At 59.9% G+C, this 230,686-nt stretch carries 207 protein-coding genes and 5 pseudogenes (2 of these 212 only partly in view); 89 read left to right on the top strand and 123 right to left on the bottom strand.

Annotated elements, in window-relative coordinates:
• From LCH64_RS17215 to LCH64_RS17190, 6 genes are all read right to left on the bottom strand, one after another.
• Positions 1 to 142, bottom strand: the 5' end (the start) of a protein-coding gene (locus LCH64_RS17215) for a disulfide bond formation protein B (RefSeq protein WP_003229380.1). 410 nt of this gene lie to the left of the window's left edge; the window shows 142 of its 552 coding nt (coding positions 1–142); its start codon is at positions 140 to 142; its stop codon lies beyond the left edge, outside the window.
• Positions 143 to 360: 218 nt separating this feature from the next.
• Positions 361 to 1,599, bottom strand: coding sequence for a heme biosynthesis protein HemY (locus LCH64_RS17210; RefSeq protein ID WP_226500825.1), 1,239 nt, complete (start codon positions 1,597 to 1,599; stop codon positions 361 to 363).
• Positions 1,596 to 2,738 carry a uroporphyrinogen-III C-methyltransferase gene (locus tag LCH64_RS17205; RefSeq protein WP_103483671.1) on the bottom strand — a complete coding sequence of 381 codons (1,143 nt, stop codon included), beginning with the start codon at positions 2,736 to 2,738 and terminating at the stop codon, positions 1,596 to 1,598. Before LCH64_RS17205 ends, LCH64_RS17210 begins: the two co-directional genes overlap by 4 nt.
• A gap of 16 nt (positions 2,739 to 2,754) precedes the next feature.
• Positions 2,755 to 3,522 (bottom strand): uroporphyrinogen-III synthase, encoded by a 768-nt coding sequence (locus tag LCH64_RS17200; RefSeq protein ID WP_226500824.1) that lies wholly within the window; start codon positions 3,520 to 3,522, stop codon positions 2,755 to 2,757.
• Positions 3,519 to 4,460 carry a hydroxymethylbilane synthase gene (gene hemC / locus LCH64_RS17195; RefSeq protein WP_226500823.1) on the bottom strand — a complete coding sequence of 314 codons (942 nt, stop codon included), beginning with the start codon at positions 4,458 to 4,460 and terminating at the stop codon, positions 3,519 to 3,521. The genes LCH64_RS17200 and hemC overlap by 4 nt, the downstream gene beginning before the upstream one ends.
• A gap of 137 nt (positions 4,461 to 4,597) precedes the next feature.
• Positions 4,598 to 5,344, bottom strand: coding sequence for a LytTR family DNA-binding domain-containing protein (locus LCH64_RS17190; protein WP_003229385.1), 747 nt, complete (start codon positions 5,342 to 5,344; stop codon positions 4,598 to 4,600).
• Between the two features lie 464 nt (positions 5,345 to 5,808).
• Between LCH64_RS17190 and argH the strand changes: the two genes are divergently transcribed.
• Positions 5,809 to 7,203: an argininosuccinate lyase gene (gene argH, locus LCH64_RS17185; protein WP_103368168.1), complete on the top strand. Its 1,395-nt coding sequence runs from the start codon at positions 5,809 to 5,811 to the stop codon at positions 7,201 to 7,203.
• Between the two features lie 110 nt (positions 7,204 to 7,313).
• Here the strand turns inward: argH and LCH64_RS17180 are convergent, their stop codons facing one another.
• Complete coding sequence (locus tag LCH64_RS17180; protein ID WP_103483675.1) at positions 7,314 to 7,973, bottom strand: glutathione S-transferase; 660 nt, start codon at positions 7,971 to 7,973, stop codon at positions 7,314 to 7,316.
• A gap of 123 nt (positions 7,974 to 8,096) precedes the next feature.
• Here LCH64_RS17180 and LCH64_RS17175 point away from each other — a divergent pair, with 123 nt between their 5' ends.
• The 3 genes from LCH64_RS17175 (at position 8,097) to LCH64_RS17165 (ending at position 11,906) form a co-directional block, all read left to right on the top strand.
• Positions 8,097 to 8,381, top strand: coding sequence for a hypothetical protein (locus LCH64_RS17175; RefSeq protein ID WP_226500822.1), 285 nt, complete (start codon positions 8,097 to 8,099; stop codon positions 8,379 to 8,381).
• Between the two features lie 255 nt (positions 8,382 to 8,636).
• Positions 8,637 to 8,882 carry a TIGR02647 family protein gene (locus tag LCH64_RS17170; protein WP_003229392.1) on the top strand — a complete coding sequence of 82 codons (246 nt, stop codon included), beginning with the start codon at positions 8,637 to 8,639 and terminating at the stop codon, positions 8,880 to 8,882.
• A 183-nt stretch (positions 8,883 to 9,065) separates the two neighbouring features.
• A complete protein-coding gene (locus LCH64_RS17165; RefSeq protein WP_226500821.1) occupies positions 9,066 to 11,906 on the top strand; it encodes a class I adenylate cyclase in 2,841 nt (946 codons plus the stop codon).
• A gap of 7 nt (positions 11,907 to 11,913) precedes the next feature.
• Here the strand turns inward: LCH64_RS17165 and rnk are convergent, their stop codons facing one another.
• The 3 genes from rnk to cyaY form a co-directional block, all read right to left on the bottom strand.
• The gene (gene rnk / locus LCH64_RS17160; RefSeq protein ID WP_226500820.1) at positions 11,914 to 12,324 is read right to left on the bottom strand and encodes a nucleoside diphosphate kinase regulator; all 411 of its coding nucleotides are present in this window, start codon (positions 12,322 to 12,324) and stop codon (positions 11,914 to 11,916) included.
• A 256-nt stretch (positions 12,325 to 12,580) separates the two neighbouring features.
• Entirely contained in the window at positions 12,581 to 12,799 is a 219-nt protein-coding gene (locus tag LCH64_RS17155; RefSeq protein ID WP_083367570.1) for a DUF1289 domain-containing protein, read from the bottom strand.
• Positions 12,800 to 12,803: 4 nt separating this feature from the next.
• The gene (gene cyaY / locus LCH64_RS17150; RefSeq protein ID WP_003229398.1) at positions 12,804 to 13,136 is read right to left on the bottom strand and encodes an iron donor protein CyaY; all 333 of its coding nucleotides are present in this window, start codon (positions 13,134 to 13,136) and stop codon (positions 12,804 to 12,806) included.
• A gap of 326 nt (positions 13,137 to 13,462) precedes the next feature.
• Between cyaY and LCH64_RS17145 the strand changes: the two genes are divergently transcribed.
• From LCH64_RS17145 to LCH64_RS17120, 6 genes are read left to right on the top strand one after another with little or no spacing between them, the layout of a single operon-like run.
• Complete coding sequence (locus tag LCH64_RS17145) at positions 13,463 to 13,639, top strand: lipoprotein (RefSeq protein ID WP_003229400.1); 177 nt, start codon at positions 13,463 to 13,465, stop codon at positions 13,637 to 13,639.
• A gap of 9 nt (positions 13,640 to 13,648) precedes the next feature.
• Entirely contained in the window at positions 13,649 to 14,896 is a 1,248-nt protein-coding gene (lysA, locus tag LCH64_RS17140; protein WP_226500819.1) for a diaminopimelate decarboxylase, read from the top strand.
• 3 nt (positions 14,897 to 14,899) lie between these two features.
• Positions 14,900 to 15,730: a diaminopimelate epimerase gene (gene dapF, locus LCH64_RS17135; RefSeq protein ID WP_103483680.1), complete on the top strand. Its 831-nt coding sequence runs from the start codon at positions 14,900 to 14,902 to the stop codon at positions 15,728 to 15,730.
• Between the two features lie 13 nt (positions 15,731 to 15,743).
• Complete coding sequence (locus LCH64_RS17130) at positions 15,744 to 16,469, top strand: DUF484 family protein (RefSeq protein WP_003229406.1); 726 nt, start codon at positions 15,744 to 15,746, stop codon at positions 16,467 to 16,469.
• A 2-nt stretch (positions 16,470 to 16,471) separates the two neighbouring features.
• Positions 16,472 to 17,371, top strand: a complete 900-nt coding sequence (gene xerC / locus LCH64_RS17125; protein WP_226500818.1) for a tyrosine recombinase XerC — start codon at positions 16,472 to 16,474, stop codon at positions 17,369 to 17,371.
• On the top strand, positions 17,368 to 18,075 hold the full coding sequence (locus LCH64_RS17120; protein WP_226500817.1) for an HAD-IA family hydrolase: 708 nt from the start codon (positions 17,368 to 17,370) through the stop codon (positions 18,073 to 18,075). Before xerC ends, LCH64_RS17120 begins: the two co-directional genes overlap by 4 nt.
• Positions 18,076 to 18,310: 235 nt before the next feature.
• Here the strand turns inward: LCH64_RS17120 and sutA are convergent, their stop codons facing one another.
• The 4 genes from sutA to glnK form a co-directional block, all read right to left on the bottom strand.
• Positions 18,311 to 18,637 (bottom strand): transcriptional regulator SutA, encoded by a 327-nt coding sequence (gene sutA, locus LCH64_RS17115; RefSeq protein ID WP_003229413.1) that lies wholly within the window; start codon positions 18,635 to 18,637, stop codon positions 18,311 to 18,313.
• A gap of 102 nt (positions 18,638 to 18,739) precedes the next feature.
• Positions 18,740 to 19,165 (bottom strand): secondary thiamine-phosphate synthase enzyme YjbQ, encoded by a 426-nt coding sequence (locus tag LCH64_RS17110; RefSeq protein ID WP_003229414.1) that lies wholly within the window; start codon positions 19,163 to 19,165, stop codon positions 18,740 to 18,742.
• Positions 19,166 to 19,381: 216 nt separating this feature from the next.
• Positions 19,382 to 20,719 (bottom strand): ammonium transporter, encoded by a 1,338-nt coding sequence (locus LCH64_RS17105; protein ID WP_103483682.1) that lies wholly within the window; start codon positions 20,717 to 20,719, stop codon positions 19,382 to 19,384.
• Between the two features lie 37 nt (positions 20,720 to 20,756).
• On the bottom strand, positions 20,757 to 21,095 hold the full coding sequence (gene glnK, locus LCH64_RS17100) for a P-II family nitrogen regulator (protein ID WP_002555808.1): 339 nt from the start codon (positions 21,093 to 21,095) through the stop codon (positions 20,757 to 20,759).
• Positions 21,096 to 21,508: 413 nt separating this feature from the next.
• On the opposite strand from glnK, the gene LCH64_RS17095 reads away from it, so the two are divergent.
• Positions 21,509 to 21,769 (top strand): accessory factor UbiK family protein, encoded by a 261-nt coding sequence (locus LCH64_RS17095; RefSeq protein WP_007920416.1) that lies wholly within the window; start codon positions 21,509 to 21,511, stop codon positions 21,767 to 21,769.
• A gap of 756 nt (positions 21,770 to 22,525) precedes the next feature.
• Positions 22,526 to 23,368, top strand: a pseudogene (locus LCH64_RS17090) (magnesium chelatase domain-containing protein); the annotation flags it as partial.
• Between the two features lie 791 nt (positions 23,369 to 24,159).
• Here the strand turns inward: LCH64_RS17090 and LCH64_RS17085 are convergent.
• The 3 genes from LCH64_RS17085 to LCH64_RS17075 all read right to left on the bottom strand — a co-directional run bounded on the left by LCH64_RS17085 (position 24,160) and on the right by LCH64_RS17075 (position 29,345).
• Positions 24,160 to 24,744, bottom strand: a complete 585-nt coding sequence (locus tag LCH64_RS17085; RefSeq protein WP_226500816.1) for a hypothetical protein — start codon at positions 24,742 to 24,744, stop codon at positions 24,160 to 24,162.
• A 949-nt stretch (positions 24,745 to 25,693) separates the two neighbouring features.
• Positions 25,694 to 27,643, bottom strand: coding sequence for a hypothetical protein (locus LCH64_RS17080; protein WP_226500815.1), 1,950 nt, complete (start codon positions 27,641 to 27,643; stop codon positions 25,694 to 25,696).
• Between the two features lie 202 nt (positions 27,644 to 27,845).
• Positions 27,846 to 29,345 carry a potassium channel family protein gene (locus LCH64_RS17075; RefSeq protein ID WP_226500814.1) on the bottom strand — a complete coding sequence of 500 codons (1,500 nt, stop codon included), beginning with the start codon at positions 29,343 to 29,345 and terminating at the stop codon, positions 27,846 to 27,848.
• Positions 29,346 to 29,804: 459 nt separating this feature from the next.
• On the opposite strand from LCH64_RS17075, the gene LCH64_RS17065 reads away from it, so the two are divergent.
• Genes LCH64_RS17065 through LCH64_RS17055 form a run of 3 tightly spaced genes read left to right on the top strand, consistent with a single transcriptional unit; the run spans position 29,805 to position 32,015 of the window.
• On the top strand, positions 29,805 to 30,098 hold the full coding sequence (locus LCH64_RS17065) for a DUF4031 domain-containing protein (protein WP_053154488.1): 294 nt from the start codon (positions 29,805 to 29,807) through the stop codon (positions 30,096 to 30,098).
• Positions 30,099 to 30,126: 28 nt separating this feature from the next.
• A complete protein-coding gene (locus LCH64_RS17060) occupies positions 30,127 to 31,347 on the top strand; it encodes a nucleoside triphosphate pyrophosphohydrolase family protein (protein ID WP_102354790.1) in 1,221 nt (406 codons plus the stop codon).
• The gene (locus tag LCH64_RS17055) at positions 31,344 to 32,015 is read left to right on the top strand and encodes a uracil-DNA glycosylase (protein ID WP_226500813.1); all 672 of its coding nucleotides are present in this window, start codon (positions 31,344 to 31,346) and stop codon (positions 32,013 to 32,015) included. Before LCH64_RS17060 ends, LCH64_RS17055 begins: the two co-directional genes overlap by 4 nt.
• A 9-nt stretch (positions 32,016 to 32,024) precedes the next feature.
• Here the strand turns inward: LCH64_RS17055 and LCH64_RS17050 are convergent, their stop codons facing one another.
• The 6 genes from LCH64_RS17050 to LCH64_RS17025 form a co-directional block, all read right to left on the bottom strand.
• Positions 32,025 to 32,825, bottom strand: a complete 801-nt coding sequence (locus tag LCH64_RS17050) for a hypothetical protein (RefSeq protein ID WP_102354788.1) — start codon at positions 32,823 to 32,825, stop codon at positions 32,025 to 32,027.
• A complete protein-coding gene (locus LCH64_RS17045) occupies positions 32,803 to 33,453 on the bottom strand; it encodes a C1 family peptidase (protein ID WP_226500812.1) in 651 nt (216 codons plus the stop codon). The genes LCH64_RS17050 and LCH64_RS17045 overlap by 23 nt, the downstream gene beginning before the upstream one ends.
• Complete coding sequence (locus LCH64_RS17040) at positions 33,450 to 34,466, bottom strand: ImmA/IrrE family metallo-endopeptidase (protein ID WP_226500811.1); 1,017 nt, start codon at positions 34,464 to 34,466, stop codon at positions 33,450 to 33,452. The genes LCH64_RS17045 and LCH64_RS17040 overlap by 4 nt, the downstream gene beginning before the upstream one ends.
• Positions 34,467 to 34,817: a helix-turn-helix transcriptional regulator gene (locus tag LCH64_RS17035; protein ID WP_008439377.1), complete on the bottom strand. Its 351-nt coding sequence runs from the start codon at positions 34,815 to 34,817 to the stop codon at positions 34,467 to 34,469.
• Positions 34,810 to 35,079: a hypothetical protein gene (locus tag LCH64_RS17030; RefSeq protein ID WP_102354786.1), complete on the bottom strand. Its 270-nt coding sequence runs from the start codon at positions 35,077 to 35,079 to the stop codon at positions 34,810 to 34,812. The genes LCH64_RS17035 and LCH64_RS17030 overlap by 8 nt, the downstream gene beginning before the upstream one ends.
• A gap of 126 nt (positions 35,080 to 35,205) precedes the next feature.
• On the bottom strand, positions 35,206 to 36,072 hold the full coding sequence (locus LCH64_RS17025; protein WP_226500810.1) for a hypothetical protein: 867 nt from the start codon (positions 36,070 to 36,072) through the stop codon (positions 35,206 to 35,208).
• 151 nt (positions 36,073 to 36,223) lie between these two features.
• Between LCH64_RS17025 and LCH64_RS17020 the strand changes: the two genes are divergently transcribed.
• A complete protein-coding gene (locus LCH64_RS17020; RefSeq protein ID WP_102354784.1) occupies positions 36,224 to 36,895 on the top strand; it encodes a hypothetical protein in 672 nt (223 codons plus the stop codon).
• A 337-nt stretch (positions 36,896 to 37,232) separates the two neighbouring features.
• On the opposite strand, the gene LCH64_RS17015 is transcribed toward LCH64_RS17020, so the two are convergent.
• Both LCH64_RS17015 and LCH64_RS17010 read right to left on the bottom strand, forming a co-directional pair.
• A complete protein-coding gene (locus LCH64_RS17015; protein ID WP_226500809.1) occupies positions 37,233 to 37,658 on the bottom strand; it encodes a hypothetical protein in 426 nt (141 codons plus the stop codon).
• A 260-nt stretch (positions 37,659 to 37,918) separates the two neighbouring features.
• Positions 37,919 to 39,073: a hypothetical protein gene (locus LCH64_RS17010; protein WP_226500808.1), complete on the bottom strand. Its 1,155-nt coding sequence runs from the start codon at positions 39,071 to 39,073 to the stop codon at positions 37,919 to 37,921.
• A gap of 599 nt (positions 39,074 to 39,672) precedes the next feature.
• Between LCH64_RS17010 and LCH64_RS17000 the strand changes: the two genes are divergently transcribed.
• Positions 39,673 to 41,442 carry a hypothetical protein gene (locus LCH64_RS17000; protein ID WP_226500807.1) on the top strand — a complete coding sequence of 590 codons (1,770 nt, stop codon included), beginning with the start codon at positions 39,673 to 39,675 and terminating at the stop codon, positions 41,440 to 41,442.
• 92 nt (positions 41,443 to 41,534) lie between these two features.
• The gene (locus tag LCH64_RS16995; protein WP_226500806.1) at positions 41,535 to 41,753 is read left to right on the top strand and encodes a hypothetical protein; all 219 of its coding nucleotides are present in this window, start codon (positions 41,535 to 41,537) and stop codon (positions 41,751 to 41,753) included.
• A gap of 128 nt (positions 41,754 to 41,881) precedes the next feature.
• On the opposite strand, the gene LCH64_RS16990 is transcribed toward LCH64_RS16995, so the two are convergent.
• The 4 genes from LCH64_RS16990 to LCH64_RS16970 all read right to left on the bottom strand — a co-directional run bounded on the left by LCH64_RS16990 (position 41,882) and on the right by LCH64_RS16970 (position 47,749).
• Positions 41,882 to 42,709 carry a hypothetical protein gene (locus tag LCH64_RS16990; RefSeq protein ID WP_226500805.1) on the bottom strand — a complete coding sequence of 276 codons (828 nt, stop codon included), beginning with the start codon at positions 42,707 to 42,709 and terminating at the stop codon, positions 41,882 to 41,884.
• 1,683 nt (positions 42,710 to 44,392) lie between these two features.
• Entirely contained in the window at positions 44,393 to 45,283 is an 891-nt protein-coding gene (locus tag LCH64_RS16980) for a TniB family NTP-binding protein (protein WP_226500803.1), read from the bottom strand.
• A complete protein-coding gene (locus LCH64_RS16975) occupies positions 45,280 to 47,208 on the bottom strand; it encodes a helix-turn-helix domain-containing protein (RefSeq protein WP_226500802.1) in 1,929 nt (642 codons plus the stop codon). The genes LCH64_RS16980 and LCH64_RS16975 overlap by 4 nt, the downstream gene beginning before the upstream one ends.
• The gene (locus LCH64_RS16970; RefSeq protein ID WP_346269195.1) at positions 47,195 to 47,749 is read right to left on the bottom strand and encodes a TnsA endonuclease N-terminal domain-containing protein; all 555 of its coding nucleotides are present in this window, start codon (positions 47,747 to 47,749) and stop codon (positions 47,195 to 47,197) included. The genes LCH64_RS16975 and LCH64_RS16970 overlap by 14 nt, the downstream gene beginning before the upstream one ends.
• A 255-nt stretch (positions 47,750 to 48,004) precedes the next feature.
• Between LCH64_RS16970 and LCH64_RS16965 the strand changes: the two are divergent.
• Positions 48,005 to 48,655 (top strand): annotated as a pseudogene (locus LCH64_RS16965) (ATP-binding protein); the annotation flags it as partial.
• Here LCH64_RS16965 and LCH64_RS16960 read toward each other — a convergent pair.
• The 3 genes from LCH64_RS16960 to LCH64_RS16950 form a co-directional block, all read right to left on the bottom strand.
• Positions 48,652 to 49,866: an aldose 1-epimerase family protein gene (locus tag LCH64_RS16960; protein ID WP_226500800.1), complete on the bottom strand. Its 1,215-nt coding sequence runs from the start codon at positions 49,864 to 49,866 to the stop codon at positions 48,652 to 48,654. The pseudogene LCH64_RS16965 and the gene LCH64_RS16960 overlap by 4 nt on opposite strands.
• Before the next feature lie 219 nt (positions 49,867 to 50,085).
• Positions 50,086 to 52,062 carry a methyl-accepting chemotaxis protein gene (locus tag LCH64_RS16955; RefSeq protein WP_226500799.1) on the bottom strand — a complete coding sequence of 659 codons (1,977 nt, stop codon included), beginning with the start codon at positions 52,060 to 52,062 and terminating at the stop codon, positions 50,086 to 50,088.
• Between the two features lie 189 nt (positions 52,063 to 52,251).
• Positions 52,252 to 53,172, bottom strand: a complete 921-nt coding sequence (locus tag LCH64_RS16950) for a LysR substrate-binding domain-containing protein (RefSeq protein WP_045122673.1) — start codon at positions 53,170 to 53,172, stop codon at positions 52,252 to 52,254.
• 158 nt (positions 53,173 to 53,330) lie between these two features.
• On the opposite strand from LCH64_RS16950, the gene LCH64_RS16945 reads away from it, so the two are divergent.
• Positions 53,331 to 54,728, top strand: coding sequence for a NorM family multidrug efflux MATE transporter (locus LCH64_RS16945; protein WP_226500834.1), 1,398 nt, complete (start codon positions 53,331 to 53,333; stop codon positions 54,726 to 54,728).
• A gap of 127 nt (positions 54,729 to 54,855) precedes the next feature.
• Here the strand turns inward: LCH64_RS16945 and LCH64_RS16940 are convergent, their stop codons facing one another.
• Positions 54,856 to 56,529, bottom strand: coding sequence for a bifunctional diguanylate cyclase/phosphodiesterase (locus tag LCH64_RS16940; RefSeq protein ID WP_003229436.1), 1,674 nt, complete (start codon positions 56,527 to 56,529; stop codon positions 54,856 to 54,858).
• A 262-nt stretch (positions 56,530 to 56,791) separates the two neighbouring features.
• Here LCH64_RS16940 and rep point away from each other — a divergent pair, with 262 nt between their 5' ends.
• On the top strand, positions 56,792 to 58,801 hold the full coding sequence (gene rep, locus LCH64_RS16935) for a DNA helicase Rep (RefSeq protein WP_027610430.1): 2,010 nt from the start codon (positions 56,792 to 56,794) through the stop codon (positions 58,799 to 58,801).
• 55 nt (positions 58,802 to 58,856) lie between these two features.
• Positions 58,857 to 59,429, top strand: coding sequence for a xanthine phosphoribosyltransferase (locus LCH64_RS16930; protein WP_003229440.1), 573 nt, complete (start codon positions 58,857 to 58,859; stop codon positions 59,427 to 59,429).
• A gap of 130 nt (positions 59,430 to 59,559) precedes the next feature.
• Here LCH64_RS16930 and LCH64_RS16925 read toward each other — a convergent pair whose 3' ends face one another.
• The 6 genes from LCH64_RS16925 to dadA all read right to left on the bottom strand — a co-directional run bounded on the left by LCH64_RS16925 (position 59,560) and on the right by dadA (position 65,651).
• Positions 59,560 to 61,482 (bottom strand): acetyl-CoA hydrolase/transferase C-terminal domain-containing protein, encoded by a 1,923-nt coding sequence (locus tag LCH64_RS16925; protein ID WP_226500798.1) that lies wholly within the window; start codon positions 61,480 to 61,482, stop codon positions 59,560 to 59,562.
• Between the two features lie 138 nt (positions 61,483 to 61,620).
• Positions 61,621 to 62,034 carry a c-type cytochrome gene (locus LCH64_RS16920; protein ID WP_045122674.1) on the bottom strand — a complete coding sequence of 138 codons (414 nt, stop codon included), beginning with the start codon at positions 62,032 to 62,034 and terminating at the stop codon, positions 61,621 to 61,623.
• 182 nt (positions 62,035 to 62,216) lie between these two features.
• Positions 62,217 to 62,765 carry a cupin domain-containing protein gene (locus LCH64_RS16915; RefSeq protein ID WP_226500797.1) on the bottom strand — a complete coding sequence of 183 codons (549 nt, stop codon included), beginning with the start codon at positions 62,763 to 62,765 and terminating at the stop codon, positions 62,217 to 62,219.
• 88 nt (positions 62,766 to 62,853) lie between these two features.
• Positions 62,854 to 63,927, bottom strand: a complete 1,074-nt coding sequence (gene alr, locus LCH64_RS16910; RefSeq protein WP_226500796.1) for an alanine racemase — start codon at positions 63,925 to 63,927, stop codon at positions 62,854 to 62,856.
• A 94-nt stretch (positions 63,928 to 64,021) separates the two neighbouring features.
• Complete coding sequence (locus tag LCH64_RS16905; RefSeq protein ID WP_226500795.1) at positions 64,022 to 64,375, bottom strand: RidA family protein; 354 nt, start codon at positions 64,373 to 64,375, stop codon at positions 64,022 to 64,024.
• A complete protein-coding gene (dadA, locus tag LCH64_RS16900; protein ID WP_226500794.1) occupies positions 64,347 to 65,651 on the bottom strand; it encodes a D-amino acid dehydrogenase in 1,305 nt (434 codons plus the stop codon). The genes LCH64_RS16905 and dadA overlap by 29 nt, the downstream gene beginning before the upstream one ends.
• Positions 65,652 to 65,807: 156 nt before the next feature.
• On the opposite strand from dadA, the gene LCH64_RS16895 reads away from it, so the two are divergent.
• A complete protein-coding gene (locus tag LCH64_RS16895; protein WP_003177284.1) occupies positions 65,808 to 66,296 on the top strand; it encodes an Lrp/AsnC ligand binding domain-containing protein in 489 nt (162 codons plus the stop codon).
• 110 nt (positions 66,297 to 66,406) lie between these two features.
• On the opposite strand, the gene LCH64_RS16890 is transcribed toward LCH64_RS16895, so the two are convergent.
• Positions 66,407 to 66,760 carry a YkgJ family cysteine cluster protein gene (locus LCH64_RS16890; RefSeq protein ID WP_226500793.1) on the bottom strand — a complete coding sequence of 118 codons (354 nt, stop codon included), beginning with the start codon at positions 66,758 to 66,760 and terminating at the stop codon, positions 66,407 to 66,409.
• 147 nt (positions 66,761 to 66,907) lie between these two features.
• On the opposite strand from LCH64_RS16890, the gene LCH64_RS16885 reads away from it, so the two are divergent.
• Entirely contained in the window at positions 66,908 to 68,218 is a 1,311-nt protein-coding gene (locus tag LCH64_RS16885; protein ID WP_226500792.1) for an FAD-binding oxidoreductase, read from the top strand.
• Positions 68,219 to 68,361: 143 nt separating this feature from the next.
• On the opposite strand, the gene LCH64_RS16880 is transcribed toward LCH64_RS16885, so the two are convergent.
• Positions 68,362 to 68,607 carry a DUF1127 domain-containing protein gene (locus LCH64_RS16880; RefSeq protein ID WP_003229454.1) on the bottom strand — a complete coding sequence of 82 codons (246 nt, stop codon included), beginning with the start codon at positions 68,605 to 68,607 and terminating at the stop codon, positions 68,362 to 68,364.
• Between the two features lie 179 nt (positions 68,608 to 68,786).
• Between LCH64_RS16880 and LCH64_RS16875 the strand changes: the two genes are divergently transcribed.
• Entirely contained in the window at positions 68,787 to 70,208 is a 1,422-nt protein-coding gene (locus LCH64_RS16875) for a PLP-dependent aminotransferase family protein (RefSeq protein WP_226500791.1), read from the top strand.
• Between the two features lie 60 nt (positions 70,209 to 70,268).
• Positions 70,269 to 71,837 carry a phospholipase D family protein gene (locus LCH64_RS16870; protein WP_226500790.1) on the top strand — a complete coding sequence of 523 codons (1,569 nt, stop codon included), beginning with the start codon at positions 70,269 to 70,271 and terminating at the stop codon, positions 71,835 to 71,837.
• 86 nt (positions 71,838 to 71,923) lie between these two features.
• Here the strand turns inward: LCH64_RS16870 and LCH64_RS16865 are convergent, their stop codons facing one another.
• Positions 71,924 to 73,066 carry an MFS transporter gene (locus tag LCH64_RS16865; protein ID WP_226500789.1) on the bottom strand — a complete coding sequence of 381 codons (1,143 nt, stop codon included), beginning with the start codon at positions 73,064 to 73,066 and terminating at the stop codon, positions 71,924 to 71,926.
• 187 nt (positions 73,067 to 73,253) lie between these two features.
• Positions 73,254 to 74,747: an aldehyde dehydrogenase gene (locus LCH64_RS16860; RefSeq protein WP_226500788.1), complete on the bottom strand. Its 1,494-nt coding sequence runs from the start codon at positions 74,745 to 74,747 to the stop codon at positions 73,254 to 73,256.
• 236 nt (positions 74,748 to 74,983) lie between these two features.
• Between LCH64_RS16860 and LCH64_RS16855 the strand changes: the two genes are divergently transcribed.
• Complete coding sequence (locus LCH64_RS16855; RefSeq protein WP_103483715.1) at positions 74,984 to 75,346, top strand: cupin domain-containing protein; 363 nt, start codon at positions 74,984 to 74,986, stop codon at positions 75,344 to 75,346.
• Positions 75,347 to 75,555: 209 nt separating this feature from the next.
• Here the strand turns inward: LCH64_RS16855 and rpmG are convergent, their stop codons facing one another.
• Positions 75,556 to 75,711, bottom strand: a complete 156-nt coding sequence (gene rpmG, locus LCH64_RS16850; RefSeq protein WP_003177274.1) for a 50S ribosomal protein L33 — start codon at positions 75,709 to 75,711, stop codon at positions 75,556 to 75,558.
• 11 nt (positions 75,712 to 75,722) lie between these two features.
• Complete coding sequence (gene rpmB / locus LCH64_RS16845; protein ID WP_003229474.1) at positions 75,723 to 75,956, bottom strand: 50S ribosomal protein L28; 234 nt, start codon at positions 75,954 to 75,956, stop codon at positions 75,723 to 75,725.
• Positions 75,957 to 76,402: 446 nt separating this feature from the next.
• Between rpmB and LCH64_RS16840 the strand changes: the two genes are divergently transcribed.
• Positions 76,403 to 77,989, top strand: coding sequence for an ABC transporter substrate-binding protein (locus tag LCH64_RS16840; protein ID WP_096796086.1), 1,587 nt, complete (start codon positions 76,403 to 76,405; stop codon positions 77,987 to 77,989).
• Positions 77,990 to 78,123: 134 nt separating this feature from the next.
• Here the strand turns inward: LCH64_RS16840 and radC are convergent, their stop codons facing one another.
• On the bottom strand, positions 78,124 to 78,798 hold the full coding sequence (gene radC / locus LCH64_RS16835; protein ID WP_226500787.1) for a DNA repair protein RadC: 675 nt from the start codon (positions 78,796 to 78,798) through the stop codon (positions 78,124 to 78,126).
• A gap of 135 nt (positions 78,799 to 78,933) precedes the next feature.
• Here radC and coaBC point away from each other — a divergent pair, with 135 nt between their 5' ends.
• From coaBC to LCH64_RS16800, 7 genes and pseudogenes are all read left to right on the top strand, one after another.
• Positions 78,934 to 80,142 (top strand): bifunctional phosphopantothenoylcysteine decarboxylase/phosphopantothenate--cysteine ligase CoaBC, encoded by a 1,209-nt coding sequence (coaBC, locus tag LCH64_RS16830; protein ID WP_003229480.1) that lies wholly within the window; start codon positions 78,934 to 78,936, stop codon positions 80,140 to 80,142.
• Between the two features lie 5 nt (positions 80,143 to 80,147).
• The gene (dut, locus tag LCH64_RS16825) at positions 80,148 to 80,603 is read left to right on the top strand and encodes a dUTP diphosphatase (protein ID WP_003229483.1); all 456 of its coding nucleotides are present in this window, start codon (positions 80,148 to 80,150) and stop codon (positions 80,601 to 80,603) included.
• 299 nt (positions 80,604 to 80,902) lie between these two features.
• Positions 80,903 to 82,300, top strand: a pseudogene (locus LCH64_RS16820) (phosphomannomutase/phosphoglucomutase); the annotation flags it as partial.
• A 17-nt stretch (positions 82,301 to 82,317) separates the two neighbouring features.
• A complete protein-coding gene (argB, locus tag LCH64_RS16815) occupies positions 82,318 to 83,223 on the top strand; it encodes an acetylglutamate kinase (RefSeq protein ID WP_226500786.1) in 906 nt (301 codons plus the stop codon).
• 201 nt (positions 83,224 to 83,424) lie between these two features.
• Positions 83,425 to 83,637: a hypothetical protein gene (locus tag LCH64_RS16810; protein ID WP_226500785.1), complete on the top strand. Its 213-nt coding sequence runs from the start codon at positions 83,425 to 83,427 to the stop codon at positions 83,635 to 83,637.
• Positions 83,638 to 83,653: 16 nt separating this feature from the next.
• Complete coding sequence (locus tag LCH64_RS16805; protein WP_226500784.1) at positions 83,654 to 84,226, top strand: hypothetical protein; 573 nt, start codon at positions 83,654 to 83,656, stop codon at positions 84,224 to 84,226.
• Positions 84,213 to 84,596, top strand: coding sequence for a hypothetical protein (locus LCH64_RS16800; protein ID WP_226500783.1), 384 nt, complete (start codon positions 84,213 to 84,215; stop codon positions 84,594 to 84,596). Before LCH64_RS16805 ends, LCH64_RS16800 begins: the two co-directional genes overlap by 14 nt.
• Before the next feature lie 170 nt (positions 84,597 to 84,766).
• On the opposite strand, the gene pyrE is transcribed toward LCH64_RS16800, so the two are convergent.
• The gene (gene pyrE / locus LCH64_RS16795; RefSeq protein ID WP_226500782.1) at positions 84,767 to 85,411 is read right to left on the bottom strand and encodes an orotate phosphoribosyltransferase; all 645 of its coding nucleotides are present in this window, start codon (positions 85,409 to 85,411) and stop codon (positions 84,767 to 84,769) included.
• 82 nt (positions 85,412 to 85,493) lie between these two features.
• Here pyrE and LCH64_RS16790 point away from each other — a divergent pair, with 82 nt between their 5' ends.
• Positions 85,494 to 86,273 (top strand): exodeoxyribonuclease III, encoded by a 780-nt coding sequence (locus LCH64_RS16790; protein WP_003229491.1) that lies wholly within the window; start codon positions 85,494 to 85,496, stop codon positions 86,271 to 86,273.
• 177 nt (positions 86,274 to 86,450) lie between these two features.
• Here LCH64_RS16790 and LCH64_RS16785 read toward each other — a convergent pair whose 3' ends face one another.
• Positions 86,451 to 86,819, bottom strand: a complete 369-nt coding sequence (locus tag LCH64_RS16785) for a DUF4870 domain-containing protein (RefSeq protein ID WP_003229492.1) — start codon at positions 86,817 to 86,819, stop codon at positions 86,451 to 86,453.
• Between the two features lie 29 nt (positions 86,820 to 86,848).
• Positions 86,849 to 87,571 (bottom strand): ribonuclease PH, encoded by a 723-nt coding sequence (gene rph, locus LCH64_RS16780; RefSeq protein WP_003229494.1) that lies wholly within the window; start codon positions 87,569 to 87,571, stop codon positions 86,849 to 86,851.
• A gap of 270 nt (positions 87,572 to 87,841) precedes the next feature.
• Between rph and LCH64_RS16775 the strand changes: the two genes are divergently transcribed.
• From LCH64_RS16775 to LCH64_RS16750, 6 genes are all read left to right on the top strand, one after another.
• Positions 87,842 to 88,705 carry a YicC/YloC family endoribonuclease gene (locus LCH64_RS16775; RefSeq protein WP_003229497.1) on the top strand — a complete coding sequence of 288 codons (864 nt, stop codon included), beginning with the start codon at positions 87,842 to 87,844 and terminating at the stop codon, positions 88,703 to 88,705.
• A gap of 10 nt (positions 88,706 to 88,715) precedes the next feature.
• The gene (gmk, locus tag LCH64_RS16770; protein WP_003229498.1) at positions 88,716 to 89,336 is read left to right on the top strand and encodes a guanylate kinase; all 621 of its coding nucleotides are present in this window, start codon (positions 88,716 to 88,718) and stop codon (positions 89,334 to 89,336) included.
• Between the two features lie 167 nt (positions 89,337 to 89,503).
• Positions 89,504 to 89,767 (top strand): DNA-directed RNA polymerase subunit omega, encoded by a 264-nt coding sequence (gene rpoZ / locus LCH64_RS16765; RefSeq protein ID WP_003229503.1) that lies wholly within the window; start codon positions 89,504 to 89,506, stop codon positions 89,765 to 89,767.
• Between the two features lie 57 nt (positions 89,768 to 89,824).
• Positions 89,825 to 91,930: a bifunctional GTP diphosphokinase/guanosine-3',5'-bis pyrophosphate 3'-pyrophosphohydrolase gene (gene spoT, locus LCH64_RS16760; protein WP_003229505.1), complete on the top strand. Its 2,106-nt coding sequence runs from the start codon at positions 89,825 to 89,827 to the stop codon at positions 91,928 to 91,930.
• A 24-nt stretch (positions 91,931 to 91,954) separates the two neighbouring features.
• Positions 91,955 to 92,335 carry a RidA family protein gene (locus LCH64_RS16755; RefSeq protein WP_003229509.1) on the top strand — a complete coding sequence of 127 codons (381 nt, stop codon included), beginning with the start codon at positions 91,955 to 91,957 and terminating at the stop codon, positions 92,333 to 92,335.
• A gap of 73 nt (positions 92,336 to 92,408) precedes the next feature.
• Positions 92,409 to 93,149 carry a hypothetical protein gene (locus LCH64_RS16750; protein WP_103483724.1) on the top strand — a complete coding sequence of 247 codons (741 nt, stop codon included), beginning with the start codon at positions 92,409 to 92,411 and terminating at the stop codon, positions 93,147 to 93,149.
• Between the two features lie 137 nt (positions 93,150 to 93,286).
• Here LCH64_RS16750 and LCH64_RS16745 read toward each other — a convergent pair whose 3' ends face one another.
• On the bottom strand, positions 93,287 to 94,144 hold the full coding sequence (locus tag LCH64_RS16745; protein ID WP_201136240.1) for an SDR family oxidoreductase: 858 nt from the start codon (positions 94,142 to 94,144) through the stop codon (positions 93,287 to 93,289).
• 188 nt (positions 94,145 to 94,332) lie between these two features.
• Between LCH64_RS16745 and exbB the strand changes: the two genes are divergently transcribed.
• The 6 genes from exbB to LCH64_RS16715 all read left to right on the top strand — a co-directional run bounded on the left by exbB (position 94,333) and on the right by LCH64_RS16715 (position 101,227).
• The gene (gene exbB, locus LCH64_RS16740) at positions 94,333 to 95,289 is read left to right on the top strand and encodes a tonB-system energizer ExbB (protein ID WP_226500781.1); all 957 of its coding nucleotides are present in this window, start codon (positions 94,333 to 94,335) and stop codon (positions 95,287 to 95,289) included.
• A 6-nt stretch (positions 95,290 to 95,295) separates the two neighbouring features.
• Positions 95,296 to 95,724, top strand: a complete 429-nt coding sequence (gene exbD / locus LCH64_RS16735; protein WP_103483727.1) for a TonB system transport protein ExbD — start codon at positions 95,296 to 95,298, stop codon at positions 95,722 to 95,724.
• A complete protein-coding gene (locus tag LCH64_RS16730; protein ID WP_103483728.1) occupies positions 95,721 to 96,470 on the top strand; it encodes an energy transducer TonB in 750 nt (249 codons plus the stop codon). The genes exbD and LCH64_RS16730 overlap by 4 nt, the downstream gene beginning before the upstream one ends.
• A 262-nt stretch (positions 96,471 to 96,732) precedes the next feature.
• The gene (locus LCH64_RS16725; RefSeq protein WP_027610401.1) at positions 96,733 to 97,662 is read left to right on the top strand and encodes a hydrogen peroxide-inducible genes activator; all 930 of its coding nucleotides are present in this window, start codon (positions 96,733 to 96,735) and stop codon (positions 97,660 to 97,662) included.
• A 9-nt stretch (positions 97,663 to 97,671) separates the two neighbouring features.
• Positions 97,672 to 99,747: an ATP-dependent DNA helicase RecG gene (gene recG / locus LCH64_RS16720; RefSeq protein WP_003229518.1), complete on the top strand. Its 2,076-nt coding sequence runs from the start codon at positions 97,672 to 97,674 to the stop codon at positions 99,745 to 99,747.
• A 79-nt stretch (positions 99,748 to 99,826) separates the two neighbouring features.
• Positions 99,827 to 101,227, top strand: a complete 1,401-nt coding sequence (locus LCH64_RS16715; protein ID WP_103520508.1) for an aminoacyl-tRNA deacylase and HDOD domain-containing protein — start codon at positions 99,827 to 99,829, stop codon at positions 101,225 to 101,227.
• Positions 101,228 to 101,486: 259 nt separating this feature from the next.
• Here LCH64_RS16715 and LCH64_RS16710 read toward each other — a convergent pair whose 3' ends face one another.
• Positions 101,487 to 101,870: a helicase gene (locus LCH64_RS16710; RefSeq protein WP_003229522.1), complete on the bottom strand. Its 384-nt coding sequence runs from the start codon at positions 101,868 to 101,870 to the stop codon at positions 101,487 to 101,489.
• Between the two features lie 517 nt (positions 101,871 to 102,387).
• On the opposite strand from LCH64_RS16710, the gene LCH64_RS16705 reads away from it, so the two are divergent.
• Positions 102,388 to 102,759, top strand: a complete 372-nt coding sequence (locus LCH64_RS16705) for a DUF6124 family protein (protein WP_027610398.1) — start codon at positions 102,388 to 102,390, stop codon at positions 102,757 to 102,759.
• A 56-nt stretch (positions 102,760 to 102,815) separates the two neighbouring features.
• Here LCH64_RS16705 and LCH64_RS16700 read toward each other — a convergent pair whose 3' ends face one another.
• From LCH64_RS16700 to tssA, 35 genes are all read right to left on the bottom strand, one after another.
• Positions 102,816 to 103,904 (bottom strand): hypothetical protein, encoded by a 1,089-nt coding sequence (locus LCH64_RS16700; RefSeq protein ID WP_226500780.1) that lies wholly within the window; start codon positions 103,902 to 103,904, stop codon positions 102,816 to 102,818.
• Positions 103,905 to 103,989: 85 nt separating this feature from the next.
• Positions 103,990 to 104,970, bottom strand: coding sequence for a hypothetical protein (locus LCH64_RS16695; RefSeq protein WP_226500779.1), 981 nt, complete (start codon positions 104,968 to 104,970; stop codon positions 103,990 to 103,992).
• Between the two features lie 71 nt (positions 104,971 to 105,041).
• A complete protein-coding gene (locus tag LCH64_RS16690) occupies positions 105,042 to 105,797 on the bottom strand; it encodes a lysozyme inhibitor LprI family protein (RefSeq protein WP_226500778.1) in 756 nt (251 codons plus the stop codon).
• Positions 105,798 to 105,799: 2 nt separating this feature from the next.
• The gene (locus LCH64_RS16685; protein WP_226500777.1) at positions 105,800 to 106,708 is read right to left on the bottom strand and encodes a tetratricopeptide repeat protein; all 909 of its coding nucleotides are present in this window, start codon (positions 106,706 to 106,708) and stop codon (positions 105,800 to 105,802) included.
• Positions 106,638 to 107,186, bottom strand: a complete 549-nt coding sequence (locus LCH64_RS16680) for a hypothetical protein (protein WP_226500776.1) — start codon at positions 107,184 to 107,186, stop codon at positions 106,638 to 106,640. Before LCH64_RS16680 ends, LCH64_RS16685 begins: the two co-directional genes overlap by 71 nt.
• 19 nt (positions 107,187 to 107,205) lie before the next feature.
• Positions 107,206 to 107,583 carry a hypothetical protein gene (locus tag LCH64_RS16675; protein WP_226500775.1) on the bottom strand — a complete coding sequence of 126 codons (378 nt, stop codon included), beginning with the start codon at positions 107,581 to 107,583 and terminating at the stop codon, positions 107,206 to 107,208.
• A 28-nt stretch (positions 107,584 to 107,611) separates the two neighbouring features.
• Positions 107,612 to 108,094 (bottom strand): hypothetical protein, encoded by a 483-nt coding sequence (locus tag LCH64_RS16670; protein WP_226500774.1) that lies wholly within the window; start codon positions 108,092 to 108,094, stop codon positions 107,612 to 107,614.
• Positions 108,095 to 108,122: 28 nt separating this feature from the next.
• A complete protein-coding gene (locus tag LCH64_RS16665; protein ID WP_226500773.1) occupies positions 108,123 to 108,917 on the bottom strand; it encodes a hypothetical protein in 795 nt (264 codons plus the stop codon).
• 16 nt (positions 108,918 to 108,933) lie between these two features.
• On the bottom strand, positions 108,934 to 110,301 hold the full coding sequence (locus LCH64_RS16660) for a lysozyme inhibitor LprI family protein (protein WP_226500833.1): 1,368 nt from the start codon (positions 110,299 to 110,301) through the stop codon (positions 108,934 to 108,936).
• 114 nt (positions 110,302 to 110,415) lie between these two features.
• Entirely contained in the window at positions 110,416 to 110,952 is a 537-nt protein-coding gene (locus LCH64_RS16655; protein ID WP_103521970.1) for a hypothetical protein, read from the bottom strand.
• 14 nt (positions 110,953 to 110,966) lie between these two features.
• Positions 110,967 to 113,675, bottom strand: a complete 2,709-nt coding sequence (locus LCH64_RS16650; protein ID WP_226500772.1) for a hypothetical protein — start codon at positions 113,673 to 113,675, stop codon at positions 110,967 to 110,969.
• Positions 113,676 to 113,726: 51 nt separating this feature from the next.
• The gene (locus LCH64_RS16645; RefSeq protein ID WP_226500771.1) at positions 113,727 to 115,769 is read right to left on the bottom strand and encodes a type VI secretion system tip protein VgrG; all 2,043 of its coding nucleotides are present in this window, start codon (positions 115,767 to 115,769) and stop codon (positions 113,727 to 113,729) included.
• A gap of 28 nt (positions 115,770 to 115,797) precedes the next feature.
• Positions 115,798 to 116,799: a serine/threonine-protein kinase gene (locus LCH64_RS16640; protein WP_226500770.1), complete on the bottom strand. Its 1,002-nt coding sequence runs from the start codon at positions 116,797 to 116,799 to the stop codon at positions 115,798 to 115,800.
• Positions 116,796 to 117,524 (bottom strand): PP2C family serine/threonine-protein phosphatase, encoded by a 729-nt coding sequence (locus tag LCH64_RS16635; protein ID WP_003229555.1) that lies wholly within the window; start codon positions 117,522 to 117,524, stop codon positions 116,796 to 116,798. Before LCH64_RS16635 ends, LCH64_RS16640 begins: the two co-directional genes overlap by 4 nt.
• The gene (gene tssM, locus LCH64_RS16630) at positions 117,524 to 121,063 is read right to left on the bottom strand and encodes a type VI secretion system membrane subunit TssM (protein ID WP_226500769.1); all 3,540 of its coding nucleotides are present in this window, start codon (positions 121,061 to 121,063) and stop codon (positions 117,524 to 117,526) included. Before tssM ends, LCH64_RS16635 begins: the two co-directional genes overlap by 1 nt.
• Positions 121,064 to 121,075: 12 nt before the next feature.
• Positions 121,076 to 121,951, bottom strand: a complete 876-nt coding sequence (gene icmH / locus LCH64_RS16625) for a type IVB secretion system protein IcmH/DotU (protein WP_103521167.1) — start codon at positions 121,949 to 121,951, stop codon at positions 121,076 to 121,078.
• 5 nt (positions 121,952 to 121,956) lie between these two features.
• Positions 121,957 to 123,288 (bottom strand): type VI secretion system baseplate subunit TssK, encoded by a 1,332-nt coding sequence (gene tssK, locus LCH64_RS16620; RefSeq protein WP_226500768.1) that lies wholly within the window; start codon positions 123,286 to 123,288, stop codon positions 121,957 to 121,959.
• Between the two features lie 2 nt (positions 123,289 to 123,290).
• Entirely contained in the window at positions 123,291 to 123,791 is a 501-nt protein-coding gene (gene tssJ, locus LCH64_RS16615; RefSeq protein WP_003229563.1) for a type VI secretion system lipoprotein TssJ, read from the bottom strand.
• Positions 123,792 to 123,796: 5 nt separating this feature from the next.
• The gene (gene tagH / locus LCH64_RS16610; RefSeq protein WP_003229565.1) at positions 123,797 to 124,990 is read right to left on the bottom strand and encodes a type VI secretion system-associated FHA domain protein TagH; all 1,194 of its coding nucleotides are present in this window, start codon (positions 124,988 to 124,990) and stop codon (positions 123,797 to 123,799) included.
• 18 nt (positions 124,991 to 125,008) lie between these two features.
• Complete coding sequence (locus LCH64_RS16605; protein ID WP_003229566.1) at positions 125,009 to 125,149, bottom strand: hypothetical protein; 141 nt, start codon at positions 125,147 to 125,149, stop codon at positions 125,009 to 125,011.
• Positions 125,150 to 125,500: 351 nt separating this feature from the next.
• Complete coding sequence (locus tag LCH64_RS16600) at positions 125,501 to 127,021, bottom strand: sigma-54-dependent Fis family transcriptional regulator (protein WP_045122679.1); 1,521 nt, start codon at positions 127,019 to 127,021, stop codon at positions 125,501 to 125,503.
• 10 nt (positions 127,022 to 127,031) lie between these two features.
• Positions 127,032 to 129,689: a type VI secretion system ATPase TssH gene (tssH, locus tag LCH64_RS16595; RefSeq protein ID WP_103483744.1), complete on the bottom strand. Its 2,658-nt coding sequence runs from the start codon at positions 129,687 to 129,689 to the stop codon at positions 127,032 to 127,034.
• Between the two features lie 11 nt (positions 129,690 to 129,700).
• A complete protein-coding gene (gene tssG / locus LCH64_RS16590; protein ID WP_003229570.1) occupies positions 129,701 to 130,708 on the bottom strand; it encodes a type VI secretion system baseplate subunit TssG in 1,008 nt (335 codons plus the stop codon).
• Positions 130,672 to 132,459 carry a type VI secretion system baseplate subunit TssF gene (gene tssF, locus LCH64_RS16585; protein WP_003229572.1) on the bottom strand — a complete coding sequence of 596 codons (1,788 nt, stop codon included), beginning with the start codon at positions 132,457 to 132,459 and terminating at the stop codon, positions 130,672 to 130,674. Before tssF ends, tssG begins: the two co-directional genes overlap by 37 nt.
• A 27-nt stretch (positions 132,460 to 132,486) precedes the next feature.
• Positions 132,487 to 132,939, bottom strand: coding sequence for a hypothetical protein (locus tag LCH64_RS16580; RefSeq protein ID WP_226500767.1), 453 nt, complete (start codon positions 132,937 to 132,939; stop codon positions 132,487 to 132,489).
• Between the two features lie 62 nt (positions 132,940 to 133,001).
• A complete protein-coding gene (locus LCH64_RS16575; protein WP_226500766.1) occupies positions 133,002 to 133,385 on the bottom strand; it encodes a hypothetical protein in 384 nt (127 codons plus the stop codon).
• Positions 133,382 to 133,681, bottom strand: a complete 300-nt coding sequence (locus LCH64_RS16570) for a hypothetical protein (protein ID WP_226500832.1) — start codon at positions 133,679 to 133,681, stop codon at positions 133,382 to 133,384. Before LCH64_RS16570 ends, LCH64_RS16575 begins: the two co-directional genes overlap by 4 nt.
• A 50-nt stretch (positions 133,682 to 133,731) precedes the next feature.
• On the bottom strand, positions 133,732 to 133,881 hold the full coding sequence (locus tag LCH64_RS16565; RefSeq protein ID WP_226500765.1) for a hypothetical protein: 150 nt from the start codon (positions 133,879 to 133,881) through the stop codon (positions 133,732 to 133,734).
• A gap of 164 nt (positions 133,882 to 134,045) precedes the next feature.
• Positions 134,046 to 134,459 (bottom strand): hypothetical protein, encoded by a 414-nt coding sequence (locus tag LCH64_RS16560; protein WP_226500764.1) that lies wholly within the window; start codon positions 134,457 to 134,459, stop codon positions 134,046 to 134,048.
• Entirely contained in the window at positions 134,446 to 135,396 is a 951-nt protein-coding gene (locus tag LCH64_RS16555; protein ID WP_226500763.1) for a DUF6402 family protein, read from the bottom strand. The genes LCH64_RS16560 and LCH64_RS16555 overlap by 14 nt, the downstream gene beginning before the upstream one ends.
• A 43-nt stretch (positions 135,397 to 135,439) precedes the next feature.
• Complete coding sequence (locus tag LCH64_RS16550; RefSeq protein WP_226500762.1) at positions 135,440 to 135,964, bottom strand: PAAR domain-containing protein; 525 nt, start codon at positions 135,962 to 135,964, stop codon at positions 135,440 to 135,442.
• 11 nt (positions 135,965 to 135,975) lie between these two features.
• Positions 135,976 to 136,383, bottom strand: coding sequence for a type VI secretion system baseplate subunit TssE (tssE, locus tag LCH64_RS16545; RefSeq protein ID WP_003229582.1), 408 nt, complete (start codon positions 136,381 to 136,383; stop codon positions 135,976 to 135,978).
• A 9-nt stretch (positions 136,384 to 136,392) separates the two neighbouring features.
• Positions 136,393 to 137,868 carry a type VI secretion system contractile sheath large subunit gene (gene tssC, locus LCH64_RS16540; protein ID WP_003229584.1) on the bottom strand — a complete coding sequence of 492 codons (1,476 nt, stop codon included), beginning with the start codon at positions 137,866 to 137,868 and terminating at the stop codon, positions 136,393 to 136,395.
• 25 nt (positions 137,869 to 137,893) lie between these two features.
• A complete protein-coding gene (tssB, locus tag LCH64_RS16535; RefSeq protein ID WP_003229587.1) occupies positions 137,894 to 138,397 on the bottom strand; it encodes a type VI secretion system contractile sheath small subunit in 504 nt (167 codons plus the stop codon).
• Positions 138,398 to 138,429: 32 nt separating this feature from the next.
• Positions 138,430 to 139,992, bottom strand: a complete 1,563-nt coding sequence (tssA, locus tag LCH64_RS16530) for a type VI secretion system protein TssA (protein ID WP_226500761.1) — start codon at positions 139,990 to 139,992, stop codon at positions 138,430 to 138,432.
• Positions 139,993 to 140,745: 753 nt separating this feature from the next.
• Here tssA and LCH64_RS16525 point away from each other — a divergent pair.
• On the top strand, positions 140,746 to 141,102 hold the full coding sequence (locus tag LCH64_RS16525) for a hypothetical protein (protein ID WP_226500760.1): 357 nt from the start codon (positions 140,746 to 140,748) through the stop codon (positions 141,100 to 141,102).
• A gap of 96 nt (positions 141,103 to 141,198) precedes the next feature.
• Here LCH64_RS16525 and LCH64_RS16520 read toward each other — a convergent pair whose 3' ends face one another.
• The 3 genes from LCH64_RS16520 to LCH64_RS16510 form a co-directional block, all read right to left on the bottom strand.
• Complete coding sequence (locus LCH64_RS16520; protein WP_003213368.1) at positions 141,199 to 141,474, bottom strand: HU family DNA-binding protein; 276 nt, start codon at positions 141,472 to 141,474, stop codon at positions 141,199 to 141,201.
• 190 nt (positions 141,475 to 141,664) lie between these two features.
• Positions 141,665 to 142,813: an FAD-dependent oxidoreductase gene (locus LCH64_RS16515; RefSeq protein WP_226500759.1), complete on the bottom strand. Its 1,149-nt coding sequence runs from the start codon at positions 142,811 to 142,813 to the stop codon at positions 141,665 to 141,667.
• A gap of 20 nt (positions 142,814 to 142,833) precedes the next feature.
• A complete protein-coding gene (locus tag LCH64_RS16510; protein ID WP_003229600.1) occupies positions 142,834 to 143,001 on the bottom strand; it encodes a rubredoxin in 168 nt (55 codons plus the stop codon).
• Between the two features lie 200 nt (positions 143,002 to 143,201).
• On the opposite strand from LCH64_RS16510, the gene LCH64_RS16505 reads away from it, so the two are divergent.
• Together LCH64_RS16505 and ubiA are read left to right on the top strand one after the other, a co-directional pair.
• Complete coding sequence (locus LCH64_RS16505) at positions 143,202 to 143,762, top strand: chorismate lyase (RefSeq protein ID WP_226500758.1); 561 nt, start codon at positions 143,202 to 143,204, stop codon at positions 143,760 to 143,762.
• Entirely contained in the window at positions 143,762 to 144,652 is an 891-nt protein-coding gene (ubiA, locus tag LCH64_RS16500) for a 4-hydroxybenzoate octaprenyltransferase (protein WP_226500757.1), read from the top strand. The genes LCH64_RS16505 and ubiA overlap by 1 nt, the downstream gene beginning before the upstream one ends.
• Positions 144,653 to 144,762: 110 nt before the next feature.
• Here ubiA and LCH64_RS16495 read toward each other — a convergent pair whose 3' ends face one another.
• A complete protein-coding gene (locus tag LCH64_RS16495; protein WP_103483755.1) occupies positions 144,763 to 145,146 on the bottom strand; it encodes a hypothetical protein in 384 nt (127 codons plus the stop codon).
• Positions 145,147 to 145,297: 151 nt separating this feature from the next.
• Between LCH64_RS16495 and phoB the strand changes: the two genes are divergently transcribed.
• The 3 genes from phoB to LCH64_RS16480 all read left to right on the top strand — a co-directional run bounded on the left by phoB (position 145,298) and on the right by LCH64_RS16480 (position 148,812).
• Entirely contained in the window at positions 145,298 to 145,987 is a 690-nt protein-coding gene (phoB, locus tag LCH64_RS16490; RefSeq protein ID WP_003229608.1) for a phosphate regulon transcriptional regulator PhoB, read from the top strand.
• A 74-nt stretch (positions 145,988 to 146,061) separates the two neighbouring features.
• Positions 146,062 to 147,348, top strand: coding sequence for a phosphate regulon sensor histidine kinase PhoR (gene phoR, locus LCH64_RS16485; RefSeq protein ID WP_260525088.1), 1,287 nt, complete (start codon positions 146,062 to 146,064; stop codon positions 147,346 to 147,348).
• 123 nt (positions 147,349 to 147,471) lie between these two features.
• Positions 147,472 to 148,812, top strand: a complete 1,341-nt coding sequence (locus LCH64_RS16480) for a hemolysin family protein (protein WP_226500755.1) — start codon at positions 147,472 to 147,474, stop codon at positions 148,810 to 148,812.
• A 171-nt stretch (positions 148,813 to 148,983) separates the two neighbouring features.
• Here LCH64_RS16480 and LCH64_RS16475 read toward each other — a convergent pair whose 3' ends face one another.
• From LCH64_RS16475 to LCH64_RS16440, 8 genes are all read right to left on the bottom strand, one after another.
• Complete coding sequence (locus LCH64_RS16475; RefSeq protein ID WP_226500754.1) at positions 148,984 to 149,880, bottom strand: M23 family metallopeptidase; 897 nt, start codon at positions 149,878 to 149,880, stop codon at positions 148,984 to 148,986.
• 208 nt (positions 149,881 to 150,088) lie between these two features.
• Positions 150,089 to 151,048: a response regulator gene (locus LCH64_RS16470; RefSeq protein WP_226500753.1), complete on the bottom strand. Its 960-nt coding sequence runs from the start codon at positions 151,046 to 151,048 to the stop codon at positions 150,089 to 150,091.
• A gap of 178 nt (positions 151,049 to 151,226) precedes the next feature.
• Entirely contained in the window at positions 151,227 to 151,988 is a 762-nt protein-coding gene (gene phoU, locus LCH64_RS16465; RefSeq protein WP_003229617.1) for a phosphate signaling complex protein PhoU, read from the bottom strand.
• A gap of 72 nt (positions 151,989 to 152,060) precedes the next feature.
• Entirely contained in the window at positions 152,061 to 152,894 is an 834-nt protein-coding gene (gene pstB / locus LCH64_RS16460; protein WP_103484627.1) for a phosphate ABC transporter ATP-binding protein PstB, read from the bottom strand.
• Between the two features lie 161 nt (positions 152,895 to 153,055).
• Positions 153,056 to 154,726 (bottom strand): phosphate ABC transporter permease PstA, encoded by a 1,671-nt coding sequence (pstA, locus tag LCH64_RS16455; RefSeq protein WP_003229620.1) that lies wholly within the window; start codon positions 154,724 to 154,726, stop codon positions 153,056 to 153,058.
• 15 nt (positions 154,727 to 154,741) lie between these two features.
• On the bottom strand, positions 154,742 to 156,775 hold the full coding sequence (locus LCH64_RS16450; RefSeq protein ID WP_198286833.1) for an ABC transporter permease subunit: 2,034 nt from the start codon (positions 156,773 to 156,775) through the stop codon (positions 154,742 to 154,744).
• 426 nt (positions 156,776 to 157,201) lie between these two features.
• Positions 157,202 to 158,206 (bottom strand): phosphate ABC transporter substrate-binding protein PstS, encoded by a 1,005-nt coding sequence (locus LCH64_RS16445; protein ID WP_086792482.1) that lies wholly within the window; start codon positions 158,204 to 158,206, stop codon positions 157,202 to 157,204.
• Positions 158,207 to 158,461: 255 nt separating this feature from the next.
• Positions 158,462 to 159,760 carry an MFS transporter gene (locus LCH64_RS16440; protein ID WP_003229625.1) on the bottom strand — a complete coding sequence of 433 codons (1,299 nt, stop codon included), beginning with the start codon at positions 159,758 to 159,760 and terminating at the stop codon, positions 158,462 to 158,464.
• Positions 159,761 to 160,138: 378 nt separating this feature from the next.
• On the opposite strand from LCH64_RS16440, the gene LCH64_RS16435 reads away from it, so the two are divergent.
• Positions 160,139 to 160,543, top strand: a complete 405-nt coding sequence (locus tag LCH64_RS16435; RefSeq protein ID WP_003229628.1) for an acyl-CoA thioesterase — start codon at positions 160,139 to 160,141, stop codon at positions 160,541 to 160,543.
• Between the two features lie 58 nt (positions 160,544 to 160,601).
• Positions 160,602 to 161,501 carry a D-hexose-6-phosphate mutarotase gene (locus tag LCH64_RS16430; RefSeq protein ID WP_226500752.1) on the top strand — a complete coding sequence of 300 codons (900 nt, stop codon included), beginning with the start codon at positions 160,602 to 160,604 and terminating at the stop codon, positions 161,499 to 161,501.
• A 127-nt stretch (positions 161,502 to 161,628) separates the two neighbouring features.
• Here the strand turns inward: LCH64_RS16430 and LCH64_RS16425 are convergent, their stop codons facing one another.
• From LCH64_RS16425 to purE, 4 genes are all read right to left on the bottom strand, one after another.
• Positions 161,629 to 162,165 carry a DUF3299 domain-containing protein gene (locus LCH64_RS16425; RefSeq protein WP_103484631.1) on the bottom strand — a complete coding sequence of 179 codons (537 nt, stop codon included), beginning with the start codon at positions 162,163 to 162,165 and terminating at the stop codon, positions 161,629 to 161,631.
• A gap of 91 nt (positions 162,166 to 162,256) precedes the next feature.
• Positions 162,257 to 162,502, bottom strand: a complete 246-nt coding sequence (locus LCH64_RS16420; protein WP_003229635.1) for a GlsB/YeaQ/YmgE family stress response membrane protein — start codon at positions 162,500 to 162,502, stop codon at positions 162,257 to 162,259.
• A gap of 111 nt (positions 162,503 to 162,613) precedes the next feature.
• Positions 162,614 to 163,696 (bottom strand): 5-(carboxyamino)imidazole ribonucleotide synthase, encoded by a 1,083-nt coding sequence (locus tag LCH64_RS16415; RefSeq protein WP_003229637.1) that lies wholly within the window; start codon positions 163,694 to 163,696, stop codon positions 162,614 to 162,616.
• Positions 163,697 to 163,706: 10 nt separating this feature from the next.
• Complete coding sequence (purE, locus tag LCH64_RS16410; protein ID WP_003229641.1) at positions 163,707 to 164,198, bottom strand: 5-(carboxyamino)imidazole ribonucleotide mutase; 492 nt, start codon at positions 164,196 to 164,198, stop codon at positions 163,707 to 163,709.
• 424 nt (positions 164,199 to 164,622) lie between these two features.
• Here purE and LCH64_RS16405 point away from each other — a divergent pair, with 424 nt between their 5' ends.
• On the top strand, positions 164,623 to 165,192 hold the full coding sequence (locus tag LCH64_RS16405; RefSeq protein ID WP_003229643.1) for a hypothetical protein: 570 nt from the start codon (positions 164,623 to 164,625) through the stop codon (positions 165,190 to 165,192).
• Positions 165,193 to 165,252: 60 nt separating this feature from the next.
• Here the strand turns inward: LCH64_RS16405 and LCH64_RS16400 are convergent, their stop codons facing one another.
• A complete protein-coding gene (locus LCH64_RS16400) occupies positions 165,253 to 166,164 on the bottom strand; it encodes a LysR substrate-binding domain-containing protein (protein WP_201136219.1) in 912 nt (303 codons plus the stop codon).
• Between the two features lie 180 nt (positions 166,165 to 166,344).
• Here LCH64_RS16400 and aspA point away from each other — a divergent pair, with 180 nt between their 5' ends.
• The 8 genes from aspA to LCH64_RS16360 all read left to right on the top strand — a co-directional run bounded on the left by aspA (position 166,345) and on the right by LCH64_RS16360 (position 183,935).
• Positions 166,345 to 167,769 (top strand): aspartate ammonia-lyase, encoded by a 1,425-nt coding sequence (gene aspA / locus LCH64_RS16395; protein ID WP_003229645.1) that lies wholly within the window; start codon positions 166,345 to 166,347, stop codon positions 167,767 to 167,769.
• Between the two features lie 532 nt (positions 167,770 to 168,301).
• Positions 168,302 to 169,747: an alanine/glycine:cation symporter family protein gene (locus tag LCH64_RS16390; protein WP_103484633.1), complete on the top strand. Its 1,446-nt coding sequence runs from the start codon at positions 168,302 to 168,304 to the stop codon at positions 169,745 to 169,747.
• Between the two features lie 170 nt (positions 169,748 to 169,917).
• Complete coding sequence (locus tag LCH64_RS16385; RefSeq protein WP_226500751.1) at positions 169,918 to 170,922, top strand: asparaginase; 1,005 nt, start codon at positions 169,918 to 169,920, stop codon at positions 170,920 to 170,922.
• Positions 170,923 to 171,125: 203 nt separating this feature from the next.
• Complete coding sequence (locus tag LCH64_RS16380) at positions 171,126 to 172,121, top strand: AraC family transcriptional regulator (RefSeq protein ID WP_201136217.1); 996 nt, start codon at positions 171,126 to 171,128, stop codon at positions 172,119 to 172,121.
• Between the two features lie 268 nt (positions 172,122 to 172,389).
• The gene (locus tag LCH64_RS16375; protein ID WP_103484635.1) at positions 172,390 to 173,415 is read left to right on the top strand and encodes a histone deacetylase family protein; all 1,026 of its coding nucleotides are present in this window, start codon (positions 172,390 to 172,392) and stop codon (positions 173,413 to 173,415) included.
• The gene (locus tag LCH64_RS16370) at positions 173,412 to 174,512 is read left to right on the top strand and encodes a polyamine ABC transporter substrate-binding protein (protein WP_226500750.1); all 1,101 of its coding nucleotides are present in this window, start codon (positions 173,412 to 173,414) and stop codon (positions 174,510 to 174,512) included. Before LCH64_RS16375 ends, LCH64_RS16370 begins: the two co-directional genes overlap by 4 nt.
• Before the next feature lie 149 nt (positions 174,513 to 174,661).
• Positions 174,662 to 179,203, top strand: a complete 4,542-nt coding sequence (locus LCH64_RS16365; RefSeq protein ID WP_226500749.1) for a DUF6543 domain-containing protein — start codon at positions 174,662 to 174,664, stop codon at positions 179,201 to 179,203.
• Between the two features lie 142 nt (positions 179,204 to 179,345).
• Positions 179,346 to 183,935 carry a DUF6543 domain-containing protein gene (locus LCH64_RS16360; RefSeq protein WP_226500748.1) on the top strand — a complete coding sequence of 1,530 codons (4,590 nt, stop codon included), beginning with the start codon at positions 179,346 to 179,348 and terminating at the stop codon, positions 183,933 to 183,935.
• A gap of 15 nt (positions 183,936 to 183,950) precedes the next feature.
• Here LCH64_RS16360 and LCH64_RS16355 read toward each other — a convergent pair whose 3' ends face one another.
• Entirely contained in the window at positions 183,951 to 185,504 is a 1,554-nt protein-coding gene (locus LCH64_RS16355) for a PLP-dependent aminotransferase family protein (RefSeq protein WP_226500747.1), read from the bottom strand.
• Between the two features lie 92 nt (positions 185,505 to 185,596).
• On the opposite strand from LCH64_RS16355, the gene LCH64_RS16350 reads away from it, so the two are divergent.
• Genes LCH64_RS16350 through LCH64_RS16340 form a run of 3 tightly spaced genes read left to right on the top strand, consistent with a single transcriptional unit; the run spans position 185,597 to position 187,361 of the window.
• Positions 185,597 to 186,220, top strand: a complete 624-nt coding sequence (locus LCH64_RS16350; RefSeq protein ID WP_103521545.1) for an FMN-binding negative transcriptional regulator — start codon at positions 185,597 to 185,599, stop codon at positions 186,218 to 186,220.
• Positions 186,221 to 186,230: 10 nt separating this feature from the next.
• Positions 186,231 to 186,677 carry a GNAT family N-acetyltransferase gene (locus LCH64_RS16345; protein ID WP_226500746.1) on the top strand — a complete coding sequence of 149 codons (447 nt, stop codon included), beginning with the start codon at positions 186,231 to 186,233 and terminating at the stop codon, positions 186,675 to 186,677.
• 12 nt (positions 186,678 to 186,689) lie between these two features.
• Positions 186,690 to 187,361, top strand: a complete 672-nt coding sequence (locus tag LCH64_RS16340) for a GNAT family protein (RefSeq protein ID WP_226500745.1) — start codon at positions 186,690 to 186,692, stop codon at positions 187,359 to 187,361.
• A gap of 99 nt (positions 187,362 to 187,460) precedes the next feature.
• On the opposite strand, the gene LCH64_RS16335 is transcribed toward LCH64_RS16340, so the two are convergent.
• On the bottom strand, positions 187,461 to 188,360 hold the full coding sequence (locus tag LCH64_RS16335) for a homocysteine S-methyltransferase family protein (RefSeq protein WP_226500744.1): 900 nt from the start codon (positions 188,358 to 188,360) through the stop codon (positions 187,461 to 187,463).
• Between the two features lie 111 nt (positions 188,361 to 188,471).
• Between LCH64_RS16335 and LCH64_RS16330 the strand changes: the two genes are divergently transcribed.
• Both LCH64_RS16330 and LCH64_RS16325 read left to right on the top strand, forming a co-directional pair.
• Positions 188,472 to 189,293 carry an ABC transporter substrate-binding protein gene (locus LCH64_RS16330; RefSeq protein WP_201136208.1) on the top strand — a complete coding sequence of 274 codons (822 nt, stop codon included), beginning with the start codon at positions 188,472 to 188,474 and terminating at the stop codon, positions 189,291 to 189,293.
• Positions 189,290 to 190,126, top strand: coding sequence for an amino acid ABC transporter permease (locus tag LCH64_RS16325; protein WP_226500743.1), 837 nt, complete (start codon positions 189,290 to 189,292; stop codon positions 190,124 to 190,126). The genes LCH64_RS16330 and LCH64_RS16325 overlap by 4 nt, the downstream gene beginning before the upstream one ends.
• A gap of 30 nt (positions 190,127 to 190,156) precedes the next feature.
• Here the strand turns inward: LCH64_RS16325 and LCH64_RS16320 are convergent, their stop codons facing one another.
• Positions 190,157 to 190,435 (bottom strand): helix-turn-helix transcriptional regulator, encoded by a 279-nt coding sequence (locus LCH64_RS16320; protein ID WP_226500742.1) that lies wholly within the window; start codon positions 190,433 to 190,435, stop codon positions 190,157 to 190,159.
• A pseudogene (locus LCH64_RS16315) lies at positions 190,432 to 190,578 on the bottom strand (type II toxin-antitoxin system HipA family toxin); the annotation flags it as partial. The pseudogene LCH64_RS16315 and the gene LCH64_RS16320, both read right to left, overlap by 4 nt.
• Positions 190,579 to 190,820: 242 nt before the next feature.
• Between LCH64_RS16315 and LCH64_RS16310 the strand changes: the two are divergent.
• A complete protein-coding gene (locus LCH64_RS16310; RefSeq protein ID WP_226500741.1) occupies positions 190,821 to 193,778 on the top strand; it encodes an autotransporter domain-containing protein in 2,958 nt (985 codons plus the stop codon).
• 200 nt (positions 193,779 to 193,978) lie between these two features.
• Positions 193,979 to 195,436, top strand: a complete 1,458-nt coding sequence (locus LCH64_RS16305) for an autotransporter domain-containing protein (RefSeq protein WP_226500740.1) — start codon at positions 193,979 to 193,981, stop codon at positions 195,434 to 195,436.
• A gap of 169 nt (positions 195,437 to 195,605) precedes the next feature.
• Here LCH64_RS16305 and oadA read toward each other — a convergent pair whose 3' ends face one another.
• Both oadA and LCH64_RS16295 read right to left on the bottom strand, forming a co-directional pair.
• The gene (gene oadA / locus LCH64_RS16300; protein WP_103484036.1) at positions 195,606 to 197,414 is read right to left on the bottom strand and encodes a sodium-extruding oxaloacetate decarboxylase subunit alpha; all 1,809 of its coding nucleotides are present in this window, start codon (positions 197,412 to 197,414) and stop codon (positions 195,606 to 195,608) included.
• 11 nt (positions 197,415 to 197,425) lie between these two features.
• On the bottom strand, positions 197,426 to 198,841 hold the full coding sequence (locus LCH64_RS16295) for an acetyl-CoA carboxylase biotin carboxylase subunit (protein WP_027610345.1): 1,416 nt from the start codon (positions 198,839 to 198,841) through the stop codon (positions 197,426 to 197,428).
• Between the two features lie 190 nt (positions 198,842 to 199,031).
• Between LCH64_RS16295 and LCH64_RS16290 the strand changes: the two genes are divergently transcribed.
• Positions 199,032 to 199,994, top strand: a complete 963-nt coding sequence (locus LCH64_RS16290) for a LysR family transcriptional regulator (RefSeq protein WP_045122685.1) — start codon at positions 199,032 to 199,034, stop codon at positions 199,992 to 199,994.
• On the opposite strand, the gene LCH64_RS16285 is transcribed toward LCH64_RS16290, so the two are convergent.
• The 3 genes from LCH64_RS16285 to LCH64_RS16275 all read right to left on the bottom strand — a co-directional run bounded on the left by LCH64_RS16285 (position 199,936) and on the right by LCH64_RS16275 (position 204,227).
• Positions 199,936 to 200,148, bottom strand: a complete 213-nt coding sequence (locus LCH64_RS16285) for a hypothetical protein (RefSeq protein WP_003229681.1) — start codon at positions 200,146 to 200,148, stop codon at positions 199,936 to 199,938. The genes LCH64_RS16290 and LCH64_RS16285 overlap by 59 nt on opposite strands.
• 211 nt (positions 200,149 to 200,359) lie before the next feature.
• Positions 200,360 to 201,226, bottom strand: a complete 867-nt coding sequence (gene hexR, locus LCH64_RS16280; RefSeq protein WP_007912071.1) for a transcriptional regulator HexR — start codon at positions 201,224 to 201,226, stop codon at positions 200,360 to 200,362.
• Between the two features lie 127 nt (positions 201,227 to 201,353).
• A complete protein-coding gene (locus tag LCH64_RS16275; protein WP_226500739.1) occupies positions 201,354 to 204,227 on the bottom strand; it encodes a GGDEF domain-containing phosphodiesterase in 2,874 nt (957 codons plus the stop codon).
• Positions 204,228 to 204,485: 258 nt separating this feature from the next.
• Here LCH64_RS16275 and uvrD point away from each other — a divergent pair, with 258 nt between their 5' ends.
• The 4 genes from uvrD (at position 204,486) to LCH64_RS16255 (ending at position 208,851) form a co-directional block, all read left to right on the top strand.
• Complete coding sequence (uvrD, locus tag LCH64_RS16270; RefSeq protein WP_003229685.1) at positions 204,486 to 206,669, top strand: DNA helicase II; 2,184 nt, start codon at positions 204,486 to 204,488, stop codon at positions 206,667 to 206,669.
• 144 nt (positions 206,670 to 206,813) lie between these two features.
• Positions 206,814 to 207,254, top strand: a complete 441-nt coding sequence (locus LCH64_RS16265) for an EamA family transporter (protein WP_003229686.1) — start codon at positions 206,814 to 206,816, stop codon at positions 207,252 to 207,254.
• 176 nt (positions 207,255 to 207,430) lie between these two features.
• Positions 207,431 to 208,306: a Tim44 domain-containing protein gene (locus tag LCH64_RS16260; RefSeq protein ID WP_003229688.1), complete on the top strand. Its 876-nt coding sequence runs from the start codon at positions 207,431 to 207,433 to the stop codon at positions 208,304 to 208,306.
• 137 nt (positions 208,307 to 208,443) lie between these two features.
• Positions 208,444 to 208,851: an SMI1/KNR4 family protein gene (locus LCH64_RS16255; RefSeq protein WP_047596914.1), complete on the top strand. Its 408-nt coding sequence runs from the start codon at positions 208,444 to 208,446 to the stop codon at positions 208,849 to 208,851.
• A gap of 21 nt (positions 208,852 to 208,872) precedes the next feature.
• Here the strand turns inward: LCH64_RS16255 and LCH64_RS16250 are convergent.
• Positions 208,873 to 210,635: pseudogene (locus LCH64_RS16250) on the bottom strand (cation:proton antiporter).
• A gap of 282 nt (positions 210,636 to 210,917) precedes the next feature.
• Here LCH64_RS16250 and LCH64_RS16245 point away from each other — a divergent pair.
• Positions 210,918 to 211,400, top strand: coding sequence for an acyl-CoA thioesterase (locus LCH64_RS16245; RefSeq protein WP_003229693.1), 483 nt, complete (start codon positions 210,918 to 210,920; stop codon positions 211,398 to 211,400).
• Between the two features lie 135 nt (positions 211,401 to 211,535).
• Here the strand turns inward: LCH64_RS16245 and pdxY are convergent, their stop codons facing one another.
• Positions 211,536 to 212,408 (bottom strand): pyridoxal kinase PdxY, encoded by an 873-nt coding sequence (gene pdxY / locus LCH64_RS16240; protein ID WP_003229694.1) that lies wholly within the window; start codon positions 212,406 to 212,408, stop codon positions 211,536 to 211,538.
• Positions 212,409 to 212,525: 117 nt separating this feature from the next.
• Between pdxY and LCH64_RS16235 the strand changes: the two genes are divergently transcribed.
• A complete protein-coding gene (locus LCH64_RS16235) occupies positions 212,526 to 212,939 on the top strand; it encodes a DUF3301 domain-containing protein (protein WP_103484033.1) in 414 nt (137 codons plus the stop codon).
• A 1-nt stretch (position 212,940) separates the two neighbouring features.
• Here the strand turns inward: LCH64_RS16235 and LCH64_RS16230 are convergent, their stop codons facing one another.
• The gene (locus tag LCH64_RS16230; protein ID WP_226500738.1) at positions 212,941 to 213,912 is read right to left on the bottom strand and encodes a CobW family GTP-binding protein; all 972 of its coding nucleotides are present in this window, start codon (positions 213,910 to 213,912) and stop codon (positions 212,941 to 212,943) included.
• 28 nt (positions 213,913 to 213,940) lie between these two features.
• On the opposite strand from LCH64_RS16230, the gene LCH64_RS16225 reads away from it, so the two are divergent.
• A complete protein-coding gene (locus LCH64_RS16225; protein WP_003229700.1) occupies positions 213,941 to 214,297 on the top strand; it encodes a hypothetical protein in 357 nt (118 codons plus the stop codon).
• Between the two features lie 4 nt (positions 214,298 to 214,301).
• On the opposite strand, the gene LCH64_RS16220 is transcribed toward LCH64_RS16225, so the two are convergent.
• Together LCH64_RS16220 and zigA are read right to left on the bottom strand one after the other, a co-directional pair.
• Entirely contained in the window at positions 214,302 to 214,952 is a 651-nt protein-coding gene (locus LCH64_RS16220) for a DUF1826 domain-containing protein (RefSeq protein WP_103522504.1), read from the bottom strand.
• Positions 214,952 to 216,157, bottom strand: coding sequence for a zinc metallochaperone GTPase ZigA (gene zigA, locus LCH64_RS16215; RefSeq protein ID WP_226500831.1), 1,206 nt, complete (start codon positions 216,155 to 216,157; stop codon positions 214,952 to 214,954). Before zigA ends, LCH64_RS16220 begins: the two co-directional genes overlap by 1 nt.
• Positions 216,158 to 216,391: 234 nt before the next feature.
• On the opposite strand from zigA, the gene LCH64_RS16210 reads away from it, so the two are divergent.
• Entirely contained in the window at positions 216,392 to 216,769 is a 378-nt protein-coding gene (locus tag LCH64_RS16210) for a glutamine synthetase (protein ID WP_201136201.1), read from the top strand.
• Here the strand turns inward: LCH64_RS16210 and LCH64_RS16205 are convergent.
• Positions 216,766 to 217,968 (bottom strand): N-acetylmuramoyl-L-alanine amidase, encoded by a 1,203-nt coding sequence (locus LCH64_RS16205; RefSeq protein ID WP_226500737.1) that lies wholly within the window; start codon positions 217,966 to 217,968, stop codon positions 216,766 to 216,768. The genes LCH64_RS16210 and LCH64_RS16205 overlap by 4 nt on opposite strands.
• An 84-nt stretch (positions 217,969 to 218,052) precedes the next feature.
• On the opposite strand from LCH64_RS16205, the gene folE2 reads away from it, so the two are divergent.
• The 6 genes from folE2 to LCH64_RS16175 are packed head-to-tail and all read left to right on the top strand — an operon-like array spanning position 218,053 to position 223,259.
• A complete protein-coding gene (gene folE2 / locus LCH64_RS16200; RefSeq protein WP_226500830.1) occupies positions 218,053 to 218,949 on the top strand; it encodes a GTP cyclohydrolase FolE2 in 897 nt (298 codons plus the stop codon).
• Positions 218,946 to 219,614 carry an ATP-binding cassette domain-containing protein gene (locus LCH64_RS16195; protein WP_226500736.1) on the top strand — a complete coding sequence of 223 codons (669 nt, stop codon included), beginning with the start codon at positions 218,946 to 218,948 and terminating at the stop codon, positions 219,612 to 219,614. Before folE2 ends, LCH64_RS16195 begins: the two co-directional genes overlap by 4 nt.
• Positions 219,614 to 220,480 carry a metal ABC transporter permease gene (locus LCH64_RS16190; RefSeq protein WP_226500735.1) on the top strand — a complete coding sequence of 289 codons (867 nt, stop codon included), beginning with the start codon at positions 219,614 to 219,616 and terminating at the stop codon, positions 220,478 to 220,480. The genes LCH64_RS16195 and LCH64_RS16190 overlap by 1 nt, the downstream gene beginning before the upstream one ends.
• A gap of 11 nt (positions 220,481 to 220,491) precedes the next feature.
• Positions 220,492 to 221,367, top strand: a complete 876-nt coding sequence (locus LCH64_RS16185; protein WP_226500734.1) for a metal ABC transporter substrate-binding protein — start codon at positions 220,492 to 220,494, stop codon at positions 221,365 to 221,367.
• Positions 221,364 to 221,924 (top strand): carbonate dehydratase, encoded by a 561-nt coding sequence (locus tag LCH64_RS16180; protein WP_226500733.1) that lies wholly within the window; start codon positions 221,364 to 221,366, stop codon positions 221,922 to 221,924. The genes LCH64_RS16185 and LCH64_RS16180 overlap by 4 nt, the downstream gene beginning before the upstream one ends.
• A gap of 3 nt (positions 221,925 to 221,927) precedes the next feature.
• A complete protein-coding gene (locus LCH64_RS16175; protein ID WP_226500732.1) occupies positions 221,928 to 223,259 on the top strand; it encodes a dihydroorotase in 1,332 nt (443 codons plus the stop codon).
• Between the two features lie 94 nt (positions 223,260 to 223,353).
• Here the strand turns inward: LCH64_RS16175 and LCH64_RS16170 are convergent, their stop codons facing one another.
• The gene (locus LCH64_RS16170) at positions 223,354 to 223,872 is read right to left on the bottom strand and encodes a DUF3617 domain-containing protein (RefSeq protein ID WP_003229722.1); all 519 of its coding nucleotides are present in this window, start codon (positions 223,870 to 223,872) and stop codon (positions 223,354 to 223,356) included.
• A gap of 131 nt (positions 223,873 to 224,003) precedes the next feature.
• Here LCH64_RS16170 and cls point away from each other — a divergent pair, with 131 nt between their 5' ends.
• Positions 224,004 to 225,443 carry a cardiolipin synthase gene (gene cls / locus LCH64_RS16165; RefSeq protein ID WP_226500731.1) on the top strand — a complete coding sequence of 480 codons (1,440 nt, stop codon included), beginning with the start codon at positions 224,004 to 224,006 and terminating at the stop codon, positions 225,441 to 225,443.
• Positions 225,444 to 225,487: 44 nt separating this feature from the next.
• Here the strand turns inward: cls and cfaB are convergent, their stop codons facing one another.
• The 4 genes from cfaB to LCH64_RS16145 form a co-directional block, all read right to left on the bottom strand.
• Entirely contained in the window at positions 225,488 to 226,675 is a 1,188-nt protein-coding gene (gene cfaB / locus LCH64_RS16160; protein WP_003229726.1) for a C17 cyclopropane fatty acid synthase CfaB, read from the bottom strand.
• Between the two features lie 209 nt (positions 226,676 to 226,884).
• Positions 226,885 to 228,792, bottom strand: coding sequence for a heavy metal translocating P-type ATPase (locus tag LCH64_RS16155; RefSeq protein WP_103484021.1), 1,908 nt, complete (start codon positions 228,790 to 228,792; stop codon positions 226,885 to 226,887).
• The gene (locus tag LCH64_RS16150; protein ID WP_103484020.1) at positions 228,789 to 229,850 is read right to left on the bottom strand and encodes a protease modulator HflK; all 1,062 of its coding nucleotides are present in this window, start codon (positions 229,848 to 229,850) and stop codon (positions 228,789 to 228,791) included. The genes LCH64_RS16155 and LCH64_RS16150 overlap by 4 nt, the downstream gene beginning before the upstream one ends.
• A protein-coding gene (locus LCH64_RS16145) for a protease modulator HflC (RefSeq protein WP_003229732.1) crosses the window boundary here: on the bottom strand, positions 229,847 to 230,686 show its 3' portion. 204 nt of this gene lie beyond the right edge of the window; 840 of the gene's 1,044 nt are visible here — the last part of the coding sequence; the start codon falls outside the window, past its right edge; the stop codon is at positions 229,847 to 229,849. The genes LCH64_RS16150 and LCH64_RS16145 overlap by 4 nt, the downstream gene beginning before the upstream one ends.

Genomic DNA, 230,686 nt, shown 5'->3' with positions numbered 1-230,686 from the left:
ACGCCATGAAGAAGCGTTGCGCCAGGCACAGACTGCAGGGCGTCAGCCCGACCGCGTATTCGAGGTAATAGGAAGCTCCCAGGGCCAGTGCGCCTGCAGTGAAAGCCGTAAAAAACAAGGAGCGTGAACAGGCCAACGACATGGCTTTTCCGTAGCAGTGGAGACAGGCAGTTACGGTAGAGGAAAGCTTGTCAGCCTTTCAAGGCAGGTGCCTGGCGACAGTTCACCAGAAGTGTAGGGAAAACCCGACAGGCGCGAGAGGAATAGGTGTAGTCCGCTGTAGGACTTTGCCCAACACGCCCGCCAGAGGTAATTATTCGCTCACTGAACGTTGACGAGGGAGTGGCCTCCCTCGTGATTTCAGGCGCGAACCGGCACCGGCAACGGCGCGGCCAGCAGGCGTTCATCCAGCAGTCCGAGACCTTCCTGGAACAACTGGTTGCTGCGCTCGGTATCACCCAGTTGCGCGAGCAGGCGCGCCAACTCGGCGCAGGCTTCCGGGTTACGCTGCACCCGCAGACTGCTTTCCAGATAATCCCGTGCCTTGCCCCACAAGCTGGTTTGCAGACAGAGACGACCGAGGGTCAGCAACAGGCTTGGATCAGCCGGATGCTCCTTGAGCCAGCCTTCGGCGGTCTGCAACTGACGCGCCGGATCGCTGCCGCGCACCAGGCCATAAAGACGTGCAAGATGGCTGTCGTACTTGCGCTTGAGGGCGCTGCGCAGGACTTCTTCCGCCTCGACCTGAGCCCCCAGCTGACGCAGTTGTTCGGCGTATGCCAGCACCAGCGCCGGCTCCTGACGCTGCGCGGAAGTCAATTGCTCCCAGGCACGCGTGAGTGACTGCAGACCGACTTTGCCGTCCTCGTCACGATGCGCCGCCAGGGACAGGTTGTTGCCCCAGGCACGCCGTTCGAGTTCCGCCAGCTCGGCCGGCGGCAACACCTTGTCCTTGCGCAGTTCCGGCAACAGGCGAATGACCGCCGCCCAGTCGCCACGCTGCTGATGCAGACGCTGCAACTGTCGCAAGGTCTGCACGTTATGCGGATGCCGCTCGTGCATCGCTTGCAGGGTCACCAGGGCGCCGTCAGTGTCACCACGATCGGTCTGCAACTGCGCGTGACTCAAGGCAATCGCCAGTTCGGCCTGAGGCTGGCGCTCCAGCGCACGCTCGAGCAACTGATCACACTCCTCGTACTTGCCTTGTTCGTTGGCCGCGCGTGCCGCGCCGAGGTAATACAACAGCGGCTGGCGCTCGGCCTCGGCGGCGCGAGCGAGGTGACGTTGCGCGCTGGCCCAGCGACCTTCGGCCAGATCCAGCTGACCGTGTTCGATGGCCACCTGCACCCGACGGCTTCGGTTGCGCCGTGACCACGGATTGACCACGCCACCGGACGTCATGACCAGCTCGACCAGAGCCTTGATGCCCCAAATCAACAGCCACAACACCGCAATCAGCGCCAGCGTCGCCCACAGGCTCGATTCATAGCGAAAGCTCTTGTAGGCAACCAGCACGTAACCGGAATGCTCGGCAATCGCCAGGCCCAGCGCCGCCGTCGCGGCGATCACCAGAAACACGATCACATACAGGCGTTTCATGGCGTGGTCTCCTGCGCGGTGTTGGCGGCAGGTTTGGCGAACGGTTTGACCGATTCTTCAGCGTTGACGTTACGGCGTTCCAGGTAAGCCTGCACCGCGCTCAACGTGCCGGTCAGGTCCGGGGTCTTGACCGTCACAGGTTGCTGGCTCAACTCGGCAACCTGTTCGAGCATGATTTTGCTCTGCGGATTATCCGGATTGAAATTGCCCTTGAGCACGTCCCGCGCTTCGGTCAGTGCCTGGCTGTAGACCGGCCCCTGGCCATTGAGCGCCGCCCATTGCGCCTGCTCCAGCGCCAGACTCAGCGCCAGGCGTACCTGACTCAGACTTTGCCCGGCCAGCAGTGGCTTCACATTCTTGTCGGCATTGAAATCGATGCGGATGTAGCGCGACACCTGATCCCACCACTGCGCCCAGCGACTGGCACCATCGCCGTCAGCGGTCAGGCCCAGCAGCGATTCGCCGCGATCCTTGTACTCCGGCGCCAGCTCGGTCAGTTGGATGACCTGATCACGCAAGGCTCCGATGCGCAGGAACAGCCCGGTGCGATCCGGCTGCTCGGTGCTGCGCAGGGCGACGAGGGTCTTGGCCACTTGCTCGCGGGCGGCGAACGAGCCGGGATCGTTCTGTTCACGGAGGATTTCGTCGGCACCCTGCACCAGCGCCTGGGCGCTGCTGATGTCCTGCAGGGCCGAGAGGCGCAGGCTGGCCAGACGCAGCAGATGCTCGGCCTCGGCCAGACGCCAGTCCTTGCGGCTGGCGCCGAGGACGGTTTCCAGACGCTGGTTGAGGCGCTGCTGATCACCCTGCAGTTGCGTCACCAGACGCTGGCGCTCGGCGAGTTCATCGGCACCGGGCAGTTGCGCGAGGCGCTCGGTCAGGCGCTGTTCGTTGAGCTTGAGGCTCTGCGCCTGATCGTTCAACGCCTGCACCTGATCGGACTGCTGTGCGGTGTTGGTCTGCAGGTGACGCACCTGCCAGACACCCCAGCCACCGATCGCCACGCCGGCAGCGCCGAGCAACAGGGCGACAATGGCCAGTCCGTTGCCTCGGCGCGGCTCTTTGGCCGGCGGTGGAGTTTCAACCTGGGCATCGATCACAGGCTGGACATCATCTTTAGGCAAGGCTGTTTCGCTCACGTATCCATCCTTTGCATTAGAGAACGGGCACGGGATGCTCCCGTAACGCCGTCAGCAAAGCCGCGGCACTCGCGCCGCGGCAATCCACAACTGTTCGGGCCCCGGCGGCACGTGCCAGCTCGGCAACCCTTGGGCTTGGCACAAACAACGGCAACTGCGCAATTGACGGCCAGGCATCGCCGGCCATCTGGCGCAAGTGCTCGAAACCCTGTCCACTGCTGACCACCAGCCCGTTCAAGCGTTCCGCTGCAATCCGCCGCGGCAGCTCTTGCGGCGGGTAGGCCGGCAGGTCACGCCGATACAACTCCAGATACTCGACACTAGCACCAAGCGCGCGCAGGCGCTCGGCGAGCAGCTCGCGGCCACCCTCGCCACGCAGGATCAGCACCTGCGCGCCGGGCTCGGTGACCGCCTCGCGCAGACGCGACAATTGCAGCAGGGCTTCACTGTCATCGCCGTCGGCGGGAAAGTGTACGTCGAGACCGTGATCGCGAAGAATCTGCGCGGTCGCCGCGCCGACGCTGAACCACGGCATCGACAACGACCGAGGTCCATAAGCGTCCAGCAGATCAAGAGCAATCCGCGCCGCCGGCTTGCTGACCACGATGACCACGCTGCAACCCGAAAGCCGCGCCAGCGCCTGACGTATCTTGGCAGAGACCGGCAGCGGCGCTATGTCCAGAAGCGGCAGGCAACTGCTGAAAATCCCCTGTCCGGCCAACTCCGCGGCCAGCGCCGCACAGTCATCCGCAGGGCGCGTCAGCAGCAGGCGCCAGCCAGTCACTCGTGACCTGCCTCGCCATACACCGCTTTGAGAATGTCGTCGGCACCCTGGCTGAGCAAGTCTTCGGCAACCTTCACCCCCAGCGTCTCGGCATCGGCACGCGGCGCACGCGCCTCGGCGCTGAGCAGCTTGCCACCACTCGGTTCGCCCACCAGCCCACGCAACCACAACTGCTCACCTTCAAGCACGGCATAGCAGGCAATCGGCACCTGGCAGCCGCCATTCAGATGTTTGTTGAGGGCACGTTCAGCGGTCACGCGCGAAGCGGTGTCGGCGTGATGCAACGGTGCGAGCAAGGCGTGGATTTGCGTGTCGGCGCTGCGGCACTCGATGCCAACGGCGCCCTGGCCACCGGCCGGCAGGCTGTCGTCGACGCTGATGGCCGAGGTGATGCGGTCTTCGAAACCGAGACGGATCAGACCGGCCGCCGCGAGGATGATCGCGTCGTATTCGCCGGCATCGAGTTTGGCCAGACGGGTGTTGACGTTACCGCGCAGGAAGCGGATTTCCAGATCAGGACGACGGGTCAGCAACTGCGCCTGACGCCGCAGGCTGGAGGTGCCGACGATGGCGCCGGCAGGCAGCGCATCCAGGCTGGCGTAGGTATTGGAAACGAAAGCATCACGCGGGTCTTCGCGTTCGCAGATGCAGAACAGGCCAAGGCCTTCGGGGAAGTCCATCGGCACGTCTTTCATCGAGTGCACAGCGATGTCGGCGTCGTTTTCCAGCAGCGCGGTTTCCAGTTCCTTGACGAACAGGCCCTTGCCGCCGATTTTCGACAGCGGCGAGTCGAGCAGCTTGTCACCGCGACTGACCATGGGCACCAGCGTCACCAGCAAACCCGGATGGGCCGCTTGCAGACGGGCTTTGACGTATTCGGCCTGCCAGAGGGCCAGCGCACTTTTACGGGTGGCGATGCGGATTTCGCGAGAGGACATGGATCAATCCGTACTGAATAGATACGGCGGATAATAACAGCTCAGCCAAATCCACTTTGACTTGAATCAGAAACGGCGTGGCCTCCCTGGCCTGCGATGCCCGGTAGAAGAAAGTGAAACCAAGCGCGAAGGCCGGGTCAGAGGCCCTGCATCATCTTGCGCACACCGGCCACATGTCGACGACTGACGATCAGCGCATCACCATTGAGGCCTTTGAGGAACAGCTGGAAATGCCCCAGCGGCGTGCGTTGCAGACGCTCGATGCGGTCACGGGCGACCAGCGCGTTACGGTGGATACGCACGAAACGCTCGCCGAACTCGTCTTCAAGGGCCTTGAGGGGTTCGTCCAGCAGAACCTCGCCGCTTTCATGGCGCAGGGTCACGTATTTGTGATCGGCAATGAAATAGACCACCTGATCCAGCGGGATCAGCTCGATCCCTTTGCGGGTCCGGGCGCTGATATGGCTGCGCGGGCCGTTACCGCTCTCGGCGGCGGGACGGGTCAGGGCCGAGAGTTGCGCCCGGTTGGGACGTTCAGCCCGTTTCAGGGCGTCATGCAGATGTTCGGTTCGCACGGGTTTCACCACATAGCCCACGGCGCTGGCCTGCAGGGCTTCCACGGCAAATTCATCGGGGCCGGTGCAAAACACCACGGCCGGCGGCGTTTCGCGCTCGCACAGACGGGCAGCGACCTGCAGGCCATCGAGGCCCGGCATGCGGATATCGAGCAGCACGATATCCGGCTTGTGGCTGTCGATCAGCGCCAGCGCCTCTTCGCCATTCGTGGCGCTGGGCTCCAGGACTGTATAACCCTCGAGCTCGCTTACCATTCGGCTTAGGCGCTCGCGAGCCAGTGGTTCGTCATCAACGATCAGGACATTCATATTGCGCTGGATTCCTGCGTGAGTCTCGCACAAGGATAGCGTAGACAGGTGAAGTGACGTCCGTCACCGCGATCCACGCTAAGACTAGCCCGAGCGCCAAAAAGTGCCGTACGTCGGCCAGCAATATTTGCCAGTGTCCGGGTCGTACTGCTCAAAGCCCGCTGTTTCCTGCGTTTTTCACGGGGTATGCCAAAGGACAAAACCACCCACCCCCTCTTCTTATAGTCGGCACTTGCGCGATCCGCAGTCGCGCCGACCCTTATGTCCAACTGTAGACGCTTGCCGGGCCGATATTGCTCAATCGAAAAATATCCTTGCGCAAATCCCCCGCAGACAGCGCCGACTATGAATGAGCAGATGAGAAAAAAACGTATCGACCGGTGTCAGCGACAGGATTGGCAACCCTGTTATTATCCGCGCCAGCGTTTCACGCCTTCTTTCTTCAAGCCGATACGAGCGAATTCATGAGCACTGACAAGACCAATCAGTCCTGGGGCGGCCGCTTCAGTGAACCCGTCGACGCCTTCGTCGCCCGCTTCACCGCCTCCGTCACCTTCGACCAGCGCCTGTATCGCCACGACATCATGGGCTCGATCGCCCACGCCACTATGCTGGCCAAGGTCGGCGTGCTGACCGATGCCGAGCGCGACAGCATCATCGACGGCCTGAAGACCATTCAGGGCGAAATCGAGGCCGGCCAGTTCGACTGGCGCGTCGACCTCGAAGACGTGCACATGAACATCGAAGCGCGCCTGACCGATCGCATCGGCATCACCGGCAAGAAACTGCACACCGGGCGCAGCCGTAATGACCAGGTCGCCACCGACATCCGGCTGTGGCTGCGTGACGAAATCGACCTGATCCTGGCCGAGATCACCCGCCTGCAAAAAGGCCTGCTGGAGCAGGCCGAGCGCGAAGCCGCGAGCATCATGCCCGGCTTCACTCACCTGCAAACTGCCCAGCCAGTGACCTTCGGCCACCACATGCTGGCCTGGTTCGAAATGCTCAGCCGCGACTACGAGCGTCTGGTCGACTGCCGCAAGCGCACCAACCGCATGCCACTGGGCAGCGCCGCGCTGGCCGGCACCACCTACCCGATCGACCGCGAATACACCGCGCAATTGTTGGGCTTCGACGCCGTCGGCGGCAACTCGCTGGACAACGTTTCCGATCGCGACTTCGCTATCGAATTCTGCTCGGCCGCGAGCATCGCGATGATGCACCTGTCGCGTTTCTCCGAAGAGCTGGTGCTGTGGACCAGCGCGCAGTTCCAGTTCATCGATCTGCCGGATCGTTTCTGCACCGGCAGCTCGATCATGCCGCAAAAGAAAAACCCGGACGTGCCGGAACTGGTACGCGGCAAAACCGGCCGTGTGTTCGGTGCGCTGATGGGCCTGCTGACCCTGATGAAAGGCCAGCCACTGGCCTACAACAAGGACAACCAGGAAGACAAAGAGCCGCTGTTCGACGCCGCCGACACCCTACGCGATTCGCTGCGCGCCTTTGCCGACATGATCCCGGCGATCAAGCCGAAGCACGCGATCATGCGCGAAGCGGCCCTGCGCGGTTTCTCCACCGCGACCGACCTGGCGGACTACCTGGTGCGCCGTGGCCTGCCGTTCCGTGACTGCCACGAAATCGTCGGTCACGCGGTGAAGTACGGCGTCGACACCGGCAAGGATCTGGCCGAGATGAGCCTGGAAGAACTGCGTCAGTTCAGCGACCAGATCGAGCAGGACGTGTTCGCCGTGCTGACCCTGGAAGGCTCGGTGAATGCCCGTGACCATATCGGCGGGACTGCGCCGGCGCAGGTCAAGGCCGCCGTGGCTCGCGGTCAGGCCCTCATCGCCAGCCGCTAAAGGTCAAAAGCTTCGCGAGCAGGCTCGCTCCCACAGTCTGGATTTGTTAATACAGTCCAAATGTGGGAGCGGGCTTGCTCGCGAATGCTGACTTCAGAACACTGCAAGACCTACTTCTTGGCTGCGATCATCGCCAAAAACGCCGGCATCGCCAATTCTTTGTCCGCCGCAATCTTCTGCACATGCGGATTCTGTTCAAGCCGCTCCAGCAGCGCCTTGGCCTTCGGCATCTCTGCCAGCAAATCGATCCCGAACAGTTTCTGTCCGACCGCACACGCCAGCGGCACGCTGTACAGGAAGTACACATCCGCGATGCTCAAACTGTCGCCCGCCACGTACGGGGCGAATTTGCCGTGTCGACCCAACGCCGCGAAACCCAGCAGCAACTCGGCTTTGGTTTTCTCCTTGATCGCTTCCGGTACCGCCGCGCCAAAGAAAGCTTCGCCATAACAGGCACGGCCCGGCAGCTCGATGTACAACTCGATTTCCTTGGCAATCGCCAGCACCTGCGCCCGCTCGAATGGATCGCTCGGCAGTAGCGGCGTGCCCTTCTGGGTCTGTTCGAGGTATTCAAGGATGATCGCGGTTTCGTTGATGAAACCCGCCTCGACGCCCAGCACCGGCACTTTGCCGCGTGGACTGATCGCCAATGATTCAGGTGTCGGCGTCGGGTAGAAGGTGACTTCTTCGAACGCCAGGCCCTTTTCCAGCAGCGCCAGCTTGACCATGTTGTAGTAGTTGCTGACAGCGAATCCGTAGAGCTTGAACATCACATAGCCTCCAGGCCGTGCGGGGTGGGCAGTCACTGTTTATAGATCGCCCGCCACGATCCTGCCAGCAGCATCACGCCGCTGAATGCGGGTAAACTGGCGCCTTTCCTTGAGGAGCCTGCCATGAGCGAGCCGACAGACATCGACAACGACGAAGAAGAGTTCACCGAGGCGACGTTGATCGAAGCCATCGAGAACCAGATCGAAAGCGACAACCCGCCAGCGGCCAAGGCGACCTACAACAAGCTGACTCTGGTGGGCGTCGAGCGCGAAGAGATCCTTAATCTGATGGCCCATGTGCTGGCCTACGAGATTGACGCGATGCTCGACGAAGACCGCGCGTTCAATACCGAGTGGTACGAAGCGGCGCTGCGTAAGTTGCCCGAGCTGCCACCGGAAAAGCAGTAAACCCCGATCCTGTAGGAGTGAGCCTGCTCGCGATTGCGTTCTTTCAGCAAAAAATCAGCTGACTGACACGGCGCAATCGCGAGCAGGCTCACTCCTACAATGTTTGTTACGTATCTGCCGCACCATCTCCAGGCCCCTGACTACACTGCACTCCACCTCGAAAGGAAAAACCCGGCCACCGGCACTGGACATGCCGCAAAAGCGGGTTCACCTTAGGGGCGCTGTCGTCCAATTCCTAGAAAGTCTGGAGTCCTTATGTCGCTTACCCCTGAGCTGGTTGCCGAACTGGAAGTCCTCGCACTCTTCAACCTGGACAGTTCCCAGGAAGGTTTGAAAATTCATCAGACCGCTGCCCCGAAACATATCGCCGCCGCCAAACGCCTCTTCGAGAAAGAACTCACCGACCAGCCTGATGGCGGGTATCTGACCAGCCTGGGTCGCGATGCCGCGCAAAATGTGCAAACCGTGCTGACCATTCTGAGAGAGCAGGAAACAGCCTGATCCCCCCCGTCTTTGCCCACGGGAACTCCTGCCACGGGATTTCCGCGGGCCCACCCGGCACCCCGCGCTAAAAATCTGACGTCAAAAAACAAATTCAGCTTAAAAGTCCCGCTGCGCAAAGGCTAAACTGCCTCCCATTCCGAGACCCTCTTCGTCCGAGCCTGCGAGCCGGTTTGAGCTGACATGACGCGCACCCATGAAATCCGCCCCGACCTGGACGAAGGCATCGACCGCAAGGTGCTCAGCCAGCTGCGCGCGCGTTTTCTCAAACTCAATGAAGGCCGGCTCGGCCGGGCACTTGAAGGTCTGTCGAGCCGCCAGCAAGGCGTACTGACCCTGCTGCCACTGTTCTTCCACGTCAATCACCCGCTGTTGCCGGGCTATGTTTCCGGCAGCACCCCCGCCGGGCTGTCCAACTATGAGCCGGACGCCAGCGCCCTCGCCGAAGCGCAGCGCCTGACCCGCTCGTTCTCCTACAAGCCGCGCCATGGCAGCAACCCGCCTCGGCCGATTCACGGACTGTTTCTGATGGGCAGCCTCGGCACCCTGGCTCAGGCCGATCAGAGCGACATGGACGTGTGGGTTTGCCACGCACCGGACCTGAGCGAAAACGAACTCGCCGAACTGCGCAAAAAATGCCAGCTCCTCGAAGCCTGGGCCGCGACCCAAGGCGCCGAGGCGCACTTCTTCCTGATCGATCCGGTGCGCTTCGTCAAAGGCGAACGCGACACCCAGCTTAGCTCCGAAAACTGCGGCAGCACTCAGCACTATCTGTTGCTGGACGAGTTTTATCGCACCGCGATCTGGCTGGCCGGGCGCACACCGATCTGGTGGCTGGTGCCGGTCTACGAAGAAACCGCCTACGACCAGTACACCCACACCCTGCTGTCCAAGCGCTTCATTCGCGCCGACGAGACACTTGATCTCGGGCATCTGGCGACGATTCCGCCGGGCGAGTTCATCGGCGCCGGCCTGTGGCAATTGTTCAAGGGCATCGAGTCGCCCTACAAGTCGGTGCTCAAGCTGTTGCTGACCGAGGTCTACGCCAGCGAGCACCCGAACGTGCAGTGCCTGAGCCTGCGCTACAAGCAGGCCGTGTTCGCCAATCAGCTGGATCTGGATGAGCTGGATCCGTACATGGTGGTGTACCGACGCATCGAGGAATACCTCAGCGCCCGCAACGAGCCGGAGCGGCTGGAGCTGGTGCGGCGCGCGCTTTATCTCAAGGTCAACCGCAAGCTTACCGGCAACAGCCGCACCCAGAGCTGGCAGCGCTCGCTGCTGGAGCGCCTGGCCCACGAGTGGCATTGGGATCAGCGGCAACTGGCCTTGCTCGACAGCCGCAGCCAGTGGAAAGTCCGCCAGGTCAGTGCCGAACGCCGCGCCCTGGTCAATGAACTGAACTACAGTTATCGCTTCCTGACCCAGTTCGCCCGCAGCGAACAGACCGTCAGCCTGATCAACAAGCGCGACCTCAATGTGCTCGGCCGCCGCTTGTACGCCGCGTTCGAACGCAAGGCCGACAAGGTCGAGTTCATCAATCCCGGCATCGCCCCGGATCTGGCCGAAGACACCTTGACCCTGGTGCAGTCGCCGAACAAAAAAGAGCCCGGGCAAACCCAGTGGGGCCTGTACAACGGCAGCCTGACCGCGCTGGAGTGGGAACACTTCGCGCCGATCAAGCGCAGCCGTGAGCTGCTCGAACTGCTGACCTGGTGCCACCGCAACGGCGTGATCGACAGCAGCACCCGCCTGGCCCTGCACCCCGGCACCAGCGACTTGAGCGAGTTCGAACTGTTCAACCTGCTCGGCAGCCTGCAGCAGTGCATTGCCCTGCCCTTGCCGACCGTCGCCGAAGAACCGCTGCTGCGCGCCGCGGTGCCGAGCGAAGTGCTGATCCTGGTCAACGTCGGTGTCGATCCGCTCAAGCATCACCGCGACCTGAACATCCTGATGACCACCGAACGCACCGACTCGCTGAGTTACGCCGGGGTGCGCGAAAACCTTGTGCTGACCCTCGATCAGGTCACGCTCAACAGCTGGAACGAAGTGCTGGTCAACCGTTTCGACGGCCCCCACGCGCTGCTCGATTGCCTGCGTGACTACCTCAACAACCTGCCGCGCGGCCCACAGCAGCCGTCATTGAAAGTGCGCTGCTTCTGCCACAACCGCGCGCAGTTCATTGCCCGGCGCGTCGAAGAAGTCATCGACACCGCGCAGACCCTGCTGCTCAGCGAGCTCAATCACCGCTACCTGATTCAGGTGCAACAGCACTATCACGTGCTGGAGCTGGTGCCGGGCCAGGTCAACCATGTCGCGCTCGCTACCTTGCCGGCGCTGTTGGATTACCTCGGCGAAGAACAGCCGCGCTACAGCCCGCTGCACCTGGACCCGATGGCACTGGAGGATCACGATCTCGCGCTGATCCTGCCGATGGGCCAGCCGGAATCGATTCAGGTGTTCTACCGGATCACTGAACAACAGGCCGAGCTGTACGTGCTGGATGAGTTCAACGCGCTGTGGCAACAGCATCTGCCGTATCACGACGAACAGAGCCTGCTGGTGCCGCTGCAGCGTTTTCTGCAATCGATCCAGTACCGCCGTGAAGCGCTGCTGCCAATGGATGCCAGCCCGGCGGTTCTCGATATTTTGTATTACCAGCTGTTGCCCTCGGGCCCGGGCAGGGCTCGACGGGTCGAGGCTCGGCCAACGCCGCAGACACCGGTCAATAAACCGTTCTACGACGTACAGGCGATTGTCGGCAAAGCCGCACCCGGAGAGGTGCAGGTCACGCTGTATTGCAATCAACGGGAATTCAGCGAGCTGGAACATGGCGACCAATTGTTCCGCGTGGTCGCCCGGGAGATCGTCGAGCAACGCCGCGAGACCGAGCGCTATCGCTGCTACATCACCGACCTGGACCTCTCGGGCCTGCTCGGTGATGGTCAGAGTTCAAGCAATTTGTATTTGCGCTACAAGGCCGACCTGGAGCGCGCCCTGAACGAGGCGCTCGAACAAGTCTGAGGCGGGTTTATTCGCGGAAATCGCCGCCGTTGGCCGGCTGCGACTCAACTTCCAGCAAGGTCAGTTTCAGCGTCTTGCCGCCGGGCGCCGGCCAATCGATGTGCTGACCGACTTTCAGGCCGAGCAGCGCGCTGCCGACCGGCGCCAGGATCGAGATCTTGCCTTCGTCGGCGTTGGCGTCATTGGGATAGACCAGCGTCAGGTGATAGTCCTTGCCACTGCCTTCTTCGCGGCAGTGCACGCGGGAATTCATCGTCACGACATCAGCGGGCACTTCATCGTGGCCGACCAGTGTATCGGCGCGGTCCAGTTCGGTTTGCAGCGCGATCACGCCCGGCAGCGTGTCATCCAGGCTGTCGATCAGGCGCTCCAGACGTTGTACGTCCAGACGGGTAAGGGTGATGGAAGGTGCGGTCATGATCCGGGCAGACTCCTTTCTTCTGCACACAAAAAAAGCAAAACCCCGCCAAAAAAGACGGGGTTTTCACCAGGCCTCGATGGGTTGAGGCGTGTTCGGACACTATCACAGCTCAAAAAATATACAAGCCACCCTCCAGACCGGAGGAGACCCTTGTGGCGAGGGAGCTTGCTCCCGCTGGGGCGCGTAGCGGCCCTGAAATGCCTACGACTGCTGCGCAGCCGAGCGGGAGCAAGCTCCCTCGCCACAGATCGGATCAGGCTTGTGATTTTCGTGCGGCAGCTTGCTGGCAGATGATCCGACGGCGCTGATCGTCTGCCGAGCGCCATTCGCGAATATCCTCGACATGGCGGAAGCAGCCGAGACAAACCTTTTGTTCATCCAGCCGGCACACGCCGCTGCACGGCGAAGGCACGGCCGGGCTGATGTTGCTGTAAAGCGGCTTTGGCGGACGAACAGGTGCGGTGTCAGTCACGAAATCACAGACCTTCGAAATCGAATTCGACACCAGCTTGCTGCTTGACGATGCGCTCGAGCATCTCGCCCAGTTGCTCTTCGCTCTTGTCGCACATCCAGCGCTCGCTCTCTTCGTCGTAGTCGAAATGGAAACCGCCGGAGACCGCCGCCAACCACAGCTGACGCAACGGCTCCTGACGACTGAAGATCAGCTGCGTGCCGTTTTCAAACTTCACAGTCAGTACACCGGCCGAGCTTTCCAGGTCGATATCCAGGTCGCTTTCGTCAAAGATGTCCTCCAGTTTTTCCTGGGTTTCATCGACCAGATCGTGGAAACGCGCTTCGGACAAACTCATTGTGGCAACCTCAAAAAATGTCTGATCAGGCTCAAGCGCCGCAAGATACGGACGCTGCCGGCCGATTGCAAAGGATAACGACCAAGGGCCTGCCCCACTCCCGACACCAAAGCCTGTAGGAGTGAGCCTGCTCGCGAATGGCCGGCACATTCAACATTATTGCTGGCGGACACACCGCAATCGCGAGCAGGCTCACTCCTACAGGGCATTGCGCAAGCCCGGACAGCTTTGGGCAAGCCCCGCCGGACGGGAACCCCCTCGCATAGGCAAGCTGCCGGGTGGCCGGTATACTCCGGCGCAATTAACGCATTTTCAAGGATTTCGCCATGAAGCGCCTGATCTCTTCCCTTGCTGCGCTCGTCGCGGTTGCCTGCCTCGTTTCCGCCTGTGGTCAAAAAGGCCCGCTGTACCTGCCGGATGACGATCAGGACCCGGCCGAGCAAGCCAAGTCGTCGCAACAACAACCTGCCTCCAAGGCGCACAAGCACGACGTTTACCAATAAGGGATCGCCATGGACGCTTTTAACTACCGTGGCGGGGAGCTGTTCGCGGAAGGTGTGGCCCTGTCCGCCATCGCCGACCGCTTCGGCACGCCCACTTATGTCTACTCGCGTGCGCACATCGAAGCCCAATATCTGGCCTACGCCGATGCGCTGGCCGGCATGCCGCACCTGGTCTGCTACGCCGTCAAGGCCAACTCCAACCTTGGCGTGCTGAATGTCCTGGCCCGTCTCGGGGCCGGTTTCGACATCGTTTCCCGTGGCGAGCTGGAACGCGTACTGGCCGCTGGCGGCAGTGCCGACAAGATCGTGTTCTCCGGCGTCGGCAAGACCCGTGACGACATGCGTCGCGCGCTGGAAGTCGGCGTGCACTGCTTCAACGTCGAATCCACCGACGAGCTGGAGCGCCTGCAAGTCGTGGCAGCCGAGCTGGGTGTTCGCGCCCCGGTCTCGCTGCGCGTGAACCCGGACGTCGACGCCGGCACCCACCCGTACATTTCCACCGGTCTCAAAGAGAACAAGTTCGGCATCGCCATTGCCGACGCCGAAGACGTGTACGTGCGTGCCGCGCACCTGCCGAACCTGGAAGTGATCGGTGTCGACTGCCACATCGGCTCGCAACTGACCACCCTGCCGCCGTTCCTCGATGCCCTTGATCGCCTGCTGGATCTGGTCGACCGCCTCGGCGACTGCGGCATCCACCTGCGCCACATAGACCTCGGTGGTGGCCTGGGCGTGCGTTATCGCGATGAGGAGCCGCCACTGGCCGGCGACTACATCAAGGCCGTACGCGAGCGTCTGAATGGCCGTGACCTGGCGCTGGTGTTCGAACCAGGCCGCTTCATCGTCGCCAACGCCGGCGTGCTGCTGACTCAGGTCGAGTACCTCAAGCACACCGAACACAAGGATTTCGCCATCGTCGACGCGGCGATGAACGACCTGATCCGCCCGGCGCTGTATCAGGCCTGGATGGACATCACCGCGGTCAAGCCGCGCGACGCCGCCGCGCGCCAGTACGACGTGGTCGGCCCGATCTGCGAAACCGGCGATTTCCTCGCCAAGGATCGTGAGCTGGCGCTGGAAGAAGGCGACCTGCTGGCCGTGCATTCGGCCGGTGCCTACGGCTTCGTGATGAGTTCCAACTACAACACCCGTGGCCGTGCCGCTGAAGTGTTGGTAGACGGTGATCAGGTTTTTGAAGTGCGCCGCCGCGAAACCGTGGCCGAGCTGTTTGCCGGCGAAAGCCTGCTGCCGGAGTAACCCATGCTGCTGCGTTTTACCAAAATGCACGGCCTGGGCAATGACTTCATGGTTCTCGACCTGGTCAGCCAGCACGCGCATATTCAGCCCAAGCACGCCAAGCAATGGGGCGACCGGCACACCGGTATCGGTTTCGACCAGTTGCTGATCGTCGAAGCGCCGAGCAACCCGGACGTGGATTTCCGTTACCGGATCTTCAACTCCGATGGCTCGGAAGTGGAACAGTGCGGCAACGGTGCACGCTGCTTCGCGCGCTTCGTTCTGGACAAGCGCCTGACGGCCAAACGGCAGATTCGTGTCGAGACCAAGGGCGGCATCATCGAGCTGGACGTGCGTAACGACGGCCAGATCGGGGTGAACATGGGCGCGCCGCGCCTGGTGCCGGCGGACATTCCGTTCGATGCGCCGGCGCAGGCTACAAGCTATCAACTGGAGGTCGACGGCACCACGGTCGAGCTGGCCGCCGTGTCGATGGGCAATCCCCATGCGGTGCTGCGCGTACAGGACATCAACAACGCACCGGTGCATGAACTGGGGCCGAAAATCGAACACCACCCGCGCTTCCCGGCGCGGGTCAATGTCGGTTTCATCCAGGTCATCGACCGCAACCGTGCGCAGTTGCGCGTCTGGGAACGCGGCGCCGGGGAAACTCAGGCCTGTGGCACCGGCGCCTGCGCCGCCGCTGTAGCTGCAATCAGTCAGGGGTGGATGGATTCGCCGCTGATGATCGACCTGCCCGGCGGGCGTCTGTCCATTGAATGGGCAGGCCCTGGCCAACCGGTGCTGATGACCGGCCCGGCAGTGCGTGTATACGAAGGACAAGTGCGTCTTTGAGTGAGCAGAAGCCATGACCGATAAGCCTCAGGTACCCGCCCGACAGTCCGACGAATCAGCGTCCGAGAGCCTGGAGGCGGCAGCGGTTGCCGCATACCTCGAGGCTCATCCGGACTTCTTCGTCGAGCACGAAGAACTGCTGCCCGCCCTGCGCATTCCGCATCAGCGCGGTGACACCGTATCGCTGGTCGAACGGCAGATGAGCATCCTGCGCGACCGCAACATCGAGATGCGGCATCGCCTCTCGCAGTTGATGGACGTGGCCCGCGACAACGACCGCCTGTTCGACAAGACCCGCCGTCTGATCCTGTCGCTGATGGACGCCGCCAGCCTGGAAGACGTGGTGATCAGCGTCGAAGACAGCCTGCGTCAGGATTTTCAGGTGCCCTTTGTCAGCCTGATCCTGCTCGGCGACAACCCGGCGCCGGTTGGCCGCTGGGTGACCCATGCCGACGCGCAGACCGCGATCGGCGGCCTGCTCACCGAAGGCAAGAGCGTCAGCGGCACCCTGCGGGAACATGAGCTGGACTTCCTGTTCGGCGAAGAACAGCGCAAGCAGATCGGCTCAACTGCAGTGGTTGCGGTCAGCCATCAAGGCATCCACGGCATTCTGGCAATCGCCAGCCGTGACCCGCAGCATTACAAGAGTTCGGTCGGCACGCTGTTCCTCAGCTACATCGCCGAAGTCATGGGCCGCGTGCTGCCACGGGTCAACAGTTCCCTGCGCTCGGTACGCTGAGCATGGAACGACAACTGGACGCTTACTGCGAACACCTGCGCAGTGAGCGACAGGTGTCGCCGCACACCCTGTCGGCCTATCGCCGCGACCTCGATAAAGTCCTCGGCTGGTGCCTCAAGCAGAACATCGGCAGTTGGGCGGCGCTGGATATTCAGCGCCTGCGCAGCCTGATCGCCCGCCTGCATGCCCAGGGGCAGTCGTCGCGCAGTCTCGCCCGATTACTTTCAGCGGTGCGCGGGCTCTATCACTATCTGAATCGCGAAGGCCTGTGCGACCACGACCCGGCGACCGGTCTGGCGCCGCCGAAAGGCGAACGGCGCCTGCCAAAAACCCTCGACACCGACCGTGCGTTGCAACTGCTTGAAGGTGCGGTCGAGGACGATTTTCTCGCCCGTCGTGATCAGGCGATTCTCGAACTGTTCTATTCCTCGGGCCTGCGCCTGTCCGAGCTGACCGGGCTCAATCTCGATCAGCTGGATCTGGCCGACGGCATGGTTCAGGTGCTCGGCAAAGGCAGCAAGACCCGCTTATTGCCGGTCGGCAAAAAGGCTCGCGAAGCACTCGAGCAATGGCTGCCGCTGCGGGCCATGACCAACCCGGCCGACGACGCCGTGTTCGTCAGCCAGCAAGGCCGGCGTCTTGGTCCGCGGGCGATTCAGGTTCGGGTGAAACTGGCCGGCGCGCGCGAACTGGGGCAGAACCTGCACCCGCACATGCTGCGGCACTCTTTCGCCAGCCACTTGCTGGAATCCTCGCAGGATCTGCGCGCGGTGCAGGAACTGCTCGGCCACTCGGACATCAAGACCACGCAGATCTACACCCACCTGGACTTCCAGCACCTGGCGGCGGTCTACGACAGCGCCCATCCACGGGCCAAACGCAGCAAAGGCGACGATTCATGAACATCCAGTTGATCACCTTCGACCTCGACGACACCCTGTGGGACACCGCCCCGGTGATCGTCAGCGCCGAAGCGGTATTGCGCCAGTGGTTGAGCGAACACGCACCCAATCTGGGCGCGGTGCCGGTGGAGCATCTGTGGGCGATTCGCGAGCGGGTGCTGGCCAGCGAACCGGGCCTCAAACATCGCATCAGCGCGCTACGCCGGCGCGTGCTGTTCCACGCGCTGGAAGAAGCCGGGTACGCCCACGGCGAAGCTTCCGATCTGGCCGACAAGAGTTTTGAAGTGTTCCTGCACGCGCGGCACCAGATCACGGTATTTCCCGAGGTCGAACCGACTCTGGAAATCCTCGCCAACCACTACGCCCTCGGCGTGGTCACCAACGGCAATGCCGACGTGCGTCGATTGGGCCTGGCGGATTACTTCAAGTTTGCGTTGTGCGCGGAAGACATCGGCATCGCCAAGCCGGATGTGCGGCTGTTTCACGAGGCGTTGCAGCGTGGTGGTGTGAGCGCTGATCTGGCGGTACACATTGGTGATCATCCCGGCGATGACATTGCCGGGGCACAGCAGGCAGGCATGCGCGCAATCTGGTTCAACCCGACGGGCAAGGTCTGGGAAGCCGAGCGCCTGCCGGATGCCGAGATCCGCAGCCTGACTGATTTGCCGGCGGTACTGGCGCGCTGGAATGCCACCTCCGCCTGATACACAACCGCTTTTTTTGTGGCGAGGGAGCTTGCTCCCGCTCGGCTGCGCAGCAGTCGTAAAACCAGCCAACACAATATTCCTGAAAAACTGCGCCTGCAGATTTTGGGGCCGCTTCGCGACCCAGCGGGAGCAAGCTCCCTCGCCACAAAGTCGCAGTGAACGAGCGCTTTTATTTCAGGCATGAAAAAGCCCGCAGCGACGGCGGGCTTTTTCAGCAAGCAAGCGGCACGCCTCAGATAGGGCGGCTGCCGTACTTGTTGTCCGGCTTCTTGGGCGGATCGGCGACCACATTGGCCTCCACTTCCTGCACCTTGCCGCCGCGCGCAAGGAATTCTTCCATGGCCTTGGCCAGGGCGTCGCGCTCCTTGTTCTTGGCTTCGATGCTCGGCAATTCGTCGATCGACACCGCAGCCTTGGCTTTGCCTTTGGCAGCCGGGGCCGGCGTATCGTCACCGCCATCGTCGTCAGCAACGTCTTCCGCTGCTGCTTCCAGGCCTTCCTCGGCCTCGTCTTCGTCGCCTACTTCGAGGTCGTCGTTTTCCAGATCATCGTCGCTCATGTTCTACCTCATGACTTGCGAAAAGCAGATTAGTTATAGACCAGCTTTGGCGACTGTCGAAAGTCGCCGTAAAAAAATCGGTAACCGCTGGTGACCAACGGTTTACGCCCCTTCACCGTGCAGGGTGGCGAGGACTTTACGGGCACCGCCATGATCACGGTGCTCGCCCAGATAAACGCCTTGCCAGGTTCCCAGAGCCAGTCGCCCTGCCGAAACCGGCAGACTGATCTGGCAGCCAAGTACGCTGGCCTTGAAGTGCGCCGGGAGGTCGTCCAGGCCTTCGTCGTTATGCTCATAGCCGTCTGTTCCTTGTGGGATCAGACGATTGAAAAATCGTTCGAAGTCGCGACGGACCGCCGGATCGGCGTTCTCGTTGATGGTCAACGACGCCGAGGTATGCTGCAGCCACAAATGCAACAGACCGACCCGGCACGCCTTGAGTTCAGGCAGGCCGGCGAGTAACTCGTCCGTTACCAGATGAAAGCCCCGGGGCCGTGCCCGCAGGGTTATCAGAGTCTGTTGCCACATACAGTTCTCCGCACGTTCGGGGCGCATTCTAGCGCGCTCTGGGAAAAAACAAAGGCCCTAATATTCCTGCAATGATGTAAGCCATTGGCCGCAGAAAAACGCTTGTCGTAAACACGACCAAAGCCGTACGAAAAATCCTTTCAGCCACTACCTGAATGACAAATTCCAGACAAAAAAATGCCCGGCAAGCCGGGCAAGTTTTTTCGATGCGCGTACTTACAGGTTGTAGCCGCGTTCGTTGTGTTGTGCCAGGTCCAGACCCACTGCCTCTTCTTCCTCGGTGGCACGCAGGCCCATGACCACGTCCAGTACCTTGAGGATGATGAAGGTGACGATCGCGGTGTAGATCACCGTGAAGCCGACACCTTTGCACTGAATCCACACTTGCGAAGCGATGTCGGTCACGGTGCCGAAGCCACCCAGCGCCGGCGCGGCGAACACGCCGGTGAGGATCGCGCCGAGGATACCGCCGATACCGTGCACGCCGAAGGCATCCAGGGAGTCGTCGTAACCGAGTTTGCGTTTCAGCGTGGTCGCGCAGAAGAAGCACACCACACCGGCCGCCAGACCGATGATCAGCGAGCCCATCGGGCCCACGGTACCGGCTGCCGGCGTGATTGCCACCAGACCTGCAACCACACCCGAGGCAATGCCCAGTGCGCTAGGTTTGCCGTGGGTGATCCACTCGGCGAACATCCAGCCCAGTGCAGCAGCAGCGGTAGCGATCTGAGTGACCAGCATCGCCATGCCGGCAGTGCCGTTGGCGGCCGCGGCGGAACCGGCGTTGAAGCCGAACCAGCCGACCCACAGCATCGCCGCGCCCATCAGGGTGTAACCAAGGTTGTGCGGTGCCATCGGGGTGGTCGGGAAGCCTTTGCGCTTGCCCAGCACCAGGCACGCCACCAGACCGGCGATACCGGCGTTGATGTGAACCACGGTGCCGCCGGCGAAATCGAGCACGCCCCAGTCGCCCAGCAGCGAACCCGGACCGCTCCAGACCATGTGCGCGATCGGCGCATACACCAGAGTGAACCAGACGCCCATGAACACCAGCATCGCGGAGAACTTCATGCGCTCGGCGAAGGCACCGACGATCAGCGCCGGGGTGATGATGGCGAAGGTCATTTGATAAGTGACGAACACCGCTTCAGGGAACAGTGCTGCCGGGCCGGTAATGCTGGCAGGCGTGATGCCCGCGAGGAAGGCCTTGGCAAAGCTGCCGACGAAGGAGTTCAGGTTGACGACGTTGGCTTCCATCCCGGTGGTGTCGAACGCCATGCTGTAGCCATAAAGGAACCACAGGATGGTGACCAGGCCGGTAATGGCGAAGCACTGCATCATCACCGAAAGAATGTTTTTCGACCGCACCATGCCGCCGTAGAACAGCGCGAGGCCGGGAATGGTCATGAACAGCACGAGGGCTGTGGAGGTCAGCATCCAGGCGGTGTCGCCGGAATTGAGGACTGGCGGCGCCACCGGATCTGCCGCCATAGCCAGGCCGGGCATTACGATGGACAACAGGGCGCCTAGCCCTGCGAATTTACGCAGAGTCATATTGTTTTCTCCTGGGGCGTTGGGTTTGTGGCGGCGTTTAGATCGCGTCGGTATCGGTTTCGCCGGTACGGATGCGGATCGCCTGTTCCAGATTGACCACGAAGATCTTGCCGTCACCGATCTTGCCGGTGTTGGCAGCCTTGGTGATCGCCTCGATCACCCGATCCAGATCCTTGTCGTCGATGGCAACGTCGATTTTCACCTTGGGCAGAAAATCGACCACATACTCCGCGCCGCGATACAGCTCGGTGTGACCCTTCTGCCGGCCGAAGCCTTTGACTTCAGTGACGGTAATGCCCTGCACGCCGATTTCGGACAGCGACTCGCGCACGTCGTCCAACTTGAACGGCTTGATGATGGCAGTGACTAGCTTCATGAAACTCTCTCCCGAATTGGTGGACTTGCCCCAGGAAAACAAACCCGACTCAAGTCTAAGCGCAGTGCCTGGCTTTGTAACGCATCGTCGGCCTTACCTGCCCGACTGACGCCAGCTAACCGCTGCTGACGAAACTCCCCGTCCCGCCTGCCGCACTGCATTCGTCACAGCGACTGCATCAGTGCATGGGTCACTACCGACTAAGCAGAAAGCTTGCCATCTCGCCAAATTCCCCTGATTTCAATCCCTTGGCCGCTGCCGCAGGCGCTCGCGCGCAAAACCCACGATGGATACGCACAACAACGGTGCGCTGCCGTCCGTCCGCTTGCGCGAAAAGCGTGCATCCATGCCTGCGCAAATGACTATAGACACTGCGTGATACACTGCCCGCCATTGTTTCCAGGACATCCACCATGCTCGCGCCCAAAGACTTCCTCGACGCCCTGAGCGGCACCGCCTCCCGCCTGTTCAGCGGCGACACCCCGCTGCCGAAAGCCGAAATCGAAAGCCAGTTCAAGATGCTGCTGCAAAGTGCGTTCAGCAAACTGGATCTGGTCAGCCGGGAAGAGTTTGACAGTCAGATGGTCGTACTGGCCCGCACTCGCGCTCGCCTCGAGAGCCTCGAAGCGAAAGTTGCCGAGATGGAAGCGAAGCTGACGCCGCCTGCGGAATAACAATCCCGAGTAGAAATGCCTTCAAGTTTGCGAAGAGAAGTTAAACCGCTCCTGCCAAAGCAGGAGCGGTTTCCGTCAGATCAATCCTTACAACGAATTATTCCAACGGTCTCGCAGAAACTCGTACAGGCGAAAAGCCCATAACGCGATTCTGACGAGGCGCCACATATGTTTAAGAAACTTAGACATATTTTGGCCCTCCTTGCGTGGGGCCAACCTCCGATGCACTTTCCGGCGTACGAACACCTTCGGGACTACACGTGAGTGTGGCCGCCAAGGCGGCCGGGTGTGAGTCCCCCAAAAAAAGCACCGGCACGGGTCTCACACCGCGTCGAGGAACATGAAGTCTTTGCGCTCCCGGCCACACTTCGCGAAACTCCATGAGTGGGCATCGTCATTGCGGATTTTATGAGCGCCCTTAGAAAGCGATTTAAACAACTTGTATCAAGTCGTTAGGCAAGTGCTGACAACATTACCGTTGCGCCCGTTCAAGCCCTTTTGATACTTGCGCCAATGAGCAAACATGCATAACCTGATTTCACGTGAGTGTGTCCGCAAAAGGATACGCAGGCCTTGGCCTCACCGAAGCCTGCAAACTGAAAACCGTCTCCTCAAGGCGGTTTTTTTTCGCCTCGAGATTGGTTGACCACTTTCCCGCAACATCCAGTGAAAGTTCGCCCCCGCCTGATCGCCCTTCCCCAACTACCCTTCAAAAACCCGCAGGAAGCGGTCCCCGATTCAGCTCAAGGAACGACCATGTCCCTCTCCATCGTCCACAGTCGCGCCCAGGTTGGCGTGGATGCTCCCGCCGTCACCGTCGAAGTCCATCTGGCCAACGGTCTGCCCTCGCTGACCATGGTCGGCCTGCCCGAGGCGGCGGTGAAGGAGAGCAAGGACCGGGTACGCAGCGCGATCATCAATTCCGGGCTGCAGTTTCCGGCGCGGCGGATCACCCTGAATCTGGCGCCGGCGGATTTGCCCAAGGATGGCGGGCGCTTTGATCTGGCGATTGCCTTGGGGATTCTGTCGGCGAGTGTGCAGGTGCCGTGTCTGACACTCGATGATGTGGAATGCCTCGGTGAGCTGGCGCTGTCCGGTGCGGTGCGGCCGGTACGCGGGGTGTTGCCGGCGGCACTGGCGGCGCGCAAGGCCGGGCGGGCGCTGGTGGTGCCGCGAGCGAATGCCGAGGAGGCCTGCCTGGCTTCGGGCCTGAAGGTGTTTGCGGTGGACCATCTGCTGGAGGCGGTGGCGCATTTCAACGGGCATACACCGGTCGAGCCTTATGTGTCGGACGGGCTGATTCATGCAGCGAAACCCTATCCCGACCTCAATGAAGTGCAAGGTCAGATGGCCGCGAAACGGGCGCTGCTGATTGCCGCAGCGGGCGCGCACAATTTGCTGTTCAGCGGGCCACCGGGGACGGGCAAAACCTTGCTGGCTAGTCGCTTGCCGGGGCTGCTGCCGCCACTCTCCGAATGCGAAGCCCTGGAAGTGGCGGCGATTCAATCGGTCGCCAGCGGCGTGCCGCTGACCCATTGGCCGCAGCGACCGTTTCGCCAGCCGCACCACTCGGCATCCGGTCCGGCGCTGGTCGGAGGCAGCTGTCGGATTTCGAAATAAATGCGAAATTGTCGAAATAAATGCGATTGAAAACCTGTTGATTGAGCCCAGTAAGCTCCCGCAATCTGCGACTGCGTCCAAGCTGTTATGTGTCCGTGTAGCGTCCCTGCCAAGTGCTGCCATAAACGCCGTTGGATCGACTGGGTGCCGGAGTCCAATTGATCAATTAAATTGCAGCTTGCGAGTGTCGTTGCGCCGAATGCTTTACCGTACCAGCGAACAGGGGCGTAGCCGGGATTGGCTATGAATCTGAGTCCACCGCGGCCCAACATCGTTGGCATGCTCGCCGTAAGTGGTAGCTACGCAGGCGGGCAAATCTGTGCGTTAACCCCTCTGAGATTGCAGGTCGGCCTCAGGTCGACCTGCAATATCCGTAGGAGGGTTAGCCGGCGCTCATGACGTGGAACTGGGGAGTTGAACTGAGTGACCGCTGCCATCCAACTCACACGGAGCGTGAATAGGTATGAGTTCAGCGAATATATGCTGTGCCACTACATTTACTGGCGAGGCAGCATTGCATGCTGGGCATAACTTGAGACCTGCGAGGTATGCACAGTGGTAACAGAGCACCAAATGCTCATTGGGGTCATGTTCACCCGTGTGTGAAAGCTCGATATGCGTTGCATCGCAATCCCAGCAGTGACCACAACGAATGGTTTTACCCGAGGCGTACTCAGGGTCGATTACATGGAGGTGCATAGGGGCATCCCTTTTGAAAAGAAAGTCTGTTTAGAGCAAGTCTTTTTCAGTGCCTCACGTGGAGGCGGGGATTACCGGAGACGGTGTCGATACTCGCTGAGCTCGGCTCCATAGGCGAATAGGGGAAGACGATAGAGGGCTGCATTTGCAGATTTGAGCATTTTGAGTAGCAGTGCGGAGATCCTAGCGTTCCTAGCTGCTTGGTCGAGACGTAAAATAGCGAGCGCTGCCGTAAGCGCTTGCTTCTGGAGCTGGCGAAGGGTCAGGGGAGGATAGCGTCGCTCGTAGTCGCAGTAGCCTAAAAACCCACAAGGCTCCATAGAGATCCGGCGAGAAATTACTCTTAGATTTCCTGCTGCCCTTCCGAGGTCGAGCTCTCTACTACAGATTACGGTCATCGCGTAATCGAGGTAGCTAGAGCGCAATTCCTTTTCAAGGCTAATTGGAAATATTTCACCTTTTTCTAGGGTATTGCCTTCATCGCCTTCCTCTGGGGCGGTAATTTCGTCAATAACATGGTGAATGTGATCTAAGCGTACCGCTGCCTCGAGCAGTGCTATCTGGCGGGTTTCCTCCTTCTCACCCCATGACGCAGCCGGACCAACACTGTCAGTGTCCTCCTCTAAGGCTGGATTGTTGGTTTCAGGGCGGTTCATTTTTGAGCTACCTGGAAAAGTGCGAATATTTATCTACCACCGGCCCAAAATAGCTCGAAGCTCCCTGCGTTTTCAACTCCCCTACAAAATCGTTTGTAGTGACAGATGCTCCCACGCTGCTCGCACTGCCTGACAGGACTGATAAACGCTTTGGCCGTCACGATTACTAGGGGCCTGCTATGACGGAGTGCGGCATCGCCAGGCACTCCCTTCCGCGTGAGCGGAAACTAATTGTCATGCGTTACCGCTCAGGCTTACTCAGAGGGCTTGATGCCTCTCCCATTGGGATACGACCGCTAAGCTTACCCACATTTGCTGATCCAGAAATTCAGCAATCTGCCCTAGGTCCATCGTCAATCAATAGGAAGGGATCATCTCTCAATTAGCGCCGTCACAAATGTAGAAGACCTTTTACCAACCCGGTCCGCTACTCTCGTAATCTACTTTAGAATTATTTTTTATTTAGTGATGCTAACCAACTGGTTATTAGGGCAGCCCCACCTAATACGACTGCCGCCCCGAACTGCTCAGTTGATTTCTTACCAAACTCCGCAATTTTATCCGAACATGAAGTACAGAATTCATCATCATACAAATCACCCCCTCTTGCATAATCTCTACATCCAGGGGCACGACACACGTAAATATTCCTATGACAGCTAATGCACTCACACTTATCTCGGCGGAGATTATTCATTTCGGCAACATCCGGCGTCATAACCTCCTCGCAGAAAGGACATTTCCCTTTGTCTTTAAAGCTCGCCAATCTAAATTCTCCCAATCTCTGTGGTTATTATGCAAGTCAAGAGTAGCAGAACCATTTTAGAACCTTGAGATAGATGCGACAACACTCATTGGCTGAAATCGTTCGATTAGGTTTACCATCGCTGACATAAGCTTATAATCGTAGATCGAAGTCGGACTGTAAGTCATGCTAGGCAAGTTATCTTTAAGAACTCCGCCCTAATATTGCTCGGATCATTTCCTCGTGATCACCTGAAAATGAATCCGGCCGCTTGCGCCCACCAATAATATAATCCGGGATAGCTTTCGGCATCGGAACAGCTTCTTTCGGAAGTCTCTCGAGCATCTCATGAACTTTTGTCTTTAGCTTTCCAAACCCTACAACTTCGGCGTAAGACATCATCATCACAAGCATGATCCTATGCAAATCAAAGATAAATTGGCGCTTATTTTTCTGACGAACAAGATTAAAAAACTCCAAAGTTCCCGCCTGCTTATAATCCGGAACAGATTTATAGGCTGCAAAGTCTTCCATTACAACGCGTTGCCGGTATATCACTAACATCCTGCTATAGTCCCTTACTACTGAAAGCAAATCCTCCTCAACCGGAGGAAGCTTTGTAAAGAACCATTCCGGACGTAGTCGTGATGGCATAAAAAACTGGAAGTCAATTCCTGATAGAAATGACATCGTGTCTACCACCATTGATTTCTGCTCGGGTCGAGAAAAAAAGGCTTGTGCAATCACGGCTCTTTGTTCTTTTGAGAGGCTTACCATGTAGTTCTCTCCAAGCTGCAATTCGATAAACTCGTAAAGATGTTCCGGACCGAGTTCCAGATCAACCTCTTCCACACCCGACCTAGACCATCCAGCTTCATTATTTTCCATTACGAACGGGTTGAGATTAAATTCTGCGTATAAAGCTGACCGACATGGAGACCCTGCTAATGCGGCAAAAAACTCTCGAAGCGAGTTCTGATCATGATGATAGACTGCAGTTTCAATGAATTCACCAATGACTCGTTTAAACATTAACGAACAAAGCCCGCCGGTATGTACTACGGCCATATTTAGGAAACGCAAGATAGCATCCATTGCTCTACGCGTTTTAAGCTCAAGGTCGCTATGGGTTAGCACCTGAATACATTCAGCTACATTTTCGAGAAACTGTACCGCATTGAAGAACGCATCATCAGCGCGAATTTTGTCTAAGCAGTTCGAGTAGAAAAAATGTTGAAGACCGTATGGATCCTTAGAGCAAACATAGTCGTTCAGGTAAGACTCAACATGCTGCAAGTCTTCCAAACTCAACGTCGACGCTACTGCTATGAGCTCTTTTTCACGCATATCGCGCCAGTTTCCTATAGGGATTTCTGGACTACGCCTCGGTCTTTGTAGAATAAAGACTGGGGTCAGCTTTAGCAGTTCCGTTTCGCTGAGCGCGCCCTCCGAAAATACTGCCCCCCAGACCTTGGTATATTTTTCGCAATTTACAACCGAGCCGGCAATATTGAAATTGATCGAATGCCCGTGTGAGTATGGCTTACCGTTGTTTCCTGTCGCAGGCTGCTCCCAAGCCGGAAAAGCCGAAAGAATTTGATTTCCCCGTAGCTGAATTCGCAGCTTCATCGCCTTGAAAGTATCATCGATAAGTGCATACCCATAGAGCACCCCTGCTGGATTCTCTGCTGTAGGATAAGTAGAGTCTTCTCGATCTAAGTTCTCGAACGCTTCAGAGAGAGCGCTGATGATGTCGTCCTCTGTAAAACCGCAAGGATAAAGCGTCTTCCAAAGATACCCGGACTTGTAGTGGACATCGGGCTTCATAGTTATGCTAGCAGCACTGCCGGTGAACATCTGACGAGGAATTTTCAACGTAATGACGCCATTCTGAAGTTCTCTCGCGTAGAACCAGTCGTCATGTTGATCTGCGTCATACTCCAGGAGATGCACGATACTTTCGTGATGTTTTAAAAACTCTTCCCAGCCATCCCAAGTATGGAGCCCCCCAGCCAGAGCCTTGTCAGTACTACGCACACCTTGTTTAGTGATAGGCCGAATAATAATTTCGCCAATCAGAATGTGCGTAAGACCTTCCTTTGTAAGTTCATAAGCGCCATCTTTTCCGAAGCGGATTGGAAATTCCCTAGGCATCGCGGTCCCTTAATTTTTCTGTCAATTATGTCCTTTCGTGAGCCAGAACGCATTTTGGAATTGTAGGCTTTCGAAATTTATGCAAATTTATTCGAAATAAATGCGAGTGGCTCGATCTACCTAATGCTCTTAAGTGCTGCCCGACGAACCCTGTCGAACCACGATGATTAGTCAACTTTCGGGGACATGTTCGTATAGCTTCTCAGTCGGTCTTTCTGTTGGTAAATCCGGCTACGACCAACCCCATCATGAAAGCACCTAGGAATGCCTCAGTCCCGCATATCATCCGTAGAAGAGTTGTCTTTGGTAGGATGCCCCCATATCCCAAAGTTGTGAAGGTCACCATAGAAAAGTATATATAGTCAAAGAACGATTCCGGTGGTGGGTTTGCTTGTATTTGATCCTGTAAAGCGTGATACAGAAATGCGTAGATCAAAATAAAGAACGATGAGGAAAGGGCAAGCCGATGAAGCTTTACCCCATGCCCCCAAAGGGCCCAGTCTAAAATCGAATAAAACCACTGTAACTTGTGCTCAGCATAGATAGCTAGATATTTAGGCCTTCCAAGGTATTTAGCAATGTATCTGGCCTTTTTTACCAGCACCTTACTTCCACCCATCGCTTTGAAATTTTTAGCAATAGTTAGCCAGCTACCAGGGTTACCTCGCGGATACAAGTCTGAATATTTGTAATAACGTTTCGCGTTGAATAGATTTCGTCGATGCGCCAACTGCTCTTGATAGAGGTAATGCGCAGCGAATTTTTTTTGCCCTGCCGCGTTATAGGAATTCTTCAATAGCCTATAAGCATCTTCATTCCATATTTCATTTTTCTCAGGGCTATATGATATAAGGTCCTTCAAATCGCAGCTATCAATGAAAGGTAATACTCGGCACCTTGTAAATGACAACCTGAAAAATGTGGAATTCGTTGCGTAAAAACTCCCAACATCACACTTCGCGAAGTGAAAATCTTGTATTTTTGAATTCAATATCCTCGTAGCATCAAACTTACAGTATTTGAACTTATAAAATGCTTGCTCAGTATTTTCAATGGTGAGATTCACTAAGCTAGAACAGCTAATTATTTTAAAGCTTCCGTAAATATTTCCTGTGATACTGAGCCCATCTAGGTCAGCAAAATCCAAATTCATCTCAGATAGGTCGGTATGAGCTGGGACTGTCACCTCTCCCAGCTTAAGTAACTCTGGGCCTCGCCAAATCGAGGTGCGAGTATTAGGCCGGACATTCCTCCAGCCGCCCATCGAAAAGCAATCAGTGTGACCGAGGCTTGCACGAGTCAAATCTACAGGCAACTTCTTACCCGTTCTTATTTTTATCCACTCAAAATAAGGGGTAAAGTTGGAAATATTTTCGTTTTTTTCGTGATGACTCTCTCGGGAGAAATTCCATTGAGCGCTTGATGCATCAGCTTTGCTGATACAAAAATATTGAGGCGCTCGATATGATGTTGTCTTTTTTATTACAACATGCTCCCCTTCACCATTGAAGAAGTCTCCAAGACGCAAGCATAGCATTATCTCGTATTCAGAGATTCCTATGGTTGCCAACCACACTTCGAAGTCCGGCAATGTTTTTCTGAAATATCCAAATAGCATCGGCAGATCATTTTTTGCACGCCACTCGTTAAACTTAGCTGGTGTTAATTGCCAAAGCTCGGCGGCACTAATGTAATTTTTCATGCTTACCTAAACATTGATTACGTTAAACCCGCTGCCCCTGCGTTACAGAGCTACTCGCAGATGTATTTGCAGGAAGCGCCGCATTGATGAGCTCCTCCAAAGCTTCTACCAACTTCGTCACTGCTGGTTCGCACCCTGGCGCAACTCGAAGCAGCTCGTCCAACTTTCGCCCCAAGCTCGCGTTACCGGTTGAATACTCACGCGGATCGTCTTTAATTTGCAGAAATGTGCATATTTTATGCAGATTTTTGCCGACACTATTCATCTGTCCCCGCTCGTAACGAGAGATCTGAGAATGGTGAACACCGACCGCGCGGCCAAGATCTACGAGCGTTAGACCCCGACCCAAGCGAGCTTGGCGGATCTGCGCCCCAACAAGGGTGACATCGGATGAGGAGTTGAATTTTTTTCCCATAATGTGCAAAATATTTGCATATATTTTCACAGAAGGCGAGCAGAATGGCGGTCTACGTGGATTCAGAAGAAATCCTGTGGCGGGGCAAGCTCTGGTGCCATCTGGCAGCGGATACTCTGGATGAACTTCACTCGTTTGCCTCTCGACTAGGCCTGCGCAAAAGCTGGTTCCAATCCAAGGGTTACCCGCACTACGATGTGACCGTTTCGGTGCGTGAACGCGCGCTGAGAATGGGAGCAATCGACGCCGATCGCGAGACAATCGTCGGTCGCTGCAAGCAGCTGAAGATGGAACTACGTCAGCAAGTGCTAAGACAGCAGGTGCTGGCACTCGCCTGAAATAGCTTAAATAGATCAAGGAGGATTGATGGCGCCAGTACCTCAACCGCGTCCGATGGCACTTACCGTAGCCAAGTACATGCTCAAAGCGCGGGAGAGCATGCGCTTCGAGGACGATGCCGATAGCCTTCAATACATTCGCTTTGGATACTTCGGCGAGATTGGTGGCTTACTTTCCTCCGTGAAAAAAGCAGGTCGTGACCGCTTGCAGGCCGCACAGAACGACTTGGCCGCAGAAGAACTGGGCGACGCGCTGTGGTACTTGACCATTGCGGCGCACCTTCTGAAAATCCCCGCCGACGCTCTAGGGGAGCACTGCATCCTTGTCCTTCGCGATGAATTCGGCGAAAGCAAGAAAGCTCCCGCGCCGCCGATTACGTTCCGTCAGATAGACGGTCTTATCGAAACACAGCGCGATGAGGATACAATCCCCCGCCCAACGCAGCTGGGTAAGCTCGCGCTAAGCGCCGGCGTGCTGGCTGAAATGTCGCATGCCAGCTTAGTAAGCATGGCGCCACCCAAGCGCGAGGCTTATTTCGGACAGTTGTTGTCGGAGCTCGCCAAGACCTGCTCCAGCTTCAACCTAAACCTTGAAGATGTGGCCTTGGGAAACCTGGAAAAAACGGCCAGTCGCTGGCCAAGTGACCAGAAGCGTGAATTTCCACTTTTCGATGAAGGCTTTCCGGAGCATGAGCAGTTCGAGCGCGAATTCACTATCGAATTCATTGAACGCGGCGAAGGCCAGAACAAGCATGTGGTTCAGCGCCTGAATGGCGTCTATATCGGTGACCGCCTTACAGACAACAGCAACGAGCCTGACGACTATCGCTTCCACGATGTCTTCCATTTGGCTTATGTGGCGTATCTGGGTTGGTCACCAGTGTTGCGAGCACTGCTCAAGCGCAAACGGAAATCCGACCCCGCCAAGGATGAGAACGACGATGGCGCTCGCGCAGCGATCATTGAAGAAGGCATCGCCACTTGGATTTTCGATCACGCGAAAAAATATGACTACTACGCAGCAACTCAGCCTGGACGGCTCGACTACGGCCTACTCAAGCAGATCCAAGGGATGGTTCGGGGTTACGAGGTTGAGCGATGCAAGCTTTGGCAGTGGGAGCTTGCCATCATCGAAGGTTTCAGAATGTTCCGCGAACTGCGCGAGCATCGAGGAGGCTCGGTGGTAGTCAACATTACTGAAGGGACGCTGACTTTTCACAAGCCCCCCAAAGAGGCCTACACCCAATGACCCCTACATCCTTCGTAAAGGCCTTGTCTGAATTCAGTCTCGACAATGTGTTCAACCCGTACGCAGACACCTGCCCTGTGCATGATCGCGCGGGCGCTGCCGCCTCTCGTCGCAAAAACCTGAAAACCTATCTTCAGGCTGTATTCGATCTAGGCACCGACACCATCTGGATGGGTCGTGATCTGGGATATCGCGGCGGACGTCGGACCGGCCTGGCCCTAACCGACGAATTCCACCTTTGCGAAATGACACGCGTGTACCCAGGGTGTGAGTCACAACAGGCAACTCGAGGGCCAGCAATCGCCGAACGGACCGCTGCAGAGATCTGGGCCATCCTGAAAGCCATCGATATTCCTCCCCTTCTGTGGAATGTGTTCCCATTTCATCCACATGAACCAGGCAACCCATTCACCAACCGGAAATTCAGCGCAAAAGAACTGGCTTTGGTGGATGAGCTTAATAGCGAGCTTTTCAGCTGGCTTAGAATCAGGAAGATTATCGCCATTGGCCAGGACGCCGCGCACTATGCGTCGCGCTTCGGCCTGCCCATAGAAACCATTCGCCATCCGAGCTACGGGGGAGTCCGAGACTTCCGAGCAGGGATGGCCAAACTTTACGATCTGCACCCTCATTTTTCCCAGGAAAGTCGCCAGGCTTCGCTGCTCTGACGGTTGCCTTCAACCAGGTAGAGCAGCCAAGAGATCTTTGGTGACACTCACCTTGCCAAAGGTCTCCGTATCCAAATACGCATGCGTTGCGATACAGGTAAGCACTCCACACTCATATTTGGATTCCTTGCCTACAAACGAGTGAAGCTGACTCAACCCGACAAGGTTGCCCAGCGCACGCTGGCAGTACCACTGAGAGCGGTAGATCGCAGTCAGATCCAGCTTGCCATCTGTAATTTTGAAGCTCAGATGACTCAAGCAAGGGACGTTGAGGGGTTTTGCATCTCGAGATGGGTCGAACACCGGTAATTCATAGCCATGTCCGTCGAGTGGCGGTGCCAGGTCAATATCGGGATCACTGACCCCCAGCTCGAACGCCGATTGGTACTTGGTACCGTTGTGCGTTTGAAGCAGACGCTCAATCAGGTCGTCCAACGGATTGATGGTCCCTGTCCCGTTTCGACTCGGACGACTCATCATGCGCTGAGCATAGGTACCCCATGAACTGCGCTTTTTGCCCTTGACCAGCAACGCCAAGTAATTTGTGTATAGCTCAGGGCGAGAAAATCGTCGGGCCAACCCATTGGGGAAAATGGTGCCCGCCACGGTCTCGACACTCAGGTCCCCACGACTGCTGCGCAACACCGCATCCACAGCCTTGATGATTTTCAGATCATCCTTGCCCAGCTTCTGAGGAGCGCTGATTTCCAGGATCAAATTCCGATCCTTGCGCTGCTTGCATCCCGCCAAATGTCGCGCCGCAGCCACCCAAGCCTGCCCCAAACTTTCAGATGCGATCAGTTTTGCCATTCTCTACTCCAAAAGCACATTCGGCATGCGCGCTTACATAGGCGCCTGAAATCCAGGCGTGTCCGTCTACACCCCACTGGGGGCCCCAGCTATTGCGCACGTAGAACCATGGCGCACTATTTCCATCTTCATGCCCCACGCCAATAGCGACTACCGCATGGAGAAGTCCTGGCATGACCTGATCACCGAAAGCCACCAGGCCCCCTTCAGGCTTGAAAAAATTGGGCGTTACCCGCAGACCCAATCCGATCGGCTGACCGGCGCTTATAAAACAGGCGATATCGGTAGGGTCAGCTGATACGCACTGCAATAAGTCACCGTAATGCTGAAGTCCCGAGGGCAGATCGGGAATTGGGAGCGAAGGCTCTTCAGAGCAGTAGGGGAACGCGGCTTCCTCAGGCTGACCGACACGAGATGCCTCTCGCATCGCATCGAAAGTGATTCCGCCGCCCGGCGCCCACCCCGGCGTTAAAATGGCGGCCGCCCGATAAAGGTATTCAGGGCTCAAATCGGCGGGAGATTTCGGTCGATTCAGATCCGATAATGCAAATGCCAGGCAGGTCGGACGTCGCCCCTGAGGCCTTGCTGGCGAGCCATAGCCATCGAGCAACACCTTAGGGACGATCACGCTAGCCCACCCTTGAGCAACTGCTTACGCGAGTGCGGCGTCAGCCCGAGATTCAACGGCTCAAACTTGGCGCTTGATCTGAATGTATCAGTGGCTAGGCTCGAGGCATCCCATGGCGCGCGCTCCGAGAGCCGCACGCTTACGGGCTCGGAATCGCTGGTCCTTCCGCCAGTGAGGAGGTAGTCCATCATCTCAGTACCGCCGAAAACCGGCGACTTACCCACTGAAGGCGTCGAAGATACGGTCAAAGGCTCCAGCTGAAATCCCTGCGCCTTTAACTCTTCGGAATCGGCTTCCCAGAGATATCCTGACGGTGCACGGCTTGGCAATCGAACAACCAGCTGGTCATCCGGTCGAGGCTCAAGGATTGAAGTTCGATCATCGCTGTCGAGCAGCCACACCTCTTTGCGGGTATCCACCAACCGGTCGCCGAGCAGCGCTTTTTTGATCATCGCAGGCTTGGTCCGCAACATTTCCCGGACTTGATCAGCGCTCATGACGCCATGCCGGTTGAGCGACCATGCCGCCGCTTCGTAACTGACCCCCATGCGTAACGCCAGTTGATAAAGGACGTCAGGCCGGAACAGCGCTTGCTTGGTCCATTGCTTGCGCTGCATGATTTTGACGATCAGTTTGCGAGGCACCAGCAGGTTGTACCCGAACTGATCCGCTTCCTGCTCGACGAGGGCAGCCTGAGAACCGTAATAGATTTTCTCGTCGGCGCTGCTGCCGTGGCCCATGAAAAAATGACCCAGCTCGTGGGCACAGGTCATATGAACCAAGCCTGCTGGGCGATCCACATTGACCAATATTCCAGGCGTTTCATCACCCAGAAACGCCCCGAGCAGCTTTTCCATGGGGCGCAACATAACCATCACCCCAGAATCAGCAGCTATCTGGAAGGGGTCTATTCGCGTGTATCCGTCCTGCTCGATGCGGGCCATCGCACCGCTCTCATCGATGACCTCGACCGCACGCTGTGCGGCTCGCAAAACAACATCGCGGAAGCCCATTCACTGTCCCTTGTGCTTGAGAAACTCGGCGAAGCGAGCTACCTCATCAATATCCTGCTGCGAAAGTCCATTTACTGCTCTGGCCAGAAACGCGAGCTGGGTGGGGCCGGAAGGCGCTGGGTCTCTTCCGGTCATCAGGTACTCCATAGACTTGCGATAGAGCTTGGCGAGCTTGCTCAGCTCCGTCGCCTCCACCTTTCGGTTGCCCGACTCGATGTTGGTCACCGCCGGACGAGAGACCCCGAGCGCATGAGCCACCTCATCTTGGGAAAGCCCCACATACTCCCGAGCATCTCGCAGGCGCTCAGCCAGGCGTAACCTGTCCTGATCCTCCACCGAGGAACTATGCATGGGCCTTTTCCTTCAGGTGCTTAAGGATTCCCGACGTGACCAGCTTGACGAACTGTTCTTTGGTTTCGTAGCCGCCGTTACGGATCACGACATCCACCGGGATTTTGACTTTCAACATTTTCCCGATATCAACCAGCGCCTCGATAGCCATGACCGATTCCATCGGCGCACCCAAGTCATCAACCGACAGCGGGTCATCAACGATTTCGAGCGCACGCTTATCCCAGAACTGGCCAAGGTGTTTCTCAATGTCGTCTTTCATTTCGATGGTTCCGAGGTAAGAAAATCGTACATTACATGTCTGAATTTAAGTCGATACCGTAGAAATTGCAACGTCTACCGATGCATCAATCTCTGGAGTCAGCTCCCAGCACGGTACCTCACCTTGTCAAACAGCAAAGCAGACGCGAAACCCGTCGAATGAAACCCACTGAACGCCATTACCGAAGTTCAGACGCCCAACCACCTCCGTATTGCCGGTATAACCCTCAGTCTTAAGAGCCCGTGCAACTTCAGACGCTCGGTCGTGGATCAGGTCCTGAAGGCCATGAATTCGTTGTCGCTCTAACTCAGCGTCTGTCACCGCCTGAGCGGAAATCCCATTGCCTGAATACCCGCCTCCCAGAGGAAAAAGAAGCAATCCGTCCGATAGCGGGGTGATGAGATTGATACCGGCGGCCCTCAGCATTTTCCTGTCTTCATCGGTGTAACGTTGACTGAGAGACATGCTACTGCCCTGCATCTTTGCTGCCTGCGTGAGGTGCGGCCAGTTTGCATGCAGCGTTTCAATAACCGAACTGTCCGACCAGGCACCGTGCTGATAGATGCCCACCGCATGGAATGCATCATCAGTGGGAAAACCGAATACCACTGGACCTGTGCGCTCGACGAAGCTCTTGTTATTTGCGTGCTGCGCCTGCCCAAGATGGAAGTGGTAAATACCCCAATCCAGTAGCAGCCCATCCTTGCCTTTGAAGTCTTCAATTTTCAGGCTCAGATGCGGCGACAGGTCTTCACCGGTTTCTATTTTAACTTTGAGCTCTGCCCACCCTGCTTCGTGTTCAAGTGGGCAGGCGAAGGCATTAGCTAAATGCACGGCCCTGGGCCTTGGTTCGACTCTGCGTGTTCTGGCATGGAAAAACAGCGCTGCCAATTCCTCAGTCTTCGCAGAAGCAAGTTCCATCGCCCAGTGCTCTTCCATGATCCGCCGCATCTCAACGATCCAGTCCGCCTCAAAATCCGTTTTCAACAGCACCAATTCACCCTCTGATCATTGGCAAATGGCTTGCGCCGAGCAGGGTTCTCGACTGCGACCAAGCGTATTAATATCACATTGGCATCACGGTTGCGTAACCGCGCAAACCATACGCTTGCGACGCAGCAAGCACCTGAAATCAGAGAGCAAAATGAAACAACAGGCAAGATTTAAGCGGATTAACGGCCGCAAAAGATACAAAGAAATCGCCTTCCGCGCAGTAAAAGTTCTTTCAAGCGTGGGCACACTAGGTGTAATCGTCGCAACGTCCTACAGCTTTCTTATTAGTGACACCAAGCTCGTTTATGAAAAGCCGTACGGACGCTCTTACGTTTTTTCATTAATCAATGATTCGCCCGCTGACATCATCGTTGAGAAATTCAAAATTTCTTATCCCGATCAGCCAGTGATCGCGAAAACCACCAAAGACATTTACGTATTGCCCAAGGACGGCGGGCTGGAAATGCCTGGGGGAAATATCAGCACGGTTCCAATCGTCGAATTCCATGAACTGGATGGCGAAACAATTTCTGCTAAGGACACTCATAAATTCAGGCTTCCGCCCCTCAATAGCCGGGACTATCTGCAGTTGGAAGCCGCCATCTTTGAAATTACGTACGAGGTAACACCTAAAAACAAACTGCTCAGCTACATCGATAAAACACTAAAATTTTTAGCACTAAGAAACGAAGAAGAGTCTTTACGCTACATAGTGGTCGAAAACTACTGGATCCCGACGCGCTCCAAATCTCCCTATGAAGCCATCCGCATCGCTTGCCGAGATAACGACATGCTTTCCAGAGGCGATCTGTGCACACGGTAATCTAGCAACTCACTGCCTACTTACGCACCCATCTCTATCAATTATAAGAGCATTTACCTCTACTCCGTATTTAGACGGCAAAAATGAACGCAGCACATCGGCGAGAGCTTGCTCATTTTCACTACCCTTCAGGCTCTCATGCGACAAACGTCTATTGAACAGCAGTGCGTCAGCTTCGAGTTTATTAAAAACACTCCGGAAATAACGATTCAGAAACTTTCTGTCCGCATCTCTGGCCATGATCTCTCACTATTTTTTTGTAAGGCAGAAGGGGGCGACTACCCTCCACCTTCCTCTGCCTGGTAATGCCTCGTGCCCATCGGAAACTCATCAAGGCTCAGTAGCGAGCGATAGTGCGAGCCAGATGCGTCGCCACGATCGCCAAGGTGTTCGCGAGCTGCATAGCCGGTGTGGGATTCAGCACGAGGTGATACTGAGACTCCAGCTTAACCAGCTTACGCAGCAGATAGCGCTCCTCCTTAGGTGACACATCGGAATGGCGTAACCGCGCCTCGATAGCCGAACGGTAGCCCCGGTACTCGTTCAGGAACTGGTCGCGCTTGAGCGCCGTGGTGAACGGCAGGCATGCGTAGAAGGAGGAGGAAATGAAGCATGACAGCACGGCATTCTCTTGACTTAGATGGCCCTGCATCCAGAGCGCAAGAAGGGGCATCAAAATGAACAACGGCAGAAGAAAATACTTGTAGACACCCGCTGTGGCAGGCGCGGACCAGAAGCTTGGGCCGTACTTCGGCTTTTTCATCACGACTTACTCCATGTGGTTGATCTCCCGACATGAATAGCATCTCTGCTCAGCGGTCGCACCTGAAAACCATGCAGTTCCTACATCGCCGTCAATCTTGGGATTTTTGATGAGCAGGATTGGCTCTGCCACTCACCGGCGGCTACGAGAGAGCCATCGACCGGAGCGAGAAGCTCCTTTCGCAAGCCCGTCATCCAAGGTCTCGTAATTGGCTCTCTCAAACGCCATCGCTCTCAACCCCCGAAACAGGGCACCTCCGCTTAGAAGCGTTCCGAGTAGAGAGGTATGAACATCGACAACGGTCCAATGACTGAGCCATCGCGCAGCATGCTTACTCCGCTGTAGAGGTCCTTGATGGGATCGACCTCTGGCAGACCATCCAACAAATACCGATCACCTCGAGCCACATTCACCAGGTGCTTAAAGACGGAAAGCTCGATGCCCACGAATGTCCCTGAGTGAACGCCTAACCTGAAAGGGTCCCAACTGCGATGCTTAATCTGCATGCTTTTGAGGTCAATCAACGGCTCGTCGGTATCTTTTGCGTAGTAGCCACCTACGAAGTACCGGTTAAGGTCTGCGAAGGCGAACTGCCAAATTGTCACTGGAATACTGCTCTGCTGCTCCAAGCGCCGCGATCGCCGAATGGCAAAAGCCAAGTGTGGTTGGTCGATCTTCATCAGCGCATCACCATAGTGGCTGGCGATGACCCGTCCGGAGAGACGGAACGCGGTGTCTCCCGATATTGGTTCCTGGCCCTCTGTGCTTGGGTCTTCTGCATACAGCTTGGTCTGAACCTTGGGCTTAGATTCGGTTGCAAACCGGGTGGCCACGATATGGCCTTTCACCCTGACGGCCTGGCCCTCGGCGTCCAACACCCGAACCCGCGTGAACTGATTCCGCCAACGCTCAAACTCCTCCGTATTAAAGCCCACCGAGGTGTAGCGCCCCTTCGCCTCCGCAAGTACAACAGAGCCCGCTCCATCGCTGCATAGATAATCAGGGATATCCCCTGGTACGGCACGCACTACGGTAAATCCTTGGAAGTTCTCGCAGAGGTCGTCGATCAAGCTATCCAAATGCGCGAAGTACTTAATTCCCAGATGCTCATGCAGAAACCAGCGACAGAATGCCTGCCCCATCTCGCTGGACTTGCTCCGCTTGGCATTGGTTGATGCGCCCACACCGTCACCTTGAAATCGGAACTCGTCGTCTGGCATCAAGAATCTCATGTGCTCAAACTGAGCAGGATCCGGAAACGGAGGCTGAGTGCCGTAGGTGTCGAGGTAGAAGTGGTGATAAAGACCAGCAAGGTCCAGATCGATGACCGTTTTCGCCTTCTCTTTGGTAGCTCCCTGGAGCGTAGGAGGGATTGGCTCGTATTTGTTGAGTGCCAGATACATTTTTTTTTTCATGAAAACCTCTCGATTCCGTCTTTCTACTCTACCGCGCTTGGTGCAGCGCTAAGCGCCGACTGCCCACTCGACACTCGCGCTGTCAAAAAACACAACATCTATCTCCCCGAGACGATCTCTGAGGGCTCTGAATGCGGTCTCACAGAACTGCTGGTTGCCCAGATATACCGAGCACGCAACCCGAGTCACATTCGCTTGCGATAGCCGTTGAAGTAAGTGCGCTTCCTGCTCGCCCATGTACGGATAATCACGATTATGTGACTTTGTGTACATGGCCGTTAGCAGTTCAATAACTGCTATTTGGCACACCTGACTCCTTGAAAAAATGCCGAGCCAGGCATCGGGGCTCTTGGCTGTGAAATCGCACTCCACGTGGCCCCACTGGCTCGACGCGCAATTATGGTTGCCGTGGGTAAGCCGACTGTCACAGTTGATTTGAGGAAGCTCACAACCCGACGGAAAGCCGGCGCCAATTTTCATCGCATCAAACACAACGACTAGATACACTGGCGCTGGCAAGTGATGGCAAACAAGTAGCACATCGGCGGTGTCGATGAAGCGTGGAATGGGTTGAACTGCAAGTCAGGAGAGAATGGTCGGTGACCAAAGCAGTGACGCGTTGCAATTTTGCATACCAAAGGCCTGACCTCAGGAATCCTGATAGCAAAACTCAAAGCTGGGTAGGCGACTACCTCGTCTGGTGGTACGGCCCCGTGATGCGTAATAACAGGGCGATGTCCATCCCCCTTGCGGCCGTACTGTTCCGCGAACTGAAGGATAATGTCCCTGGTGAGTTTAAGGTGGCCCACGTTCCCTTCACCAGCCTTCCCCATTACAGAGTCGGCACAATCTGGCGCAATGGTCACTGCATATCAGACACCGAGCTCGACACGGCAAGGCTAACGGTAAACTTCAACGCATCAAGACGGCGGATTACATCACGCAGAGGGCTCATCGCCGCGGATCAAGGGAAACTTTTCTCAGATTACGAGTATCCGTTACTCAAGGGAAACGACGATGCCTGCAAGCTTCTCGACTTCTCGTTGGGTGATGATAAAAATCTACTGATCCCTTGCACAGAGTACTTCGTACGTGCCTATGCCAGAAACATGGAGATCTGCAGGGCCCTTGCTAATTTACGCTGGGACGATGTGTTTAACATTCTTTATCAAAACCCGAAAGCAGAGCGTAATCTACCCGTTTGGCTAGTTCGCCCGGGCCCGAGAATGCGCTTCTTCGACGCAGTGTTCCTGGCTCACATTCTCTATGACCCATACACGGCTAGCGTTGTAAAAAGGGTGAATTCGCAATTCATATCTCAAGCACCTGGCAAGCCCATGCTCCTCAAATGCGAACCATGGTTCGAAGGGCATGGTGAGATCCTCGGTCGGGGCAAATGGCTGAATGGCGGAAAAACTTTTTTGTGCTTGGATCTGATGGGAACAAGCATGCCCGAAGGTCCTGAAGTTGAATTTCAAAAACTGAAGTTCGACAGCAGCGAAGGTATAGATGGCCTCGGAAGAATCGTGCTGCCGCGCCCGATCAAGAGCGCTGCCCTCGAAGAGTTCCTCCAAGAACGCTCTACGATTGAGCCCGATCGACATGCCGAAATCTACGAGGCGAAAGCCGCGCCTTTCAAAGTGCTTGGCGAAAAACGGCCAGTGAAGAAATCAAAATCTGTCGTGAAAGCCAATAAAAGCCCACTTGGCCCAGCGCCACCTGAGGCAGAAGGAGTTTCTGCAGGTACTGGCACCGGAGGTGGGAAGAACGTCGGCAAGCTTGAGACCGTGTCGGATGCAGAGTATGAGACAGCACCTGACGTGGCGCTGGAAACACAAGGCTTTTTCATGGACATCTGGAATGCACTCAAATCAATCGCCGCTGCCAATCCGGAAAAGATCCTTCGCGTTGACTGGTACACGCCCGTGGCACGATTCAGCAGTAAGCCGCCACTCGGTGTCGTTGAGCTCGTGGTCGAAAACGAAGAGGATCTTCCATCAGATGTGCGCTCCTGGCTGTATCTCGACCGAAGTGCCGGACTGCGACGGGGAATATTGATCGTCCGCATCAAGACGAACAAGGGTAATTTCTTTTGCTTCGAGGTTCAGCGGAAGGACGGAAAAAAAGGTGAAATCCCTCCGGGATCTGCAGGATTGTTGATGACGTTCAGCGGAAATGAAGAGGCATTCAAGCATTTCGTCAACGAGCTATGCAGAAGGATTCCCGGCTACAGAGGGGTGTTCAGCAAACTCAAGACACTGTACCCAGAAGAATACGTCACGTTTAACCATGGCAAACATGACAAGGAAATTCTTTACCGGAACATCCTCATCAACAAATTCGGTGAGCTTGATCTAGCGCTTGCCTGATCGTGGAGCTATACCGATTCCCTAGAGAAGCGTCCCGCTGTAGCCGGCGAGATGAACTAGGCTTCCGGAAGCTCTTTACAAGGACGACCGTCATGACTGACTACTCAAACTGCAAGATCCCCACGGCCGACGCTCTGACACTGCTCCTGCACAACCAGCACGCCCTAGGCGCAGCGATCGAAGAAATCACCAAGTGGCTTTCAGAGAATGGTGTAGAGAGTGTTGCAGCCAATGCTGTGGCAGCCATGGAAACCCTGGATGCAAATTCAAAAGCGATTGCGGACGCGATCATGCAACTACGACAGTTCTAGATAACTACCCCGAACTCTGGAGTCATAGATAACTTTCCGCTATGGGACACTATCCGCAGGCTGCGGCTGCGCAGCATGATGCTCAGGTAGAATGCGGAGAGATGGCCAAGCCGATGGTGGGTTACCCTTCAATCGACGATGGTTCGCTCATAGGTGCCCGCTGATGGCACCCACAGCACCCCTTGTTTGCATTCAATGTTGAATCCTGCAGTCCCCTGATAGGTTGCCGGAACATACACTAGTGCCTTGCGACTGATCCTGCCGATACCATGGAAATAGGCCAAGGCCTTAACAATCCATCGGGACTCAAAATCACTTGTCTCGTCGCGTTGTGGCAGTAAATCGACAAGCTCTCGCTCGCGTTTCGCTATTTTCTGTTGCCTCGCCCAATTCGTATCCGGACGAGTGTTCAGTCCCGCGCTGTAAACTTGGTTCAGGTACCCGATGAACCCTGTGACACTGGCCACAGTCCCCGGCGACTTACACCAATAACCATCAAGCGCTTTCTGGTCGATCATTGCAGCGGCCTTCAGCCGCGAGTGATCCAGCAGGTCAGAGGCAGACCGTAAGGCGAGCCGAGCGGATCGTAAGCTAATGCCACCGGTCGCCAGCCGGCTTTGCAGTATGCGGTGATAACCAGCAATCAACTGCTGGGGCCAAGGCTCTCGGGGTTGCTCCATGATGCCCTGCACTCGTCGCTGCTCAGAATCTGCCTCGCGGGCCTGCGCGCACACCACCAAACCATCGAACTCGCTTAGCCAGCGTACTGGAACACGGACACGGCGCAATCCTTCGGCCGAGAAATGCCGCAGCAGATGAGCGTACGGAGGCACATCCTGCGAGACGTTCTCGAGCTTTTTGAAGAAGTCGTAATAGGCATTGATCTTCAGGGCCGCCGCCTTGGGGCCAAGCTCAAGCAAAGCCCAGCTTCCGAAACGTTCAAACCGCTGCGCCATGGATGGCACGCTCAAGCCGGCAATGTTTATTGCCAGGCGCTTGTGGAAAGTTCTCTCCCAATAGCACTGCTCACATTCTTGGCCGCGCCCGGCTGGTGTGCTGACGCCACAAGTCACGCACGCATGTACGTCCTCTGCAATGCAGATCTTGCAGCGCCGCCGGCCATCAGGCCCCGCAACTAGCACTCGATGTCGCCGGCAATCAGGGCATGTCTCGGCAGCAGGCCCACTGCATTTTGGGCAAAGCAATTCACCAGTCAGCGAGTTCTTCGCTGTTCGCTGTGAAAGAGTTCCACAGCACTCGCAAATAGCCGGCTCACGAAAGTGCACTGCGCAGGGTTTGCACACAGGCCCATAGGGGGTTATTCGCCCGACTTTGAAATCGACCTTGTTGCATCGGGCACATGGCCCACTCCTCAAGCAGGGGCTGCAACGAGCGGCCTTATCAAATGTCGGAAGTCTGGAGAAATTGCCGCAGTCAGGACAGAGTCGACGCTTGAACAGCCGTGGATAGCAGTTCCCGCAATAGCGCTTTTCTTGGTAAATCCTTTTGGGCTGCTCAATGGCACGACCACAGCCGTCGCATTCACAGCGATCCAAATGCTCAACGGATGCCACTTCGTCTGACCTTTCGTTTCAGTCGCAACCACATACGCAGCGTCTGCGCGGGGCTACTGGGATGTTCACGGCCAACATCGCTCATCAAATGATGTCCGGGCGGCCGCAGTGCTGCGACCAAATCCAGCAGAACTGGAGGCGCACTATTAGGGGAGAAATGCAGAGTCGAGGCTGGAAGTGACTCATGTCGTGCTACTTCGATAAACGTTTGTGGCCCGGCTGACATTATCACCCACACGATGCTGAGCAGCACAGAGCGTTCAGCGGGAGAAAGGTATTCAAGGGGTAAACCCAATGGGATCGGCTGAAAAGACCCAAGCGGTATGCCCAGTGATTCAAAGAATCGTCCGGTAGCAGCGCTATGGCGACGTATTGATGCCTGGGCAAAACTCACCATGGTTCGTGCAATGGTTAACCAATCGCGAAAATCGAGAGTCGATGTTCCGTACAGGGGCCGCAGGCCAATGCTTTCGTCCACGTACCTCTGAAAAGCCAGCGCAGCTTCTGCAGCAGCGCTCCGAGCCCCGCCGCTTAGCGCAGCACCGCACCTATGGCAGTCGCTGAGCATGGCACCGGCTCTCAGCAGCTCCGGCTGCAGAGGAGCCAGACAACGTCCACACCGATCAACAAGCGTTACCCCGTGGATAGGGCAGCAGGTATGCCATGCCAAACGCCATTGGACGCAGTACCGCGAGTTATCTTGCGCAATGCAGTCGGGGCAGCATTGCAGACCCCCACTATGATGTCCCCCTCTGCAGCCCAACACCGTTAACCAGGGCCAATTCCCACGCGGCAGTCTGTCCGGCTGGCGCACGATCGAAGACATCGCACGCCCAAGGGTAGCAGACTGCAGACTCGCGCAGGGTACACCCGACAGCTTGCTCAGAGCCGCAAGCCTATTCTCTGCCACAGATCGATCCAGATCACTTGCCCAGGCTCTAAAGTCAGGCCATGCGATTGCGGTCAACGCTGCGGGGGAGCAGCCATGAGCAAGTGCCATCCTGACAATCCACGAAGTTAGAAGCTCGTCGCCGAGCAACGGTTTACTGAGGGGCCAGATCGGGTTTACAAGGCCTGCTCCCGGATGCCACGAGTAGGACGTAACCATGACATGCTCTCGATGAGTTCTATGTCAATGCACTCCTTACCAGAAACTATGGCCTGCTTCGAACACTCCATCAGAAGCCGGTGCACATTCCCCAGGTTACCGCCGGAAATAGCGTGTACACGCCGAGCCTTGTCTGGATGTGCCAACCCAGAGGGCTTCTTCAGCGGCAATATCGACTCAAACCCTTTGAGCATACGCTGGAATTCGGGATCGAGCTTCCACTGATCGAGCTTGATGACATCGAAGCGGCTGGCGTGTTGTGGGTCATGATGAAGGATACGAACTGCATCCGTTGTGCCGACACCAATGATCGGCATCACCAGTTCATTACAAAGCGACTTCAAGGCGTTCATCACCTCACGCTGCTTGATTGCAGAGCCCGTCAGCAACGAATGGAACTCATCAATGATCAGCATTCTGACCCTGAGCTCGCGGAAGGAATGGATCACCTGGTAACGCAATGCCAATTTGGTATCCGTGATCCTGTAAGGCATCCATAACTGCTCCAACAAAGCCACATACAGAGCCTTCTCGTCGGCAGCAGACGGTGCCTCCGCCAGAATCAAGGGGCGGACCGGATCATCATTTTCGTCGACGTACCCTTCGCCATGCGTTTTCTGGAATCGCCTGATGATGGTCGTCTTGCCGTTGTTGGAATCGCCCACAATCAGCAGATTAGGCATGCGAGCTCGCTTGGGCATGACGATCAGGTCATTGAGCGTGTCAAGGATAGTGCGAGCCGATGCATACCCGATCCAGCGCTCCTCTCCTATGAAGAGAATCCGATCCCGATCACTCAGTTGCAACACTGGCCGAAAATCAGGATGAATGTGTTCGTATGTGCTCATTCGACTTCACCTGTTGATTCGACCTCCGAAAGCATAAGTAGATCAGAATCCTCCTGAATCGGATCCAGTACCAGCTTCGCAACGGGCTTGCTCGGTTGGGCCGGAGTACCCTTCTTGCTGTGGGTACGACTCTTCTGAGCGTCTTTGCGGGCTTTCTTACTGTTCGCGGACGCCTCTTCGACAAGCTTTCGGTTTTCGACGGCGTACTCGGCGATCAAAGCATCGTCTATGTTCTCGCGCCCTTCGCTGACAGCTTTGTCCTTGGCAGCGTGATACTCCCAGAGGGTTACCGCAGGAAATGCCTGGTATGAGGCTGGCACCCGGAAGTATTGCTTCAGAATAGGGTCGTAGAACCAAATGACGCTTACATCCCTAGGATCCCGCCTGAAGAGCAGTTTGAGAGCCTTTCCGGTCGCGGGATCCTTTTGATTGATCCAATGACGTAGCGCTTCGGAGTAGTAGAACAAATCCCACTGCACACCATACGTCTGCACTGTCCTGCGAACAGATGGGAGGAAGTCCAGCTGTACCGCCAAAGGATCCGTCGGTCGCGCCGGCACGCTGATCAGGGGATCTACCTCCCGATTACCGAAGAATGCCAACTGCCACTTGCGAGCTGGGCTCATGTGGAGCTTTTTATGGTAGGTCTGGTGGTACTTCAAAATTGACCGAACCAGCCATACCTCGAATTCCGCCATTGTGAGAACGGCTTTAGCATCCGAGTCATAGCCCTCACGCTCCTGAGGGTTACTGAAGGTGGTTCCCGGTAGCTCGTGCACCATCCTCATGAAGGTGCCAAGCACCCGCTCAATTCGACCACCGTACTTTGGAACCTTAGATGGTCGGAAGACGCTGTCTATCCCGTAGTTCTTGCAAGAATCTACGATGTTCTGCGCCCTGAAGTCTGCACCGTTATCAGTGTGAATCGTGCGCGGAAAGCCCCATACCGGCCACTCTCCACGGATGTCGTGGGCAGCCAGCCAGGCTTCCTTGGGCAAAATCGAATGTGCGATGCACATCGCCACAGATGTCTCGGAAGGCGACTCGAACGCCAAGTAGTAGCCAACGATCATGCAGGAGTAGATGTCGATGGCAAGGGTGAGCCATGGCCGACCAATTGGCTTGCGATGGCGTTCGTCCACCACAATGAGATTGACCGGGGTATGGTCGATCTGCACAACGGCTAGGGGATAGCCTTCGTCTGGAAACTGACCGACTGAAGGTGTGTGTCTATTGTTCGCCTGCTCGGCATATCCACGCCGGCGAAGCTTCACCACCTCGGGAATCTGTCGGATCCGGGCCCTGATAGCGGATGCACCCGGAGGCTGAATGTCTAGCACTCGCGCTCTGCGTTCGACTTCCGAAATGGTAGACTGAACCGTGTACCTTTGCTCAGTCAGGTAGTAATCAGCCAGCACCTCTTGTACGAGCTTTTCTCCTTCAACAGAAAGACGCGTACTGCCCTCACGCCATCCTCGTTTGCGCGGAACGAGAGCCAAGACCTCATTCCATCGATTGTAGCGATTCAGCCAACGATAAAGGGTTGCCGGGCTGATTCCTGTCGCCTTCGCGCGCGCCGCGACAGTTTCTTTGGATAAGACCGTGTTGCCTAGCAATGGCAGAATGGCGGAGTAACGCTTTTGCGCAATAGCCCAGGCATCCGAGCTGATGCTGCTGATATCGTGGTTAACGTATAGACCGTCCAGTTTTTCCGCATCCACCGCCCTTAGGTCCAGAATCTGTAGAGCCGCACTGCGACCGGTCTCGACCTCCGTCGCGATCACCGTTTGCAGATCCAAGATCTGAACAATCCGGTAGACCTGCCTGTCTCGCCGCACCATCGCGCCGACCTCAATGGGAACGCGAGACCGAACGGGCTCAAACGGGACCAGATGCTCGCTGGTGTCGTCTTCATACAGTTTCATGATCAGGCACCCAGAGTTCGAGGTCATGATTCAGCGGTTCAGTAATGTCGCAGTCAACCTGACGCGTGGCGATCAGGTACCACAGCAGCGATACGCCTCGATCGCGGAAAATACCGTTGAAATGCCGTGCTAGGAGGTAGTGCACCGGAGCAACTTCCATCTCGCGCAGCGTATTCAGCACTGTATCGATGTCACTTTGTTCAAAGATCATTCGCTCAAAGCGCTCGAGGAACACAATGTTTTCGAGCGCAAGGCCACGAATCCGCGACTCGTCATAAATGCGGAACTGCCACCCCTGGCTACGAGCCAACCGGCGTGCTTCCTTCCACTTGCCTGACCAGGCTCGCCAGTTCTCTACCCATTGTTCCCTCGGTTTTACCTCCACAAGCAGCGGCCGTAGCACGCCAAAGTAAGGCAAGTTCTGCTGGTGGTAAAAAACAAGATAATCAGGCGTGTAGATCTGCGGGCGTCCTAGGGAGTCGGAGAAAGGAACCTCCACCGGTTGGGAGATAACCGACTCAACCTGGTGAGAGAAGCGCATACGCTTCAGAAAGTCTCTTTCCAATGACGACTCGAAAGCGACCCCACCTAACCCTTTGAAAGCCATCACTCCTGAAATGCTGCGGCGGGTCGGCTTGATCTTCCGAACCGGCTTAATCTGGTCGCATTTATTTCCGATCATTTTTTATATGGTCTCATTTATTACCGACAAGATTCTCAGTAATTTCAGAAGGTTTTGATGGCCGATAGCGGCCTGTAGCGTAGCTATTTATCATGTATTTCGAAAGCCTACAGCAGCTCAAAACCGCAACCCGGCGAGATCACCCTCGCGCATCACGGTGTGCTGTTTCTCGATGAATTGCCGGAGTTTGATCGCAAGGTGCTGGAGGTGCTGCGCGAGCCGATGGAGTCCGGACATATCGTGATCGCCCGAGCCAAGGATCGCGTGCGATTTCCGGCGCGATTTCAGTTAGTGGCGGCCATGAATCCGTGTCCCTGTGGATATCTTGGCGAGCCGAGCGGCAAGTGTTCGTGCACGCCGGACATGGTCCAGCGTTATCGCAACAAACTGTCGGGGCCATTGCTGGATCGGATCGACTTGCACCTGACGGTGGCGCGAGAGGCGACAGCGTTGAATCCTACGGTGAAGCCGGGCGAAGACAGTGCCACTGCCGCGGAACGTGTCGCCGAGGCGCGGGAACGGCAGCTGAAACGCCAGTCCTGCGCCAATGCCTTTCTCGATCTGCCGGGACTGAAACGCCACTGCAGGTTATCCACAGCCGATGAAACCTGGCTGGAATCGGCCTGCGAACGGCTGACCCTGTCACTACGCTCAGCCCATCGTTTGCTCAAAGTCGCCAGAACCCTGGCAGACCTTGAGCAAGTCGATGCAATCCGCCGTGAGCATCTGGCCGAGGCGCTGCAATACCGCCCGGCGACGCCTTAATGCTCGGTCAGATCCACCAGCGGCTTCTGCCGCACTTCGGTTTCACGCCCGGCCTGAATTTCGGTCACGTGCTTCAACGCATTATCCACAGCGCCTTTGTCCGCCAGCAGGCTGTAGCTGATCTGGAACTGTTGACTGGCCTTTGGCGCAATGGTCGGCACCAGATTCAACGGACGCTGATAGCGGCGGTTGTAGGAAAAACTGGTACCCGGCTCAAGGCCCGTTACATAGCCCTGCCCTTGAGTGTCGGTGTTTTTCCACAGGGAAAATACCGGCAGTTGCTGCGTATTGAAGCCTACAGAAACGCCAAGACTGCCGGCCTTGTTGTGCAGCACGGCCAGGGTTTCGCCTTTGGCGTCCGCATAAGGCACGACGTTGTAGACGGTTTCGTCGTAGTCCTTGGTCGGCGCGCGGTAGGTCTGCCAGTCGGGCAGATCGCCCTTGGCCTTGTCGTTAAAAGGCGAAACCTGTTTTACCGGAGCCGCAAAACGTGCGCCCTGCTCAAGGAATGGCGTACTGAAATTGCTGTGGTACAGCGCCTGGTATTCCTTCGGATAATCGCCGTTGTTGGTCAGCGTATCGTTGAGGGCGAAACGCGCGCTACCGGGCTCGGTGACCAGTTCGGTGACGACCGAGAAGTCGACTTTCTTGAACGCCTGCTCTTTCAGTTCGCCGCGCAGACTGATGGCGTAGGGTGGTTTTTCGTCAATGTGCAGGGTAACGCTGCTGGCCGGGATGTTGGCGGCGCGCCCGTGCAGAGTCAGCAACTCACCATTGTCCATGCCGGGATGGCCGACCCATTCATAACCGCAGCGGGCCACCAGCTCGTTGAAGCCTTCCAGCCAACCCAGGCCACCGCGTCCGTTGAGTTCGATGAAAGCCGGGTTGACCACTTCCTTGACCGGCGAATCCCAACCCATACGCACACTACCAACAGAGGCTTGCAGGACATTCATGCCGCGGGTCGGCACCACCGAGAGTTTCATCGTGCCATTATCGATATCGACGATGCTGACCCCTTCCTGCCGACCGCCGTGCAGAGTACGCAGGCTGACGGAAAAGGGTTTGTCGGTTTTCACCCCGAGCTGCTCACTGGTGATGCTCCAGTTTTGCGCGGGTTTGTTGGTGTCGAGAAGTACGTAATCCCAAGCCATGGCGTGGGAAGCAGCAGAGAGTGCGCCGAGTGCAACGGCGAGTTTGAACGGGGTCATGGCAGCAGCCTTTATTGGAGTTGTGCCATTTTTATAGCGCTGCAGAAACGTTTCAGCAAGTGTGAAAGAGCAAGAGATCGAGTGTTTTACCCAAGATTGGCAGTGAAGCGATCGCGAGCAGGCTCACTCCTACAGGGATCTTCAGGGATCACAAACAATGCGACCAACCGATATACCTGTAGGAGTGAGCCTGCTCGCGATAGCTATTTCAGCTGTACATCAACGGAAGCGATCAACCTCGGAACGCAAGTCCGCCGCCAGTTTCTCCAGCTCCTTGGCGGTGACCGCGAGGTTCGACACCACCTCACGCTGCTCACTGTTGGCCAGCGCAATACTCTGCAGATTGCTGCTCAGCAAAGTAGCCGTGCTGCTCTGCTCCTGCGTCGCGGTGGTAATCGCCGCGAACTGCTGGCCGGCAGAACGGCTCTGCTCATCGATCCGCGCCAGCGCCGACGCCACGTTGGCGTTGCGCGACAGGCCTTCCTGCATCAACAGGTTGCCCTGTTCCATGGTGCTGATGGCGTTGCCGGTTTCCTGCTGGATGCTGTGAATCATCCCGGAAATTTCGTCGGTGGCCTGACGGGTGCGCGACGCCAGGTTGCGCACCTCATCGGCCACCACGGCGAAGCCACGACCCTGTTCACCGGCACGCGCAGCTTCGATGGCCGCGTTGAGCGCCAGCAGGTTGGTCTGTTCGGCAATCGAGGTGATGACGCTGACGATGCCGCCGATTTCCTGGGAGCGCTGACCGAGGGTGTTGATCACCGTGGCCGTGGTGTTCAGCGCGCCGGCAATTTGCTCCAGCGAGGACGACGCCTCTTGCATCGAGGTGCGACCGATCTGGGTCTGCTGGGCATTTTCCTGGGCCAGACGCTGGGTGTTGCCCATGTTGTCGGCGATGTTCAACGAGGTGGCGCTGAACTCTTCCACCGCACCGGCCATGCTGGTGATTTCGCCGGACTGCTGCTCCATGCCTTCGTACGCACCGCCGGACAAACCGGACAACGCCTGGGCACGGCTGTTGACCTCTTCCGAGGAGCGGCGGATGTGCTCGACCATGGTCGACAGCGCCTGGCTCATCTGGTTGAACGCACGGGACAACTGGCCGATCTCGTCGTTGCTCGACACATTCAGGCGCACGCTCAGATCACCGGCACCCAGCGCTTCGGCCTGACGCACAAGGTCGCCCAGCGGTTGCAGCTTGCTGCGCAGCAGCCACATCGCCGCGCCCACCGCGATCAGCATCGCCAGCAGACTGCCAATGGCCAGTTGGGTGCCGACACTCCAGGTCACCGCGCGAATCTCGGACTTCGGCATGCTCGCCACCACCGACCACGGGCCGCCCTCGAACGGCACGGCAATGCTGTAGAAATCTTCGCCGCTGTCGCTCCAGAACTGGCCCTTGCCCGGCGTCTTGGCCAGGCCGTTGATCACCGGCACCGCTTGATCCAGCGCCTGCACCCCCGCCGGCGCCACCAGCCATTTGTTTTGCTCATCCAGCAACGCCAGCGAACCGTTCTGACCGATACGAAAACGCTTGAGATTGGCGAACTGGGCGTTCTGCGCATCGGTGTAGTCGAAACCGACGAACAACACCGCAATCACCTTGCCGCTGCCATCGCGCACCGGGGTGTACTGAGTCATGTAGGAGCGATCGAACAGCAAGGCGCGACCGACGTAACCCTGCCCCGCCATCAACTTCGCGTAAGCCGGGTGCGCGTGATCGAGCAAGGTGCCGATGGCGCGGGTGCCGTCCTGTTTGGTCAGGGAGGTGCTGACCCGCACGAAGTCTTCGCCGCTGCGCACGAACAGCGTGGCGACGCCGGCCGTCATCTGCTTGAACTCGTCGACTTCCTTGAAGTTGTTGTTCAGCACTTCGCCGCCCAGGTGCAGGCCCGGGGTTTGAGTGCCTGCAACCGTCACCGGCTCATCCGGGTGAATGCTCAGGCCCGCGCTGAAGCGCTTCTCGAACAGCCCGCTCAGGCGCTGGGTGCTTTCGCGCAGCGTGCCGTGGAAGGTGCTCAGTTGGTCGGCCAGCAGCCGCGCCTCACTGGCGAGGTGCTCTTCACGGGTGGCGAGGTTGGCGGTATCCAGCGAACGCAGGGCAAACACCGTACTGCCGCTGATGACAATCGCCAGTATCACAGCGAGCGCAAGGCCCAGCTGCGAGGCGATCCGGGCGCGAGGTTGAGACATGGACAGCTCCTGGCCGAGCCACCGGATCCTCCTTGATCGCAGCACTTGCTCGGAAAATTCTAATAATGGGGGTGAAATCGTGGCGACCGGCACGACGGTTCCACATGCTCATTTTCGGCGGTGAAACCGAATACTTGAGTAAATAGCGGGGTTATGGCGCAAGGCCGGCATTGTGCGGGCTCGAACGTTTCAGCTCAAGCGCTTGACCAGCGGCAACGCCATGGCGCGCACTTCGCCTTGCAGGAAGTCGCTGAGGCGGCGCAAACGTTCACCTCCCGGGCGGGTTTTCGGCCACACCAGGTAATAATTCAGTCCGCTGGCGACCGCGGTCGGCCATGGCAGGCTCAGTCTGCCTTGCGCCACATCTTCGGCGACCATCAGCAAATCGCCCATCGACACCCCGTAGCCTCGGGCTGCGGCGATCATCCCCAGTTCCAGGGTATCGAACACCTGTCCGCCCTTGAGCGAGACCTGATCGGACAGGCCCATGTGCTCCAGCCAACTGCGCCAGTCGCGCCGATCCGGAGTCGGGTGCAACAGTTCGGTGGACGCCAGACGCGCAACATCCCACGGCTGGTCGTTCAGCAGATTGGGCGCGCCCACCGGTATCAGCTCTTCCGGGAACAGCAGGCTGGCTTCCCAGTCCGGCGGGAAATGCCCATCACTGAGCAGCACAGCGCAGTCGAACGGCTCGTTGTTGAAGTCCACCGAATCCACGTCCATCCAGGCGCTGGTCAGTTGCACCTCGTTACCCGGTTGCAGATGGCGGAAGCGGCTGAGGCGCGCCAGCAGCCAGCGCATGGTCAGGGTAGACGGCGCTTTCATGCGCAGGATGTCGTCTTCGGCGCGCAAGGTGTTGCAGGCGCGCTCAAGGGCCGCGAAGCCGTCGCGGATTCCAGGCAACAGCATCCGCGCCGATTCCGTCAGTTGCAGGTTGCGCCCGCTGCGATGAAACAGCTTGCAGGCGAAATGCTCTTCCAGCGTCTTGATGTGCCGGCTGACTGCACTCTGGGTGATCGACAACTCCTCGGCCGCGCGGGTGAACGAGCTGTGCCGCGCCGCCGCTTCGAATGCGCGCAGGGCATACAACGGAGGAAGACGACGGGACATTCGCAAAGCTCCTATAGCGGGTTACGGCCAACCCGGCAGAATGTTCTCAAGATGAGTTTTAATCATGCCACCCATCCTTTTTATCCCTTTGTGCAAACCCTGCCAAGCGCCGAGAATCGTCGGCTCTCTGTTCCCTCTTTGAATGAGTGGTGATGACCATGCAGCATCCCGTGCGTACCGAACTCTGGGCCATCCTGCGGCTGGCCGGGCCGCTGATTGCCTCGCAGTTGGCGCACATGTTGATGGTGCTGACCGACACCTTGATGATGGCGCGCCTCAGTCCCGAAGCCCTGGCCGGGGGAGGACTGGGGGCGGCGAGTTATTCGTTCGTGTCGATCTTCTGCATCGGTGTGATTGCAGCGGTCGGTACCCTGGTGGCGATCCGTCAGGGCGCGGGCGACATCATCGGCGCGGCACGCCTGACCCAGGCCGGGTTGTGGCTGGCATGGCTGATGGCGCTCGGCGCCGCACTGCTGCTGTGGAACCTGAAACCGGTGTTGCTGCTGTTCGGCCAGACCGAAACCAACGTCCATGCCGCCGGGCAATTCCTCATTGCCCTGCCCTTCGCCCTGCCCGGTTACCTGAGCTTCATGGCCCTGCGCGGCTTCACCAGTGCGATTGGCCGGGCGACCCCGGTGATGGTCATCAGTCTCGGCGGCACCGTCGCCAACTTCCTGCTCAATTACGCACTGATCACCGGGATGTTCGGCCTGCCGAAACTGGGGCTGACCGGCATCGGTCTGGTCACGGCAATCGTTGCCAACTGCATGGCGCTGGCGCTCGCGTGGCACATTCGCCGGCATCCGGCCTACGACGCCTACCCGTTGCGCGCCGGTCTGTCGCGCCCCAATCGTCAATATCTGCAAGAGCTGTGGCGTCTCGGCCTGCCGATTGGCGGCACCTATGCCGTGGAAGTCGGCTTGTTCGCCTTCGCCGCGCTGTGCATGGGCACCATGGGCAGCACGCAACTGGGCGCCCATCAAATCGCCCTGCAGATCGTTTCGGTGGCGTTCATGGTGCCGGCGGGGATGTCCTACGCGATCACCATGCGCGTCGGCCAGCATTATGGCGCCGGGCAACTGAGCGATGCGCGAATGTCCGGGCGGGTCGGCATTGTTTTCGGTGCGGTGGTGATGCTGGGTTTTGCCATGGTGTTCTGGCTGTTGCCGAACCAACTGGTCGGGTTGTTCCTCGATCACGACAATCCGGCGTTTGCCGAGGTGATTCGCCTGGCGGTGAGCCTGTTGGCGGTGGCGGCGTGGTTCGAGCTGTTCGACGGCACGCAGACGATTGCCATGGGCTGTATCCGTGGGCTCAAGGACGCAAAAACCACGTTCCTGGTCGGGCTCGGTTGCTATTGGCTGATTGGCGCACCGGCCGCGTGGTGGATGGCGTTCCACCTGAACTGGGGGCCGACGGGCGTGTGGTGGGGTCTGGCGCTGGGCCTGGCCTGCGCGGCAGTGAGCCTGACCCTGGCGTTTGAATGGAAGATGAAGCGGATGATTCGGTTGGAGCCTGCATCAGCAGATCAGTACACAATCGCTCAGGCAGACTGAGATTCCCTTGTGGGCGCGGGCTTGCTCGCGAAAGCGCTGGGTCAGACAGCACATGCCTGGACTGACACCGCGCCTTCGCGAGCAAGCCCGCTCCCACAGGGGTCATGCATTCACCCGGAAATGGTGTTCAGCTCACAAATTCCAGTGATGACTGCTGGCTGGCCCCAAACGTCAGGTACTCAACCAACTCCGCCAATGGCAACGGCCGGCTGATCAGATAACCCTGCACCTGATCACAGCCAAACCCGCGCAGCAGATCCAGCTGCTCCGGCGTCTCCACCCCCTCGGCCACCACTTCCAGATGCAGGTTGTGCGCGAGGTTGATCATCGCATGCACCAGTTTGCGGTTCTCTTCGCGTTGCTCCATACCGCCGACAAAGCTTTTGTCGATCTTCAGCAGCGTGATCGGCAGGCTGTTGAGGTGCACGAACGAGGAGAACCCGGTGCCGAAGTCATCCAGCGAGAAACGCACGCCGAGGCGGCCGAGGGCGTCCATGGTCTGTTTGACCAGGTCGCTGCGGCGCATCACGGCGGTTTCGGTGAGTTCAAATTCGAGCCATTGCGCCTCGACCCCGCGCTCGGCAATCAGCCGGCTGAGCGTCGGCAGCAACTGGCTGTCCTGAAACTGGCGGAACGACAGGTTGATCGCCATGTGCAGCGCCGGCAGCCCACGCTCGCGCAGTGCCTGCATGTCGCGCAACGCGCGGGAGATCACCCAGTAGCCCAACGGCACGATCAAACCACTCTGCTCGGCCAGCGGCACGAATTCGCTCGGTGGCAGCAAACCGCGCTCGCCATGACGCCAACGCACCAAGGCTTCGAGGCCGACGATCTGCCCGTCTGCAAGATTCAGTCGCGGCTGGTAATGCAGCTCCAGCTCATCGCGGCGCAGGGCCCGGCGCAGCTCGCTTTCGAGGTCGGCCATGCTCCGGGCGTTGCGATTGATGCGCTCGTTGAAGATATGGAAGGTGCAGCCCTGCGTGCTCTTGGCCTGCTGCATGGCGATGTGCGCGTGCCACATCAGCGGATCGGCGCCACCCTGTGCGCGGGCATGGGCGATACCGAGACTGGAACCGATCAACAGGCTTTCGCCGTCGACCCAATAGGGTTCGGACAAGGCTTCGGTAATGCGTTCGGCCATCCACTCGGCGCGTTGCGGCGCGCGGCGGGTGTCGATCAGCAGGGCAAATTCATCGCTGCCCAGGCGCGCCAGTTGATCACCGGCCTCCAGCTGACTTTTCAGCCGGGCGACGACTTGCAGGATCAGACGGTCGCCGGCCTGATGCCCGAGGGCGTCGTTGGCATGACGAAAGTTGTCGAGATCGAGATGTCCGAGGGCCAGACCGCGCCCGTCGTTTTCTGCCAGCCGCGCGGTCAGCAGGGTCTGAAAGCCCTGGCGGTTGGCGATGCCGGTCAGAGGATCCTGTTCAGCGAGGCGTTGCAGAGTGTTTTCGAGAACGCCGCGCTCACGCACATGACGCAGGCAACGGCGCAGCATGCCGGCATCGAGGGCGTCGAACACCAGCCAGTCGCTGACGCCAACGGGCGCGGTGGCCGGTTCGTGTTCCAGCAGCAACACGGTCGGCAGGCTGCAACGGCCCGGGGCCGGCTGCAACGCGGGAACGGTCAACAACACCGCATGACGGTTGTCTTCGAACAGACTGCTGACCGACTCCCAGCTCGGCGCGCTGATCAGCACCGCCGCGCTCCCCATCGGAGCCAGACACTCGCGCAATAACGCTGTCCACGCTGGCTCTTCGGCCAGTAGCAGCAAACGCAAGGGTTCGACAGGCGTAGACAAGCTAGCTCCCTAGACTCTGCAATGATGTGGGCGGGGCATTATGCCGTTGCGATGATCAATGACCAAATGACAACGGTTATCAAACCGTTATTTTGTGTCATGAATGAGTACATTAGCCGCAAAATCACCGCGCATCCTGCGTGAAAGTAACAAAACCGGCAAATTTGAATCGCGTGGTGCGTCACAAGTCGGACAGAGCAGCACAAATCGCTGAGCCTGTTAAAATGCCGGCCCATTTCGTCAACGACTCCCGAATTTTCGTATGTCCCGACTCAATCCCCGGCAGCAAGAAGCCGTGAACTACGTCGGCGGCCCTCTATTGGTGCTCGCCGGCGCTGGCTCCGGCAAGACCAGCGTGATCACCCGCAAGATCGCGCACCTGATCCAGAACTGCGGCATCCGCGCCCAGTACATCGTCGCCATGACCTTTACCAACAAGGCCGCGCGCGAGATGAAGGAGCGGGTCGGCACCCTGCTGCGTGCCGGCGAAGGTCGCGGCCTGACGGTCTGCACCTTCCACAACCTGGGCCTGAACATCATCCGCAAGGAGCATGCGCGGCTGGGCTACAAACCCGGTTTCTCGATCTTCGACGAGACCGACGTCAAAGCCCTGATGACCGACATCATGCAGAAGGAATACGCAGGCGACGACGGCGTCGACGAGATCAAGAACATGATCGGCGCCTGGAAAAACGACCTGATCCTGCCGGCCCAGGCGCTTGAGAACGCACGCAACCCCAAGGAACAGACTGCCGCCATCGTCTACACCCACTATCAGCGCACGCTCAAGGCGTTCAACGCGGTGGACTTCGACGACCTGATCCTGCTGCCGGTGAAACTCTTCGAAGAGCACGCCGACATTCTCGAAAAGTGGCAGAACAAGGTGCGTTACCTGCTGGTCGACGAATACCAGGACACCAACGCCAGCCAGTACCTGCTGGTGAAGATGCTGATCGGCAAGCGTAACCAGTTCACCGTGGTGGGCGACGACGACCAGTCGATCTACGCCTGGCGCGGCGCACGGCCGGAAAACCTGATGCTGCTCAAGGATGACTACCCGTCGCTGAAAGTGGTGATGCTCGAGCAGAACTATCGGTCCACCAGCCGCATCCTGCGCTGCGCCAACGTGCTGATCTCGAACAACCCGCACGAATTCGAAAAACAGCTGTGGAGTGAGATGGGCCACGGCGACGAGATCCGCGTGATCCGCTGCCGCAACGAGGACGCCGAAGCCGAGCGCGTCGCCATGGAAATCCTCAGCCTGCACTTGCGCACCGACCGCCCGTACAGCGATTTCGCGATCCTCTATCGCGGCAACTACCAGGCCAAGCTGATCGAACTGAAGTTGCAGCACCACCAGGTGCCGTACCGCCTGAGCGGCGGCAACAGCTTCTTTGGCCGTCAGGAAGTGAAGGACCTGATGGCCTACTTCCGCCTGATCGTGAACCCGGACGACGACAATGCCTTCCTGCGCGTGATCAACGTGCCGCGCCGCGAAATCGGCTCGACCACCCTGGAAAAACTCGGCAACTACGCCACCGAACGCAAGATCTCGATGTACGCCGCCACCGATGAAATCGGTCTGGGCGAGCATCTGGACAGCCGCTTTACCGATCGCCTGTCGCGCTTCAAGCGCTTCATGGACAAGGTCCGTGAGCAGTGTGCCGGTGAAGATCCGATCTCGGCGCTGCGCAGCATGGTCATGGACATCGACTACGAGAACTGGCTGCGCACCAACAGTTCCAGCGACAAGGCTGCGGACTACCGGATGAGCAACGTCTGGTTCCTCATCGAAGCCTTGAAGAACACCCTGGAAAAAGACGAAGACGGGGAGATGACCGTCGAGGACGCCATCGGCAAACTGGTCCTGCGCGACATGCTCGAGCGTCAGCAGGAAGAAGAGGACGGCGCCGAAGGCGTGCAGATGATGACCCTGCATGCGTCCAAGGGCCTGGAATTCCCTTACGTGTTCATCATGGGCATGGAAGAGGAAATCCTCCCGCACCGCTCCAGCATCGAAGCCGACACCATCGAAGAGGAACGCCGCCTGGCCTACGTGGGCATCACCCGCGCGCGTCAGACCCTGGCGTTCACCTTTGCCGCCAAGCGCAAACAGTACGGCGAGATCATCGACTGCGCGCCAAGCCGCTTCCTCGATGAGCTGCCGCCGGACGACCTGGCGTGGGAAGGCAACGACGACACACCGACCGAAGTCAAAGCCGTGCGTGGCAATAGCGCATTGGCTGATATACGCGCGATGTTAAAGCGCTAGAATTGACCACTTTTTTAAAGCTTAGGGCGCACAGGCGCTGAACGAGGACAGCTTCATGGAAGCATTGCACCAGAAAATCCGCGAACAAGGCATCGTGCTTTCCGACCAGGTCCTGAAAGTCGACGCCTTTCTGAACCATCAGATCGACCCGGCCCTGATGAAGCTGATCGGCGACGAATTCGCCACGCTGTTCAAGGATTCGGGCATCACCAAGATCGTCACCATCGAAGCCTCGGGCATTGCCCCGGCGATCATGACCGGTCTGAACCTGGGCGTGCCGGTGATCTTCGCCCGCAAGCAACAGTCCCTGACCCTGACAGAAAACCTGCTGTCGGCGACCGTTTATTCGTTCACCAAAAAGACCGAAAGCACGGTGGCCATCTCGCCACGGCACCTGACCAGCAGCGACCGCGTGCTGATCATCGACGACTTCCTGGCCAACGGTAAGGCCTCGCAGGCGTTGATCTCGATCATCAAACAGGCTGGCGCCACCGTTGCCGGTCTGGGCATCGTGATCGAGAAGTCGTTCCAGGGCGGCCGGGCCGAACTGGACTCGCAGGGCTACCGCGTTGAATCGCTGGCTCGCGTGAAATCGCTGAAGGATGGCGTCGTTACCTTCATCGAATAATCCAGCAACACCGCGGCCCCCTGTAGGAGTGAGCCTGCTCGCGATAGCGTAGTGTCAGCTGATATTTTCGTCAGCTGATACACCGCCATCGCGAGCAGGCTCACTCCTACAGTTGTTTTGGGTCAGGCAGTTATTGCGCGGTGGCCTTCAGCCCGGTGAGTAGCAGGCGCTGGAACAGGTCTTCTTTCAGGCCTTCCGGGTGGGTCAGTTGCATACGTTCAAGGTGTTCGGGGAACGTCGAAGCCTCCGGCGCATCTAGCGCAGCCTTGCCCAGCTCCAATATCTCGCTCAGCTTGAACTTGCTCTTCAGCCAGTTCAGCGCCCGCAGCAAATCCCGCTCGATGGCGGTGAAATCACAGCCCAGCGGATACTCCGGAAACAGATTCGGATGCTTCGCCGCAATCGCCTGCAAGCGTTGCGGGGTGTTATCGGCGAAACGCGGATCGAGACGGAAATCCTGCGGCAGTTTGCCGACCTTCTGCGCCTGCTCGATCAGTTCTGGCTGGAAGCGTGAATCGCTGATGTTCAGCAACGACTCGATCACCACCTCGTCAGTCTTGCCGCGCAGATCGGCGATGCCGTACTCGGTGACCACGATGTCGCGCAGGTGCCGTGGAATCGTGCAGTGCCCGTATTCCCAGACGATGTTCGAACTGACCTCGCCGCCGGACTCGCGCCAGCTGCGCAGGATCAGAATCGAACGCGCATCGTGCAGCGCATGGCCCTGGGCGACGAAGTTGTATTGCCCGCCGACGCCGCTGAGTACCCGCCCGTCTTCCAGTTGATCAGCCACGCCCGCGCCCATCAGCGTCATGGTGAACACGGTGTTGATGAACCGTGCATCAATCCGTTGCAAGCGCTTCAATTCTTCCTGCCCGTACAGCTCGTTGATGTAGCTGATGCGGGTCATGTTGAATTCGAGGCGCTTGCTCAACGGCAGTTCGCGCAGGCGCCCGTAGAAACTGCGTGGGCCGAGGAAGAAGCCGCCGTGCACCGAGATGCCATCGGTCTGCGCCGCTTCATCGAGGGTGCCGGCGTTGGCCTGTTCCTGCGTCTGCACGTCGGGGTAGACCTTGCGCCGGATGATCCCGGCATCGGCCAGCACCAGCAGGCCGTTGACGAACATTTCGCTGCAGCCATACAGGCCTTTGGCGAATGGCGCGGTACCGCCCTCGCGCTCGATCAACTGTGCCCACTGGCTGAGATTGAGATCGGCCAGTACCGCCTGATAACCGGCGTTGTCCGCCTGCCGCGCGAGCAATGCGGCGGTCAGTGCATCGCCCATCGAACCGATGCCGATCTGCAAGGTGCCGCCATCGCGCACCAGAGTGCTGGCGTGCAGGCCGATGAAATGATCCTGAAAGCCCACCGGCATGTTCGGCGTGGAAAACAGCGTGCTGCTGTCCTTCGCGTCGATCAGCAGGTCGAAGGTGTCGATATCGACTTCGGCATCACCGGGCATGTACGGCAGATCGGTGTGCACCTGGCCGACCAGCAGAATGGTCTCCCCGGCGTCGCGGCGCTTGGTGATCATCGGCAACAGGTCGAGGGTGATGTCGGGGTTGCAGCTCAGGCTCAGGCGATCGGGATGTTCGCTGCTGCTGGCGAGCAATTGCGCCACCAGATTGAGGCCGGCAGCATTGATGTCGCGGGCGGCATGGCTGTAGTTGCTGCTGACGTAATCCTGCTGGGCCGGCGGGCTGTTGAGCAGGCTGCCCGGCTGCATGAAAAACTGTTCGATGCGGATATTGCCGGGCAGGCTGTCGCGGTGCAGGTCGGCAAGGAAATCGAATTCGGGGTAGTCGCCGAAAACGCGCTCGACGAAGGGTTCGATGAAGCGCTTCTGCAGACCGTCACCCAAGGTCGGCCGACCGAGGCACAGCGCGGTATAGATCGTCAGTTGCCGCTCGGGCAAGTCCTTGATCCGCCGGTACAGCGCGTTGACGAAGTGATTGGGCTTGCCCAGCCCCAGCGGCATGCCCATGTGGATGTGCGCCGGCAAGCGCGCAAGCACATCGTCCACTGCCTGTTCGATCGAACACAACTGCACCATCTGAAGCCTCCTGCCCGTTCCGTGAATAGGGGTAGACCGAGCTTGCCTCGACTTTGCTGCAAAGGACAGCGAAAGCCGTGAATCGCAGGCACAAAAAAACCGTCCGAAGACGGTTTTTTTCGTCAGAAGCGCGCCTTGTTACAGGCCGGACATCTTCTTGATCGCGCCCTTGAGCTCGTCGTCCGAGCAATCGGCGCAGGTGCCTTTTGGCGGCATGGAATTGATGCCGGTGATGGCTTTGGCGAGAATGCCATCGAGGCCGCCCTGATGATCGGCGCGGTCTTTCCAGGCGGCGGTGTCACCGATTTTCGGTGCCCCCAGCAGGCCGGTACCGTGGCAAGCGTTGCAATGTTTTGCAATCACTTCGTCCGGCGTCTTTGCACCACCGCCGCCGCCAGCGGAGGCAGCCACTTCCATTCCTTTGCATTCCTGCCCCTGAACACACACTTGGCCGACCGGCTCGAGGCGCTTGGCAATGTCGTCATTCGTCGCAGCTTGAGCGCTGACAGCCCAGAGGGCCAGTACGGTTGCTGGTGCGGCCAGCATTTTCATAATTAGATTCACGCGTTCACCCTCAATGGTGGCTATTCACGCCTGCGGCCACGGTTCGCAGGCGGGCGCAAGTATAGCGGGTAGCCCGCCACACTGAAACAACCCCATAGTCGAAGGGGTTATACCGCGCGATGGAAAAACTCTGCGGATGCCTTCGCCGTCATGGCTTGGCGCCTCTATCGTTAAAAATTTGCCGGCGTGGCTGCGCTGATTAGTCGCGCAGGCGCGTCGAACGGATTCCGGAAACGATGCGGCTTGGTACTTTCAAAATAGTAGCTGTCGCCGGCTTCGAGAATAAAAGTTTCCAGGCCCACCACCAATTCCAGACGACCTTCCACCAGAATCCCGGTTTCCTCGCCTTCATGGGTGAGCATTTCTTCGCCGGTATCAGCGCCCGGCGGGTAGATTTCGTTGAGGAACGCGATGGCCCGGCTCGGGTGTGCGCGGCCGACCAGTTTCATGGTCACGGCGCCGTCGGAAATGTCGATCAGCTCGTTGGCCTTGTAGACGATCTGGGTCGGGATTTCCTGCAGGATTTCTTCGGAAAAGAACTCGACCATGGACATGGGAATCCCGCCCAGAACCTTCCTCAGCGAACTGATCGAAGGGCTGACGCTGTTCTTTTCGATCATCGAAATGGTGCTGTTGGTGACGCCCGCGCGCTTGGCGAGTTCACGCTGGGAAAGCCCTTTGAGCTTGCGGATCGATTGCAGTCGTTCACCGACGTCCAAGGCGGGAGCCTCCTGATGTTGTAAGAATATTGAGCGTTATCATGGCGACAGCGTTCAGTATTTACAACACTTGGCCCCCGCAGCGGCGTCAACCCTCGGAATAGAGCCTTGGCACGCGACGCAGGTTGCAGAAGATCTGATACGGAATGGTGTCCGCCCACTGCGCCACTTCGCTGGCGAGGATGTTCTTGCCCCACAGCTCGACGGTCGAACCGAGGTCGGCTTCCGGCACATCAGTGAGGTCGATGCACAGCATATCCATCGACACCCGGCCAAGAATCCGGCTGCGTTTGCCGGCCACCAGCACCGGCGTGCCGGTCGGCGCATGGCGCGGGTAGCCATCGGCATAGCCCATGGCAACCACGCCGATGCGCATCGGTTTGTCGGTGATGAATTTGGCGCCGTAGCCGATCGGCTCGCCGGCGGGCAATTCGCGCACGCAGATGACTTTCGATTCGAGGGTCATCACCGGTTGCAGGCGCTCGGCCACGGCGTTGGCTTCTTCGAACGGTGTGGCGCCGTAGAGCATGATGCCCGGGCGCACCCAGTCGCTGTGGATCTGCGGCCAACCGAGCACGGCCGGCGAGTTGCGCAGGCTGACTTCGGCAGCCAGACCCTGACGCGCCGCTTCGAACACCGCGACCTGATCGGCGCTGCTCTGCTCATGCAGTTCATCGGCGCGGGCGAAGTGGCTCATCAGCACGATCTTCGCCACTTTGCCGCTGGCCAGCAGGCGTTGATAGGCCGCCGCGTAATCCTTCGGATGCAGGCCGACGCGGTGCATGCCCGAATCAAGCTTCAGCCACACGGTGATCGGCTTGCTCAGTGCCGCCTGCTCGATGGCTTCGAGCTGCCACAGCGAATGCACCACGGTCCAGAAATCATGCTCGACGATCAGCGCCAGTTCATCGGCTTCGAAGATGCCTTCGAGCAGCAGCACCGGGGCCTTGATGCCGGCCGCGCGCAACTCCAGCGCTTCTTCGATGCAGGCCACGGCAAACCCGTCGGCCTCGGCTTCCAGCGCCTGGGCGCAACGCACCGCGCCGTGACCGTAGGCATCCGCCTTGATCACCGCCAGCGCCTTGGCGCCGGTGACTTCGCGGGCAATTCGGTAGTTGTGACGCAGGGCTTGAAGGTCGATCAGGGCACGGGCAGGACGCATGGCAGCAGACTTCTTGGCGGTCATGGGAAGAAAAACCGGCGCTGGCTGACGGCGTGAACCGCCAACAGCGCCGGGAGAGGGATCTTTGAAACGGTTACGGCAACGCCGCGACGATGGAAATCTCGACCAGAATGCTCGGCTTGGCCATCTTCGCTTCGACGGTGGCACGGGCCGGAGCAGCACCTTTGGGCAGCCACTGATCCCACACCGAATTCATCCCGGCAAAGTGCGCCTCGATGTTGTTCAGGTAGATCGTCGCCGACAGCAGATGCTGCTTGTCAGTCCCGGCCAGATCGAGCAGACGCTCGATATTGGCCAGGACTTCGCGGGTTTGTTGTTCAATCCCGGCGTTGAAGTCGTCGCCGACCTGTCCGGCCAGATACACCGTACCGTTGTGGCTGACGATCTGACTCATGCGCTCATTGGTGAGCTGGCGCTGGATTGCCATGTTTTGCGGACTCCTGAGGCTTGTTGCCGTAACGGGAAATATCGAGGCCTTCGGCGCTGATCTGCGGTTTTTTCTTCGCCATCAGATCGGCCAGCAAACGACCGGAACCGCACGCCATGGTCCAACCCAGGGTGCCGTGACCGGTGTTGAGGAACAGGTTCTTGAACGGCGTGGCGCCAACGATCGGTGTACCGTCCGGGGTGGTCGGACGCAGACCGGTCCAGAAGCTCGCCTCGGCCAGATTGCCGCCCTGAGGATAAAGGTCGTTGACGATCATCTCCAGGGTTTCGCGCCGACGCGGGTTCAGCGACAGGTCAAAACCGGCGATCTCCGCCATGCCGCCCACGCGGATGCGGTTGTCGAAACGGGTGATCGCGACCTTGTAGGTTTCGTCGAGAATGGTCGAAGTCGGAGCCATGTCCGGGTTGGTGATCGGCACGGTCAGCGAGTATCCCTTGAGCGGATACACCGGCGCCTTGATGCCCAGCGGCTTGAGCAATTGCGGCGAGTAGCTGCCGAGAGCCAGCACGTAGCGGTCGGCGCTTTCCAGCTTGCCGTCGATCCACACGCCGTTGATGCGGTCACCAGCGTAGTCGAGGCGCTGAATGTCCTGGCCGAAGCGGAATTCCACCCCGAGTTTCACGGCCATTTCCGCCAGGCGCGTGGTGAACATCTGGCAGTCGCCGGTCTGATCGTTCGGCAGACGCAGGGCGCCGGCGAGGATGTCGGTGACGTTGGCCAGTGCCGGCTCGACGCGGGCAATACCGGCGCGGTCGAGGACTTCAAACGGCACGCCGGATTCTTTCAGGACGGCGATGTCCTTGGCGGCGCCATCGAGCTGCGCCTGAGTGCGGAATAGTTGAGTGGTGCCGAGGCTGCGGCCTTCGTAGGCAATGCCGGTTTCGGCGCGCAGTTCGTCGAGGCAGTCGCGGCTGTACTCGGACAGACGCACCATGCGCTCCTTGTTCACCGCGTAACGGTTGGCGGTGCAGTTGCGCAGCATCTGCGCCATCCACAGGTATTGGTCAATGTCGGCAGTGGCCTTGATCGCCAGCGGCGCGTGGCGCTGCAGCAGCCACTTGATGGCCTTGAGCGGCACGCCCGGCGCGGCCCACGGCGAGGCGTAGCCCGGCGACACCTGACCGGCGTTGGCGAAACTGGTCTCCATGGCCACGGCTGGCTGCCGGTCGACCACCACCACTTCAAACCCGGCACGGGCCAGATAGTAAGCACTGGCGGTACCGATGACGCCGCTACCCAAGACCATTACGCGCATTTTTGTATCCCTCATCGCGGCAGGGCCGCGTACGTCTGTTGTTAGAGCAATGATGCGCGCAGTGTAAAAAAGAATGGCCAGTGCATTTCACTATATAAGCGCCTATATTTGGCGACAATTCTCGGCAAAAACCCTTTTCACGGAGGCGCATCCCCTATGCGTACCAACACTCAGACCAAACGTGAGCTGGACAAGATCGACCGCAACATCTTGCGGATCCTGCAGGCGGACGGGCGCATATCGTTTACCGAACTCGGGGAAAAGGTCGGGCTGTCCACCACGCCGTGTACCGAGCGGGTGCGGCGGCTGGAGCGCGAGGGGATCATCATGGGCTACAACGCCCGCCTGAATCCGCAGCACTTGAAGGGTAGCCTGCTGGTGTTCGTCGAGATCAGCCTCGACTACAAATCCGGCGACACGTTCGAAGAGTTCCGCCGCGCGGTGCTGAAATTGCCGCACGTGCTGGAGTGCCATTTGGTGTCAGGGGATTTCGACTATCTGGTGAAGGCGCGGATTTCCGAGATGGCCTCGTACCGCAAACTGCTGGGCGACATTCTGTTGAAGTTGCCGCATGTGCGTGAGTCCAAAAGCTATATCGTGATGGAAGAGGTGAAAGAGAGCCTGAGTCTGCCGATTCCAGACTGAAGATTGGCGTCGCTCCATTCGCGAGCAGGCTCGCTCCCACAGGGGAATACATTTCAAATGTGGGAGCGAGCCTGCTCGCGAAGGCGTCAGCTCGGTTCCGAGTGAACCGGTTAAACCAGCACCTGCCGATTCGAAGCCATGTACTCGAAGATCTGCTTTTCAACCCGCGGATGAATCAACTCCACCGGCCCCCGCCCGTTCGGGCACGGCAACGTCTTCGTCGTCCCGAACAGGCGGCAAATCAACGGCCGCTCGCCATACACCGTGCAACCATTCGGCCCCAGGTGCACACAATTCAGCTCGTCCATCGCCGCATCCTGCTCGGCGCGGGTCTTGCGCGGCAGGCGGGCCATTTCTTCCGGTGAAGTGGTCACTGGCCCGCAGCAATCGTGGCAACCGGGCACGCACTCGAACGAGGGGATCTGCTGACGCAGGGTGCGGATTTTCTGGCTATTGCAGCTCATCGAAACAGTAACCCACATGAAATAGGCGGCAATTGTGCCGCAAAAGCCGTGATCCAGACAGCAACGGCCGACCAGTGTTGCCCGTCTTTGGCCGTGCGGCTTATGCTCCGTCAAATTTTCTCGACACCCAGCCGTTGGATGATGCCCATGAATGCCCGCGCCCGAACCTTCGCGAGCCAACCCCACGTTGCCTCTTACTACGCCGCCAGCAGCCTGCCGCAGCCTGACCATCCGGTGCTGCAAGGCGAAGTGATTGCCGACGTGTGCGTGGTCGGCGGTGGCTTCTCGGGGTTGAACACCGCGCTGGAACTGGCCGAACGCGGCCTCAGCGTAGTGTTGCTGGAAGCGCATCGGATCGGTTGGGGCGCCAGTGGTCGCAACGGTGGGCAGTTGATTCGCGGGGTCGGCCACGGTCTCGACCAGTTCACTAACGTCATCGGCGCCGACGGCGTACGTCAGATGAAACTGATGGGCCTGGAAGCGGTGGAAATCGTCCGCCAGCGCGTCGAACGTTTCCAGATCCCGTGCGACCTGACCTGGGGCTACTGCGACCTTGCCAACAAGCCTGCCGACCTCGAAGGCTTTGCCGAAGACGCCGAAGAGCTGCGCAGCCTCGGCTATCGCTACGAGACCCGTCTGCTGCAAGCCCATGAGATGCACACCGTGGTCGGTTCCAAACGCTACGTCGGCGGCTTGATCGACATGGGTTCCGGGCACTTGCATCCGCTGAATCTGGCGCTGGGCGAAGCCGCTGCTGCGCAGCAACTGGGCGTCAAACTGTTCGAGCAATCGGCGGTCACCCGCATCGACTACGGCCCCGAGGTTCGCGTACACACCGCTCAAGGTTCAGTGCGGGCGAAAACCCTGGTGCTGGGCTGCAACGCTTATCTCAACGACCTCAATCCACAACTCAGCGGCAAAGTACTGCCCGCCGGCAGTTACATCATCGCGACCGAACCGCTTTCCGCAGAACTGGCGCACAGCCTGCTGCCGCAAAACATGGCGGTCTGCGACCAGCGGGTGGCGCTGGATTACTACCGGCTCTCGGCGGATCGACGCTTGTTGTTCGGCGGCGCCTGCCATTATTCCGGGCGCGATCCGAAAGACATCGGCGCGTACATGCAGCCGAAGATGCTTGAAGTGTTCCCGCAACTGGCCGGGGTGAAGATCGACTATCAATGGGGCGGCATGATCGGCATCGGCGCCAACCGTCTGCCACAGATCGGCCGGCTCAATGATCAGCCGAACGTGTATTACGCCCAGGCCTATTCCGGACACGGGGTGAATGCCACGCACCTGGCGGGCAAATTGCTCGCCGAGGCCATCAGCGGGCAGCACAGCGGTGGCTTCGACCTGTTTGCCAAGGTGCCGCACATCACCTTCCCCGGCGGCAGGCACTTGCGTTCGCCGTTGCTGGCGCTGGGGATGTTGTGGCATCGGCTCAAGGAGCTGGTCTGATATTTTTGCTGCGCCCTTGAAGCCGCCATCGCTGGCAAGCCAGCTCCCACAGGTTTTTTGCGGCGAATACAAATATTGTGAACACCAAAAATACTGTGGGAGCTGGCTTGCCAGCGATGAGGCCCGCAAGAACAATACAGATCTCAGATCCGCCAGAACGGCTTCAACCCCTCTTCATGCGCCTGCTCCCGGGTCAACCCGACATCCTTGAGCTGCTCCGGCGTCAGGTTCAACAGCGCCTTGCGCGTGTGCAGACGATGCCAGAACAGGCCCCAGCGACTCAGGCCGGACGGCGCGTTGCGCATGGCGGTATTCCATGCACTGTCCTCCTGCCCTGCCTCCAGTTCCTGACTGTGTAACGTCAGCCGCACATCGCTCAAGCCGTTCATTTTTGTCGCTCCTGTTTACTTGGGTAGCCAGAGATTCCATGATGCGCGGGCCGGCAAAAGCATTACAGATTCAACACTTCTGTATTAACTCCATACAGATTTGCCATTCCTGAGACTGAATCACCGATTTTTGCCGCATCTGTACTGGTTTAACGAATCACCTGCATCGAGGCAGTGCCATGACCCTGTATGTGAACCTCGCCGAGCTGCTCGGCACCCGCATCGAACAAGGCTTCTACCGTCCTGGCGATCGCCTGCCTTCGGTGCGCGCCTTGAGCGTAGAACATGGGGTCAGCCTCAGCACGGTGCAGCAGGCCTATCGCATGCTCGAAGACAGCGGCCTGGCCACACCGAAACCCAAGTCCGGCTACTTCGTGCCGGTGGGTCGCGAGCTGCCGGAGTTGCCCGCGGTCGGGCGACCGGCGCAACGGCCGGTGGAGATTTCGCAGTGGGATCAGGTGCTGGAGCTGATTCGTGCGGTGCCACGCAAGGACGTGGTGCAACTGGGGCGCGGCATGCCCGACGTGACCACGCCCACCATGAAACCGCTGCTGCGCGGACTGGCGCGGATCAGCCGCCGGCAGGACATGCCCGGTCTGTATTACGACAACATTCACGGCACCCTCGAATTGCGCGAACAGATCGCTCGATTGATGCTCGACTCCGGTTGCCAGTTGAGCGCCAGCGACCTGGTGATCACCACCGGTTGCCACGAGGCGCTGTCCACCAGCATCCACGCCATCTGCGAGCCGGGCGACATCGTCGCGGTGGATTCGCCGAGCTTCCACGGTGCCATGCAAACGCTCAAAGGCCTGGGCATGAAAGCCCTGGAAATCCCCACCGATCCGCTCACCGGCATCAGCCTCGAAGCGCTGGAACTGGCGCTGGAGCAGTGGCCGATCAAGGTCATCCAGATCACCCCCAACTGCAACAACCCGCTGGGCTACATCATGCCGGAGTCGCGCAAGCGCGCCCTGCTCAACCTGGCACAGCGTTTCGACGTGGCGATCATCGAGGACGATGTGTATGGCGAGCTGGCCTACACCTACCCTCGTCCGCGCACGATCAAGTCCTTCGACGAAGATGGTCGAGTGCTGCTGTGCAGCTCGTTTTCCAAGACCCTGGCCCCAGGCCTGCGCATCGGTTGGGTGGCACCGGGTCGTTATCTGGAACGGGTGCTGCACATGAAATACATCAGCACCGGTTCCACCGCACCGCAGCCGCAGATCGCCATCGCCGAATTTCTCAAGGGCGGCCATTTCGAACCGCACTTGCGGCGGATGCGCACGCAATACCAGCGCAATCGCGACGCGATGATCGACTGGGTCACTCGCTACTTTCCCGCCGGCACCCGCGCCAGTCGCCCGCAGGGCAGCTTCATGCTTTGGGTCGAACTGCCCGAGGGTTTCGATACGCTGAAACTCAACCGTGCGCTGCTCGATCAAGGCGTACAGATCGCCGTCGGCAGCATCTTTTCCGCCTCGGGCAAGTACCGCAATTGCCTGCGAATGAACTACGCTGCCAAACCGACACCGCAGATCGAAGAAGCAGTGCGCAAGGTCGGCGCAGCGGCGAGCAGATTGCTGGCCGAAGCCGACTGACTTTTTTCGAGTAATCAGCGTCCATATGCCGACCTTTGCCGCCGACCGGAACGTTCCTACGTGAGCTTCAGACAGCCCCTACTTGTTTTGCTGATGCTCGCCTCGCTCCTGAGCGGCTGCGCCAGCCTTGATGTACCACGTGAGCCGAGCCAGGCCTTGCCGGCGTCGAACTCCAGCTTCGGTCGCTCGATCCAGGCCCAGGCGGGGCCCTATCAGGGCCGCTCCGGGTTCCGCCTGCTGTCCAACAGCACTGAGGCCTTCACCGCTCGCGCCGAACTGATCCGCAATGCGCAAACCAGCCTCGACTTGCAGTACTACATCGTCCACGACGGCGTCAGCACGCGGATGCTCGTGGAAGAACTGCTCAAGGCCGCCGACCGTGGCGTGCGGGTACGCATCCTGCTCGACGACACCACCAGCGACGGTCTCGACACGATCATCGCCACGCTGGCGGCGCATCCACAGATCCAGATCCGCCTGTTCAATCCACTGCACCTGGGCCGCAGCACGGGTGTGACCCGCGCCGCCGGCCGCCTGTTCAACCTGTCGCTGCAACATCGGCGCATGCACAACAAGCTGTGGCTGGCGGACAACAGCGTGGCCATCGTCGGCGGGCGCAATCTGGGCGACGAGTATTTCGATGCCGAGCCAAACCTGAATTTCACCGACATCGACATGCTCAGCGTCGGCCCGGTGGCCGAGCAGCTTGGGCACAGTTTCGATCAGTACTGGAACAGCGCGCTGAGCAAGCCGATCGACGAATTCCTCTCGAGCAAACCGAGCGCCAAAGACCTGCAGAACACCCGCACGCGCCTCGAAGAATCGCTGGATGAAACCCGCAAACAGAACCATGCGCTGTATCAACAGCTGATGACGTTCAAGACCGCGCCGCGCATGGACATCTGGCGCAAGGAACTGATCTGGGCCTGGAACCAGGCGCTGTGGGATGCGCCGAGCAAGGTGCTGGCCAAGGACGAACCGGACCCGCAACTGCTGCTGACCACGCAACTGGCGCCGGAACTGCGCGGCGTCAGCAAAGAACTGATCATGATCTCGGCGTATTTCGTACCCGGCCAGCCGGGGCTAGTGTACCTGACCGGGCGTGCCGACGCCGGGGTCTCGGTGAGCCTGCTGACCAACTCGCTGGAGGCCACCGATGTACCGGCGGTGCACGGCGGTTATGCGCCGTATCGCAAGGCACTGCTGGAGCACGGGGTAAAACTGTATGAACTGCGCCGTCAGCCTGGGGATAACTACGGCAGCGGCCCACACCTGTTCTACAGCAAGTCATTCCGTGGTTCGGATTCCAGCCTGCACAGCAAGGCGATGATTTTCGACAGGCAGAAAGCGTTCATCGGCTCGTTCAACTTCGACCCGCGCTCGGTGCTGTGGAACACCGAGGTCGGGGTCCTGGTGGACAGCCCGGAACTGGCCGAACGCGCACGCGAACTGGCCTTGCAAGGCATGGCACCGGCACTGAGTTATGAGGCGAAACTGCAGGATGGCAAGATTGTCTGGTTGACCGAGGACAACGGCCAGATGCACACGCTGACCAAGGAACCCGGGAGCTGGTGGCGGCGGTTCAATGCGTGGTTCAGCACCACTGTCGGTCTGGAGCGGATGCTTTAAAAAGCAAAAGATCGCAGCCTGCGGCAGCTCCTACACTGGAATGCGGTTTCCCTGTAGGAGCTGCCGCAGGCTGCGATCTTTTGACCTTAAGCCGTTTGCACCGCCCCGAACGCACCTTGGCGCATCAGCAGAATCACCAACCCGAACGCCCCCACCGCCATCAACAGCGGCAACGCATGCCCGCTGATCCACTGGCTGCCCGCCCCCGCCATCAACGGCCCGATCAGACAACCGACACCCCACAGCTGCGCAATGTGCGCATTGGCCCGCACCAGCGCATCGTCGCGATAACGCTCGCCGATCAGGATCAGTGACAAGGTGAACAGCCCACCGGCACTGGCCCCGAACAACACCCACAACGGCCAGATCAGCAGCGTGTCGATCAACAGCGGAATCGCCAGGCTCGACAGCATCAACACCACCGCGCATCCGGTGAACAAGGTACGTCGCGACAGGTAGTCCGCCAGCGCACCAATCGGCAGTTGCAGCAACGCATCGCCGACCACCACGGTGCTGACCATCGCCAACGCGATCTCGGCAGTAAAGCCCTGCTGCAGGCAATACACCGGTAGCAGCGTGAGGATCATCGCCTCGAACGCGGCGAACAGTGACACCGCCCAGGCAATCGCCGGCAGCTCACGGGCAAAACCCCACAAATCGCTGAACGTCACACTACTGGCTTCACTGCTCGGCGCTCCGCTGCGGCCCATCAACAGCAAAGGTGAGACCGTCAGCAGTCCGACGCCAACCCAGAACCCGTAATCGTGCTCAGTGCCGAGCGCACCCAGCAACAGCGGACCAGACAGTTGGCTCAGCGCATAGCTGCTGCCATACAGCGCCACCAGCCGACCGCGCCAGTGTTCGACGACCAGTTGATTGATCCAGCTTTCGCCAAGGATGAACACGATGGTCAGGATCACCCCGATCATCAGCCGCAGCACCAGCCAGATCGGATAGCTGGGTAACAACGCCAGCAAGCCGATCGACAACGCGCCCGCCCACAGGCACAGACGCATCAGGTTCGCCGTGCCGAAACGCGCCGCCAGGTGACTGGAAATCTTCGCCCCCAGCAGCACGCCAATCGCCGGCATCGCCGCCATCACGCCAATAGCAAAGGAGCCATAACCCCAGCCTTCCAGACGCAACGACACCAACGGCATGCTGACCCCCAGGGCCAGGCCAACACTCAAGACAGACGCCAACACGGCGAAATACGTCGCCCAACGCATGTTCCACGCTCCTGTGGATATTCTTATGTGCGCCACAAAACCACTGTGGGAGCGGGCTTGCTCGCGAAAACGGTTTCACATTCAGCAGATGTGCTGACTGATACACCGCTTTCGCGAGCAAGCCCGCTCCCACAGGGAATCTCTGTTTCGTCAGGGAGCCCGGAGTGAACGGGCTCCCGCTAACGGCTTACAGCTTGATCCACGTCGCCTTCAGCTCGGTGTACTTGTCGAATGCATGCAGCGACTTGTCACGACCGTTGCCCGACTGCTTGAAGCCGCCGAACGGTGCGGTCATGTCGCCGCCGTCGTACTGGTTGACCCACACGCTACCGGCACGCAGCGCCTTGGCGGTCAGGTGCGCCTTGGAAATGTCCTGAGTCCATACCGCTGCGGCCAGGCCATATGGCGTGTCGTTGGCGATCTGGATCGCTTCTTCGGCGGTGTCGAAGGCGATGACCGACAGCACCGGGCCGAAGATCTCTTCCTGGGCGATCTTCATCGCGTTGCTCACGCCGTCGAAAATCGTCGGTTCGACGTAGGTACCACCGGTTTCCTGAAGGATGCGCTTGCCGCCGGCCACCAGTTTGGCGCCGTCGCTGTGACCGGACTCAATGTACGACAGCACGGTGTTCATCTGCTGGGTATCGACCAGCGCGCCGACGTTGGTTGCCGGATCCAGCGGATTGCCCGGTTTCCAGGCTTTCAGCGCCTCGATCACCATCGGCAGGAATTTGTCCTTGATCGAGCGCTCGACCAGCAGGCGCGAACCGGCGGTGCAGACTTCGCCCTGGTTGAAGGCGATGGCACTGGCGGCAGATTCGGCAGCGGCTTGCAGGTCCGGCGCATCGGCGAAGACGATGTTCGGACTCTTGCCGCCGGCTTCCAGCCACACACGCTTCATATTCGATTCGCCGGCGTAGATCATCAGTTGCTTGGCGATTTTGGTCGAACCGGTGAACACCAGGGTGTCGACGTCATTGTGCAGCGCCAGCGCCTTGCCAACGGTGTGACCGTAACCCGGCAGCACGTTGAGCACGCCTTTTGGAATACCGGCCTCAACCGCCAGCGCAGCGATGCGGATGGCGGTCAGCGGGGACTTTTCCGACGGCTTGAGGATCACCGAATTACCGGTCGACAGCGCCGGGCCGAGTTTCCAGCAGGCCATCATCAGCGGGAAGTTCCACGGCACGATGGCACCGACCACGCCCACCGGCTCGCGGGTCACCAGACCTAGTTGATCGTGCGGCGTGGGGGCGACTTCGTCGTAGATCTTGTCGATCGCCTCACCGCTCCAGCTCAGCGCTTGCGCCGCGCCCGGGACGTCGATGTACAGCGAATCGCTGATCGGCTTGCCCATGTCGAGGGTTTCGAGCAGTGCCAGTTCTTCAGCGTGCTGCTTGAGCAGGCTGGCGAAACGAATCATGGTGGCTTTGCGTTTGCTCGGCGCCAGGCGCGACCAGACGCCGGAATTGAACGTGGCGCGGGCGTTTTCCACGGCGCGCTGGGCGTCGGCGGCGTCACAGCTGGCGATCTTGCCCAGCAGACGGCCATCGACCGGGCTGATGCACTCGAAGGTCTCGCCGGAGACGGCGTCGGTGTATTCGCCGTTGAGGTAGGCGCGGCCTTCGATCTTCAGGTCGCGAGCACGTTGTTCCCAATCGGCACGAGTCAGGGTGGTCATTCGAGTGTCCTCCTCTTGTTGAATACGAGCGCCGCGTTCTTCGCGGACGTCTTCAGGAATGCTGCCCGGCCGGCCTGCTTTTTCGGCCCAAGGCATCCGCCACCCTAAACCAGCGGCCGGGGTTGTTTCAATATATTTGACATAAGCGCGCCATACGGCCTTGCGGTGTTCATTTTAATAAACATAGACTTTGGCCCTTTCAAGCCACCGCGCCGTCATCACGGGAGAAAACAACAATGAACATCCAGAACGTCGTCGATATCAGCCTGACCACCAGCACAGCCGAACGCTATCGCCCGGACCCGGCCAAAGTGCTCAAGGGCGATCCCGAGCAAGCGGTGTTCAATCAGTACGACAGCCCTTGTGGGCAAATGAATGTCGGCGTGTGGGAAGGCGCGGTCGGACAGTGGACGGTGAACTACACCGAGCATGAATACTGCGAAATCCTGCAGGGGGTTTCGGTGCTGCGCGACAGCGACGGCAATGCCAAGACCTTGCGTGTTGGCGACCGCTTTGTGATTCCGGCCGGCTTCCGTGGTACCTGGGAAGTGCTGGAGGCTTGCCGCAAGATCTATGTGATCTTTGAGCAGAAGGCTTGAGGATGTGAGGTGCCTGGGCCGGTCTCTTCGCGAGCAAGCCCGCTCCCACAGTAGATTGCGCCATGACACAGATATTGTGTTCACAGAGATCAAATGTGGGAGCGGGCTTGCTCGCGAAGAGGCCCGGCCAGACACCGCAGAAATCCGAGGCAACAAAAAAGGCCCGTATCGTGAGATACGGGCCTTTTTTGTAAGTCGGGAAAAATCAATTACTTGATTTTGCCTTCCTTGTAGATCACGTGCTTACGAACAACCGGATCATATTTCTTGATCTCGATTTTGTCCGGAGTAGTACGCTTGTTCTTGTCGGTAGTGTAGAAGTGACCAGTACCGGCGCTCGAGATCAAACGAATCAATTCACGCATGATTAGCTCCCTTAAATCTTGCCATCGCGGCGAAGTTCGGCGAGCACGACACTGATGCCACGCTTGTCGATGATGCGCATGCCTTTGGCAGATACGCGTAGACGCACAAAACGTTTCTCTTCTTCAACCCAGAAGCGGTGATGCTGCAGGTTCGGCAGGAAACGACGACGGGTTTTGTTGTTTGCGTGGGAAATGTTATTCCCGGTTACCGGACCCTTACCGGTAACTTGACATACTCTCGACATGCCTCAGCCCTCTAAAACCACATGCCCAACCCGGCATGGGTTGGCCGCTTAATCTCTCAGTCATTTGGCGCCAGGCGCCGCGTTTCTTTAGAGGTCTTACCGGCTACACCTACAGTGAAGGAACCGGGCCCCTAGAAAAGAGCGCTGCTTTATACCAGAAAGACCGGGGTGCAACAACAATCGATGTGCAATCAACCGCTAAAAAGGCACTTTTTCCGGCTGCGGACGCTTTGGATAAAGGCTGGCGCGAGTTTTGACCACTCGTCGCAGAAAACCGCACTTACAGAGGTTTCCGACTTTTCCTGGCGCACTGCGGTCTGAAAAACGCCAATGCCCGGCCCCGAAAAATACAAAAAGGGGATAGTCATTTGCAATCCAGCCCTCTAGGGTAACCCTTTTCCAGACTGCACCTGCAGATGGCCTTCGATCTGTAAAGGAAGCCGACCATGCGCCTCGCTGCCCTACCCCTGTTGCTCGCCCCGCTTCTGCTGAGCCCCCTGGCCCAGGCCGCCGCCCTGAGCGTCTGCACCGAGGCCAGCCCTGAAGGGTTCGACGTGGTGCAATACAACTCGCTGACCACCACCAATGCCTCGGCCGACGTGCTGATGAACCGCCTGGTCGACTTCGACACCGCCAGCGGCAAAGTCGTGCCGAGCCTGGCCGACAGCTGGGAAGTCAGCACCGACGGCCTGACTTATGTGTTCAAGCTGCACCCGCAGGTGAAGTTTCACAGCACCGACTATTTCAAACCGACCCGCACCCTGAGCGCCGAAGACGTCAAATTCAGCTTCGACCGCATGCTCGACCCGGCCAACCCATGGCACAAAGTGGCGCAAAGCGGCTTCCCGCACGCCCAATCCATGCAGTTGCCGGCGCTGATCAAGAAAATCGACGCACTCGATCCGCTGACCGTGCGCTTTACCCTCGATCACCCGGATTCGACGTTCCTCGCGACCCTGAGCATGGGCTTCGCCTCGATCTATTCCGCCGAATACGCCGACAAGCTGCTCAAGGCCGACGCCACCGACAAGCTCAACAGCCAGCCGATCGGCACCGGTCCGTTTGTGTTCACGCGCTTCCAGAAAGACGCCTCGGTGCGCTACAAGGCCAACCCGGACTACTTCGGCGGCAAGCCGGCGGTCGACCCGCTGATCTTCGCCATCACCCCGGACGCCAACGTGCGCCTGCAAAAGCTGCGCCGCAACGAGTGTCAGATCGCCCTGTCGCCAAAACCGCTGGACGTGAAGGCGGCGCAGGAAGAGCCGACACTGAAAGTGGAAAAGACTGACGCGTTCATGACCGCTTTCGTCGGCATCAACAGCCAGCACCCACCGCTGGACAAGCCGGAAGTGCGCCAAGCGATCAACCTCGCCTTCGACAAGGCCAACTACGTCAAAGCCGTGTTCGAAGACACCGCAGAGCCGGCCAACGGCCCTTACCCGCCGAACACCTGGAGCTACGCAAAGAACCTGCCGGGCTATCCGCACGACGTGGCCAAAGCCAAGGCGCTGCTGGCCAAAGCCGGGCTCAAGGATGGCTTCCAGACCACCATCTGGACCCGTCCGTCCGGCAGCCTGCTCAACCCCAATCCGAGTCTGGGGGCGCAGTTGCTGCAATCGGATCTGGCGGAAATCGGCATCCAGGCGGAAATCCGCGTGATCGAGTGGGGCGAATTGATCCGCCGCGCCAAGGCTGGCGAACATGACCTGCTGTTCATGGGCTGGGCCGGCGACAACGGCGACCCGGACAACTTCCTCACGCCGCAGTTTTCCTGCGCGGCGGTCAAGTCCGGCACGAACTTCGCCCGCTACTGCAATGCCGATCTGGACAAGCTGATCAGCGCCGGCAAAACCACCAGCGAGCAAGGCGTGCGCACCAAGCTGTATGAACAGGCACAGGCACAGATTCAACAGCAGGCGCTGTGGTTGCCGCTGGCGCACCCGACCGCCTATGCGCTGACGCGCAAGGATGTGCAGGGTTATTCAGTGAGCCCGTTTGGCCGCCAGGACTACTCCAAGGTCAACCTGAAATAACCCGCCACAACACAATTCACCTGTGGGAGCGGGCTTGCTCGCGAAGGCGTCGGATCAGCCAAACTATTATTGACTGACACATCGCCTTCGCGAGCAAGCCCGCTCCCACAGGGGTTGGCGTTTGTTGTTGAAAGCTACATCCAGCCACACTCCGCCATCGACAACGGCTCGCCGTCGCCAACGATGAAGTGATCGAGCACCCGCACATCAATCAGATCCAAAGCCTTCTGCAAGCGCTTGGTCAGTTGCCGATCCGCCTGGCTCGGATCGCTGTTCCCCGACGGGTGGTTGTGGCAGAGAATCACCGCTGCCGCGTTGTTGGCCAATGAGCGTTTCACCACTTCCCGGGGATGCACGCTGGTGTTGTCGATCGAGCCGCGAAACAGCGCCTCGAACGTCAGCACTTGATGCTTGGAGTCGAGAAACAGGCAGCCGAACACCTCGTGCGGCTCGTGGCGCAGCATGGATTTCAAGTAATCCCGCACCGCCTGCGGATTCTCCAGCGCCGGTTTTTTACGCATGCGCTCGGCCAGATGCCGCCGCCCCATTTCCAGCACCGCCTGCAACTGTGCGAATTTCGCAGGCCCCAATCCCAACTGTCCGCTGAACGCCGCAAGATCGGCCTCCAGCAACGCGCGCAGGCTGCCGAATTGCGTCAACAGGTGTCGCGCCAGATCCACCGCGCTTTTTCCCGTGACCCCGGTTCGAAGAAAAATCGCCAGCAATTCAGCATCGGAAAGGCTTCCCGATCCCTGTTCAAGCAGCTTCTCCCGCGGCCGCTCCGCCGCCGGCCAATCGCGAATACTCATACACCTTCCTTGTCTGTGGGCGCCGCTGTTCCGTAGCGGTCGCTGTGATATCGTAGCCCATCTTTTTTGCGGGCGAATTCACCCTGGGGAGGGGGTTTCGCCACGTATGTCACCCACGAAATGAAAGGCAGACCTATGCAGCGGCTGTATCGGAAACGCATCGTTCTGGGCGTCGGCGGCGGCATTGCGGCCTACAAGAGCGCCGATCTGGTTCGTCGCCTGATCGACCAGGGCGCCGAAGTGCGCGTGGTCATGACCCATGGCGGCGCCGAGTTCATCACCCCGCTGACCATGCAGGCCCTGTCCGGGCACCCGGTTCACCTCGACTTGCTCGACCCGGCCGCCGAAGCGGCGATGGGTCATATCGAGCTGGCGAAGTGGGCCGATCTGGTATTGATCGCCCCGGCCACCGCCGACCTGATCGCCCGTCTGGCCCAAGGCATCGCCAACGATTTGCTGACCACTTTGGTTCTTGCTACCGATGCCGTAGTGGCCGTCGCGCCGGCGATGAACCAGGCGATGTGGCGCGACCCGGCGACCCAGGCCAACCTGCAACTCCTTGAAAGCCGTGGCCTGAAGACCTTTGGCCCGGCCTCCGGCAGCCAGGCCTGCGGCGACGTCGGCATGGGCCGGATGATGGAAGCCACCGATCTGGCGCAGTGCGCGGCGGATTGTTTCCAGCGTCAGGCACTGACCGGCAAGCACGTGGTGATCACCGCCGGCCCGACTCAGGAAAACATCGACCCGGTGCGCTACATCACCAACCACAGCTCCGGGAAAATGGGCTTCGCTCTGGCCGAAGCCGCGGTGGAAGCCGGCGCCCGCGTGACCCTGATCAGCGGCCCGGTACACCTGCCGACGCCGGATCGCGTCACGCGTATCGACGTGGTCAGTGCTCGCGACATGCTTGCAGCGTGCGAATCGGCCATCCCGTGTGATGTGTTCATCGCCTCGGCAGCGGTGGCGGACTACCGTCCGGAAGTCGTTGCCCCGCAAAAACTCAAGAAAGACCCTACAAGCGGCGACGGCTTCGTCCTGCAAATGGTGCGTAACCCGGACATCCTGGCCACCATCGCGACCCGTCCCGACCGTCCGTTCAGTGTCGGCTTCGCCGCCGAGACCGAACACCTGCTCGACTACGCTGCACGCAAGCTGAAAGACAAGAATCTCGATTTGATCGTCGCCAACGACGTCGCCAACCCGAGCATCGGTTTCAACAGCGAAGAAAACGCCTGCAGCGTGATCGACCGTGAGCTTCATGCCACTGTTTTCGCCCAGACCAGCAAGAGCAAGATCGCTCGCCAACTGGTCACTTTTATCGCCGAACGTCTGAACCAGGTTTAATTTACATGCACGCTTTGCAAGCCAAGATCCTCGACCCACGCATCGGTACCGAATTCCCGCTGCCGCAATACGCCACCCCAGGCTCCGCCGGCCTCGACCTGCGCGCCATGCTGGAACAGGACATCGTGATCAAACCGGGTGAAACCGTGCTGATCCCTACCGGTCTGTCGGTCTACATCGGCGACCCGAACCTCGCCGCGCTGATCCTGCCGCGCTCGGGCATGGGCCATAAGCACGGCATCGTGCTGGGCAACCTCGTCGGCCTGATCGACTCGGATTATCAAGGCCCATTGATGGTGTCCTGCTGGAACCGTGGCCAGTCCGACTTCACCATGACTGTCGGCGAACGTCTGGCGCAACTGGTGTTGGTACCCGTGGTGCAGGCGCACTTCGAAATGGTTGAAGAGTTCGTCGAAACCGAACGCGGCGCGGGTGGTTTTGGCCATACCGGCACTAAATGATCCACGGGTAATTTCTGTGGCGAGGGAGCTTGCTCCCGCTGGGCTGCGCAGCAGACCCGAAATCTTGTGGGCGCTGCGCCCCAAGCGGGAGCAAGCTCCCTCGCCACAAAATTTGTGCAGCAGGTTTTAGCACCGAAAATCAAGGTTTTGCCGGCCGCAGGCCACGCCAGACAAGGCGTCATGGCCCTTTCACACCACGAACTCTCTGCGGAAAACGCCGTCATACCCTTCAGTTTGAGCCTGCCGCCGAGTGAATCGTCGGTGTGTCCCGCCACTTTCGAGATGGAGCATTTGTGCAGATGAGCACCCCCGCCAAGATCGCCCCGAAGCTTCCCGACAGCATCTTCCGCGCCTATGACATTCGCGGCACCGTGCCGGAATTCCTCAATGCCGAAACCGCTTACTGGATCGGCCGCGCCATCGGCTCACAGAGCCTGGCCCAGGGTGAACCGAATGTTTCCGTCGGTCGTGACGGTCGCCTGTCCGGCCCGGAGCTGGTTGCCGAGCTGATCCGTGGTATCGCCGAAAGCGGCTGCCATGTCAGCGATGTCGGCCTGGTCCCGACCCCGGCGCTGTACTACGCGGCCAACGTGCTCGCGGGTAAATCCGGGGTGATGCTCACCGGCAGCCACAACCCGTCGAACTACAACGGCTTCAAGATCGTGATCGCCGGCGACACCCTCGCCAACGAGCAGATCCAGGTGCTGCACGAGCGCATCAAGACCAACGATCTGAGCAGCGGCCAGGGCAGCGTGACCCAGGTCGAAATCCTTGACCGCTACACCACCGAAATCGTCCGGGACGTCAAACTGGCCCGGCGCATGAAAGTCGTGGTCGACTGCGGTAACGGCGCGGCCGGCGTGATTGCCCCGCAACTGATCGAAGCGCTGAACTGCGAAGTCATCCCGCTGTTCTGCGAAGTCGACGGCAACTTCCCCAACCACCACCCGGATCCGGGCAAGCCCGAGAACCTCGTCGACCTGATCGCCAAGGTCAAGGAAACCAACGCCGACCTCGGCCTGGCCTTCGACGGTGACGGCGACCGCGTCGGCGTGGTGACCAATACCGGCAGCATCGTCTACCCGGATCGCCTGCTGATGCTGTTCGCCCGCGACGTGGTGGCGCGCAACCCGGACGCGGAAATCATCTTCGACGTCAAATGCACCCGCCGTCTGGTGCCGTTGATCAAGGAATACGGCGGTCGCCCGCTAATGTGGAAGACCGGTCACTCGTTGATCAAAAAGAAAATGAAACAATCCGGTGCTCTATTGGCCGGTGAGATGAGCGGCCACATCTTCTTCAAGGAGCGCTGGTTCGGTTTCGACGACGGCATCTACAGCGCCGCACGGCTGCTGGAGATCCTCAGCAAGGAAAAATCCACCGCGGAAGAACTGTTTGCGACCTTCCCGAACGATATTTCTACGCCGGAAATCAATATCCATGTGACCGAGGAGAGCAAATTCAGCATCATTGATGCACTGCACGACGCACAGTGGGGCCCAGGCGCTGACCTGACCACCATCGACGGCGTGCGGGTCGATTACGCCAAAGGCTGGGGCCTGGTGCGCGCCTCCAACACCACACCGGTGCTGGTGCTGCGCTTCGAGGCCGATGACGAGGCTGAATTGCAGCGCATCAAGGATGTGTTCCACGCCCAATTGAAACGCGTTGCACCTGATCTCCAACTACCGTTCTGATTCACCCGGAGCCCTGAATGACCCTCGAACGCGAAGCCGCCGCCCACACCGCCCAGGTTCTGTCCGAAGCGTTGCCCTACATCCGACGTTATGTCGGCAAGACCCTGGTGATCAAATACGGCGGCAACGCGATGGAAAGCGAGGAGCTGAAAACCGGCTTCGCCCGCGACATCGTCTTGATGAAAGCCGTGGGCATCAACCCGGTCGTGGTTCACGGCGGCGGCCCGCAGATCGGTGATCTGCTCAAGCGTCTGTCGATCGAAAGCCACTTCGTCGATGGCATGCGCGTCACCGACGCCGCGACCATGGACGTGGTGGAAATGGTCCTCGGCGGTCAGGTCAACAAAAGCATCGTCAACCTGATCAACCGTCACGGCGGCAGTGCCATCGGCCTGACCGGTAAAGACGCCGGGCTGATTCGGGCGAAGAAACTGACCGTCACCCGCAAGACCCCGGAGATGACCCAGCCGGAAATCATCGACATCGGTCAGGTCGGTGAAGTGGTCGGGATCAACACCGAGCTGCTGAACCTGCTGGTCAAAGGCAACTTCATCCCGGTGATCGCGCCGATCGGCGTCGGTGAGAACGGTGAGTCGTACAACATCAACGCCGACCTCGTGGCCGGTAAAGTCGCCGAGGCGCTGAAAGCCGAGAAGCTGATGCTGCTGACCAACATCGCCGGCCTGATGGATAAGTCAGGCACCGTGTTGACCGGCCTGAGCACCCAGCAGGTCGACGACCTGATCGCCGACGGCACCATCTACGGCGGCATGCTGCCGAAGATCCGTTGCGCACTGGAAGCGGTTCAGGGTGGCGTTGGCAGCTCGCTGATCATCGACGGACGCGTACCGAACGCGATCCTGCTGGAAATCTTCACCGATACCGGTGTGGGAACACTGATCAGCAATCGCAAGCGTCCCTGATCGCTGAAACGCAAAAGATCGCAGCCTGCGGCAGCTCCTACAAAAGCAAATTTCGTGTGTATGAAATTTCTGTAGGAGCTGACGAAGTCTGCGATTTTTTATGCGCGCAAGAAGCATCTGACTCCACTCAGCGAAACGTCCGACATCTCCTCAGAACAAATCGCCCTAGGATCTTCCCTGAACCCACAGGAGATCTTCCCCATGCAAAAAGACCACGTACCTTACGGCAGCGATGTTTCCGCAGGCACCTATGAATGTGCAGACTGCGGACGCGAGTATTCCAACCAGTCGAAAACTTCACTGCCGCCCTGCCCTGACTACCAACCCAGCACCCATGTGCTCAATGGCTGGAACATTCTGACGGGCCAGGGCGACGCTGCTGCCGATCCGTATCCGGGCCAATCTTCCAAATAACCAAGTGAGACGAGCCATGCAGATATCTTTCCATATCGACGCGGACGCTTTCGAGCAGGAACAAAAGGAACCGGTCAAAAAAACCCTGCGTATCGGCGACGCGGAAATTGCCAACGCCCTTCAACGCATCGCCAAGGCCAGCCTGACCGAATACCTGAAAATGCTGGTTGAGGGCGGCATGCCCAGTCGAGCCGATGAAGCCAAACAAGATCGCCTGCTGTACCTGATTCAAAGCTACTTCGGGCAGACACTGCCGACCGAGTCGCAGATCTCGACGATCTTCCAGCTGACTCAGAGCCAAAGTAAAACCCTGCTGAAAAATACCGTGTCGCGCTTTCGCAATCAGCTCGACGACATCCTGCAGCACAGCATGCGAGCAGTCGTGGCGTCTGCTGAATATGCGCAAACCGTGTATCTGGTGGTCATCAGCTCGGACGTGATTCGTGACGAGCTGAACATGCTGATCACCCAGAATGAGCCGACGTTCAAGCCCATCACCAAACGCAAAGGCAGCGCCGGGCAGTTCGAAATCAGCGAAGATTCCCACGATTTACTGTGTGCGACGCTGGGTCTCAATGCCGTTCAGTGACATCGTCGCGGTCAGCGGCTTGCTGCTGACCCTGACCACTTTTCTGTTCAATCTGGCGTGGCCGACGCTCAGTGAAGCGTTGGCACTGGATGAATATCAATCCGGCCCACAGAACCGCAGGCGCAGTCGAGAGAAAGTACGGAAGGCGTTTTATTCGCGAGCGCTGCCGCTGACGTGCGCGTTTACGGTGCTGTTTTACGTCAACTTGCCGGCTGCGGTGCGGATAATTCGCAGCAGCACGCTGGATCTGTGGGATTTTGATGTTGATCGCACGTTGTATGTGATGGTGGTGCTGGCGTTGCTGGCGTTTGCGCTGATCAACGTAGAGTTGACCCTTAAACTGCTGAAAAAATGGCGAAAGCTGCGTTAAACCTCAAACAAAAGACCCCGTTCAGCCTGACTGAACGGGGTCTTTCACTGTGAATCACTTGTGGCGAGGGAGCTTGCTCCCGCTGGGCTGCGAAGCGGCCCCAAAATATTTTGAGCGCTGCGCACTCAAGCGGGAGCAAGCTCCCTCGCCACAAAAGCTCATTCCACAGTTCAGACGCCGAACTGGGCGCGGTACGCTTCCACGGCGGGCAGATGCTGCTTGAGCTGTGTGTCGTCGGCGAGGAATTCCAGCACCTGGTTCAGCGAAACGATGCTGATCACCGGAATACCGAAGTCACGCTCGACTTCCTGGATCGCCGACAATTCACCGTTGCCACGCTCCTGACGGTTCAGGGCGATCAGCACGCCGGCCGCCTTGGCGCCCTCCTGGGAAGCGATGATCTGCATCACTTCGCGGATCGCGGTGCCGGCGGTGATCACGTCGTCGATGATCAGCACGTCACCGGTCAGCGGCGCGCCGACCAGGCTGCCGCCTTCGCCGTGGGCCTTGGCTTCCTTGCGGTTGAAGCACCATGGCAGGTCACGGTTGTGGTGTTCGGCCAGCGCGACAGCGGTGGTGGCTGCCAGCGGGATGCCTTTGTAGGCCGGGCCAAACAATACGTCGAAAGGAATGCCGCTTTCGGCGATGGCTGCAGCGTAGAAACGCCCCAGCTGCGCCAGGGCCGAACCCGAGTTGAACAGGCCGGCATTGAAGAAGTAGGGACTGGTGCGCCCGGACTTCAGGGTGAACTCACCGAAGCGCAAAACGCCGCGATCGATGGCAAAACGAATGAAATCGCGCTGATACGCTTGCATGAAAAAAACCCCAAATACCACGGATTTAGCTAATTAGCTTGACGCCGTGTATCATACACGCACGCGATTTTTGGGGCCATTTATGCGGATCATCAGTGTGAACGTCAATGGTATTCAGGCTGCAGTCGAGCGTGGTTTGCTCAGTTGGCTGCAGGCACAGAATGCCGACGTCATCTGCCTGCAGGACACCCGTGCCTCCGCCTTTGAACTGGATGACCCAGCCTTCCAACTGGATGGCTACTTCCTTTATGCCTGCGATGCTGAAGTCCCTGCCCAAGGCGGCGTGGCTTTGTATTCGCGGTTGCAACCGAAGGCTGTCATCAGCGGTCTCGGTTTCGAGACGGCCGACCGCTACGGGCGCTACCTGCAAGCAGATTTCGACAAAGTCAGTATTGCCACCTTGCTGCTTCCTTCGGGGATGAACGGCGATGAGGACTTGAACCAGAAGTTCAAGCTCATGGACGACTTCGGCAAGTACCTGGACAAGCAGCGGCGTAAACGTCGCGAGTACATTTATTGTGGCTCGCTGTACGTGGCGCAGCAGAAGCTCGACATCAAGAACTGGCGCGACAGCCAGCAATCCCCGGGCTTCCTGGCGCCAGAACGCGCCTGGATGGACGAGATTGTCGGCAACATGGGCTATGTCGATGCCCTGCGCGAAGTCAGCCGCGAAGGCGACCAGTACAGCTGGTGGCCGGACAACGAACAGGCCGAGATGCTGAATCTGGGCTGGCGCTTCGACTACCAGCTGCTGACCCCGGGCCTGCGCCGCTTCGTACGCAGCGCACGCCTGCCGCGTCAGCCACGGTTCTCGCAGCACGCGCCGCTGATCGTCGACTACGACTGGACGCTGACCATCTAAGCGTCGATCCGTGAATGCAAAAAAGCCGACATTGCTGTCGGCTTTTTTGTGGGTAACTGCTTTTCAAATGTGGGAGCGGGCTTGCTCGCGAAGGCGTCGTGTCAGCCACCTACTCGTTGACGGATACACCGTCTTCGCGAGCAAGCCCGCTCCCACAAGGGAAATCGTCGCTGGTTATTATTTGATCAGTCGCCAGGTGAATGGATAACGGTAGGGAAAGCCTTCGTTCGCCTTCACCCCGGCAATGATCGTCAGCACCAACGCGCCAATAGCCAGCAGCCCCAGCAAGAAGAAGCCGATGATCAGCACCATCAACAGCAGGCAGATCGCGGCAGCAATCGCCACGGTGATCTGAAAATTCAGCGCTTCCTTGCCCTGAGCGTCGATGAACGGATCAGTTTCGCGCTTCATCTGCCACAGGATCAGCGGCCCGATCAGGTTGCCGAACGGAATCCAGATTCCCAACAAGGCGGACAAGTGACAAAACATCGCCCATTGGCGAACCTCCTGGCTCGGCTTGGGCAGCAACTCTTGCTCATCACTCATCGCGTCCTCCTTGCGGGTTACGAACCTGCTCAGTCGGCCAGGGCAGCCTTTTGCAGTTCGAAGATTTCGTTCATGCCTTTCTTGGCCAGTTCCAGCATGGCGTTCAGCTCTTCCGGCTGGAACGGCGCGCCTTCGGCGGTGCCCTGGACTTCGATGAAGCCACCAGTGCTGGTCATCACCACGTTGAGGTCGGTCTCGGCGGCGGAATCTTCAAGATAGTCCAGATCCAGCACCGGCTCGCCCTGATACATACCGACCGACACGGCGCCGATCATTTGCTTGAGCGGGTCGCCGCCTTTCAGGCCGCCGCGCTTCTTGATCACTTTCAACGCATCGACCAGTGCCACCATCGCGCCGGTGATGGACGCGGTGCGGGTGCCGCCGTCAGCCTGGATCACGTCGCAGTCGACGTACAGGGTGACGTCGCCCAGCTTGGACATGTCCAGCGCAGCGCGCAGGGAACGACCGATCAGACGCTGGATTTCCAGAGTGCGGCCGCCCTGCTTGCCACGGCTCGCTTCACGCTGATTACGCTCGCCAGTGGCGCGCGGCAGCATGCCGTACTCGGCGGTCAACCAGCCCTGGCCTTGCCCCTTGAGGAAGCGCGGCACGCCGTTTTCGACGCTGACGGTGCAGATGACCTTGGTATCACCGAATTCGACCAGTACGGATCCCTCGGCGTGTTTGGTGTAGTTGCGGGTAATGCGGATCGAGCGAAGCTGATCGGCAGCGCGACCACTTGGACGTTTCATAGGGAATACCTGTACTGGGGACGGAAAACTGCCGAGCATTATAGAGCGCTGCACCGCGCCTGGGCACGGGTTAAAAATTCCGACCGTCGACCCAGAGGCCTGAAACGCGCATAACCGACGGCCTGCAGCCCTTTGTCACACCGTGTGTTTGGGCGCATCCGCCGCACTGCGCTACAATCCTGCGCCTTTGCTGCCAGTCGGCTTAAATTCATTGATATCGAGCCTGCGGAACATCCCTTCTGCGCCGATCTGCATTGCGAGGTCACCGCCATGGTGCACAGCATGACCGCCTTCGCCCGCGTCGAAAAAGCCGGCGTCCAGGGCACCCTGAGCTGGGAGCTGCGCTCGGTCAACAGCCGCTATCTCGAACCGCACCTGCGCCTGCCGGAGTCGTTCCGCGACCTTGAGGGCGCGGTGCGTGAAGCCCTGCGTCAGGGCTTGTCGCGGGGCAAACTGGAATGCACCCTGCGCTTCACTGAAGAAAGCACCGGCAAACCGTTGCAGGTCGACCGCGAGCGCGCCGCGCAACTGGTCGCCGCCGCCGAAACCGTTGCCGGCCTGATCAAGAACCCGGCGGCGCTGAACCCGCTGGAAGTGCTGGCCTGGCCAGGCGTGCTGGTGGCCGACGCGACCGATCCGCAAGCCCTGAACGCCGAGGCGCTGGCCCTGTTCAATCAAGGTCTGAAAGAACTCAAGGCCGGCCGCGAGCGCGAAGGCGCGGAGCTGGCACGCCTGATCAACGAGCGCCTGACTTCAATTGAAGAGGATGTCGTGACCTTGCGCGAACTGGTGCCGCACATGCTCGCGACCCAGCGCCAGAAAGTCCTCGACCGCTTCACCGACATGAAGGCCGAACTGGATCCGCAGCGTCTGGAACAGGAAATGGTCATCCTCGCGCAAAAGAGCGATGTGGCTGAAGAACTGGATCGCCTGAGCACTCACATCATCGAAGTTCGCCGGGTGCTCAAGTCCGGCGGTGCCGCCGGCCGGCGCCTGGACTTCCTGATGCAGGAACTCAACCGCGAAGCCAACACACTGGGCTCCAAGGCCTTCGACCCGCGCAGCACCCAGGCCGCCGTCAACCTCAAGGTGTTGATCGAGCAGATGCGTGAACAAGTGCAGAATATTGAGTAAGGCAACAGACATGACCCACAGCACCGGCACCCTGTACATCATTTCCGCCCCATCGGGTGCGGGCAAGAGCAGCCTGGTCAAGGCTTTGACCGATGCCAATCCGGAAATCCGCGTCTCGATCTCCCACACCACCCGCGCCATGCGTCCGGGTGAAGTGGACGGCGTGAACTATCACTTCGTGACCCGCGAAGAGTTCGTGAAGATGGGCGAGCACGGCGACTTCCTCGAACGCGCCGAAGTCTTCGGCAACTTCTACGGCACCTCGCAAAGCCGTTTGCAGCAGACGCTCGACGAAGGTCACGACCTGATTCTGGAAATTGACTGGCAAGGCGCCGAGCAAGTGCGCAAGCTGATGCCGCAGGCACGCTCGATTTTCATCCTGCCGCCGTCGCTTCAGGCCCTGCACCAGCGCCTGACCAACCGCGGTCAGGACAGTGACGAGATTATTGACGGGCGGATGCGCGAAGCCGTCAGCGAGATGAGCCACTATGTCGAGTACGACTACCTGATCATCAACGACGATTTCGCCCATGCACTGGACGATCTGAAGGCGATTTTCCGCGCCAACCAGCTGCAACAGAAACGCCAGCAGGTACGTTTTGGCAAATTGCTGGCCGAACTGCTGGGTTAATCAGCACTTCCCAAAACCGCTGCAAGGGCTTTACATTGGTGCTTGCAGCGCGTTGAAGGGTCTGGTCAAAAAATCAGCGCTTCCCTAATCGCTGGTGATTTTTTAAACTGTTCAGTCCGCTCGCCCAACCGGGCAGCGCGCATATTGCATTCGCTCCGAGGAATACCATGGCCCGCGTAACCGTTGAAGACTGCCTAGAACACGTGGAAAACCGCTTTGAGCTGGTCATGCTCTCTACCAAGCGTGCCCGTCAACTGGCCACCGGCGGCAAAGAGCCACTGGTCCAGTGGGAAAACGACAAGCCTACCGTTGTCGCCCTGCGTGAAATCGCTGAAGGCCTGATGAGCTACGAGTTCATCGCCGAGCAGGAAATTGTCCATGAAGACCCGGTCTTCGCTGCGTTCGAGGACGAGTCCAACGAGGCCGTCTAAGCCTATGCCTGGTCGACGTAGCACGGCGCGGGAACACAGCCTACGGCAGGAGTCATCATGCCGAGCATAGACGCCCTCGCCGATCGCTTATCGACCTACCTCGGCAACGACCAGGTCAACCTGGTCCGCCGAGCGTATTTCTACGCCGAACAAGCCCATGACGGTCAGCGCCGTCGCAGCGGCGAGGCGTACGTCACGCATCCTCTTGCGGTGGCGAATATTCTTGCCGACATGCACATGGACCATCAGAGCCTGATGGCCGCGATGCTGCATGACGTGATCGAAGACACCGGTATCGCCAAAGAGGCGCTGCAAGCGCAGTTCGGTGAAACCGTGGCCGAACTGGTCGACGGGGTCAGCAAACTGACCCAGATGAACTTCGAGACCAAGGCCGAAGCCCAGGCCGAAAACTTCCAGAAAATGGCCATGGCCATGGCGCGCGATATTCGCGTGATCCTGGTCAAACTCGCCGACCGTCTGCACAACATGCGCACGCTGGAAGTGCTGTCCGGGGAAAAACGCCGCCGGATCGCCAAGGAAACCCTCGAAATCTACGCACCCATCGCCAACCGGCTGGGCATGCACGCGATTCGTATCGAATTCGAAGACCTCGGCTTCAAGGCGATGCACCCGATGCGTTCCGCGCGGATCTACCAGGCGGTCAAGCGCGCCCGGGGCAACCGCAAGGAAATCGTCAACAAGATCGAAGAGTCCCTCGGCCACTGCCTCGCGATCGACGGCATTCAGGGCGAAGTCAGCGGGCGCCAGAAACACCTCTACGGTATCTACAAGAAAATGCGCGGCAAGCGTCGGGCCTTCAACGAGATCATGGACGTCTATGCGTTCCGGATCATCGTCGACAAGGTCGATACCTGCTATCGCGTGCTGGGTGCTGTGCATAATTTGTACAAACCGTTGCCGGGGCGCTTCAAGGATTACATCGCGATCCCCAAGGCCAACGGCTATCAGTCGCTGCACACCACACTGTTCGGCATGCACGGCGTACCGATCGAGATCCAGATCCGCACCCGCGAAATGGAAGAGATGGCCAACAACGGCATTGCCGCCCATTGGCTGTACAAATCCAGCGGTGACGAGCAGCCGAAAGGCACTCACGCCCGCGCCCGTCAGTGGGTCAAAGGTGTGCTGGAAATGCAGCAACGTGCCGGCAACTCGCTGGAATTCATCGAGAGCGTGAAGATCGACCTGTTCCCGGACGAGGTCTACGTGTTCACGCCCAAAGGCCGGATCATGGAGCTGCCCAAAGGCTCCACGGCGGTCGACTTTGCCTATGCGGTGCACACCGACGTCGGCAACAGTTGCATTGCCTGCCGGATCAACCGCCGTCTCGCACCGCTGTCCGAACCGCTGCAAAGCGGCTCCACGGTCGAGATCGTCAGCGCGCCAGGCGCGCGGCCGAATCCGGCGTGGCTCAACTTCGTGGTCACCGGCAAGGCACGCACGCATATCCGCCACGCGCTGAAACTGCAACGCCGCTCCGAGTCCATCAGCCTCGGCGAACGCCTGCTGAACAAGGTGCTCAACGGTTTCGACAGCTCGCTGGAGAAGATCCCGGCCGAGCGCGTCACGGCCATGCTTACCGAGTACCGCCTCGAACTGATCGAAGACTTGCTCGAAGACATCGGCCTCGGCAATCGCATGGCCTATGTCGTGGCGCGCCGTCTGCTCGGCGAAGGTGAACAGTTGCCAAGTCCGGAAGGTCCGCTGGCGATTCGCGGCACCGAAGGTCTGGTGCTCAGTTACGCCAAGTGCTGCACGCCAATCCCGGGTGACCCGATTGTCGGCCATCTGTCGGCGGGCAAAGGCATGGTCGTGCACCTGGACAACTGCCGCAACATCAGCGAAATCCGGCACAACCCGGAAAAATGCATCCAGCTCTCGTGGGCCAAGGATGTCACCGGCGAATTCAACGTCGAGCTGCGCGTCGAACTGGAACACCAACGCGGCCTGATCGCCCTGCTGGCCAGCAGCGTCAACGCGGCCGACGGCAATATCGAGAAAATCAGCATGGACGAGCGCGATGGCCGCATCAGCGTCGTCCAGCTGGTGGTCAGCGTCCACGACCGTGTGCACCTGGCCCGCGTGATCAAGAAACTGCGCGCCCTGACCGGGGTCATCCGCATCACCCGCATGCGTGCCTAACTCACACCTAACAAGGAGTCATACATGACCAAGACTGTTATCACCAGCGACAAGGCCCCAGCCGCCATCGGTACCTACTCCCAGGCGATCAAGGCCGGCAACACTGTCTACATGTCGGGCCAGATTCCTCTGGACCCAAAAACCATGGAACTGGTTGAAGGCTTCGAAGCCCAGACCGTCCAGGTGTTCGAGAACCTCAAAGCCGTAGCCGAAGCTGCCGGCGGTTCGTTCAAGGACATCGTCAAGCTGAACATCTTCCTCACCGACCTGAGCCACTTCGCCAAGGTCAACGAGATCATGGGCAAGTACTTCGACCAGCCGTACCCGGCCCGCGCCGCCATCGGCGTTGCTGCCTTGCCGAAGGGTTCGCAAGTCGAAATGGATGCCATCCTGGTCATCGAGTAATGCACACGGCGCAGCCCTCACACGCTGCGCCGACTGCTCTGCGGTAAAGAAAAGGTTTTGAAAGGATTCCACCATGCGCAAAGCGCTTGCTCTCTCGCTGCTCGCCATTTTCCTCGGCGGCTGTGCCAGCGACCCCGCCGACCGTGACATCAGCGGCACCTGGATCAACCAGGTGGCGATCGATGCTGCTGCCAAGGGCGGCCCCCTGCGCGAAGCGCTTCAGGCCTATGGCCCGAACTTGGAGTGGGATGTCAACACCAAGGCCGGTCAGGCCCGCTACACCAACGGTTTCGAGAACGTCGAAGGACGGTTGCAGGGCGAACAGTCCGGCGCCTGGAAAGTCGACTTCTATGGCAGCTCCGGCAGTGAGCTGAAACGTGACGGCGGCCGGATGAAACAAGCCGCCACCGAGAACGAACCCGACCAGCTGTTCGACCGCGCACAAATCCCCGTGCCGGAAGGCGCGCCAATCGGCGCCAGCTTCGAACGCGCATTGTATTCGGCCTACTTGGGCGGCAGCTGGAAGATTGCCAGCGGCGACGGCGAAGGCGGCACCGTGCAGTTCCAGGCCGACGGCCAGGTGTCCGGTCTGCCCGGCGCCGACCGCTATGCCCTGTGCCTGGCAGGCGACTGTGCCTCGATGAACAGCGACCACGACAGCATGTGGCTGCAACTCAACGGCCAAGGCAACAACTGGATCTTTGCCCGCAAGGGCAAGGCGCTGGAGATTTTCCAGGCAGTGAACAGCGCACTGGCGGATGAAATGCCGCAGTTCACCCCGGGTGAACGCAAGTGGTTGCTTGAGAAGCAGTAACCGCGCCTGAGAGCAACACGTAACCCTGTGGGAGCGGGCTTGCTCGCGAAGGGGGTGTGTCAGTCGACATCAATGTTGCCTGACACACCCTCTTCGCGAGCAAGCCCGCTCCCACAGTGGTTTGTGGCGTTAGAAGGTCAGCATTTGCCTTCAAGAATCGCCGCATAGCCTTCGCGGTAACTCGGATACATCGGCGTCCAGCCCAGCGCCTTCGCCCGGGCATTGCTGCAGCGCTTGCTGCCGGTGCGGCGTACGCTGGCGTCTTCCGCCCACTCGGTAACCCCCAGATATTCGCGCAGCCAGGCAACCACTTCGGCCAAGGGTGCGGGCGCATCGTCCACACCGATATAGATATCCTGCAATGACTTGCCCTGATGAGCCACCTGCAGCAGAAACGCCATCAGACCTGCCGCGTCATCGGCGTGAATGCGATTGCCGTACAGCGGCGGCTCGACCGCCACCCGATATCCGCGACGCACCTGGGTCAGCAGCCACTCACGACCCGGGCCGTAAATACCGGTCAGGCGCACGATGCTCGCCGGGATGCCGCTGTTCAGCGCCACTTGCTCGGCCTCAAGCATCAGTCGCCCGGAGTATCCGCTGGCGACAGTCTCTGAGTTCTCGTCGACCCACTCCCCTTCCTGCTGCCCGTACACACTGCTGCTGGAAACGAACAGCAGCCGCTCAGGGGTCTGCCCATAGTCGTCCAGCCAGCTCAGCACGTTCTGCAAACCCTGCACGTAAGCCGCACGATAACCGGCCTCATCGTGATCGGTTGCCGCTGCGCAATACACCAGGTAATCCACCGCCCCGACCGGCCAGGTCTCTGGGCAATCTTCCTTGAACAAGTCACCGGCCACGCCGATGACGCCGTCCGGCAAACGCGAAACATCACGGCGCAGACCATGCACCTCCCAGCCGGCGGCCAACAATTGCGTAGCCAGACGACTGCCGACGTCACCACAACCGGCAATCAAAACAGAAGGCGCAGACATCAAAAAACTCCCAAACGAAAGGAACAGACTAGCCCTCACAAAGGACGAACGGCTAGCAATGAAGGAAAAAAAGAAACTCTATTACTTTTGTTAACAAGAATTACTTGCAATAATGCACCCCACTTTTGTTCTCGGCCTCACGAGGCCTGGAAGAGCATCACCGTTTTTCTACCTCAGGTCCGGCCAGCATGACACGTAATCAATTCCCCGCTTCGCCAACCACACGACCTCGCGCCTGGAGCGCGGTGGCGGCCCTGCTGCTCAGCCTGATGCTGGCACCGACCGCTGCTTTCGCTGACGCACAAGCGCCAGCCGCTCCGGCTGCCACCGAACAGCACGCCCCTGCTGCCGCCGCGCCAGCCGCCACCGACCCGGTACAGGCTGTAGACGCCAGCGCAGCAGACGCGCCTGAAGTGCTCGAACCCGACAACACCCTGGGCATGGCCCACGACCTGTCGCCATGGGGCATGTACCAGAACGCCGACATCATCGTGAAAATCGTGATGATCGGTCTGGCCATCGCTTCCATCATCACCTGGACCATCTGGATCGCCAAAGGCTTCGAGCTGATGGGCGCCAAGCGTCGTCTGCGAGGTGAAATCGCCGCCCTGAAAAAAGCCGCCACCCTCAAGGAAGCCAGCGCGACAGCTGCCAAAGAAGGCACCCTGGCCAACCTGCTGGTGCACGACGCGCTCGAAGAGATGCGCCTGTCGGTCAACAGCCGCGAGAAAGAAGGCATCAAGGAGCGCGTGAGCTTCCGTCTTGAGCGCCTCGTCGCAGCCTGCGGCCGCAACATGAGCAGCGGCACCGGCGTCCTCGCCACCATCGGTTCCACCGCGCCGTTTGTCGGCCTGTTCGGTACCGTGTGGGGCATCATGAACAGCTTCATCGGCATCGCCAAGACCCAGACCACCAACCTCGCCGTCGTGGCGCCGGGCATTGCCGAAGCGCTGCTGGCCACCGCGCTGGGTCTGGTTGCTGCGATTCCTGCGGTGGTGATCTACAACGTGTTCGCCCGCTCCATCGCCGGCTACAAGGCGCAGGTGTCCGACGCTTCGGCGCAGGTTCTGCTGCTGGTCAGCCGTGACCTCGACCACCAGCCTGAGCGCAGCAGCTCGCAACCGCACATGGTGAAAGTGGGGTAATCGGCCATGGGCCTGCATTTGAAAGAAGGCGCAGACGACGATCTGGCCGAGAACCACGAAATCAACGTCACGCCGTTCATCGACGTGATGCTGGTACTGCTGATCATCTTCATGGTGGCCGCGCCGCTGGCCACCGTGGACATCAAAGTCGACCTGCCGGCATCGACCGCCAAACCGGCGCCGCGCCCGGAGAAACCGGTGTTCCTCAGCGTAAAGGCTGATCAGCGTCTGTACATTGGTGACGACGAAGTCAACGCCGAAACCCTTGGTGCCGTCCTCGACGCCAAGACCCAGGGCAAGAAAGACACCACCATCTTCTTCCAGGCCGACAAGGGCGTGGACTACGGCGACTTGATGAGCGTGATGGATAAATTGCGCTCGGCCGGTTACCTGAAGGTCGGTCTGGTGGGCCTCGAGAGCGCAGCCAAGAAATGATCACGACGCGCCATAAGCTGACGCGTTACAGCGGTAGCCTGGCCGTGGTGCTGGGCGTTCACGCGCTGGCCATCGCGCTGGCGCTGAACTGGACCGCCCGCCCGCCCATCGAACTGCCGCCGCAGGCAATGGTGGTCGAGCTGGCACCGGTTCCGGCCCCGCCACCGCCTGCTCCGCCGAAAGTCGTCACACCGCCGCAACCACCGGCTCCGGTTGAAGAGCTGCCGATTCCGAAACTGGCTGAAGCGCCCAAGGCCGAAATTGCCGTACCGAAGCCGAAACCCAAGCCAAAGCCGAAACCGCAGCCACCCAAACCGGTCGAGAAAAAACCGGAACCCGTGAAGGAAAAACCTTCCGAGGAAAAACCGGCCGACACGCAACCGACCCAGGCACCGACGGAGAAATCCGCCCAGCCGGCACCGGGCCCGTCGCCCGCACAATTGGCCGCCAAGGCCAGTTGGCAAGGCACCCTGCTCGCGCACTTGGCCAAGTACAAAAAGTACCCGCAAAGCGCACAGGCACGGGGCAAGGAAGGCCTGAACCGTCTGCGTTTCGTGGTGGATGCCGAAGGTAATGTGCTGTCGTTCGAACTGGTGGGCCGCTCCGGCAACGCCGATCTGGACCGGGCTACCCTGGAAATGATCCGCCGCGCCCAACCGCTGCCCAAGCCACCGGCGGACATGTTGACCAACGGCTCGATCGAAATTGTCGCGCCGTTTGTGTACTCCCTCGAGAGACGCCGCTGATCCAATGTGGGAGCGGGCTTGCTCGCGAAAGCGTCGTGTCAGTCGACATCAATGGTTCTGACACACCGCATTCGCGAGCAAGCCCGCTCCCACAGGGGTTATGTATCGACAGTGGGATCGAGAAGGCACCGAAAGGTGCCTTTTGCATATCTGGCAACGGCAAACTCACATTGCCCGGTGTCGCATTCCTCACTCAGTCTGATAACGTGCGTCTATCGATTGCAGCCGTTATGCTTGGCCCGCAACTTCATGGACGCTTGCTATGACTCTCACAGAATTACGCTACATCGTTACCCTCGCCCAAGAGCAGCACTTCGGCCACGCCGCCGAGCGTTGCCACGTCAGTCAGCCGACCCTGTCGGTGGGCGTGAAAAAACTTGAAGACGAACTCGGTGTGCTGATTTTCGAGCGCAGTAAAAGCGCCGTGCGCCTGACCCCGGTCGGCGAAGGCATCGTCGCCCAGGCGCAGAAAGTCCTGGAGCAGGCCCAAGGCATCCGTGAACTGGCCCAGGCCGGCAAGAACCAGCTGACCGCCCCGCTGAAAGTCGGCGCGATCTACACCGTCGGCCCGTACCTGTTCCCGCACCTGATTCCACAACTGCACCGGGTCGCCCCGCAGATGCCGTTGTACATCGAAGAAAATTTCACCCACGTGCTGCGCGACAAACTGCGCAACGGCGAACTCGACGCGATCATCATCGCCCTGCCGTTCAACGAAGCCGACGTGCTGACCCTGCCGCTGTACGACGAGCCGTTCTACGTCTTGATGCCGGCCCAGCACCCGTGGACGCAAAAGGAATCCATCGACGCTGCCCTGCTCAACGACAAGAGCCTGCTGCTGCTCGGCGAAGGCCACTGCTTCCGCGACCAAGTGCTTGAGGCCTGCCCGACCCTGACCAAGGGCAACGACGGCGCCAAGCACACCACGGTGGAATCCAGCTCGCTGGAAACCATCCGCCACATGGTTGCGTCCGGTCTGGGCATCTCGATCCTGCCGCTGTCGGCGGTGGACAGCCATCACTACGCCCCGGGCGTGATCGAAGTACGTCCACTGTCGGCGCCGGTGCCGTTCCGCACCGTGGCGATTGCCTGGCGCGCGAGCTTCCCACGGCCGAAAGCCATCGAAATCCTCGCCGACTCCGTTCGCCTGTGCTCGGTGGCCAAGCCCGCCGCACCGGTCACGGCCGGTTAAGCCAGGGTCATGACCGAGCTGTCGCAAGTGTCAGTGACGGCACTCAAGGGTGTCGGCGAAGCCATGGCCGAGAAACTGGCCAAGGTCGGCCTGGAGAATCTCCAGGACGTGCTGTTTCACCTGCCGCTGCGTTATCAGGATCGCACCCGCGTGGTGCCGATCGGCCACTTGCGACCGGGCCAGGACGCCGTGGTCGAAGGCACCGTCAGCGGCGCCGACGTGGTCATGGGCCGGCGTCGCAGCCTGGTGGTGCGCATGCAGGACGGCACCGGCGGGCTGAGCCTGCGCTTCTACCATTTCAGCAACGCGCAGAAAGAAGGCCTCAAGCGCGGCACGCGGATTCGCTGCTACGGCGAAGTACGGCCCGGCGCTTCGGGGCTGGAAATCTACCACCCGGAATACCGCGCCATCACCGGTGACGAACCGCCGCCCGTGGATGAAACCCTGACCCCGGTCTACCCGCTCACCGAAGGCCTGACCCAACAGCGCCTGCGCCAGTTGTGCATGCAGACCCTGACGCTGCTCAAGCCAAACACTCTGCCCGACTGGCTGCCGACCGAACTGGCCCGCGACTACCAACTGGCGCCGCTGGCCGACGCGATCCGCTACTTGCACAACCCGCCCGCCGATGCCGATGTCGATGAGCTGGCCCTCGGTCATCACTGGGCCCAGCATCGGCTGGCCTTCGAAGAACTGCTGACCCATCAACTGTCGCAACAACGCCTGCGCGAAAGCATGCGTTCCCTGCGCGCGCCAGCGATGCCGAAGGCGAAAAAACTGCCACCGAAATACCTGGCCAACCTCGGCTTCAACCCGACCGGCGCCCAGCAACGCGTCGGCAACGAAATCGCCTACGACCTCAGCCAGCACGAACCGATGCTGCGGCTGATTCAGGGCGATGTTGGCGCGGGCAAAACCGTGGTCGCCGCCCTCGCGGCACTGCAAGCACTGGAGGCCGGTTATCAGGTCGCACTGATGGCGCCGACCGAGATCCTTGCCGAGCAACACTTCATCACGTTCAAGCGCTGGCTCGAACCGCTGGGCATTGAAGTCGCGTGGCTGGCCGGCAAGCTCAAGGGCAAGAATCGCGTCACCGCGCTGGAACAGATCGCCAGCGGCACGCCGATGGTGGTCGGCACCCACGCGCTGTTCCAGGACGAAGTGCAGTTCAAAAATCTGGCACTGGTGATCATCGACGAACAACACCGCTTCGGCGTGCAGCAGCGTCTGGCGCTGCGGCAGAAAGGCGTCGGCGGGCGCATGTGCCCGCATCAACTGATCATGACCGCCACGCCGATTCCACGCACACTGGCGATGAGCGCCTACGCCGACCTCGACACCTCGATCCTCGACGAATTGCCGCCCGGTCGCACCCCGGTCAACACCGTGCTGGTCACCGACACCCGTCGCGTCGAAGTCATCGAACGGGTGCGCAGCGCCTGCGCCGAAGGACGTCAGGCCTATTGGGTGTGCACCCTGATCGAAGAGTCGGAAGAGCTGACCTGTCAGGCCGCCGAAACCACGTTCGAAGACCTCACCGCCGCCCTCGGCGAGCTGAAAGTCGGGCTGATCCACGGGCGCATGAAGCCCGCCGAAAAAGCGGCGGTCATGGCCGAATTCAAGGCCGGCAACCTGCAACTGCTGGTCGCCACCACCGTGATCGAAGTCGGCGTCGACGTGCCCAACGCCAGCCTGATGATTATCGAAAACCCTGAGCGTCTGGGCCTCGCGCAGTTGCACCAATTGCGCGGCCGCGTCGGCCGGGGCAGCGCGGTCAGCCATTGCGTGCTGCTCTACCATCCGCCGCTGTCGCAGATCGGCCGCCAGCGCCTGGGCATCATGCGCGAGACCAACGACGGTTTCGTCATCGCCGAAAAAGACCTCGAACTGCGCGGCCCCGGCGAAATGCTCGGCACGCGCCAGACCGGTCTGCTGCAATTCAAAGTCGCCGACCTGATGCGCGACGCCGACCTGCTGCCCGCCGTACGCGATGCCGCGCAAGCTTTGCTCGAGCGCTGGCCGACTCACGTCAGCCCATTGCTCGACCGCTGGTTGCGCCACGGGCAGCAATACGGCCAAGTGTGAGCACCGTCGCAGTTTGTGCAGGATCGTTCCTACAGAGCTGGTTATACTCCTGCCATTGTTTCAAAAACGGATACACACCATGACCGAAGCCGCTCTCGCCCCCGAACTCCCGCACGCTCCGTCCGTCATTCGGCTGCTGCTGGGCAAGCTGGGCATCGCTTACGAAGAAGTGCTCGACCACCACGGCCTCAATGCTTCGCGCAAGGTACAAGCCGTATTGCTGGACGATGCTGTGGGCGCGCTGATGGTGCTGTTTCCGCAGAGCCAGTTGCTCGACCTCAATCGCCTCGCCGAACTCACTGGCCGACGTCTGACCGCCGTGTCCACCGAACGCCTGGAAAAGATGCTCGGCAAACACAGCCTGAGCCTGCTGCCGGGCCTGCCGGCGCTGACCAGCTCGCCGTGTCTCTACGAAGAAAGCCTGCTGCGCGAACCGAAGCTGCTGATCAACTCCGGCGAGCCGGGCCTGCTGCTGGAAATCGCCAGCGAAGACTTCAAGAGCATGCTGACCAAGGCCAGCGCCGCCAATTTCGGCGAAGCCCTGAGCAGCATCCGCCCGAACCTCGACCGCCCGGACGATGACCGCGAGGAAATCACCCAGGCTGTGCAGGCGTTCACTGCACGCCGGATTCAGCAGCGTCTGGAAGCGACCATCGAGATTCCACCGCTGGCCGAAACCGCGCAAAAAATCATCAAGCTGCGCGTCGACCCCAACGCCACCATCGATGACATCACCGGCGTGGTCGAAACCGACCCGGCACTGGCCGCGCAAGTGGTGAGCTGGGCGGCGTCGCCGTATTACGCCTCGCCGGGCAAAATCCGTTCGGTGGAAGACGCGATCGTGCGCGTGCTCGGTTTCGATCTGGTGATCAACCTGGCGCTGGGCCTGGCCCTTGGCAAGACCCTGAGCCTGCCGAAAGACCACCCGCAACACACCACGCCGTACTGGCAGCAGTCGATCTACACCGCCGCCGTCATCGAAGGCCTGACCCGCGCCATGCCGCGCGCCCAGCGCCCGGAAGCCGGCCTGACCTATCTCGCCGGCCTGTTGCACAACTTCGGTTACCTGCTGCTGGCCCACGTGTTCCCGCCGCACTTCTCGCTGATCTGCCGTCACCTCGAGGTCAACCCGCACCTGTGCCACAGCTACATCGAGCAGCACCTGTTGGGCATCAGCCGCGAACAGATCGGCTCGTGGCTGATGCGCTACTGGGACATGCCCGATGAACTGGCCACCGCCCTGCGCTTCCAGCACGACCCGAGCTACGACGGCGCCTACGCCGAATACCCGAATCTCGTCTGCCTGGCCGTGCGCCTGCTGCGCAGCCGCGGCATCGGCTCCGGCCCCGACGAAGACATCCCCGACGCCCTGCTCGAACGCGTCGGCCTGACTCGTGACAAGGCCAATGATGTGGTCAGCAAAGTGCTTGAGGCTGAAGTCCTGCTGCGCGAACTGGCCTCGCAGTTCAGCCAGGCCTAAACCAAAACAGGCCCGCACCCTCAAGGATCACCAAAATCCCTGTGGGAGCGAGCCTGCTCGCGAAGAATTCACCACGATCCAACTGGCTCAGCGAAACCCTGTGGTGAGGGGATTTATCCCCGACCGACTGCGCAGCAGTCGCAAACCCAGGCAACAGGGTGTGTCAGTTATATCGAGGTCTCAGGTTTTGGGGCCGCTGCGCAGCCCATCGGGGATAAATCCCCTCGCCACGACAGCCCATCTTCTCAAGCCCTTCTACTCAAGCCTTAGGCTTGGCCTTCCTCGGCTTCAAATACTTCATCAATCCCTGAAACCACATCACCAGCGCCGGATTACCCTTCAGCTGAATCGACTTGTCCTGAATCCCCTGCATAAACGCCAGCTGCTTGTTCTTCGCCTGCATCGTGGCAAAGGCATAACCCGCATCCTTGAACGCAATCGCAAACGCCGGCTCCGCCACCACCCCAGACTTGCTGGTAACGCGCTGATTCTTCACCACGAAATGCCGCGCCACTTTCCCGTCCAGCGTCTGCAGCTGAAACACCAGATCCTTGTCACCCAACTGCTGCTGGAACGCAGGATTTGTCCGGCTGGCCTTACCCATCAACAAACCCATCATCCACAGAAGAAAACGAAATTTCATGCGCACAGCCTCAAAAGGAAAATGAACGGCCGGGGCAGTGTAAGGGATTCAGACGATAACGCCACTATCTGCCTCTAATGGAAGATGATGCAGCCCATTTCCCGCACGATGACCGCCAAGTCACGCTTCTGCACCCACTTCCTACACCTGTTGAAACACATCCCTGTAGGAGCTGCCGAAGGCTGCGATCTTTTGATCTTCCGGCCTGCAAACCTATGGGAAATTTCCTGCAAGGCGTGGTGTTGTGCGTGAACTAGGCAGGATGAGGGTTCATCGATAGCCTCAATAGGTCACCACGAATTGGTGATACGGACGTGCAAGTCCGGCGGGAGTCCACATTGGTTATGGCAATTCGCCGAGCGTTTTCCTATGCTCGCGGATCGTTATGGCTGCTGTGTATGGGAGGCCTTCGGGTCTGCCGGGTGACTCCACCGGTCTTGCACACCTATGCACAGCTGCCACCACTTTCGAAGTGCGAGCGAAACGGTGTCGGCTCCTGAAACTGGAGTAAGACCGAATGATCAAACCAACACCCAATCCCCCCGAAACCCCAGACATATCGCCCTACGAATCGCTGGAATCCAAGAAATTCCACGAAGCCGCCGAACGCGCCCTCGACCACCACTTCAAGCCGCGCACCGAATCCCAACCCAAACGCGAAACCGGCCTCTTCAGCCTCACCCCCGGCACCGACGCCGAAGCCCTCATGGCCAACGCCTCCGAAGACCTCCTGTCCATCAGCGCCATCGCCTGCGACCTCGCCGACGACCTCCACGGCTCCCGCCGCTCGGTTGCACTGGCCCTGAGCAGAATGGCGGATGGGGTACGATTGATGGTGGAAGGGACGCTCGACCATATTGAAGTGCGGAACCTGGCGGCCAAGTCGTAGCGGGGTTTGCGGGTGAAAAAAGGGGACGTTAAGTCCCCTTTCTGCAGTCGTCTTCGCTATCTAAAGTCTTCAGCGCTTTTAGGCAGTGCCTCTATACCCTGACGGGCAACCCGACTAACAAATGAATAACCACCCGCACTGCAAGACTGCCGGAACACCACCTTGTCATCCTTGAGCACCGTCAGAAAACTCACAAACGCCTGATTAACGAGGTAGGTATACGGGCCCTTTTTGAATTTGATGTTGTTCAGGTTAACGCTGCCTTCCGACGCATCCACTACGAAGAACTTGCCCTTGGGAGGCACGCTCTTCTGCGGATAGAGCATTTCTATCTTTCCCGGAACACCGTAACGGTATTGAACATATCCGGCAGTGGGCTTGTTGTTCCCTTTCGCGCAAACAGAAACCGTTTTACCCCCCGTCAAAGGACAGCTGAAGTAGATGTCTTCTTCGGCGGAGCACAACGTTCCATCCTGCCCGCCCTGCAATGGCGCGGTTTCTTGCGAAACGCGTTCTGGTATTTGAGTGACGTCGGCGCAATTGGACAAACACACTAGCTTCGAAAGATCCGGAACATCGCTTTCAGTAAACAGGTAGGTTGCTGAACCATCACGGTTGCGGGCGTGATAAACGGGAACACTGACGGCCAGCCCCTTGGCTGATACGGGAACTGCCTTGTCTTTTCCTGAGACCACCCAGCCCTCAGCACCACCGCACAACGCCTCCAAGGCAACGTCACTGAAGGGTTCCTTCGTTGGCACTGCGAACGGCTTGGCATCACCTCGGCAGTCGTAGCCGTGCCAGTAAGGTCCGGTGTTCGGGTCAATGTCTATCGAGAAAATATAGGCGCCGTCGAGTAATACTTTTCCGCCGTCGTAGGTAAAAACCAGCCAACGTCGGGACTTTGCCTGGGAGTAGTTTTCGTTCTCCAGGATGTAACGTTCGCCATCTCGATACAGCCAGAAACCACTCATTGCCCCGGCCGACTCTGCTTCCACTGAGAAACGTTGCCCTGACTTTACGTCCACCAGAAAGTTGTCTTTCAGCGCCAACGCGCAGCCGCTGCCGGCCTCCATGCATGACTTGATGGACGGGAACATCGGCCCCGCAGCCACAGAGAAAGAACACAGCAATAACGCGAACAAGCCTAATCTTTTCAACTTGCTTCCCTGCTCATGATTTACGGATCTGATTGAACAGACTTCTTTCTTCAGCCCAGTTCTCTGCGTTTTAAAGCGAGTAATCCATCACTTCTTCCAACTTCCAGCATTGCCCACGGACAAACCGATACTCGAAGACGTAGTCGGTATCTGGCTTCTGCAGGATCGCAATTGCCTTGTCGCCCCGCTCTTCCTTGACGGTCAACGTCAGCCCCTGAGCCTCTCGCTTTGCTTGATCCGGAATGATTGGAAACTTGAGCTGATCGCCGCTGACGCTGCGCTTTTCCATCTCGGGTTCGGGATCGCCGGCCACAGTTGTAACCATTTTTAGTGGCTGCTGGACGAAGGATTTCTGCACGTCGGCGCGCTCGGAGAAGGCTGTGAGGAACGCGGAAAAGTCGGTCGAAGGGCAAGTGGCATTGGCCGCGTCACCATCGGTTCTGATCGGCTGCTGGCGATTTTCCTGATCCCGTTTTGAATCCGCAATCATCTTCGCATCCAGCTCCGCCAAGCGTTTCTTAATGCTTGCCGCATCCTTGTAAGCACACTCGACTTCTACATCGTCTTCCAGATTTAGACCGTCGCGGCAGTTCTGAAACTCGGGCTCTGGAGGGTCGCCGCGGAAGAACTGCAGAGCCAAGTGATCGCCGTCCATGAAGAGCGGTAGTTCCAGTACTGAATAGGAGTCACCTTCGAAATGACTGTATTGACGGTCCGGCACTTTATTTTTCGTCAGAACAAACATGGACTTCCCCGCGCGCTCGGGGAATTTTCGCTCAAAGAAAAACACCGAAGCGATCTGCTCACCTTCGACCTTCCACACATAATTCAGCGAAGGCTTCACGGCGTTCATTGAGGTGTAGAAGATTTCGGCATCAGGAACGTGTCCTTCCTCTACCTGACCTTTGAGGTTGTTCTTCAAAAAGAACACCGTGCTCTTTTGATCACCGAGCGAGGCAACCACAGGCGGATGCAGCTCACCGATGGTTTGTGGGTCACTCGCTAATGCCTGCTGAGCCAACAAGGCGACCATGAATCCGAGCGCACTCATACAACTTAAGAGCCTTGCCAATTCCACTCACTTCCCTGTTGATCAATCTTCGAATGTTAATGCTGATGGTTTCACGATGATTCAGGTGCACCGCATTTCAGCTCTTTGATTTGCTCATTCTGAATCGGAATCACACAGGCAAGGCGCTGCTCTCCAAGCCCACGAAGCTCCGTCAAACTGAGCGTCACGTGCAACCCATCATCGGAAAACGCATGATCCTCAAACCCGGCATCGGCATAGTCCGTCCAGAATGCCTTGCCTTCGAAACTGCAGAACCGCTTGGAGGACAGAACTCTCCAACCGCCGTTGGGCGCCAGAATCTGGACCGTCAGGCATGGGCTGCCAAAGGTGCTGACATAACGTGCCACGACATTGCCGAAGCGCTGGGAGCCGGACAGGTACACCTTGTTGAGATCGAGCACATTACCCGGCTCATCAGCGACGATTGTGTCCAGGTAAGCCGCACGCTCCAGACTCAGTCTGGCCATGCAGTTGTTGATCGTCGTGACATGCGCTGCCACCCCTGGCTCGATTTCCGTGGCTTCAAGCGGGCATGTGGTGTCGCGTAGCTTGATCCAGGCGCGCTGGGATTCTCTGGCCATGGCGACCAGCGCCTTGCCCTGCTCAGGGTCAAGCCGTTGTTGAGCCTCAAACCGTCCCAGCAGTTTCTTGTAGCTGGCATTGAGTTGCGTGTCGGCTTCCTTGCGGGCTGCCTCCACACACCGATCGACCTGGGCGCTCACGGTGATTTCCTTGCAGTCGTCCTCGGCCATCGCAAGAGAGGCAAACAGGCATACAAAGGACAACGCGATAAAACGCACAAACATGTTCAATTTTTCATTCCCTGAATTGCGGATCGCTCAACTACGCGTCGAGGTATTTTCTGCGCCTTGCCGTCGGCGCTCATCGCGTCGCGGTACTGGCTGTAATAGCGCTGCGCTTCATCTTTGCGATCAAGGCGCCAGAGTGAATCGGCGATGTTCAACATCAGTACTGTGCGTTTACCGACGGCCTCAACGCCGCGATACAACTTCAGCGCCAGTGCATCGTTGCCGCCCTCGGCTAAATAGAAGCCAAGATCATTAAGACCCTGAACATTTCGAGCCGGTGGATGGCAAGCCATGTACGAATCCGCCCCCATGACCAAGCTCCATTCGATCTCGCTGGCTCGATATTGCGCAGATTCAATGTTCGAGAGGGTTTTCAGTAGTGCCTGTGGGGAAGGTGTCTCCATTTCAGGTTTGAGTACTTCACCCTCGTCGGTAGTCCAGCTATTGCCCACCCATTTGCCAGCGCAGAACTGATCATCACGCTGAAGCAGCACACAACCGGTCTCCATCGAAATCACATCGCAGTGACTTCGTGACTGGAAGCTGTCTTCACCACTCCCGTCTGACAACATTCCATACATCGTTTGGTTCACGAGTAAGGTCTTCTTGTCAGGGCTAAGCCATCGAGGAAGGACTTCGACCCCGATATCGGTTCCGTAGAGCGGGAATGTTTTTCCATTCGCGGTAAAGGTCGCGCTCGCCGCTTCCACTGAGTGTTCGGGCCATACTTTTGCTTTCAAATGCAATGTCAGTGTGTGCCCGTCGACTCCAGTGACTCGCACTTCTTCTGCCGTAGCCCCATTCGCCAGCAACAGACTCGCGAGCAATAGTGCGGATCTAAGGCTGCCCATACTCGATCCTTTTAGCCGCAGGGCTTGTTTGCTGTAACTGTCTTTCAGTGATGCCATAAGCCTCTATGAGCCCTTCCCAGGACCCCTTCGAACCAAACGACCGATAACTATTGCTGTAGCTGTAATGCTCCAACCTTCCAGCGGTGGAGTAATACCCGCGCCACTCCGGGCAGGATCCACACCCGCCATAACCGCCGATGAACACCAGGCTGCCCTTGCTTCCTTTTACACAATCCATCTCCACTGCCACGTTACTCAGCATCTTCGTCTTCTTACCGTCAGACGTGAGCTGTGAAACCTTGTCGATATTGCGCCGCAACACTTTGCCGCCAATGTTGATCGTCTGGTCGGAGCAGACCGGGATGAGATGGGTTTCTGCGTCATCCACCGTTACGGATCGGCAGGACGACACCATCACCACTTCAACACCGCCACATTGCATGACATCGCGCTGGGTGTAGGCGTCCTTGGGAGCGGCGAAAGCTGGAAGCGAGAGCAGCAGCGAAAGGCTGCCCGCGAAAAGATACTGATTCATGGAAAATTCCCTTTTGCCGTTAACCGGCCTGTTGTCCAGCCAGGCACTTTGCGTAGCCGTCGGCGAATCTGGCATCGAATGACAGTTCCACCGGCTCTTCCAGTTCAGCCGAGGTATTGAGCAGCACCCGAGTGGCCGGGGTGTATTTGATCCAGCCGATGGTGCCGGTGCCGTCCGTATCAAAGAGCAACTGGGCTTGCACGGTTTCACCGTCGACTTCATCAATCAGCAGGTTGACCTTGTCCTTGCCGACATAGCGAAACGGAAAGTTGCTGCTCCTGACCATTTCGGTGAGATAGCCGTAGCAACTCCCGGCTTCGGCAACTGCCGGAATGGCATAGGTGAGGGGCAACAGTAGAAGTGCATTCAGCATGGGCCGAATGGAAAAGCGGTTCATCCAATCATCCTTAATCAAACGGCGGCGATCACAAATCCTTGAACGTCAGCAGCCGGAACTCGTTGTTCACAAACTCGAAGTAGCGGGTTCTGTAACGGCTTTCGAGCTCATTACCCTGCGCGTCCTCTTCGGTATCGGCCGCAATGCCGGAAACAATGAGCAGACGGCTATCGGGCTTGTTCGACAGGCTGAAGGTATTGCCGTCGTGCGCATTCGGCAGCCCCACAACAACCTCCCCCGTGCGCGCATCCAGCACTTCGCCGCAAATGGCACTGCCACCACAGCCGACTCGGTACAGGAAGTAGTGGCCGGCAAAGTTGACCTTGCGTTTGAGTGCCTGTGCACGATCCTTATACATCCTCGGGTTGCTGTGTTCTTGCGACACCGGTTCGTGATTGATACCAGTGAACTCTGGGGTGACGGTGTAATCCTTGAAGTCCGGGTCAGCGGCGAAAGCCACGGACGCGACAATGGCCAAGAGGCCGCCGAGTAAAACTGAACATCCCTTCACGCTGTAACTCCGTTCGGTCTTCGCAGGCTTACTCAAAAGCCATGCTGCGAACCGCTGTTTTGATTTGTTCAAATCCTTCGGCGCTGATCGCCAGCGGGGTGGGCGAGCCTGACTCCGCCGAGCCGATCAGCACGCTTTCGCCGCGCAGCAGGCAGAAAGCGACGCGGGTGATGTGACGTCGTGACTTGTCATGGAAACCGAAGATGAACCCCGAGGACCTCTCCCCACCTAATGCCTCAAAGGTGTATCCGTTTTTTGGCCCCGCCAGCGACGTCGGCTCCCAACCATGATCGGTCAGGGTCGCCGGGCATTTACGGTCGTTGCTCTCTCGCACTAGTTGCAACTCAATCGTGTCATCAAGCGCCGGCTTCTGAGTGGTGAGCGCGGAAAAGTTGTTGGCGCTTTCACACATGACACCGAACCAGGGTTGGCTCAGGTTTGTGGGCTTTTCGAAATTCCACTCATAACCAGACGAGGTCTGAGCCTGCGATAAACGCGGGGCGTTAGTGGTTTCAGGCAGTTGTTTGGCCGCAATGAATACCAGATCAGGCGTATTGAACTGCAACCATTGATCTTTCGAGAGCGTCATTGAGAACCGACAAGGTGTCATGTCGACCGCAGCTTCGGTTGGGCCTTGCGCGATCTGCGACTGACCCGACGCATTGCCCACCGAGACAACACTTGCGGCGGCATGACTGGCCTGAGCGAACGCAGCAACGCTGATCAGCAATACCCTCAGATATCGAGGTCTCACGAAGCCCGGAATCGACAAGTCAGGCACAGTTCCACTCACTTGGAATTTAACGGCAAAGAATCGCGACACATCCGCGCTCCGAGTTTCAAATGCAGTGGCTCGCCTTGATCGGCTCTGGACCTTGCGACTTCAATCGCGCCACGTTGTCGATGCTCAACCGGTGACCTTTATCAGCCGCCATTTGATAACAGGCTAACGCTCGGGACATATCCTTTGTTCCCAACTCGCCACCCTCAAAGGTAGAAGCCAGATAACTCATCGCCTCTATGGAGCCCATGTTGATTGCTCGAATGACCTGCTCTTCTGCCTGCTTGGGCTGGAGGCAAGGACCGTCGTAATCGGTGGAGTTCCCCATACAAAAAAACGAGGCATAACCCAATGCACCACTCGGCGTCTTTGACGCGGCTTTGAACAACGCCTCAACCTTGCTGGTTTCCAGCTGGGACGCCATCTGCGAAAGGCTCAGTCTTGCCGCTGACTCGCTCGCCTCTGGATCACCCGACTCTGCTGCGCAGACATAATTTTCCAGAGACGCTTCAATCAACTCCACAGTTAGACGGTACTGCTCAAGAAACCCTAGCCCTCCTAAAGCCTCGGCACGTTGTTCGCAGAAGTTCTCGGCGCGGCTCATTCCGGGTTTACGTGTTGCGACAAGATCATTCTCGCTGATCGACCAGTCTTCGACGCCCTCAAGTACCCAACATGCCTGACGTGAGAAGTTGAAGATTTTTACATTGCTGTTGCCCGCCCGCTTATCGACCACGTTGACGTGACTGTCATCGACCTCTTCAATCTCGACTCCAGGTGTTTTGCCGGGTTTGATGGCGACCATCAGCGGGTAGGTGAAAGAAGCTCCGCTGACACCCGAGGTCGAAGGCTCAAAGGTACTACGGTCCTTGCCTGCAACCGGCTTCAACACAAGCGACTTGACCGTCATCGCAGTGAGACGGCGTTGTGATTCGCTGTTGGCGGAAAACGCTGTAAGGAAAGCTGGGAATTCCTCTGAAGGACAGGCGTCGTTGACCGGCGCCGTCGAAGTGCTCTTGTCGGATGCAAGAGCAGGGACGATCTTATCCAGGTACGCCGAGCGCTCACGACTCATTCTGGCGATGCACGAGTTAACGGCGAACACATGCGCCGGCATCCCCGTCTCGATCTCGAACGCCTCCAACGGGCAGTTCGCATCGCGCAATTTCAACCACGCACGTTGCGACTCTTTAACCTTCGCCGCGTACTCCGCGCCCAGCGCGGGATCTGCTCGATAGTCAGATTCAAGTCGCGCCATCAACTGCTTGTAGCTAACGTTCAACTGCGCATCGGCAGCCTTCTTCGCCGCCTCCGAGCAGGGCACCATTTCCAGGCTTGAGGCTACATGGCTGCAGTCGTCCTGCGCATAGGCCGCTGAAACCGGCAGTAGTAGTGCGACCAACAGCGTAAAAACAAAGCGGTTCACTGTGTTCATCCTTGAGTCATTCAGGCTTTGCGCTCGGCGAGCCGGGGCCAAACCACGCTCACGCATAATAAAGAGTAGCCTGCCCTATTAAACGCAAAACATTGGCAGCCATCGCTATTTAGCGCCATTTATTTTCTTGATATAAGATTTTATCAACCCTGCATTAACATAAGGAAAATGTTGCTCCTCACCTTCTTGATATCCTTCCATCCCACTCAGATTCTTATCAAATCGGACAAGCTTATTCACAACCAATTTATTGTCCGCACTTTTTTCATATCCATAAACTTGATAAAGGGTACCGTACGTTCCAATTCCTCTGCTCGTAATTTCCCAAGAAACCAAAACAAGCACATTTTTCTTACCCTTAACTGGATAAAAGAAAATCGACTCAATTTTTGGGTCTGACCCAGCCACATCGTATTTATCGACAAGACTTCTATTTTTTTTATTGTCGACCCCAACAACATCCAGAACCAGAGAAACAGGAAACTCCTCGCTCGTCGTCTGCAGGAATGATAATTCCCCCCCATTTACGACGTCAGTTCTAAACGGTCCTTGGATTACCGTTCCCTGAAGATAGTCTACATCTTGCGCACTGCTGGAGTTTGCCAGAAGGAAAACAAAAGCAAACATAAATACACGGAGCATAGCAGAACGACCTCTTAGTTAATGTTCATAAGTGCAGCGAGTGCTTGAAACCTACTGTTCCTGTCCGCATATCCATTTTGGCCGCCATTCACCATTTGTGTTACGTCGACAACACTGCCTGTCTTGGCGACTTCGCACAATTTTGTGCCTCCCTGACCAGCTTTCGTGAACCAGAAGACAAAGGCGGACTCAACACCGTATTCGGTAGAGGAGATCAGAAGATCCGGATTTGCCACGAAATCCTGAATATCCGTAGGGTTCCGTTGATTATGCACGTTAGTAAACCGTTGATACTCCGACTTTCCCGTTACCTGCAACATGCCGCGTCCGCGATATCGGTAGCCGTCTCGACTAGCCTCATTACCGTTACCCATTCGATCCGCGTAGACGTAACTGGCAAGGTTTTCAGCATTCATCGCGTAATGACTTGTTTCTGACCAAAGTTTGCTTCTCAGCACACCAAAATCGCAGCTATCCGTCTGCTCATTATACCCATTCACCTTATTATGCCATTTGCATCCGTAAGTTTTTTTCATTTGTCGGGCGCTATAATTCAAGCCTTCCTCGATAATTCTGAGTTGACTTTCATGACCAACTTGAGAAAGAAAGTGCGCAATCGCCCTCGGCTGCTCAAGTTTATATGCCGCCGCATATTTGTTGAGATAAGGCAAAATATTGGAGTGATGTGCTTCCGACCCGGTGGGGTTGGCGGCCCGAAGCATTTCCATGGTAATCAGGTCTCGGGGCGCAGTGAAACTTCCAATAAGTGCAATCGGGTGAATATGCCGAACATTTGTATCACTGGTAATTCCATGCTGCCCGACAAGCTTGTCCCACCAACTCAACGTCTTGATTCTTGCTTTTTCTTCAATCCATTCATTGTGTGGCTCTGTTTGAGTGTGACCCATTAACTCATCCAGAGAATCCCATTTTTCTTGTTTGAATTGCCACTCGCTTTCATAGCGTGTAACCATCTGAGAAATCGGCTGTGCGAACCATGGTTTACTCAAAGCCTCTTTTATTTCCGAAGGCGTGAGTTTTTTATCGCCGTTCCTGTCCAGAATCTTGTAAAGATTTTGCTTTGTAGAGCCTTCTTCGGCGTTACCGATATTAGGCTGATAGTTAGCTTGCTCCTCCTCACTAAGACTTTCCTGCGCATGAAGAAACGCGGCCAAATGATCCACGTTACTCCCAGCCTCATCTATAAAACTAAAACCCTCCCACTCAAAGGGTGAATGGCGTGACAACGCAGTATCCGGCTCTGCAAACCAACCGCTGATTTCATTCCCTTCGGCATCCCCCAGCAACCCATCCAGACGCCACCAAAGCGTATAGGTAGTGGTTCCACCCATCACAACAGGAACTTTTATCTTTTTTTCCGCGGGTAGCGCTTCCAATACCCCGACTGGGATAAAGAAGTCATAGCCAACCTTTTTGTGGGGATCAGTCACTTTCGGAGGATTTGTTGCGCTCATTCCTTGCGTGTGAGTAACCAACACACTGTCTTTTGGAATCTTTACGAGCGTTTTTCCAGCGGCAGGCATTCCCGCAGCTTTCTCTTTACTCAGTTCGGTGAATGCCTTTACGTCCTCGCAGCTAAACACCTCAACGTGCAACAGATTCTTTGGCGCCGAATCCGAATGGTTTTGATATTTGCCTACGTGACCGATCAGACTCCCCGCCGTAATCGGGAATGGAGTAGCCAAAACATGTACCGAGTCCTTCTCGGCTGGCTCACTTTTGGCTTCAAGGCTCCCCTCCCAGACATACCCGAGCACCTCAGCAGGCGCCAGCGGAGGAATAGCACTCCCGCTGACAATCTCCAACAGTTTCTGGTACTTACCACGCGTCCCATCGCTCCCGATTCTGACTTGCGTGCCGTGGGGCAAAATGGCTTTTTCAGCGCCAGATCGGCTTGCAGAAGCGCGAACAACCAAACCTTTCTGCGGTGGGTTCATCGGGTCTTTTGCAGCGGCGCCAATGACGTAAGTGTTGGGTGTCGGGCCCGCCGTCATTTCTCTCTTGAAAACCCAGCCTGCTCCGGGTTGGAGATTGGTATTAGCCGGCGTGACGCTGACCACCTTGAGCCAACCGTTTTGCTCTTCCCCCGTCTCGACGACCGTACCGCGACTCAAAACCGTTAGCACGGTTGCGTACCCAGGCTTGCCACGCGGTTCCTGACGAACGCGCAAACCGAGGATTTCGTCGTCGGCCGTTGCTTTGACTTGCAACGTACCACCTCCCCAAAAGGGCGGTCGCGATAATGCTGGAGTTTCCTCGTAGTTCTTCCACTGCAACAAATGCATGTAAAGGCTGAAAAAAATCAGGCTTGGACCAGGTGCTGACGGCGAAGCAGGCGATCCAGCAGGAGCTGGGGTCGCAGGTTGCACCGGCACTTCCAAACGATGCTTAACCAAAACAAAACCCGTCGAAAACTCGGCCTCAGCCGTACCGTAGGCGGATTTCGGGTACGTGCTATCAATGCGATAAGCGACTACTTCACCGTCAGCGATGCATTTGACTTCTGCCAGGTCGGGCACTAAACCCGAGGCTTCATCGAAATGAATACCACCATGCCAAAGACCATTGGCACCCAACGGGTAGAAACCATCTTTGGCCTTGGCTAAGGCCTTGTAGAACTGCTGCGGATCCGTCGTCCCTGCCGCTCCAACTTTTAATGGATACGACCATTTTTCTACTTTCTTGCTGGTTGTCTCTGTCATTACCAATTACCTGAATTCTGATCCCTGGTGGCTTGGATTGCCGTCAATGTCTTACCCGGAAAAATTGAGCATCCGCTTCGGCTTGCGTTTGATTTTTTCCTCAGACGCATTCCCCAACGCCTGATCCATCAAACTCCCCGCCTTATCCTTATCCGCAGCCCCCGGCAACACCGGCGGTTTAATCCCGATCCCGGTGCCGGAGCCAGCTGAGCCACCCGCATTAATCTTCACCACCGGCCCAACCACCGTCACACCACCACCATCGAGCTTGATAAAGCTCCCACCCCCCAAGATGGTCAGCTCCGTCCCCGCCTCGATAACAATCTTGTCCCCAGCCTTGAGGTGAATCTCTTTCCCCACGCTGGTCAGTTGCGCCGTGCCCAGTTTCACATGCTGGTTCTGCCCAACCGTGAGGTGATCATCCAGCTTCGCTTCGATCTTGCGGTCGCTGATGGTGGTGCGGTGCTCTTCGGCCTTGAGCTCGGTGTAAGTGTTCTTCACCACGGTGTCGTGACGTTCGTTGCCGACGCGGATTTTCTGGTCGTGCTCGATGTTTTCATCCCAATCACGCTGGGCGTGGATGTAGATTTGCTCCGCGCCTTTTTTGTCTTCAATGCGCAGTTCGTTGTAACCGCCACCACCCGGGGAACTGAGGGTTTTGAAGACGCTGCGGGTTTTGTTTGCCGGCAGGGCGTACGGCACCGGGTTTTCCTTGTGGTACAGGCAGCCGGTGACGAGGGGTTGGTCGGGGTCGCCTTCGAGGAAGGTGACGAGGACTTCCATGCCGACGCGCGGAATGCTGATGGCGCCGTAGCGGTCGCCGGCCCAGGAGCTGGAGACGCGCAGCCAGCAGCTGGTTTTGTCGTCGGCGAGGCCTTCGCGGTCCCAGTGGAACTGGACTTTGATGCGGCCGTATTGGTCGCAGTGGATTTCTTCGCCTTTGGGGCCGGTGACCATGGCGGTCTGGCTGCCGAGGACGCGTGGTTTCGGGTGTTCGAGGGCCGGGCGATAGAACACGTCCCACGGGGTGGCGAGGAAGGTGTTGCGGTAGCCCTGGTGGAAGTCGTCCTTGTTGTCGGTGGTGTCGCTGGTCACGCCTTCTTCGAGGACTTGCGGCTGTTTGCCTTCGTGGAAGATTTCGGTGAGCAGCCACAGGTCGTTCCACTCGCTGCGCGGGTGGTCGGACAGGGCCATGAAGTGGCCGCTGACCAGTTTGGTCTGGTCGCCGCGACCTTCGGCCTGGCGGTAGTCGGCGCGGTGGCGTTCGAGGGCACGCTGGCTGAGGAACTTGCCGCGCGCACGGTCAATGAAGCGGCCCGGGTAGTCGTAGTCTTCGAGATCCGGTTCAGTGCTCTCGCCATCCGGTTTGTAAGCCGCTTCCATTTGCAGGCGCGGTTTTTCGAAGTCGTAGTCGCGGCGCGTGGTGCGGCTGGTGCGGGTTTCCAGGCGCAGTTTGAAACCTTTGATCACCGGTTCTTCGGCGACCATGCCGCTGCCCTGTATGTAGGCAGTCGGCTGGCCGAGGTCGGGGAACACCGTTTGGTCGTCGCCGAACACCAGCAGGTGAGCTTTTTCGCTGTGCTGGAAGTGGTAGTGAATACCCTCCTCTTCGCACAGGCGCTGGACGAAGTGCAGGTCGGTTTCGTCGTACTGCACGCAGTAGTCGCGATCCGGGCACGGCTGGCTCAGCTGGAAGCTGTAGGCGTTGCCCTTGATCCCGTGTTCGTCGAGGATCAGCGCGATGATTTTCGGCGCCGACATCTGCTGGTAGATGCGTTGGTTGGTGCGGTGATGCAGGTATTGCAGTTGCGGCACCAGCGAGACCTTGTAGCGGGTCAGGCGCTTGCCGGCATCGCCCTGGGCGACGCGGTAGATCTGGCCGTGAATGCCCGAGCCCTGTGGATCGAACGCCAGAAACGCCTGTTTGTGCAGGAGTTTTTCCAGGTCCAGATCGGGGTTTTCGCTGACCAGTTCGAGGTCGAAACGAAACGGCTGGCTGATGCCCTCGGTGCCGGTGAACGACAGCACTTGCAGGTCGCCCACGTAGTCTTCGACCTTGAGGCTGAAGTGGGTTTCGTTAGCTGGGTTGAACATAAAGCGCTCCCTGTTCGAATGTCGTCCGTTACGCCCGAAGTCGCAACCGTTGCAGCCAGGACGAAGTGGCGCCCAAGGCGTCACGCAATTGTTGGGCAGTGATGGTGCGTTCTGCCGCGTTGAAGCTCAGCGCGGTTCGCAGCGCTGGCCAGCCGTGTTTCGGTAAGTTCTCCGGGGCTTGCAGCTCGCGCTCCAGGTGCTCGTCGCGGGCCTGGGTCGAGGGCAAGCGGCGGAACGGGTGTTTGCCGCTCGCCAGTTCATAGATCACGCAGGCCACGCCGTACACGTCCGCGCTGGCCGACAACGGTTGGCCCTCAAGCAGTTCGGGGGCGGCGTAGCCCGGGGTCCAGGCGTTGAAACGCTCGCGGCTCAGGTGCGGCAGGCCGGGCAACACGCCCTCGTCTGCCTGGCCGAGACCGAAGTCGAACAGGCGCAGGCCGTCTTCGCTGAGCATGACATTGCTCGGTTTCATGTCACCGTGCAGCACGCCGCGACGGTGGGCGTAGGCCAGCGTGTCGAGCAGCGGCAGCGCGATGTCGCGCGTTTCTTTCCACGGCAGGCCCAGAGGCCGCTCGCAGAGCAATTTGTCCAGGGTCAGGCCACGCATGTATTCCATGGTGATGAAGGCCCGCTGGCAGTCGGTGTCGACTTCAAAAGTGTGTGCACGCACGACGTTGTCGTGGCGCAAGCGCCGGGTCAGGGCGAACTCGCTGTAGAGCAAGGCACTGGCGTCCGGCGATTCGGCAAATTCTTCGCTGAGGATTTTCAGCGCAATGTAAGGGTCGGGATCGCCGAACTGCTCGTGCAGCAGATCTCGCGCCCGATAGACCGCACCCATGCCGCCCGCCCCGAGCAGACGCTCGAGGTGGTAGCGGCCGGCGAGTACGTCCGGCAATGCACCGATGCTGGCCTTGGTCGGCGCCAGCAGCGGCTCGGCGTTGTTTGCCTTGGCGAAGGCGAAGTAGGTCAGGTTGTTGGCCTGCTCTTCGCTCATCAGCAAGTCATCGACTGAGGATTCGATTTCAGTCATTGGCGGATCACCACGGCAGTCAGGTTGTCCCGAGCGGCGCCCCGCAGGGCGCCGTCGAACAGACGCTCCAGCGCCACATGCGGCGCGCTGAGGCTGAGGGCGTTGCCGAGGGCATCGCTGCTCAGACCCTGATACAAACCATCGCTGCACAGCAAAAACGCATCGCCCGGATAGACCTCGAGTTCGAGGACATCCAGGGTCAGCTGTTCGGCGGCGCCGACGGCTCGGGTCAACGCCTGAGCTGCCGGATGCGCCGCCGCCTGTTCAACGCTCATCTGTTGTTCGTCGATCAGTTGCTGTTGTAGTGAATGGTCCTTGGACAGCTGATACAGCCGCTGCCCGCGCCACATGTAACAACGGCTGTCGCCGGCCCAGATGCAGGCCGCGCGATTGCCTTCCACCAACAGCGCCACGACGGTGCTGCCCATGATGCTGTCGTGGCGTCCGGCGGTGACCGTCAACTCCTGCCCCAAACGCCGGTTCAGCCAGTGCAGGCACTGGCGGATGGCTTTGAGGCGTTCGTCGAAGTCCTCGTGCTGCGGCAATTCAGCCAGGCTGGCGACGATCAACTGGCTGGCGATGTCGCCACCCTGATGACCGCCCATGCCGTCCGCGACCACCCACAGCCCCTGCTGTGGATTATCGAGGAAGGCATCTTCGTTGCGCGCCCGCACCTTGCCCGGGTCGGTACGCGCCGCGCTGCGCCAGGGACTGGCCACCAGCATCAGAGCTGCACCGGCATACGGAAGGTGCGCAGCACGCCCATGTCGAACGGGTTCGGCGTGCGCTGGCTGGTCAGCAGGTAGTTGGCGCGCAGGCCACCCACGTCGGCTTTCAGCACCAGCACGTCGCGACCGGTCAGGTACTCGGTCTGCATCAAATCGAACAAACGGAACAGCGACCACGGGCCGGAGTTCTTCTCGATACCGATCGGACGCCCCGCCATCTTGTCCATCACCAGACTGGTGCGACCGTCTTCAGCATCGGTCGGCCACTTGAACGACACCGGCACAATCGGACCGTGACGGTATTCGATGGTCTTGTCGCCGAACTTGAACTCGGAACGGCTCACCGCCGGATCGAGGGTGTACGGTTCCAGTTTGAACTGCACGGTCGGCTCGGCCGGGTTGATCGAGAAGAAGCTCTGGCGAATCGTCAGCGCCGCCGCCATCTGGTCGAGGTACATCTTCGATACCGGCAGGCTGTGACCGTCGACGCTGCGCATCCGGTAGTTGCCCGGATCACCGCTGACGAACGGACGCATGTAGCTGTCGAAGAAGCGGTCGACGGTGCCTTGAGCCCGGAAGAACTCGCGGAAGTCGCTGATCGCCACGTCGCTGGTGCTGCTGGCGCTGAACGGATAACGCTTGCTGATGGTTTTGCCATACACGCTGTACAGCTCGTTCTGATAACGGCCGTTCAGGTATTGGTAGGCATCGTTGAGCACCAGGCGCCACGAGTCCTCGGCCAGCACGTTGAACCACACACTCAGCGGACGCGGCAGGCGACCCGAGGCAGCACGCAGGTTGGTCAGCGCATCACGCTGGCCGCTCATGCGGGTTTTCGCCATTTCGAACGCGGCTTGTTCCGGCGTGCTGGAACGGGCCAGACCGGACAGTTGCAGTTGCAGGTCGTTGAGCGCGGTGAGGGCCGGGGTCAGGTCAGCGGCCGGGCCGTTGTTGTCATCGAGCAAACGATGCAGCGGCTCGAAGCGACGTTGCAGGGATCTCTTCGCGGTGTCCGGCAGGCTCTTCGCCACGTTCAGCGCCGAAGCCTTGTCGGCGACAGCCGAGGCCAGTTTGCCGACCTTGCCCAGTTTGCCTTTCTGCCCTGCCAGTGCATCGGCAGCATCACCGGCTTCATCCACCGGATCGGCAGGAGCCGGGAAGCGCGTGTTCTCGCGCACTTCAGTGAGCAATGCCAGCACCGGCGAGTTGGCCGACGTCAGGCCCGCCAGTTGCTCGGCGCCTTCACCGGCGTCGCTGATCGGCGGCAATGCCACTTGGCCAACGGCTTCGCTCCAGTAATTGGCGTAGTCACGGAAGTACAGTTGCTCCAGCTCGACCATCAGGCGACGCAAGTCCATGTCGCTGATGCCCGCGCCTTCGCCCAGCACCCAGTTGTCACGCAGGATGTCGGTGACCAGCGCCGAGCCCTGCACCGAGAAATACTGCTGATAACCCTGCTGGGTGTAGAACCCCGGGATCACGTATTCGGTGCCGATGAACAGCGAGCCCTGCGGGCCAAGGTGTTGGCTGAAACGGTATTCCGGCAGGTTGCGTGCCTGCTCGCGGAGCATGCGGTAGACCACGGTGGCCAGCGATTCGGCGCGCAGCACCTGACGTGCCTGAGTCACCAGTTGATCGTTCAGCGGGTAGATGAACGGCTGCTTCAGCAGACGCTCAAGGTGGGTGTTCAGACCATTCTGCACCGCGGTGTTGCCGGTGTAGCGCTGCGACCAGTCAGTGGCGACCCAGTCCTTGAGCCACGCCGCGTCACGACGGTCTTTCATGTTCAGCATCAGGTACGCACGCAGGCTGTTGAGCAGCTTGTCGCGGTCCTTCATGTTGGCGCGGATCTGCCCTTCAAGCAGGGTCGCGACCCGTGGCAGCAATTGCGCTTCGAGCTCATGCTCGTAGGCTTGCCTGACCACCGGATTGACGTCTTCGCCCTGATACAGACCGCCACGCTCGTGGTACGAGACGTCGCCCTTCTTCGGGAACACCTGAGTCGCGGCGTAGCTGGTGTCGAGGGTTTTCAGCACGCCCATCGCATCATCACGCGGGGTCAGCGCTGAACGCTGCTGAGTCCAGTTCTGGGCCAAGGTGCGCAGGTTTTCCAGACGCTCATAGTTGGCCGAGAAACCACCGGCCCAGAGCATGCCGAACAGGGCCAGTGCCGCCAGTGCACCGACGTACAACGCACGCTGGCCCCAATGAATGCGGCTGCGCTCGCGCTTGTCCAGACCGGCCAGATCCGATTCCGGGAAGATCACCCGGCTGAGCAGATGATGGATGAAGCGCGAACGGCCGCTGCGCAGGGTCGGCAGCACACCGGCATTCATGCCCAGGTTGGCACCGATGCCGGCGGTGGTCGCGTCCATTTCCTGCGTCAGATGCGGAGCGCTGGTCAGGTAGAAACCACGCAACAGCGTCGCACGCTGGTAGCGGTTGCCGGTGAACGCCAGGTCGACGAACAGGCACAGGCGCTCGCCGATCTGCCCCAGTTGATGCGGGAAGTCGAGGATGCGGCCACGGCGCTGGGTATCGCGCTCGGAGTGCATGCGCATGATCACCTGATTGTTCAGGCGACGCAGCAGCTCTTCGAACTCGCTGCGCAGTACCGCCACGTCGGTGCCGACCTGATCCTTGCGGAAACTGGTGCCCAGCACCTGATCGCTTTCTTCGCGGGTCAGTTGATCGAAGAACTCGTCGAAACCGAGCAGCTTGTCCGCCTTGCTCAGCACCAGATACACCGGCACATCGACGTGCAGTTTCTGATAGACGTCTTGCAGACGACCGCGCACCTGGCGCGCCAGAGTGTCGATGTCCTGCTCGCTGCCACCGATCAGGGATTCCACCGGAATGGTCACCAGCACACCGTTCAACGGACGCCCGCGACGACGCTTGCGTAACAGTTCGAGCAAGGTGGTCCAGGCGCTGCCGTCGACTTCCGCGTCCGGCTGTGTGGTGTAACGTCCGGCGGTGTCGATCAGTACACCGTGGTCGGCGAAGTACCAGTCGCAATGACGGGTGCCGAGGGTGTCGCGGGTCAGCTTGCGGTCGATCTTGTTGATCGGGAATTCCAGCCCGGAGAAGTCCAGCAGGCTGGTCTTGCCGGAAGCCTGCGGACCGATCAGCAGGTACCACGGCAAGTCGTTGCGCCAGCGTTCGCTGCGGCCACGATACAGGCTCGAGGTCTTCAGGGTTTTCAGCGCGTCCTTGAAGCGCGCCTTCAACTCTTTCTGCTCTTCTTCGATCAGCTCGTCACGACGAATGCGATCCTGACCGTCTTCGGTTTCTTCGACGGCTTTCTTGCGGATGCCCGCGCGCCAGCTGACGAAGACCATGGTCAGGCCCCAGATCAGGAATAGCACGCTGATGGTCAGCAGGCGCGAGGTCGCGCTCTCCCAGAACTTGTAGTCATCCACCGCCAACAACGGGCCGACGAACCACACCAGCAATGCCACGAACAGCACCAGCAGCAAGGTCCAGACCCAGGTCTTGCGCAGGAAGGCGCCGACTTTCTTGAAAAACTTTTTCATCACACGTCCCTGTTACGGCTGCGACTGCGGTTGAACCGCGGCCGGATCGATCGGCTGATAGGGTTGCAGAACGGTGTCGCGCTGCTCGCCCAGAACCCAGGCGAAGCCCGAATACATCACCACCAGGCAGACGAAAGTGAACAGCACCACCATCCACGCCGGCACGATGCGCACCAGGTTGCGGCGCTGATCGTTAAGGCCTTCCCAGTGCGGCGACAACTCGCGCGGCACGTCGCCACGCAACTGGCGGATCTGCCGGTACAGGGCGTCGCGGATGCCTTCAAGTTCGAGCATGCCACGCGCCTGCACGCGGTACTTGCCCTCGAAACCGAGGGACAGGCACAGGTACATCAGCTCAAGCATCGGCAGGTGTTTGACCGGGTTCTTCGACAGCCGATCAAGCAGCTGAAAGAACTTCTCGCCACCGAACGTCTCGTTGTGGAAGCTGCTGAGCAGGCTCATCTGCGACCACTCGCTTTCGTTGCCCCACGGTGTGGTCACGACCGCTTCGTCGACCACGGTGCAGAGCACGTAACGCGCGGCCATCACCTGGCTGCTTTCGGCGCCGTTGTGCAACGCGCGCACTTCAAACAGCTTGAGCCCGGCGGTCAGGCGCTCGTTGAGCGCGTAGAGGTCTTCGCGGGTTTCGCTGTGCTTGAGGCGCACCACTTCCGAGAGCAGTTCGGACGACGCCGCCACCAGCGAATTGAGGCTGATGTTGAACGCCTCCGCCGGGCGCAGGCGCGCGGCGTAGATCATCCGTTCTTCCAGTTGCTCGAAGCGCGGCGGCGCGGCGAAGTCGGTCAGCGGACTGGCTGCCGGTCCGTGGCCCTGACGATCGAGCAGGACGGTTTTGTCGTCCTGGTTGTAATCCGTTTCCTTGATCATGTCGGTCAGTTCCTGATGGCCCAGAATTTCAGTTCAAGCTCGGCGAATTCGCCGGACACGTGGAACGCGAAGCCGCCGGAGCGCTCGAGTTGCGCCAGGTCTTCGGAACTGAGTTCGAGGATGAAGTAGGTTTTGTTCGAGTGGAACGCGATCTGCCGCGGGGCCACCGGCAACGGTTTGACCTTGATCCCCGGCAGGTGCAGGTTGACCAGTTGGCGGATGCGCTCCACCGGGCCGACCTTGAGGTGCGCCGGCAAGCGGTGGCGCAGTTCTTCGGAGTCGCAGTTGGCACTTGCCGCCAGCACGAACGACGCCGAGCCGAGCAGTTTGTGGTCGTGCAACGGCGAAACGATGATCCCGTACTGACGCGCCTGCAGGATCAGTTCGATGGCGTGCTGTTCCAGCACCATCGACAGCACCTGACGAATCGCTTCCATCAGTTTGCGGAAGCTCGCGCCTTGGTCGGCGTGGGAATAGCGGCTGTCCAGACGCGGGCGCTTGCTGTCGCTGGAGAAGGTCGCCAGATCACCGAGCATGGTCAGCAGCGTGCGGTACAACTCTTCCGGGTGCACCTGCTCCAGACCGAGGTAGTGGCGCAGCAGCAGTTCGGTACGGTTGATCAGTTGCAGCATCATGAAGTCGCCGACTTCCGCGCCACCGACCTTGCCGTTGGAGCGAATCCGCTCGGCGATCGTGTCGCCCCGGTGGTTGAGCATGCTGATGACTTCTTTGAGGCACGACAGCAGATAACTGGAAGCGTGGGCCTGAATGTAAGTCGGCACGAAATCCGGGTCGAGGCTGATCACGCCGTCCGGCGTGGTGTCGAGCACGTCGCAGATCTTCAGCTTCACGTAGGCCTGATCGCTCTGCTGCTCGCCGAGCAACAGTTTGAAGTCCGGGCGGCCACAGCTGACCTGGCTGGCGGAATCGTCGCCGGCGTTGGAGTCAGTCACTTCGGCGTCATACGCGGTGTACCGCGCGAGCACATCGGACTGCTCCGGACGGCGCGCCTCGATGTGATTACCGGTGACCAACGGCAGCGCCAGGTAAATCGGCGTGTTGCCGGTGTTCGGCGGTACGTCCAGCGCCAGCGGCTCGGTGTTGCCGCCGAGTTCGAACAGGCTGCCGTCCGGCAGGATCCCAGAGGCGGCACTGATCACCAGTTTGCCCATGTTGAGGAACTGCAGGTCGATCTCCAGATTGAGGAAACCCCAGGTGTAGCCACCCAGCAACTGAGTGCGGGTTTTCATCTGGTGATCGTAGTAGCGATCGTTGTGCTGGAAGTGCTGCGGCCGCAGCAGCATGCCTTCCTGCCAAATGACTTTATGGGTATTCATGTTCAGTCATCCGCCTTGGCGAGCGCTTCATGGGTGTTGCGGATACCGGCCTGATCCAGGGTCAGATCGGCATCGGTCAGTTCCAGCGGCGTGACCTGCACGGTGTAGCGCCACTTGGTTTCCGGCAGATCACGGTACGCGGCAAGAACGCCGACGTAGCGGCTACCCTCCTCCACGCTGAGCTTCATTTCCACGGTCTCACCCGGGCGCAGTTCGAGTTCTTCGCTGGCCACCAGATCCGGGTTGAGGGATTCCTTGGCGCGCTCGTAGAGGCTGAAGAAATCAGCGTTCTCGAAAGTCACCGGGTGCTTGAGTTCGAACAGGCGCACGACGATCGGCGACGGACGACCGTTGAGGTCCGGGTTGAGCTGATCGCTGCCGGTCAGCTTCAGATTGACTTTGGTCACTTTCGAGTACGGCGACAGCGACGAGCAACCGGCGAGCAGCACCAGTACGGTGAGCGCAGTCAGCGTCTTGAAAAAAGCGGTCGAGCGGCGAGACATGCGCATCATCCTTGGTGGTCGGTGTGGAGGGTGGAGATCAGGCGGATCTGTTCTTCGTAGGCCTGGGCGAAATCGCGGGCCAGCAGGCGCTCGCTCCAGTCATCGTCCTGACGCAGGGCCTGGTGGTAACGGCCGAACGCTCTCCAGCGCCCGCCCGACGTAGCGATCAACGGCTTGTTGTCGCGCTCGAACCGCAGGGTCAGTTGCTCCGGCGAGAAGTGCTCCAGGGTGCCGCGCACGGCGGCGCGGCTGGCGGTGAGCAGCGCGACCTGATGCGCTTGCAGATCGCGGAACGCACGGGAGATCGCCTGCTCGGCAGGGAGATGACCAGGCTTGTGCGGCTGCAACAGAATCTCCAGTGCTTCGCTCGGATCGACGGCGAATTTCAGCGGGTTCTTGTTGGTGCCTTGCACGGTGGTCTGGGCCAGACGCAGTTCGTTTTTCAGCTCCGAACGGGTGCGCAGGCTCTGCTGCAAACCGCCGATGCTCTGCCGCAGCAGACGCGCGGCGTTGAGTGCCAAAGCTTCGCGAGCGTCGTGATCCAGGCCTTTGACGTCAACGCCCAGCGCCGCGCCGAAATGCTCCCAGAAGCCTTCGCTCTGCCGCTCGACGACCTTCGGGGCCGGTGCTGGCTCGGGTTCAACCGGGGCGATCAGCTCCGGCACCATCAGGCTTTCCATGTCGATGCGTGCATAGTCGGCACGCTGACGGGAGTCTTCGGGCTTGGCGGTCGGGGCCAACAGTTCGTCGATTTCCGAATAGACGCGCTCTTGCTGTTCAATCGCGTTCAGCGGATCAAGATCGAGGAAGGCGTCGTCCGGAATGATGCTGCCGGCGGCACGCGGACGGCCGACTTCACCATCGAAGGTCGCCGGGTCACGCACCAGCCGCGCACGAATCTCGAAGTCACCCAGCACGTAGGTGCTGCCGTGCTCGATGCGCACCGGTTCGCCCTTGTGCAGGCGTGCGCCGCTGTCGCCGTCCTGGACACCGTTGCTGCTGGTGTCGGTCAGGAAAAACGTGCCCTCGCGGTAGCTGACAATCGCGTGGTGATTGGACAGATGACGCTTGCGATCAGGAATGATCCAGTCGCAGTCCTCGCCCCGCCCGATCACGCCACCAGCCTGTTTGAAGGTCTTCTGGCACAACTCGGTGGGCACGAACTGCTTGGTGTTCAGCATTTCGAAAACCAATTCCATGTTTGATGCTCCTTGCGGTCACTTGCCGCGATTGACCGCTTGCGGATCACCCAACGGGCGATAGTCGTTGTCGTTGAATTTGTAATTGCCGCTACAGCCGCCAAGGCCGCATAGAACGACGAGGGTCAGCAGGACAGCGTGCCAGTGACGAACAGACATCAGAGGGTCTCCAGGGGTAGACAAAGCACAAAGCGCCGACCCTTGCGGGCGGCGCTGAAATTAATTCTTTGGGTGGTCTCGAAGGCTCTACATCGGGGCCTTGAGCCAGACCAGCGAGGTACAAGTACGTCTTGTGGCAAATGAGCAATTTGTGGCGAGGGAGCTTGCTCCCGCCGGGGTGCGCAGCAGCCCCAAAACCAGACACTGCGGTGCCTCAGGGAAACCGAGTTCATCGGGTTGCGACTGCTGCGCAGCCGAGCGGGAGCAAGCTCCCTCGCCACAGGTAATCTGCAAGCCCCAAGCAAATCATTGGCCACAGGAATACGGCTCGACGCAGCGATCAATTTCAGATCAACCATCGAAGTCACCCAGGTTGATATTCAACCGCCCGAGGCGGTACAGCAGCGTGCGGCGCGGCAGGCCCAGTTCGCGGGCAGCGAGGGTCTGGTTGCCGTCGTTCTTGCGCAGGCAGTCGAGCAACAAAGTCCGTTCGACTTTTTCCAGGCGTTCGCGCAGGTTCAGGCCGCTGTGGTCTTCGGGCATCGGTTCCATGCGCAGGGAGAAATGCTCGGCCAGCAATTCGCCGCCCTCGCACAACAGCACCGCGCGCTCGACCAATGCCTTGAGTTCCCGCACGTTGCCGGGGAAGGTGTAACCGGACAGGTGTTCAAGCGCCGCGTCGGACCAACGCACCGGATCGCGCTGCAGGTAAGCGCAGGCCTTGTCGGCGAAGTGCCGGGCCAGATCGAGGATGTCGCCTTCGCGTTGACGCAGGGCCGGCAGTTCGATCGGGAACTGTGCCAGGCGGTAGTACAAGTCCTCGCGGAATTTGCCTTCGCTGACCAGCACCGCCAGGTCGCGGTGCGTCGCGGCGATGATGCGCACGTCGATCTTGTGCGTGTCGTTGGAACCCAGCGGGCGGATCTCGCCTTCCTGCAACACCCGCAGAATCTTCGCCTGCAGCGACAGCGGCATGTCACCGATTTCATCGAGCAACAAGGTGCCGCCGTTGGCCGCATCGAACAGTCCGGCGCGGTCGCGATCAGCGCCAGTGAAGGCGCCCTTGCGGTAGCCGAACAGCTCGCTTTCCAGCAGGTTTTCCGGGAACGCCGCGCAGTTCTGCACGATGAACGCCTGGGAGCGACGGGGACCGCAATCGTGAATCGCCCGCGCCACCACTTCCTTGCCGGTGCCGGTCTCGCCGCGCAACAGCACGGTGTACGGGCTGTGCAGGACTTTGCTGATCAGCGAGTGAGTCTGGCGCATCGCCGCGCTTTTGCCGATCAGGCCATAGCCGTTAAGACTCGGCACGCTACGACTCACTGGCGTCTCGACCCCGACCGGCTGACGCAGGCGTTGCAGCAAGTGCAACTGACCAAGGACGAACGAGCCGAGCTGGCCGAGGGAATCGGCAAAACCCTGCAGGTCAACGTGACGGCGACTGGCGCACAGCAACAGGCCCTCTACCGCCTTCTGCTGATTGACCAGCGGCACGCACAGCAGCGATTGCCAGGCTCCGGCGGTGGCCGGCAGGAAACTGGTTTCGTGCAGGCTGGCACCCAGATCATCCAGGCACACCACGCGGTTCTGGCACAGAGCGAACTGCAGCAGTTGCTCACCGTTGTAGTCCGCCGGCAGGCTGGTGGCGGCGCGCGGTTGCAGCGCGCCGTCGAGGCATTCGGCGTTCATCCCCAGGCAGGTGTGGGTGGCGTCGAGCAGGTACAGCTGGGTCAGTTCGCAACCGCTCAGCTCGGCCAGACCACGCACGAAGTCACCCAGCAGCGCAGCACCGTCCGCCGCGCGCGACAAGCTGGCGAACTGCGCCAGCAAGGCTTCGGCATAGACCAGTGGCTGCGGCACTTGAGTGAACATCACACCCACCTCAGGCGAACTCGCACGTCACGCTGGCGTTACCGTCGAGCGTGGCATGCACACGCTTGAGGCTTTCACCGGTGGCCATCGCATCGAGCAAACGATCGGCTACCAGCGGCAGCACGTGCTGGTCGAGCAGATGGTCGATCAGGCGCGCGCCGCTTTCGCTTTGCGTGCAGCGCTCGGACAGGTGATCGACGAGGTTCTGGCACCAGCTGAAATCCAGCTGACGACGGTTGAGGCGCTCGCCGAGACGACCGAGCTTGATCTCGATCAGCTCGCGCAGCACCGGGCCGCCGACCGGGTAGTACGGCACCACTTTCATCCGCGCCAGCAGCGCCGGTTTGAAGTGTTTGCTCAGCACCGGGCGAATGGTCTCTTCCAGCAGCTCGGCGGTCGGGCGGGCGCCGTCTTCGCAGAGGTCGCTGATCTTGTCGCTACCGAGGTTCGAGGTCATCAGGATCAAGGTGTTGCGGAAATCGATTTCGCGACCTTCGCCGTCGTTAGCCACGCCCTTGTCGAAGATTTGGTAGAACAGGTTGAGCACGTCCGGATCGGCCTTCTCGACTTCATCGAGCAGCACCACCGAATACGGCTTCTGCCGCACCGCTTCGGTGAGCATGCCGCCCTCGCCATAACCGACGTAGCCCGGTGGCGCACCGATCAGACGCGAGACGGTGTGCTTCTCCTGGAACTCGGACATGTTGATGGTGGTGATGAAACGGTCACCGCCGTACAGCAGGTCAGCGAGGGCCAGCGCGGTTTCGGTCTTGCCGACGCCGCTCGGGCCGACCAGCAGGAACACGCCGACCGGCGCGTCCGGTTTGTTCAGGCCTGCGGCGGTGGCGCGCATCGAGCGATCCAGAGCGTGCACGGCTTGTTCCTGACCACGGATACGCGTGCGCAGGTCGGTGGCGAAGCTGGCGACCTTGGCGTTGTGCTCGCGGGCCAGTTGCGCCAGCGGCACGCCGGTCCAGGCGCTGATCACTTCGGCTACCAGACGCGGGCAGACTTCGAAGCTGACCAGACGCTCCTTGACCTGCGCAGCGGTCAGGGCGCTGTGGGTCTTATTCAGCTCGGCCTCCAGCGCTTCGACGCTCTGGCCTTCCTCGACCTCGGCAACGAGGGTTTCGATCACCGTGCCTTCGGCGTCTTCTTCAACGCTGACGGTCGGCTCGACAGCGGCAGCTTCACGGGCCTTGGCCAGTTGCTGACGCAGTTCCAGCAGGCGCTCGGCCAGCTGTTTCTGTTCGGTCCACAGGCTTTCCAGCGCGACCATTTCGCTTTCGGCTTCGTCCAGTCGCGCTTCCAGCGCATCCAGCGCTTCGTGGTCAATCAGCAGACCAGCCTCGGCATCGCGGCGCAGAGCCTGACGTTGACGGCCACCTTCGGCCAGTTCGCCACGCAGGCGTTCGAGGCTTTCCGGGGCGGCGGCGAGGCTGATGCGCACGCGGGCACACGCCGTGTCGAGCACGTCGACGGCTTTGTCCGGCAGTTGGCGACCGGCCAGATAGCGGGCGGACAGCTCAGCAGCGGAAACTACCGCGTCGTCGCGCAGATAGATGCCGTGGCTCTTCTCGTAGACCTGCGCCAGACCACGGAGAATGGTCACGGCTTCGCTGACAGTCGGCTCATGCAACTGCACCGGCTGGAAACGACGGGCCAGCGCCGGGTCCTTCTCGAAATATTTCTTGTACTCGGCCCAGGTGGTGGCGGCGATGGTGCGCAGTTCGCCACGGGCCAGTGCCGGCTTCAGCAGGTTGGCCGCGTCGGAACCGCCGGCATTGCCGCCCGCGCCGATCAGGGTGTGGGCTTCGTCGATGAACAGGATGATCGGTTTCGGCGAGGCTTTGACCTCGTCGATCACGCCTTTGAGACGACGCTCGAATTCACCTTTGACGCTGGCACCGGCCTGCAGCAGGCCCATGTCCAGCGACAGCAGCTCGACGCCCTTGAGCACCTGCGGCACTTCACCGGCAGCGATGCGCGAGGCCAGGCCCTCAACGATGGCGGTTTTACCGACGCCGGCCTCACCGACCACGATCGGGTTGTTCTTGCGGCGACGGGCGAGAATGTCGACCATCTGCCGGATCGCGCCATCGCGGCACAGCACCGGGTCGAGTTTGCCGTCGCGGGCCTGTTGGGTCAGGTTGTGCGTGAAGCGCTGCAGCAGCGATTCGCCCTGCGCCGCCGGCTTGCCGTTGGCGGCCGGTTGCTCCTGTTGCGACAGGGCAAATTCCTTCAGGCGATCGATGTTCAGTTTGGCGAGCAGCGGCTGGTAACGGCTGCCGGCGTAGCGCATCGGGTTGCGCAGCAGCGCGAGGATCAACGCGGCGTCTTCGACCTGGGTCTGGCCCAGTTCGAGGTTGGCCACCAGCAGCGCGTCTTGCAACCACTGCACCAGTTCCGGGGCAAACACCGGGTTGCGCGAGGCGCTGTGTTCAACGCGAGATTGCAGCGCGGCGCTCAGTTCACCGGCGTCGACATCGGCATCCTGCAAAGCGCGGGACAGCAAGCCATTCTGCCGTTCCAGCAGACCCAGCAGCAGGTCTTCGACGAGGATCTTGCTGCCGCCACGGGCCACGCAACGTTCAGCCGAACGCTCCAGATCGCGACGGGTTTCGGCGTCCAGCGCCTGGATGAGTTGTTGCAGGTCTACGTTGATCATGGCTCACGTCCTTAATGAATTTTGCTGCCCAGGGTGACCACGCCGTCTGCTTTTTCGCAGCCCAGCCAACTGGTCCACCCCAGGCGACAGTCGTTCTTCTCACCAATGCGCAGTTCGCGGATTTCTTCCGGGCGCAGCACCAGGCGAATGTCGTAATCGAGCGGGTCACGCAAGGTGAACCGCACCAGCGCGCACAGCGGCTGGTAACCGAAACCGATCGGCAGGAATTCGTGGAATCGCTCCCAGTCGAGTTCGGTGATGTGAATGCGGAATTTGCCGCTGCGGTCGCGCACCTGTTCGCCCAGCACCAGGTCTTCACCGAGCAGGCTGTTGGCGCGACCGAGGCGGTTGCGCTGCTCGTCGAGGATCTCCACGCGACGCTCGATGCACTGCTCGATGACCAGGTCTTCGTGCTTGAAGTAGTAACGCAGCACGGCTTCGATCAGCGCTGCGGAGTGCGCGCGCAAGCTGAGCAAACCGAGGTACGGCAGCAGGCGTTTCCAGTTCAGTTCCTTGGCCTTGCGGATCTCGTCGCCACCCAGACCGATCAGCGCGAACAGCTGCGACGAGAACGGGTCGATCGCGCCACTCTGGAAGCTGGCGCGATAGCGGTACTTGCGCCAGATCGGCAGCATCAGCCGTTGCAGGCGATGGTGGAACAGGTCGAGGAAGTTGCGCGTCGGGTTGCCGTCCTCGCTGTCGCCCAAGGCCTGTTCGCCGTAGAACGCCGGCAGCGGCGAACCGGAGCCGACCAGGCCGATCAGGTTGAAACGCATGCGCGCGCGCATCTGCCCGTGCTCTTCGAAAAACTCCACGCGATCGACGTCGCTGCGCGGAAAGCCCAGGCTCGGGTTGGCCTGGAACTCCACCTGATCATACAAATCGTCTTCGCTGAGGTACGGGTGCGCCTCGCGCAGCCGGTCGATCACCAGCAGCACGGCCTGAAACAGCGAGTACTCGCGTATTACCTTGGTCAGCCCGCTTAAAGCAGGGGCTGCAGGCCCATACGTGGTGTCCATTGGTACACCTCTCCCTGTGTGCTTTTTACCCGCAGCTCGTGGTACGAATTGAGACTGGCGTAAAGCGCGAAAAACTCGTTAAGAACCGAAGCGAAAACGAACAAGTCGCCTTCACCGATATACCCTTCCGGGTCGATGGTCAGTTCGGTGCGCAGACCACGTACCGGCAAGCCACGGTGCAGCCGGTCGACGTGGTGGTGCTTGATGTGCTTGAGGCCGCCGAGCAGGCGTTTGCTGACCTTCTCCGCGTGCTGGTCGTAGTAGCGCGGCAGGTCGTAGGTTTCGAGAATCACCTTCAACGCGTTGACGTCGGCCAACGACAGATAGTTGAGCGACATGTTGCTGATCAGCTTCCACAGGAAGTCACGGTTCAGCGGCGGCGCGAAACTCGAAGTGGCCGGGGTGATGTTGCGGAAACTCAAGAACTCCGGGGTCTCTTCGCAGGCCATGCAGATGTCGCCGAGCTTGAGCTTGCGCGGCAGGTTCTGGTTGGTGCACATCAGCTCGATCGACAGGGTTTCGTGGGCTTCGGTGTGGCGGATACCGAAGCTCAGGTAGGTGTCGAGGCCGTCATGCAGCAACGATGAACGCTGGCGGATGCTGTAATGCGGACGGCTGTTGGGCACGTCGAAACTCGGGTCATGCTCGAAGGATTCGAACGGCACGTACTCCTGATAACCGAGGCCGCCGGGCTTCCAGCCGGTGACGGTTTCCACCGAGAACACGCCGCAGTTTTCCAGATCGTATTCCGCCGGCAGCAGCAGGTATTCATCCTGTTTGCCGTCGAGGCGGATCGGCAAGGCGTCGTGCGCGAACAGGTTGGCAATCGGCGTGCAGAACAGCTTCACGTTATCCAGGGTCGGACGCATGCGCATGATGCCGCTCTTGCGGATATCGAAGCGCAACTCCAGGCCGCGCATCTGCTTGAGCGTGTCTTCCGGCAGCGCCTTGAGGATGTCCAGACCGTTGACGTCGACGAACAGGAACTTGTCCTGGAAGGCGAAGTATTCCTGCAGGTAGCGATAGCCACGGAAGGTGTTCAGTGGATACGGGATCAACGCTTCTTCTTCGGCAAAGCCCACTGGCTTGACCCGGTCACCCGGAATCTTGAACGCCATCGGTTTGCCGGCCACGCCATCGATTGGCTTGCCGGCGCCGTCGAGCGGGATCAGCTCGATGCCTTCCAGGTTGCGCAGCAGGCTCAGATACAGCATCTGGCTGATGTAGCGCTCGCCGGCAAAGTGCAGGCGCAGTTTGCTCAACTCCAGCTCACCGAGGTGACCGTCGGCGCTCATCTCCAGACGCAGGCTGAGCAGCGAACCGTCGCCCTTCACCGAGTAGTTCAGCGCGGCCAGATCCAGCGGCAATACTTCGGTCGGGTAGCAGGTGCGGAAACGGCAACGCACGTCTTCGATCGGCTTGCTTTCAATCGGCGTATCGCGCTCGACCAACAGCGCCGGCCCGGAACGCTTCAGCGGATCGAACTGCAAAATGCTGAACGCCGGCAGCGGGCGCATGTAGTTCGGCCACAACAACTGCATCAGCGAATGGCTGAGCTCCGGCAGCTCGTCATCGAGCTTCTGTCGCAGCCGTCCGGTGAGGAACGCAAAACCTTCCAGCAACCGCTCCACATCCGGATCCCGCCCAGCCTGGCCCAGGAACGGCGCCAACGCCGGACTACGCTCGGCGAAACGGCGGCCCAGTTGGCGCAGTGCGGTGAGTTCGCTTTGGTAGTAGTGGTTAAAGGACACGGGTTACCTGCCTGGTAGTGGAACTCATCAAAAAAATATCCTGTAGAGCGCGACCGTCACGCCGGCACAGACATAACCGCCAATCAGCAGGAACGGCACAATCGTGATCCAGCCGTACGCCATGTAGGCATCACTGAGCTGACCGACGACCAGACTGAGCAAGCCATACAGCATCCAGGGCACGGCGTAGAATGGGATGAACTTCACCGGCGCCCACCAAACCATCCGCAGTGCCTGTTGCTCGTTGCGGCTCTTCGCCGATCGGGACATCCAAAGCGAAAAGCCCAGAAGCCCGGGAATTCCCCACCACAACGGGTACTGCCAATAGATCTCGGACGAATCGAACGACGAGTACTCGCCCTTCCACAGGTCATAGGAACTGATCGCCAACACCGCCAGCAATGGCCACCACAAGGCGCCCATAAAGAAGCTCAGTTGCGCGCGACTGAGCGTGGGCATCTCTTCCGCTGCGTCGATCATTGGCGAGTCTCCATCCTCAGCTAGGCAAACCGGCAGCACCATTGTCTGGCAAGAGCGAAATTTCACTGGCTCTGCCCTCCCTTGCTCGCGGTGATCGGTACATACGAGTCTATGAAGAGGTACTCGCTGTCGGCCCCACTGACGCGATTCATTGTGAGTGGATTGCCGTCGGGCGTGCTGAATCGAGTCCAGCCTTCTTTGACGAGACTACCGTCCACTGCGCGGACCTGAACGAAGTAGTCTGGCGGCGCCGATTGGGTGATCTCGATGAAGTCGCCACCGTCCTCTGCACCGCGCCAAACCGCATCGGGATACTCAGGCAATACCGGCTTCGAGCTATCCCGGCTCGACCCGATCCAGAACGTCATGACCACAATAATGGCCAACGCACCAATCAGGCTCAGCAGGTGATTGATCCATTTCCCCACTCGCAGCCACGTCATCATGGTGTGCACCATGTGCGCACATCACGTTTGTCGAAGCCCGCACATTGATTGCTTTTGGCGATCACCCGGTAAGCGTTTTCGGAGGTGTAGGCAAAGTAGTAAAAGTTGTCCCGATCTTCACCGTGGAGCCAGTAGGACGAGGAGCCTTGATTGATTTCGTAAGGTTCGAAGGTCCAGATGGACGACTCCGCCGGGATGAAGTTGGCGCGGTCCATGAGCAACAGCAAGGCGTTGGAAAGCATCTGCATGGCAAAACTACTGAGCACGATAAAGAGCATGCAGGCGAGCGCCCCCATCACCATGAAGAAGCGTTGTGGCCAGAACCTTACGAGGCCAACTGAGCGGGTCATGCGAACACCTCCGGCACAACACCCGCGGCCAACGTGCGCTTTTCCCAGCGCAACTCAATGACCTGCGTGGCCACAATTGCCAGCAACGTGACGCATCCTGCAGCGTGGAAAGCCAGGCACATCGCAACGCGGACGTAGATGTTCATGCCGGATTCGTATTTCCGATTGTCCTGTGCATTACGCGCGATATGCGACCTGATCATAAAATGACGCCTGCAGGCTGGCTTGGACTGGCGTAATCGCTCATACGGGTCTCAGTTCTCAAGATATACATCAGCTTTCATGGGCGCAGAATTCCAATAAAGCACCATTAGTTAGGTATCACTTCATAGGCCGTATTACTGATGAAAAAATTCGCCCAATGCTCTTTCCAGTCGGGAATGGACAATATAAAAATACGACGAGACTTATCGAAATCAACCCAAGTAACTCCCGCGACTTTTTTATCCTCATAAGACTGCATGTCCAACGAAGTTTTCGACATCAGCGGTGTACGGTATATCTGCCCGGGTTGCTTCAAATCGGTAAACCGGAGATAAATCAGATTAGACGACACCAGCACCGGACCCGCTCTAACAGCTTCGACTTTATAACTACCAGACTTGATGACGTTCGACACGTACGCTTCACGATCAAGCACATCGGCGACAAGAACAAAAAAAACAATAGCCACGCTGGCTACCAGCGCAAAAAAACAATTAATGACTTTATTATTTTTCGTCATTTTTTTGAAACTCTATCGGTTCTGCACTGACGTTCTCATACAAGATATCGGAGTAGACACGGAAATCTCCGCCTTTACCGCTCTCCTTCCGGTACTTTTTAAAGTCTCCATTTTGCACAAACATATAATGTTTATGCTCTAGCGCGTTCATTTCCTTCGCCTGCTCAGGACTCAAACCGCCTCTGGCTTGAAAAGCAATGTTGTTCTGCTTGACCCGGATATCTGCGTTTTGAGAAAGCCCCTTTTTAAGACTGGTTTCCAGGCCGTCGAAGTTCCAGTAACCCAATGCCTGGCTAGGTTCGAACCAGCTATCATTGAAATCGTAGGAATCCTCTACATAAAAACCAATCCGCTCTGGGATAAGTGTGATGGTTTCCTCGGTGACTCTAATATTCCCGTCCGCAAAAACATGCACGTTAAAATTAGCGAGTGCCGCCCGCAGCTCGTTAACTTCATCATCACCGCCTTGATTGAACTCAATCTTCGTACTATTGGCATAACCAAATCTTTCGACATCACTTGCCTTTTCAAATTTGAAAGGGTACACGCCAGGCGCTGCATCTTTAAAACCTAGTATTACCTTTCTGCGCAGGTGATTCCGGGCGGCCTGGTTATTCCAGCGATTGCGCAAGATATCAACAGCCGCTTTGGTTCTATCGAACGTCATCGCCCAATCCATCGTGACGATAGTTTCGTTGATGTACTCGGCGGGAGCGAATTCATCATGAGACTTTACAAGTTCTGCCATTCCACCATCGTCAGTGTTCGGCCATGGATTTCCGTCAAACCAGTGCCGCATCAAATCAGCCGCCACATGCCAGTTCATTTTTCTCATGGCATCGGGAATATCGGTCACTTTGAACAGGCGCACGGCCACCGACCGCCCCACCTTGTTACTGGCGGGAGTCATCGTTGAACTAACTGTAGTGGTGGCCATATCAAACTCCTGTTCAAAAACATCCCGCTTACGGGCGCGACCATCAGGCGATCAAGACTCTCGATTGCGGTTCAATCACCAACTCGAACGCCTCCTGCACTTCGGAAAACACGGTTTGTGTTCGACCACTTTTGTCCGTCACCCCTTGAATGATTTTTCCTGAAGCAGTTTTGATCGTGTATTCAACACCGGCTAAGGGCTCACCGCTGTCCTGGCAATTGATCACAAAGTGCTCGTTAAACGGCCACTGAATCTCGACCGGCAACGGCGGCACAAACGGCGCCGGCGAGTGCGAATTACCGATAATCACTGTCCCGGAACCTGCCGTGACCTTGTTGCCGTGAGCACCAACCGAACCTACGGTCGCAGCTGGTTTGCCATTGATCAAAACCGTAGTCGCCAGATCGCCGACCAACGCACCACCACACGCCGAGGCATCGCCTTGGCGGGCGGCCGCGAGGCCGTCGAAGAACACGTCGCCGGAACCGGCGGCGATCGGGTTGGTACCGTGGCCTGGAAGTGGGCAAGCGGTGGGGTCGGATACGCGTGCTGCGGGTTTGCCAGACATCGGGAATCTCCTTAGGTGACCTTCACTTGACCGCTGCCATCCAGGCGCGCGGAAAAACTGACCTGACGCTTGAAACCCTCGACTTCCAGCAGGCCTTCGATGCTGAAGGCCAGCCGCAGCTGGTCGTGGTCACGCGGCAGGGAAATGACACGCACGTTGCTCAGGCGCGGTTCGTAGGCTTCGATGAAGCTTTCGATGGCCAGGCGGGCCTGACTCAGGGAGTCGTGCAGGCTCAGGCGCATGTCATTGAGATCGGGCAACCCGTAGTCGGACAGCGTTTGCACGCTGCCCGCCCGGGTGCTGAGCATTTTGGCCAGATGGGCAGCCACCGACGCCATGGCAGAAGCCTCGAGGCTCCTGCCCTTGCGTAGTTCCGCATCGCCGTTGAGGCGTTCGAAAAGGCTGCCGTATCCGTCCATGAGCTGCTCTTACTCTTTGTCCAGCTTGCCAACCAGCGACAGGGTGAAATCGGCACCCATGTACTTGAAGTGCGGACGCACGTTCAAGCTGACGCGGTACCAGCCCGGCTCGCCTTCAACGTCGCTGACGATCACTTGCGCAGCACGCAGCGGACGACGGCCACGGACTTCGGCGCTCGGGTTTTCCTGGTCGGCCACGTACTGGCGGATCCACTTGTTCAGTTCCAGCTCGAGGTCGGTACGTTCTTTCCACGAACCGAGTTGCTCGCGCTGCAGCACTTTCAAGTAGTGAGCCAGGCGGTTGACGATCATCATGTACGGCAGTTGGGTGCCGAGCTTGTAGTTCAGCTCTGCCGCCTTGCCTTCTGCGCTAATGCCGAAGAACTTCGGCTTCTGCACCGAGCTGGCGGAGAAGAACGCCGCGTTGTCGGAGCCTTTGCGCATGGTCAGGGAGATGAAGCCTTCCTCGGCCAGTTCGTATTCACGACGGTCGGAGACCAGAACCTCGGTAGGGATCTTGGTTTCGATTTCGCCCATGCTTTCGAAGTGGTGCAACGGCAGGTCTTCAACTGCGCCACCGCTCTGTGGGCCGATGATGTTCGGGCACCAGCGGAATTTGGCGAAGCTGTCGGTCAGCTTGGTGCCGAACGCGAAAGCGGTGTTGCCCCACAGGTAGTGCTCGTGGCTGTTGGCGACGGTTTCCTTGTACACGAACGATTTCACCGGGTTTTCTTCCGGATCGTACGGGTTACGCAGCAGGAAACGCGGCACGGTCAGACCGACATAGCGGGAATCTTCCGAAGTACGGAAGCTCTGCCATTTGGCGAATTGCGGGCCTTCGAAGTGGTCTTTAAGATCTTTCAGATCCGGCAGGCCGGTGAAGCTTTCCAGACCGAAGAATTTCGGGCCGGCCGCAGCGATGAACGGCGCGTGGGACATGCACGAAACGCTGGCCACGTACTGCATCAGTTTCACGTCCGGCGAGCTTGGGGACATGAAGTAGTTGGCGATGATCGCGCCCACCGGCTGACCACCGAACTGGCCGTATTCAGCGGTGTAGATGTGCTTGTACAGGCCCGACTGCATGACTTCCGGCGAGTCTTCGAAATCGTCCAGCAGGTCTTCTTTGGAGACGTTGAGGATTTCGATCTTGATGTTTTCGCGGAAGTTGGTGCGGTCGACCAGCAACTGCAGGCCACGCCACGACGATTCCAGAGCCTGGAAGTCCGGGTGGTGCAGGATCTCGTCCATCTGACGGCTGAGCTTGGCATCGATCTCGGCGATCATGCGGTCAACCATGGCCTTCTTGACCGGCTCACCGTTGTTCTGCGGCTTGAGCAGTTCTTCGATGAACGCCGACACGCCACGCTTGGCGATGTCGTAGGCTTCGTCGTCCGGAGTCAGACGGGTTTCGGCGATGATGCTGTCGAGAATGCTGTACTCGCCGCTTTCGGCGCTCTTCTCTTGTGCTGCGCTAGTGCTCATTGTGTTGGCTTCCTTGGCTGGAGTCTCAGGCGTCCGGGGCTGCGGCGTTCAGGCCCAGCTCACCGAGTACGCGACCGCGGGATTCGTCGTCGGCGAGCACGCCTTCGATCGCTTTACGGAACGCAGGTGCGTTACCCAGCGGGCCTTTGAGGGCCACCAGCGCATCGCGCAGTTCCATCAGTTTTTTCAGCTCAGGCACTTGCTCGACCAGGCTGGCCGGGTTGAAGTCCTTCATCGAATTGACGCGCAGTTGCACAGCCAGCTCGTCGGCCTCGCCATCTTCCTGCAGACGGTTCGGCACGCTCAGCGTCAGACCCAGTTCTTGCTTGGCCAACACTTCGTCGAAGGTCATCTTGTCGATGCTGATCGGCTTGCGATCTTCGATTTTGCGATCGTCCTTGCGGTGGGTGTAGTCACCGATTGCCAGCAGCTTCAGCGGCAGTTCAATCTCTTCCTGAGCACCGCCGGTGGCGGGTTTGAAGGTGACGTTGATGCGTTCCTTGGGGGCTACCGAGCCTTCTTTGGCCATGGCTTTTCTCCTTGCGGTTGTGGCCCTGGGGCCTATTCGAGTACCACTTCGAGATCGAGGTGGCACAGCCTGCGATAAATCTCTTCCTTGCGTTCACGCACTGCATGGTTCTGCGGTAACAACTCGCAGCAACTGTGCAGCAGGTGCAGCACTTCCAATGCAAGATCGGGCTCCCAGGCGTGCAGGCCTGAGTCCTGTAATGTCTGATCGAGGGTTTCCAGCTGGTTCTTGGCCAGTTCGTACTTCTTGGCCATGAAGCACAGTCGCGCGAGGGCGAACTGCCAGAAAAACCGCTCGCGGCCACCGTGGGCCGATTGCAGCCCCTGCTTGAGGATTTGCACGGCAGGCTTGAGGCCTTCCTTGCGCAGCAGCGGCAGCACTTCCTGCAGGGCCTTTTCCCAGGCGGGCTGGGTTTCGACGGCGTCGGTTTCGACCTTGCGCGGCGCACTGGCGCTTTGCAGGTGCGGCATGACATTGCCGGCGATCCACGCCCGGGTGGACGGATCGGCAAACGGCGCGCCGTCATGGAAACGACATTCGATGATGCCGGGCAAGCGCTGAACCAAAAGCGCGAAGTGGATTTCCACTTCGCGCATTGCCATCTCGGCGTTGAGGTTCTGGAGACATTCCCAGACCATCCTCTGGCCATCGAACCAGAACGGCGCCTTCGCCAGGCTCGCCTCCAGTTCCACCAGCAGGTCGGCGTATTTGCCCTGATCGAAGCGATCCTGATACTGCTTGAGCTTGTCGACAGGCAGACCGCGCAGCACGGTGATCTGCTCGGCATTGCGCTCAGGCACCGCGTCGATCGGCAGCCAGAGCAAAGTGCGGTTCAGACGCAGAGCGCGCAGGTCGGTGGCCTTCTGCTTGAGCCACCAGGCACACAACGGACGCGCGCTTTCCTGCTGGGCGCGCAGGGCCTTGTAGGCGTCTTTTTCGTTGTCGATCGGTGCGCCGGGGGTCAGCAACTGGCTCGCGGCCTGTTTGACCTGCGCCACCGCTGCGCCCACCACACCGGGGGCCGGCTGGTTGTCCGCGGCGCGCTGGATCATGGTTTTCAAGCGACGCGAGAGCGGCAGCAACAGCGGCGCGTCATCGCCCAAGTGCTCGGTGCACGCGGCATCGAGGCCGGCCAGATGCTCGGACAACTGCCGGAACATCGGCAGCTGTTCCTTGATCGCGATGTTTTCGGTGAGCACCTGCTCCAGACGCGGCACCAGCCAGCCGATGGCGGCGGCACGGGTGCGTGGTTTGAGCGGGTGAACGTCGGCCCAGTGATTTTCCGACAGATGGTGCAGCAGACCGAGGCCGGCCAGCAGCCCGGGGAAGGATTCACGCTGGTACAACGACCAGGTCAGCCAGGCGCCGACGCGCAAATCCTTGGATTGGGTGCGCAGCAGATTTTCGCTGTTTTCACGGATTTTCAGCCAGTCGATCTGCCCGCTTTCGTGCATCGACGAAGCCTTGGCCAGCTCGCTTTCCAGCGCCTCGAATTCGCTCGAAAAACGAACGTCTTCGCCCGCGAAATTCTCTTTGGAAACAGAGACTTTTGCGAGTTCGAGGTAATGGGCGGAAAGTTTGCTTGAGTAGGACATCCATGGCCTTTAATTAGGATTACAGTCATGCGCCTATTGGAGTTGCCACGGCGCGGGACAGTATCGAAGAGCGGTGAAGCGACTCATCCAATTGAGATGTGCTCTTTCAAGTGGGCGCATCGTAATCACTATGATGGCCACTAGCAAGCATCTGGTTAAACAACAAGACGAAGTGTTCATTGGGCCGTGTAGGAGATCGCCCTATATGTGGCAGGGGAATCCCTGATATCGATTTATATTGCACGCATCTGCCCTGCCCCCTCAGAACCCTTGATCCAGAGCGGCCCGATCCAGCCTGCGCGAATCGCGTCGAACATCCGTCCTATTACACGGGGGCCAGCATGACAACTCTCGAAAAAAATAGAAGTAGGATTTTTCCGAAAACCCGCTGGATTTACAAACAATTCAGCGGCGACAACGCTCAACAAAAAAAGTGCCATCAATTTGATGGCAATTCATTTTTCTGAAACTTTATTCATCTCGTGAATGCTGTACTTCAGTGCCAACTCAATAATTATCGAAGTGCGATCCAACAGTCTTTTTCCACCACTTACGCAACACTTCCACGCCGAAAATACTCTGACAAATGTCAGGGATAATTCTTACATCGTTTTATTTCCCACGTTGCCAGCTTGCCTTGGTAAATTCTTTTCGCCCGGCAATGTCAACTAGGCCGGCTGACTGTTGAGCCACGGTCCGGAGCCTGCATCTCATTCGGCTCCTGACCCCGGAGCCGCCAAGGAGCTTTACCTCATGGAATTGAAACCCCTGTTGTTCGCAGCACTGCTGTGGCTTCCCGTCACTCACGCCTCTGCAGACACCCCGCCACTGGACGGTCATTACTATCTGACCGGTGCAATGGAGATGGGCGCCGAGTTGCTGCTGCACAAGGACGGCACGTTTGACGCCGGCGCGTCGTATGGCAGCGCAGACGGCTTTGCCAAAGGCACCTGGCAGATGCAAAACAACACCGTGACGCTGAAGAGCGATACCAAACCGGCGTCGGACAGCGATTTGTCCGGCCTGTTTCAGGATCTGCAACTGGCGATCGAACCGAACTGTCTGGCCGTGGATTTCGGCAACGGCAAGGCCTGCTTCCGGCGTCAATAAGCCGATTTACGGCTACAAAAAATGGGCACCCGACCGCAATCGGTGTGCCCATTTTTTATTGCAGTTCTCCCCGCTACACAGGGAGTTCGCCGCAATTCAAGGATTGACGCTGTCTTTCAACGACTTGCCTGGCTTGAATGCCACGGTGTTGCTGGCCTTGATCTTCACCGGCTCACCGGTTTGCGGGTTCTTGCCGGTGCGGGCGCCGCGGTGGCGTTGCAGGAAGGTGCCGAAGCCCACCAGCGTGACGCTGTCCTTGCGGTGCAGAGCGCCGGTGATTTCTTCGAGGACGGCGTTGAGAACGCGGTTGGCCTGTTCTTTGGTCAGATCCGCTTTTTCAGCGATTGCAGCGGCGAGTTCTGGTTTACGCATTAGTGAAGCCCCTTTGACGGTTTTTTGTTGTTATGTCCGTGCTGTTCTCGTTGGAACAGCGCCCAAGGCGCCGCAGGCTCTACTCTGCGGCAGACGGGAGTGAGAATGGCACGCGGATACCGGCGGCGCCAGTCTCCCCGCGACCTTTGTAGGGGCAAAAGCGGGGTGATTCCGACAGAACGACCGGTATTTACGCCAGCAGGGCCGGAAGCTGTTTGTTCAGAGCAAGTTTTTCCATCACCGCCGCGCCGGTCAGCGCATAGCCGAGCAACTGACCATCGGCACTGTGGCACAGGGCCTTGATGTCGGCGCCCTGCCCTTCGACGGTCCAGACGCCTTCGCTGCCCCGTGGCGGTGGCGAAACGACCAACGGGCACACCGGAGTTTTCACCGTGATCGGCATCGGGCCGTAACTCACGGCCGTCGGATTGCCCGCCAGGGTTTGTGCCAGCGCACGCGCACAGCTCATGAGGGGCATCACGTACAACAGATTCAGCCCATCGACCTCGGCGCAGTCGCCCAAGGCGTAGATATTGGCGTGGGAAGTCTTCAGGTAGCGGTCGACTACGACACCGCGATTGACCTGCACCCCGGCCGCCGCGGCCAGATCGATGCGCGGGCGCAGGCCGATGGCCGACACCACGACATCGCAGGCAATCACCTGCCCGTCGGACAGATGCGCTTCCAGCCCGTCTGCGACTTTTTGCAGGCGGGTCAGCACCGGGCCGAGGTGAAAACGCGCGCCCAGGCTTTCCAGCCCGGCCTGCACGGCGGCCGCAGCGGCCGGGTGCAGCAGCATCGGCATCACTTGCTCGCACGGCGCCACCAGTTGCACCTCGTAACCACCGAGGATCAGGTCATTGGCAAATTCGCAGCCGATCAGGCCCGCCCCCAGCAGCAAGACGCGGCGTTTGCCCGCAGCGGCTGCACGAAAGCGCGCATAGTCTTCGAGATCGTTGATCGGGAATACCAGCTCGGAGCCATCACCCTCGATCGGCACACGCACGGTTTCGGCGCCCCAGGCGAGGATCAGGTCGCGGTAGTACACCGCTTCTTCGCCGATCCACAGGCGCTTGTGGCCGGCGTCGATGCCGCTGATGCGCGTGTGGGTGCGCACTTCGGCCTTCAACTGCTCGGCCATGGCGCCGGGTTCGGCCATGCTCAGGCCATCGGCGTCCTTGTTCTTGCCGAAACCGGTGGAAAGCATCGGCTTGGAGTAAGAGCGCCCGTCATCGGCGGTAATCAGCAGCAGCGGGGTTTCGCCATCGAGTTTGCGAAACTCCCGGGCCAGGTTGTAACCCGCAAGCCCGGTGCCGACGATTACGACAGGTGCGTTCATACCTTACTCCTTGGTTTTTCTCAGTTGATTTCGATCATTTCGAAGTCCGACTTGCCCACGCCGCAGTCCGGGCACAGCCAGTCTTCCGGCACGTCCTGCCACAGGGTGCCCGGCGCGATGCCGTCATCCGGCCAACCGTCAGCTTCGTTGTAGATCAGGCCGCAGACGATGCATTGCCACTTTTTCATTCAGGTACTTCCTCAGGATTCAGGCTTTTGTCGGCGCGGACGGTCGATGGTGGGAGCGCTGCCATCCGGCTCAGGGCGTTTTGTACTGAGGGTGCCGGGCAGATGCAAGCCTGTTCGGCGCAACGGCGCCCCGGATCCATCAAATTCGCAGCACGCCATGTTAAGCTCGCCGCCTCATTTGCGGCCAATAATGACTCATTGTGCAACATTCAAATGCCTGCCCGGCCCCGCTCTGGCTGACTCAAAGCCGACTGACGCCCCTTCCCGATTCGTTGACCCTGGACTGGTTGTTCGACGAAGGCTCACTGACCCGCCGCCTGACGCGGCTGTCGAATGACGGCTTCAGCGTCACGCCGTTGTTCGAAGGCTGGGACACCCTGCGCAGCGACGAATGCGCGGCGCTGGATCTGGCCGAAGGCAGCGAAGGCTGGGTGCGCGAGGTGTATCTGCGCGGTCACGGCGAAGCCTGGGTGTTCGCCCGCAGCGTGGCTTCACGCGCCGCCCTGCAAGGCGACGGCTTGCACATGGACGAACTCGGCAGCCGCTCGCTGGGCGAACTGCTGTTTTGCGACCAGGCCTTCCAGCGTCGTGCCCTCGAAGTTTGTCACTACCCTGAACAATGGTTGCCGCCAGACGTGAAAGCACCCGAGCTGTGGGGCCGACGTTCGCGTTTCGACCGTGGCGCACTGAGCGTATTGGTCGCGGAAATCTTCCTGCCAAGCCTGTGGATTGCCGCCCGCGCCCATCCGGAGATCTGCTGATGTACCAGAGTCTGCTCAAGTCCCTGAACCGCTTGAACCCGCGCGCCTGGGATTTCATTCAGCTGACGCGCATGGACAAGCCGATCGGCATTTACCTGCTGCTGTGGCCGACGCTGTGGGCGCTGTGGATTGCCGGCAAGGGTTCGCCATCGCTGGCCAACATCGCGATTTTTGTCCTCGGCGTGGTGTTGACCCGTGCCGGTGGCTGCGTGATCAACGACTGGGCCGACCGCAAGGTCGATGGCCACGTCAAACGCACCGCGCAACGCCCTCTGGCCAGCGGCAAGATCAGTTCGAAAGAGGCGCTGGTGTTCTTCGCGCTGCTGATGGGCGTGAGCTTCCTGCTGGTGCTGTGCACCAATGCGCCGACCATCTGGCTGTCGCTGGGCGGCCTGGCGCTGGCATTCACCTACCCGTTCATGAAGCGCTACACCTATTACCCGCAAGTGGTACTCGGCGCGGCGTTCTCGTGGGGCATGCCGATGGCATTCACCGCCGAAACCGGCGAGTTGCCGGCGGCGGCGTGGCTGCTGTGGATCGCCAATCTGCTGTGGACGGTGGGTTACGACACCTATTACGCGATGACTGATCGTGACGACGACCTGAAGATCGGCGTGAAATCCACGGCGATTCTGTTCGGCGATGCGGATCGGGTGATCATCCTGACGTTGCAGGCGCTGTCGCTGGGTTGCCTGTTGCTGGCCGGGTCGAAGTTCGAGCTGGGCATCTGGTTCCATCTCGGCCTGTTGGTGGCCGCTGGATGCTATGCGTGGGAGTTCTGGTACACCCGTGATCGCGACCGCATGCGCTGCTTCAAGGCGTTTTTGCACAACCACTGGGCTGGGCTGGCGATTTTTGTCGGGATCGTGCTGGATTACGCGCTGCTCTAAACACAAACCTGTAGGAGTGAGCCTGCTCGCGATGACGGTGTATCAGCCACATTGCTGTTAACTGATACACCGTCATCGCGAGCAGGGTCACTGCTACAGGGGGTTTGCGTTTACTTGTGCTCGTGCACCACGTGCCACATCTCCTTCATGCCGTCACCTTTCATTTCTCCAGGTTTTTCGTCCTTCATGAAGGTGTACAACGGCTTGCCGTCATAAGCGTATTGCATCATGCCGTCATCGCGTTTGATGACCGTCCATTTGCCTTCAGCCTTGGCACCCGCCGGCGCCATCATCGGCGGCCAGTTCTTGGCGCAATCACCGTTGCACATCGACTTGCCGCCAGCGTCTTTGTCGAACGTATAAACGGTCATGCCTTTGTGGTCGACCATCATGCCGTCCTTCATCATGGCGGGCTCGGCCGCCATGGCTAATCCAGGCAATGCCAGTGCAGCAGCCAGCAGCAGAGCTTTGAAAGAAGCAGTCATTTGTGTCATGGAAACCTTCTTTTGTGGTTGTCAGGATTCGGACTTAGAGCTTAGTCCAGGATCACGCCAACCGCCGGGCGACTAAAATACTGTCACACGACTGCAATAATTCCGTTATCTAATGCGGCGCAAGACAGTTAAATGACAAGAGGATTAAGGCATGGTTGGCAGGAGCATTCTGATCGTCGACGACGAAGCGCCCATTCGCGAAATGATCGCCGTTGCGTTGGAAATGGCCGGCTATGACTGCCTCGAGGCGGAGAACTCGCAGCAGGCACACGCCATCATCGTTGACCGCAAACCGGACCTGATCCTGCTCGACTGGATGCTGCCAGGCACCTCCGGCATCGAACTGGCCCGCCGCCTCAAGCGTGACGAACTGACCGGGGACATCCCGATCATCATGCTCACCGCCAAGGGCGAAGAGGACAACAAGATCCAGGGTCTTGAAGTCGGCGCCGACGACTACATCACCAAACCGTTTTCCCCACGCGAACTGGTCGCCCGCCTCAAGGCTGTGCTGCGCCGCGCCGGTCCGACCGATGGCGAAGCGCCGATCGAAGTCGGCGGCCTGCTGCTCGACCCGATCAGCCACCGCGTGACCATCGACGGCCGTCCGGCCGAGATGGGCCCGACCGAATACCGTCTGCTGCAATTCTTCATGACCCACCAGGAACGCGCCTACACGCGCGGGCAGTTGCTGGATCAGGTCTGGGGCGGCAACGTCTATGTTGAAGAACGCACCGTCGACGTGCACATCCGCCGCCTGCGCAAGGCCCTCGGCGACGCCTACGAAAATCTGGTACAAACCGTGCGCGGCACCGGCTACCGGTTTTCCACCAAGGCCTGATCCGACCGCCAGACTCGCTGACAAGGACCGTATTTTCCGTGAATCAAAACTGGCATGGCACCCTGATTCGCCACATGCTGTTGCTGGTCACAGCGTGTCTGGTGATCGGCCTGATCACCGGCTATTACGGCTGGAGCCTCGCTGCAGGCCTGGGCCTTTACCTGGCCTGGACGCTCAAGCAACTGCTGCGCCTGCACGAATGGCTGCGCCTGCACCAACCCGATGAAGCACCGCCCGACGGCTACGGCCTGTGGGGTGAGGTGTTCGACAGCATCTACCACCTGCAACGCCGCGACCAACGGGTGCGCGGGCGCCTGCAAGCGGTGATCGACCGGGTGCAGGAGTCGACGGCCGCACTGAAAGACGCGGTGATCATGCTCGACAGCGACGGCAACCTGGAGTGGTGGAACCGCGCCGCCGAAACCCTGCTCGGCCTCAAGACCCCGCAGGACAGCGGCCAACCGGTGACCAACCTGGTACGGCATCCGCGCTTCAAGGAATACTTCGAGCAGGAAAGCTACGCCGAACCGCTGGAAATCCCTTCGCCGACCAATGATCGCGTGCGCATTCAGCTGTACCTCACACGCTACGGCAACAACGAACACTTGATGCTGGTGCGCGACGTTACGCGCATCCATCAGCTGGAACAGATGCGCAAAGACTTCATCGCCAACGTCTCCCACGAACTGCGCACACCGCTGACGGTGATCTGCGGCTACCTGGAAACCCTGCTCGACAACGTCGAGGAAGTGAACCCGCGCTGGAGCCGCGCCCTGCAGCAGATGCAGCAACAGGGCGGACGCATGCAGACGCTGCTCAACGACCTGCTGCTGTTGGCGAAACTGGAAGCCACCGATTACCCGTCGGACAACCAGCCGGTGCAGATCGATTCCCTGCTGCAATCGATCAAGAGCGACGCCCAGCAGTTGTCCGGGCAGAAGAACCAGAAAATCACCCTCGAAGCCGATGCGCGCATCCTGCTCAAGGGCAGCGAGGCGGAACTGCGCAGCGCCTTCTCCAATCTGGTGTTCAACGCGGTGAAGTACACCCCGGCCGAGGGCAACATCCGCATTCGCTGGTGGGGCGACGAGCAAGGCGCGCACCTGAGCGTGCAGGATTCCGGGATCGGTATCGACAGCAAACACCTGCCACGCCTGACCGAACGCTTCTACCGCGTCGATTCCAGCCGCAACTCCAACACCGGCGGCACCGGACTGGGCCTGGCGATCGTCAAACACGTGTTGCTGCGCCACCGCGCGCGGATGGAGATCAGCAGCGTGCCCGGTCATGGCAGCACGTTCACCTGCCATTTCGCCCCGGCCCAGGTGGCCCAGGCACGGGCCATCAGCGCCGCCGAGTGATACCGGCCAGCACGCGCCACTAGGCAATCGCCATGTCAGCCGCTACATTGGCTGACTTGCGTCTGCCTTTCAGGCGCGATTTCTTCTCTCTTACGAATCACACGGAACCTGCAAAACTCCATCATGGACCCTTCCCCTGGCTTGTCCCTCGCTACGATTTTCGCCGACTTCGGCATGATTCTTTTCGCTCTGATCCTGGTTTTGCTCAACGGCTTTTTCGTTGCGGCGGAATTCGCCATGGTCAAACTGCGCTCGACCCGGGTCGAGGCCATCGCTGACAAGAACGGCTGGCGCGGGCACATCCTGCGCACCGTCCACAGTCAGCTCGATGCGTACCTCTCGGCGTGTCAGCTCGGTATCACCCTCGCCTCCCTCGGCCTCGGCTGGGTCGGTGAGCCGGCATTCGCGCACATTCTCGAACCGCTGCTGAGCGCGGTCGGCGTGCACTCGCCGGAAGTGGTCAAGGGCATTTCGTTCTTCACCGCGTTCTTCATCATTTCCTACCTGCACATCGTCGTCGGTGAGCTGGCACCCAAGTCGTGGGCGATCCGCAAACCCGAGCTGCTGTCGCTGTGGACGGCGGTGCCGCTGTACCTGTTCTACTGGGCGATGTACCCGGCGATCTACCTGCTCAATGCCAGCGCCAACGCGATTCTGCGGATCGCCGGCCAAGGCGAACCCGGCCCGCACCACGAACACCATTACAGCCGCGAAGAACTGAAACTGATTCTGCACTCCAGCCGTGGTCAGGATCCGAGCGACCAAGGCATGCGCGTGCTGGCCTCGGCGGTGGAGATGGGCGAACTGGAAGTGGTCGACTGGGCCAACTCCCGCGAAGACCTGATCACCCTCGAATTCAACGCGCCGCTGAAAGAAATTCTGGCGATGTTCCGTCGCCACAAGTTCAGCCGGTATCCGGTGTACGACAGCGAGCGTCAGGAGTTCGTCGGCCTGCTGCACATCAAGGACCTGCTGCTGGAACTGGCGGCGCTGGACCACATTCCGGAGTCGTTCAACCTGGCTGAACTGACCCGTCCGCTGGAGCGCGTGTCGCGGCACATGCCACTGTCGCAGCTGCTGGAGCAGTTCCGCAAGGGCGGCTCGCACTTCGCCGTGGTCGAGGAGGCCGACGGCAACATCATCGGCTACCTGACCATGGAAGACGTGCTGGAAGTGCTGGTCGGCGACATTCAGGACGAACACCGCAAGGCCGAGCGCGGGATCCTCGCGTATCAGCCGGGCAAGCTGCTGGTGCGTGGCGATACGCCGCTGTTCAAGGTTGAGCGCCTGTTGGGGATCGACCTGGACCACATCGAAGCCGAAACCCTGGCTGGCCTCGTTTACGAAACCCTGAAACGGGTGCCGGAAGAGGAAGAAGTGCTGGAAGTCGAAGGCCTGCGAATCATCATCAAGAAGATGAAAGGGCCGAAGATTGTGCTGGCGAAGGTGTTGATGCTGGATTGATCGCGATTGCAGGACAGCTTTTGTGGCGAGGGAGCTTGCTCCCGCTCGGCTGCGCAGCAGTCGCAGAACTGTGTGCTAGGTGTATCTGATCGAACGCGGTTTCAGGGTTTTGGGGCCGCTTCGCAGCCCAGCGGGAGCAAGCTCCCTCGCCACAGTTGAGCTCCACTGCCTTTACTGTTTGCCCAACGCAAAGTTGGGCAGCGCCCCCAGCGGCTGGTTGAACTGATACGGAATCGACACCAGCCCCTGCCCCGTATTGCGCTGCACCACAAAGTGCAGGTGCGGGCCGCTGCTGTTGCCGGTGTTGCCGGATAGCGCCAGCGGGCTGCCGACCGTCACTCGCTGCCCCTCACGTACGCTCACCGAACCTTGCTTGAGATGCAGGTACACGCCCATCGTGCCGTCGTCATGCAGCACCCGGACGAAATTGCCGGACGCATCATTGCCGCGCCCGCTCTGCGAGTTTTCGGTTTTCACCACCACCCCGGCCCGTGCGGCAATGATCGGCGTGCCCACCGGCATGGCGATGTCCATCGCGTACTTGTTCTTCGGCCCGTAGTGGCTGTACTGGCCGTTGGCGCCCTGACTCAGACGGAACGGCCCGCCCCGCCACGGCAACGGATAGCGATAGCTCTGCGCGGCGCCAGTGGGGTCGCCCAGCGAGTACTGGAACTGCGGCGTATACACCAGCGGCTGGCTACCGCTAATCGCCGTCAGCAGTGCCAACCGGGTATTGCTGCGCGCCGGCAGCACCCGGCGGATCGTTTGCGCCGGGGCGCCACGCACATTGCTCATGCCGGTGAACGCCAGCGCCACCTCGACCGGCGCATACAGGTCATTGCGCACGAACACCACGTCGGTACCCCTCTGCTTCTTGATATCGAGGTACACCTGGCGCTCGAGGTGCTCGACCATGCGGTCCTGAAACACGAACACCTGCGAGCCTTTGCTCGGCCGGTCGCTGTACGAGACCACGCCGTTGGCATCGGTGGATTTGTAGATGGTCATGGCCACAGTCGAGGTGGAGGCCATGAAAAGACCACAGAAAAACAGCAGGCGCGCGAGCATGGGCAAAGGTTCTGTCGAGTAAGGCCTGGAAAAGAGCCTAGCAGCTGAGACAGACCAGGCTAGTCGACAGATGTTTCAAATTGGGCAGTCTGGAAAATGGACGTCGTCAGTGATGACCCCTTCGCGAGCAAGCTCGCTCCCACCTTGGAATGCATTTCAAAGGTGGGAGCGGGCTTGCTCGCGAAGGCGGTGTGTCAGGCGACGAGGATCAAGCGCCCGGAACGAAGTGCTTCTGCGCCGTGCCGCGGGCGATCAGGCGGGAGATGTAATCGAGCTTCTGCGCATCCTGATCGACGAAGCGGAAGGTCAGTTGCAGCCAGTCACTGTCGGCCTTCTGCTCGTGGGCAACGATGGCGTGCAGATAGCCGTTGAGGCGGGCGATTTCGGCGTTGTCGCCCTGCTCCAGATCGAGCACGGCGCTGTCGAGGATCTGTGGCAGGGTGTCGGTGCGTTTCACCACCAACAGCGCTTCCTTGATGCTCAGGGCCTTGATCACGCATTGCTGGGTGCCGCTCGGCAGGCGCAACTGGCCCTGGCCACGACCACCGGCCGGCGCTTTCGAGGCAGCCGGTGCCTGTACCGGCGGGCTGTTGAGCAAACCACGCGACGGCGCAGCGGCTGGCGACGGCGCGACAACAGCAGGCTTGGCGAACGGATTCACCGCAGCAGCGGCCGCCGGCGCAGTACCGACCACGGCAGGCTTGCCGCCGGTCAACGCGCTCAGGGAGTCGTTACCGAATGCCGAGTTCATCTTGGTCGGCGCGCTGTTCATCAGGGTATCGAGCTTGCCAACCTTGTTCAGCGCCTGCTTGACCTTGGTCAGCAGCTGTTCGTTGGTGAATGGCTTGCTGACGTAGCCGGTAACGCCAGCCTGAATCGCCTGCACCACGTTTTCCTTGTCGCCACGGCTGGTGACCATGATGAACGGCATGGTCTTGAGGTTGTCCTGCTCGCGGCACCAGGTCAGCAGTTCCAGGCCGGACATTTCCGGCATTTCCCAGTCGCACAGCACCAGGTCGAACGCTTCCCTGGCCAGCATCGCCTGGGCCTTTTTGCCGTTGATGGCGTCCTCGGTACGAATCCCCGGGAAGTAGTTACGCAGGCACTTTTTCACCAGGTCGCGAATGAACGAAGCGTCGTCCACGACCAACACACTGATCTTGCTCATCCAACACCCCTATAAAAATCCCGGCAAGCATACCGCTTTGCTGATGGCACATTGCCAACAATCTTCAGTCACGCCGGGACTTTTCGTTCGCGGGTGCTGCTTTTTAATTCGGTTTCCTGATTCAAGCGCCCAAACAAAAACGCCCGGCCAAAGGGCCGGGCGCTTTTCTCAGGCAATCTTACTTATCGTCAGCATTGCCCGGAACATTAGCGGTTTCGCCGCTTGTGCCCTCAACTTCTTCCTTCATGCGCTTGAGGCCCAGATGACGCACGTCGGTGCCGCGCACCAGGTAGATCACCAGTTCCGAGATGTTGCGCGCGTGGTCGCCGATCCGCTCCAGCGAACGCAGCACCCAGATAATGCTCAGAACCCGCGAGATAGAGCGCGGGTCTTCCATCATGTAGGTGGCCAGCTCACGCAGCGCGGTCTTGTATTCGCGGTCGATGACTTTGTCGTACTGCGCCACCGACAGCGCCAGATCGGCGTCGAAACGGGCAAACGCGTCCAGCGCATCACGGACCATGTTGCGCACCTGGTCGCCGATGTGACGCACTTCGACGTAACCACGCGGCGCTTCGCCTTCTTCGCACAGTTGAATGGCGCGACGGGCGATCTTGGTCGCTTCGTCGCCAATGCGCTCCAGGTCGATCACCGACTTGGAGATGCTGATGATCAGACGCAGGTCGGACGCCGCCGGCTGACGACGGGCGAGAATGCGCAGGCATTCTTCGTCGATGTTGCGTTCCATCTGATTGATCTGGTCGTCGATCTCGCGCACCTGCTGGGCCAGGCCGGAGTCGGCCTCGATCAGCGCGGTGACCGCGTCGTTGACCTGCTTCTCGACCAGCCCGCCCATGGCCAGCAGGTGGCTGCGCACTTCTTCCAGTTCAGCGTTGAACTGCGCGGAAATGTGGTGGGTAAGGCCTTCTTTACTAATCATGTTGGCGTCCTTGGAGCGTCCGGTAAGGTGCGGCGGGCCGCAGTCAATTCAGTGAGCGACAACCAGCGTCTGCTAGCCGTAACGACCGGTGATGTAGTCTTCGGTCTGCTTCTTCGCCGGATTGGTAAACAGGGTGTCGGTGTCGCCGAATTCCACCAGTTTGCCCATGTACATGAACGCCGTGTAGTCGGACACCCGCGCGGCCTGCTGCATGTTGTGGGTGACGATGACGATGGTGAACTTGGACTTCAGCTCGTAGATCAGCTCTTCGACTTTCAGGGTCGAAATCGGGTCGAGGGCCGAGCACGGTTCGTCGAGCAGCAACACTTCCGGTTCAACGGCGATGGTGCGGGCAATCACCAGACGCTGCTGCTGACCACCGGACAGGCCAAGTGCCGAGTCGTGCAGACGGTCTTTGACTTCGTCCCACAGCGCCGCGCCTTTCAAGGCCCACTCGACCGCTTCGTCGAGGATGCGCTTCTTGTTGATGCCCTGGATGCGCAGGCCGTAGACCACGTTTTCGTAGATGGTCTTGGGGAACGGGTTGGGCTTCTGGAACACCATGCCGACGCGACGACGCAGTTCGGCGACGTCTTCGCCCTTGCGGTAGATGTTGTTGCCGTACAGGTTGATCGCGCCTTCGACACGGCAGCCGTCAACCAGATCGTTCATGCGGTTGAAAGTACGCAGCAGCGTGGACTTGCCGCAGCCGGACGGGCCGATGAACGCGGTCACGCGCTGTTTCGGGATGTTCATGCTGACGTCGAACAGGGCTTGCTTGTCGCCGTAGTACAGGCTCAGGCCCGGCACTTCGATGGCCACGGTTTCCTGCTCGAGATTCAGGCTCTGCTTGTCGCGCCCCAGGGCCGACATGTTGATGCCGTGGGTAGGTGTTTCGTGCTGCATGGGAGGCTCCCTGTGCTAACAAATTCGGTTCGGTTAGCCGCTTGGTGCGGCTGTACTCAATCTAGGGTGGGAGCGGGCTTGCTCGCGAAGAGGCCGGCACACTCAACATCAATGTCGCCTGACCCACCGCTTTCGCGAGCAAGCCCGCTCCCACAGGGATATCAACTGTCCAAAGCCTTGTACTTCTCGCGCAGGTGGTTACGAATCCACACCGCCGACAGGTTGAGGATCGCGATCACCAGCACCAGCAGCAGCGCCGTGGCATACACCAGTGGCCGTGCCGCTTCGACGTTCGGGCTCTGGAAGCCGACGTCATAGATGTGGAAGCCCAGGTGCATGATCTTCTGGTCCAGGTGCAGGTACGGGTAGTTGCCGTCCACTGGCAGCGACGGCGCCAGTTTCACCACACCCACCAGCATCAGCGGCGCCACTTCACCGGCGGCGCGGGCCACGGCGAGGATCATGCCGGTCATCATCGCCGGGCTGGCCATCGGAATAACGATCTTCCACAGGGTTTCCGCCTTGGTCGCACCAAGGGCCAGCGAGCCCTCACGGACGGTACGCGGGATACGCGCCAGACCTTCCTCGGTCGCCACGATCACCACCGGTACCGCCAGCAGCGCCAAAGTCAGCGACGCCCAGAGCAGGCCCGGCGTACCGAAGGTCGGTGCCGGCAGAGCTTCCGGGAAGAACAGACGGTCGACCGAACCACCCAACACATAAACAAAGAAGCCCAGACCGAACACGCCGTAGACAATCGCCGGAACACCGGCGAGGTTATTCACCGCGATCCGGATGATCCGCGTCAGGGTGTTCTGCTTGGCGTATTCGCGCAGGTACACCGCCGCCAGTACGCCGAACGGAGTCACGATCATCGCCATGATCAGGGTCATCATCACGGTGCCGAAAATCGCCGGGAAGATGCCGCCTTCGGTGTTCGCTTCACGCGGGTCATCCGAGAGGAATTCCCAGATCTTGCTGAAGTAGAAACCGACCTTGGTGAAGGTGCTCATCGCGTTCGGCTGATAGGCGTGAACGACTTTGCCCAGGCCGATTTCGATCTCTTTGCCGTTGGCATCGCGAGCGGTCAAAGCGTCGCGGTTGAACTGCGCATGCAGATCGGCCAGACGCGCTTCGATGTCCTGATAACGCGCGTTCAGCTCGGCACGTTCGGCGTCCATGTCCGCTTGCGCAGTGGCATCAAGCTTGCCGTCCAGCTCCAGTTTGCGACCGTGCAGACGGATGCGTTCCAGGCCTGCGTTGATCGCCCCGATATCAGTCTTTTCCAGCGACTTGAGCTGCGCGGCGAGCTTGTTCACGCGGTCGATCCGCGCTTGCAGCTCAGGCCAGGCCGCTTCGCCTTCGGCGATCACCTTGCCGTCCTGTTTGACGTTGACCAGGTAGCCGTAGAAGTTGCCCCACTCGCGACGCTCGATCGCCATCAGTTCCGGCGGCGTAGTCTGGTTGGTCAGCCACTCGCCGACCACCCAGGTGAAGTCGTTGCCGTTCAGGTCACGGTTGCCGACCTTGATCAGCTCGCGGGTCATGAATTCCGGGCCCTGATCAGGCACCGGCAGGCCGGCGCTTTTCAGGCGTGCACGCGGCACTTCTTCTTTCTGTACCACTTCGCCGATGACCAGGTGATTGGCCTGGCCCGGTACGTCGTAGCTGGCATGGATCAGGTCCGCCGGCCAGAAGTGACCCAGACCGCGCACGGCAATCACCGCCAGCAGGCCAATGGTCATGATGACCGCGATGGACACCGCGCCACCGCTGATCCAGACGCCCGGGGCGCCGCTCTTGAACCATCCATTCAGGGAGTTCTGTTTCACAGACTTCTACCTTTCTTAAAGCGACGAGTATTTCTTGCGCAGACGCTGACGAATCAGTTCTGCCAGGGTGTTCATGACGAAGGTGAACAACAGCAGCACCAGCGCCGAGAGGAACAGCACGCGGTAGTGGCTGCCGCCGACTTCCGACTCGGGCATTTCCACCGCGACGTTGGCGGCCAGGGTGCGCAGGCCTTCGAACAGGTTCATTTCCATGACCGGGGTGTTACCCGTAGCCATCAGCACGATCATGGTTTCGCCGACCGCACGGCCCATGCCGATCATCAGTGCCGAGAAAATGCCCGGGCTGGCGGTGAGGATCACCACGCGGGTCATGGTCTGCCACGGTGTGGCACCAAGTGCCAGGGAACCGAGGGTCAAGCCACGCGGCACGCTGAACACGGCGTCTTCGGCGATCGAGTAGATGTTCGGGATCACCGCAAAACCCATCGCCAGCCCAACCACCAGAGCGTTGCGCTGGTCGTAGGTGATGCCTAGGTCGTGGGAGATCCACATGCGCATGTCACCGCCAAAGAACCAGTTCTCCATGTACGGGCTCATGTACAGCGACAACCAACCGACAAACAGGATCACCGGAATCAGCAGCGCACTTTCCCAGCCATCCGGGACTTTCAGGCGAATCGACTCAGGCAGACGACTGAAGGTAAAACCGGCGACCAGAATGCCGATCGGCAGCAGCATCAGCAGGCTGAAGATGCCCGGCAGATGCCCTTCCACATAGGGCGCGAGGAACAGACCGGCGAAGAAACCGAGGATCACCGTCGGCATCGCTTCCATCAGCTCGATCACCGGTTTGACCTTGCGGCGCATGCCCGGGGCCATGAAGTACGCGGTGTAGATCGCTGCGGCAACCGCCAGTGGCGCGGCCAGCAACATCGCGTAGAACGCGGCTTTCAGGGTGCCGAAGGTCAGTGGCGAGAGGCTCAGTTTCGGTTCGAAATCGGTGTTGGCCGCAGTCGATTGCCAGACGTATTTAGGCTCGTCGTAGTTTTCGTACCAGACCTTGCTCCACAACGCGCTCCACGATACTTCCGGGTGCGGGTTGTCGAGCAGCAGCGGTTGCAGCTTGCCGCCGGCCTCGACGATCACCCGGTTGGCACGCGGCGACAGACCGAACAGGCCCTGACCCTCGACCACCGGCTCGACCAGCAGGGTGCGGTGCGCGGTGCTGTGGAACACGCCGAGCTTGCCGCTGGCATCGAGGGCAACGAAGCCCTTGCGACGCTCTTCGGCAGTGATTTCAACGATCGGCGCAGTGCCCATCTGGAAGGTGCGGATCTGCTTCAGACGCAACTCGCCATCGGTATCGCGAGCCATGAACCATTGGGCCAGCCCCCCCGTGGAATCACCGATGATCAGCGAGATACCGCCCACCAGTTGGGTCGAGGCCGTGACTTGGGCGTCGGCGTTTTCCAGCAGTTTGTAGCGACCGTTGAGGCTCTTGTCGCGCAGGCTGAACACGTCGGCCTGGGCCCGCCCGTTGACCACGTACAGCCATTGCTGGCGCGGGTCGACGAAGATGTTCTTCACCGGCTCGGTCATCTGCGGCAGCTCGATACGCTTCTGCTCGTTGGTGACTTCGCCGGTCATCATGTTTTCTTCGCTGGTCAGCGCCAGCACATTGAGCTGCGAACCGGTCGAACCCACCAGCATCAGGGTCGAATCGGTCGCGTTGAGGCTGACGTGCTCCAGCGCCCCACCGCCCTCGTTCACCGCGATCGGCGCTTCGCCATACGGGTATTCGATGGCCGGAGTGATGGTTTTCTTGCCATCGGGGTAGCTGACTTTATAGGTGTGACGGAACACCAGCGCCTGGCCGTTGGACAGGCCCACGGCTACCAGCGGATGACCTGGCTGGTCTTCGCCAATGGAGGTCACGGTGGTGCCGGCTGGCACAGGCAGATCGACGCGCTTCAATTCAGCGCCACTGTCGATATCGAAGAACAGCGCCTGGCCCTTGTCGGAAACGCGCATCGCCACCTGATTCTGCTCTTCGAGCGAAATCATCAGCGGCTTGCCGGCGTCCTGCATCCAGGCTGGGGTAATGGCATCTTTCGCGGTCAGGCTCGCACCCTGGAACAACGGTGCAACGACGTAGGCGAGGAAGAAGAAGATCAGGGTGATGGCTGCCAGCACGGCGAGGCCGCCGACGAGGACGTACCAGCGGGTGAAGCGATCCTTGAGCGCGCGAATGCGGCGCTTGCGTTGCAGCTCAGGCGTATTGAAATCAATGCGCTTGGGAGGGGAAGTCGTAGTCATTGGGGAATTGGCCAGATCATTCATGCGCACACCCTAGCGATCCTGTATGACAGAAAGATGACAATGCAGTGACGCACCAAATCCGCCGCCAGCGGGGTACTGGCAGTGGATAGAAAAATTCGGAGGGTGTGGGAGCCGGCCGCTTGCGGGCCGGGCCCCACACTTGAGTCAGGCGGGGCTCACCCCTGACTCAATTTGTTACTTTTTTGCGACTTCAGCGCCGCCTTCCTGCAGACCCAGGTCAGCCAGTGCTTTTGCAGCAACTTTGGCTGGCAACGGGATGTAGCCGTCTTTCACTACGACTTCCTGGCCCTGTTTGGACAGAACCAGTTTCACGAACTCGGCTTCCAGCGGGGCCAGAGGCTTGTTCGGGGCCTTGTTCACGTAAACGTAGAGGAAGCGCGACAGCGGGTACTTGCCGTTCAGGGCGTTTTCTTCGGTGTCTTCGATGAAGTCAGTGCTGCCTTTCTTCGACAGAGCAACAGTCTTCACGCTGGCGGTCTTGTAGCCGATGCCCGAGTAACCGATGCCGTTCAGCGAGGAGCTGATCGACTGCACGACCGACGCCGAACCTGGCTGTTCGTTGACGTTAGGCTTGTAGTCGCCTTTGCACAGGGCTTCTTCCTTGAAGTAGCCGTAGGTACCGGATACCGAGTTACGACCGAACAGTTGCACTGGCTTGTTGGCCAGATCGCCGGTTACGCCCAGGTCGCCCCAGGTTTTCACGTCGGCTTTGGCGCCGCACAGACGGGTGGACGAGAAGATCGCGTCAACCTGTTCCATGGTCAGGTGCTGGATCGGGTTGTCCTTGTGCACGAACACCGCCAGGGCGTCCACGGCAACCGGGATTGCGGTTGGCTTGTAGCCGTATTTCTGCTCGAAGGCCGCCAGTTCGGTGTCCTTCATCTTGCGGCTCATCGGGCCCAGGTTGGAGGTGCCTTCAGTCAGCGCAGGTGGCGCGGTTGCAGAGCCAGCGGCCTGAATCTGGATGTTTACGTTCGGGTATTCTTTCTTGTAGTTCTCAGCCCACAGGGTCATGAGGTTGGCCAGAGTGTCGGAACCAACGCTGGACAGGTTGCCCGAGACACCGGTGACTTTGGTGTAAGCCGGAATTGCCGGGTCAACGCCAGCGGCTACCGCGTGGGCAGTCGCAACGCCAGCAGCGACAAAAGTCATTGCCGCCATCAAACGCTTCAGTTTCATGCCTTACTCCTAGCAGATAGGGGGTGTTAAGTCGGGGCCAAGTATCAGCAGGCCGTGTGAACACTCTATGGCTGAAATATGACAATTGGATGAAAGGCCAGTATCGGGGTTTTGCAGGATGATTCGAAGATCTCAGAGAACAACACAGAACTAATGTGGGAGCGGGCTTGCTCGCGAAGAGGCCGTGTCAGCCTATTCATATGCAGACTGACACAACGCATTCGCGAGCAAGCCCGCTCCCACAGGTGAAGATTTTCAGCGCCCCTTCTTCCAGAGCCACGCCCCCACCAGAATCCCCATCGTGCAAAGGACGGCCACATAGTAAGCCGGGCCCATCGCACTTTCTTTAAGCAGCAGGCTGACCACCATCGGCGTCAGGCCACCGAAGATCGCGTAAGCCACGTTGTACGAGAACGACAATCCGCTGAAGCGCACCACCGGCGGGAACGCCTTGACCATCACGTATGGCACCGCACCGATGGTGCCGACCAGCAGACCGGTCAGCGCATACAGCGGGAACAGCCAGTTCGGGTGATCGGCGAGGCTGTGATAGAAGGTCCAGGAACTGATCAGCAAGCCCAGCGAACCGAAGACAAACACCCGGCCGGCGCCGAGACGATCCGCCAGAGCACCGGAGATGATGCAACCAACGCTCAGGAACACGATCGCCAGGCTGTTCGATTGCAGCGCCACCGTTGGCGAGAAGTGATAGACCGTCTGCAGCACGGTCGGGGTCATCAGGATCACCACGACGATCCCGGCGGACAGCAGCCAGGTCAGCAGCATCGAGATCGCAATCGCCCCGCGATGGTCACGCAGCACCGCGCGCAGCGGCACTTCTTCGGCCAGCGCCTTGCGCAGTTGCAGTTCGGCGAACACCGGGGTCTCGTGCAGCCAGCGGCGCAGATACACCGAGAACAGACCGAACACACCACCGAGCAGGAACGGGATGCGCCAGGCGTAATCCGCGACTTCCCCCGGCGTATAAATGCTGTTGATTGCCGTAGCGACCAGCGAGCCGAGCAGGATACCCGCCGTCAGGCCGCTGGTCAGGGTGCCGCAGGCGTAGCCGATGTGCTTTTGCGGCACGTGTTCGGAAACGAAGACCCACGCCCCCGGCACCTCACCGCCAATCGCCGCGCCCTGGATCACCCGCATCAGCAGCAGCAAGATCGGTGCCCACATACCGATCTGCGCATAGGTTGGCAGCAGGCCCATGATCAGGGTCGGCACGGCCATCATGAAAATGCTCAGGGTGAACATCTTTTTGCGTCCCAGCAGGTCGCCGAAGTGCGCCATGACGATGCCGCCCAGCGGCCGCGCCAGGTAACCGGCGGCGAAAATGCCGAAGGTCTGCATCAGGCGCAGCCACTCGGGCATGTCGGCCGGGAAGAACAGCTTGCCGACCACGGTGGCGAAGAACACAAAGATGATGAAATCGTAGAACTCCAGCGCACCGCCCAGGGCCGATAGCGACAGAGTCTTGTAGTCATTGCGGGTCAGGGGTCGTGCAGGTTGCTCGGGCTGCGCGAGGCTCGAAGGCGCTGTGGTCATGGCAAGGGCTTCTCTTATAGTCGGATCCGCCGCCACAACAACGCTGGCTGTGGCTTCGGCAGGTTCGGCACCATAGCAAATTGTTCGAAAAAGCACATAGAGGCGCGTATTTGACGGTCAAAATCAGAACCCGATGGTCGTCGCGGAGTCTACCGACCGATATACTCGCAACCTTGCTCCGGTTTGTAGGGGGTTGCTGTGCGAAAACGTCGTTGGCCCGGCCTTTGAACGGGATCAGCCGGTTTCGCAGAGTTTCCCCTTTAGTTGCCTTATGGAAAACGTGACGAACGCAGTATGTTCGGTGCTGAATCGTTTTTCCCGAAGACGGCTACCACCAGCAATACCAAAGAAGAGTCACGGGTCAGAGGCACCCCCGGCATGATAGAGCTCGAACAAGAAGATCCGATCCCGCAAGGCGACCTGGCCCTGCAAATTACCGCACTCCCCCGCGAAACCAACGGCTTTGGCGATATTTTCGGCGGCTGGCTGGTGGCGCAGATGGATCTGGCCGGCACTGCGATGGCCAGCCGCGTTGCCGGTGGCCGTGTGGCGACCGTGGCCATCGACCGCATGGCGTTCCTGGTGCCGGTCGCTGTGGGCGCGCAATTGTCCTTTTACACCCAGACCCTGGAAATCGGCCGCAGCTCGATCCAGATGATGGTCGAGGTGTGGAGCGACGATCCGCTGTCCAGCGAGTGGCGTAAAGTGACCGAAGCGGTGTTCGTCTTCGTCGCCATTGACGGCAGCGGTCGTACCCGTTCGGTACCGCCACGCGCGCGTTAAACCTCGCCGCGGTTTTGCGGTCGATAGTCGTCCCAAGTGTCTGATCGAGAGCTGTCCCATGAACACGCCCAACGTTGAAGCCGTGAAACTGGATGAACTGAACTGCTGGCGCATCCGCCACGGTCAGGCCGAAGTGCTGGTGGCCCAGCAAGGCGCGCACATCCTCAGTTATCAGGTTGACGGTCAGCCGCCGATCATCTGGCTCAACGACAAGGCGCTGTTCAAGACTGGCAAGAGCATCCGCGCCGGTGTGCCGGTGTGCTGGCCGTGGTTCGGTGTGTTTGATCGCAACCCGCAAAGCGTGCAAGCCATGCGCGTCAGCGAAGAACCGGCAGCGTCCCACGGTTTCGTCCGGGCGATGGATTGGCAACTGGGCGGCATCGAAGCCGAGGACGATGGCATCAAGGTCGAGTTCAAGCTGCCCTACCCCGAAGGTGGCTTCCCGGGTTGGCCGCACCAGGTCGACCTGACCCTGACCCTGCACCTGAATGATCAGTTGCACATCAGCCTGACCAGCCACAACCGGGGCGCCGAAAGCGTCAGCATCAGCCAGGCGCTGCACAGCTACTTCGCGGTCAGCGATGTGCGCAACGTGCACGTCGACGGTGTGGACGGCCTGGACTACATCGAGACTCTGGACAACTGGAATACCCACAAACAGCAGGGCGAACTACGCTTCGCCGGGGAAACCGACCGCATCTACCTCGACGCTCCGCCGCAACTGAGCATCGTCGATCCGACCTGGAAACGGCGCATCGTGCTGACCGCCACTGGCTCACGCACGGCGGTGATCTGGAACCCGTGGATCGACCGCGCAGCGGCGTTCAGCGACATGGACAACGATGGCTGGCAGCGCATGCTGTGCATCGAGACGGCGAATGTGATGGATGACGTGTTCACGCTGGGCTCGGGTGTGAGCCATACGATGGGTGTCAGCGTCGGCAGCAAACCGCTTTAAACCCTGGTGCGAAACAAACTGTGGGAGCGGGCTTGCTCGCGAATGCAGTGTGTCAGATACATTAATCTCTCTTATACACCGCATTCGCGAGCAAGCCCGCTCCCACATTGGGTTCTGCGACAGGTGTTTAGAGATCGGACTCCTGCACCACCCGCACCTTGTCCGCATCCAGCGCGTACGCCGCGTCCGCCAGATCGTTGTTGACCTTCTCGATCTTCAGCGTACCGGTCACCCACAGCGGCGTGTAGATGTCATCCAGCTTCAAGCCTTTGGGATAACGCACCAGCACCAGTTGGTTCGGCGGCGGTGGCGGCACGTGGATGCAAGCGCCCGGGTACGGCACGAGGAAGAACACCGTGCTGCGGCCCTTGGCATCGGACTCCAGCGGCACCGGATAACCACCGATACGAATGTGCTTGTCGTTCATCGCCGCCACGGTCTTGGTCGAATACATCACCGCCGGCAAACCCTTGGCCTGCTTCATGCCACCCTTCTGGGTGAAAGTGCCGGTGGCTTCCGGGGAGTTGTGATCGATTTCAGGCATGGCCTCGAGGGCTTTCTGGTCCGACTTGGGCATCAGTTCCAGCCAGTCGGTTTCCGGCAGTTCGCCGGCGTGGGCCAAACCGCTGCCCAGAAAAAGGAGAGTCAACAAAATGCGGCGCATGGAGGAGCTCGGTAAAAAAGAAGGGACGAACAGTCGCCGCGCATTCTAGCCCTCCCCACCGGTTTGGCAGAGAGGGCTTTGTCGCTTTGGATCAGTTCTTTTTGATCAGGCCGTAGATCACCAGCAGCACGATCGCGCCGACCAGTGCGCCAATGAAGCCTGCGCCCTGACCTGCCTGATAGATGCCCAGGGCCTGGCCGCCGTAGGTGGCTGCCAGCGAACCGCCGATACCGAGCAGGATGGTCATGATCCAGCCCATGCTGTCATCGCCCGGTTTGAGAAAGCGTGCCAGCAGGCCGACGATCAAGCCGATAAAGATGGTTCCGATAATTCCCATGGCATTTCCCTCTGAATAGTAGATATGCGAAAGCCTAGTCAGACTTTCGCATCCTGCCATCAGAGAACGGCGGCCCCGCAATGGTTCCGCCGCGGCCAGATGAAACTGCTTTTACTCGGCGATCAGCGCTTCGACCTTGACGATCTGCGCCTGCAGCGTGGCCATGTCGGCGCAGCGCAGGTTGGCGTGACCGACCTTGCGCCCGGCCTTGAAGGCTTTGCCGTAGTGGTGCAGATGGCAATCTTCGATGGCGATGACCTTCTCCACCGGCGGAACCACGCCGATGAAGTTGAGCATCGCGCTCTCGCCGACCTTGGCCGTCGAACCCAGCGGCAGGCCGGCAACGGCACGCAGGTGGTTTTCGAACTGGCTGCACTCGGCGCCTTCGGTGGTCCAGTGCCCGGAGTTGTGCACGCGCGGGGCGATTTCGTTGGCCTTCAGGCCACCGTCGACTTCAAAGAACTCGAACGCCATCACGCCGACGTAATCCAAGTGCTTGAGCACGCGGCTGGAATAGTCTTCAGCCAGCGCCTGTAGCGGGTGATCGGTGCTGGCCACCGACAGCTTGAGGATGCCGCTGTCGTGGGTGTTGTGTACCAGCGGATAGAACCTGGTTTCGCCATCGCGGGCACGTACGGCGATCAGCGAGACTTCGCCGGTGAACGGCACGAAGCCTTCCAGCAGGCAGGCAACGCTGCCCAGTTCAGCGAACGTACCGACCACGTCTTCCGGCTTGCGCAGGACTTTCTGGCCCTTGCCGTCGTAACCCAGGGTGCGGGTTTTCAGCACGGCCGGCAGACCGATGGCAGCCACGGCGGCATCCAGGTCGGCTTGCGACTGAATGTCGGCGAAGGCCGGGGTCGGAATGCCCAGGTCCTTGAACATGCTCTTCTCGAACCAGCGGTCGCGAGCGATGCGCAGGGCTTCGGCACTCGGGTACACCGGCACGAATTGCGAGAGGAACGCCACGGTTTCGGCCGGGACGCTTTCGAACTCGAAGGTCACCAGATCGACTTCATCGGCCAACTGGCGCAGGTGATCCTGATCGCCGTAATCGGCCCGCAGGTGTTCGCCCAGTGCCGCGGCGCAAGCGTCCGGCGCAGGGTCGAGGAAAGCGAAGTTCATGCCCAGCGGAGTACCCGCCAGCGCCAACATGCGGCCCAACTGGCCGCCACCGATTACACCGATCTTCATCTCAACAACCTCAGGCAATACGTGGGTCTGGATTGTCCAGGACGCTGTCTGTCTGCTCGGCACGGAAGGTTTTCAGTACCGCGTGGAACTGTGGATGCTTGGCGCCGAGAATGCTCGCCGAGAGCAGCGCAGCGTTGATCGCGCCGGCCTTGCCGATGGCCAGGGTGGCAACCGGGATGCCGGCCGGCATCTGCACGATCGACAGCAGCGAATCGACGCCCGAGAGCATCGACGACTGCACCGGAACGCCCAGCACCGGCAGGTGGGTCTTGGCCGCACACATGCCTGGCAGGTGGGCTGCGCCACCGGCACCGGCGATGATCACCTCGATGCCGCGGCCCTCAGCCTCTTCGGCGTACTGGAACAGCAGATCCGGGGTGCGGTGGGCAGAAACCACCTTGACCTCGTACGGGATGCCGAGCTTTTCCAGCATATCGGCGGTGTGGCTAAGGGTGGACCAATCGGACTTGGAGCCCATGATCACGCCAACCAGTGCACTCATCGTCGCGCCTCTTCTCTCTGGGCGCCCGCAGGCGCGTCAAAAACAACAAGCCACGCAGGATTGCGTGGCTTGATTGTACGAAAAATGGCCGGACGTGCCGGCCGAAGGCCGCGCAGTATACCGCAAAGAAAGCAATAAACAGCCCCCGATTCGACCATCTGTCAGCCGAGGCAATACAGCGGTTTTATTGACTCGAGAATCAAGAACATCGCCCCTGAACTGCACCCGATAAACGCCAAGTAAAGAGCATCAGGAAATAAAAGCTAAAACACTAACCAGCCGCGTCACACGCTACCAATGTTATATAAACAACGTGAAGTCCCGGCAACTTGCGAACTTCAACTTAATAAAATATTTCGCCCTTATTAAATTATCAATATTTTCGGCACCCACCACCGAATCCAGAAACCATTGGAGCATTTAAATGCCACACCCATTGTTGTTATTAGTGTTTGTTCATAAGGATCTGGCAGATCATGACGCTGATGATATTTACGAAAAACAATTCAAATGGTTGGCCAAGGAATTCGAAACACTTTCCGGACGGCCGCTCGCAATCCTTTTCAAGTCACCCTCAGACGCGCCGGCTCTCACGGACCTGAGCTACAAGATTGACAGCCCGGAACAGACACTTCTTTCCTGGTCTAAAAAAGTCGAACAGCATAAACAGACCCAACCCGCCGACACTTATACCAACCACACGCGCAAGTATCTTCTGCTGACACGCGACAATCTCAGCAGCACGGTTGCAGGGATTGCAAGTCAAACGGGCTTTGTTGCCATTGCATCCATTAACGGTGACCAGACACCCGCGCATGAAGTGGGGCATATGTTCGGCGCACGCCATGAAGACTTCGAGGTTTATTACAACGGTTGGTGGGATGAAACCATCATGGCCTCCGGATCGCTTGAATCCTCTCTCAGAGGCAATGCCAAACGCTTCAGTGATAAAAACCGGGAAAGAATCCGCAAGTATCTCGAAGAAAATGCTTGAAACGCTTTAAATCATGAACAACAGCGTGAAAGCCCATTGGGACTTTCACGCCTGGGCCCCTCAAGTCGCCGGGCCGGCTGCCCCGCCCTCAAGCTTGCGCCACAACAAGCGCACGTTGGCCTTGCGCACCAGTGCGCAGCGATACAGACGAATCTCCAGCGGCACATGCCATTGCGGGCCGCCGCAAACAACGAGTTCACCTCGGCCAAGTTCGGCGCGCACGCTCAATTGCGGCACCCAGGCGATGCCGAGGCCTTCCAGCGCCATGCTCTTGAGGCTGTCGGCCATGGCGGTTTCGTAAATGGTGGTAAAGCGCAACTGACGCTGGCGCAGCAGACCATTCACCGAACGTCCGAGAAACGCCCCGGCGCTATAGGCCAGCAGCGGCACACTGGCTTCGCCTTCCAGATCGAACAGCGGTTTGCCATCGGCGTCCGCTGCACACACCGGCAGCATTTCGGTCTGGCCCAGGTGCAGCGACGGGAAGATTTCCGGGTCCATCTGCATTGCCGCGTCCGGGTCGTAGAACGCCAGCATCAGGTCGCAGCCACCTTCGCGCAGCGCGTGCACCGCGTCGCCGACGTTGGTCGCCACCAGCCGCGTGGCGATGTTCAAGCCTTCGTTGCGCAGTTGCGCGATCCAGCGCGGGAAGAAGCCCAGCGCCAGCGAGTGCGCCGCCGCGACCTGAATCACCTCGCCCTGCCCGCCTTCCAGATGATGCAGATGACGCAGCACTTCGCCGAGCTGTTCGACCACGGTGCGCGCAGTCACCAGAAACAGTTGCCCGGCCGCCGTCAGCTCGATCGGCGTGCGCGAGCGGTTGACCAGCGTCAGCCCCAGTGCGGCCTCGAGGCTGCGGATTCGCCGACTGAAGGCCGGCTGGGTCACGAAGCGCCGTTCGGCCGCCTGCGAGAAGCTGCGGGTGGCGGCCAGGGCACTGAAGTCCTCGAGCCATTTGCTTTCCAGATTCATCACGTCCTCCCGGACACGCACCAAAACAGGTCACACGTCTGCCGCGCACGCGGCGTCACACCGGCATTATGCCGAATGTGCATAGGCCAGTGTTTAACAGCATTGGCCCAAAAAATCCCGGAAGCCTAGCATTCGCAGCGTTCCGGCATAGACCGGGTCCATATCGAGATGATTTCTATCATGTCCTCCGCTGCATCTTTCCGCACAGAAAATGACCTGCTTGGCGCCCTCGAAGTACCGGCTCAAGCGTATTACGGCATCCAGACCCTGCGAGCGGTGAACAACTTCCGTCTCTCCGGCGTTCCGATTTCGCATTACCCGAAACTGGTTGTCGGTCTGGCCATGGTCAAACAGGCCGCCGCTGACGCCAACCGTGAGCTGGGTCATCTGAGCGAAGCCAAGCACGCTGCCATCAGCGAAGCCTGTGCCCGATTGATCCGCGGTGATTTCCACGAAGAGTTCGTGGTCGACATGATTCAAGGTGGCGCCGGTACCTCCACCAACATGAACGCCAACGAAGTGATCGCCAACATTGCGCTCGAAGCAATGGGTCACCAGAAAGGCGAGTACCAGTACCTGCACCCGAACGACGACGTCAACATGGCGCAGTCGACCAACGACGCCTACCCGACCGCGATCCGCCTGGGTCTGCTGCTGGGTCACGACGCGCTGCTGGCCAGCCTCGACAGCCTGATTCAGGCCTTCGCGGCCAAGGGTGAAGAATTCAACCACGTCCTGAAGATGGGTCGTACCCAGCTGCAAGACGCCGTGCCGATGACTTTGGGTCAAGAGTTCCGTGCTTTCGCCACCACCATGGGCGAAGACCTGGCCCGTCTGAAGACGCTGGCCCCGGAACTGCTGACTGAAGTGAACCTGGGCGGCACCGCGATCGGCACCGGCATCAACGCCGACCCGCGTTATCAGGCGCTGGCCGTACAACGCCTGGCACTGATCAGCGGTCAGCCGCTGGTGCCCGCCGCCGACCTGATCGAAGCCACCTCCGACATGGGCGCCTTCGTGCTGTTCTCCGGCATGCTCAAGCGCACCGCGGTCAAGCTGTCGAAGATCTGCAATGACCTGCGCCTGCTGTCCAGCGGCCCACGTACCGGCATCAACGAAATCAACCTGCCAGCGCGTCAGCCAGGCAGCTCGATCATGCCCGGCAAGGTCAACCCGGTGATTCCGGAAGCCGTTAACCAGGTGGCCTTCCAGGTCATCGGTAACGATCTGGCGCTGACCATGGCAGCCGAAGGCGGCCAACTGCAACTGAACGTGATGGAGCCGCTGATCGCGTTCAAGATCCTCGACTCGATCCGCCTGCTGCAACGCGCCATGGACATGCTGCGCGAGCACTGCATCGTCGGCATCACCGCCAACGAAGCGCGCTGCCGCGAACTGGTCGAGCACTCGATCGGTCTGGTCACCGCGCTGAACCCGTACATCGGCTACAAAAACGCCACCCGCATCGCCCGTATCGCCCTTGAAAGCGGCCGCGGCGTGCTGGAACTGGTGCGCGAAGAAGGCCTGCTCGACGAAGCGATGCTCGCCGACATCCTGCGCCCGGAAAACATGATTGCCCCGCGTCTGGTTCCGCTCAAAGCCTGAGCCGACGCGTTACTTGTAGCACCGCTCACCAGGTCGAGGGACTAGACACCTCTCACCTTTTGAGGGCTTGGGGATCAGTCCCCAAGCCCTTTTTTTTAACTTTCCGACCCTGAGACCCGTATGTCTGGGGACTGCTTCATGTGGGAGCGGGCTTGCTCGCGAAGGCGTCGTGTCAGTCGACCAGAATGAATCTGACACACCGCATCCGCGAGCAAGCCCGCTCCCACAAAAGAGCAATTCCCGCACAAGCCCGGCGCCGGTAACGCCGGGTGTTTCAAAGCTTCGTTTCGTCGCTTGCACCACGAGCGTGCAGACGGGCGCCGCACTGATCGGTATAGTGCCGCCCCTCTTCGCGTGAGCGGTCGTCGGTAACGAGGCCATAACCCATGCGAAACCCGAACTAATAACAAACCCGCGAAATGGATCCGGGACGAAACCATCGCCTCACCTGTCGTGCCGCGTGCACACCGGTGTAACACGATGTTTCCACCGTCCAGTATTTGCTTACACAAAAAACAGCGAGGAAAAATCCATGCTCGAAGTCATCAACGACTTCCTCTCAGGGAAAGTACTGATCGTGCTCATTGTCGGGCTCGGTAGCTACTTCACGATTCGCTCGCGTTTCGTTCAATTGCGGCACTTCTTCCACATGTTCGCGGTGTTCCGCGACAGCCTCAAAAGCAGCGGCGGACAACTCAGCTCGTTCCAGGCCCTGATGCTCAGCCTTGCCGGCCGTGTCGGTGCAGGCAACATCGCCGGTGTCGGCATCGCCGTAACCCTCGGCGGGCCAGGTGCAGTGTTCTGGATGTGGGTGACCGCACTGGTCGGCATGTCCAGCAGCTTCTTCGAATGCACCCTGGCTCAGGTCTACAAGCGCGCCGATGGCGACGGTCTGTACCGTGGTGGCCCGGCCTACTACATCCAGCACGGCCTGAAACTCAAAGGCATGGCGGTGGTGTTCTCGATCCTGCTGCTGGTCACCTACGGCTTCGCCTTCATCGGCCTGCAGTCCTACACCGTGACCCACTCGCTGCAGAACGCCTTTGCCTTCGACCCACGCCACACCGGGATCGTCCTGGCGGTGCTGCTGGCCATCACCTTCATCGGCGGCATCAAGCGCATCGCCGCGGTGTCCGACCTGCTGGTACCGGTCAAGACCCTGGCCTACATCGGCGTGACCCTGTACGTGATCGGCACCCAGATCGAACACGTGCCAGCCATGCTGGAAACCATCTTCAAGAGCGCCTTCGGTCTCGACCCGGCCTTCGGCGGCCTGCTCGGCAGCGCCATCGTCATGGGCGTGAAGCGTGGCGTGTTCGCCAACGAAGCAGGCCTGGGCAGTGCGCCGAACGTCGCCGCCGTGGCCTCGGTGAAACACCCGGGCGCTCAGGGCGTGGTTCAGGCTTTCAGCGTGTTCCTCGACACCTTCGTGATCTGCACCTGCACCGCGCTGCTGATTCTGTTGTCGGGCTTCTACACCCCGGGCTTCGAAGGTGACGGCATCGTCCTGACCCAGAACTCGCTGGCCGCCGTGGTCGGTGACTGGGGCCGCATCTTCGTCAGCGTCGCGCTGTCGCTGTTCGTCTTCACCTGCATCCTCTACAACTACTACCTGGGCGAAAACAGCCTGCAGTTCCTCAGCCGCAACCGCGCCTTGCTGATGGTGTTCCGCGGTCTGGTCCTGGCGCTGGTGGTATGGGGTTCGATGCAAGACCTCTCGACCGTATTCGCCTTCGCTGACATCACCATGACCTGCCTGGCCTTCGTCAACCTGATGGCCCTGGCCATGCTGTTCAAGGTCGGCATGCGCGTGATGCGCGACTACGATGAGCAGCGCCGCGCCGGCATCAAGCAGCCCGTGTTCGACTCGAGCAAATTTGCCGATCTGGACCTGGACCTGAAGGCCTGGCCGGCCGAGGCGCCAGCCGCCGGCAAGACCGCAGCCGAGCCGCAAGGCGTGCCTGCAGCGCAACGCTGACAGGTGAATGACGGGCGCATCCCCTGCGCCCGTCAGTTATTGTGATGCAATACCTGTAGGAGTGAGCCTGCTCGCGATAGCTGTCTTTCAGCCAACATTCATGTTGAATGATGAACCGCTATCGCGAGCAGGCTCACTCCTACAATGTCATCTCTTGTGGAGACCCTCAGATGATTGCCAATTCCTTCCCCGCCGCCCAACACGTCATGGTGCTCTACACCGGTGGCACCATCGGCATGCAGGCCAGCGCCAACGGTCTGGCCCCGGCGTCCGGTTTCGAAGCCCGCATGCGCGACTACCTGCACAGCCAGCCTGAGCTGGTGGTGCCGCAGTGGCGCTTCCGGGAAATGGCGCCGCTGATCGACAGCGCCAACATGACCCCGGCCTATTGGCAGCAACTGCGTGAAGCAGTGGTCGATGCGGTGGACGTGCAAGGCTGCGACAGCGTGCTGATCCTGCACGGCACCGACACCCTGGCCTACAGCGCTGCGGCGATGAGTTTCCAGTTGCTCGGCCTGCATGCCCGCGTGTGTTTCACCGGCTCGATGCTGCCGGCCGGCGTCACCGACAGCGATGCCTGGGAAAACCTCGGTGGCGCGCTGGTTGCTCTGGGTCAGGGTCTGGCGCCGGGCGTGCACCTGTACTTCCATGGCGAGCTGCTGGCGCCGACCCGCTGCGCGAAAGTGCGCAGCTTCGGTCGTCATCCGTTCAAGCGCCTGGAGCGTCAGGGCGGCGGGGTGAAAGCGCCGTCGATTCCGGCCGCACTGAACTACAACCAGCCGAAACAACTGGCCAAGGTTGCTGTGCTGCCACTGTTCCCCGGCATCGGCGCCGAGGTGGTTGATGGCCTGTTGGCCAGCGGTATCAGAGGTCTGGTGCTGGAGTGCTACGGCAGCGGTACCGGGCCGAGCGACAATCCAGAATTCCTCGCCAGCCTCGGCCGCGCGCGGGACAACGGTGTGGTGGTGGTCGCGGTCACGCAGTGCCATGAAGGCGGTGTCGAGCTGGATGTGTATGAAGCCGGCAGCCGTTTGCGCGGCGTTGGCGTGCTGTCCGGTGGCGGCATGACCCGCGAAGCAGCGTTCGGCAAATTGCAGGCACTGCTGGGTGCAGGCCTGGAATCGGCCGAAGTGCGGCGCCTGATCGAGCTCGACCTGTGTGGCGAACTGATCTGACGCAACGCAATACCCTGCAGGAGTGAGCCCCTGTGGCGAGGGAGCTTGCTCCCGCTCGACTGCGCAGCCGTCGCAGTGTTTTGGGGCCGCTGCGCGCCCCAGCGGGAGCAAGCTCCCTCGCCACAACAGCCCTCGTACTGGTTGATCCGCGTACGGCATATAACTTGCTGCCGTTTCCAGCATCCCCCAGGCTGGAAGATCTTATGCTGCACTCCCACCTCACCACGCTCAACGCCGTCTCGCTGGTGCTCAACACCTTCAAGGCTGAAGGCTTGTCGAGCGACGCGCTGCTGGCCGGCAGCGGCATCAGCACGGCAGATCTGGCCCGCGCCGACACGCGCATCACCACCAATCAGGAGATGCAGGTCTGCGCCAACGCCGTCGCGCTCAAGCATGACATTGGCCTGGAACTGGGGCGGCGGATGCACGTTTCCTGCTACGGCATCCTCGGTTACGCGCTGCTCACCAGTGCCACCTTAGGTGACGCTTTGCGCCTGGCGATTCGCTATCCGGCGCTGCTGGGAACACTTTTCGAACTGAGCCTGGAAGACGATGGCGAGCAGGTCTGGTTCGTCGCCGCCGATTACCGCGAGAGTCCGTCGATGGCGGTGTTCAACGCGGAATTCTGCCTGGTGTCGTTGAAGGTCATCTGCGACGACTTGCTCGGGCATCCGCTGCCGTTGCGGGCGACACGTTTTGAACATGCCGCGCCGGATTATCGCGACAGCTATGCCGAGCACTTCAACAGCCCACTGCATTTCGCCGCCAAGGACAACGCCTTCGCCTTCGACCGGCGCTGGCTCGATCAACCGTTACCATTGGCCGACAGCATCACCCACCAGGCCATGGCCGAACGCTGCCGCAAACAGAACATCGAGTTCACCGGACGGCAAGCGTGGCTCGGGCGGATTCGCCAGTTGCTCAGTGCCCAGCTCAATGCCGCACCGGGGCTTGAGGGACTGGCCCAGCAGATGAAATGTTCGCCGCGCACCTTGCGCCGCCATTTGAAGGACATGGGCAGCAGTTATCAGGAACTGCTCGACGAACTGCGCTTCGAGCGGGCCAAGCAGATGCTGTGTGAGGATCAACTGCCGATCTACCGCATCGCCGAAACGCTGGGTTTCAGCGAGACCGCGAGCTTCCGCCATGCGTTCGTGCGCTGGAGCGGTGTTGCGCCGAGCCAGTTTCGCCCTCATTGATGTTCCAATGTGGGAGCGGGCTTGCTCGCGAATGCGCAGTGTCAGTCGCGAGCAATTTATCTGACATACCGTATTCGCGAGCAAGCCCGCTCCCACCGGGATGCATTTCATGCCTGAATCGAAGCAAGGCTGTACTGAAAAGAGGGGCGAATTGCGGTCAGAGTTTTTGGCCATATCGATCCCCTTTTGGCCTTTCCTGCCGTTCTCCGATTCGCCGCGCGCCGCAACACTGGGGGCAACCGAATCAGCCCCCTGCGGAGAACAACAAATGCTGACGATCTACTCGGACGATCACCACCTGCACCACGGCCGCTGCGAACTCATCGACGGCCAGCTCAAGCCGTGCTTCGAAATGCCGTCGCGCGCCGACCACGTGCTGCAACGGGTCAAGAATCAGAATCTCGGCCCGGTGGAAGCGCCGAAGGACTTCGGTCTCGAACCGATCGCACGCATCCACAGCCGCGACTACCTCGACTTCTTCAAAGGCGCATGGGCGCGCTGGACCGAATTCAACACCGACGGTGACCTGCTGCCCTACACCTGGCCAGCGCGCACCCTGCGGCAGATCAAACCGACCAGCCTGCACGGCCAGCTCGGTTACTACAGCTTCGACGGCGGTGCGCCAATCACCGCCGGCACCTGGCAAGCAGCCTACAGCGCAGCGCAAGTCGCCCTCACCGCCCAGGCCGAAATCCAGCGCGGCGCGCACAGCGCCTTCGCCCTGTGCCGGCCACCGGGCCACCACGCCGCCGGCGATTTGATGGGCGGTTATTGCTACCTCAACAACGCCGCCATCGCCGCCCAGGCATTCCTCGATGCCGGCCACAGGAAAGTCGCGATCCTCGACGTCGACTATCACCACGGCAACGGCACTCAGTCGATTTTCTACGAGCGCAGCGACGTGCTGTTCACCTCGATCCACGGCCACCCGGAAGCCGAGTTTCCGTTCTTCCTCGGCTACGAAGATGAACGCGGTGAAGGTGCCGGTGAAGGCTTCAACTTCAACTATCCGCTGCCGGCCGGTTCCGGCTGGGACACCTGGAGCGCGGCGCTGGAACAGGCCTGCAACGAGATCGACAGCTACGGCGCCGACATCATTGTCGTGTCGCTGGGCGTCGACACGTTCAAGGACGATCCGATCTCGCAGTTCAAACTCGACAGCCCGGATTACCTGGCCATGGGCAAGCGCATCGCCGCCCTCGGCAAACCGACGCTGTTCGTCATGGAAGGTGGCTACGCGGTGGAAGAAATCGGCATCAACGCAGTAAATGTGCTGGAAGGTTTTGCACAATGAGCCGACTCAAGCACTGCATTGCGCCAGCACTGTGCGCGGCGCTGCTCAGCGTCGGCGCCCACGCCGAAGAACGCACCCTGCGCGTCTACAACTGGTTCGACTACATCACGCCCAAGGCGCTGGAAGACTTCAAGGCACAGAACACCCAGACCAGACTGGTCTACGACATCTTCGACACCAACGAAGCACTGGAAGCCAAGCTGCTGACCGGCAACTCCGGCTATGACGTAGTGGTGCCGTCCAACGTGTTCCTCGCCAAGCAGATCGAGGCCGGCGTATTTCAGCCGCTGGATCGCAGCAAGCTGCCGAACTGGAATCACCTCGATCCGAAACTGATGAAGCTGATCGAGGCCAACGACCCGGGCAACCAGTTCGCCGTGCCGTACATGTACGGCACGATCCTGATCGGTTTCAACCCGGCCAAGGTCAAGGCCGCGCTCGGCGATAGCGCGCCGGTGGACAGCTGGGACCTGATCTTCAAGAAAGAGAACATCAGCAAGCTCAAGCAGTGCGGCGTCGCCCTGCTCGACTCGCCGTCGGAGATCCTGCCACTGGCCCTGCAACACCTGGGTCTGGACCCCAACAGCAAAAACCCGGCGGACTATGCGAAAGCTGAAGCGCTGCTGATGAAGATCCGGCCGTACATCACCTACTTCCACTCCTCCAAATACATGGCCGATATCGCCAACGGTGACATCTGCGTCGCGGTCGGTTACTCCGGCAGTTTCTCGCAGGCGGCCAACCGCGCCAAAGAAGCGAAGAACGGTGTCGTGGTCGACATGCGCCTGCCCAAGGAAGGCGCACCGATCTGGTTCGACATGCTCGCCATTCCCAAGGGCGCGAAGAACCCGGAGGACGCCTACACCTTCATCAACTACCTGCTGCAACCGGCGGTGATTGCGCCAGTCAGCGATTTTGTCGGTTACCCGAACCCGAACAAGGACGCCACCCAACTGGTCGATCCGGCGATCCGTAACAACCCCAATCTGTACCCGACCGATGCGGCAATGGGCACGCTCTACACCCTGCAACCGCTGCCGCGGGATGCCGAGCGGGCACGCACCCGGGCCTGGACCAAGATCAAGTCCGGCACCTGAGCCGCCGCCGAACCCAAGACCCGCACCGTTGCGGGTCTTGTTTTGCCGGCGATATCTATGTACCACCCGACGTCCTGACCAGCGCCCTACCTTCGCCCTTGTCCGGCACTGCACACCGCAGGCCGCCAACGTCAGACAAGGATTTGGTCATGCCCGAAAGCACCGCCCCCAGCGCTGTCGATGTACTCACACAATTGGTCAGCGGCCCTTCGCTCACCGAAGTCGCCTCAGGGGCCCTGCGCCCCGCTCTCGCCGGGATGGATCCGCCGGTGACTATCGACCCGGCGCTGGCGCTGATTGCCACCCCGACCTGGCTGGTCGATGACGACGGGATCGAGGTCGGGCCTTACCAGATCGAATCGCTGACCGATGCGCTGGTTCGCCTGAGCCTGTCGGGCACAGCGGTCACCTTCATCGGCGGCGAACACTTTCTGACCCAGGAATCGGGTATCCAGTTGCCCGTGAAGATCGAGGCCATCGGCGCCCTGCTCAACGAACTCGCCCCGCTGTTGTTCAAGGCCTATGAGGAGCAACAGATCGAGTACTGGAACGATATCGTCAGCCCCTCCGTACCGCGCTGGCATCAGCTCTCGCAGTCGTTGCAGCAGCTGTGGAACGTCAGCGACGACAACGGCTGGGACGCCGATCAGCGTGCCATGGCGCGTGCCGTGTTCAATCAACCGGACAAACGCCTGCGCGCCCCCACTGACCCCTATCAGACCCGCGCCTGCCTGATTGATCTGGACCTGGATGAAGCATCCACCCGCCGCCACCTCAACATTCTCGACACGGTCGTGCTGGTCGGAACCGTCGGCCCGCGCACCCTGATCATCAGCCATTCGCTACCCCGAGGTTTCCAGCGTTTCGACAGCTTCGCCGAGCTGCAACAATCACTGCACTGGCCCGTGGCAGGCGGCGTTGGCGACATCCATGTGAAGTGGCGACTGTTCGAACCCCAGGGCAATTTTTTTGCTCACCAGGCCTGCGCGCTGATTGCGCTGGAAGCCCAGGCGATTGGTGACATCGACTTCTTCCAGCGTACCGGGCGCGGGATATCGCGCTCCCGTCGCGATGACGACAGCGTCGCCCCCCATCCTTCGCCCGCCATCGTCCGCGTCGAGCAATCGTTGCCGGCATGGCTGGCCAGCGCTGCGCCCGCCGATCAGGCTCGCTACAGCCGGCATCTGCTGGATCTGGTCGCCGTGCAGCAACAGAACGCCGGGAAGACCTTCCAGACCGAGGTGCCGGGCATTCAGGCATTCACCCTGGAAAAGTTGAACGACGCCATCCATCTGGCACCGGACAAGAAGTTCGCATTGCAGGATGTGGAACTCACCGACACCAGTGTCGTGGTCTGGGGCACGTTTGTGGCACCGGAGCATGAACAGACCCTGACCCTGTCCCTGGTTGAACTGGCGTTGCAGAATCTGTCGGGCTTGCCGCTGGGAAATTTCAGCGTGCGTTATCGCGATGGCGTCACCGCAGTTCCGTCCTGGATGACCCCGGTGTATCTGACAACCCTGGTGAGCAAGGTGAACATCGGCAAGGCCTACCCCCAGTTTCTGCAAAACCGGCTGATCACCGACGCGACCCAGGCTGCCCGCCTGCGCCAGCTCTATAGCCGTCAGTTGCCGATCGAACTGCCGCTGCTGGCGTTGCAACACAAGATCCGCGGCGAAGCCGGTGTGGATGAGCTGGGTTATCGCTATGTGGCCGCCGCGCTGGCCGCTGAGCCGGCGGACCGCCAGGTCGACGGCCAGGACATCGTGATTCGCCCGCTCGCCTTCGTCATGGGCGGCAACAGCGACGAAGTGCTCAACATGTTCGTGATCGGTCCGCGCGCGACGGACTCCGGCCCGTGCCTGCTGTATCGCCCGCTGCTCGAAGCACCGCTGTTGCAGTACCCGTCAACCGCCAACCTGCTGTACGCCATCAAGCATTCGCGAACGTTGCGCCAGTCGGTGCTGGCCTGGTTGCCGGACCGCGTGCGCTTCAACTATTCACAGTATGTGTTCCCCGGGGCGTTGCCCTCGGTATGGACGATCCCGCAGCTGTTGATCGACCCGACGGCGGCGCCCGACCCGGATGCCAATGTGACCCTGGGCACCCGCGTGCTTGAAGGCGACCTGCTGGCGACCCTGTTTCAGCGCAACGCCGAAGCACTGGTGACCCAGGCCGATCGCAGCAGCACCTCGAATGCCGAGGCGCGTTGGGCCAGCCTCAAGCAGGGCGGCTGGGCGCTGTTCAATGCGGCGCTGCCATTTCTGGGACGCGGCGTCGGCACTGCTGCATGGGTGTGGCAAATCCTCGATGACCTGCAAAGCCTCGCCGACACCGAGGACCAACAGCAGACGCTGGACTGGACAGCGCTGACCGACCTGCTGCTGTCGCTGGGCATGGTCCTGGCCCATCGCGCCGCCACCCGCAAACCGGTACCGCACAAGGCTGTGGAACGCCCCCATGAACAGACTCGCCCGATCAGCAGCCCCACCACCCGCCCGCTGATCCGCGTCTCCCGCCTGCCGGACATCGGCGGTGCGCAACTGCCGGACGACCATCAACTGTCATTGCACATTCTCGGGGCCTTGCACCCTGCACCCGCGGACCTCGGCACCTTCCTCGACAGCCTGAAAGTCAGCCGGCCCGAAACCCTGTCCGCTCCCGCCAGCGATGGCGCGCATCGCCATCTGCGCAGTGCCGGACAAAAATGGTACGCCGAGGTCGGCAGCCGCTGGTTCGAGGTCGCACTCAACGACAACGATGACGTGCAGATCATCGACAGCCGTCAGCAACCGCCCCGCAGCGGCCCACTGCTGATCGGCAATGCCCGCGGTGAATGGTTCATCGACCTGCGCCTGCGCCTGCGCGCCGGCGGCCTGAAGAGCCGGCGCAAGCAGTTGCAGGAGGCGAACGCGGAAAATTTACGCCAGAAAAAACAGGCCATCCGCGACTTCGAAGCAAGCCTGGAAGCCCAGCGCAGCCAACTTGTCACGGTGCGCCGCGCCATGCTCGAGTCCACGCCGCAGACAGCCGAAGCCGCGCGCCAGCAGTTTCTCGATACCCTCGAGAGCCAGATGCAGGCCTACAGCGTGCACATCGACGGCCTCAAAGAGCTGAACATTCTTGAAGCGGTGCCCAACTACCGTACCGCGATGGTCGACCGCATCTCCCTGCAACTGTTTCTGATGCAGTCATGGATCGAAGAAACCTACCCGGCCTTTCGCCAGAGCATGGAAGTCACCCTTGGATTGCTCGATGAAACCGCTGACAACGCGGCCAGCGATCGCAGTGATCCCTTCGAGAGAATGGCCGAACTGACCAAAGGCATCATCGATAAAATCGAGTTCGCCCACGAGCGCTTCGCCGAACTGAGCCTGCTGGGCAAAGAGGGGGTGGATACCATCCGGCAGTACAAGCCACGGCTGCCGCAATTTTCCCTCGACGACCTGAAGCTGCTGCAGATCACGCTGGGGCAAGAGCTGTGCCTGACGGCCGAGCCGGGTGAGTTTCGCGCACAAGCCCGTGTCGATCTGGAAAGCCTGATCGAAGATGCCTCGCTGAATATTCAGAGCGCGCTGGACCTGAGCGCTGAAGAGAGCCTGGAACAGCTCGGCGAACGTATCGACGCGATGAACAATCTGGTGGAACAGTTCGACGTCATCGAACAGCGCTTCACCGATCTCGTCACCGAGTATCCGCAGGAGCTGATGACCGAACGGCTGGAGGACATCAAAAAACGCGTGGGCGGATTCCAGCAGGACGCCGTGCAGCAGCTGTCCAACCTGCTGCGCGAACAACGCCTGGTGGAACCGGTGGCCGGCCCCTCGAAATCGCCGACACCCCCGGCGCGCAAAATCATCAAAACCCGTTACAAGGGCACGCTGGTCGGCCAGCCCCGGCGCAGTGCCGACGGCAAGGACAGCGATCTGGTCGACGTGCGCGCGCCGCTGACCGGCCGCGTGATCGCCACGTTCCACGAGAAGACCCCGGGCAACTGGGTCGAACGGGTACCGGCCAGGCCAGGTACGTCGCCTCGCCCAAGCCCCGATCTGGCGAAAAGCCTGCAGGACGGACAAGCCCTGATCGACGGCTTGCCGGTGTTTCGCCGGCGTACCCAGGCGCACATTGATCGGGCGCAACGCAATCCGACGGAGATCGAGGAAACCTACTATCTGCACGCCACGCGATTGCACGAGGCCATGGAAAAAGTCGATCAGGCCCTGGTCGCCGGCAACCACACCGAGAGCCGCACGGTCTCCGCTTCGGCGCTGCGCCAGCAACTCGATACCGAGGCCAAGGCACTGTATGCCACGGGGCGCAGCGCCCGAATCAGCCTGACCAAACAACAACCGCCCACGGCCGCGCGCGTCGAGTGGCTGCTCGGCAAGGGCGAAGTGAGCATCGGCAAAACCACCGAGCGCCGGCGCCTCAAAGGGCCGCGCAAGGATTACCTGCTGGAATACTCGATTCTCGACCGACCGAGCGGCCGAGTCCTGTGGTACGCGCACTTTCACTACGCTGCCCCGACAGACCCGCTGACCGCCTTCACCGCCGCGCACCTGAAAACCGTTGAGCAACGGCTCCTGGGCGGCGCTTACGTCGAACGCGACAACCGCAGCAACCAGGAGCTGATCGCGATTCACCGCAGCAGCATCAGCCATACGCAAGCCGCTGCGGTGTTCTTCGCCTGACCGGCATCCAGGCCCGCGCACACCGCGCGCGGGTCTGGATGCACCCTATACATATCTACCACCCGGGCCGGTGGAGGCCTCGCTACTGTCGGTTGCATGCGGCAGGTGCCGCGCCATCCACCCTCCTACCGGTGCAGATTCCATGAGTGACACAACCCGAACCAACGTTGTCCCCCAACTGCAGAACAAAAGTCGCCTGATCGAGCAGACCAGCGGCGGACCGATCCTCCACGACGCCGCCGCACACCTGTTGCGCATCAGCCTGAAGCAGCATATTCCGCAACTGCCGATCGACCCGGACAAAGCCATGCTGATCACCCCGCTCTGGCAGGCGCAGGGAGAACGTCTGGTGAGCCACAGCAGCCACTTCGAATCGCTGACCCATGCGCTGGCGCGGCAGGCGTTCACCCAGGACAGCGCCAATTACATCGAAGGCGAGCATTTCCTCACCCTGTCCCCGAACGACGCCGAGCCGGTGCACCTGCCGGTCGGCATGGACGCGATCACCACAATCCTCAACGAAACGGCCCCGGCACTGTTCCTCGGTTTTGCCAAAAGCCAGTTGCACTACTGGAATGAAACCGTTGACCGCCAGCCGCGCTGGCAACAGCTGTCCGACAACCTGAGAAATGCCCTGAACGTACGCACCGCCAACGGCTGGACGGTCGATGAGTGCAGCCTCGCCCGGCACGTCGCACAACAGCCGGAGAAGACGCTGCGCGCGACGGCCAGTGGCGGTTTGACCAACATACGCGCGCGTCTGGTTGACCTCGATCTGGTCTTCGACCTCGCGGAGAGCAGCCGCACCCGGCACCTGATGCTCGCCGGTGCGCTGGTGCTGACCGCAACAGCCGGCGATCGAGAGCTGATCGCGCTGTACACCATCGAAGATGGCTACGAATCGTTCAGTTCACTGGCGCAACTGGCCGCCACGTTGCCTGAACGCCTCGACATGGATTTGAGCGGCCGGGGTCTGAAGTGGCGGTTGTATGAACCCGACGGCAATATTTTCGATGCCATGGTTCAGGCGCTGGTGGGTTGCCAGCTCGACGCGATCGAGTCTCTGGATCCCGCCAGCCGTTCGCCGCTGGCCCGGTTCGGTGCGCGCCAGCCCTATGGCGAGGTCATCGAGTCGCAGGACAACGCACGCTTCGAACAACTGGAGCAGGCCATCCCCGAATGGCTCAAGAACGCATCGCTTGAAGATATCCAGCGCTACAGCAGTGACCTGAGCGCCTTGGGCAACTTGCGGGGCGGCCCCGACAGCGACGCGTTCGATGTCCGGGAAGTCCCGCTGATCCTCGACTATGCCGAGCAGAAGATGCGCGCCGCCATCCTCGCCGAGCAGCCTCCTGAACAGGCTTCACTGCTGCGCCTGGATGACCTGCGGATCACCCTCACTGACAGCTTCGAGGCCGGCGGATTCGTTCTGCCCGATCCGCACAGCATCCGCGAGTTGAGCCTCGGCGAATTTGCCCTGCGCAACACGCCTGCCTACCTCACGACTATCGACTACGCCGACGGCACGTCCGCGCCAGCCTGGCTGACCGTCAAACTGCTGCAACGCATCGCCGGTGAGGTGAACATCGGTGAACACTACCCGCAGTTGATCAAGCGCACCCTGATTGATGACCCGGTTCAAGCCCGGCGCCACAAGACCCGCTACTGCCGCCAGTTGCCATGGCTGCTGTCGATCCTGGCGCTGGAGTGCAAACTCAAGCATCAGGGCGATGTCGACGAGCAGGGTTATCGTCTGGTTCGCCAGTTGCTCGATTCGATCACCGCGCAGACGCCCGTCGCGCAGTGGCCGGTGCAGATCCGTCCGCTGGCGTTCGTCCCGCGCTTTCGTCTGGGGCACACGTCCGACACCGTGGCGAACATGTACATCATCGGCCCACGGGACGGCAGCAGCGGTCCGTGTCTGCTGTATCGACCGCTGCTCGAGCAACCGCTGCGCCAGTTCCCCTCCGCGCAGAACCTGCTGTACGCGTTTTACCAGCCCGGCGAACTGCAGGACTCGATACTCGCCTGGCTGCCGACCCGGGCACTGAGCTTCGAGTACGCTCAGTACGTGTTTTCCAGCGGCCTGCCCTCGCCATGGACCGTGACCGAACTGGCCTTCGAGCCGTTCATTCACCTCGACCTGACCGCCGCCGTCGACTTGGCCAACACTCCCCTGAGCGGCGATATTTTCGCCACGCTGTTTGCCAGTAACAGTCAGGCGATGGCCGACCTTGCCGATCGCCAGTCGACCTCCAACGCCGAGCGCCGCTGGGCCCTGCTGGTGGACAGCGGCTGGGCGCTGTTCGGCGTTGCCGCCAACTTCCTCAGCGGCCCGGCGGGCGCGGCGGTCTGGGTCTGGCAAACCATCAGCCAGATCCAGCAGGCGCTGGATGCCCATGAACAAGGCGCAACCTCGGTTGAATGGTCGTCGATCGGCGACGTGCTGCTGACACTGAGCATTCTGCTGGTGCAGAAGGTGGCGATTCGGCGCATCCAGCCCTCCGGCCCGCGCAGCGAAAATACTGCGGGATACCGCCTGCGCTCCGACCGATTGCCGGCGATGGCGATGCCCCACGAGGCACCACCCCGCGTCGTTCACGACCCCGTGGAACTGACGTCCGTCGATCCCGCGCCACAGCCGTCGTTGCTGGTATCCACCCCGCTCACGCGCAACACGCAGCCCTCGTTCCTGCTGACGATCGAGCGCTTGAAAGTGCCGAGGCCGGCCCTTGCCGCCAACGCTCAGGCCAACGCCCGTCATCTCTACGAGTTCGCCGGAAAGCTGTACGCCCAGGTCGGCGAACGCTGGTTCCAGGTCCGCGCCGAGGCGGACGAGCCGGTGCAGATCCTCGACCCGGAGCATCCGGCGCGCCCCGGCCTGTGCATCCGGCTCGACCCCAAGACCCTGCGCTGGCACTGGGATTTGCGCCTGCGCCTGCGTGGTGGTGGCCCCACGCGGCGTATCGACGCCTTTGTCCGGGAACGGGAGGCGCGCAAGGACGAAGCCTGGGCGGCACTGCGTCGTTTCTTCGCACAGGAGGCCCCCCGCAAGGCCGGTCTGGACGAGGCCCTGTTGCCTCTGGACACCGGCGACCAGAACACGCCGTTGTCTGAAGAGGCGATCAGCACCTACATCGCCAAGGCCGACGATTTGTCCACAGGCTACCGTCAGGCCCTGGCAGAGCTGGAAAAGTGGCGCGAGGCGGGCGGCACCGGAGGTGTTTATCAAGCTGAATTAATGCGCATGACCGTCGAACAGCACCGCTTCCTCAGCGGCTGGATGCGCATGAAATTGCGCGAATACGCGCACATTGTCGCGCCGCAAATCAGCCCGCTGGAGCCGGCACAGACCCGTTCGCGGTCAGTGCAGATGCAAGCCGCGAGCAAAGCCATCGCCGTCAGCGACGAAATGGTCGAGCGTCTCGAGCATCTGTACAGCTCGCTGAACACCTTGCAAAAGCACACCTCAGCCACGCGCAAGGTGGCCGCTGATCTCAAGCGGCTGATGCCTTCGTTCAGCCGCCGCGACCTGCACGCCAATGAGATCGGCATGTCCATCGAGCTGTCGATGCTGGAGGCGCCGGACAGCGTGCTGGAGCCGTTACGGGAACTGATCGGACCGATTTTCGAGAGCGCGGCGGACGCCGGCCATCAACTGGTCGAGCGGCGTCACCAGCTCACGCCGAACGTCGAGAAATTGAGCAGCGTGGTCGACCGGCTCGCCGATGCAGAGCGCCGCCTTGAGGATGTATTTGCAAGCTCGTCCGCACAGCTGGAGCCGGTTCGCTTCCAGCGCATTCAGTATCTGGTCAGCGATTTTCACCAGATCGCGCGCGAGCACTTGCTCAAGCTCCTGCCGGAACCGCAAGAGTTGCCGGCGACCGTCACCGCCAGAGCCGAACCCACGCCCTCCACTTCCCGCGCCACCGGCAAGGTCAACAAGTCCCGGCCGCGGGTCATCGAAACCCCCAGGCCCGCGTCCAGCGCAACCTCCACGGCGCATGCACAGCAAGAACTGCCGCTGATCAGGACCATTCACAAACAACCGGCTACGACCCCAAACCTCAGCGATGAGCAAATGGTCGGCAGTGCCATGCAGATGCTCCAGGAACTTGAGCCGCTGATCCGGCGCTGGCGCACCGATGCCCAGCGCCCGTCGCGCATTCCCGCCGACATGCAGGATCTCTTCGACCAGCAGGCCACCCGCCTCGATCAGCGGGCGGCAGATATCGACGCGATACTCGCCCGGCGGCGCGCCGAACTGCCGGTGGGCAGTCTCCCTACAGAACTGCGCGAGGCGGCGGCGCGCCTGCGTCGCGAAGGTATCAGCGTCTACGGCAGCATGCTCACCGGGCGCAGACCCCGGGAGAGTTATCTGCAATGGCTGCATCAACACGGTCTGGTACAGATCGTCAAAAACGACCACGGGCGGATCCGTACCAAAAAGCGCAAGGACTACTTTCAGGAGTATCAGATTCTCGACCAGCGTCGCCAGAACAAACCCTTGTGGGTCGCCCATTTCCACTACAACTCGCTGACCGATCCGAGCGACCGCTTCACCGCCGCACACCTGAAAATCGCCGATGGCTATCTGCAGGAACTGCCGGCTAAATCCCGGCTGGAGCTGGAGCGCTTCGATGCCGTGGATAACGCGCTGCGGCGGATCGTCAGCCCGACCATCAGGGACCTGTTTATCCACCCCCGCCAGCAGGACCCGGCCGCTGGCTGAAAAGCGTCGACGCGATCAGTCGCACCAGACCCGGTGCAGCCGTGCCAGAGCCGCTTGAATATCGGCCTCCGGCACGGCGGCGAAACCCAGCACCAGACCCGCGCGCCGATCCATCGGGGTGCGCGAGTCAGGCAACCAGTAGCTGCTCAGGCCGTTGACCTCGACACCGACGCTCTCGGCCTGGGCAATCAGCTCACGCTCACGGGCAATGCTGTCCACGGCGACCGTCAGGTGCAAACCGGCGGCCACGGCGGGCAGCCCGCCAACGCCTTCGATGGACTCCGGCCAGTGCGCCAGCAGGCAGTTGCGCCGACTCAGGGCGGCGCGCCGCATCCGGCGGATATGCCGTTGAAAATGTCCGGCGGCCATGAATTCGGCCATCACCGCCTGGGTGCTGACTTCCGAATGCCGCACGTCCACCGCGCGGCGTCGGGCGAAGGCCTGTACCAGTCCCTGCGGCAACACCAGATAGCCCAGACGCAGCGCCGGAAAGGCGACTTTGCCGAAGGTGCCGACGTAGAGCACCCGGCCCTGACGATCCAGTGCCGCCAACGGTGCCAGCGGTGCGCCGCTGTAACGGTACTCGCCGTCGTAATCGTCCTCGATGATCCAGCCCTGGCTGCGCTCGGCCCAGGCCAGCAGTTCAAGCCGCCGGGCGAGGCTCATGACCACACCGGTCGGGTACTGGTGGGAAGGTGTGACATAGGCCAGCCGGCAGTCGGCAATTTGCCCCAACGCTGTGCAATCAATGCCGTCCTGATCCACAGGCACACCGTGCAACCGGCCCCCGGCTACCGCAAAGGCATGGCCGGCTGCGCGGTAGCCGGGATTCTCGATGCCCACCGCATCGCCCGGCTCCACCAGCAGCTGTGCACAAAGGCTGATGCCCTGCTGCGCGCCACTGGTGATCACTATTTGCTCAGCGGTGCATTGCATGCCGCGCGAACTGCGCAAATACGCGGCGATCAATCCGCGCAGACGCTGATCCCCGGCCGGATCGCCGTAACACAGTTGCTGCAGATCGGGTTTGCGCCAGAAAGCCGCGTTGAGCTTGGCCCAGACCTCGAACGGGAACAGATCGAAGGCCGGCACACCGACCCGAAAAGCCTTCGGCGGGCCACTTGGCGGTAACGATAAATGGTTGTTTTCCAGGCGCTGCGCAGCACCGCTGTGGATAACTTTACTGGATGGAATCACAGGTAAATCCAGCCAATTTGTGGATAAGGCTGTGGGTAAGCCTGTTGAAAACCCTGTGGATACTTTTGTGGATAGTTTTTTCGTGGGCAATACGCTTTGCGGCAATTGGGCGACATACGTGCCGTCCCCGACCCGGCCTTCGATGAAGCCTTCGGCGTACAACTGATCGTAGGCGCGCACCACGCTGTTGCGGGAAATCGCCAACGCCGTCGCCAGATCACGGCTGGCCGGCAGCCGCGTGCCACTGGCCAGACGCCCGTCCAGCACGCGCAGACGCAGCGCCTGATAGAGCTGGCGGCTCAAACCCTGACGGCGGTCGAGCTCGATACCGGCCGGATTGAACGGCATGGACAGCGTGGGCGATTCGTGCATGACAATGGACCTATGAAATTGGTCATCAATGGCTCTTACAACAGACCAATAGCCTGCCTAGGATGCAGGCATTCGCCAAGGAAAATCTCTCCATGTACACGCCCCGCGCCTTTGCCATCGACGAACTGTCGCAACTGCACGAACTGATCCTCGCCAGCCGTCTCGCGATTCTGGTGAGCCACGGTGAAAACGGCCTGCAAGCCAGCCACGTGCCGGTACTGCTGCACCGCGAACAAGGCCCGAACGGCACGCTGTACGGGCACCTGGCCAAAGCCAATCCGCAGTGGAAGGACCTGCGCGACGGCGCTGAAGCGATGCTGATATTTGCCGGCCCTGACGCCTATGTCAGCCCGGGGTTTTACCCGAGCAAGGCCGAGCACGGCAAAGTCGTGCCGACCTGGAACTACGTCGCGGTGCACGCCTACGGTCACGCCGAAACGTTCAGCGACGGCGGGCGCCTGCTCGACATCGTCAGCACGCTGACTGATCGCCATGAAGCCGGCCGCGCGCAACCGTGGAAGGTTGACGATGCGCCGGCCGACTATATCGACGGCATGCTCAAGGCCATCGTCGGTTTCGCCATTCCCATCGATCGCCTCGAAGGCAAACGCAAGCTCAGCCAGAACCGCAGCGCCGAAGACATTGCCGGCGTGCGTGAAGGCCTGGCTGCCAGCCCCGACATCAATGACCAGACCCTCGCCCACTTGATGCGTTAAGGAAATCAGCATGAGTCAGATCGACATCCGCCCGGTGACTGCCGGCGACCACGCCGCTTGGCTGCCTCTGTGGCAAGCCTACCTGCGCTTCTACAACAGCGAATTGCCGGACGCCGTCAGCCACAGCACCTGGCAGCGTTTCCGCGACCCGAGCGAGCCGACCCACGCCGCCCTCGCCTGGGCCGACGGCAAAGCGGTGGGCATGGTGCATTTCATCTATCACCGTTCGAACTGGAGCATCGAAAACTCCTGCTACCTGCAGGACCTGCTGGTGGCGCCAGAGACCCGTGGCAACGGCGTCGGTCGCTTGCTGATCGAACACGTTTACGCCACCGCCAAGGCCGACGGTTGCTGCAAGGTGCATTGGCTGACTCACGAAACCAATGCCACCGCGATCCAGCTCTACGAGCGCATCGCCGAACGCCCGGGATTCATCCAGTTTCGCAAAGCCATTTAAGGAGCCGCGTACATGACCACTGCACTTGCCGACTGGAAAGGCGTCCCCGCCCCCACCGCCACCTTGCTCGAAGGCCGGTTCATCCGCCTGGAACGCCTCGACCCGGTGCGCCACGGCGACGAGTTGTTCAACGCCCTCGAAGGCCCCGGCGCCGACCCGAAGCTCTGGGATTATTTGCCCTATGGGCCGTTCCCGCAGCGCAGCGTTTTCAATGACTGGCTGAACAATCATGCGGCCAGCAGCGACCCGTATTTCTTCAGCGTCATCGACCGCGTCACAGGTCAGGTGCAGGGCATCCTCAGCCTGATGTCGATCGTCCCGGCGCAGGGTCGCATCGAGATCGGCCACGTCACCTTCGGCGCGCCGATGCAACGTTCGCCGAAGAGCACCGAAGCGGTTTACCTGTTGGCCAAATACGCCTTCGAACAGGGCTACCGGCGCCTGGAATGGAAGTGCAACAACGGCAACGCCCGCTCCAAATACGCCGCCGAACGCCTGGGTTTCAGCTTCGAAGGCGTGTTCCGCCAGCACATGGTGGTCAAGGGACAGAACCGCGATACCGCGTGGTATTCGATTGTGGATTCGGAGTGGCCGGCGATTGCGGCAGGTTTCGAGCAGTGGTTGAGCGATGCCAACCAGACGCCGACCGGGCAGGTGAAAGGTTTGGTCGAGTGCCGTAGTTAAATCGTCAAAGCAAAAGATCGCAGCCTGCGGCAGCTCCTACAGGGTGAACGTCAATCCCATGTAGGAGCTGCCGCAGGCTGCGATCTTTTGATCTGTTGTTTACCCCAGTTTCTGCGCCAGCACCGCGATGTGTTCCGGGCCAATCCCGCAGCAGCCGCCCAAATGGCTGGCACCGCGCTGCTGCCAATCCTGCGCCCAGTGCAGATACCCCGGCGGATCCAGATCGTCGCGCAACGGGTCGAGGCCGTCGTTGGCGGTCGCCTCTTTGGGTTGCGGTGGGAACGCATTGGCATACGCGCCGATGTGAATCTGCACGCCCAGGCGTTCGAAGGTATCGCGCGCCGCATCAATCGCCGCGCCGATCACTTCCGGCTGGCTGCAGTTGAACAGCAGCGTCTCGACGCCCAACTCGGCCGCCACGGCTGCCGCTTCTGCCACTGATTCACCGGAACGCAGGCGCGGCACCTCGTCGGTGTCTTCATCCTTCAAAGTAAACGACAGCCAGAACGGTTTGCCGTCCTGCGGCAGACCGGCGCGGATGGAGCGCGCCTCGATGATCGAGCTCTGGGTCTCCGCCAGCCACAGGTCCACATGCGGCGCCAGGCCGGTCACCAGTGGCGCCAGCAACTCGTTCACCCGCGCTGCTTCGAACAGGTCCGGACGATAGGAGCCGAACAGCGGCGGCAACGAACCGGCCACCCGCACCGCTTTGCCCGACGCCTGCACCGCACGCTGCGCCAGCTCTCCGGCCAACGCCGCGAGTGCCTGCCCTTCAGCAGCAAACCGCGCCTCGCCGATGTGAAACGGCACAACCGCATAGCTGTTGCTGGTGATCACATCGGCCCCGCTGGCGATGTAGGCGGCGTGTACCGCTTCGACCGCTTGCGGCGCTTCGATCAGGGCCAGCGCCGACCACTCGGGCTGCCGAAACGGCGCCCCGGCGCGCTGCAACTCACGGCCCATGCCGCCATCGAGAATTACCGTGCTTGCTGTGCCCATATGCTTTTCGCTCATATGCTTATGAAAATTACTCACTACCAGAGTAGTTCTTATAACTATTTAATACGCACCATCCGGTTAATAACAACCCCTTTTTTTCAGGTGTCGACTGTGAAATTTCAACCGCTACTGGCCCTGGGCCTGACGATTCTGGCCGCGTCCACTCAAGCCTTCGGCGGCGCCACACTCGATCGCGTCGAACAGAAAAAAGAACTGGTCGGCGTGCTGATGGAAAGCTACCCACCCTTCTCGTTTCTCAATGAGCAAAACCAGCTCGACGGCTTCGACGTGGACGTCGCCAAAGCCGTCGCGGACAAGCTGGGGGTCAAGCTGCGCCTCGAAACGCCGTCCTGGGACGTCATTGCGGCCGGCCGCTGGAGCGGGCGCTATGACATCTGCATCTGCTCCATGACCCCGAGCAAGGCCCGCGCCGAAGTGTTCGATTTCCCGGTCGAGTACTACGCCTCGCCTGCCGTGATCGTGGTCAACGCCAAGGACGATCGCATCCACGGCGCCAAGGACCTGAGCGGCAAGAAAGTCGGCCTGACCAGCGCCAGCAGCTACGAAAGTTATCTGAACAAGAATCTGGTCATCGAAGGCGCCGAAGACACGCACCTGGAATACCCGTTCGAAGATGTGCAGATCGCTCCGTACGATACCGACAACGTTGCCTTCCAGGACCTGGGCCTGGGCGCCGGTGTGCGCCTGGACGCCATCCTCACCAACCTGGTGACCGCGCAGCCGCGCCTGAATCAGGACCAGCGCTTCAAACTGGCCGGCGCGCCGCTGTACTCGGAGCCGAACTCGGTGGCCATCGAAAAGGGTGACGCCCAGTGGGACGCCAAAGTGCGCGAGGTGTTTGCGCAACTCAAGCAGGACGGCACGCTGAGCAAGCTGTCGCAGAAATGGATCGGCGCCGACATCAGCCAATGACTGCCTTCCCGACACCTCCACAGCCGCCACAACCGGTGGCTGAATCGCGCCTGCGACGGCTGTTCGGTTTCCGCACGCGCCTGTACCTGACATGGGCGGCGATGTTCAGCCTGTTCGCCGGGTTTTTCCTGAGCTTCGATTTGAAGCTCTCGATCATCCTCGACAAGCTGCCGAATCTGCTCGGCGTGCACCTGGCGCCCAACGGCTTTCTGCAGGGTGCGGCACTGACCCTGTTTCTCTGCGCGTGCGCCATCGTCGCCTCGTCCTTGCTGGGCTTCGTCACGGCCCTCGCGCGCCTGTCGAAAAGCGCCGTGGCGTTCGGTATCGCCAGTTTCTACACCTCGTTCTTTCGCGGCACGCCGCTGCTGATCCAGATCCTGCTGATCTACCTCGGCCTGCCGCAACTGGGTGTCGTACCCGGCGCGGTGGTGGCAGGGATCATTGCCCTGTCACTCAACTATGGCGCCTACCTCAGCGAGATTTTCCGCGCCGGCATCCTCGGCGTGCCCTACGGCCAACGCGAAGCTTCGCTGGCGCTGGGCATGCGCGAGAGCGTGATCTTCTGGCGCATCACCCTGCCCCAGGCGATGCGCACGATCATCCCGCCGACCACCAACCAGTTCATCTCGATGCTCAAGGACTCGTCACTGATCTCGGTGATGGGCGTCTGGGAAGTGATGTTTCTGGCGCAGTCCTACGGCCGCTCGAGCTACCGCTACATCGAGATGCTGACCACGGCGGCGATCATTTACTGGCTGATGTCGATCGGCCTGGAGCTGATCCAGGCGCGCATGGAGCGGCATTACGGCAAGGCTTATGTGCGGCGTAGCTAGGGCAATCAGCACCTTGCGGCAGCGTCGGGTTTAATTGGTCTCTCGTCGTATCCGCACCACACCCATTTTCAGTCCAAACGGACGGAACACCGCATTCAACGATTTCAATGTCTGATTGCCCTCGCCATGCTCGATATGCACCAGCGTGCGAACCGATATTTTGCACATCCTGGCAAACTGGGTTTGATGCAAACCAGTCACTTCCAGGCGTAGACGGCGAACCGCTTCACCGATCTCCAGTGTCCCTTGGGCCAGTGCCTCTTGAATGTTTTCGATGAGCACCGTGCGCTCGGCTACCGTCATGCTCATTTCAGATCCCACTCTTTCAAGCGTTGCTCCAGATTTTTCAGATGGATTCCCGGGTGGTTCATCGTTCTGTCGGGCAAACCACTCGCCGTCAATAGGTCGGGGAGCGCCGCCAGACGCTGGGCATCTTCACGCAAGCGCTCGAAAGGATCTGATGCGTCAGTCAAGCCCAGCTGCATTTAAATGCATTTAAGCAGGGATTTTATTGCTCAAAGATGCAATATATTGCACCTCGGCTAAGATGGCCCGGTGCAATATGCAACAAAATGCAGATGCGACTGTGTTTAAGATCATATGAACCAAGTAATGCTGGTCACCTTCCGACATCATTTTGTAAAAACCCATCGCTATACAGAACGGCCCGCTTATAACAAAAGGCCGTCCGTCCATGCCCTTCCCGCCTCAGCGCTTGTCCCTTGCTGCCGTTCTGCTGATCACCGCCGGCACCGCCCACGGCAAGACCGTGCAGATCGACACTGCCACTACTGCCGCGCAAACCCTTGGCGGCAGTGACACGCTGACGATCTCGGCACCGGGCAGCATCACCAACAGCGGCAAGGCGGTGAGCCTGAAGGACGGCACCAGTGGCGCCGGTGTGGTGATCGATAACGCCGGGAAAATCGTTTCCAGCGGTGGCCGGGCCATCGACAGCAGTGGTGACCTGACCCATGCGCGTAATTACCAGATCTTCAACCGCAGCGGCGGGCAGATTCTCGGCGCCAATGACGCCTTGCGTATCGACAGCAACTTCGTCAGCGGCAGTCTGTTGATCGACAACAGCGGCGTGATTCGCTCGACCACCGGCCAGGGCCTGGACCTCGATGCGCTGCGCAGCGACGGAGTCAAAACCACCCTCATCAACCGCGCTGGCGGACTGATTCGTGGCGATGCCAGCGACGGCATGAAGACCGGCGCCAACGCGACGATTACCAACTACGGCGAGATCTCCACCGGCGACTCGCACAACGCCGATGAGAAATTCGACGGCATCGACATCGACTCGGCCAGCGGTGTCAGCGTGACCAACTACGGGGTGATTTCCGGCGGCCGCCATGGCATCACCACCGACCTCGGTGCGACGCTGGTCAACTATGGGCAGATCACCGGCCGCAATGGTTCCGGATTCGGTTCCGACGGCGATGGCACGGTGATCAACCACGGCACCATCACCGGTGCTTACTCAGGCTTGCAGGCGAACGGTGACGGTGATGGCGTGGACATCGACAAGATCGCCCACATCGAAAACTACGGCACCATTCAGGGCGTCGGTGCGGGAGGCGTGGACAAGGGCGGATTCGCCAACGGCAGCGAGGGCATCGCCCTCGGCGGCGGCTACATTCTCAACGCGAACAACGCACTGATCAGCGGCGCCAACAGCGCGATTCTGGTGGACGACGGCAGCGGTGGTTCGGGGCTGGCAGCCACCACTCTGGAGAACTACGGCACCATTCAAGGCCTCGACGGCTTCGGCGTGAAGTTCGTCGGCGAATTCGCCGACAACGTGATCAACGGCGGCATCATCAGCGGCAGCAACGGCCTGGCACTCGACCTCGGTGGCGGCGACGACAGCCTGACCCTGCGCAACGGCAGTCGCTTCGTCGGCGTGGTTGATGGCGGCAGCGGGTACGACCGGGTGGTGATGGACGATGCGGCGGGCGGCAGCTTCGGCGCCAGCCGCAATTTCGAATGGCTGGAGGTCAGGCAAGGTGCGTGGACACTCACCGGCAGCGGCGATTTCAGCGATGGCGGCGCGGTGCGCAATGGCGCGACCCTGATCAACCAGGGCGGCATTGCCGGCAGCCTGACCGTAGACGCCGGCGGTGTGTATGCCGGTGGCGGCTCGGTGGGCAATCTCAACGTCAACGGCACGCTGCGTACCGACACCGGCCTCGGTCGCGCAACCATCGTCCATGACTTGAATATGGGCAGCGGCTCGACCCTCGTCTACGGCGTCAACGCCGATGGCAGCAGCGCCCCGGTTCAGGTCGGCGGCACCGCCAGCCTCAATGGTGCGACCCTGGCGGTGAACCCCGGCAGCGGCACTTATCCGTGGCAGAGCCACTACACCGTGCTGCAAGCCGCCAACGTCAACGGCACCTTCGGCAACGTCACCAGCCACTACGCGTTCCTCACGCCGACGCTGGCCTATACACCGACACAAGTCGACCTGACCTACACCCGCAATGACGTGGCCTTCAATCAGTTCGCGGCGACCGGCAACGGCAGCAACGCGGCCAACAGCCTGGCCACGATGGGCAAGAACAACGCGCTGTACAACGCCTTGCTCAACACCACCCAAAGCACGGCCGGCGCGGCGATCGAGCAACTGGCCGGCACCAGCAACGCCAACCTGACCAGCGCCACGCTCGGCGCCAGCAGTCAGGTGGGCAACAGCATGCTGTCGGCAATGCAGCAAATGGGCGGCAGCCCGGGGTTGATGGTTGGCCTTGATCAACGCGACACCCCGGTGCTGGCGGCCAACGGCGTACCGTCGGAAGCGCGCAATCTGAATGACCCGAACGCGCGCGGACGCCTGTGGCTGCAAGCCATCGGCGGCTACGGCAAGCTCGACGGCGAGCACGGCAACAGCGGCCTGGAGCAACGCACCAAGGGCAGCGTACTGGGTGCCGACTGGGCACTGAATCCGCAGTGGCGCCTCGGCGTACTCGGCGGTTATTCGAAGACTGATCTGGACGCGACCGGCGTCGATGGCAACGTCGAGAGCTGGCACGCCGGCGTCTACGCACTGCGTCAGAGCGGCCCGTACTCCCTGCGCCTCGGCGCCGCCTACAGTGGCCATCAGGGCGAAAGCCAACGCACGGTGGCGTTCAATGGTTTCAGTGATCGGCCCAAAAGCGATTACGACGCCGACAGCCAGCAAGCCTTCGCCGAACTCGGCTACGCCATGGGCAGCGGCCGCCTCAGCGCCGAGCCGTTCGCCAGCCTCGGCTACCAGCGCTACCACCGCGACCGTTACCAGGAAAAGGGTGGCGCCGCCGCACTGGACGTCGACAGCCAGACCCAGGACAACTTCAGCAGCACCTTCGGCCTGCGCCTGGCGCACCTGAACAGCCTCGACAACGGCATGAGCCTGACCCCGCGCATGGCCGCTGGCTGGAAGCACACCTACGGCGATGTCAGCAGCTCGACGCGTCAGGCATTCGTGGTCGGCGGCAGCGCATTCAACGTCGATGGCAGTTCGCTGGATCGCGACAGTCTGGTGCTCGAAGCCGGACTGGATCTGGGGATTTCCGCCCGGCACACACTGGGCGTCGGCTACAGCGGCGAGATCGGCAACAACAGCCGCAACCATGGGTTGATCGGGCAGTGGCAGATGAGTTTCTGAGATTTCGCCAATCGATACTTCAGCAGGTGTTGTAGGCAAAGGCGTCTGGACAGTCGGGTAAACGAGGCAGATTCGAAACTTGCCAGTGACCCGGCTACACAACCAGCCCGCAAAACCTGCACTCTGCTCGGAATCGCCCGGCATCGGCGCACCGGCATCGACTTTTAGAGTTTGGTCTCATTCTTCGAGAGACCAACTGCATGCCCATTCACACCTACAAGCTTCAACATCTGGTCCTGGCCGTTGCATTGGCTGTCGGGTGCGTAGAGTTTTCACTGGCCGAGCAAACGGAACCTCAGGTCAACGCCGAGGTGAAGCCCAAGAAGCCGCGCAAGAGGACGGAAAAGCCCGTTACGCCGAAGCCGATGGACGCTGGGGAAACGGCAGAAAAGAGCGATCCGCTTCCAGAAAAAGCCGCCGACCGAGCGCAGACGCCTGTGGCGCCAGGCCATCCGCCGGGTGAGGCTCCGCCGAAGAAAATCGTCCCGACAGAAAACGGCAGTGCGATCAAAAAAAGCATTCAAAAACCAGCCTCCTCGCCCGATCCGGTTCAGGCGAAAAAGCCAGAGACTCTGCCAGCCCCGGCACCTGAGCCCGCCCGGCAAATAGCTGCCCCGGACAATGCGGCGGTCGAGGCCCTGCAGACGGCCGACCAGACCGCCACCGTCATCGCCCTCGACCAACTCGCCGCCGGCAGCAACGCCAATCTCGCCAAAGCCACACTGAGCAGCGTCAATCCGGTCAGCGCCAGCATGCTCTCGGCGATGCATCAACTGGACAACCGTAATGCTGCGCAGGGATCGGGGAATGCGCCGCGTCTGGCGGCTGGCAGCGAAGGCAACGGGCGGGTCTGGCTGCAAGCGCTGGGGTACGGCGGCAAGGTCGATCGTGACGCCGACAGTGTCCTGAAGCATTCCACCCAAGGTCTGGTACTGGGTGCCGACTGGCGGCTTGACGAGCAATGGCATGTCGGCCTGATGGGCGCAAAAGCGCAGACCCACTTCGACGCCCGACACTTCGACGGCGATCTCGACAGTTGGCACCTCGGTGCCTACGCGCTGCGGCAGGAAGGCCCGTTCGCCCTGCGCCTGGGGGCCTCGTACGGCCATCATGACGGCAACGGCAAACGTCGCGTCGACTTCAATGGTTTCAGTGATCGGCTGAAGAGCAGCTATGACGCCAGTACCCAGCAGATCTTTGCCGAAGTCAGCTACAACCTCGGTCGCGGCAACGTCAGCATCGAACCGTTCGCCAGCGTGGGTTATCAACGCTACCAGCGTGACGGCTACACCGAGAAAGGTGGCGATGCGGCACTCAAGGTTCACGGGCAAACGCGGGCGAATCCGAGCAGCACCCTCGGCCTGCGCATGGCGAACACCAGCCACCTGTCCAATGGCATGCAGCTGACGCCGCGCCTGAGCGCGAGCGTAAAACACACCTACGGTGAGCTCGACAACGAAACGCGCCAGCAACTGGTCAGGGGTGGCAAAAGCTTTGAAGTCACCGGAGCCGAGATGGATCGCAACAGCTTTACGCTGGACGCCGGTCTGGATCTGACTCTGTCCGCCCGCAACACCTTGGGCATTGGCCTCACTGGCGAGGCCGGCAACGACAGCCGCAGTTACGGCGTGACAGGCCAGTGGCGAATGGCGTTCTGACACAACGCTAGTGTAGGAGCTGCCGCAGGCTGCGATCTTTTGACTCTGCTCTTGAAGATCAAAAAATCGCAGCCTGCGGCAGCTCCTACAGCGAACAGCATATTGCAGGCAAAAAAAAGGGGAGCACATGCCCCCCCGAGGTTTAAAGCGTTTGATCGCGGCAGTTATCTCAGCCTTCGATCTCGATCAGGATTTCGCCAGGATTCACTCGGTCACCCTTGGCAACGTGAATGGCCGTGACCTTGCCGGCAATCGCCGCCTGGACTTCGGTTTCCATCTTCATCGCTTCGGTGATCAGCACCGCCTGGCCAGCCTTGACGGTATCGCCCTCCTTGACCAGCACATCGACGATGTTGCCCGGCATGGTGGTGCTGACGTGGCCCGGCGCAGACGCCTGTTTACGCTTGCTGCTGCCACCGCTGACGAACTCGTTGAGCGGTTCGAACACCACTTCTTCCGGCATGCCGTCGATGGACAGGTAGAAGTGACGCTTGCCTTCGGCCTTCACGCCAACCCCGGTGATGTCGACGCGGTAGGTTTCGCCGTGGACGTCGATGACGAACTCGGTCGGTACGCCTTCGCCACCCGCAGAGGCGACCTTGCCGGCTTCAGGAATCGGCAACAGCACTTCCGGGGTCAGAGTGCCGGCGGCACGCTCTTCGAGGAACTTGCGCCCGATGTCCGGGAACATGGCGAAAGTCAGCACGTCTTCTTCGGACTTGGCCAGTGCGCCGATGTCAGCACGCAGCTTGGTCATTTCCGGCTTGAGCAGATCGGCCGGACGTACGTCGATCACCTCTTCGCTGCCGATGGCCTGACGACGCAACTTCTCGTTGACCACGCCCGGCGCCTTGCCGTAGCCGCCTTGCAGGTACAGCTTCACTTCGTTGGTGATGGTCTTGTAGCGCTCGCCGGCCAGCACGTTGAAGAACGCCTGGGTGCCGACGATCTGCGAAGTCGGGGTCACCAGTGGCGGGAAACCAAGGTCTTCACGCACCCGCGGGATTTCCGCCAGGACTTCGCCCATGCGGTTCAGCGCGCCCTGCTCTTTCAACTGGTTGGCGAGGTTGGAGATCATCCCGCCCGGCACCTGGTTGACTTGCACGCGGGTATCGACGGCGGTGAACTCGCTTTCGAACTGGTGGTACTTCTTGCGCACGGCGTAGAAGTACAGACCGATCTCCTGCAGCAGTTCCAGGTTCAGACCGGTGTCGTATTCGGTGCCTTTAAGCGCTGCGACCATCGACTCGGTGCCCGGATGGCTGGTGCCCGAGGCGAAGCTGGAGATCGCGGTGTCGATGTGGTCAGCGCCGTTTTCAATGGCTTTCAATTGACACATCGCCGCCAGACCCGCCGTGTCATGCGAGTGGATGAATACCGGCAGCGACTGCTCGGCTTTCAACGCACGGACCAGTTCACCGGTGGCGTATGGGGTCAGCAGACCGGCCATGTCCTTGATCGCCACCGAGTCGCAGCCCATGGCTTCCATCTGCTTGGCTTGCGCCACAAACGCGTCGATGGTGTGCACCGGGCTGGTGGTGTAGGCGATGGTGCCCTGGGCGTGTTTGCCCGCAGCCTTCACCGCTTCGATGGCTACACGCAGGTTACGCACGTCGTTCATCGCGTCGAAGATGCGGAACACATCGATGCCGTTGACCGCGGCCTTGGCAACAAAGGCTTTGACCACGTCATCGCTGTAGTGGCGGTAGCCCAGCAGGTTCTGCCCGCGCAGGAGCATTTGCAGACGAGTGTTAGGCAGCGCGGCGCGCAGTTGGCGCAGGCGTTCCCACGGATCTTCTTTGAGGAAACGTACGCAGGCATCGAACGTCGCGCCGCCCCAGCATTCCAGCGACCAGTAGCCGACCTTATCGAGCTTGTCGCAGATCGGCAGCATGTCTTCAGTGCGCATGCGGGTGGCGAGCAGCGATTGGTGGGCGTCACGCAGGATGGTGTCGGTTACGAAAATTTTCTTGGTCATTGTTGTATTCCTCACAGGCCTGCGTGGGCGGCGATGGCGGCGGCGATGGCCAGGGCCAGCTCTTCGGGTTTGCGCTTGATCGAGTAGTTGGTCAGTTCCGGGTGGCTTTCAACGAAGCTGGTATTGAACTGGCCGCTACGGAATTCCGGATTGCGCAGGATTTCCTGGTAGTACGCGGCGGTGGTTTTCACGCCTTGCAGACGCATGTCGTCGAGGGCGCGCAGGCCCCGGTCCATCGCCTCTTCCCAGGTCAACGCCCAGACCACCAGTTTCAGGCACATCGAGTCGTAGAACGGCGGAATGGTGTAGCCGGTGTAGATCGCTGTGTCGGTGCGCACGCCCGGGCCACCGGGGGCGTAGTAGCGGGTGATCTTGCCGAAGCTCGGCAGGAAGTTGTTTTTCGGGTCTTCGGCGTTGATGCGGAACTGCAACGCGAAACCACGGTGCTGGATGTCTTCCTGCTTCACCGATAGCGGCAGGCCGGAGGCGATGCGGATCTGCTCACGAACAATGTCGATCCCGGTGATTTCTTCGGTGATGGTGTGCTCCACCTGCACCCGGGTGTTCATCTCCATGAAGTACACCTCGCCCTCGGCGAGCAGGAACTCCACGGTGCCGGCGTTCTCGTAACCCACAGCCTTGGCCGCACGCACCGACAGGTCGCCGATGTAGGCGCGCTGTTCCGGGGTCAGTTGCGGGCTCGGGGCGATCTCGATCAGCTTCTGGTTGCGGCGCTGAATCGAGCAGTCACGCTCGAACAGGTGCACCACGTTGCCGAAGCTGTCGCCGAGGATCTGCGCTTCGATGTGCTTGGGATTGACGATGCATTTTTCCAGGAACACTTCCGCCGAACCGAACGCCTTGGTCGCTTCGGAAATCACCCGAGGGAAGTTCTGTTCGAGTTCTTCGCGGCTGTTGCAGCGACGAATGCCGCGCCCGCCACCACCGGAGGTGGCCTTGAGCATCACCGGATAACCGATGCGGTCACCCTCGGTCAGGGCTTCTTCGATACCCGACACGTTGCCTTCAGTGCCCGGGGTGACCGGCACACCGGCCTTGATCATGCTGCGGCGGGCTTCGGTCTTGTCGCCCATGCGGCGAATGACTTCTGCCGACGGGCCGATGAATTTGATTCCGCGTTCGGCGCAGATGTCTGCCAACTCGGCATTTTCCGAGAGAAAGCCGTAACCGGGGTGCAAGGCATCGCAACCGGTTTCCACCGCCAGATTCACCAGCTTGCGCGGGTTGAGGTAACCGGCCAGTGGCTCGGCACCGATGCTGTGGGCTTCGTCCGCACGCTTCACATGCAAGGCATGGCGGTCGGCGTCGGAAAAAATCGCTACCGAGCGAATGCCCATCTCGGCGCAAGCTCGCACGATTCGTACGGCAATCTCACCACGATTGGCGATCAGGATCTTTTTTATCACTTGGAAATTCCCTTGAGCCGGTGGCACCACGACCTGCTAGACCCAGGTCGACGCGTGACCAAATGTTTCAATCTGGTCGCGACCCCACACTAGCCCTCGCAAGGGATTAACAAAAATGAATAAAAATTGGGTCAGGCATAAGCAAAGACTTATAGTTAAACCATCAGCCTGCCGTCAGAGCCCATAAAAAATGCGTAAGTCCTTGATGCGTATGACATTACGCCAATTGCAGATCTTCAACGAAGTGTGTGATTTACGTTCCTACAGCCGCGCCGCCGATGAAATGTCTCTCACACAACCGGCCGTCAGCCTACAGATTCGTCAGCTTGAAGAGCTGATCGGCCAGCCATTATTCGATTATGTCGGCAAAAAACTCTACATGACCGAGGCTGCCGAAGCCCTGCAGCGCGCCAGCCGGGACATCTTCGGGCGCCTGGAAAACCTCGACATGCAGCTGTCGGACATGCAGGGCTCGCTGCAGGGCCAGCTGAAACTGGCAGTGGAATCCAGCGCCAAATACTTCGTGCCGCACCTGTTCGCCGCCTTCAAGCGCCAGCACCCGGAAGTGAACCTGCAACTGACCGTGGTCAACCGCGGCCAGGTGATTCGTCGTCTTTCGGACAACCGCGACGACCTGGTGATCATGTCGATGGTGCCGCAGGACATGGGCCTGGAATTTCTGCCGTTTCTCAACAACCCGATCGTCGCCGTGGCGCGCCCGGACCATCCGCTGGCGCACATGGGGCCGTTGCGTTTGCAGGATCTCGAGCCTTACACGTTGCTGATCCGTGAACCCGGATCCGGGACGCGACTGGCCTGCGAGGAATACTTCAAAGAGAAACGCGTGCACTTCACCCAGACTCAGGAAGTGGCCTCGGCCGAAGCCCAGCGCGAATGCGTGGTGGCGGGTTTGGGCCTGGCGCTGTTGACGCGCCACGCCCTGAACCTGGAGCTGGCTACCGGCGGCCTGGTCGAGCTGCCGGTCGAAGAGTTGCCGCTGTTTCGCAGTTGGTGCCTGGTGCAAGCCAAGGCCAAACGGCTGTCACCGGTGGCGCACGCCTTCCTGGCGTTTATCCGCAGCGAACGCGTGCAGATCAGCGCGCTGGTTGAGCGCTTCGACGGGAAGCTGCCGGTGCTGCCTGCCAGTAGTTGAGTTCGATGTCCTCGGGAAAATCGTTGATTTCGCTCTGAAGCTGACGGAGTTCGAAGCGATCTTCGATGGCGCGACGGAATTCCATGCGGCGCTGGTCTTCCTGTTGACGACGGGTTTTCGCGGCGCTGTTGCGTTCTTCGTAGGGCTGAGCCATTTCGAGTCTCCCAAGGCGAGTACGGGAGTTTCACGATAGGCGTGGGGGATGACGGTTTGGCTGCGCGGGGATGACAGTGCGATGAAACTTTGCCGATTGCGTTTCATTGTGGCGAGGGAGCTTGCTCCCGCTGGACTGCGAAGCAGGCCCGGCCATTCAGGGCCGCTGCGCGCCCCATCGGGAGCAAGCTCCCTCGCCACAAAAGCAGGCTTCAGTCATCCAGCGCTTTTGCAGCTTTCGGGGACAGCCGCAAGCTGCGCAGACTGCGCTTCACGCTCTTCAGGTGATTGACCAGGCTCGGCCCGCGCGCCATGGCCACGCCCATGGCCAGCACGTCGATCACCACCAGATGGGCGATGCGCGAGGTCAGCGGCGTATAGATTTCGGTGTCTTCATGCACATCGATCGCCAGGTTGACGGTCGACAGTTCAGCCAGCGGTGTCTGGCTCGGGCACAGGGTGATCAACGATGCGCCGCTCTCGCGAACCAGGTTGGCGGTGATCAGCAGATCCTTGGAGCGCCCGGACTGGGAAATGCAGATCGCCACATCGGTCGGCTTCAAGGTCACCGCCGACATCGCCTGCATGTGCGGGTCGGAATACGCCGCCGCGGTCAGCAGCAAACGGAAGAACTTGTGCTGCGCATCCGCCGCCACCGCGCCCGACGCACCAAAGCCGTAGAACTCGACACGCTGCGCCTGAGACATCAGCGTCACCGCGCGTTGCAATTCCACCGGATCGAGCTTCTCGCGAACCTCCATCAGGGTGTGCAACGTGGTGTCGAAAATTTTCAGACTGTAGTCGGCGACCGAGTCGTCTTCATGGATCGCGAACTGACCGAAACTGGCACCGGCGGCCAGGCTTTGCGCCAGTTTGAGCTTGAGATCCTGAAACCCGGAGCAGCCGATGGCCCGGCAGAAACGCACGATGGTCGGCTCGCTGATGCCGACGCTGTGAGCCAGGTCGGCCATGGAACTGTGCATCACGGCCGCAGGGTCAAGCAGCACGTGGTCGGCGACCTTGAGCTCCGACTTGCGTAACAGGTGACGTGACTGGGCGATGTGTTGCAGCAGATTCAAGGGGCTGGACTCTTCTTATGGGCAAGGATGTAGCACGCTTGTAGTTATACTACATGAATTGGCTTTTTGCCTGCTCAATGCGTAACTCCATGTCCCCGTATCAGGCGCGATGGACTGCATGTAGCCCTTAAAACGAATTTCCCTGTTCGCGCAAAAGCCCGGCCAGACGCTCGGCTTCCACCGGACGACTGATCAGATACCCCTGCACCTCGTCGCAGCGTTCAGCACGTAAAAACTCCAGCTGCTCTTGCCGCTCGACACCTTCGGCTACCACTTTCAACGACAGCCCGTGAGCCATGGCGATGATCGCCCGAGTGATCGCCGCATCCTCGCTGCCCTGCCCCAATCCGCGAATGAATGCCTGATCGATCTTCACGTAATCCACCGGAATCCGTTTGAGGTAACTCAGCGACGAATAGCCGGTGCCGAAATCGTCGATTGCCAGCTTCACCCCCAGATCGCGCAACTGCTGGAAGGTCGCGATGATGTGTTCGACGCTGTCGAGCAACTGGCTCTCGGTGAGTTCCAGTTCGAGGTAGTGCGGCGCCAGCCCGGTTTCCTCCAGCACCTGGCGCACCAGACTGACCAGTTTGCCCTGACGCAGTTGATGCACCGACAGGTTCACCGATACCCGAATCGGCGCCAGCCCCTGGCGCTGCCATTCGCACGCCTGCCAGCAGGCCTGGCGCAGCACGAATTCGCCGATCGGGCCGATCAGTCCGGTTTCCTCGGCCAGACCGATGAAGTCCCCCGGCGGCACCCGGCCCATGCTTGGGTGATCCCAGCGCACCAGCGCTTCCGCCGCATTCAGGCGCCCGGTCTGCAGGCACAGCTTCGGCTGGTAGAACACCTTGAGCTGCTTGTCTTCGATGGCTTTGCGCAACTGGTTCTCCAGTTGCAGACGCTCAAGGGTGCTGGCCTGCAGGCTGTCGGTGTAGAACTGGAAATTGTTGCCGCCCAGATGCTTGGCGTGTTGCATGGCCATGTTCGATTGACTGACCAGCGCGGAAATCTCCCGGGCGTTGTCCGGCAGCATGCTGATGCCCATCGAGGCACTGACCACCAGCTCATGCCCTTCGATCGTCAACGGCAGACGCAGCTTGCTCGACAGACGCGTGGCAACCCGCGCCAGGCTCGACAGGTTGCCGTAGGCATCGAACAGCACGGCAAATTCATCACCGGACAGCCGCGCGATGGTGTCGGCCTCCGGCAACGCATTGACCAGCCGTCGAGCCATTTTCTGCAATAGCTGATCCGCCACCTCGTGACCGAGGCTGTCGTTGAGCAACTTGAAGCGATCCAGATTGATATGCAGCAGCGCCAGACTGCGGCGCCCGCCCTGACGCACGCGCTGATGGGCTTCGTGCAGGCGTTCGCGGAACAGCGAGCGGTTGGCCAGCCCGGTCAGCTCATCGTAGTGCGTCAGGAAACGCATGCGCTCTTCGGATTCGCGCCGCGCCGAAAGATCGGCGAAGAAGCCGACGATATGACTGACGTTTCCCCGACTGTCGCGCACCGCGTTGAGTTGCAGCCACTGCGGATACAGCTCGCCGTTCTTGCGGGTTTCGACCAGTTCGCCCTGCCAGCTGCCGTGCTGCTCCAGTGCGTGACGGATCGAGACGTAATGCCGCCGCGCATCACGACTGCACGGCAGCTCGACGACATTGCGCCCGAGCATGTCGTCGATGTCATAACCGGTGACACGACTGAACGCCTGATTGATCGCGATCAGCGCGTAGTTCGGATCGAGAATGACGATGCCTTCGCTGGCCGCTTCGAACACCGTGGCCGCCAGTCGCTGCTGTTCTTCAAGACTTTTGCTCGCGCTGATGTCGCGCCGGGTACCGACCATGCGGATCACCCGCCCACTGTCACTGCGCTCCACGGCGCGACCGCGGTCCTCGATCCACACCCAATGGCCGTCGCCGTGGCGCACGCGGTATTCGATCTGATAGTCCTCGGTGCGCCCTTTCAGGTGTTCGATCAGCGCCTGCTTGAGCGACGGCACGTCCTCGGGGTGCAGGCGGGGCTTGAGGTCGCGCAGGAGCGCCGTGACGTACTCCGGCGCGAGGCCGAACAGTTCCTGGATCTGCGTGTGATGGACTTCGTCGGTTTGCAGGTTCCAGTCCCACAACCCCAGCTCACTGGCCTTTAACGCCAAGGCCAGACGGGCTTCGCTTTTGATGAGTGCCTGGCTGGCCACATCCAGTTCACGGCTGCGCAGGGCCACGCGATCTTCCAGTTCGACCTGAGCCTCGCGCAACTGGCCCTCGGCGCAGCGCCGCTGTTCGATCTCTTTGCCCAGTTCCTGATTGAGCTGTTCGCTGCGACTCTGTGCCCGCTGCAAGTGTTCGATGAGGTGTTGGTTCTGAAAGCGCCGCAGCAGGCCGCGATCAATCAGCCGATTGACCTGCCACGCCACCACGCTGAGCGAGCCCAGCAGGATCAGCCCGAGCCAGCCCCAACCGCGCGCCAGTTCATCGCCGCCCCAGAACAGGTAACCGATCGCCGGCAGCAGGCACGGCAAGGTGAAGGAAAGAAACGCCGGCAGACTGACCGCGTAGGCAACACTGGCCGACAACGTCGCAGCACCGATCAGGCCGAAGACCCAGGCCTGCTGCATGAAATTGTCGGCGGGCACCAACGCAATACCGGCCCCGGCGAGCGTCAGGCCGGTCATGGTCGAACCGAGCAGGAACATGCGGAACCAGATCGGCTGGGCCTGACGATCGGGGATCGCCGAATCGAAGGCCGCGACCTGAATCACCCGCAACGCCACCAGCGACAGCAGCCAGACCAGCCAGATGCTGACCACGAAATAGCGCTGCGGGCTCCAGAGCAAACCGGCACACACCAGACCATTGATCAACATGAAGAGTGTGGGCAGCAATGAGCCCTGATAAAGCAGACGCGTGCGTTCGACCGCCATCTCGGTGGCGTAGTGTTTGCGGATAACCCGGGGTTCCACAGAGGGGCCCGACAGTTCGGAGCTGAGGGTCATGGGCAACGTTCTTGTTCTTATTAGGACGGGCATGCGCCCGAAATGTGCACGGAGCATACACAAGCCGATCCAGTTGCCAAACTGCTCCAGATCATAATTTCAGCGAAACTTTTCGCCCCCGCAGCGCCGACAAAACCCGCAGAGCGAGGCGGGCCGAAGCCTGTAGCCAGTGACCGACCGGTCGTCATTGGCGGCACTTTCATCGGCTAATGCAAAGCTCGGTTTGCCCGGGCCTGCGGCGCACCCTAGAATGCCCCGATGCGCGATGATCTCTCCCTTCTGCTGAACTCCCTCAACGATGCCCAACGCCAGGCCGTAGCAGCCCCCGTTGGCCGTCAGTTGGTCCTGGCCGGTGCCGGCTCCGGTAAAACCCGAGTGCTGGTGCACCGTATCGCCTGGTTGATCCAGGTTGAAAACGCCTCGCCCCACTCCATTCTGTCGGTGACCTTCACCAACAAGGCCGCTGCCGAGATGCGTCATCGCATCGAGCAGTTGCTGGGTATCAACCCGGCCGGCATGTGGGTCGGCACCTTCCACGGCCTGGCGCACCGCTTGCTGCGGGCGCACTGGCAGGAAGCGGGCTTGAGCCAGACCTTCCAGATTCTCGACAGCGACGACCAGCAGCGACTGGTCAAGCGGGTGATCCGCGAGCTGGGGCTGGACGAACAGCGCTGGCCGGCCCGTCAGGCCCAGTGGTTCATCAACGGGCAGAAAGACGAAGGTCTGCGTCCGCAACACATTCAGGCCAGCGGCGACTTGTACCTGGCCACCATGCGCGGCATCTATGAAGCCTACGAGGCTGCTTGCCAGCGCGCCGGCGTGATCGACTTCTCCGAGCTGCTGCTGCGCGCGCTCGACCTGTGGCGCGACCATCCGGGCCTGCTGGCGCACTATCAGAAGCGCTTCCGCCATATCCTCGTCGACGAATTCCAGGACACCAACGCCGTGCAGTACGCCTGGTTGCGTCTGCTCGGCAAGGGCGGGGACAGCCTGATGGTGGTCGGCGACGACGACCAGTCGATCTACGGCTGGCGTGGGGCGAAAATCGAGAACATCCATCAGTACTCGTCGGACTTCCCGGATTCGGTAACCATTCGTCTGGAGCAGAACTACCGCTCCACCGCCGGCATCCTCAAGGCCGCCAACGCGTTGATCGCGAACAACACCGGGCGTCTCGGCAAAGAGCTGTGGACCGACGGCGGCGACGGCGAAGCGATCAACCTGTACGCCGCGTTCAACGAACACGACGAAGCGCGCTACGTTGTCGAAACTATCGAAAGCGCGCTGAAAACCGGCCTGGCCCGCAGCGACATCGCGATTCTCTACCGCTCAAACGCCCAATCGCGCGTTTTGGAAGAAGCCTTGCTGCGCGAGCGCATTCCGTACCGCATCTATGGCGGCCAGCGCTTCTTCGAACGCGCGGAAATCAAGAACGCCATGGCCTACCTGCGTTTGCTCGAAGGTCGTGGCAACGATGCCGCACTGGAGCGGGTGATCAACGTCCCGGCCCGTGGTATTGGCGAAAAAACCGTCGAAGCGATCCGCGACCATGCACGTCACAGCGATGTGTCGATGTGGGAAGCGATGCGCCAACTGGTCGCCAATAAAGGCCTGACCGGTCGTGCTGCCGGCGCCCTGGGTGCGTTTATCGAGCTGATCGAGAATCTTGCCGCCAAGTGCATGGAGATGCCGCTGCATCTGATGACCCAGACCGTCATCGAGCAATCGGGACTGATCGCCTATCACGAAGCGGAAAAAGGCGAGAAAGGCCAGGCCCGGGTGGAAAACCTTGAGGAGCTGGTCAGCGCCGCGCGCAACTTCGAGAACACCGAAGAAGACGAAGAGCTGACGCCGCTGGCGGCGTTCCTCGGCCACGCTTCGCTGGAAGCCGGCGACACTCAGGCCGACGAACACGAAGACAGCATTCAATTGATGACCCTGCACAGCGCCAAGGGCCTGGAATTCCCTTACGTGTTCCTGGTGGGCATGGAAGAAGGTCTGTTCCCGCACAAGATGAGCCTGGAGGAACCGGGTCGCCTTGAAGAAGAACGTCGCCTGGCCTACGTCGGCATCACCCGCGCCATGCAGAACCTGGTGATGACCTATGCTGAAACCCGACGTCTGTACGGCAGCGAAACCTACAACAAGGTCTCGCGTTTCGTCCGTGAAGTGCCGAAGGGTCTGATTCAGGAAGTACGCCTGTCGAACAGCGTCAGCCGACCGTTCGGCGGCAACCAGTCGATGAGCGGCAGCAACCTGTTCAGCGGCAGCGAGATTCCGGAAACCGGCTTCAGCCTGGGTCAGGCAGTGCGTCACTCGATCTTCGGCGACGGCGTGATCCTCAACTTCGAAGGCGCCGGCGCGCAGGCGCGGGTGCAGGTGAACTTCAGCGAAGGCAGCAAGTGGCTGATGCTGGGGTACGCCAAGCTGGAAGCCATTTAACGCCTCGCTCGATTGCTTCTGTAGGAGTGAGCCTGCTCGCGATAGCGATTTGTCATTCAATATCTTTATTGTCTGACACGCCCTCATCGCGAGCAGGCTCACCCCTAAAAGGCTTTGTGTCGGCTCATCTTTAAGGATATTTCCATGGGCTCAGGCTTCTTTTCTTCCTGGACATTCTGGGCCCTGCTCTCGGCGACTTTCGCCGCGCTGACGGCGATCTTCGCCAAGATCGGCATCGAAAACGTCAATTCCGACTTCGCCACCCTGCTGCGCACCATCGTGGTCCTGGTCAGTCTGGCCTTGATTTTGTACGCGACGGGCCAATATCAGTCATTGGGATCGATTTCCGCCAAGAGCTATCTGTTCCTGCTGTTGTCCGGTCTGGGTACCGGCGCGTCGTGGCTGTGCTACTTCCGCGCGCTGAAAGTCGGCCCGGCCTCGCTGGTTGCGCCAGTGGACAAACTCAGCGTGGTACTGGTGGCGGTGCTCGGCGTGATCCTGCTGGGCGAGAAACTCGACCTGCGCCAATGGGGCGGCATCGGCCTGATCACCGCCGGTGTGGTGCTGCTGGCGTTGCGTCGATAAGCAAGTTTCCCGCTGAACCTATCCCATTTTCCTACAGACAAAAGTACATGGCCTTATTGCTTCGACGGAGCTGAACATAACCTGTCAGGCAAAAGCCCGAAACACTCTCTCGCTAGCCAGTAACACTTCAGCTGTGCAACATGGCGCGCGTGTCTCCACAAACGGGAATTCCCTTTATGAAACGTTTTCTTAGCATCGCCATGGCGTTGTGCATCGGCCTGACGATGAGCCTCGACGCCAACGCCAAGCGCTTTGGTGGTGGCAAAAGCGCCGGCGCTGCGCCGACGCACCAGACCAGCCAGATGGCTCCTTCTTCCCCAGGCATGGGCGGCGCAGCAGCGACCGCTGGTGCTGCCGGCGCTGCCGGTGCCGCGGCCAAGGCTGGCGGCGCTTCGAAATGGCTCGGCCCTCTGGCCGGTATCGCCGCCGGTGGCCTGCTCGCTTCCATGTTCATGGGCGGCGGCTTCCAGGGCATGCAGATCTTCGACATCCTGATCATGGCCGTGATCGCGTTCGTGATCTTCCGCTTCATCGCCGCTCGTCGACGCAAGCAGCAGGAGCACCTGGCTCCGGCCGGCGCGCCGATGCAGCGTGAAGTATTCGAGCAGAAGCCTGCTGCCATGGGTTCGATCTTCGGTGGTTCGGCCGCGCCGGTTGCCGCTCGTCCGGTGATCAACGCACCAGCCTGGTTCAACGAGCAGAACTTCCTTGCCGCCGCGCGCAGCCACTTCCAGGCGCTGCAGCAGCACTGGGACGCCAACGAAATGGACAAGATCGCCGAGTTCGTGACCCCGCAGATGCTCGACTTCCTCAAGCGTGAGCGTGCGGATCTGGGCGACGGCTTCCAGTCGACTTACATCGAAAACCTGCAGGTTCAGCTGGACGGCGTGGATGATCGCGCCGACAAGACCATCGCCACCCTGACCTTCAGCGGTGTGTCGAAGACCTCGCGTTTCGACCAGGGCGAAGTGTTCAGCGAAAGCTGGAACATGGAACGCCCACAGGGCGAAAACCAGCCTTGGCTGGTGGCCGGTATCCGCCAGAACGGCTGATCCCCATCGCGTTACGCATGTGGTAATAAAAACCCCGGCCTCGGCCGGGGTTTTCTATTTCACGGTTGCATCTATAGCGAGCTACTGTATAAACCGGCCCATATAAACCGCGCCATTCAAGCAAGAGGATCCCGGACGTGGAAGAAATCATCGAACAACTGCGCGAAGCCAACGAACCCGTACCGGTTCCCCTGGAATTGCCCGACGAAGACCAATTGGTAGAAATCGAAGAAGAACTCTTCATCAACATCCCGTTCGTCTTCAAAGAGTTTCTGCTGACCGTCAGTGACGTGGTGTACGGCAGCCTAGAGCCGGTGACCGTCACCGACCCGCAATCGCACACCTATCTGCCGGACGTGGCGGCCAACGCCTGGGACATCGGCGTACCGCGCGACCTGATCCCGATCTGCCAGGACGGCGACAACTACTACTGCGTCGAAGAAGACGGCACCGTAGTGCTGTGGTCCGGCGAAGAAGAGTTGATCACCGAAGAATCCTGGGAATCGGTGTGGCACTGGGCGCGGGACGTCTGGCTGGAGAGCTGATTAGCCAGATGCCCGGGCCGGTCAGTGCCCCGACGACTCCTTGTGGTTGTCGAGGGTTTCCAGCAGGGCCACCTGCATCCGCGTGTGCACGCGGATGAACCAGCGCCAGAGCAGCGCCGCCACGGCGGCCGCGACCACGGCGACCAGCACCAGCAACTTGTTGGTCGGCAGGATACTGGCCGACAAGGCTGCCAACAGCAGGAAGATCACCAGCAGCGAGAGGATCGGGATCACTTCGGAGATCACCCGACGCACTCGCTGCGTGTGACGCCCGGCCATCTCCGGCTTCACGCCCATTTCCGCCAGCAGCATCGACAGCGCCTGAGCTTGCGATACGCCGCGATCAGGAATGGCAGTGACAGCAGCAGCGCACCGCCCCAGATCAACGCCTTCTGCCAGCTCGGATCACCGATCCAGTCCTGCATCCACACCGACAGCCGTCCGGCAAAGAACGCGCCGCTGAAGAAGATCGCGATCACCAGCGCCAGATTGACCCCGACCTGCAACAGGATCCGCCGGATCATCGCCGCCAGCATCGCGCCCTCGCCTTGCGGCTGAATACTGCGCAGCCATTCGCCATACATGCCGAACACCCGGCCCAGACGCTTGGGCACCGCCGCCGAGAGCTTGATCGACAACGGGTCGGCCGCGCGAATCAGGTACGGCGTCAGTAGCGTGGTGATCACCGACACCGCCACGGCCACTGGATACAGAAAGTTGCTGGTGACCTGCAGCGTCATCCCGAGCGCGGCGATGATGAAGGAAAACTCGCCAATCTGTGACAGCCCCATCCCCACGCGCAGTGAGGTTCGTCCGTCATTGCCGGCGATAAACGCCCCGAGGCCGCAGGACAACATCTTGCCGAGCACCACCGCCACGGTAATGACTGCAATCGGCCACGCGTATTGCAGCAGGATCATAGGATCGAGCATCAGGCCGATGGCGACGAAGAAGATTGCACTGAACAGGTCGCGTACCGGCTCGATCAGCCGTTCGATCTTCAGCAGTTGCCGCGACTCGGCCATGATCGCGCCGATCAGGAAGGCGCCGAGCACCATGCTGTATTCAAGCTTGACCACCAGCAGGCAGAAACCGAAACACAGGCCAAGCACGGTGATCAGCAGCATCTCGTTGCTTTCGAATTTGGCGACATAAGCCAACAGACGCGGCACCAGCAGAATGCCGACCACCAGTGCAACGATCATGAACAGCGACAGCTTGCCGACCGTGGAGAACACTTCGCCGGAGCTGACCGTGCCGCTGACCGCGATACTCGACAGCAAGGCGATGATGCCGATGCCGAGGATGTCCTCGACGATCAGTACGCCGAAGATCAGCTGCGCAAAGCGCTCGTTCTTCATCTTCAGGTCATTGAGCGCCTTGACGATGATGGTGGTTGAGGAGATGGCGAGGATTGCGCCGAGGAACAGTGAATCCATGGTGTTCCAGTCGAACCAGCGACCGATCTCGTAGCCGATCCAGATCATCAGGACGATTTCGAGAAACGCCGCGATAAACGCCGTGGCCCCGACCTTGAACAACTTGCGCAGGCTGAATTCCAGCCCGAGGCAAAACATCAGGAAAATCACCCCCAGCTCGGCGAGGGTCTTGATGGTTTCTTCGTCGTGGATCAGGCCAAACGGCGGCGTGTGCGGCCCGATGATGAAACCGGCGACGATGTAGCCGAGCACCACTGGCTGCTTGAAGCGGTGAAACAGCACGGTGACCACACCTGCGACCAACATGATCACTGCCAGGTCCTGAATAAAGCTAATGGCATGCATGGTGTGGGCTCCTTGTATGACGTGACCCGCCGTCAGACATCAGAAAGGTCTGAGCGAGTTGGGTAAAAATCCGCTTTTCGTGTGGGAATTGCCCTTGGGCAGGGCCTTTTGCAGGTTAACACCGCGACTTCCGGCTGGAAGGCGGTGCAATATAAGGAAACAGATCGGTCACGGCGTGACGGCAGCCAGTCGTCTGGCGTCCCGATAACGGTGCTTTTGAAAAAGCCACCAGGCACCCGCAGAGGTGCTTCCAGCCATCCAGCCTTGATCCGTGAGAACGTTATGGAACCCGGAAACGCCCAACTGTCGATGACGGTATTGATGACCCCCGACATGGCCAACTTCTCTGGCAATGTCCACGGCGGTACCCTGCTCAAATACCTCGACGAAGTGGCCTACGCCTGCGCGAGCCGCTATGCCGGCCGCTACGTGGTAACGCTGTCGGTGGATCAGGTGATTTTCCGCGAGCCGATCCATGTCGGCGAACTGGTGACCTTCCTTGCGTCGGTCAACTACACCGGCAACACCTCGATGGAGGTCGGCATCAAAGTGGTGACCGAGAACATCCGCGAGCGCTCGGTACGCCACACCAATAGCTGCTTCTTCACCATGGTCGCGGTGGATGACCAGCGCAAACCTGCCGCTGTACCGCCACTGCAACCGCAGAACAGCGAAGACAAGCGTCGCTACATGCAGGCCCAGCAGCGCCGGCAGATTCGTCAGGAGCTGGAGAAACGCTATCAGGAGATCAAGGGCGACGCCTGATCGATCCTTTGGAATGATGTTGCTTTATAGATAGCCTTCGCGAGCAAGCCCGCTCCCACCTTCAATCGCAGTCCTCCCATGAGAACGCGGTCGAAGGTGGGAGCGGGCTTGCTCGCGAATGGGTGTAACGCGGTTTTACAGACTGATCGCGGTCGCCTCGAACTTCACCCGCGGATGCGCGATCCGGTCCTGCGCCCGCACCAGTTGCAGCTCGTAACTGGCACACGCCTGGGTTTCCAGCAGCACTTCATGCACCGCCGCTGCAGTGAATTCAAACGCCGCCACCAGACTGTCACCGAGCAGCACCCGTGCCAGGAACAAACCGGACGTCAGATCGCCCACCCCCACCGGTTGACGCGGAAACGCCAGCAGCGGACGACGCAGGTGCCAGCTTTCGTCGGCGGTCACCAGCAACATCTCGAAACCGTCCGCCGGTTTGCCCGGATAATCCAGGTGTTTGACCAGCACCGCTTTCGGGCCGCGTGCCAGCAGTGCCCGGGCCATCCCCAGGCAATCAAACAAGGACTGCGGCTTGCGCCCGGAGAAGCTGTCCAGCTCCAGCTGGTTCGGGCACATGATGTCCGCCACGGCTGCCGCTTCTTCCAGCAGGAAGTCGCTGACTTCGGTCGGCACACTGCAGCCTTTCTCCGGATGACCCATTACCGGGTCGCACAGGTACAACGCCTTCGGATTGACCGATTTGATGCGCTCGACACCACTGAGAATCGCCCGGCCCTGCGCCGCGCTGCCCAGATAACCGGAGAGCACGGCGTCGCAGTTGCCCAGCTCGCCAATGGCGGCAATGCCTTCGACCAGTTCGGGGATCTGGTGCGGCGACAGCACTTCACCGGCCCACTGCCCGTACTGGGTGTGGTTGGAAAACTGCACGGTGTTGAGCGGCCAGACATTCACCCCGACCCGCTGCATCGGAAAAACCGCGGCGCTGTTGCCGGCATGGCCGAAGACCACATGGGACTGAATGGCGAGCAGATGAGGCGTACGTTTCATTCGGGTTATTCCGTAAAACGATTGAAATTCAAGCCGCGCAGTATGCGACGAAACACAGCCTGTACGACAGACCGGCGACGCAGTTAAGCTGAGCTTATCTTTTGGAGTTTCCTGTTGATGCTGACCCTCGAAAACATCTTCGTGCTGATGCTGTTCGCCGCTGCCGGCGCATGGCTTTGGCACAACCACGGCTTGCGCGAGCGGGCGCTGGAACGGGTCAAGCAGCATTGCATCAACGTCGGTGTCGAACTGCTGGACGGTAACGTCGCGTTGAAAAAAATCGGTTTGATCAAGGATGGCAGCGGCCGGCGGCGCCTGGCCCGGGTCTACAACTTCGAGTTCACCGTGACCGGCGAAACCCGGCACAACGGCACCATCACCCAGTTTGGCGCACACAGCGCGCAGATCGAGCTGGCGCCCTACCCTGCACCGTTCGACGACACGCCACCCGTGGTCGAGGTCACCCGCCCACGGGCCGAAGTGATCGAGCTGAGCCAGTGGCGTCAGGATCACAACAAGTGGAAGCCTTGAGCTAACCCACTTGAACCCGGCATTGCGCCAGGCCTGCCTGCAAATCCTCGACACTTTGCGCGTCGGCAAAGATCAGCTCGAGACGTGAATCCCGTCGCCACTCGCTGGGTTGCCAATTCAGTTCAGCGTTATCCAGGGCATTGGCTGAAACCCAACCCTGTGCGCTGTGGATAACCAGTTTCGCCCGTCGCCAGTCCAGGCTTTGCAGCCATTGGCTCAGGCGTTGCGTATCGAACCTCTGTCCCGGGTGCCAGCGCCAACCAATGCTCCAACCGCCCTCCTGTGCCTGACTCAGGCAGATCGGCACGGCCGGATCGCTCCAGATCGCCGGAATCGACGCCAATCCCTGCGGCACGATGAGGTTATCCACACCTGCCATTGCTTGCGCAACCACACCCGGCAACTCGCGCAACGGTAGTTGCGACTGCTGCGTCCAGATCAGTTTGACTGCCGGCAAACGCTCGGCGATGGTCTGCCGAACAGCCTCATTCAGACTTTCTGCCTTGTTCAGTAACAGCAGACCGGCGTTGGCCAAAGCCTCCTGCTGAGCGGGCGGCAGCGCTTTCCCGGCTGCCAGCGCCTGGGCATCCAGCACTGACACACAGGGCTGTACCGCCAGTACACCACGCCACGGCGCTTCGCTTAATTGCATGAGCAACTGCGCCGGATGGCCCAGCCCGGACGGCTCAATGAACAGCCGATCCGGCCGGGCCTTGCGCAGCAAACGGCCGAGGCCGATTTGAAACGGCGCACCATTCACGCAACACAGACACCCTCCGGCGACCTCGCCCAGTGCGATACCATCGGCGTCGCGGGTCAGCAACGCGGCATCGAGGCCGATCTGGCCGAACTCATTGATCAGCACCGCCCAGCGCTCGCCTTCCGGCCGCTGGGCCATGAGCTGGCGAATCAGGCTGGTCTTGCCGGCGCCCAAAGGGCCGGCGATGACATGGGTAGGAATGTTCTGCAACATGACTGGGAGTTTTCTGAGGGGATTGGGCATGCGTTGGATGGGATGGTCGTTGCTGTTGATGCTGCTGTCGAGCGAAGCCTGGGCCCAGGCCTGCGTGGTGCACAGCCAGGGTGAGCGACTTGACGTCAAAGTCTGCCAGCAGAACCGCAGTATTCCCGAGAAACTGTTCAGCGACGGCTTCTGCCAACCGACGCTGGCCGGGCAGAAAGTCGAGGTGCAGTACGTCGATCAATGCCCGAGCGGCGCGTTCGGCGTGTGCAGCAACGCGCAAGTCGCCAATATGCCCTATCGCCAGGATATCCACTATTACGGTGTCGCCTCCGACGCGGCGTATTTGCAGCCGTACTGCGAGGGGCAAAGCCAGGGCCAGTGGCTCAAGCCTTGAGCTGTCAGCCGAGCCAGTCGAGGGTCAGCAGCAACCGTCGCTCACCCGGCGCCGGTTGCGGGGAGCGATGAATCAGGCCAAAGCCTTCATTGCCGAGCCACTTCTCGCCTTTCAATAGCGCCACATCACCCCGCTTGAGTTGCTGGATTTGGCTCATGCCCTGTGGCTCGGCGTTGGCCTGGCCCAGTTGCTCGCGATCCATCACGCCCTCCTTGAGCCACTGGCTGCCAATCCCCGCAAAGGTTGTGATCAAGCGCACCGGCACATGATCGACATGGAAACGTGGGCACATGGCTTTATCCAACACCCGCAGGCGCAAACCGATACGCCGTGCCCCCAGCAGACAGGCGAAGGCACTCACCAGCCATTGCAGGTCAGCGATGAAGGCTTCGTAGCCTTGCAGATCACGGAACCCGGCGGCCAATCCTTTCAGATCAGGGTCGGCGTCTTCATCCGGCAGTTCGATGCACAGCGATTCCGCCAGAGGCTCGTTGAGCGACAGCAGCAATTCTGCAAAATCGGCGATGTGCAGCGGCAGTTGACGCTGCCAGACCGCAAGATTGACGTCGTCTTCGAGGATTCGCGTCAGCGTTTTCGGCGTCGCTCCCTGATGCTGATGGCGCGCCCGGTTTTGCTGCAACTTGAGCGCGAGCATCAGGCGGCCTCTTCGTGCCAAGGGCCGAACGGATCCGGCAGCCGGCGCCAACCGTCTACGCCAATGGCCATTTCTTCGTCAGTCAGCAGGCAGGCATCGAGCTCCGATTTGAGCTGTACGAAGTCGATGTTCTGGCCGATGAATACCAGCTCCTGACGACAATCTCCGACGCTCGTCGTCCAGTTTTCCATGATCGCTGCGGTACTTTCCTGATCCTGCGGCCATTGGTTTTTCGGCACGAAACGCCACCAGCGGCCTGCGAAACCATGGCGCATCAAACCGCCGGCCTGCGACCAACTGCCTGCGTCGGAGGGTTTGCTGGCGAGCCAGAAGAAGCCTTTGGAGCGCAGCAGTTTGCCGTTCGGCCATGGGCGATCGATGAAGTTGAAGAAGCGCTGCGGATGGAACGGGCGGCGTGCGCGGTAGGCCGTCGAGGCGATGCCGTATTCCGTGGTTTCCGGCACGTGCTCACCGCGCAATTCCTGCAACCAGCCCGGGGCCTGAGCGGCTTTCTCGAAGTCGAATCGGCCCGTGTTGAGGATTTTCTCCAGCGGCACCTCGCCCATCACCATTGCAATGATCTCCGCCTGGGCATTGAGGCGCTTGAGGATTGCCATCAGCTCTTCGCGCTCCTGGCGGCTGATGAGGTCGATTTTGCTGATCAGCAGTACGTCGGCGAACTCGATTTGTTCGATCAGCAGATCGGTGATCGAGCGTTCGTCTTCATCGCCCAGGGTCTCGCCTCGGGAAGCCAGACTCTCGGCGGCCTGATAGTCGAGGAGGAAATTCACGCCGTCGACTACCGTCACCATGGTGTCGAGGCGCGCGACATCGGCGAGGCTCTGGCCCTGCTCGTCACGGAAGGTGAACGTTTCGGCGACCGGTAGCGGCTCGGAAATACCGGTGGATTCGATGAGCAGGTAATCGAATCGTCCTTCGCGGGCGAGCTTGCTGACTTCTTCGAGCAGGTCCTCGCGTAACGTACAGCAGATACAACCGTTACTCATCTCCACCAGTTTTTCTTCAGCACGGTTCAAGCTGACATCGCGCTGAACTTCGCTACCATCAATGTTGATCTCGCTCATATCGTTAACGATAACAGCAACGCGCAAGCCTTCTCGATTACGTAGTACGTAATTTAAAAGTGTACTTTTTCCGGCACCGAGAAAGCCCGAAAGAACGGTCACGGGAAGCGGAGATGACATTGGATAATCCTCATCAGATGGTGGCCGATGTGCACGTTGACCTGGTTTGGCGTAGCGCACCGCGTTCTATGGCTTCAAAACAGCGATCTGGTAGAAGCAGACGCTTGAAATCGGCGAACTCAGACTCAATACAAATTAATGTTATAGTATAGCAATATGAATAAGCCAGCCGCGCGCTTGCCCAAACCGATAAAGAGCAGGAAGCTGCAGGCGATCTGCCCATTGGGAACCGAGATGAAAACTGCTTTGAAATACTCGCTGCTGAGTCTCGCGTTGCTGTCGGGGGCCGACGCCTGGGGGCAAATTCCCGCACTCGCCAACTGCACACGCAGCGCCAATCTGCTGGCCTGCATCGACGCGCAAGGCAATGCCTACAGCGTGAACACGGTGGGCAGCACAATTTATCTGCGGGGCTTTGAAAAGGACGGCAACCGCTACTGGGCGCAGACCAACAGCCGTTTCGGCCAACTGACGTTCTTTACCGGGATCGCCTCTGACGGGGAAGCCTGGGTGGGCTACACCCGTCGCGTCGGCTGGACGACGATCAATCGCTTTTCCAGCTCTGGCGGCAGTAGCGCGAAGTTCACCTGCAGCCGGATCACTGGCTGCTAAACCTGCGCGTTTTGCTGCTCCTGCTGCCAGGCGATATAGCTGTCGACGGGTGGACTCTTCTGGAAGTAACGCTGTAGCCCTTCGAACAAACCATCCGCCACGGCTTGCTGATGCCGAGGCGTGATCAGTCGCTGGCTGTCTCGGGCGTTGGAAATGAAGCCGGTTTCCACCAGAATCGACGGCACGTCCGGCGACTTCAACACGGCAAATCCTGCCTGTTCCACGCGCTTCTGATGCAGCGTGGTAATGCCTGCCAGACTGCCGAGAACCGTGCTGCCGAGTTGCAGACTGGCGGCGATAGTGGCGTTCATCGACATATCGAGGATCACTCCGGCGAGCATCGGATCCTTGTCCTTGAGGTTGAGCAGACTGGTCGCACCGAGCAGATCCGCGCCATTCTCCCGCTGCGCCATGAAGCGCGCAGTCGCAGACGTCGCGCCACCCTCGGACAGGCAATACACAGACGCTCCCGACGCCGTCAGACGTGGTGCCGCATCGGCATGCACTGAGATAAACATGTCGGCCTTGTGCTGGCGCGCTATATCCACACGCTTGCGAAGCGGCACAAAGAAGTCGTCATTGCGCACCAGTTTCACGTCGAAGCCTTTCTCCCTCTTCAGCCGTTTGGCGAGTAACTGGGCGATGGACAGCACCACATCCTTTTCCCGTTCACCTTTGGCACCAACCGCGCCCGGGTCTTTTCCGCCGTGCCCGGGGTCGACGACGACGATGATGTCGCGCTTGGGGTGAGTCTTATTCGACGGTGTTTCACGTGGAACCATTGCCGCACTTGATGCCTGTTTGGCGTTCACCAGATCAAGCACCAAGCGGTGTCCTTGACCATCTTCGGGCGCCAAGAGGAAGCTGTTCAACAGCACTGGATGGTTCAGGTCGAGAACAATCCGTGTATCACCCTGACCAAAGTGACCTGATCGAATGGAGCGAATGGCGGTATCGGCAAGCAGCAACTGGCTGAAATCACCGCTCAAACTCGCCCCTGAAAGGTCAATGATCAGGCGTTCTGGAGCGCTCAGGGAGAAAGTTTTGTAGCGCACCGGACCGCTCAGGTCGAACACCAATCGCAGCTTTTCATCCGAACGCCAGAGCCGCGCATTGCGAATCTGTGTAGCCGAGACACTGAAGGGGAAAGCCAAGGCCGTACTGGCCAGCAGCAGATTGAGCAGATGACGTCTGTGCATATGAAAGCCCGTTCATGAAAAAGCTATCGTGATTTGTATTGTTATAATGTAACATCCAATTCAATCAACACGATGGTTCCGAACATGAATTCGCTGACACTTCCGGATATAGCGACTCAAGTCGCTCGCCAGGCGTTACCGCTTGATTGGGTGGGCATGTGCGGTATCGCTCTGCCTGTTCTGTTGGAAGGCCAACGTCTGAGCGCAAAAGCAGATGCAGGCGTCAGTCTCGATGATGGCGAGGCGCGCGGTATTCACATGTCGCGGCTGTATCTGGCGCTGGCGGCGCTTGAACGGCACAACCTCTCTCCCGCCTTATTGCGCGAGGTACTCGATGATTTTCTGGTCAGCCACAAAGGTTTATCCAACAGCGCCTACCTGAACATCCATTGCGAAGTACTGCTGAAAAGACCTGCGCTAGTCAGCCCTCTGGCCGGTTGGAAGAGCTATCCAGTGAGCATTTGTGCCAGCCTGAAAAGCAAAGTGTTCCACGTGGAACTGAAAATCGAAGTGCCTTACTCCTCAACTTGCCCCTGCTCAGCAGCGTTGGCGCGGCAGTTGATTCAGCAGCAATTCATCAATGATTTCGCCAACAAGCCACTGCAACATGCCGAAGTGTTGGCCTGGCTTGGATCAAGCCAAGGCATTGTCGCCACCCCGCACAGCCAACGCAGCACCGCGCAACTGCATATGCATCTCGACGAGTTCATCGACGAGCTACCTCTGAGCGTCATCATCAATGATGCCGAAGCGGCACTCGGCACCGCCGTACAAACCGCCGTGAAACGCGCCGACGAACAAGCCTTCGCTCTGGCCAATGGGCAAAACCTGATGTTCTGCGAAGACGCCGCGCGACGACTCAATCTGGCCCTGCGCCGCTCCCCCGGCGTCAGTGGTTTCCACCTGCGGGTAATCCACGCCGAAAGCCTGCACGCCCACGACGCTGTCGCCGAAAGCCACTGGCACCGAGAACTCGCATGATCCGCTGCCAAACCCTGACTTGGGGCGCACCCGGCCAACCACTGACTTCGCCACTGACGCTCTCGCTGGAACACGGCAGCCTCAGCGCCATCATCGGCGCCAACGGCTGCGGTAAAAGCAGCCTGCTGAAAGTCATCGCCGGATTGCAGAAGCCTTTATCCGGAAAAGTCGCACTGGGTGTTCCACGTCAGGGCGGCTTGGCGTTCCTGCCGCAGCAGCAACACCTCGACCGACAGTTCCCCATCAGCCTCGAAGAACTGGTGGCCGCGGGTTTCTGGGGCCGCCGATTGTCGACGCAACTGCGCGCGCAACGACTCGCCAGAGCACTGGAAAACTGGCACTTGAGCGGATTGGAAAAGCGTCCGCTAATCGCCCTTTCCGGCGGCGAATTGCAACGCGCGCTGCTCGCCCGTTTGAGTCTGACCGACGCCCCGTTACTACTCCTCGACGAACCCCACGCTGCCCTCGATGAGCTGGGCCAGCAGTTACTCTGGCAACACCTCCACGCCTGGCACGCCCAAGGGCGAACACTGCTGGTGGTCTGCCACGACCTCGCCGCGGTGCGCCAACACATCCCGCATACATTGCTGATCAAAAATCGTCAGTGCGTGTTCGGCCCCAGTGCCGAACTGATCCAGCAAACACCCAACACGCAGGTGGCCTGATGCTCACCGTCAGCCATCTCTGGCAACCGTTCATCGAGTTCGTGTTCATGCGCCGCGCACTGCTCGGCGGTCTGGTACTGGCCTGCAGCACGGCTCCGCTTGGCGTGTTTCTGATCCTGCGGCGCATGAGCCTGATCGGTGATGCCGTCGCCCACGGCATTCTCCCCGGTGCGGCGTTGGGCTTCTGGTTCGCCGGTCTCAGTCTGCCGGCACTGACACTCGGCGGCCTCGGCGCCGGCCTGGGCATGGCCGGTCTCGCCGCCTGGATCACCCGTCGCACCGGTCTGCGCGAAGACGCCAGCCTCGCCGCGATCTATCCGATCTCGCTCGCCAGCGGCGTGTTGATTCTCGGCATCGCCGGCAAGCGTCTCGACCTGTTGCACTTGCTGTTCGGCTCGGCACTCGCCGTCGACGGTCCGACCCTCAACGGCATGTTGTGGGTGTCGGGGCTGAGCCTGATCGCCATGACTCTGATCTACAAACCGCTGCTGCTGGACACCCTCGATCCGCTATTCCTGCAAACCGTCAGCCGTCTCGGTCCACTCGCCCACGGCGTGTTCCTGACCTTGGTGGTACTCAATCTTGTGATCGGTTTCCAGGCCATCGGCGCCTTGATGGTGGTGGGTCTGATGATGCTGCCCGCCGCCGCTTCACGATTCTGGAGTCGGCGCCTGCCGAGCCTGATTGCCATCTCCGCGCTGATCGGCTGCCTCTCGGTGGGGTGCGGATTGTTGATCTCGTTCTACTACTCGCTGCCGAGCGGTCCGGCGATCGTGCTGGTCGCCGGCATCGGTTATCTGCTGTCCGTGGTGTTCGGACCGGTGCACGGTTTGCTGCGCCGCCCGCCTTTGCTCACATCCCAATGAGGTGTTTCCCGATGCGTGCTCTACTCGTGTTGTTCAGCCTGATGCTGTCGATGTCGTTGTCGGCGGCGGAAAAATTGCCGGTGGTCACCAGCTTCAGCATCCTCGCCGACATGGTTCATCAGGTGGGGGGCGAGCATATTCAGATCACCAACATGGTCGGCCCGGACGCCGATGCCCACACGTATGAACCGACGCCCGATGACGCCAAAGCGCTGCTCAAGGCCAGGCTGATCATCAAGAACGGCCTCGGTTTCGAACCATGGCTCGATCGCCTGGTCACCAGCACCGAGACCAAAGCCCCTGTCATCAGTGCCAGTCATGGCGTGATTCCACGCTCGCTGGATGAAGACGGCGAGAGCGTTCCCGACCCGCACGCCTGGCACAATCTGGCGAATACCGAGTTGTACATCGCCAACATCACCAAGGCGCTGATCACCGCCGATCCGGCGAACAAGGCCGACTACCAGCGCAACAGCCAGGCCTATCTGAAACAGATCTACGCCCTGCTCGCCGAAGCCAAGGCCAAGCTCGGTTCACTGCCGCCGGGCAATCGCAAGATCGTCACCAGCCACGATGCCTTCGGTTATCTCGGTCAGGCCTACGGCATCGACTTCATGGCGCCGCAAGGTCTGTCCACCGAACGCGAGCCATCGGCCGCCGAAGTCGCCGCGTTGATTACCCAGATTCGTCAGGCCAAGGTCAAAGCGGTGTTCATGGAAAACATCAAGGACGCGCGCCTGCTCAAGCAGATCGCCGATGAAAGCGGCGCACATATCGGCGGTACGTTGTACTCCGATGCCCTCGCCGCCAGCGGCCCGGCCAGCACCTTTACCGGGTTGTTCGAATACAACCTCAACACCCTTTACGACGCACTGAGCCAACCATGATCCGCAAGAATCCTTCAGGCGATCTGCCGCAAATTGCCGAGTCAGCCTACGTCGACAAAACCGCGATCATCTGCGGCAAGGTGATCATCGGCGAGAACGTTTTCGTCGGCCCCTACGCGGTGATCCGCGCCGACGAAGTCGATGCTTCGGGAGCGATGGAGCCGATCACCATCGGCGCCAATTCGAACATCCAGGATGGCGTGGTTATCCACTCCAAATCCGGCGCTGCGGTGACCATCGGTGAATTCACCTCGATTGCTCATCGCTCGATTGTGCACGGGCCGTGCGTGGTCGGCGACCGGGTGTTCATTGGCTTCAACAGTGTGTTGTTCAATTGCGTGGTCGGTAATGGCTGCGTGGTGCGGCACAACTCGGTGGTCGATGGCCGCGATTTGCCGGACGCGTTCTACGTGCCCTCCACTACCCGCATCGGCCCCAACACCGACCTCTCGCAGTTCCCGCCGGTGAGTGTCAGCGCCTCGGAGTTTTCCGAAGACGTGGCACGCACCAACGTCGATCTGGTGCGCGGTTACAAAGCCTTGCAGAACGAGTTCTGAACCATGAGCAGCGTGCTGATTCGCAACGCCAGAATGGTCAACGAAGGATGCGAGTTCGACGGCGATCTGTTAGTCAGCCATGGCCGCATCGTCAAGATTGCGCGCAGCATCGACGGTGAAACTGCGCGGGTGGAAATCGACGCCAACGGCCAATGGCTGTTGCCGGGGATGATCGATGACCAAGTGCATTTTCGCGAACCGGGGGCGCCGGACAAGGGCTGCATTCACACCGAGTCTCGAGCGGCGGTGGCGGGCGGCATCACCAGTTTCATGGACATGCCCAACACCCGACCGGCCACCCTCACCCTCGAAGCACTGGCGGATAAAAAGCGTCGGGCGGCGATCAACTCTGTGGCCAACTACGGCTTTCATTTCGGTGTGAGCCAGGACAACCTCGACACCGTCGCCGCGCTCAACCCCTGCGAAGTGGCCGGGGTCAAAGTGTTCATGGGCGCCTCCACCGGCAATCTGCTGGTGGATGATCCCAAGGTTCTTGAGCGCCTGTTTGCCGAAGTGCCGACGATTCTGCTGGCCCACTGTGAACACACGCCGAGCATCGAGGCCAACGCAGTCCGACTGCGTGCGCGCCTGGGTGAGCACCTGCCGGTCAATATCCATGCCTTGATTCGCGATGCCGAGGCTTGCTACCGCTCTTCTTCGCTGGCGGTGGAACTGGCCAGACGTCACGGCACTCGCCTGCACGTTTTACACCTGACCACCGCCCGCGAGCTGGCGTTGTTCGAAGACAAACCACTCGCGCAAAAACACATCACTGCTGAAGTCTGCCTGCATCACCTGCTGTTCGATGAAAGCGACTATCCAGCCCTCGGCAACCTGATCAAATGCAACCCGGCGATCAAGACCCGAGCCGACCGCGATGCTTTGCGCGCGGCGCTGCTGAGCAATCGACTGGATGTGATCGGCAGCGATCACGCGCCACATACCTGGGCGGAAAAACAGCGCCCCTATGCCGAAGCGCCGTCCGGTTTGCCACTGGTGCAACACGCTTTGCCGGCGCTACTGGAGCTGGTGGCCGATGGCGTGCTGCCGATCACCATGCTGGTGGCGAAGACCAGCCATCGGGTGGCGGATCTGTTTGCGATTCCGGATCGAGGTTATTTGCGGGAGGGGTATTGGGCGGATCTGGTGCTGGTTGAGCCAGCGGCTCTGGAAGTTTCGCGGCAACCGATCCTGTCGCAGTGCGGGTGGACGCCGTTTGCTGACAAGACTTTCCGCTATCGGGTGAATACGACGTTGGTGTCGGGGCAGATTGCCTGGCGCGAGCAGCGTATTAACGAAGGATGTCAGGGGCTGGCGCTGCGGTTTATGCGCTGAATGATCAGATGTCTGACAGGACGTCTTCGCGAGCAGGCTCGCTCCCACAAGGAATCGCACTGGCCCTGTGGGAGCGAGATCGCTCGCGAAGCTTTTAAGCTCTTGGCTTCACCGTGCCGCAATCCTGACCCAACCACACCGCACGGGTTTCCAGGCTGCCCTTCTGGTTGATCCCGATGGCGTTGAACGTGCCGTTGGCCACGGTGGTGAACTCACGATCACTGACAAACGTCGCGACACCGGTGCCTTGCGCTTTCGGGCAACTGAAGCGGAATTTCCACTGGTTACCGGTGCGCTCGGTGATCTGCTGTTTGCAGCCCGACTGCGGATCGGCCAGCGGAATATCGTTGGTCGCCACTTGCTGCGGTGTCAGGCAGGCACGGATGCCCTTGCCACCGATGTTGATTCCGTTCTTCTCCAGCGCCGCGCGCTGTTGCGGCGTCATCTGGCCTTGCAACTGACCGAGGATCGACTGCACATCCATTGGCTGGTCATCGACCTTGACGTTGCTCGAGGTCATTTCCCATAGCCCCGGCTGCAGCATTTGTGCCTGCGCAATCACTGGCATTGCCAAACCCAGGCCCAGTGCCAAACCCAGCAGACGAACGTTCATCGAAAAACTCCTGATCAGTAGTGGCCGTTAGACGCCGGCCGATTGCTTCGGTTCATGCGCCAATTAAATAGCGACAATCGCCCCGGAACATGGTCTGTTACGCATTGAATCTTCAGGAGCAAGGTTGCCCCATGGATTATTTTGGACCGCACATTTTCGGTTATCTGATCGCTCTTATACATAGCCTCGGCTTGATCGCCGCGATCCACGCGGTGCTGACGGTACGCACCGCCCAAGGCTCGATCGCCTGGGCATTGTCGCTTATTTTCATTCCTTATCTGACCCTCATACCCTACCTGGTGTTCGGCCGCAGCACTTTCGACGGTTACATCAAGGCGCGCCGTCAGGCCAACGAACAGATGCGCCAGGCGATATCCGAGCTGAACTGGCGCCCGTGGGTGGAAGAAGCGCTCACCGCCCGCGCGTCGAAAGCCTATGCCTCGCTACGCGCCATGCCCAAGCTGGGGCGCATGCCGTGCCTGGCAAACAACGAAGTGCAGCTGCTGGTGAATGGACACGCCACTTTCGAGGCGATTTTCCAGGCAATCGATCAAGCGCGCGAAGCCGTACTGATCCAGTTTTTCATCATCCATGACGACCGCCTCGGGCAGCGCCTGCGCGATCTGTTGCTGAAGAAAGCGGCTGAGGGCGTGGCGATTCATCTGCTCTACGACCGGATCGGCAGCCACGCCCTGCCCCACAGTTATGTGCAGGCGTTGCGCGATGGCGGTATCGAGGTCAAAGCCTTCGCCACGCGCAGCGGCTGGCTCAATCGCTTCCAGGTAAATTTCCGTAACCACCGCAAAATCGTCGTGGTCGATGGCGTGCTCGGCTTTGTCGGCGGGCATAACGTCGGCGATGAATACATGGGCGAGAAGCCGCCACTGGCGCCATGGCGCGACACCCACGTGCAAGTGCGCGGCCCGGTGGTGGCCTGCATGCAGGAGTCGTTTGCCGAGGATTGGTTCTGGGCCGCGCGCACGTTGCCGCCGCTGATCCTGCCGGACGTTTACCCGGAGGACGGCGTGCTCTGCCAGTTGCTGGCAAGCGGCCCGGCCGATGCCTACGAAACCTGTTCGCTGTTCTTCGTCGAAGCAATCCACGCCGCGACCGAGCGGGTGTGGATCACCAGTCCTTACTTCATTCCCGATGAGGCCGTCTTCGCCGCGTTGCGCCTGGCGGTGCTGCGCGGCGTCGATGTGCGCCTGCTGCTGCCATCGCGCCCCGATCACCGCATCGTCTACGCCGCTTCCAGCCTCTATGCGTTCGAAGCGGTGCGCGCCGGCGTGCGGGTGTTCCGCTACGAGCCGGGGTTCCTGCATCAGAAAGTGGTGTTGATCGACAGCGAGATCAGCGCCATCGGCAGCGCCAATCTGGACAACCGCTCATTCCGGCTGAATTTCGAAGTGATGCTGCTGACCGTCGACTGCGAGTTCGCTGCCAGCGTAGAACAGATGCTCAACGAAGACTTCGAGCAGGCTTACGAAGTCGCCAAAGAAGAGAGCCGGGAAGTCCACCGCCTGCAACAGCTCGGCATGCGGATCGCCCGGCTCATTTCACCGATTCTCTAGCAAGTCCCATCACCCTCTCCGAGCGAGAGGGCATGGTTCAGGCATCAAGGGTGGTAGATGTCGTCGCGAGTCCAGGGCAGTTCATGGCTGCCATCCGGATGCGCCTTCACCGCAAGAATCTGGTGCAGGTTGATCCAGCCACGCGCGAACGCGTAGGCACACCCGGCCAGATACAGCCGCCAGATGCGCAGCGCCTGATCCGGCACCAGTTTCCCGGCGGCTTCGAGGTTGTCCTCCAGGCGCTCGCTCCAATGGTCGAGTGTGCGCGCGTAGTGCAAACGCAGGCTTTCGACGTCGACGATCTCCAGTCCGGCTTCGCTGATCTCGGCCGAGATCATCGCCAGGTGCGGCAGCTCGCCGTTGGGGAACACGTATTTCTCGATGAAGTCGCCGGCGCCGCGGCCTACCGGACGGCCATCGGTGTGTTTGGCGGTGATGCCGTGGTTCATCACCAGACCGCCCTCCTTCACCGCGCCGAACAGGACCTTGCAGTACTCAGCGAGGTTGGCGTGGCCGACGTGTTCGAACATGCCGACGCTGACCACCTTGTCGAAACGCCCGTCCTGCGGCAGATCGCGATAGTCGAGCAATTGCAGTTCAACCTGGTCTTCCAGGCCCTCGGCCTTGACGCGCTCGCGGGCCAGTTCCAGCTGTTCCTTGCTCAGGGTGATGCCGAACACCTTGGCGCCGAATTCACGCGCCGCGTAACGGGCCAGACCACCCCAGCCACAACCGACATCCAGCAGGTAATCGCCCGGCTGCAAACGCAGCTTGCGACACAGATGCCGGAACTTGGCTTGTTGTGCCTGTTCGAGGGTTTCACTGCCGGTTTCGAAATACGCGCAGGAATACGCCATGTCGCTGTCCAGCCACAACTGGTAGAACGCGTTGGACAGGTCGTAGTGATAGGAAATGGCCTTGGCGTCGGTTTCCTTGTCGTGCACCGAACGCACAGGCTGTGCATCGTCGTCCTCATTGAGCAAGGCGCTGCTCAATTCGTCGCAGACCCGGATGACCTCGCTGATCGAGCCTTCCAGCTCAAGCTTGCCTTCGACAAACGCCGCCCCCAGCGCGTCGAGACTTGGATGCGTGAGCTGGCTGACCATCTGCGGGTCCTTGACCACGATGGTAACGCTGGGCGCCGGACCCAGATTGAATTCATGGCCGTCCCAGAGCCGCAGGCGAAGCGGAAGCTGCAGATTCTGTAAGGCTGGTGGAAGTTGCGCGAGCATGGAAAATCCCCCTTGTTTCAGACGTCAGATCTGAGGGTAGACCATCCTTGAAAAATAGCAGGCTATCGATTTAATTAGCCGACACTATCGTTCCAGACGCTCCAACATGCCGTCATGCACCCACGTTTCAGCCCAGGTAACGGCAAAGAAGTGTGCGCCCTCTTCCATAGATGACTGTCCATTCGGCGCACAGTTCGATGAACCTCGCTTCAGTGATCATCCTTGAGTTTGAGCAATGGCTCCTGAAACCGCAGCAAACGCCCGGCATTGCCCAACACCAGCAGCGTACTGAGGTTGTGCAGCAGCGCGGCAATCATTGCCCCCGCCGCGCCGAGCCAGCCGAATGCCGCGAACACCACGATCGCCAGAGTCCAGCCCAGACCGATGATCACATTGACCTGCAAGGTGCGCCGGCACTGGCGACTGAGCCGCACACAGGTGCCGAGGCGGCGCAGGTCGCTGCCGATCAACACGATATCTGCCGAGGCCAGCGCGATGTCGGCACCGCCGGCGCCCATCGCTACACCGACCACACCGGCCTTGAGCGCCAGCGAATCATTGATGCCGTCACCCACCACCATCGGCCGGAAACCGTTGTCGATTTCCTTGAGCACGCGGTTGAGTTTGTCCTCGGGCAGCGCTTGGGCTTCCACCTCTTGCAGGCCGACTTCGCGGGCCAGTGTCTGGGCGACACTCTGGCGATCGCCGGTCAGCAGCAGTTGGCGACCCAGACCCAGTTCACGCAATTCATTGAGGGCAAAGCGCGCTTCCGGTTTGACGCTATCGGCCAACAACAACCAGGCAACAAACTCGCCATTCAGCGCCAACCCGGCGATCGGCCCATCGTGCTCGGGAACGGTCGTCGTGACGATGCCCAGTTGCGCGAACAGTTCGGGACGCCCCAGCGCCGCCTCGCCTTGCGCGGTCATGGCCACGACCCCGAGGCCCTGACGCTCGTGAATGTCCGTCAGCGGCAAGCTCTGCTCCTGACTGACCAGCCCCGCCAGTGCCCGGCTGACCGGATGACTGCTGGCCGCGCCAAGACTGGCCGCCAATGCCATGACCGCGGACTGTTGCAGACGCGGGCTGTTGATCGATTGCAGACGCAAGGTGCCGTAAGTCAGGGTGCCGGTCTTGTCGACCACCAACGAGGTGAGGTCCGCCAGTTCTTCGAGAAACGCCGAACTGCGGATCAGAATGCCGTGGCGCGCCGCCACCGCCACTCCGGCAATCGCCGTGGCCGGTGCCGACAGCACCAAGGCACAGGGACAGGCCGCCACCAGCACCGCGAGCATCGCTTGCGCGTCATTAGTGACAAACCAGGTCACCGCCGCCAACAGCAACACCAGCACCATGTAGCTGCCGGCATAACGTTCAAGCAGGCGGGTGATCGGTGGCTTCGAGCGTTCGGCGTTCTGCATCAGCGCGATGACTTTGCCCAGCGTCGATTGATCGCCGGTACGGGTCACCTCAATGCGCAGCAAGCCGTCGAGGTTGATCGCCCCGCCAAACACCGTCATGCCCACCGCCGTTTCCACCGGGACCGATTCGCCGGTGATCGACGCCGTGTCGAGGCTGGCCTGACCGAACAGCACTCGGCCATCCGCCGGCACCCGATCTCCTGCACGCACCTCGACCGTGTCGCCGGGTTTGAGCGTGCCGTTATCGACTTCGATGATCGAGCCGTCCGCCTGAATCTTGCGCGCGTGGCTGCGGGTCAATTGGCCGAGAGCATGAATCGCTTCCTGCGAGCCGATCACGCTGCGCTCTTCCAGCACATGGCCGAAGATCATGATGATTGGCAGCAACGCCGCCGTCAGCAGATCGCCGGTCGCCCACGCACCGAGCATCGCCAGAGCAATCAGTTGATCGGTGATGCCGTGCAGGCTTGGATAACGCAGGCTGTACCACGCCGAGCGCATCACCGGCACCGCCACTAACAAGGAGGCGAAACCCAGCAGCAACTGACTGACACCGGTTTGCTCCGGCACCAGCCAACGCCAGATCAGACCGAGGCCGAGCAAGCCAAGGGCGAGCATCGCCAGGGTCAATTGCCGTGCAGCGCGGCGCTGTTCGGCCGAGGACAACAGGCTCGGTGCGGCAGTGGTCGCGGTCATTTACTGGCTCCCTGAATGATCAGGCGGGAATCGTCTTTCGGATCGACCGTGGTCACGGAACCGGCCTGCCCGAGAATCTTCGGCATACGTTCGCGGTACAGCCGCAGCAGCATCTGCGGGTCGGTGCCCTGTTGCTGCGCCTTGGCCAGGCTCAGCACCGTGGCGGTGTCGGCCGACGCCTTCGCCAGCCGCTCACCGGCCTGCGCATGGGCCACTTGCAGGGTGCGGTCAGCTTGCTCGTTGGCGGTCTGGGTGAGCTTTTCCGCCTCGGTGCGTGCATTGGCGACGGCTTTGTCGGCTTGTTGGCTGGCGGTCAAAACGGCATTGAACGCGCTGACGGCCGGGTCGGGCAGACTCGATTGAACATCAACCCGCGCCACTTCGATGCCGATGCCCTGCCCGCTCGCCTTCAATTCAGCCAGACGCTTGTTGATGCCTTGCACCAGATCACCGCGCAAGCGTTCGCGGCGCTCAGCGGCCTGATTGTCGGCACCGATCAACTCCGGTCGAGCGACCAGAATCGTATCCAGATCCCGTGCGGCGGTCAGGGCCACAGCGCTGCGCGTGACCAGCCGATCCAGTGCCGGCAGCACATGGTCGCCCTGCAATACGAAGTCATAGGGATCGGTGACTTTGTAAAACACCCGCACATCCAGTTGCACCACGCCGGCGTCGCCGGTCAGCAAATAGCCGGAACCGGCCAGCGCATCACTCAAGGGTGTGGCGAAAGTCGCAACGCGATCAGCCTTGATCGCCTCACTGCTGCGCAGCAGATTCTCCACTCGGCGCTCAATCACCCGATCCGCCGCTGGCAGCAAAACCACTTGCTCGAACGGCTGCGGCCAGGCCAACAACAGGCCGGCATTCTGGATGCGCTGCAGTGCGCCAAAGTGCAGAACCACCGCGCGATTCTGCGGATCAATCTGCCGAACATTGGAAAACGCCCAAGCCAACGCCGCCAATACGGTCACTGCGTACAAGGCGAAAAACGCCAGGCGTCCGGCCTGAATCCACGGACTGCTCAGCGAATGTGTTCCACGTGGAACTTCATCACTCATGGCTGCGATCCGGATTTGTTTTCAACATTCGGCGGACCGTCCACCAGCACACGGAATGGCGCGGCATCGGTGCGCAGGATCAGCTTGGTGTCCGGCGTCACGATGGTGCCGAGGGTATCGAGCGAGCGCAGCAGGTTGTAAAGCTGCGGTGAGCCAGCGTAGGCACGGCCATAGATTTGCGCGGCTTCGACTCGCGACTGCGCTTCGATTTCTGCCGCTTTCACCGTGGCATCGGCCTGCACAATTCGCGCATCGCGCTCGGCGGCGGAACGAATCTGCGCGGCTTCACGCTTGCCGATGGCGGTGCGCTCAGTGGCGATTGTTTCACGCTCGGCGCGCATCCGATCAACCGTGGCCGTGAGCGTGACCGAAGGCAAGGTCAGGCGTTCGATGCCCACCTGCACCACGCGCACACCGTAAGTGGCGAGCAACTGTTGGTCGATTTGCTGACGCAGTTGCGCTTCGAAATCGGCAATACGCACTTTGCTGGCATCGGTGTTCACCAGATCTGCCAGGTCGAAACTGCTGGCGGTGGTCTCCAGCGCCGAACCGACAAAGGTGCGAATCTGCCGTGCCGCTTCGTCCGGCTGGTTCTGCACCGCGCGCATGAAACGCTGCACATTGTCCGGGTCGCCCTGCACCTGCCACGCCACGTAAGCCTGAATGATGATGCGCAAACCATCGCGGGTGCCGACATCCTGCAAACCACTGGAGGTGGTACGCAGGCGCAGGTCCACCGGGATCGCCGCCTCAAACGGTGCCGGCCAACGCCAGCTCAAACCGGGATCAAGCAACACTCGCGACGGATTGCCGAAACGGGTGATAACGGTCGCCTC

This window comes from Pseudomonas sp. MWU16-30322 (genome assembly GCF_020515535.1).
Lineage (GTDB): Bacteria > Pseudomonadota > Gammaproteobacteria > Pseudomonadales > Pseudomonadaceae > Aquipseudomonas > Aquipseudomonas fluorescens_H.
The sequence above is the reverse complement of the archived record's forward strand: the minus strand, read 5'-3'. Positions and strand labels throughout refer to the sequence as shown.

Coding starts and splice junctions, on each gene's coding strand:
- glnK (WP_002555808.1), bottom strand. CDS start 21,095: ATGAAGCTAGTCACTGCCATCATCAAGCCGTTCAAGTTGGACGACGTG.
- LCH64_RS16390 (WP_103484633.1), top strand. CDS start 168,302: ATGCTCGAAGTCATCAACGACTTCCTCTCAGGGAAAGTACTGATCGTG.
- tssM (WP_226500769.1), bottom strand. CDS start 121,063: ATGAAAAAGTTTTTCAAGAAAGTCGGCGCCTTCCTGCGCAAGACCTGG.
- LCH64_RS16555 (WP_226500763.1), bottom strand. CDS start 135,396: ATGGCCACCACTACAGTTAGTTCAACGATGACTCCCGCCAGTAACAAG.
- LCH64_RS16260 (WP_003229688.1), top strand. CDS start 207,431: ATGAAACGTTTTCTTAGCATCGCCATGGCGTTGTGCATCGGCCTGACG.
- cls (WP_226500731.1), top strand. CDS start 224,004: ATGGATTATTTTGGACCGCACATTTTCGGTTATCTGATCGCTCTTATA.
- LCH64_RS16855 (WP_103483715.1), top strand. CDS start 74,984: ATGAACATCCAGAACGTCGTCGATATCAGCCTGACCACCAGCACAGCC.
- LCH64_RS17110 (WP_003229414.1), bottom strand. CDS start 19,165: ATGTGGCAACAGACTCTGATAACCCTGCGGGCACGGCCCCGGGGCTTT.
- LCH64_RS16445 (WP_086792482.1), bottom strand. CDS start 158,206: ATGAAACTGAAGCGTTTGATGGCGGCAATGACTTTTGTCGCTGCTGGC.
- LCH64_RS16365 (WP_226500749.1), top strand. CDS start 174,662: ATGCCCGAAAGCACCGCCCCCAGCGCTGTCGATGTACTCACACAATTG.
- LCH64_RS16470 (WP_226500753.1), bottom strand. CDS start 151,048: ATGAGCAAGATCAGTGTGTTGGTCGTGGACGACGCTTCGTTCATTCGC.
- LCH64_RS16790 (WP_003229491.1), top strand. CDS start 85,494: ATGCGGATCATCAGTGTGAACGTCAATGGTATTCAGGCTGCAGTCGAG.
- LCH64_RS16275 (WP_226500739.1), bottom strand. CDS start 204,227: ATGACCCTCAGCTCCGAACTGTCGGGCCCCTCTGTGGAACCCCGGGTT.
- rph (WP_003229494.1), bottom strand. CDS start 87,571: ATGAAACGTCCAAGTGGTCGCGCTGCCGATCAGCTTCGCTCGATCCGC.
- exbD (WP_103483727.1), top strand. CDS start 95,296: ATGGGCCTGCATTTGAAAGAAGGCGCAGACGACGATCTGGCCGAGAAC.
- LCH64_RS16755 (WP_003229509.1), top strand. CDS start 91,955: ATGACCAAGACTGTTATCACCAGCGACAAGGCCCCAGCCGCCATCGGT.
- LCH64_RS16350 (WP_103521545.1), top strand. CDS start 185,597: ATGTACACGCCCCGCGCCTTTGCCATCGACGAACTGTCGCAACTGCAC.
- LCH64_RS16565 (WP_226500765.1), bottom strand. CDS start 133,881: ATGAACATCTACGTCCGCGTTGCGATGTGCCTGGCTTTCCACGCTGCA.
- xerC (WP_226500818.1), top strand. CDS start 16,472: ATGGAACGACAACTGGACGCTTACTGCGAACACCTGCGCAGTGAGCGA.
- LCH64_RS17010 (WP_226500808.1), bottom strand. CDS start 39,073: ATGAAAAAAAAAATGTATCTGGCACTCAACAAATACGAGCCAATCCCT.
- LCH64_RS16890 (WP_226500793.1), bottom strand. CDS start 66,760: ATGAGCTGCAATAGCCAGAAAATCCGCACCCTGCGTCAGCAGATCCCC.
- LCH64_RS16840 (WP_096796086.1), top strand. CDS start 76,403: ATGCGCCTCGCTGCCCTACCCCTGTTGCTCGCCCCGCTTCTGCTGAGC.
- folE2 (WP_226500830.1), top strand. CDS start 218,053: ATGAATTCGCTGACACTTCCGGATATAGCGACTCAAGTCGCTCGCCAG.
- oadA (WP_103484036.1), bottom strand. CDS start 197,414: ATGACCAAGAAAATTTTCGTAACCGACACCATCCTGCGTGACGCCCAC.
- LCH64_RS16730 (WP_103483728.1), top strand. CDS start 95,721: ATGATCACGACGCGCCATAAGCTGACGCGTTACAGCGGTAGCCTGGCC.
- LCH64_RS17095 (WP_007920416.1), top strand. CDS start 21,509: ATGCTCGCGCCCAAAGACTTCCTCGACGCCCTGAGCGGCACCGCCTCC.
- LCH64_RS16635 (WP_003229555.1), bottom strand. CDS start 117,524: ATGCTGGTGGCCAGTCCCTGGCGCAGCGCGGCGCGTACCGACCCGGGC.
- rep (WP_027610430.1), top strand. CDS start 56,792: ATGTCCCGACTCAATCCCCGGCAGCAAGAAGCCGTGAACTACGTCGGC.
- LCH64_RS16515 (WP_226500759.1), bottom strand. CDS start 142,813: ATGAACGCACCTGTCGTAATCGTCGGCACCGGGCTTGCGGGTTACAAC.
- LCH64_RS17075 (WP_226500814.1), bottom strand. CDS start 29,345: ATGAAAAATTACATTAGTGCCGCCGAGCTTTGGCAATTAACACCAGCT.
- LCH64_RS17210 (WP_226500825.1), bottom strand. CDS start 1,599: ATGAAACGCCTGTATGTGATCGTGTTTCTGGTGATCGCCGCGACGGCG.
- phoR (WP_260525088.1), top strand. CDS start 146,062: ATGCTGTTGCTGGTCACAGCGTGTCTGGTGATCGGCCTGATCACCGGC.
- LCH64_RS17190 (WP_003229385.1), bottom strand. CDS start 5,344: ATGAATGTCCTGATCGTTGATGACGAACCACTGGCTCGCGAGCGCCTA.
- LCH64_RS16725 (WP_027610401.1), top strand. CDS start 96,733: ATGACTCTCACAGAATTACGCTACATCGTTACCCTCGCCCAAGAGCAG.
- tssA (WP_226500761.1), bottom strand. CDS start 139,992: ATGTCCTACTCAAGCAAACTTTCCGCCCATTACCTCGAACTCGCAAAA.
- dapF (WP_103483680.1), top strand. CDS start 14,900: ATGCTGCTGCGTTTTACCAAAATGCACGGCCTGGGCAATGACTTCATG.
- LCH64_RS16190 (WP_226500735.1), top strand. CDS start 219,614: ATGCTCACCGTCAGCCATCTCTGGCAACCGTTCATCGAGTTCGTGTTC.
- spoT (WP_003229505.1), top strand. CDS start 89,825: ATGCCGAGCATAGACGCCCTCGCCGATCGCTTATCGACCTACCTCGGC.
- LCH64_RS16180 (WP_226500733.1), top strand. CDS start 221,364: ATGATCCGCAAGAATCCTTCAGGCGATCTGCCGCAAATTGCCGAGTCA.
- LCH64_RS16705 (WP_027610398.1), top strand. CDS start 102,388: ATGATCAAACCAACACCCAATCCCCCCGAAACCCCAGACATATCGCCC.
- argH (WP_103368168.1), top strand. CDS start 5,809: ATGAGCACTGACAAGACCAATCAGTCCTGGGGCGGCCGCTTCAGTGAA.
- exbB (WP_226500781.1), top strand. CDS start 94,333: ATGACACGTAATCAATTCCCCGCTTCGCCAACCACACGACCTCGCGCC.
- LCH64_RS16510 (WP_003229600.1), bottom strand. CDS start 143,001: ATGAAAAAGTGGCAATGCATCGTCTGCGGCCTGATCTACAACGAAGCT.
- LCH64_RS16560 (WP_226500764.1), bottom strand. CDS start 134,459: ATGACGAAAAATAATAAAGTCATTAATTGTTTTTTTGCGCTGGTAGCC.
- LCH64_RS16150 (WP_103484020.1), bottom strand. CDS start 229,850: ATGAGTGATGAAGTTCCACGTGGAACACATTCGCTGAGCAGTCCGTGG.
- LCH64_RS16970 (WP_346269195.1), bottom strand. CDS start 47,749: ATGCGCTTCTCTCACCAGGTTGAGTCGGTTATCTCCCAACCGGTGGAG.
- LCH64_RS16980 (WP_226500803.1), bottom strand. CDS start 45,283: ATGAGCACATACGAACACATTCATCCTGATTTTCGGCCAGTGTTGCAA.
- LCH64_RS16690 (WP_226500778.1), bottom strand. CDS start 105,797: ATGTTTGTGCGTTTTATCGCGTTGTCCTTTGTATGCCTGTTTGCCTCT.
- LCH64_RS16340 (WP_226500745.1), top strand. CDS start 186,690: ATGACCACTGCACTTGCCGACTGGAAAGGCGTCCCCGCCCCCACCGCC.
- LCH64_RS17130 (WP_003229406.1), top strand. CDS start 15,744: ATGACCGATAAGCCTCAGGTACCCGCCCGACAGTCCGACGAATCAGCG.
- LCH64_RS16495 (WP_103483755.1), bottom strand. CDS start 145,146: ATGACACAAATGACTGCTTCTTTCAAAGCTCTGCTGCTGGCTGCTGCA.
- LCH64_RS16810 (WP_226500785.1), top strand. CDS start 83,425: ATGCAAAAAGACCACGTACCTTACGGCAGCGATGTTTCCGCAGGCACC.
- LCH64_RS16335 (WP_226500744.1), bottom strand. CDS start 188,360: ATGGGCACAGCAAGCACGGTAATTCTCGATGGCGGCATGGGCCGTGAG.
- LCH64_RS16580 (WP_226500767.1), bottom strand. CDS start 132,939: ATGATCGACGCAGCGGAAGAGATGCCCACGCTCAGTCGCGCGCAACTG.
- LCH64_RS16875 (WP_226500791.1), top strand. CDS start 68,787: ATGACCCTGTATGTGAACCTCGCCGAGCTGCTCGGCACCCGCATCGAA.
- dadA (WP_226500794.1), bottom strand. CDS start 65,651: ATGCGCGTAATGGTCTTGGGTAGCGGCGTCATCGGTACCGCCAGTGCT.
- alr (WP_226500796.1), bottom strand. CDS start 63,927: ATGCGTCCTGCCCGTGCCCTGATCGACCTTCAAGCCCTGCGTCACAAC.
- LCH64_RS16785 (WP_003229492.1), bottom strand. CDS start 86,819: ATGAGTGATGAGCAAGAGTTGCTGCCCAAGCCGAGCCAGGAGGTTCGC.
- radC (WP_226500787.1), bottom strand. CDS start 78,798: ATGAGTATTCGCGATTGGCCGGCGGCGGAGCGGCCGCGGGAGAAGCTG.
- LCH64_RS16605 (WP_003229566.1), bottom strand. CDS start 125,149: ATGTCTGTTCGTCACTGGCACGCTGTCCTGCTGACCCTCGTCGTTCTA.
- LCH64_RS17170 (WP_003229392.1), top strand. CDS start 8,637: ATGTCGCTTACCCCTGAGCTGGTTGCCGAACTGGAAGTCCTCGCACTC.
- LCH64_RS17085 (WP_226500816.1), bottom strand. CDS start 24,744: ATGAACCGCCCTGAAACCAACAATCCAGCCTTAGAGGAGGACACTGAC.
- dut (WP_003229483.1), top strand. CDS start 80,148: ATGCACGCTTTGCAAGCCAAGATCCTCGACCCACGCATCGGTACCGAA.
- LCH64_RS16480 (WP_226500755.1), top strand. CDS start 147,472: ATGGACCCTTCCCCTGGCTTGTCCCTCGCTACGATTTTCGCCGACTTC.
- zigA (WP_226500831.1), bottom strand. CDS start 216,157: ATGTCATCTCCGCTTCCCGTGACCGTTCTTTCGGGCTTTCTCGGTGCC.
- tagH (WP_003229565.1), bottom strand. CDS start 124,990: ATGGAATTGGTTTTCGAAATGCTGAACACCAAGCAGTTCGTGCCCACC.
- LCH64_RS16955 (WP_226500799.1), bottom strand. CDS start 52,062: ATGTCTCAACCTCGCGCCCGGATCGCCTCGCAGCTGGGCCTTGCGCTC.
- pdxY (WP_003229694.1), bottom strand. CDS start 212,408: ATGAAACGTACGCCTCATCTGCTCGCCATTCAGTCCCATGTGGTCTTC.
- LCH64_RS16195 (WP_226500736.1), top strand. CDS start 218,946: ATGATCCGCTGCCAAACCCTGACTTGGGGCGCACCCGGCCAACCACTG.
- LCH64_RS16575 (WP_226500766.1), bottom strand. CDS start 133,385: ATGATGACGTGGCTGCGAGTGGGGAAATGGATCAATCACCTGCTGAGC.
- LCH64_RS16990 (WP_226500805.1), bottom strand. CDS start 42,709: ATGGCGCAGCGGTTTGAACGTTTCGGAAGCTGGGCTTTGCTTGAGCTT.
- LCH64_RS16655 (WP_103521970.1), bottom strand. CDS start 110,952: ATGCTCCGTGTATTTATGTTTGCTTTTGTTTTCCTTCTGGCAAACTCC.
- LCH64_RS16945 (WP_226500834.1), top strand. CDS start 53,331: ATGCAGCATCCCGTGCGTACCGAACTCTGGGCCATCCTGCGGCTGGCC.
- LCH64_RS16370 (WP_226500750.1), top strand. CDS start 173,412: ATGAGCCGACTCAAGCACTGCATTGCGCCAGCACTGTGCGCGGCGCTG.
- LCH64_RS17175 (WP_226500822.1), top strand. CDS start 8,097: ATGAGCGAGCCGACAGACATCGACAACGACGAAGAAGAGTTCACCGAG.
- uvrD (WP_003229685.1), top strand. CDS start 204,486: ATGCGCGATGATCTCTCCCTTCTGCTGAACTCCCTCAACGATGCCCAA.
- icmH (WP_103521167.1), bottom strand. CDS start 121,951: ATGATCAAGGAAACGGATTACAACCAGGACGACAAAACCGTCCTGCTC.
- LCH64_RS17180 (WP_103483675.1), bottom strand. CDS start 7,973: ATGTTCAAGCTCTACGGATTCGCTGTCAGCAACTACTACAACATGGTC.
- LCH64_RS16525 (WP_226500760.1), top strand. CDS start 140,746: ATGGAATTGAAACCCCTGTTGTTCGCAGCACTGCTGTGGCTTCCCGTC.
- LCH64_RS16425 (WP_103484631.1), bottom strand. CDS start 162,165: ATGCGCCGCATTTTGTTGACTCTCCTTTTTCTGGGCAGCGGTTTGGCC.
- LCH64_RS17065 (WP_053154488.1), top strand. CDS start 29,805: ATGGCGGTCTACGTGGATTCAGAAGAAATCCTGTGGCGGGGCAAGCTC.
- LCH64_RS16430 (WP_226500752.1), top strand. CDS start 160,602: ATGAACACGCCCAACGTTGAAGCCGTGAAACTGGATGAACTGAACTGC.
- LCH64_RS16230 (WP_226500738.1), bottom strand. CDS start 213,912: ATGTTGCAGAACATTCCTACCCATGTCATCGCCGGCCCTTTGGGCGCC.
- LCH64_RS16865 (WP_226500789.1), bottom strand. CDS start 73,066: ATGCGTTGGGCGACGTATTTCGCCGTGTTGGCGTCTGTCTTGAGTGTT.
- tssC (WP_003229584.1), bottom strand. CDS start 137,868: ATGAGCACTAGCGCAGCACAAGAGAAGAGCGCCGAAAGCGGCGAGTAC.
- phoU (WP_003229617.1), bottom strand. CDS start 151,988: ATGATTAGTAAAGAAGGCCTTACCCACCACATTTCCGCGCAGTTCAAC.
- LCH64_RS16360 (WP_226500748.1), top strand. CDS start 179,346: ATGAGTGACACAACCCGAACCAACGTTGTCCCCCAACTGCAGAACAAA.
- LCH64_RS16305 (WP_226500740.1), top strand. CDS start 193,979: ATGCCCATTCACACCTACAAGCTTCAACATCTGGTCCTGGCCGTTGCA.
- LCH64_RS16640 (WP_226500770.1), bottom strand. CDS start 116,799: ATGACTGAAATCGAATCCTCAGTCGATGACTTGCTGATGAGCGAAGAG.
- LCH64_RS16175 (WP_226500732.1), top strand. CDS start 221,928: ATGAGCAGCGTGCTGATTCGCAACGCCAGAATGGTCAACGAAGGATGC.
- LCH64_RS16520 (WP_003213368.1), bottom strand. CDS start 141,474: ATGCGTAAACCAGAACTCGCCGCTGCAATCGCTGAAAAAGCGGATCTG.
- LCH64_RS16400 (WP_201136219.1), bottom strand. CDS start 166,164: ATGAATCTGGAAAGCAAATGGCTCGAGGACTTCAGTGCCCTGGCCGCC.
- LCH64_RS17165 (WP_226500821.1), top strand. CDS start 9,066: ATGACGCGCACCCATGAAATCCGCCCCGACCTGGACGAAGGCATCGAC.
- rnk (WP_226500820.1), bottom strand. CDS start 12,324: ATGACCGCACCTTCCATCACCCTTACCCGTCTGGACGTACAACGTCTG.
- cfaB (WP_003229726.1), bottom strand. CDS start 226,675: ATGCTCGCGCAACTTCCACCAGCCTTACAGAATCTGCAGCTTCCGCTT.
- LCH64_RS16775 (WP_003229497.1), top strand. CDS start 87,842: ATGGTGCACAGCATGACCGCCTTCGCCCGCGTCGAAAAAGCCGGCGTC.
- LCH64_RS16650 (WP_226500772.1), bottom strand. CDS start 113,675: ATGACAGAGACAACCAGCAAGAAAGTAGAAAAATGGTCGTATCCATTA.
- LCH64_RS16420 (WP_003229635.1), bottom strand. CDS start 162,502: ATGGGAATTATCGGAACCATCTTTATCGGCTTGATCGTCGGCCTGCTG.
- rpoZ (WP_003229503.1), top strand. CDS start 89,504: ATGGCCCGCGTAACCGTTGAAGACTGCCTAGAACACGTGGAAAACCGC.
- LCH64_RS16550 (WP_226500762.1), bottom strand. CDS start 135,964: ATGTCTGGCAAACCCGCAGCACGCGTATCCGACCCCACCGCTTGCCCA.
- argB (WP_226500786.1), top strand. CDS start 82,318: ATGACCCTCGAACGCGAAGCCGCCGCCCACACCGCCCAGGTTCTGTCC.
- LCH64_RS16185 (WP_226500734.1), top strand. CDS start 220,492: ATGCGTGCTCTACTCGTGTTGTTCAGCCTGATGCTGTCGATGTCGTTG.
- rpmG (WP_003177274.1), bottom strand. CDS start 75,711: ATGCGTGAATTGATTCGTTTGATCTCGAGCGCCGGTACTGGTCACTTC.
- LCH64_RS16805 (WP_226500784.1), top strand. CDS start 83,654: ATGCAGATATCTTTCCATATCGACGCGGACGCTTTCGAGCAGGAACAA.
- LCH64_RS16685 (WP_226500777.1), bottom strand. CDS start 106,708: ATGGCATCACTGAAAGACAGTTACAGCAAACAAGCCCTGCGGCTAAAA.
- LCH64_RS16380 (WP_201136217.1), top strand. CDS start 171,126: ATGCTGCACTCCCACCTCACCACGCTCAACGCCGTCTCGCTGGTGCTC.
- LCH64_RS16415 (WP_003229637.1), bottom strand. CDS start 163,696: ATGAAGATCGGTGTAATCGGTGGCGGCCAGTTGGGCCGCATGTTGGCG.
- LCH64_RS16320 (WP_226500742.1), bottom strand. CDS start 190,435: ATGAGCATGACGGTAGCCGAGCGCACGGTGCTCATCGAAAACATTCAA.
- LCH64_RS16905 (WP_226500795.1), bottom strand. CDS start 64,375: ATGGCAATCCAGCGCCAGCTCACCAATGAGCGCATGAGTCAGATCGTC.
- LCH64_RS16885 (WP_226500792.1), top strand. CDS start 66,908: ATGAATGCCCGCGCCCGAACCTTCGCGAGCCAACCCCACGTTGCCTCT.
- LCH64_RS16880 (WP_003229454.1), bottom strand. CDS start 68,607: ATGAACGGCTTGAGCGATGTGCGGCTGACGTTACACAGTCAGGAACTG.
- LCH64_RS16355 (WP_226500747.1), bottom strand. CDS start 185,504: ATGCACGAATCGCCCACGCTGTCCATGCCGTTCAATCCGGCCGGTATC.
- LCH64_RS17080 (WP_226500815.1), bottom strand. CDS start 27,643: ATGCCTAGGGAATTTCCAATCCGCTTCGGAAAAGATGGCGCTTATGAA.
- LCH64_RS16220 (WP_103522504.1), bottom strand. CDS start 214,952: ATGCTCGCGCTCAAGTTGCAGCAAAACCGGGCGCGCCATCAGCATCAG.
- LCH64_RS17105 (WP_103483682.1), bottom strand. CDS start 20,719: ATGACTCTGCGTAAATTCGCAGGGCTAGGCGCCCTGTTGTCCATCGTA.
- LCH64_RS16245 (WP_003229693.1), top strand. CDS start 210,918: ATGGAACCCGGAAACGCCCAACTGTCGATGACGGTATTGATGACCCCC.
- LCH64_RS16680 (WP_226500776.1), bottom strand. CDS start 107,186: ATGAATCAGTATCTTTTCGCGGGCAGCCTTTCGCTGCTGCTCTCGCTT.
- tssJ (WP_003229563.1), bottom strand. CDS start 123,791: ATGTCTCGCCGCTCGACCGCTTTTTTCAAGACGCTGACTGCGCTCACC.
- LCH64_RS16600 (WP_045122679.1), bottom strand. CDS start 127,021: ATGTTCACTCAAGTGCCGCAGCCACTGGTCTATGCCGAAGCCTTGCTG.
- LCH64_RS16930 (WP_003229440.1), top strand. CDS start 58,857: ATGGAAGCATTGCACCAGAAAATCCGCGAACAAGGCATCGTGCTTTCC.
- LCH64_RS16170 (WP_003229722.1), bottom strand. CDS start 223,872: ATGAACGTTCGTCTGCTGGGTTTGGCACTGGGCCTGGGTTTGGCAATG.
- LCH64_RS16225 (WP_003229700.1), top strand. CDS start 213,941: ATGCGTTGGATGGGATGGTCGTTGCTGTTGATGCTGCTGTCGAGCGAA.
- LCH64_RS17120 (WP_226500817.1), top strand. CDS start 17,368: ATGAACATCCAGTTGATCACCTTCGACCTCGACGACACCCTGTGGGAC.
- tssG (WP_003229570.1), bottom strand. CDS start 130,708: ATGGACACCACGTATGGGCCTGCAGCCCCTGCTTTAAGCGGGCTGACC.
- sutA (WP_003229413.1), bottom strand. CDS start 18,637: ATGAGCGACGATGATCTGGAAAACGACGACCTCGAAGTAGGCGACGAA.
- hemC (WP_226500823.1), bottom strand. CDS start 4,460: ATGTCCTCTCGCGAAATCCGCATCGCCACCCGTAAAAGTGCGCTGGCC.
- purE (WP_003229641.1), bottom strand. CDS start 164,198: ATGAGTGCACTGGTTGGCGTGATCATGGGCTCCAAGTCCGATTGGTCC.
- LCH64_RS16265 (WP_003229686.1), top strand. CDS start 206,814: ATGGGCTCAGGCTTCTTTTCTTCCTGGACATTCTGGGCCCTGCTCTCG.
- gmk (WP_003229498.1), top strand. CDS start 88,716: ATGACCCACAGCACCGGCACCCTGTACATCATTTCCGCCCCATCGGGT.
- LCH64_RS16715 (WP_103520508.1), top strand. CDS start 99,827: ATGACCGAAGCCGCTCTCGCCCCCGAACTCCCGCACGCTCCGTCCGTC.
- LCH64_RS16475 (WP_226500754.1), bottom strand. CDS start 149,880: ATGCTCGCGCGCCTGCTGTTTTTCTGTGGTCTTTTCATGGCCTCCACC.
- LCH64_RS17060 (WP_102354790.1), top strand. CDS start 30,127: ATGGCGCCAGTACCTCAACCGCGTCCGATGGCACTTACCGTAGCCAAG.
- LCH64_RS16210 (WP_201136201.1), top strand. CDS start 216,392: ATGAAAACTGCTTTGAAATACTCGCTGCTGAGTCTCGCGTTGCTGTCG.
- ubiA (WP_226500757.1), top strand. CDS start 143,762: ATGTACCAGAGTCTGCTCAAGTCCCTGAACCGCTTGAACCCGCGCGCC.
- coaBC (WP_003229480.1), top strand. CDS start 78,934: ATGCAGCGGCTGTATCGGAAACGCATCGTTCTGGGCGTCGGCGGCGGC.
- LCH64_RS16750 (WP_103483724.1), top strand. CDS start 92,409: ATGCGCAAAGCGCTTGCTCTCTCGCTGCTCGCCATTTTCCTCGGCGGC.
- tssK (WP_226500768.1), bottom strand. CDS start 123,288: ATGAATACCCATAAAGTCATTTGGCAGGAAGGCATGCTGCTGCGGCCG.
- LCH64_RS16950 (WP_045122673.1), bottom strand. CDS start 53,172: ATGTCCCGTCGTCTTCCTCCGTTGTATGCCCTGCGCGCATTCGAAGCG.
- tssB (WP_003229587.1), bottom strand. CDS start 138,397: ATGGCCAAAGAAGGCTCGGTAGCCCCCAAGGAACGCATCAACGTCACC.
- LCH64_RS16675 (WP_226500775.1), bottom strand. CDS start 107,583: ATGAACCGCTTTTCCATTCGGCCCATGCTGAATGCACTTCTACTGTTG.
- LCH64_RS16385 (WP_226500751.1), top strand. CDS start 169,918: ATGATTGCCAATTCCTTCCCCGCCGCCCAACACGTCATGGTGCTCTAC.
- LCH64_RS16645 (WP_226500771.1), bottom strand. CDS start 115,769: ATGTTCAACCCAGCTAACGAAACCCACTTCAGCCTCAAGGTCGAAGAC.
- rpmB (WP_003229474.1), bottom strand. CDS start 75,956: ATGTCGAGAGTATGTCAAGTTACCGGTAAGGGTCCGGTAACCGGGAAT.
- LCH64_RS17030 (WP_102354786.1), bottom strand. CDS start 35,079: ATGAAAGACGACATTGAGAAACACCTTGGCCAGTTCTGGGATAAGCGT.
- LCH64_RS17145 (WP_003229400.1), top strand. CDS start 13,463: ATGAAGCGCCTGATCTCTTCCCTTGCTGCGCTCGTCGCGGTTGCCTGC.
- recG (WP_003229518.1), top strand. CDS start 97,672: ATGACCGAGCTGTCGCAAGTGTCAGTGACGGCACTCAAGGGTGTCGGC.
- LCH64_RS16310 (WP_226500741.1), top strand. CDS start 190,821: ATGCCCTTCCCGCCTCAGCGCTTGTCCCTTGCTGCCGTTCTGCTGATC.
- lysA (WP_226500819.1), top strand. CDS start 13,649: ATGGACGCTTTTAACTACCGTGGCGGGGAGCTGTTCGCGGAAGGTGTG.
- LCH64_RS16800 (WP_226500783.1), top strand. CDS start 84,213: ATGCCGTTCAGTGACATCGTCGCGGTCAGCGGCTTGCTGCTGACCCTG.
- LCH64_RS17050 (WP_102354788.1), bottom strand. CDS start 32,825: ATGGCAAAACTGATCGCATCTGAAAGTTTGGGGCAGGCTTGGGTGGCT.
- LCH64_RS16325 (WP_226500743.1), top strand. CDS start 189,290: ATGACTGCCTTCCCGACACCTCCACAGCCGCCACAACCGGTGGCTGAA.
- LCH64_RS17020 (WP_102354784.1), top strand. CDS start 36,224: ATGAAACAACAGGCAAGATTTAAGCGGATTAACGGCCGCAAAAGATAC.
- LCH64_RS17040 (WP_226500811.1), bottom strand. CDS start 34,466: ATGGGCTTCCGCGATGTTGTTTTGCGAGCCGCACAGCGTGCGGTCGAG.
- LCH64_RS17035 (WP_008439377.1), bottom strand. CDS start 34,817: ATGCATAGTTCCTCGGTGGAGGATCAGGACAGGTTACGCCTGGCTGAG.
- LCH64_RS16235 (WP_103484033.1), top strand. CDS start 212,526: ATGCTGACCCTCGAAAACATCTTCGTGCTGATGCTGTTCGCCGCTGCC.
- pstB (WP_103484627.1), bottom strand. CDS start 152,894: ATGCAGCACGAAACACCTACCCACGGCATCAACATGTCGGCCCTGGGG.
- LCH64_RS16375 (WP_103484635.1), top strand. CDS start 172,390: ATGCTGACGATCTACTCGGACGATCACCACCTGCACCACGGCCGCTGC.
- tssH (WP_103483744.1), bottom strand. CDS start 129,689: ATGATCAACGTAGACCTGCAACAACTCATCCAGGCGCTGGACGCCGAA.
- LCH64_RS16155 (WP_103484021.1), bottom strand. CDS start 228,792: ATGACCGCGACCACTGCCGCACCGAGCCTGTTGTCCTCGGCCGAACAG.
- pyrE (WP_226500782.1), bottom strand. CDS start 85,411: ATGCAAGCGTATCAGCGCGATTTCATTCGTTTTGCCATCGATCGCGGC.
- LCH64_RS16450 (WP_198286833.1), bottom strand. CDS start 156,775: ATGCAGGACGCCGGCAAGCCGCTGATGATTTCGCTCGAAGAGCAGAAT.
- phoB (WP_003229608.1), top strand. CDS start 145,298: ATGGTTGGCAGGAGCATTCTGATCGTCGACGACGAAGCGCCCATTCGC.
- LCH64_RS16290 (WP_045122685.1), top strand. CDS start 199,032: ATGCGTAAGTCCTTGATGCGTATGACATTACGCCAATTGCAGATCTTC.
- LCH64_RS16440 (WP_003229625.1), bottom strand. CDS start 159,760: ATGACCACAGCGCCTTCGAGCCTCGCGCAGCCCGAGCAACCTGCACGA.
- LCH64_RS16285 (WP_003229681.1), bottom strand. CDS start 200,148: ATGGCTCAGCCCTACGAAGAACGCAACAGCGCCGCGAAAACCCGTCGT.
- LCH64_RS16995 (WP_226500806.1), top strand. CDS start 41,535: ATGACTGACTACTCAAACTGCAAGATCCCCACGGCCGACGCTCTGACA.
- LCH64_RS17055 (WP_226500813.1), top strand. CDS start 31,344: ATGACCCCTACATCCTTCGTAAAGGCCTTGTCTGAATTCAGTCTCGAC.
- tssE (WP_003229582.1), bottom strand. CDS start 136,383: ATGGACGGATACGGCAGCCTTTTCGAACGCCTCAACGGCGATGCGGAA.
- LCH64_RS16960 (WP_226500800.1), bottom strand. CDS start 49,866: ATGACCCCGTTCAAACTCGCCGTTGCACTCGGCGCACTCTCTGCTGCT.
- LCH64_RS16570 (WP_226500832.1), bottom strand. CDS start 133,681: ATGGGGGCGCTCGCCTGCATGCTCTTTATCGTGCTCAGTAGTTTTGCC.
- LCH64_RS16895 (WP_003177284.1), top strand. CDS start 65,808: ATGCGTACCAACACTCAGACCAAACGTGAGCTGGACAAGATCGACCGC.
- LCH64_RS16710 (WP_003229522.1), bottom strand. CDS start 101,870: ATGAAATTTCGTTTTCTTCTGTGGATGATGGGTTTGTTGATGGGTAAG.
- LCH64_RS16860 (WP_226500788.1), bottom strand. CDS start 74,747: ATGACCACCCTGACTCGTGCCGATTGGGAACAACGTGCTCGCGACCTG.
- LCH64_RS16920 (WP_045122674.1), bottom strand. CDS start 62,034: ATGAAAATGCTGGCCGCACCAGCAACCGTACTGGCCCTCTGGGCTGTC.
- LCH64_RS16435 (WP_003229628.1), top strand. CDS start 160,139: ATGATAGAGCTCGAACAAGAAGATCCGATCCCGCAAGGCGACCTGGCC.
- LCH64_RS16925 (WP_226500798.1), bottom strand. CDS start 61,482: ATGGTGCAGTTGTGTTCGATCGAACAGGCAGTGGACGATGTGCTTGCG.
- LCH64_RS16205 (WP_226500737.1), bottom strand. CDS start 217,968: ATGCACAGACGTCATCTGCTCAATCTGCTGCTGGCCAGTACGGCCTTG.
- LCH64_RS16975 (WP_226500802.1), bottom strand. CDS start 47,208: ATGAAACTGTATGAAGACGACACCAGCGAGCATCTGGTCCCGTTTGAG.
- cyaY (WP_003229398.1), bottom strand. CDS start 13,136: ATGAGTTTGTCCGAAGCGCGTTTCCACGATCTGGTCGATGAAACCCAG.
- LCH64_RS16345 (WP_226500746.1), top strand. CDS start 186,231: ATGAGTCAGATCGACATCCGCCCGGTGACTGCCGGCGACCACGCCGCT.
- LCH64_RS16405 (WP_003229643.1), top strand. CDS start 164,623: ATGCCACACCCATTGTTGTTATTAGTGTTTGTTCATAAGGATCTGGCA.
- LCH64_RS16745 (WP_201136240.1), bottom strand. CDS start 94,144: ATGTCTGCGCCTTCTGTTTTGATTGCCGGTTGTGGTGACGTCGGCAGT.
- aspA (WP_003229645.1), top strand. CDS start 166,345: ATGTCCTCCGCTGCATCTTTCCGCACAGAAAATGACCTGCTTGGCGCC.
- LCH64_RS16695 (WP_226500779.1), bottom strand. CDS start 104,970: ATGAGTGCGCTCGGATTCATGGTCGCCTTGTTGGCTCAGCAGGCATTA.
- LCH64_RS17015 (WP_226500809.1), bottom strand. CDS start 37,658: ATGAAAAAGCCGAAGTACGGCCCAAGCTTCTGGTCCGCGCCTGCCACA.